Genomic DNA, 178,173 nt, shown 5'->3' with positions numbered 1-178,173 from the left:
TCCAGCGCGAGGATGTTGGTCTGGAACGCGATGCCGTCGATCACGCCGATGATGTCGGAAATCTTGCGCGAACTCGCGGTGATGTCGTCCATCGTCGTGACGACCTCGCTCACCGCCTGCCCGCCGCGCTCGGCCGCTTCGCTCGCGGACACGGCGAGCCGGTTCGCCTGCAGCGCGGTCTCGGCATTGCTGTCGACGGTGGCCGTCATTTCGGCCATCGACGCGGCGGTTTCCTGCACGCTCGACGCGGCCTGTTCGGTGCGCGCGCTCAGGTCGTTGTTGCCTTGCGCGATCTCGTTGCTCGCGCGCTGCACGTTGTGCACCTGCTCGCTGACGTCGTCGACGAGCCAGCGGAACATCAGCCCGAGCTGATTGATCGTGCGCAGCGTCATGCCGATCTCGTCGACGCGGTTCATCCGCACGCCGCGGCGGTTTTCGCCGGTCGCGACGTTCAGTGCCTGGTCGTGCAGCCGTTTCAGCGGACGCACGATCTGCGCATCGAGCCACAGGCCGGCGGCCACCGACACGCCGGCCGTCGCGGCGGCAAACGCCGCCAGCCCGCCGCCGGCCAGCCCGCATGCCCCGCCCGCGCCGACAACGGCCGGCGCCAGCACGCACAGCGCCGAATGCACGCGCGCGCGCACCGACATCGTCTGCGGCAGCGACGCGATCCGCAACAGCCCGGTCCGGACGATCAACCCCTTGTGGAACCGGCGCTGGCCGGCCTTGCCTTCGCGGAACGCGCGATACAGCGCGTCGGTGGCCGCGATCTCGTCGCGCGGCGCCTTGGTGCGCACCGACAGGTAACCGTGCGGCACGCCGTCGCGCATCACCGGCACCGCGTTCGCGCGCACCCAGTAATGATCGCCGTTCCGGCGGCGGTTCTTCACGAGCGCGGTCCACGGCTCACCGCTCTTCAACGTCGCCCACATGTCGGCGAACGCCTCCTTCGGCATATCCGGGTGCCGCACGACGTTGTGCGGCTGACCGACGAGTTCGTCGTTCGAGAAGCCGCTCACGTATTCGAACGTCGTGTTCGCGTACGTGATGATGCTGTCGGCATCGGTGGTCGACATCAGCGTGACGTCGTCGGGAAATTCGAATTCTTGTTGGGTGACAGGTTGGTTGTTGCGCATGCAAGGCTCCGAAAGGCGGATCCGTCTGCGGGATCCGCGCGGCGCGAAAATCACGCTCAGTAGCCGAAAAACGGTTTATCGCTTTACGACGGTCTCGTCCTTACTGTCGGCAATCACCGGGAAATCCTGAGTCCGAAAGCGCCGGAAAATCTGAATTCCGTCGTCGACATGATTTCGATCAAGTAATCCCGCGATAATCGCGTCCGGCGCTTTGCGGATACGGCCCGATGCTTTGCTGGATTACGTCAGGCGACGCATCGGTTCACATAACCATTGCGCACAGCGAAACGATTCAGCCTGCGCGGCTCCATTCGACCGGCATTTGAATTCGATGAAAAAATCCAGCAATCAATGGAATCGGAATCGGTCGTGCCGGAATGCGGCGGCGGACATGCCGCCCGGCGCGAGGTCCTCCGTACGCGCACGAACGCAACCCGCGCGTAGAATTTCCGCTCGCTCAACACCGCCTGCCCGGAGAACGACATTGCAGAACGCGTCGCAGCCGCCGGCCTTGCCGAAGATCCTCGTCAGCATGTGCGTGCTCGGTCACCCCGTCCGTTACAACGGCTCGGCAAAGACCGCCGCGCATGAAACGCTCGCACGATGGCAGCGCGAAGGGCGCCTGGTGCCCGTGTGTCCGGAACTGGCAGGGGGATTGAGCGTGCCGCGACCGCCCGCCGAAATCGCGGATGGGGCATCAGGGCAACGCGTTCTGTCGGGTGCCGCGCGCATCGTCGACGTGCACGGCGCCGACGTGACGGCGCCGTTCATCGACGGCGCGCGCACCGCGCTCGCGCTGGCACGCGCGCACGACTGCCGCTACGCGATCCTGGCGGACGGCAGCCCCTCGTGCGGAAGCACGTTCATTTACGACGGGAGTTTTGCGGGCCGACGGCATGCCGGCGCCGGCGTGACGGCGGCGCTGCTGCGCCAGCATGGCGTCGAGGTGTTCGCGGACACCGAGATCGACGCGCTCGTCGCACGCCTCGCGCAACGCGCGCAAGCTGAATGACGATGTGGCCGGCACGACGATCGCGTGCCGGCCACATCGTTTGAAGCGGGAATCCTGTGAAGCGACGTGAACGCCGCCGCTTCACAGGATGACGCGATCAGACGCGCTCGATCGCGATCGCGATGCCCTGGCCGACGCCGATGCACATCGTGCACAGCGCGAAGCGGCCGTTGGTGCGATGCAGCTGATACATCGCGGTCGTCACGAGGCGCGCGCCCGACGCGCCGAGCGGATGGCCGAGCGCGATCGCGCCGCCGTTCGGGTTCACGCGAGGATCGTCGTCGGCGACGCCGAGCATGCGCAGCACCGCGAGGCCCTGCGACGCGAACGCTTCGTTCAGCTCGATCACGTCGAACTGGTCGATCGTCATGCCGAGCCGGGCGAGCAGCTTCTGCGTGGCCGGCGCGGGGCCGATGCCCATCACGCGCGGCGCGACGCCGGCCGTCGCGATGCCGAGCACGCGCGCGCGCGGCGTCAGGCCGAAGCGCTTCGCGGTGGCTTCGTTCGCGAGCAGCAGCGCGGCAGCGCCGTCGTTGACGCCCGACGCGTTGCCGGCCGTCACCGAGCCGTCCGGACGCACGACGCCCTTCAGCTTCGCGAGCGTCTCGAGCGACGTTTCGCGCGGATGCTCGTCGCGCGAAAAGACGACCGGATCGCCCTTCTTCTGCGGAATCGTGACCGGCACGATTTCCTCGGCGAGCGTGCCGTCCTGCTGCGCACGCGCGGCCTTCTGCTGGCTGCGCAGCGCGAACAGGTCCTGGTCGGCGCGGCTGACGTTGTAGTCGACCGCGACGTTCTCGGCCGTCTCCGGCATCGAATCGACGCCATGCAACTGTTTCATCAGCGGATTGACGAAGCGCCAACCGATCGTCGTGTCGTAGATGTCGGCCTGGCGCGCGAACGCGCTGGCGGCCTTGCCCATCACGAACGGGGCGCGCGTCATGCTTTCGACGCCGCCGGCCACCATCAGCGCGGCCTCGCCCGACTTGATCGCGCGCGCGGCCACGCCGACCGCATCCATCCCGGAACCGCACAGGCGGTTGATCGTCGAACCCGGCACGCCCTCCGGCAAACCCGCGAGCAGCGCGGACATGCGCGCGACGTTGCGGTTGTCCTCGCCGGCCTGGTTCGCGCAGCCGTAGATCACGTCGTCGATCGCCGTCCAGTCGACGTCGCGGTTGCGCTCGACGAGCGCCTTGAGCGGCACCGCGCCGAGGTCGTCGGCGCGCACGCCGGACAGCGCGCCGCCGTAACGGCCGATCGGGGTACGGATCGCATCACACAGAAAAGCTTCGGTCATCAGTGTCTCCGGTCTCATGCAAAGCTGGGAAGTGAATGAAACGCGCCCCTTGCATTGCCCGCCGGGATGCGCTTAAATGTTCTATATACGAACATAAGATCGTGTATCGAACGTTCAACGCATCATAGGGAGTGCGGGGACGACCTGTCAAGCGCCCGGTCCGCGGTGCGGTTGGCGTGTCAGGCCCCATGCGCTATCTTCTCGGCTGCACGACAATCCGACCGTTCATGACAACCGAAGACATCCAGACGAAACCGGGCGACTCCTATGTGCAGTCGTTCGCGCGCGGCCTCGCGGTGATCCGCGCATTCGACGCCCAGCGCCCGGAGCAGACGCTCACCGAGGTCGCCTCGGCCACCGGGCTCACGCGCGCCGGCGCGCGCCGGATCCTGCTGACGCTGCAGACGCTCGGCTATGTCGAGGCCGACGGCCGGCTGTTCCGGCTCACGCCGAAGATCCTCGAACTCGGCTTCGCATATCTCACGTCGATGCCGTTCTGGAGTCTCGCCGATCCGGTGATGGAGCAGCTGTCCGCGCAGATCCACGAAAGCTGCTCGGCCGCCGTGCTCGACCGCACCGAGATCGTCTACGTGCTGCGCGTGCCGACCCACAAGATCATGACGATCAACCTGTCGATCGGCAGCCGCCTGCCCGCGTACTGCACGTCGATGGGCCGTGTGCTGCTGTCCGCGCTCGACGACGCGGCGCTCGACGAAACGCTCGCGCAGAGCGGCATCCGCGCGCACACGCCGCGCACGATCACCGACATCGGCGAGCTGAAGGCGACGATCGCGCAGGTGCGCCAGCAAGGCTGGGCCGTGGTCGACCAGGAACTCGAAGTGGGCTTGATGTCGATCTCGGCACCGATCCGCAACCGGCGCGGGCAGGTGATCGCCGCGATGAACATCAGCGGCAACGCGCAGCGGCATACCGCGAAGCAGATGGTGAAGGAGTTTCTCGGGCCGCTGCAGCAGGCCGCGCAGACGGTGTCGGAACTGGTGGCACGGCGCGGGTGAGTGCACCGCGGGATGGCCGGACCACTGCGACGGCCATTCGCGGACACAAAAAACGGGGGCATCTGGCCGCCCGTTCAATGCTCCGACACTGCTGTAACGCTCGCTCAATTCGACAAGTACGACATTGCGCGGCGCCGCTCAGGCACCGCGACCAGCACTCACGCCCCGAGCAGCATCCCCGTGCGCACCGGCACCGTCCCCGTCACGCGGCCGAGCGGCGCACCGGCCGTCACGAAGCGGATCGCGCGGCGCATGTAGAACACGCCGTCGGTGCCGCTCGACACCGTCGTGATCGCGTCGGTCAGCGGATCGACGATGTCGAACAACGGATCGCCCGCACGAATCGTCGCGCCGATCGCCGCGCGGTGCACGAGAATCCCGCTCACCGGCGCGTAGAACTGCTCGCTGCCCGCGAGCGGCGTGGCCGGCGCGGCGAGCGGCGGCAGCGGCGTGCGCTCGCCGCGCACCGCGCCGCACCACACCAGATAGTCGACGAGCGCATCGGCGTCGCGCGCCGCGTATTCGTGCGTCACGTCGCGCTGGCCGCGGCACTCGACGGTCACGGCCACCGTGCCCGCCGCCATCGGCGTGCGTTCCGGCAGATGCTGCCGCAACTGCGTCCACAGCAGGTGATGCGCATCGTCGAACGCGTGGCCGCCGGAATCCTCGGCGAGCAACGACACCTCCGCGCCGAGATAGCGCGCGAGTGGCTCGACCTGCGGCCATGCCGCGTCGCTCGTGTACACGTGCATCACCGCTTCGAGCGAGCAATGCAGGTCGATCACGACGTCCGCGTCGTGCGACAGCTTCAGCAACGCAAGCTGCAACGCGTCGAATTCGGTGCGCGGCGCGATCTCGTCGAACGCCGCGCCGACGCATTCGCGCACGATCGCGCGATTGCGTTCGGGATCCGCGCCGAGCCGGTCGCGCGCCCGCGCGGCGATGTCGGCGAGCGGCAGGAAGCCGCGATTGAAATTGCGTCCGCTCGCGAGATCGAACCGGCCGATGAATTGCCCGAGCAGATGGTGGTTGAGCCCGATCGGATTCGCGACCGGCACCAATACGACTTCGGCCGCGAGCCGGCCGGCCGCGTCGAGCTGCGTGAGTCGCTGCTTGAGCGCGACGGCGGCGAGCATCGCGGGCGTCTCGTCCGCGTGCAGCGCGGCCTGCAGGTAGATCTTGCGGCCGGCGTCGGCCGGCCCGAAGTGAAAGCTCGTCAGCGTGCGCTGCGTGCCGATCGACGGCGACAGGAGCGGCGTGGTGCGAATCTGCATCGAGGATCCCGAATGAAAAATGCGAGGGAAACGGCGCGTTCGGCTCAGTCGCCGTACGGGTTGAAATCGAAGTACTGCTTCGCGATCCGCTCGTACGTGCCGTCCTTCAGCATCGACGCGATCGCGCCGTCGATCGACGCCTTGAGCGCCGTGTCCGACTGGCGCATTCCGATGCCGACGCCGCGATCGCCCAGGTCGAGCGGCGCGCCGACGAACGCGAAGCCCTTGCCCTTCGGCTGGCGCAGGAATCCGTAGTCGGCTTCCACCGTGCCGAGCAGCGCGGCGTCGAGCCGGCCGTTGACGAGATCGGCGAACACGTCGTCCTGGCTCTTGTACGGCACCACGCCGACGCCGGCCGGCGCCCAGTGCGCGAGCGCCCACGATTCGAACTGCGTGCCCGACTGCACGCCGACGCGCTTGCCGGCCAGCGACACGGCCGTGCTGCCGAGCCCGCGCTCGGGCCGCGCGACGAGTCGCGACTTGAAGCGGAACAGTTTCGACGAGAACAGGATCTGCTTCTCGCGCTTCTCGGTGATCGCCATCGACGACAAAATCGCGTCGATCTTGCGCGCCTGCAGCGCCGGGATCATCCCGGAGAATTCAAGCTCGACCCACTGGCAGCGCAACTGCGCGCGGCGGCAGATCTCGTTGCCGAGATCGACGTCGAAACCCTTCAGGTTGCCGTCGGGCGCCTTCGCGTCCATCGGCGGATAGGTCGGATCGATGCCGAGGCGCACCACATGCGCATCGAGCGCGTGCGCGGACGGCGCCGCGAAACCGATGCACAGCGAAGCCAGCGGAACGAGGAAGCGGCGGAAGCGAGGGAGGCGTGGCACGCGTTTCATGATCGACGGAAGGCGGGAAGTGGGACAACCGGCATGAGCCGGACTGCCTGCGATCGTAGTGCGCGCGCGTCGCCGCCGGAACGCGCGGCTGTCTTATCATGATCGGTATTTCCGATCACCGGCCTCGCGCTCGACCATGGCGTTCACGCTGTCCCAGCTCCGCATCTTCCAGGCCGTCGTCGAACACGGCAGCCTGCGCGCCGCCGCACGCGCGCTGGATCTCGCGCAGAGCGGCGTCACGCAGCAACTGCAGAGCCTCGAAGCGACGCTCGGCGCGACGCTTTTCACGCGCACCAATCGCGGGATCGTGCCGACGGCCGTCGGCCAGCGGCTGCTCGCGCGCTCGGGCGCGATCCTCGGCGAGTGCGAACAGGTCGAGCACGAGATCCGTCAGCTGAGCGGCGCCTACGAAGGCACCGTCACGCTGGGCCTCGTGACCGAACCGCTGATCGATGCGTTCGCGCCGGTGCTGACCGCGTTCCGCGCGCGCTTCCCGAAGGTCGACGTGCACTTGCGCACCGGCACGTCGCGGATGATGATCGGCTGGCTGCGCGAGAGCGCGGTGGATTTCGCGATCGCGCTCGTCGCGAAGCAGACCGACACGACCGATCTCGCGGTCACGCCGCTGCATGCGTCGGCGCCGGTGGTCGTGTGCCGCAACGGCCATCCGCGGCAGCACGCGCAATCGCTTGCCGAGCTGGCCGACTACGCGTGGGTGTCGACGCGTTCGCCGAACCTGAGCGCCGATCCGGTCGTCAACCGGCTGCTCGCGTATTTCGACGCGCACGCCCAGCCCGCGCCGACGATCATCGCAACCGTGGAAGGGATGTTCGAAACGCTGCAGCTCGTCACGCAGACGGATTGCCTCGCGCTCGAATCCGAAGCCGTGACGCGGCACGGGCCGTTCGCGGGCGCGCTCGCGAAGGTGCGCGTGCGCGAGCAGGCTGAATCGCAGGAAGTCTGCCTGCTGCAGCGCGCGGCCGTGCCGTTGACGCCCGCCGCGCAGGAACTGGCGACGATGCTCGCGTCGTACCTGAGGACCGTGCGCGGGCGGTAATCCACACGCGGATCGCCGCCCGCGGCGCCGCACGTCAGTCCATCGATTCGCGCGCCGTCTCGCGCAGCATCGCGACCGCGATCAGCGACAGCACCACGCACATGGCCACGTAGCCGGCCGGCGCGAGCTTGCTGCCCGTCGTCTTCACGAGCCAGGTTGCGATCAGCTGCGCGGTGCCGCCGAAGATCGTCACCGCGAGCGCATACGCGATCGAGATGCCCGTCGCGCGCACGTGGCGCGGCAGCGATTCGCACATCAGCGCCATTTCGGATGCCGAACCGAGCGAATAGAACAGCAGCATCAGCGCGGTCAGCGGCAGGATCACCGACAGCGTCGGATGATGGTTCATCAGCCAGAACGCCGGGAACAGCAGCAGGACCAGCACGCCGCGTCCGACGAAGATCGGCATGCGCCTGCTGCCGAGGCGGTCCGACAGCCAGCCGAACAGCGGACACGTCACCAGCATCACGCAACCCGACGCGACGCCGACGAACATCGACAGCTTCATCGGCAGCCCGAGCGTATGGATCGCATAGGTCGGCATGTAGAAAGTCAGGATGTAGGTCGACACCGTGCCGCCCATCACCGTCAGCATCAGCAGCAGCACCGTGCGCGTGTGCTGCGAGAACAGCTCGCGCAGCACGCCGCGTTCGATCCCGTGATGGCTGTCGGAGGGCGCATCGTCCGCGAGCCGGCGACGCAGAACCATACCCACCGGCGCGATCAGCACGCCCACGAGGAACGGCAGGCGCCAGCCCCAGCCCTCGAGCGCGTCCTTCGTCAGCGTGTTCGACAGCAGCGCCGCGAAGCCCGAACCCATCAGCGCCGCGCCGCCCTGCGTCGCGAGCTGCCAGCTCGCGCGGAACGCGCGGTGCGACGTGCCGCCCTGCTCGATCAGCGTGGAAGTCGCCGCGCCGAATTCACCGCCCTGCGAGAAGCCCTGCATCAGCCGTGCGCAGACGACCAGCAGCGGCGCAGCCACGCCGACCTGCGCGTAGGTCGGCGCGATCGCGATCAGGCCCGTGCCGAGCGCCATCAGCATGATCGTCAGGTTCAGCGCGGCCTTGCGGCCCTTGCGATCCGCATAGACGCCGAGCACGACGCTGCCGAGCGGCCGCGTGAAGAAGCCCGCGGCGAACGTCGCGACCGACAGCAGCAGCGACGTGGTCGGATCGCTCGACGGGAAGAACAGCTTGCCGATCAGCACCGCGAAAAAGCCGTACACGGTGAAATCGAAGAACTCCAGCCAGTTGCCGATCACGGCCGCCGCGATCGCGCCGCGCTTCGTGACGGCCGGTGCGCCGCGCGTATCGGCTTCGGCAGCCCCCGCCGACGCGGGGTGCAGCGCGAGATGGTCTTTCTGCATCGTTCGTTTCTCCTCTCAATGCGGCCGGAAGCGCCGGCCGCGCGCCGCCGCCGGGGCTTACTGCCCGAGGTACCGCTCGACGAGGCGCGTCCAGAACGCCGCGCCGATCGGCAGGTTGCGATCGTTGAAGTCGTACTTCGGGTTGTGCACCATGCAGCCGTCCTCGCCTTCGCCGTTGCCGAGCCGCACGAACGAGCCCGGCCGCTGCTGCAGCATGAACGCGAAATCCTCGCTGCCCATCAGCAGGTCGGCCTGCTCGACCACGTGCGCGTCGCCGACCAGCTCGCGCGCGACCTGCGCGGCGAAATCCGTTTCGGCATCCGTATTGACGACGACCGGATAGCCTTCGATGTACTCGACGTGCGCGGTCGCGCCGTAACTCGCGGCCTGCGACTCGGCGAGCTCGACGATGCGGCGTTTGAGCAGCGCGCGCACGTCGGGGCTGAACGACCGCACGCTGAGTTCGAGGCGCGCGCCGTTCGGGATCACGTTGTTCGCGGTGCCCGCGTGCATCGAGCCGACCGTGACGACCGCCGGCTGCGACGGGTCGACGTTGCGCGCGACGATCGTCTGCAGCGCCATCACGATGCTCGCCGCGACGACCACCGGATCGACCGTCAGGTGCGGCCGCGCCGCATGGCCGCCGATGCCCTCGATCGAGATGATCGCCTTGTCGCCGGCCGACATGAACGGGCCGCGCCGCGTGAGGAACACGCCGGGCGCCGCGCCCGGATGGTTGTGCATGCCGAACACCGCATCGCACGGAAAGCGGTCGAACAGGCCGTCGTCGATCATCTTCTTCGCGCCGCTGTCGACGCCGTGCTCTTCCGCCGGCTGGAAATACAGATGCACGGTGCCGGAGAAGTTGCGCGTCTTCGCGAGGTGTTGCGCGGCGCCGAGCAGCATCGTCGTGTGGCCGTCGTGGCCGCATGCGTGCATCTTGCCGTGCGTGCCGCTCGCGTACGGCAGGCCGGTCGCCTCGATGATCGGCAGCGCGTCCATGTCCGCACGGATGCCGATGCTGCGCGTGCCGTCGCCGACGCGCAGCGTGCCGACCACGCCCGTCTCGCCGACCCCGCGCGTCACCTGCCAGCCCCATTGCTCGAGCTTGTCCGCGACGAGCGCGGCCGTCTCGTGCTCCTCGTACGCGAGCTCCGGATGATGGTGAATGTGATGGCGAATCTCGCGCAGCCCGCCGGCGGCGGGCATCAGATCCTCGATTTCGGTGAATCGGACGTCGGTGGTCATCAAGCGGCTCCTGCTGATCGTCAGCGTGTCAGCCGCACGCGAACGGTTGCGTGCGGGAAAGCGAGCCACTATAGCGAGCCGATATCCGTTCAATAAGATGCGGAATTTTTCACCGCGATAAGGTTTGTTAATCAGGGTTAGTACGGAGCGCGATCGTGTCACTTTCGATTGGATCGGGTTATCGCTTCAGCAAAAGCAGCGCCAGCGAGAAGAAGCGAATCCAGTCGCGCGAGGCTTCGCGCCAGGGGAAACAACACCTGCAATATCCGCGGACAAGGTCCGCTACGGACCGGTTCCGATCTGGAGACCTGGAGGAAACATGGAATACAACCGTCTGTTGCACACCCTGCGTGTTACCGCCTCTCCCTTGCGAGTTCCATTGAATCGAGGAAGGTGCGCATCGACATCTTGCCGTAACACCGTCACCCGCGATGCTCACGTGCATTGCGCAGCGGCATCCGCGCCGAACCAAGGGTAACCACCAATTTCCACGACCTTGACTTGACACATTACGATCCTATACTAAAGCGCGTTAGTAGCGGGCGAAACGGTAAGAAATCGATCGTCTTGCAGGCTTCATACAGCTTGCAGATCAACGCTGAAGCCAACTCGAATCAGGGGCAATCTCCAGTGAGTCGCGTAACCAGCATCCAGGTAGCCCAACTCGCGGGCGTGTCGCGAACAACAGTGTCGTTCGTATTGAACGGCGTCGCCGGCATGGGAATCAGCGAGGAAACTCGCAGTCGCGTGCTCGCGGCAGCCAGAAAGCTCGGCTATGTTCCGAACGCCATGGCTCGATCGCTCGCCGTCGGCTCGACGAGAACGGTCGCGCTCCTCATGCCTCATGGCGATCATATTCACGTCGACGTCGACGCCTATCTGCCTCGATTTCTCGCAGGGTTGAGCGCAGCCTGTCACGCGAACGGCTACAAGGTCATACTCGAACCCGTCAAGGAATCGCACCGCCCTGGTGCTTTTCTTGATCTCGTGGAGAGTGGGCGCGTCGATGGCTTGGTGGTCCTGAATCCACGAAAGCTTGACGATGATCACCTCCGTAAGCTGGCTCATAAGGAATTTCCGCTCGTCGTATTCGGCTCGAACCTGGCCGATTCGCACCCGATATGTGCCATTGGCGTTGACAACCGATCTGCCGCTCAACGGGCAACGGAACATCTGCTTGGCCTCGGTCATGAGCGCGTTGCACATATCGGCTTCGCATCCGATGACTATCAGGTAGTACACGACCGCCTGAATGGCTTCCGACAAGCAATGGAAGCACGGCGTCTGGATGTGCGCCCCGAATGGATAGCATTTGCCGATTACAGCGCGGAAAGCGGTTATGAAGCCATGCGAACAATGCTCTCTCGAGCATCTCGCATGACAGCGCTGTTCGCGGGTAACGACACTGTAGCTTTCGGAGCGATGGCCGCGATCCGCGACGCCGGATTGCGCATCCCGGACGATCTGGCAGTCGTCGGTTACGACGATATTCCGCTCGCGGCATTCGCAACGCCTCCCCTCACAACAGTGCGCACCGAACCGTTCAAGGAGGGGAATGACGCGGCAGCGATGTTGCTTGGACTCATAGCTGGAAACCCAGTCGATGGGCTGCATTCTCGCGCAGTTGCTCCATTGGTTGTCCGACAATCCTGCGGTGCGAGTTCTCCAAATATCGAGAAACGAAACTGAAAGTGGACCATACACGACACAGGTGCAAAACTGTTGCACATCGGACCCAAGGCGAGCAGGCGAACAGCTTTTTCCGTGATTCAATTGTCTTCGATCTGAATAACGGCCATCCAAGCAAATGAAGACCTAGGGTCAGGATAGATCTCGTTACGACGACGTTCAAACAAGTATCCGCAACACATTTTCCATAAGCACAAAGTTCAGAAACATTGACATTTTTCAAATATATTTGGACTACTAATATTTATGTAGCAATCCTCGCCATTGATTATCCATTTGACCCTTGAATGCAGCAAGAATTTCCACGACCGGTGGCGACAATCATTTAATTAGTTATACAAACAAATTTAAATAGGGGATTAATAATGATGAGAAGCAATCAACCACAGGCATCCAAGCCGTATCGCGGCCATGCGACCGTTCTCTACGCAACTTTGGCCTTATGCTCGATCGAATTGGCACATGCCACCTGCCCGGCCAATTTCCAGACCCTGAAATTTGGCGATCCGGGTTTCGAACTGGCAAATCCCGTGGGTTACGCCTGTCCAGGTACATGGACGGTGACATCGGGGGCTGGATGCGCTTCGAACAACTCGCATACCGGTAGCAGAGCTGCGTTCCTGCCAGGCGCGGACGGATCATCTGTTTCGCAGGCAGTCACTTCTCCGGTAAGCGGATCATTCGACATCTCCACATGGATTGCAGCGGCCACCGGAATGGGCGGTACCTTTTCAGTCCAGGTCGCCGGTCAAACCGTTCAGACGATCACACTCCCATCCTCTATCTCGACCACGAATTACATCAAGTACACCATCCCGCGGGTTCCAGTTACAGCGAACAGCGTGGTAACGGTCACATTCACATCGTCAAGCGGGCGTCACTGGATCAATATCGACGATATCGAGGTCGTGTCCTCGGCACCCAACGATCCGCAGATTTCCTCGGATAACGCGACCGTCGTCGCGATGTTCAACTGGGCGAAAACAAAGGCCAACTCCTGGGTACGCCAGGCTTGCACAACCGGCGTCGCCAACCTGGATGAGAATGACAAGAGTGGTCGTGGCAGCGTGACGTATGCCTCGTCATACTGGGCAGGCTATCCGTTCCGCTCCTACTATTACTCCCGCGATTTTGCACACCAGTTCATCGGCGCGCACGTGCTGGGCCTCGATGCACAAAACAAAGCAATGCTAACGGCATTCGCGTCGACGGCGACCTCCGGGCGTCAATACTACCCTGCATGGGCGCTGAATTTTGACGGATCGATCGGGCAGACCGACTATTCAAGCGACACATCGTTTGTGCGCGAGTTGCCCGCGCCATTCGAACTCACACAGCGCATCGCAGACGGATATCGCTGGACAGGGGACGCAGATTATGTCGCGTCGACTGGCTCGTTATATACGTTCGCGCAAAACACCGTTAGTACCTTCGTAGACGACCACTACGGGATACTCAGTGATGGAACGGCCAACGGGCGGCAAGTCAAAGTCACACAGGAAAGCGGTTCCGACATCTGGTCTGGCGTCGCGAGTTATAACGAAGGCGCGCCGGGAAATCCGGTCGAGGCTGCCGACGCGCTATCCAGCCAATATCAAGCCTACCTTGCAATGCAAGTACTCGCGGCGGCAGCTAGCGACAGCACGACGGCGAATACCTATGCGACAAAAGCCGGTGACCTGAGAACCTATTACAACAATCCGTGGAGTGTCTATTCGTCCACCTCGAACGACGTGGTACGCAGCTATGACGCGTCCGCGCAAAAGTCTACTGTATGGGGCGGCGAGATGAGTTGGTTCCCTCCGATGAAAGGCATCATGGAACCGGGTACGCGTCGCAATCAATACATGACGTGGCTCAACACCACCGCGCTTGGTTCCACGCCAGCCAATCTCGAGGCGGTGACCTACCTTCCCGACGCGTTTTTCGCCGTCCGCGATGGCACCACCGCATGGGCGTGGATGCAATATGTATACAACCACATCAACGACGTACACGGCGGTTATGGCAACAACTTCATCAACGCCGATTACCCGGAAGTGTCATTTACGCTCGTCGGGCAGGCGATTGCCGGCCTCCTCGGTGTTGAGCCGGATGCGCCCGACAACAGGCTGACGACGCTTTCGCAACTGCCGTCCAGCGGCATGACTTGGCTCCAGGTCTCACACATTCCGATCGGGACCGGCAAGATCACCGTGAGACACGACGGCACGACAAAGAGCACGCTAACCAATGAGAACCCCACCGGGGGATCAACTTACACGTGGCATGCGCGATTCTCAGGCACCTACCCCAAGATCACAGTGAACGGTGTATCCCAAACGGTTAAAACCGAGCAACCCGAGGGCAGCAACGGCCCCACTTACACATATGTCGAGGTTTCCGTCGCACCCCAAAGTACGGCCATTGTGCAGGCTTCGAATTGAGCACGCATGCGCGGGTTAAAGAAGAAGGTCATATGGAGAATGGCATGGCAAGCGTAATACTGAAAGGCGTGTCGAAAGCATACGGAAACGGTCTGCCCATCGTTCGGGACATCGATCTCGACATCGCCGAGGGCGAATTTTGTGTATTTCTCGGCGCCTCGGGTTGCGGAAAATCCACCCTGCTTCGCATGATTGCAGGGCTCGAGGATGTCACGGACGGAGACATCTATATCGGCCAACGGAGAGTGAATCTCGTACCGCCCGCACGCCGCGGCGTGGCGATGGTGTTCCAGAGCTACGCGCTCTTTCCTCACATGACCGTCTATGAAAACCTGTCATTCGGACTGACTCTGTCCGGAACGCCCAAGGCAACGGTCCGAGAAAAGGTTCTCAACGTCGCGCACGCACTGCAAATCGAGCATCTACTGGATCGCAAGCCACGCGCACTGTCCGGTGGCCAGCGACAGCGCGTTGCGATCGGGCGCGCCATCGCCCGTGAGCCTGGCGTTTTTCTATTCGACGAGCCGCTTTCCAATCTGGACGCAGCCTTGCGTGTACAGACGCGTCACGAGATTGCACGAATTCATCGCGAAATCGGTCGAGCATCCACTATTTACGTCACGCACGATCAGGTGGAAGCCATGACGCTCGCCGATCGAGTCGTACTGCTTAACTCTGGTGAAACCGCTCGCCGGATGGGAAGCCTGGCACAATCCGGGCCGCCACTCGAGCTCTATTACCATCCGCGGAATCGCTTCGTTGCCGAATTCATCGGTTCACCGAAGATGAATTTTATCGACGCCGAACTCATGGCGGCCGGCAAGCACCTGGCCCAAGTGCGTCTGGCCAGCGGAGACGTGCTTTCGGCGTGTGTCGATGCGAGACCCCTGAGTCCGGGTGCGTCACTCACACTCGGCGTTCGTCCGGAAGATCTCGCGCTCGGCACCCGAACTCAGCATTTCGTGCGCGAAGTCATGTGGCAAGAGCGTCTAGGCGAGGCGACATATGCGTACCTGAATGGCGGCGACGTGGCGTCACATTGGATAGCCAAATTGCCGGGTTCGACAAATGTCAGCGCCGGCCAGCGCCTTCCATTTTCAGTACCTCCCGACAAGCTGCACGCATTCGATTCCGACGGCAATGCACTGCAACGCTGCCTCGACCAGCAGGCATCGATGACCACCATGCCGATAGCCGACGGCGGTTTCGCCCATCAAGCCGGCAGTGCAGTGATCGGCCAACTGCATGTCAACGAACACTACAACGCGAACGCACGCCGGGGGCGGTAGTAACGGCGTCACCGACCAACAACGAGGAGAATCAGATGGAGACGCGAAGGAAACTGCTGAAAACGGTATTGTTGTCGATGATCGTATTGACCGTACTCGACGCCAACGCCGCGCCCCTTGTCATCAATACCGACACATCCGATCCGGCTGTGAAAGCGGCCTTCGATGCGGCCGTGAGCGATTTCAAGACCGAAAACCCCGACGTTGAGGTCCGGGTAAACCGTTTCGATCACGATGCCTACAAAACGGCAATCCGAAACTTCCTGACTGCCGACGCCCCCGACGTGGTGAACTGGTACCCAGGGCACAAGATGGAGCCGTTCGTGCGAGCAGGTCTCTTTGAAGACGTGTCCGACATTTGGACTAAGAATAATCTCGACACCAAGCTCAAATCCGCATCGTCCGCAATGACGCTGAATGGAAAGAAATGGGGCATCCCCTATACGTACTATCAATGGGGTATCTACTACCGAAAGGATATTTTTTCCAAGCTGGGCATCGAACCGCCCAAAACCTGGCGGGAATTGCTTGATGCGTGTGCAAAACTCAAGGCGAACGGCGTCGCGCCGTTCGTCATCGGCACCAAGGAGCCCTGGCCGAATCTTGCCTGGTTCGACTACCTCGATTTACGTGTGAACGGATTTGCATTCCATATGGCCCTGACAGGAGGCAAGGTCTCCTTCAAGGATTCGCGAGTGCAAGCGGTGTTCGATCGTTGGGATCAGTTGACCAAGCCAGGTTACTTCCTCGCCAATCACGCTTCCTATACATGGCAGGAAGCCGCTGCGTTGTTTGCCCAAGGTAAAGGAGCGATGTACCTGATGGGCAATTTCGTGGTGGCGCCAATGAAGCAAGCAGGCCTTGGCACGGACAAGCTCGGATTCATGCCATTTCCCATCGTCGATCCGTCGATCCCTCTTGCGGAGGAAGCGCCGATCGAATCGATTCACATTCCGACGAATGCGAAAAACAAGGTCGATGCGCGCCGCTTCCTGGCCTACATGGCGCGAGCTGACGTGCAGGCCAAATACGGTGAGCGAACTGACGAGCTACCGGTCAACCAGGATGCGCCTCCACCGCGTGACCCTTACCTGAAGGCAGGTGCCGCACTGATTGCGAAGGCTGAGGGACTCTCCCAGTTCTTCGATCGAGACTCGTCCCCGGAATTGACTCAGGCTGCCATGGATGCATTCGAGCGGTACATGTTGAAGCCTGACACGCGCGGCGCAGCACTTGACCGTCTCGAGCAAGTACGTCAGCGCGTCTACAAATAAACGCCGAATCAACTCGTTTTCAGGGTGGGCGCGGTACTGCGTCCGCCCGGCAATGGAGGTCACGTGCACTTCACCGCCACGTCTACCGGACTCTCGTCCACGACATTCTGGGAACGCCACCAGCGCGTGACAGCGCCATGGCTCTTTCTTGCACCCGCGCTCGCGCTTTTCGCGGTGTATGTCCTGGGCCCCATCATCCGCTCAATCGGATTTGGCTTTTACTCGTGGGACGGGTTAAGCACACCGCGTTTCATCGGCTTCGAAAACTATCTCGAACTCTACGGCGACCCGAATTTCTGGATCGCCTTCAAGAACAATTTTATCTGGCTGGTGTGCTTTCTCCTTGCCGTGCCGGCCGGCCTTTTATTTTCACTTCTACTTAATCAGAACATCTTCGGCATGCGGGCCGTCAAATCGCTTTTTTTCTTTCCCTTCGTGATTTCACAGGCAGTAGTCGGGCTCATGTTCGGATGGTTCTATGATCCGTCCAATGGTCTTCTGTTTCACGTGCTGCATTGGTTCGGCATCACACCAGTGGCCGTGCTCTCCGATGAACGATACGTTACCTACGGAATCGTGGCCGCCGGACTCTATCCGCAGATCTCGTACTGCATGATCCTTTACGTGACGGGACTCTCGAACGTCCGCTCCGACCTGATAGAAGCGGCCCGTCTCGAAGGCGCTCACGGCTGGCGAATGCTGTGGTCCATCGTCCTGCCGCAACTGCGCTCGGCGACGTTCGTCGCGATCGTTGTTACGGTCGTCGGCGCACTACGCAGCTTCGATATGGTGTCGATCATGACCCAAGGCGGTCCGTACGGGTCATCGCGGGTTCTCGCCTATTACATGTACGAGCAGGCTCTTGGCGATTACGGCTATCGAGTCGGATACGGCTCCGCCATCGCGACGATCCTGTTTCTCGTCATGTTGACCTACATCGGCTTCGTCCTCGTTCGCGTCTACAAGCAGGAAAGGGAGGTTGCCTGAATGTTTCCCACACCGATTGCACAGGCCGGCCGCTCCGCTCAGTGGCTCTATCGCGCCGGGGTAGCCGTCACGCTCGTCGTCTGGCTATTGCCGCTGCTCGGGATTGCGTTGACGTCGATCCGGGGCCCCGCCGACATTTTTTCCGGGAATTTCTGGGGTTGGCCGACCCAATGGCGGATTATCGAAAACTATCGTGAAATTTTTTCAGAAACGCCTCTCGCACATTATATTTTCAACACCTTCTCGATCACTATTCCGTCCGTAATCGGCACCGTGGCGCTGAGTTGCATGGCCGGCTTTGCGCTCGGCGTTTACCGATTCAGGCTGAATTTACCTGTTTTCTTTCTATTCCTTGCAGGGAATTTCGTGCCGTTTCAGATTCTGATGATCCCGGTACGCCTCATGAGTCTCCGGCTCGGCCTCTATAACTCCGTGCCCGGACTAATTTTGTTTCATATTGCGTTCAATACAGGATTCTGTACGTTCTTCATGCGCAATTTCATCCGCGAACTACCACGCGAGCTTATCGAGGCCGCGCGCATGGACGGTGCCAGCGAATTTCAGGTTTTCTACAAAGTCGTCCTGCCGCTCGTGCGGCCGGCGATGGCTGCGATATCCGTGCTTGTTTTTACCTTCGTCTGGAACGACTACTTCTGGGCCACGGTACTCGTGCAAGGTGACCATGCAATGCCGGTCACGGCAGGACTGAAAACATTGAGCGGTATGTGGGTCGCACAATGGCATCTCGTCGCAGCAGGCTCGCTCGTTGCGGCCCTCCCGCCCGTGCTCATTTTCTTCCTCAGGCAACGACACTTTATCGCGGGTCTCACGATGGGGGCCACCAAGGGCTAAACGTATGTTCGACACAAAACTCATCCAATTGACTGGTTCAAGTCTCTGCATCGCGCTGGAGAAATCGGCCGATATGCCTCCTGTATGGCGCCATTTCGGCACGAAATTGGAACCACACACCATCGCCTGGAGTGCAGACGACGCGCGACCGCATCCGCCGACGCTACTCGACGGTGATCCACCCTTCACCTCGTTTTCCACTCACGGCTTCGGCTGGTTCCATCAACCGGCACTCGTCGGAAGTCGGCCCGGCGAAGTCGGTGATAGTGATTGGGCTCAGCGCTTTCGGCTTGACGAGATGAGCGTCGACAATCACGCGGTAACGATGAAGCTGAGCGATGAGCTGGCCGGGCTGGGAGTAATCCTCAGTTACTCGATCGATCCCGCATCCGACGTCATAACGATGTGGGCCGAATTGGAGAACCGCGGCGCAACCCCATTCCGTGTTGATTGGTTGGCCGCCGCCACTGTACCTCTGCCTTCAGAAGCAGATCGTGTACTAGGCTTCTCGGGCCGCTGGACGCTGGAATTCCAGGAAGATCGAGAGGTCCTTGGTTCGGCAACGTGGAGGCGCGACAACCGGCGCGGGCGCACTTCTCACGACTCGTTTCCGGGAGTCATAGTCGGCTCGTCGCTGGCGGACGATGCGGGCGCGGTATACGGCGCGCACCTGGGATGGAGCGGAAACCACACCATCATTATCGAGCCGATGGCCGACGGTCGCCGGCAACTGCAACTGGGGGAATGGCTGGCACCGGGCGAAGTCGTGCTTGCCCCAAACGAACGCTATCGCACGCCATGCGCCTTTCTTTCATACAGTGAACAAGGCCTGAATGGCTTGAGTGCGCAGTTCCACCGCTTCGTTCGGGCGAATGTACTGCGCTGGCCACGGCAAACCATGCAACCTCGGCCAGTCATCCTCAATACTTGGGAAGCCGTGTATTGCGACCATGATCTCGAGGATCTCAAGGAACTGGCGAGTGCGGGGGCACGGATCGGCATCGAACGTTTCGTTCTCGACGACGGCTGGTTCCATCGACGCGACAACGATCGCGCCGGACTAGGCGACTGGTGGCCCGATGCCGATAAGTATCCTCGCGGGCTCACGCCACTCATCCATCACGTTCAAGATCTGGGAATGGAATTCGGCCTATGGGTCGAACCCGAAATGGTCAATCCGGATAGCGAGCTGTATCGCGCCCACCCGGATTGGGCGCTCCAGCTCGACGGTCGGCCACTCGTGACCGGACGCAATCAGCTCGTACTGAACCTCACCGATCCGGACGTACATGAGTATCTCTTCACGAAAATCAGCGCCTTGTTGCGCGGTCATTCGATTTCCTTTCTCAAGTGGGACATGAACCGCGATCTCGCCACGGCGGGCCATCATGGCCTTCCGGCATACAGGCATCAAACCCGCGCGTTTTATGCGTTGCTCGACCGGTTGCGCACAGCCTTCCCAGACGTCGAAATCGAGAGTTGCGCCTCTGGAGGCGGGCGAGCCGATTACGGCGTGTTGACTCGCATGCATCGCGTATGGGCGAGTGATTCCAATGACGCACTCACGCGCATCAGCATCCAACGCGGCTTTCTGCGTTTCTTTCCCCCAGAGCTCATGGGGGCACATATTGGAGCCGACCGCTCCCACACGACCGGCCGCCGGCACACGCTTGCTTTCAGGGCTGCGGTCGCCCTCTTCGGTCACCTTGGCGTGGAGATCGACCCGCGAGCGATGCCCGCCGACGAGATCGAATCCCTCGTGCGCTGGATTGCCATATACAAGGAATGGCGGTCGATCCTGCATGCTGGAACCCTCCATCAGGGGCATATCGGAGAGGCGCTCTCGTGGATACAAGTCGTCGCCGAAGACAGCAATGCATCACTTCTGGCGGTCTATCGACTACGCGAGGACAACGCGCGATACGCCACACCGCTCAAGATCAACGGATTGAGGCGCGACATCGCCTATCGCGTGCAGATGCTCTACGCACCTGTCGCGCCACATTTCGTCAAAACGACGGAAGTGCTCGAGAAAATGCAGAACGAAGGCGTCGTGCTTTCGGGCTCCAGTCTGCAGGGCTTCGGGCTGCCACTTCCACCTATGCCGCCTGAATCCGCTGTCGTGATTTCTATGACGCCGGCCTCGGAGAGGAGGGGTAGCAAGCAGACACATGGTGACTCTGCATGAATGAACCGCGCACACATCAAGAATACGATCGTTGCACCTTTAATTGTGCAGCACCTCGACGACATGGAATTTACTGAGTTTTACTTGTTCACGTTTTGACGCTTCTAAAAATAATTTAGTACTACGTTGTATGTAACGACTTTTTAGGATTGTCTTGACCTGAACATGGCTGCTCCACCCTTACCTTTAAGGAGTCGAAACATGAATGCCAATTCACAAAGAGGCCAGTACTTCACGCCTTTAAACAGCAATGAAAGCACCGTAAAAACGATTAATTCCAGGAAGAAATTTGCGGCACGATTTAAGCCGAACGCATTGATCCTGGCCATGTCCATCAGTGGCTTGCTTTTCGGTTACGAAGGGAGCGCCATGGCGGAATTGACGGCGACATCCAGTGAGCCAACACCGGCAACCGATCAGGGGAGCCTGGCGAGTGGCTTTAACGCAGCGGTAACCGAGGCTCGCATACTGAATTTCACCCAGACGAACTATACGGCACTGTATGACGCCAACCAACAAAGTTGGCAAAACAACAAGCTGGCGGACAACGTAACGTATGCATGTCCGAATCCCAACACCAATCCCGCGCTGCCGCCGGGTTATTTTGCCGGCCTCTGGAATCGGTGCGCCTATTACTCAAGGGATTACGTCCACCAAGCTACCGGCGCTTATTATCTCGGCTATTACGAACAGAATTACACGATGGCCGACAAATTCGCTAGTCAATCACACGTAAACGGCGGCGTCAACGCACCTTACTGGGCAATCAGCGTTATGGGGCTGCCGTACGAACAAGGAGACGAACTGCCTGCACCGTTTGAACTCGGCGAAAACATTGCAAATATGTATCGACTTACGGCCGACACCCGATATTTCGGCCAGAATTTCACGAATTACATTTCCCAAATGACCAGCTACGTCAATGCCAAAAGCAATGTGAATGGCGTAGACGGAGATTCCTTCAATGCCGATGGATTTCGGATGGCGCGAACACAGAACGGCGAAACGGCATCCTATAATGAATTTTTACCTGACGGCATGAAGCTTCTCCTCGGAGGTGATACGGCGGCAAGCCAGATTGCCTACTATCGCGCCATTTCAAAATATCCCAGCCTTGCAACCCAGAACTCCACGAGCAAATATAATACTCTACTTCAGAATTTCAACTCGAACTGGTATTCGACGACCGCCAATCACTTTTATGTTGGCCTCGTAGGAAATCCTGGTACGTCATACTCGAGCAATTCAACCCCGAACTATTCCAATCTGACTTACGACAACCAGTACATCAGAGAGCCGAACATATTCCCGCTGTACAAGGGCGTCATCACTGACTCGACAAAACTTCAAAATCAAGCCAACTATATCGACTCCAATGAGGAGACCACCTACAACAATGCAAACAAATATCTCGGCTCCCCGGGAATCGAATACCACACCTATCTGCCAAGCGCATTCTATAACGCCAAGATGCCTGACAAGGCATGGAAATGGTTGACGAGATTAGCAAAGTGGCAAATTAACGGTGGCAACAATACCTATCCGGAAGTTGCTTTCGCAATGATCTCCGATACGATTACGAAGGTTCTTGGTGTGGACTACGATGCGCCGAACAGTGTGCTTTCAACGCTCAGCGGTCTTCCGTCTTCGTTCGCGGCTGGGAATTACGTTACGGTGAGTAATATCCCGATTTATAACAAGGCGAAGAGCACCACCATCAACGTTAACATCACCCAGAAAATTAATTCAAGCGGAGCAAATCAGACCGATATTGCATTTGTCACGGATCTATCTACGGTAGCATTTAATCAGGGATTCCATTGGGCACCGAAGTTTTCCAACCCCAGCGGAATGCAATATTGCAAATTGACCACCACATTTACAGACGGAACGTCACAAGTTTCATACCCGAGTGTCATGACCGATACCGCAACCAATATTTCCACCTGCCAGGACGGCACCAATATTGGAATCTGGGTCTACACGGGCACGGGAGCCAGGGTTAGCTCATACTCAGCCACTCTTTCCGCCACCAACTCTTAACCATCCTGACTTTACTCACAAGCCTCGGATATATAAAGCCGGCGCGTGATGACAAATATCGCGCGCCAGCTTTACATCCATTAGGCATCCAAATTAACGTACCAAAACCTAATTTTCACGCACAACATATGCCTTCCTGAATCAACTTATCCCTGATTGGATGTTGCGCGCACCGGCAATGCCACTTTCGCTTGCCTGCGCGACTCTCCCCGACGTCTTGGCGGTATTTTCGTGTGCTCGACACGGACCAGGCTTGCGGTCAAATTCGCTGGCCACCATGATTTCTGGAAGACCTTGTGAAACCTGCCTCGCCCGCGGTGCATCTGATTGCCGAAACTGTTGAGATTAATATTTAGTTCGATTTCATGTCATATCGATATGGAGTTATCGTGAAAATCTTAAAAAGACCAGCAATACGCATATTTTCTCAGTGGCCCTTGACGATTGCGTTGGCAATGAGTCTGCAAGGAGCAGCAATTGCGGCGCCGATAAAAAGCGAAAATCTCAACAAATGGACAACAACCCGTACAAATGCCCATAACACCGTCGGTGCGATTTTTGACGGCTCTGCGCCGGATCAAGAACCGGTGTCCATCGTGGTCGCCCTGAAACTTCAAAACAAGGATTTTCTGGATCAATATACAAGAGAACTATTTCATTCCGGCAGCCCTTACTACCACAAATGGATGAGCAGCAAGGAAAGCACTGCAAAATTCGCACCTACGCCGCAACAGGCCCAGGCAGTCGCGGACTACCTGTTTCAGATGGGCTTTACCAACATACAGATTGCCGATAACCGCCTGATCGTATCGGCCTACGGCACAGTCGGTTCGGCGCGGCGTGCGTTTCGCACTGAAATCGGACATTTCACTCGCAACGGACGTTCGGGTATCGCCAACACACTCGATATCCAGGTGCCGTCAGCGCTGAGTGACCAGGTCGAGTACGTGCTTGGCCTGCAAACGCTGGATCGGCCACACACCAATTCGCGGCCTGTCTCCGAGCCCTTAAAGGCAGCCAATCCTGCCTACGGAATAACCGCCTCTGGCGCCCACTACTACTACCCGCAGGAATTCGCCACGGTTTACAACGCCGGTAACACGCCGACCGCCTCGAATACCGAGGTAGCGATCGTTGGTTGGGGAAGCATGGCCAATGCGGTGAAGGATCTGGAGCAATTCGAAACCGACAAGAACATTAACGCGGTGCCCACCGCCGTGGTGTCGATTGGCAACCCGAGCAACGACGACAGCATGCAGGCCGAATGGGCGATGGACGCGCAAGCTATCGTCGGCATCAGCGGCGGCGTAAAGAAACTGACTTTCTATGCCGCGGCCGACAGCACTAACGCTAACCTGCTGACCGCCATCAACCGCGCGGTAAGCGACAACACCGCAAAGGTCATCAACTTGTCCTGGGGAGAATGCGAAACGGGTACCAACGGGTGGGCAGATGCGGCATTCCAGCTTGGCGTTACCCAAGGGCAGACCTTTGCGGTCGCAAGTGGCGACCACGGTGCGTACGATTGCGGCGGGTCGGCTCCAAATGGGGCGTACGGTACGACGCTCTCGGTGCAATACCCCGCCAGTTCGGCGTATGTGGTAGCGGTTGGCGGCACCACCTTGAATACCAGCGCGGACGATGCCTACCTCTCGGAATCGACCTGGCCATATAGCGGGGGAGGCGTCAGCCAGTACACGAAAATGCCGAGCTGGCAAACGAATAGCGCGCCGGGTTCCTATCGGCGATTGCCGGATCTCGCCTTCGACGCGGACTGGACCAACTCGCCCATGTCTTTCTATCTCACCACAAGTCCCGATATGGTCAAGCAAGGCGTTTCCAGCTCCGGTTATTACACCAACGGAGGTACCAGCCTGGCCTCGCCGCTGTTCGTCGGCGCTTGGGCACGTCTGGAGTCGGCACATAACAACGGATTGGGTTTCGCAGCACCTGCTCTCTATACCTATGCCAGTACCTTCCCCTTTCACGATGTGACCACCGGCAACAACGGTTACTACACCGCGGTGGTGGGTCGAGACAGTGCGACGGGCTGGGGTAGTTTCGACATTCAGAGAGCGAACGACTTTATCACCAACACGCCGGGCTTCACGACATCGAGCAATCAGCATTGATCGACGGCAGCCCGTGGCTCAAGAGTTCGTTCGCAACGGACTCTTGAGCACGTTGGAGGAAACAGGTTCGTGTTCACCTGTCCACCTGTTCGCGACTAGCGAACACGATACTTCGATAACCTTCAGCGCAACTCGAGACGGGATGGCCGGGAGCTTGCAGCGGGGTAAGGTCAGGGCGGCATTGTGCTCGTGATCTCGCTGGCCGTGATGCGGCCAATCGTCGAGCAGAACGACATGATGTAGTGACGCCCGCGCCGCACCGGCGGGCTGGCGCGGGCGGTACGTTACGGCGCTTAACGAACATGGGTCGCCGGCGACGGCGTGTTCGCGGGCAGGAAGATTTCGGCGCGGGTGCTGTTGCGGTCGACGACGATCGAACGCGGGCGGACTTCGGCGAGCTTCGTGCCGGGCGAGACCTCGGCGCCGAGCGGCACAGCGCGCGGCGGTTCGCCGCCGCCGACGATCGCGGCGGCGCCGCGCTCGAGCGCAAGGATACCGAACAGGTGGATGTCCTGCACGGGATTGCGCTCGAGCTGGCCGCCGAACAGCGCCGCGGCGCGCTCGGTACGGATCGGGGGCCGTGCGGCGGCGGCGGGCAGCGGCGCCTCGCGGGCCGACAGCGTGACAACCCAATAGGTGGCCGTCGCGCACAACGCCGCGAAGAGTGCGACGGAGATGATCCGGGTCGAGAGCGCGTTCATGCGCGCTATTGTACAGATTAGTATCACTTAATAGACGACAATCTCGTGATGACGGGTACATATCCCGACATGTGCCGTTCTGGAAAACTCGGAAATTTGATCGGAGATGTGTGAATTTTCTATTTTCAACCAATTGGCGGTGTTCACATTTTCATGAGCCGGGGCAAGCATTGATTACCGCAACCATGGACCTGAGAACGAGGTGATACATCTCTGGAGCAACGATGCAGCCACATTATTACGATACGTCATTTCGATGCGCACGATCGCATTCGACTCTCGCGAGCGCCACTGACTGGCATCCCGACTTCGCCAGCATCCGGGGGCATGTTGCGAACGCAATTGCTGACCAAATTGAAGAGGCTATTCGTTCGGGCCATTTCAAACCCGGCGACAAGCTTCCAACGCAGCGGGCGATCGCGGAAATATTGGGCTTTCATCTGAACACGGTATATGCCGCGTACCGCGAACTTGCTCGACGTGGGCTGACAAAAGGCTGCGCTCGTCGCGGGACGTTCGTCATTGAATGTGCGATGTTGCATAAATCGAGCGTATGGACGAAGTAGGGGAATGAACAAGGTAAGCGCTCGATCCGGGACGGATCGTATAACCAGACGGCAAGTGAATCCTCTTATCCTGGAGGCAAGGAGAACTCGATGAAGAAGAGACACACCGACGAACAGATCATCCGCATTCCGCGGGAAGCCGAGAGCCGCGAAGATGGCGGCAAAAGATCTGAGCAAGCGGCACATCATCGCATAGCGAACGTTCTACCGCCGACGTGATTCCGGTGCTGTCGAGGTTGATGCGGCTGTACGGCAAGCCGGCGTTCATTCTGCATGTACTACGGCGCGGAATTTACTGCCGCCCGCGTCATGCGTTGGTTGCGCGATGCGTCTATCTGCCCGGCCTTCGTCACGCCCGGCCGCCCGTGGCAAAACGGCTTCGTCGAAAGCTTCAATGGCAAGCTGTGCGACGCGTTGCTGAATCGCGAATGGTTCCGCAGCCGCACCGAAACCAGGGCGCTCATCGAGCAGCGGCGCCAGTTTTACAACGAGCGACGGCGACATGGCGCACATCGATACCAACCTCCGGCCAAGGTCGGTCAAGCCTGGCTGGAATCCGATGATATCGACATGCGACTCGCTGCTTAACTGGCTGCAAAATCCCGCCGCAGGTCATCCACATCCAACCGAAAGCGACATGCATCGCGCCCCGACGCGGCGGCCGCTTTCCGAAGATCCGGGCACTCGCATCGGACCTGCCGTCACGCACGGCCCGCATCGTCGCGCGAGCGGTATGCGGCCGCGCTCATTTGAGCGCCTTCAACGCCGTCGTGTCCGGGAGCTTCGCGTCCGGGAACATCGTCGACAGCGTCGCATCGCGCCACCGCGCCGCCTCCTCCGCCCGCTGCGCTTCCGCCTGCTCGCACACGAACAGCGCATCGCCGCCGAGCAGCAGACGCATCGGCACGTCGTCGCGACGCGACAGCTCGACGATCAGCGCCGCGATCCGTGCGGGGTCGCCGACCTCGTGGCCGCCATACGCGCCGAGCAATTCGAGAATCTTCCCGACCGACGGCTGGTAGTCGGGCAGCAAGCCGTCGACCTCGCGCTTCGCCTGCGCCGCCCATTCGGTGCGCATCCCGCCCGGCTCCAGCGTGCACACGCGCACGCCGAACGGCGCGACTTCCTTCGACAGCACGTCGCTGAACCCGCCGACCGCCCACTTCGCGGCCTGATACGCGGACAGGCCGGCCGTCGCCGTGCGCCCGCCGACCGACGACACCTGGAAGATGTGGCCCGCGCGCTGCGCACGCATCGTCGGCAGCACCGCGCGCGTCATGTTGACCACGCCGAACAGGTTCGTTTCGATCTGGTCGCGGAAAGCGTCGGCGGCCATCTGCTCGAACGGCGCCGTATGGCCGTAGCCCGCGTTGTTCACCAGCACGTCGATGCGGCCGAACGCGTCGCGCGCCGCCGCCACCGCATGCGCGGCCTCGGCGGCGTCGGTCACGTCGAGTTCGATCGGCAGCAGCCGGTCGCCGTACCGCTCCTCCAGATCCGCGAGCCGCGCGGGATCGCGCGCACCGGCCACCAGACGATCGCCCGCCGCCAGCACCGCTTCCGCGATCGCACGCCCCAGGCCGCGCGCGGCCCCTGTTACCAACCAGACTTTCGACATTTTCCACTCCTCGACAAGGTTGAAACCACAAAATGAATGATTACTCACTCATTAATATGGGCGCTGACACGATGGTTTTCACCGTGCGTCGCCCTGCCTGAAACCGCCTTCCGTCGCGGCGGACACGCGCCCGATCCGAACGCGCCGCCGATCATCCGCCTCCCGCTGTCCGCCGCGCAGCCCGCCGGGCGGGCCGTTTGCTCAGACCGCGTGCAACACGGCCCACAGCGCACGAAACCCGGCCTCCCGATATTCGTCGGCCAGCGCCGGATCGCGCGCGATCGATTCCATCGCCGTCTCCGCGATCGACGTGAACAGCGCCGCGCAGAACGCGTGCGCATCGTCGGCCTTCAGCCCGCCCGCCGCGGCAACTTGCGCGCGCAGCAGCGAGCCGATCGCGCCGAACCCTTCGGCCCCGGCCGCGCGATGCGCGTCGTCGATGCGGCCGCTCACGCCGAGCTGCCGCAGCGCGCGACGCCCGTCCGGGTTCGCGACGCCCCACGACACGTAGCCGTTCCACGCATGCCGCATCGCCTGTTCGGCCGGCGCATGCTCCGGAAACCCGGTCATCATCGCCTCGCGCATCTCGGCCTTCAGGCTCAGGTACAGCGCATTCAGCAGCGCATCCTTGGTCTCGAAATAGGTAAACACCGTGCCTTCCGCGACGCCGGCGAGCCGCGCGATGCGCGCGGTGGTCGCGCTCGCGCCGTCCTCCGCGAGCGCGCGGGCGGCGGCGGCGAGGATGGCGTCGTGCTTGTCGGGACTGCGCGGTCGGGCCACGTTCGATTCCTTTAATGAGTGAGCGCTCAATCATAATCACGGCATGCGTGCGATGCAAGTCCCGTTACAACACGGGAACACATACGCAATCGATCAAAAGCGTGCACTATTAGCGTTTTCACGTACTGGCGCGCCAACGCACCGGCGCCCGGCGCTTCGACGTTCGTTCCACGCTCACACCGCTTCAGACCGCGATCCACTCATGACGAATAAGCCCAACCAGACCGAAGCCGACCAGCCCGTCGACATGATCATCTTCGGCGGCGGCGGCGACCTGGCCGCCCGCAAGCTGTTGCCCGCGCTGTACATGGCGCACCTGCACTGCAACCTGCCGCCGGAGACGCGCATCATCGCGGTCGGCCGGCGCGACTGGGGCATCGACGGCTATCGCAAGTTCATGGACGAGCAATCGCGCCCGTTCATCGACGACAAGGCGTTCGACGCCGACGCATGGGCCCGTTTCCTCGACCTGTTCAAGTACGTGCTGATCGACGTGAACGCGCCGGAAGACTACGCGCGCCTCGCCGACGCCGCGCGCGGCGATGCGATCCGCGTGTTCTACCTGTCGACGTCGCCGGAGCTGTTCACGACGATCTGCGACAACCTGTCGGCCGCGCACCTCGTCGACGCGCGCTCGCGCGTCGTCCTCGAAAAGCCGCTCGGCCACGATCTCGCGTCGGCGCAGGCGATCAACGACGCGGTCGGCAAGCATTTCGCGGAATCGCAGATCTACCGGATCGACCATTACCTCGGCAAGGAAACCGTGCAGAACCTGATGGTGCTGCGCTTCGGCAACCCGATCTTCGGGCCGCTGTGGCAGGCGCCGAGCATCCGCAGCGTGCAGATCACGGTGGCGGAGACGGTCGGCGTCGGCAGCCGCGCGGGCTTCTACGACCATACCGGCGCGCTGCGCGACATGGTGCAGAACCACCTGCTGCAACTGCTGTGCATCGTCGCGATGGAGCCGCCGGTGTCGCTCGACCCGGACGCCGTGCGCGACGAGAAGCTGAAGGTGCTGCGCTCGCTGCGGCCGATGGCGCTGTCGGACGTCGCGCGCGACACGGTGCGCGGCCAGTACACGGCCGGCGCGGTCGACGGTCAGCCGGTCAAGGGCTATCTAGAGGAAGACAACGTGCCGGCGGACAGCCACGCGGAGACCTTCGTCGCGCTGCGCGCGCACATCAACAACTGGCGCTGGGCGAACGTGCCGTTCTTCCTGCGCACCGGCAAGCGGCTGCAGCGCCGCCAGTCGGAAATCGTGATCGAATTCGCGGACATGCCGTTCTCGATCATCCCGAGCGGCCCGCGCCACTACAGCAACCGCCTCGTGATCCAGCTCCAGCCGGAAGAGTCGATCCAGTTGCAGATGCTCGCGAAAGAGCCGGGCAGCGGGATGAAGATGGTGCCGGTGAGCCTGAACCTCGACCTGCAGCAGGCGATTCCGGAACGGCGAGCGGAAGCGTACGAGCGACTGCTGATCGACGTGATCCGCGGGCGCCTCACGCACTTCATGCGCCGCGACGAACTCGAGGCCGCGTGGTCGTGGGTCGAGCCGATCCTCGACGGCTGGAAGCAGCTCGGCGATCGCCCGCGGCTCTACACCGCGGGCACGTTCGGACCGGCGGCATCGTCGGCGCTGCTGGCGCGCGACAACATGTCGTGGTCCGAGGAAGCGTAAGCGCTGCACGACGGCGTGCCCGCGGCGCAAGCGCCGTGCGGCACGCCGGATCACACCCGGCCCACCGCCGCCCCCGCGCTTCCCTTCCGGCGCGCCGCCGTTACAGCGGCCCCATCCAGGCAGCCTTGCGCCGCGTCGGCGCATCGCTGCCGCTGCTCCCGCCGCCCAGCACTTCGATCATGTAATCGACGAACGACGCGATCCGCGACGAGATCGCGGTGTTCCGGTAATACACCGCGTTGATCGGCTGTTCGACTTCGAGCGTCTGCCGTGCGAGCACCTGCACGAGCCGGCCGGCCTCGCGGTCCTGCGCGGTCATGAAATCCGACAGGCACACCATGCCCGCTCCCTCCAGCGCGAGCTGCCGCAGCGTCTCGCCGCTCGACGACCAGATGCCGGGCTCGATGCGGCTCGGCTCGCCGTCCGCGCCGAGGATCGGCCATACGTTCAGCGATTCGGGCTGCGTGAAGCCGAGCAGCGTGTGCTTGGCGAGATCCTCCACCTTGCGCGGCTGGCCGTGCGCTTCGATGTACGCGGGGCTCGCGAGGATGCGCAGCCGGCTGTTGCCGATCCGCCGGCTGTGCAGCGTCGAATCCTTCAGGCGGCCGATCCGGATCGCGACGTCGGTGCGCCGCTCGAGCAGGTCGATGATCCCCTCGTTGCTGTTCAGCTCCAGCTCGACTTTCGGGAAGCGTTCGCGGTAGCCGCGCACGAGCGGCACGATCACGTGCAGCATGAACGGCGTCGCGGCATCGACGCGCAGCCGCCCCGACGGCATCTCGCGCCGCGCGAGCATCTGCTCCTCGGCGTTCTCGACCGATTCGATGATCGCGCGCGCATCCTGCAGGAACGCGCGCCCTTCTTCGGTCAGTTCGAGCCGGCGCGTGGTCCGGCGCAGCAGCGTGGTCTTCAGCTTCTCCTCGAGCCGCGCAAGCGTGCGGCTCGCCGCCGACACGGTGACGTCGAGCTGCTGCGCGGCGGCGGTGATCGACCCGGTGTCGACCACGGCGGCAAAGGCCTGGAGTTCGTCGAGCGTGATTTTCATTGTTGACCTTAAATCAAAACAATTTGGTTTATAGACCAGTTTTTCCGCAAAAGTAAAGGCGGCACACTGCGATCCATTCTTACTGGAACCTGGATCCCGCCATGCCACTCGCCCTGCTTGCGCTGACCATCAGCGCCTTTGCCATCGGCACGACCGAATTCGTGATCGTCGGGCTGATCCCGACGATCGGCGCCGATCTCGGCGTCAGCCTGCCGTCGGCCGGCCTGCTCGTCAGCCTCTACGCGCTGAGCGTCGCGATCGGCGCGCCGCTCCTCACCGCGCTCACCGGCCGCGTGCCGCGCAAGACGCTGCTCGCCGCGCTGATGGCGCTGTTCACCATCGGCAACCTCGTCGCCTGGCAGGCACCCGGCTACGAATCGCTGATCGTCGCGCGCGTGCTCACCGGGCTCGCGCACGGCGTGTTCTTCTCGGTCGGCTCGATCATCGCGACCACGCTCGTGCCGAAGGACAAGGCCGCCAGCGCGATCGCGACGATGTTCAGCGGCATGACCGTCGCGTTCGTGGCCGGCATTCCGCTCGGCACCTTCATCGGCCAGCACTTCGGCTGGCGCGCGACGTTCCTGATCGTCGCGCTGTTCGGCCTCGTCGCGTTCCTCGGCGCGGTTGCCTTCGTGCCGCGAGGCCTCCCGCGGACGCCGCCGGCGCCGCTCGCCCGCCAGTTCCGCGTGCTGGCCCAGCCGCGCCTGCTGCTCGTCTATGCGATGACGGCGGTCGGCTACGGCGGCTCGCTGATCGCGTTCACCTACATGGCGCCGCTGCTCGAACAGATCGCCGGCTTCACGCCGTCGCAGGTCAGCCTCGTGCTCGTCGGCTACGGCGTGTCGGTCGCGTTCGGCAACGTGTGGGGCGGCAAGCTCGCCGACCGCGTCGGCCCGGTCAAGGCGCTCAAGCAGATCTTCCTGCTGCTCGCGATCGTGCTGCTCGCACTGACCTTCACGGTGCACGTGAAGTGGCTCGCGGTGCTGACGATGCTCGCGTGGGGCGCCGTCGCATTCGGCAACGTGCCGGGCCTGCAGGTGTACGTCGTCAAGCAGGCGCGCCACTTCGCGCCGGACGCCACCGACGTCGCATCGGGCTTCAACATCGCCGCGTTCAACCTCGGCGTCGCCGGCGGCTCGTCGCTCGGCGGCCTGATCGTCGCGAACGTCGGTCTCGGCCATACGCCGTGGATCGCCGCCGTCGTCACGCTCGGCGCGTTCGCGCTGACCGCGCTGAGCGGCCGCCTCGACCGCGGCCAGGGCCTGCCCGAACGCACGGCCGAACCCGTCGAACTCGCCCATTGAACGTCACTTGTTTGCAGGAGCCGCCCAGCATGAACGCATCGACCCGACGTCCGCCGTTCGCCGGCAAGACTTTCGAAGTCCGTTACGACGGCCTCACCGCCCTCAACGCATATGACGAGGACGGCCTCCACATGCGCTACGAGATCACCGAAGGCGCGTACGCCGGCGCGACGGGCGAAGTCGCCTTCACGTGGCAGCACGTCGCCGGCGAGACCTACGCGATCTCGTGGCAGGAAGCCGACCGCGCGACGGTCGTGCACCTCGACGATTTCGCCGCCGGCACGTCGCGCGCGTTCTTCACCGCGTCGTCGCTCGACTTCTACCGGCTCGCAGGCAGCCTGCGCGCCATCTGAACGGAGACGCCCGACCATGTCCACTTCACTCGACACGCTCGCCGACGGCGGCTTCAGCATCGGCATCGAACTGCCGCTCGACAACGACTGGTCGCCGGCCGGCGACGCGAAGCGCCAGCATGACGGCCGCCGCCCCGGCGTGCCCGACCTGGAAATCCACGCGGAGCTCGCGCAACTGGCCGACACGCTCGGCTTCCGCGCGCTCTGGGTGCGCGACGTGCCGGTGTACGACCCGTCGTTCGGCGACGCCGCGCAGGTGTTCGAGACCTTCTCGTATCTCGGCTACCTCGCCGGCATCACGCGCGACATCCTGCTCGGCACGGCGGCCGTCGTGCTGCCGCTGCGCGAACCGCTGCTCACGCTGAAATCGGCCGCGACGATCCAGGAACTCAGCCGGGGACGCCTGCTGCTCGGCGTCGCGAGCGGCGACCGGCCGGTCGAATATCCGCTGTTCGGCCGCGACTTCGCGTCGCGCGGCGCGAACTTCCGCGACCAGATCGCGCTGCTGCGCGACGGCGCGCGTGCGCATCTGCCGCCCGGCCTCGACGTGCTGCCCGCCGCGCGCTCGCCGGTGCCGCTGCTCGTCGCCGGTCTCGCGCAGCAAACGCCCGCCTGGATCGGCGAGCACATGGACGGCTGCCTCGCGTATCCGGGCACGCCGGCCGATCACGTGCAGCGCGTCGCGAACTGGCGCGCGGTGGCCGGCGACAAGCCGTACGTGAGCTTCATCCACCTCGACCTCGCGGACGATCCGCACGAGCCGCTGCAACGGCACCGCTTCGGCGCGCGCGCCGGACGCATCGCGCTGACGGAGGAACTCGCGGCGATGCGCGACGCCGGCGTGCAGCACATCGGCCTGCATTTCCGCCGCAACCGCCGCCCGCTCGACGAGACGATGGCCGAAATCGCGTCGGACGTGCTGCCGGCATTCCATGCGAATGCCGCTGCGACCGCGCTGGCGGGCACCGCCTGAGGCCGGCACGCCGCCAGCCAGCCGGATCCACGACCGATATTTGACTTCAAATCAAATATTTTTGACCTCTAGAGGCGTTTATCTCATCAGTCCAGGACGCCAGAATGACTTCCATACCGCAATCGGCCCACCTCTTCCAGGAACACAAGATGAGCAACATTCCCGCATTCGGCCTCGGCACCTTCCGCCTGCAAGGCCAGGTTGTCATCGACTCGGTCCGCAACGGCCTCGAAGTCGGCTATCGCGCGATCGACACCGCGCAGATCTACGGCAACGAAGCCGAAGTCGGCGAAGCGATCGCCGCATCGGGCGTGCGCCGCGAAGACCTGTTCCTCACGACGAAGATCTGGGTCGACAACTACGCGCCGGAAAAACTGGTCGCCAGCCTCGAGGAAAGCCTGCGCAAGCTGCGCACCGACCACGTCGACCTGACGCTGATCCACTGGCCGGCTCCGGAGAGCGGCGTGTCGGTCGAGACGTTCATGACCGCGCTCGCCGACGCGAAGGCAAAGGGCCTCACACGCCGGATCGGCATCTCGAACTTCAACATCGAACTGACGAAGGAAGCGATCGCGGTGGTCGGCAAGGATGCGATCGCGACGAACCAGATCGAACTGAGCCCGTACCTGCAGAACCGCAAGCTGGTCGAGTTCCTGAACGGCGAAGGCATCCACGTGACGTCGTACATGACGCTCGCATACGGCAAGGTGCTCGGCGACCCGGTGATCGGCGCGATCGCGCAACGTCACGACGCGACGCCGGCGCAGGTCGCGCTGGCCTGGGCGCTGCAGCTCGGCTACTCGGTGATCCCGTCGTCGACGAAGCGCGAAAACCTCGCAAGCAACCTGCTCGCGCAGACGCTGCGCCTGACCGACGAGGACATGGCGCAGATCGCCGCGCTCGAGCGCAACGGCCGCGAAGTCGACCCGGTCGGCCTCGCGCCGACGTGGGACTGAACGCACCGCCCCCTCAATCGAACCGTCCGCGGCCAGCCGGCCGCGGCACCGACAGGAATCCATCATGACCCAGGACCCGCTTTTCCAACCGCTGCAATTCGGTTCGCTGACACTGCCGAACCGCATCGTGATGCCGCCGATGACGCGTTCGCGCGCCAGCCAGCCCGGCGACGAAGCCAACGAACTGATGGCCGCGTATTACGCGCAGCGCGCGAGCGCGGGCCTGATCGTCAGCGAAGGCACCTACATCGCGCCGCTCGGCAAGGGCTACGCATGGACGCCCGGCATCCACACGCCGTCGCAGGTCGCCGGCTGGCGCAAGGTGACGGACGCCGTCCACGCCGCGCACGGCCGCATCTTCGCGCAGCTCTGGCACGTCGGCCGGCTGAGCCACACGAGCCTGCTCGGCGGCCGGCAACCCGTGTCGTCGTCGCCGCTCCAGGCGAAGGGCGTGAACGTGTTCGTCGCCGGTGAAGACGGCACCACGCCGGGCTTCGTGCAGGCCTCCGAGCCGCGCGCGTTGTCCGTCGACGAAATCCGCGAGATCGTCGATCAATATCGCGCCGCCGCGCGCAACGCGATCGAAGCCGGCTTCGACGGCGTCGAGCTGCACGGCGCGAACGGCTATCTCGTGAACCAGTTCATCGACTCGAACGCGAACACGCGCACCGACGCGTACGGCGGCTCGCTCGAAAACCGGCTGCGCTTCCTGCGCGAAGTCGCGCAGGCGCTGATCGAAGGCACCGGCGACGCGTCGCGCGTCGGCATCCGCCTCGCGCCGCTGACCACGCTGAACGGCTGCGTCGACGACGATCCCGAGACGACCTACCTCGCCGCCGCGAAGCTGCTCGGCGAACTCGGCGTCGGCTACCTGCACATCGCGGAAGCCGACTGGGACGACGCGCCGCTGATGCCGGTCGAATTCAAGCAGCAGCTGCGCGCCGCGTATCCGGGCGTGCTGATCTACGCCGGCGCGTACACCGCCGAGCGCGCGCGCGAAGCGATCGCGGCCGGCTGGGCCGACCTCGTCGCCTTCGGCCGCCCGTTCGTCGCGAATCCCGACCTGCCCGAGCGCCTGCGCACCGGCGCCGCGCTCACGCCGCACGACCGCAACACGCTGTTCGGCGGCGGCGCACGCGGCCTGACCGACTATCCGACGCTCGCGCAGGCCGCGGCCTGAGCGATCGACAGGAGTCCGACATGAGAATCACGTCCCCTTCCCGCGTGGGTTTCGGCACCGCGCCGCTGGGCAACATGTATCGGGACATCCCGAACGAGGAAGCGCTGGCGACCGTCGACGCGGCCTGGGAAAGCGGTATCCGCTACTTCGACGCGGCGCCGCTGTACGGCGCCGGCCTCGCCGAGCTGCGCCTCGGTGAAGCGCTCGCCGGCCGCCCGCGCGACGAATATTCGCTCGGCACGAAGGTCGGCCGCCTCGTGCTCGACGAGCACGAGGACGCGTCGCAGCGCGATCTCGGCGAGAAGGGCGGGCTGTTCCGCCATGGGCTGCCGAACAAGGTCGTCTACGACTATACGGAAGACGGCACGCTGCGCTCGATCGAGGCGAGCCTCGCGCGGCTGCGCACCGACCGCCTCGACACCGTGTGGATCCACGATCCGGCGATCGATTTTCACGGCGAGCGCTGGCTCGAGGTGTTCGACGTCGCGATGTCGGGTGCGGCCAAGGCACTCACGCGGCTGCGCGACGAGAAGGTCATCAAGGGCTGGGGCCTCGGCGTGAACCGGATCGAGCCGTGCGAGCTCGCGCTCGAGCGCTCGGACCCGGACGGCTTCCTGCTCGCCGGCCGCTACACGCTGCTCGACCATGCGGGCGCGCTCGAACGGCTGATGCCGGAAAGCGCGGCGCGCGGCCTCGGCATCATCGTCGGCGGCCCGTACAACTCCGGCGTGCTCGCGGGCGGCACGCACTTCGAATATCAGCCGGCCACGCAGGAGATGCTCGGCCGCGTCGCGCGCATCCGGCAGATCAGCGAGCAGTTCGGCGTCGACGTCCGCGCGGTGGCGCTGCAGTTCTCGCTCGCGCACCCGGCCGTCGCGGCCGTGATCCCCGGCGCGAGCCGGCCCGATCGCATCGACGAGAACCTGCGGCTCGCGGCGGCGCCGATTCCGGCAAGCCTGTGGGACGCACTGAAGGCCGAGCGCCTGATCGCGGAACACGCTCCGACGCCGGCCGGCGCGGCCTGAGCCGCTTCCGCGCGACCGCCGCGACGAGCGGCCGCGCACATCCCTTCCCTTGCAATCGCGGCGACTATCGCCGCGATTGCCATTTCCGAATTGCCGCCTGCGCAATCGCCGCCTAACGTTTACACATTCGACTCCGCACGACCGTCACCCGACCTGAAAGGACGCCCCGCCATGCCAAGCCGCTTTCCGACACGCGACATGCTGCGGGCTCTCGCGGCCGGCCTTTCGTTCGCGGCCTGCACCTTGCCGGCCTACGCCGACGATGCAACCGGTCTCGTGCCGCCCCAGCCGGCGTTGCCCGTGCTGTCGACGACCGCGACCGGCGTGCAGATCTACGCATGCGAATACGACGCCGGACACCGGCTCGCATGGGTATTCCAGCGCCCGGAGGCGATGCTGTTCGACGCCACCGGCGCGCTCGTCGTCCGGCACGGCGCGGGGCCGTCGTGGGAAACGCTCGACGGCAGCCGCATCACCGGCAAGAAGCTCGCGGAAGCGCCCGGCGCGCGCCCGGGCAGCATTCCGCAACTCCTGCTCGCCGCGACACCGGCCGCAACCGGCACGCTCGCCGGCGTGCGCTTCGTCCAGCGGCTCGATACCGTGGGCGGCACACCGCCGGAGGCGACGTGTGCGACCGAGCATGCGATCGGCCGCTTTCCGTATTTCGCGCGATACGTGTTTCTGAAGTAACGCGCGGCGGCATCCCGAAGCGCGGACGCCGCCGTCGGCGTGCTCACGGCCAAGTCCATTTGATCAGCTATCCTGCATTTACCGATCGGATGCCCGACGCATGCATCGTCATCGATCCGGTCACGCGCGCGGCCCCGGTATCATCCGGACTCACGTTGCGCACGGCGGCGGGGCACGTCACGCGCGGCCGTATTCACGCACCTGCGCGGCCTCGATGAAAGACATTCGTAATCCCCGATGCCTCACCCGCCCCCGCCCTGCCCGCCGCCCCGGCGTTCAAATAATCGCCTTAACGGATTCGAACTAGGCGTATACACGCGTTCCGCGACGACGAAGCCCCGTTGCACGCCGATATAAGCGCTGCGACATGCGCTGCATGCTCTTCCCCCAATGGGACGTGATGGGCCGTTCGCCTAACCTTCGCTACGGCAAAGCACACGTGACGGGGTCGACCACGCCACGCGTCGTACGACGCGGCATACGCGCGCCCTTCGACGCGCGGACGACGACACGAAGCACGCGTGATGCGTCCCCACGACGCTGCCGATAATTTCAACCAGATACGAGACACCCTGACGACGGCCTGCCACAGGCCGTTTCAGCATGCTGATAAAGGAGCAAGCTCATGAGTGATACCCCGGTGCAGCCGACGGTCGGCGTCGGCGCGGAAGAAACGGACTTCGGCACCAAGGGAGTCATCGACCGGTACTTCGGCATTTCGTCGCGCGGCAGCACGCAGCGTCGCGAAATCGTCGCGGGCGTGACCACTTTCCTCGCGATGGTCTATTCCGTGTTCGTCGTGCCCGGCATGTTCGGCAAGGCCGGCTTCGACACGAGCGCGGTATTCGTCGCGGTCTGCCTCACCACCGCCTTCGGTTCGCTGCTGATGGGCCTGTGGGCGAAGCTGCCGATCGCGATCGGCTGCGCGATCTCGCTGACGGCGTTCACCGCGTTCGGCCTCGTGCTCGGCAAGGGCCTGCATCCGAGCGTCGCGCTCGGCGCCGTGTTCCTGATGGGCCTCGTGTTCACGGGCATCTCGGTCACCGGCGTGCGTTCGTGGATCCTGCGCAACCTGCCCGCGGGCGTCGCGCACGGCACCGGGATCGGCATCGGCCTGTTCCTGCTGCTGATCGCGTCGAACGACGTCGGCCTCGTGATCAAGAATCCGGGCGCCGGCCTGCCGGTCTCGCTCGGCCAGATCACCGCGTTCCCGGTCATCATGTCGGTCGTCGGCCTGGCCGCGATCTTCGGGCTCGAAAAGCGTCGCGTGCCCGGCGGCATCCTGCTCGTCGTGGTCGCGATCTCGCTGATCGGCCTCGTGTTCGATCCGGCCGTGAAGTATCGCGGCATCTTCGCGCTGCCGTCGCTGAGCGCACCGGGCCACGCATCGCTGATCGGCGCGATGGACATCAAGGGCGCGCTGTCGATGGCCGTGCTGCCGAGCGTGCTCGCGCTCGTGATGACCGCCGTGTTCGACGCAACCGGCACGATCCGCGCGGTCGCGGGCCAGGCGGGCCAGCTCGACGAGAACGGCCGCATCATCAACGGCGGCCGCGCGCTGACCGCCGATTCGATCAGCTCGATCTTCTCCGGCTTCCTCGGCGGTGCACCGGCCGCGGCCTACATCGAGTCCAGCGTCGGCGTGGCCGCCGGTGCGAAGACGGGCCTCGCGGCCGCGGTGGTCGGCGTGCTGTTCCTGGTCGTGATGTTCTTCTCGCCGCTCGCGGGCCTCGTGCCGTCGTACGCGACGGCCCCGGCGCTGATGTACGTCGGCCTGCTGATGCTCGGCAGCGTGAGCAAGCTGCACATGGACGACATGGTCGATGCGATGTCGGGCCTCGTGTGCGCGGTGTTCATCGTGCTGACCGCGAACATCGTGACCGGCATCATGCTCGGCTTCTCGACGCTCGTGATCGGTCGCATCGCGAGCGGCGAATTCCGCAAGCTCAACGTCGGCACCGTGCTCATCGCGGCCGTGCTCGTCACGTTCTATCTCGGCGGCTGGGCGATCTGACCGCGCATCGTGCGCGACGTCGCCGGCAGAAGGACGGCGCGCATCGGGACGACACCGTCTCCTCCACCATCGTCGTCGATGGTCTCGCGGCCTGGAAACGCACGTTTCCGGGCCTTTTTTGTCGATGCGGCCGGCGTTGCGACGCGGCGCACCGCGAGTCCGAACGCGGTGCTACGATCGCACTTTGTCCTCCGGAACGACCATGAATCCGTTCGGCATCGTCTCTGAATCAGACACGCGGACCGCGGCGAGCAAGCCGCCGTTCATCCCGTCGTTCGGCTTCGTCGAAGTTCATGAATCGCGGCCGATCGACGCACCGCCGTCGCGCATCATCGACGCCGTGGCCGCGCTCGACATGCGTGCCGATCCGGTCATCGACGCGCTGCTTGCCGTGCGCGAATCGCCGGCGGCCATCGCGCGTGCGCTGGGCAACCGCCCCGCCGAAGCCGCACGCGAACGCTTCGGCTTCGATACGTTCACGCTGCTGCATCGCGACGACACGTCGCTGTCGCTGGGGCTCATCGGACGCTTCTGGCGCCCGACGCCCGACGTGCGGACGATCGACGACGCCGCGGCCTTCGTCCGGCACGACGATCCGCGCGACGCGAAGCTGGTGCTGCGGTTCGAGGTCGTCGGACTGTCGTCCGGCACGCGCCTGCTGCGCACCGAAACCTTCGTGCACTGCCCGAGCACGCGCACGCGCCTGCTGTTTCTGCCGTACTGGCTCGCGATCCGGCTCGCGAGCGGCTGGATCCGCCGCCGCACGCTCGCGGCCGTCGAACTGGCGCTTGCCTGACACACCGGGCCGCCACGATCACTTCACGCGGTGTGTCGTCGCGCGGCGCATCTCGGCAACGTCACGCACCGTCATCTGCAATCCTGATCGCCTCGCCGTCGGTCGCGGCGAGAGAATGCCGCACCTCGCCTCGCGTTTTTTGTTCCGTCCGGCGTTCGCCGTCGCGGCGCGCTACCCTATCGATCTTCGCGCCGGCGCCCCCGCCCGCCGCCAGATCCGAACCGATCGATGACCCGCATCCGAAACCACCTGAACATCGCGCAGCTCCAGGCGTTCGTCTCCGCCGCGCATCACAAGAGCCTGCGCGCCGCCGCGCGCGAACTCGGCGTCACGCAGCCCGCGATCACGCATACGATCCGCGAACTGGAAACGGCGCTGAACGCGGAACTGCTCGCGCGCAGCGTGCGCGGCGTCGAGCTGACCGCGTGCGGCCATGCGCTGCTGCCGCGCGCCGAGCAGTTGCTCGGCGACATGCGCCGCACCGTCGAGGCCGTCGAGCAGGTGAAAGGCGAAATGTCCGGACGGGTCGCGGTCGGCACGATGCCGTCGATCGCGCTGACCGCACTGCCGCACGCGGTCACCGCCTTCCGCCGGTCGATGCCGAACGTGAGCCTGCATCTGGAGGAAGTGACGGTGCCGGACGCGCTCGCGCAATTGCGCAACGGCACGCTCGACATCGCTGCGATGCACCATGTGCCCGCGCTCGACCGCGATCTCACGCAGGTGCCGCTGCTGTCGACCGAATTCACCGTCGTGATGCGCGAAGGCCACCCGCTCGCGCACGCGCGCCGGTTAGAGGAATTGCTCGACGCCGAATGGATCGTCACGGTCGGGGCCGAGCAATTCCCGCACAGCGTGATGGTCGGCATGTTCGAGGCGCGCGGGCTGCCGCTGCCGAAGCGCCTGCTGCGCTCGCCGATGTCGTTCGCGGTGACGCTCGGGCTCGTCGCGCGCTCCGACGTGATCGGCTGCTTCACGCGCCCGCTGGCCGCGATGGTGGCGCCGCTCGGGGTTCGCACGGCCGACCTCGACGAAAGCATGCCGCGCTTCGACCTGTCGATCATCGCGCGCCGCGACCTGCTGCCGACGCCGGCCGTGTCGCAATTCGTCGCCTGTCTGCAGCGCGCGGTCAACGAAACGCTCGGTTGAATCGTTCCTTCGTCTGAAACGGTCGCGCGCGGCATGCGCGGCCGTCGGGTCCGGTATCGGGGCATGTCCTAGGCGCCCTGCCGGTATTTTGTCTTGATAATCTTGCGCACGTCGCGCGCCCGCATCGGGCAGCGAAACGGACAGTCCGACGCGAAGCCGCGCCGGACCGAAGGCTTACGGCGCGGCACAACCGCGCACCCATCGAACAAAACGAGGAGTCACCGAGTGAAAAAGATTCTTGCGGCTGTGACCGTAGCCCTGCTCGCCGTATCGGCCGGCACTGCATACGCGAAGGACTGGACGACCGTGCGCTTCGGCGTCGATGCAAGCTACCCGCCTTTCGAATCGAAAGGCGCCGACGGCAAGGTGGTCGGCTTCGACGTCGACCTCGGCAACGAAATCTGCCGCCGCATGAACGCGAAGTGCGTGTGGATCGAAAACGACTTCGACGGGATGATCCCGGCGCTGAAGGCACGCAAGTTCGACGGCGTCCTGTCGTCGATGTCGATGACGCCGGCGCGCCAGGAACAGATCGCGTTCTCGTCGAAGCTGTTCAACACGCCGACGCGCCTCGTCGCGAAGAAGGGTGCCGGCCTGATGCCGACGGCCGAATCGCTGAAGGGCAAGTCGGTCGGCGTCGAGCAGGGCACGATTCAGGAAACCTACGCGAAGACGTACTGGGCCCCGAAGGGCGTGAATGTCGTGCCTTACCAGAACCAGGACCAGGTCTACGCGGACCTGATCTCCGGCCGTCTGGACGGCGCGCTGCAGGACGCGGTGCAGGCTGAAATCGGCTTCCTGAAGACGCCGCGCGGCGCGAGCTTCGATTTCGCCGGCAAGGACATCGACGATCCGAAGACGCTCGGCAACGGCGCCGGTATCGGCCTGCGCAAGGAAGACACCGACCTGAAGGCGAAGATCGACGGCGCGATCGCCGGCATGCGCAAGGACGGCACGTACGACAAGATCGCGAAGAAGTACTTCGATTTCGACGTCTACGGCAAGTAACACCGCGCAACGCGCGCTTCGCATCCGCGCAGACGGGCTCCGCAAGGAGCCCGTTTTTTTTGCCCGCGCGCGCCGAAAGACCGCGAGGCACGCATGAGCGAAGGGCCGCGGCGACGTTATTTTTTACGCAACAACCTGCTGATTCGTAAAGGAAATCGACTTGCCGTGTACGCGGTTTGATAGGTTCGCGGAAGGCAACGTACAATCGATCTTCCACGCATACCGGATCACTCGCGGCTGCGCCGCCCTTCCCTCATCATGCAAACGCAGACCCATCCGCTGATTTCCCCCGCCGTCGGCACCGAACGCCAGATCACGAGCTTCCACTACGGCCCGCGCGGCGGGAAGAAGGTCTACATCCAGTCGTCGCTGCACGCGGACGAACTGCCCGGCATGCTGGTCGCAGCGCTGCTGCGCCGCAAGATCGCCGCGCTCGAGACGGCCGGCAAGCTGCGCGGCGAGGTGGTCATCGTCCCCGTGCCGAACCCGATCGGCCTGTCGCAGCACGTGTTCGGCGATCACCTCGGCCGCTTCGAGCTCGGCTCGATGCAGAACTTCAACCGCAATTTCCACGATCTCGCGGCGCTCGTGATGCCGCGCATCGAAGGCCGGCTGACGAACGACGCGCAGCGCAACCTCGCCGCGGTACGCGCCGCGATGCGCGAGGCGCTCGACGAACAGAAGCCGCGCACCGAGCTCGAATCGCAGCGCCTCGCGCTGCAGAAACTGTCGTTCGACGCCGACATCGTGCTCGACCTGCATTGCGACAACGACGCGGTGATGCATCTGTATACGAACCCCGATCTGTGGGAAGACGTCGAGCCGCTGGCGCGCTATCTGGACGCGCAGGCGTCGCTGCTCGCGCTGAATTCGGTCGGCAATCCGTTCGACGAGATCCACAGCTTCTGCTGGTCCGATCTGCGCAGCCGGTTCGGCGATCGCTTCCCGATCCCGAACGGCGCGATTTCCGTCACCGTCGAACTGCGCAGCGAGCGCGACGTGTCGTACGAGTTCGCGGAGAAAGATTCGCAAGCGATCGTCGAATACCTGACCGCGCGCGGCGTCATCGACGGCACGCCGGCGCCGCTGCCGCCGCTCGCGCATCCGGCCACGCCGCTCGCGGGCACCGATCCGCTCGTCGCGCCGGTGTCGGGCGTGATCGTGTTCCGCACGCCGGTCGGCGCGTGGATCGAAGCCGGCCAGGACGTCGCCGACATCGTCGATCCGCTGACCGATCGCGTGATCACGCTGAAGAGCAGCGTGTCGGGCGTGCTGTACGCGCGCCAGGTCGTGCGCTTCGCGACCGCCGGGATGGAAGTCGCGCGGATCGCCGGCGCGACGCCGATCCGCACCGGGTCGCTGCTGTCGGCCTGAGCCCCCGGGCCGCCCGAGCGGCCGGCCCGTGCGCCGCATCGCGGCGCGCCAACGAAATCGCCCGCTTGCGCGGGCGATTTGCTTTTCGGTCCGGCGCGATGCCCGGCGACGCGGCCGGGCATCGACCGACGTTCAGAACGCCGGCACGATCGCACCGCCGAACTTCTGGTCGATGAACTTGCGCACGTCGTCCGATTCATAGGCCGCGACGAGCTTCTTCACCCACGGCTTGTCCTTGTCCTGCGCGCGCACCGCGATCAGGTTCGCGTACGGCCCGCGCAGATCCTCGATCGCGATCGCATCCTTCACCGGCGTGAGGCCGGCCTTCACCGCGTAGTCGGTGTTGATCGACGCGGCGTCGAGGTCGGGCAGCGCGCGCGGCAGTTGCGCGGCGTCGAGCTCGACGATCCTGATCTTCTTCGGATTCTCGGCGACGTCGAGCGGCGTCGCGTTCACGCCGTTCGTGCCGGCGCCCGCCTTCAGCTTGATCACGCCGTATTTCTGCAGCAGCAGCAGCGCGCGGTTGCCGTTCGACGGATCGTTCTGGATCCCGACTTTCGCGCCGGTCGGCAAATCCTTCAGCGACTTGAGCTTCTTCGAATAGAAGCCCATCGGCGCCGTGTAGGTCAGCCCGACGTTGACGATCCGGTAGCCGCGCTGCTTGATCTGGCTGTCGAGAAACGGCTGGTGCTGGAAACCGTTCGCGTCGAGATCGCCCGCGTCGAGCGCCGCGTTCGGCTGCACGTAGTCGTTGAATTCGATGACCTTGATCGCGAGGCCTTCGCGTGCGGCGACTTTCGTCACCTCGGTCCAGATCTGCGCGTCGGGGCCGCTCATCGTGCCGATCTTCAGCGTCTGGGAGTCGGCGTGCGCGCCGGGCGCGGCAAAGGCCAGCGCCGCGGCAAGCGCGCCGAGGCCGGTCAGGATCGAACGTCGCATGGTGTCCTCTTGTCCCGTGTCGTTGTTGAAGCGCGCATCGTGACACGGGGCCGGAACGGCACCAACCAAGCTTATTTCATGTGCATATTCCGGATCCCGATCGAATCTCAGCCGAAATCGGTATAACTCCCCGCTGTACAACCGGGCAGAATCCAGTGTCGCTTCGGCACCACAGATTCGTCATATGACAAAGCCTGTCACATTCATTACGTGGCCCGCCGATAAAGTTGCGACCGGTCCGTGAAAGCGCCCATAGAGAGCGCCGGAACCGCAACTGGACACGCCATTTATTCGCTCGGAGAATCCTTTGAACAAGAAACTGTTGACCATCGCCGTCCTCGCAGCAACGGCCGGCGCGGCACACGCACAAAGCAGCGTGACCCTGTATGGCGTCATCGATGCCGGTATCAGCTACGTGAACCACAGCAAGACCGCGAACGGCGGCAGCGGCAAGCTGTTCAAGTACGACGACGGCGTGGCCCAGGGCAGCCGTTGGGGCCTGCGCGGCACCGAAGATCTCGGTGGCGGCCTGAAGGCGATCTTCGTGCTCGAAAACGGCTTCAACAGCGGCAACGGCACGATCGGCCAGGGCGGCGCGATCTTCGGCCGTCAAGCCTACGTCGGCCTGAGCCAGTCGCAATACGGCACGGTCACGTTCGGCCGCCAGTACTCGTTCTCGACCGACATCCTCGGTTCGAACTACTCGACGGGCGGCAACACGGTCGCGGGTAACTACGCGTACCACGTGAACGACATCGACCAGCTCACGTCGAGCCGCATCAACAACTCGGTGAAGTTCCAGAGCGCGAACTACGCCGGCTTCACGTTCGGCGCGTTGTACGGCTTCTCGAACTCGACCGACTTCGCCGGCGCACCGTCGACGACGACGGGCACCACGACGACGGCCGGTTCGTCGCGCGCATACAGCTTCGGCCTGAACTACGCGAACGGCCCGTTCGCACTCGGCGCCGCATACACGGACATCCGCTTCCCGAGCCAGTCGACGCCGGCATTCTCGACGTCGATCGCGAACATCGCGCTGACGAACATCCGCGACCTGCGCACGTACGGCGTCGGCGGCCGCTACATCTTCGGCCCGGCAACGGCATGGCTGCTCTGGACGCGCACGCAGTTCACCCCGATCGCGGCTGGCGCGTCGGGCACGTTCTACAACGCGTATGAAGCAGGCGTGAAGTACGCGATCACGCCGGCCCTGTCGGCAGCAGCGGGCTACACGTACACGAACGCCACGCAAAGCGGCAACTCGGCGCACTGGAACCAGGGCAACCTGGGCCTCGACTACGCGCTCAGCAAGCGTACGGACGTGTACGGCCTGGTCGTCTACCAGAAGGCGTCGGGCAACGGCGTGCAAGCGCAGATCGGTTCGAGCACGAGCTACTTCAGCACGTCGGGCAACGGTTCGTCGAACCAGCTGGCCGCTCGCGTCGGTATCCGTCACAAGTTCTAAAGCATCCGCTTAACTCGTCCGCGCATGTCGCGGACGACGACGGCAAGAAGCGCCCCGCTCCACGCGGGGCGCTTTTTTATGGGCTTTTAAGTTTCGCTTAATTCTGGGCTGAGAGGATGCTCTCACCCCCCCTGTTGGCCGCCTGAGCATCGGCGGCTTTTTTTTTGAGACCCACTACGGCACCGCCATCAACTGCCCACAAGACAGGATCGGAGCCCAAGATGATCGAAGATACCGTTTTCAGCCATCTGCACGCGATTCTGACGCGCCGGCATTCGCTGCCGGTCCAGAGCTGCCGCGTGTCGGTCGAAATGCAGCGCCCGTGGGGCCGCCCGTACCGGCTCGTCGAATGGACGATGCATCTCGACGCACCCGCGCGGCGCCAGATCGTGCCGGCCGAATCGACCGACGAAGAAATCGCCGAGGTCGTGGCGTCGCACGTGCCGGGCCGCCTGTACGGCGACGGCCGGCTGCAGTTCTGATTCCCCCCGTCACCCGCCATTACCCGCCGTTGCCCGCATCGCGGCCGGCCCGCACGCATCGTGCGGCACTCGGTCTCGTTTGACGCGGCAACGAAGTCTGCTACGCTGCGCGTTTTCGTCCACGCAACACACGATGGAAAACGCATTCAACGAACGCGGCGTGATGGTCACCCGCAACGGCCTGTCGGCCGCCGGGCAGGTCTTCCCGCTGCGAGACATCCGCAACGTCGATGTCGTCAAGATTCCGAAAAATCGCCTCGTGCCCTGGCTGATCTCGCTGATCGGCGCGGCCACCGCCGTCGCAGGCGGCATCGGCGCATCGAGCGCCGCGCTGGTCGTCGGCGTGATGCTCGCGGTCGTCGGCTATCTCGCCTGGACCACGCAGGACATCACCTACCGCCTGATGGTCGAGATGCCCGACGGCAAGCGCGAAGCGCTGTCGAGCGTCGACGCCGAATTCGTCGAGCGCGTCGCGCAGGTCGTGCGCGATGCACGGACGGCGACGACGGCCGGCTGATTTCCGCTGCGCGCGCCGACCACCTACTATGAAATGAGCGGCACGTCGCCGCGTCGTTCGAGGAGGTCGGCATGAACGCCCAATCGCTGTCCGGCATGCTGCGCGCGCAGGAACTGCTGCTCGTCTCGATGATCCGAGCGCTGCCGCCCGACACACGCAGCGCGCTCGTCGACCTCTACGCCGAACAGCTCGCGTTCGCCGAACAGGCCGGCTTCGAAGGCCACGGCGATCGCGCGACGCACGATGCGTTCATCGCGCATGCGCGCAACCTGCTGATTCGTATCGAATCGCTGGCCTAGGGCCGGCCTGCTTTCACCGCATGTCTCGCCGCGCGCGGATCGCCCGATCCGCGCCGACGGCGCGCGTCCGCACGCGCCGCCTTTCGTCCTTGTATTGATAATGATTCCCATTTACACTGGCGAAATTATCAATTTCCTTTCAATTCGCCGTTCGCCGCCAGTCGCGCGCGAACGGGCCAGCCAGGTGAACGCGTCACCCAGCCAGCCTTCGGGCTAGTCATCGTCAATGGGAGACCACCTGTGCATTGCCATCCACTCGCGCGGCGGCCGATCTGTGCCGCGCTGTTCGGCGCGTTCGGCCTGTCCGCCGCCCCGGCTCATGCCGATTCGCCGCCGCAAGGCGCCAACCCGCCACCTGCCGTCCTGACCGCCGCCGCGTCCACGCGCGGCGATGCGGCGCTGCTCGACCCCGTCACCGTCACGGCCACCCGCACCGCCACCGCCGCGAGCCGCACGGCCGCGTCCGTATCGGTGATCAGCGACGACGATCTCGAGGAACAGCAGGCCACCAACATCAAGGATGCGCTGCGCTACGAGCCGGGCGTCACGGTGCGCCGCACCGCGTACCGCCCCGGCAGCGCCGCGCTCGGCGGCGGCCGCGACGGCGATTCGAGCATCAACATCCGCGGCCTCGAAGGCAATCGCGTGCTGCTGATGGAAGACGGCATCCGCCTGCCGAACGCGTTCTCGTTCGGCCCGCTCGAAGCCGGCCGCGGCGACTACGCCGATCTCGACATGCTCAAGCGCATCGAGATCCTGCGCGGGCCGGCATCGGCGCTGTACGGCAGCGACGGGCTGACCGGCGCGGTGAACTTCATCACGAAGGATCCGCGCGACCTGCTGTCGATCTACGGCAAACCCACCTACTTCTCGTTCCGGCCGAGCTACGACTCGGCCGACCGCAGCATCGGCGCAACCGTGTCGGCCGCGGGCGGCAACGATCGCGTACAGGGGATGATCATCGCCGACGGCCGGCGCGGCCACGAGGTCGACACGCGCGGCGGCAACAACTCGGCGAGCACGCTGCGCACCACGTCGAATCCGCAGGACGTCTATTCGGAATCGCTGCTCGGCAAGCTCGTGCTGACGCCCACCGCGCGCGACTCGATCAGGTTCACCGCCGAAACCGTGCAGCGCCGCGTGAGTACCGACGTGCTGTCCGCGATCAACCCGCCGGCCACGCTCGGCCTCACGACCCACGACCGGCTCGAACGCAACCGCTTCAGCGTCGACTACGATTTCCGCGACGATGCGTTCCGCTGGTTCCAGACCGCCCATGCGCAGTTTTACTACCAGGACGCGAAGCAGGACCAGTACGCGTTCGAGACGCGCGGCCGGCAGCCTTCGCGCTCCCGCGACAACCAGTACAAGGAGCGCACGTTCGGCGGCGCCGCGTTCGCCGAAAGCGGCTTCTCGACCGGCCCGTTCGCGCACAAGCTGCTGTATGGCGTCGACGGCAGCGTGTCGCGCGTGACGAACCTGCGCGACGGCACGGTGCCGGGCGTCGGCGAGGCGTTCCCGAACAAGGCGTTTCCGGACACCGACTACACGCTGTTCGGCGCGTTCGTGCAGGACCGGATCGGCTATGGCCGCCTGCTCGTCACGCCGGGGCTGCGCTTCGACACGTACCGCCTGAGCCCGACGCGGAACGATCCGCTGTTCACCGGCACCGCGGTGTCGACGAGCGCGAACGAAGTGTCGCCGCGCGTCGCGGTGCTCTACGAGATCACGCCCGCGGTCATTCCGTACGTGCAGTACGCGCACGGCTTCCGCGCGCCGACGCCCGACCAGGTGAACAGCAGCTTCTCGAACCCCGTGTACGGCTACACGTCGATCGGCAATCCGAACCTGAAGCCCGAGACGAGCGACACGTTCGAAGCCGGCCTGCGCGGCAAGGCCGGCACCGGCTACGGCATCGTGCGCTACAGCGCGGCCGCGTTCACGGGCCGCTACCGCAACTTCATCTCGCGCACGACGATCGCCGGCAGCGGCCGCCCGGCCGATCCGTTCGTGTTCCAGTACGTGAACTTCGCCGACGCGCGCATCCACGGCCTCGAAGGCCGCGCCGAATGGGCGATGCCGAACGGCATCACGCTGAAGACGGCAATGGCGTTCACGAAGGGCTCGACGCAGAACGACGGCGCGGCGAGCCAGCCGCTGAACACGGTCAATCCGTTCTCGGCGGTGTTCGGCGTGCGCTACGAACCCGGCGAACGCTGGTTCGTGCAGACCGACCTGCTGTTCCAGGCCGCGAAACGCGACAAGGACATCGACAAGTCCGACTGTTCGAACAAGACGTGCTTCTCGCCGCCGTCGTCGTTCGTCGTCGACCTGCGCGGCGGCTACCGCTTCAACAAGCACGTGAGCGCGACGATCGGCATCCGCAACCTGTTCGACCGCAAGTACTGGAACTGGTCGGACGTGCGCGGGATCGCCGCCGATTCGCAGGTGCTCGATGCGTATACGTCGTCCGGCCGCACCGTCGCGGTCAGCATGAAGGTCGATTTCTGATGCGCGCCGCCCGCGCTGCCACCCCAACCGTTACTTGAAGGAGTCCGACATGATGCAATCCGCCCTTCCCGGTCAGCCGGCCACGCCGGTCCGCGCGCCCGCCGCGTTGCGCGACGCGTTCATCAAACTCAAGACCGAGCGCCAGCTGCGCAACCGCGACGTCGCGCAGGCGCTCGGCGTCAGCGAAGGCGAGGCGCTCGCCGCGTTCGTCGGCGAACACGTCGTGCGGCTCGACGCGCGCTTTCCGGCGATGTTCGAGGAAATGCCGCGCCTCGGCCGCGTGATGGCGCTCACGCGCAACGACACGGCCGTCCACGAGAAAGACGGCGCATATGCGCAGATGAGCCATGACGGCCCGGTCGGCCTCGCGCTCGGCGACATCGACCTGCGCATCTTCTACCGCCACTGGGCGTCGGCATTCGCGGTGCGCGACGAAACCGCGCACGGTCCGCTCGAGAGCCTGCAGTTCTTCGACGCGCAAGGTCATGCGATCCACAAGGTCTACCTGCGCGCGCACAGCGATCACGCGGCGTACGACGCGTTCGTCGAACGCTGGCGCGCGGCGTCGCAGGTGCCGGGGCTCGACGTCGCGCCCGCCGCGCCGAAAACGCCCGAGCGCGCGGACACCGAGATCGACGTCGCGGGCTTTCGCGCCGCGTGGGACGCGATGACCGACACGCATCAGTTCTTCGGCATCACGCAGCGCTTCGGCGTGAGCCGCATGCAGGCGCTGCGCCTCGCCGATCCGCAATATGCGTATCCGGTCGAAGCGGCGCACGCGCTGTGTCACGTGCTCGAACGGGCCGCGTCGAGCGGCCAGCCGATCATGGTGTTCGTCGGCAATGCGGGCATGATCCAGATCCACACAGGCCCCGTCGCGAACGTGCGCGAGGTCGGCGCGTGGATCAACGTGCTCGACCCGGGCTTCAACCTGCATGTGCGCGAGGACCTGATCGCCGCCGCGTGGGTCGTGAAGAAGCCGACGAGCGACGGCATCGTCACGTCGCTCGAGCTGTTCGACCGGCAGGGCGACCACGTCGCGCTGCTGTTCGGCGAGCGCAAGCCGGGTCGGGTCGAACGCGACGACTGGCGCGCGCTCGTCGCGACGCTGCCGTCGGCGGCGCGCGGAGACGCACGGTGAGCGCGCGATCGTTCCTGCCGCGTCGCCGCGTCGTGCTCGCGAGCGCGGTCGCCGGTGCGCTCGCGGGCGCGCTGCCCGGCCGAGCGCGCCCGCAAGCCGCGCAAAAGCGCGTCGTCGTGATCGGCGGCGCGCTCGCGGAAACCGCGTTCGCGCTCGGCGGCGCCGACGCGCGCGGTTACCGGCTCGTCGGCACCGATACGACCTGCACGTACCCGGACGCCGCGAAACGCCTGCCGAAGGTCGGCTATCAACGGGCATTGTCAGCCGAGGGGCTGCTGTCGCTGCGCCCCGATCTCGTGCTCGCGTCGGCGGAAGCCGGCCCGCCTGCCGCGATCGCGCAAGTGAAAAGCGCGGGTGTCGCGGTGACGACGTTCAACGAGCGGCATGACGTCGACTCGGTGCGCGCGAAGATCACCGGCGTTGCGCAGGCGCTCGACGTGCGCGACGCGGGCGCCGCGCTGCTGCGGCGCTTCGATCGGGACTGGCAGGCCGCCCGCGACGCGGTCGCCGCGCGCGTGCCCGGCGGCGCGCAGCCGCCGCGCGTGCTGTTCGTGCTGAACCATACGGGCAACCAGGCGCTCGTCGCCGGCCAGCGCACGGCCGCCGACGCGATGCTCCGCTACGCGGGCGCGCGCAACGCGATGCAGGGCTTCGATCACTACAAGCCGCTGACGACCGAGGCGCTGGCTGCCGCCGCACCCGACATCGTGCTGATCTCCGACGAAGGGCTCGCGGCGGTCGGCGGCCGCGACGCGCTGCTCGCCGCACCCGGTTTCGGCGCGACGCCGGCCGGCCGCGCGCGGCGCGTCGTGTCGCTCGATGCGCTGTTCCTGCTCGGCTTCGGCCCGCGCCTGCCGCTCGCCGTCACGACCCTGCACCGGCGCCTGTCGGATGCGCTCGCCTGATTCCGGATCGACACGATGCCCGCTCACGCTTCACCTTTCCCCGCGCGGTCGCACACATCGCGCACCGGCGCCGCGCGCGTCGGCGCGTCACGCCGCATCGCGCCCTTCGCGCTGGCCGCGCTCGCCGTCGTCGTGTGCGCCATGTCCGTCGTCGCGCTGTGCGTGGGCGCGTATCGCATTCCGTTCGCGGAAGCCTGGGCCGCGCTGAGCGGCGACCCGGCCGCGCAACAGGCACGCGCGGTGCTGGTCGACATCCGCGCGCCGCGCGTCGTGCTCGCGCTGCTGGTCGGCGGCGGCTTCGGCGCGGCCGGCGCCGCGATGCAGGCGCTGTTCCGCAACCCGCTCGCCGATCCGGGGCTCGTCGGCGTGTCGAGCGGCGCGGCGCTCGGCGCGACGACGACGATCGTGCTCGGCCCCGCGCTGTTCGCCGCGCATGCAGGCGCGGTCGCGCTGCCCGTCGCCGCGTTCGCGGGCGCGCTCGCGGTCGCGGCGCTCGTCTACCGGCTCGCCGCGTCGCGCGGCCGGCTCGCGCTGCCGCTGCTGCTGCTCGCCGGCATCGCGATCAACGCGCTGGTCGGCGCGGCGATCGGATTACTCACGTTCGTCGCCGACGACGCGCAACTGCGCTCGCTGACCTTCTGGAGCCTCGGCAGCCTCGGCGCCGCGCAATGGCCCGCGCTGGCGGCGGTCGCGCCGTGCGTCGCGATCGGCTGCGTGCTGCTCGCGCGCGACCGTGACGCGCTCAATGCACTGCAGCTCGGCGAGACCGAGGCGTTGCATCTCGGCGTGCCGGTGCAGCGGCTCAAACGGCGCGTGCTCATCGCGGTCGCGCTCACGGTCGGCGCGCTCGTGTCGTGCGCGGGCATCATCGGTTTCATCGGCCTCGTCGCGCCGCACTGCGTGCGCCTCGCGTGCGGCCCCGACCAGCGCGTGGTGCTGCCCGGCGCCGCATTGCTCGGCGCGCTGCTCACGCTCGCCGCCGATCTCGCCGCGCGCACCGCCGCCGCGCCCGCCGAGATTCCGCTCGGCGTGCTCACCGCGCTGCTCGGCGCGCCGTTCTTTCTCGCGCTGCTGTGGAAAAGCCGCGGCGCGCTCGGCGGCTGATCCTTCCTTCGCTCATCATGCTGACCGCCCAACATCTCGACGTCGCCCGCCGGCACCGCATCGTTCTGCACAACCTGTCGCTGTCGATCGAACCCGGCCGCGTGACCGCGCTGCTCGGCCGCAACGGCGCAGGCAAGAGCACGCTGCTGAAGACCCTGGCGGGCGAACTGACCGGCAGCGTCGCGCCGCACGGCGTGCGCGTGACCGGCGACATCGCGCTGAACGGCGAACCGCTCGCGCGCATCGACGCGCCGCGGCTCGCGTGCCTGCGCGCCGTGCTGCCGCAGGCCGCACAACCGGCGTTTCCGTTCAGCGTCGACGAAATCGTGCTGCTCGGCCGCTATCCGCATGCACGACGCGGCGGCGCGCGGCACGTGATCGCACACCGCGATCGCGACATTGCGTGGCAGGCGCTCGAACGCGCGGGCGCCGAGACGCTCGTCGGCCGCGACGTCACGACGCTGTCCGGCGGCGAGCTCGCACGCGTGCAGTTCGCGCGCGTGCTCGCGCAGCTGTGGCCGGACGACGACGCATCGGAAAACGGCCCGCGCTACCTGCTGCTCGACGAACCGACCGCCGCGCTCGATCTCGCGCATCAGCACCGGTTGCTCGACACCGTGCGCACCGTTGCGCGCGAATGGCGGCTCGGCGTGCTCGCGATCGTCCACGATCCGAACCTCGCCGCGCGGCACGCGGATACGATCGCGATGCTCGCGGACGGCACGATCGTCGCGCAGGGCGCGCCGCGCGACGTGATGACGCCCGCCCATATCGCGCGGTGCTACGGATTCGCGGTGAAGATGGTGGAAACGGGCGACGGGTCGCCACCGGTCATGGTGCCGGCGTAGCGCACGCGTGCCGTCGCATCCGTGCGGCGGCCTCGCTCAATGCTCGACGTCCGCGACGCCGAACGTCCGCATTTTCCATCCGAGCCGCACCGCGAGCATGCGCGTCGTGAAGCCCGCCGCCAGCGCCACCGCCGACGCCGGCCCGGCATCGATGCCGAGATGCTGGCTCCCGACGTACAGCGTGCCCGTGAAGAACGCGACGCTCGCATACAGTTCCTCGCGCAGGATCAGCGGCATCTCGTTGCACAGCAGGTCGCGCAGCATCCCGCCGCACACGCCGGTGATCGCGCCGGCCAGCACGACGATGATCGGCGCGCTGCCCGTCGACGCGCCGATATCGCAGCCGATGATCGTGAACGCCGCGAGACCGATCGCGTCGACGGTGACGAACAGCGTCTTCATCCGCGCGACGTGCCGCGCGGCCCACGACGCGACGGTCGCCGCGACGAGCGTGATCACCAGATATTCGGGATGCGCGATCCAGCCGAGCGGATAGTGGCCGAGCAGCACGTCGCGCACCGTGCCGCCACCGAGCGCCGTCACCGCGCCGACGAGCGCGAGCCCGAAGCGGTCCATCCCGCGCCGCATGCCCATCAGCGCACCCGACATCGCCTCCGCGACGATCGCGATCAGATAAAGCGTATGCATCGCGCGCCTCAGTCTTCGGTACGGAACAGGTCGAGCACGCGTTCGCGCTCGGCCGCATCGACGGCCGCGGGCATCGGCTCGTCGGGCCTGCCCTTTTCGCCCGAAGCATCCGGCGCCTCGGCCGCCGGCGCGCCGCCGCACGCGAAGCGGCTGCGGATGTACGACGGCACGTCGGCCGTGCACGTGCCGCGCGTGTATTCGGCGTACACGAAATCGCCGTCGACGAGCGCGACGTCCTGCGGCGGCGTCGTGGCGACCGGCGTGCGTCCGTCGACGGCCGTCTTCATGTAGTCGAGCCAGACCGGCAGCGCGAGCGTCGCGCCGGTCGCGCGCCCCATCGGGCGCGGCGTGTCGTAGCCGAGCCACGCGACCGCGACGATGCCCGACGAGTAGCCGGCGAACCAGACATCCTTCGATCCGTTCGACGTGCCCGTCTTGCCGGCCGCGTCGTCGCGGCGCAAGGCGAGCGCGCCACGCGCGGTGCCGGCCTTCACGACGTCGCGCAGCATGCTGTCCATCATGAACGCGTTGCGCGCCGACACGACGCGCGCGCCTTCAGGCGTCGTCGCCTCGTACATCGCGCCGCCGTGACGCTGCTTCACCGACAGGATCAGGCGCGGCTCCATCCGCGTCCCGCCGTTCGCGAACACGCTGTACGCACTCGCGAGTTCGAGCGGCGTCACCGCGCCCGCGCCGAGCGCGAGCGGCAGCGACGCCGGATTGCGCTGCGCGTCGAAGCCGAAATGCACCGCGTGCTGCTGCACGTAGCGCGCGTCGGTGGCCTGCATCAGGCTGACCGCGACCAGGTTCTTCGAGCGCACGAGCCCGCGCCGCACCGGAATGAAGCCCTCGTAGCGGTTGCCGAAATTGCGTGGGCGCCACGGCCGCGCGCCGGTTTCCTCATGGGTCAGCGTGCGCTGCGTGTCGTCGACCAGCACGCCCGGAAAGTAGCCCTTCTCCAGCGCCGCCGAATAGACGAACGGCTTGAAGCTCGAACCCGGCTGGCGATACGCCTGCAATGCGTGGTCGAACACGTTGCGGTTGAAATCCGCGCCACCGACGAGCGCGAGCATGTCGCCCGTCGCCGCATCCAGCGACACGAGCGCGCCTTCGAGCCCGTTGCGCGCATCGCGCCTCGCGCGCGGCTGCCGGCTCAGCGTGCGCTGGAGCGCGGCTTCGGCCGCGCGCTGGTCGCGCATCGAGATCGTCGTGGTCACGTCGAGGCCGAGCGTATAGGCGTCGTCGTGAAAGCGCTCCACCATCATCCGGCGCGCGCGCTCCGCGACGTACGGCGCCGCGATGATGCCGGGCGGCGGCGTGGTCGCCAGCGCGATCGGCACGTCGACCGCCGCGCGATAGGTCGCCTCGTCGAGCTCGCCGAGCGCATGCATGCGGCCGAGCACGTAGTTGCGCCGCGCGGTCGCGCGCGCCGGATTGACGACCGGATTGAACGCGGACGGCGCCTTCGGCAATCCGGCCAGCACGGCCGCTTCGCCCGCGCTCAGCGCATCGAGCGGCTTGCCGAAATACACGTTCGCGGCCGCCGCGAACCCATACGCGCGCTCGCCGAGATAGATCTGGTTCATGTAAAGCTCGAGCAGCTTGTCCTTGCTGTACTCGCGCTCGAGCTTGATGGCCATCAGGATCTCGGCGAGCTTGCGGCTCAGCACCTTGTCGCGCGTCAGGTAGAAGTTGCGCGCGACCTGCATCGTGATCGTGCTGCCGCCCTGCCCCGGCTGTCCCGTCACGACGTTCGCGAACGTCGCGCGCGCGAGGCCGCCGATATCGACCGCGCCGTGCTGGTAGAACTTCGCGTCCTCGGCCGCGAGCAGCGCGTGCCGCATGAGCGGCGGAATGCGTTCGAGCGGCACGAATTCGCGGCGCTCGACGCCGTACTCGGCCAGCAGTTCGCCGTCGCGCGAGAAAATCCGCAGCGGCAGCGCGGGCCGGTAGACGGCCAGGTGCTCGACGGATGGCAACTGCGTCCAGATGCGATCGATCGTCCATGCGCCGATGCCCGCGCACGCGAGCGTCAGGCCGAAGAGCGCGCCGGCGAAGATGCGCCATGCGCGGCGGCGCGGCGATGCGGGAGGCGGGGCCGGTGGCGTTGGAGGGTTGGCGGTGTGGTCGGTCATGCAGGCTCCTTCTTCAATGCGGCGAACGCGGGCGCGCAACAGGCGCCCGTCGGTCACGGAAGGCGCGCATTGTCGAAGGGATGCCGGGATACCGGAACACTCTTTAGCCTAAGTTTGGCTGGCTAAATTTTATTTAGGAATGGTTGCGCGGCAGCCGTGCCGGGTGGCCCGCGCGGCGCACGAGCCGGTTCGCCTGTACCATCGTCTGCATGTTCGACACGTATCTGCGCCTGTGGGACCTCGTTCCCGACGGCGGCCCGATCCTGACCGCGAGCGGCGGCGTGCTGCCCGTCGTCTGGCACGCGCGCCCCGCGATGCTCAAGGTCGCGACCTGCGACGAAGAGCGCCGCGGCAATGCGCTGATGACGTGGTGGAACGGGGATGGCGCCGCGCGCGTGTGGCTGCACGACAGCGACGCGGTGCTGCTCGAACGCGCGCAGCCGACGCCGACGCTCGTCGGCCTGTCCGCCGCGGGCCACGACGACGATGCGATCCGGATCGCATGCCGCGCGGTCGCGCGGCTGCATGCGCATCGCGCACCGGCAGCGCCCGAGGTCGTGCCGCTGACCGACTGGTTCCACGCGCTGCTGTCGCATGACACCGGCGATGACACGCTGCGGCGTTCGGCCGCGACGGCGCGCCGGCTGCTGGCCGCGCCGCCCGTCGACGACGACGTCGTCGTCGTGCTGCACGGCGACATCCATCACGGCAACGTGCTGCACTTCGGCGATCGCGGCTGGCTGGCGATCGACCCGAAGGGTTTGCGCGGCGACCGCGCGTTCGATTACGCGAACCTGTTCTGCAATCCCGCGCACGACATCGCCGTCGATCCCGCCCGCTTCGCGCGGCGCGTCGCGCTCGTCGCCGAGGCGGCGCAACTCGACCGCCGCCGGTTGCTGCAGTGGATTCTTGCGTGGGCCGGCTTGTCGGCGGTCTGGCTGATCGAGGACGGCCTGCCGCCCGATACGCGGCTGCAGGTCGCGAGGCTGGCCGCCTCGGCGCTCGACGCGTAGCGTGCGACGACGGCCCGGCCGCCACGTCCGCTGCATCGCACGGCGGCATCAATAAAAAAACCCGCCGGCATGCACCGGCGGGTTTTCGTGTCCGACGTGCGCGACGCTTAGCGCGCCGGATTCAGCGTCAGGTTCATGTGACGGTTCACATCCTTGTACAGCAGGTAACGGAAGCGGCCGGGGCCGCCCGAATAACATGCCTGCGGGCAGAACGCGCGCAGCCACATGAAGTCGCCCGCTTCCACCTCGACCCAGTCCTGGTTCAGGCGATACACGGCCTTGCCTTCGAGCACGTACAGGCCGTGCTCCATCACGTGCGTCTCCGCGAACGGAATCACGCCGCCCGGCTCGAACGTCACGATGTTCACGTGCATGTCGTGACGCATGTCGCTCATGTCGACGAAGCGCGTCGTCACCCATGCGCCGTTGGTGCCCGGCATCGGGATCGGCTCGACGTCCTGCTCGTTGGTCACGAACGCTTCCGGCAGCGCAATGCCGTCGACGACCTGATAGTGCTTGCGGATCCAGTGGAAACGCACGGCGGCATCGCTGACGTTGTGCAGCGTCCAGTCGGCGCCCGGCGGGATGAACGCGTAGCCGCCCGGCTTCAGCGTGTGCTGCTTGCCCTGCAGCGTCAGTTCGGCCTCGCCTTCGACGACGAACAGCACGGCTTCGGCGTTCTTGTCCTGCTCGGGCTTGTCGCTGCCGCCGCCCGGATTCACTTCGACGATGTACTGCGAGAAGGTTTCGGCGAAACCCGACAGCGGACGCGCGATCACCCACAGGCGCGTGTGGGTCCAGAACGGCAGCCAGCTCGTGACGATGTCGCGCATCACTCCCTTCGGAATGACCGCATACGCCTCGGTGAACATCGCGCGATCGGTCAGCAGATCGGTCTGCGGCGGGTGGCCGCCATGCGGCGCGTAATACGTTGTCTTAGACATAAAGCATCCAGGCAATGGGTTGGTCCGGCCCCGGGTCGCAACGGCAGGCGCGGCACGCGCGTGGGGCACGCATGCGACGGCGGGACATCGTTGCCGGGGTGGCTTGAAAGCGCGGGCGCCTTCGTTCGGTCGGCCAGGCTTCGCGACGGGCCCGCCCGGTTCAGCGGGCGGGGCGCCCCATGCTTGCGGGTCCGGCGGCCGGGCCGCGGACACTCGGGGTCATGCGGCGGGGCACGGGGGACGGCACGGTTCGATTCCGTACGCGGGCAGCGTTGACGATAGCGAAGTCGATCCGGATCGACCAATTAAATGTTGCGATGACATCCATTCGATTTCCCACTACCCGCCGTTGCGCGCGATGGCCCGTGAACGCGTGCCGCGGACGCGTCGGCGCCTCGGGGAAATCCTGATGACCGGACGGCAACCCGTCGATCGGCGATGGCGAAATGGGGAGGGCCGACCCTGCGCGGTTGCATGTCGATGCAACTGGCGATGTCGTCTACAAGCGGGAAAGGTGAAGCGGGAGAGAGCGCGCCAACCCGTCGAGCGGGGCCGGGCATGAACTGCCGAAGGGGGTGAAGGCCGCCGGTCTTGCCGGCGATGGCGGCCCGGCTGAGGCCGCCGGGCCGGCTGTCGGATCGGGCGCCGACGCGTCGGGCGCGCCGGTGCGCAGGCCGCGCACCGTGCCGCGCCCGCGGCGATCAGTCCCAGTCGCGGTGGTGGCGATGCTTGCGGTGACGATGGCCGCGATCGCCATAATCGCCGCCGCGATCGTATGAGTTGCGCGACAGGTTGCCGCCGAGCGCCGCGCCGGCGCCGCCGCCGACGGCCGCGCCCAGCAGGCCGCCCGTGCGGCCGCCCATCGCGTTGCCGGCCGCGGTACCCGCGCCGCCGCCGAGTGCGCCGCCGATGATCGCGCCGGTGCGCTCGCGACGGTTCGACGTCACGGCGCCACCCGCGCCGCCGCCGATCGCGCCACCGATCACGGAGCCGGTGCTGCCGCCGACCGCGCCGCCGACCGCTGCGCCGGCAACCCCGCCGAGCGCGCCGCCGAGCGCGTTGTTCATGTCACCGGCCAATGCCGGCACTGCGGTCGCGCCGGTCAGCACGGCGACGACGAGAGCGGGGGCGATTTTCTTCCACATTCCCGTATTCTTCCTTGTTCGCAATCTGGTTATCGAAGGTCCGCTCGATACGACGATCTGAATCGATCGACGTCGATGCCGGCATTGTGCCGAATCCCGGACCAATTCATTTCAATGAGCTTGCGGCGAAGAATAGCACCGGTCGAGCCTGCTTGCCGTCGACATTCTGGTAACAAGTTGTTTACCGAAAGCGGACCGGAAAAGCTTGCCGGAAACCGCCGGGAACGCCCGCCGGCAGGGACTCCGGCCATGGTCAAGCCCCGTTTTTCGGCGATGCGGAACGTGCCCGTCGCGCGGGTTCGGACACACGTGGCAACACATCGACGGCATGCCGCGAGCCGGCGGAATCGCCCGGTCGTTCGCGTCGAACGAGGGTCAGTACACGCCCGGAATCAGCCGCCAGGTGTGCGCGCAATACGCGTCGTATTCGGCGCCGAATTGCGTGCGCAGCAGCGCTTCCTCGGAACGGATGCGCGCGACGAGCGGAATCAACGTCAGCGCGACGAGCAGCAGCCCGACGCCCGAGCGGAACGCCAACGCCCAGCCGGCCGCATTGACGAGCAGGCCGAGATAGCTCGGGTTGCGGATCCTGCTGTAGATGCCGTCCGTCACCAGCGTGTGGCCCGGCTGGATCGCGACGAGCCCGCTGAAGCGCTTGCCGAGCACGAACACCGGCCAGAGGCGCAGCACGCCGCCCGCGACGTACAGCGCGACGCCGATCCAGCGCACCGTGTCGCCGCCGAAGGTCCACACGTCGAGCCGGTCGGTCAGCGCCGGCAAATACGCGAGCAGGAATCCGCTCGCGCCGAAGGCCGCGAGCACCCAGCGATTGTCGCGGTTCTCGCGTTCGCCGGCGCTCAGGTTGCCTTCGGTAAACATCGCGACGACGGCAAGCGCGAGCGTCGCGACGGCAATGACGATCAGTGGCGGATGCGAGAAGAAGGCGGCGAACCCGCCGATGCCGAGCACGGCAAGCCCGAGATAGACGAGCGTGGAGACGCTCGCAACGATTGCGAACTTGCGCGTAACGGCCATGGCTTGCCTCGCCGGAGTGGGCTTTCCTGTGAAGTATAGGAACCCGGGCGGGCGATGCGCACGCGCGCCGTCATGCGGCGCGCGCGTTTTCCCTGCGAGAAGCGGCGGCGCGTCGAACGACGCGCTCGATCGGCGCGCGGGCTGTGCCCGCGACCGCCGCCCGGTCAGCGAATGCGGAAGTTGCCGCCGATCCCGACGCTGACGGGCGGTGCGTAATAGGCCGGCGCATAGCCGTAATAGACCGGCGCGGGCGCGTAGCCGTAAGGCGGCGCGACATAGCAGCCGGACAGGCCGCCGATCAGCGCAAACGTGATGAGAACTTTGTACATGGCTCGATTCCCGGCGAAGAGGACACGTCGCATCGCGCGAAAGCCGCGCCGTCGCAACCCGTGACGGCCGGCACGAAGAGGCGACCAGCCCTTCCTGTCGCTCGATGCGGCAATGCGAATGCGCGGAGTCTAGCGCCGGCGCCGCCAGGACGAGTTTCGCGAGCGGTTACACGTGTTACGTGGTGTGACCGCTGAAACAGGCGCGAACGGCGTCGCCGCGCGCGCCCGCTGGCGCCGCCCGAATCACGAGCCGTACAGGCGTTACACGAAATGCGCGCGGATGCGCTCGGCGAGCGATTCGAGCGTGGCCGCGTCGGCGATGTCGCGCGCGTGCATCCGCAGGTCGACGCCTTCCCAGCGCGGAATCACGTGGAAATGCACGTGCGGGACCGTCTGGCCCGCCGCCGCGCCGTTGAACTGACCGATGAACACGCCGTCCGGCCCGAGCGCCGCGCGCACGGCCGCCGCGACGCGCTGCGTCATGCGGATGCCGGCCGCCGCCGCGTCGCCGGACAGCTCGAAGATCTGCGCGGCCGGCTCCTTCGGGATCACGAGCACGTGACCGTCGGCCTGCGGCATGAGATCCATGATCGCGAGCGTGGCGTCGTCTTCGGCGACCTTCACGCACGGCAGTTCGCCGCGCAGGATCCGGGCGAACGGGTTGTTGTTGTCGTAGGACATGGCGTTTTCCGATTTGGCGATTGCGGTTTGACTGGGAACGATGCCGGACGATTATCGGCCGACGGCGGGTCGGATTTCAACTTGTCAGGCCGTGTCGCGATCGCGGTGAACAATGCACGCCGGCTCGCACGTCATGTCGCTCGCCGGATGGAATATCCGGCCGTCGCCGTTCGTTTATTCCGAGTGCGGATTCGCACGGCAAGACTGCGGATCCGCACCGGACATCCGCCAGCTGCGCAGACCGGCAGCCGGGATGACTGCTCGCGATCACCAACCGGAGTCATGCCATGGACCCTCTCCCCTCCTGTCGTTCGCCCGCCCTCGCCATTCACCCGCCGCTCCTCGCCCACGCCCGTCGCACGATGGCGCGCACGCTATGCCGCGCGGCTTGCGGCGCCGGGCTCGTCGCGTTGTCGTCGGCGTTCGCGTGGGCCGGCGGCACCGACGTCATCCTGCCGGTCTCGTCGGTCACCGCGTCGACCGTGCCCGCCAACGGCGACGTCAATCCGTACGGCATCGCCTTCGTGCCGCGCGGCGTGCCGAGCTGGAGCACGCTCAAACCGGGCGACGTCGTCGTGTCCAACTTCAACGCGGCGTCGAACGCGCAAGGCACCGGCACGACGGTCGTGAAGCTGTCGCCCGGCAAGACGCCGACCACGTTCTTCCAGGGCAGCAATCTCGGCCTGACGACCGCGCTCGCGGTGCTGCGCAGCGGCTTTGTGCTGGTCGGCAACGTCCCCGCGCCGGACGGCAAAACCGTCGTGCCTCCGGGCTCGCTGCTCGTCATCGGTCCGCAAGGCAATCTCGTCACGCAACTGTCGAGCAGCACGCTGCTCGACGGGCCGTGGGACATGACCGTGATCGACCGCGGCCAGCGCGTGACCGCGTTCGTGTCGAACGTGCTGAACGGGACCGTCGCGCGGATCGAACTGGCGATCGACAACAACGGCGTCAGGATGCTGCCGGGCTCGCGGATCATCGCGTCGGGCTACGTGAACCGGACCGATCCCAACGCGCTCGTGGTCGGCCCAACCGGCCTCGCGTACGACCCGAACATCGACGTGCTGTACGTCGCGTCCACCGGCGACAACGCGGTGTTCGCGATCCAGAACGCCGCGTCGACGAATCGCAACGCCGGCGTCGGACGGATGATCTACTTCGACGCGGCGCACCTGCACGGCCCGCTCGCACTGGCGCTCGCGCCGAACGGCCATCTCGTGACCGCCAACGGCGACGCGGTCAACCCCGACCCGCTGCAACCGAGCGAGATCGTCGAATTCACGGTGACCGGACACTTCGTCGCGCAGATGCAGGTCGACACCGTGCCGGGAGCGGCCTTCGGCCTCGCGTTCGGGCACGGCAGCAAGGGCCAGCCGGAATTCGCGGCCGTCGACGACAACACGAATACCGCGACGATCTGGACACTGCGTTCGGACAACGACAACGCGCAATGACGCACCGCGTGGACGGGCCGACTGCGGCCCGTTCGCCCCTGCGCGATCGACACATGCGATTCGCACACGCCGGGCACCATGCCGCCTGATCGACGCCGCCCGGCGTCGCCACCCCCGCGATTGCCACCGCTCGCCCGAACCTGCGACACTGCCGGATCGTTGCCGGCCGGCACGCCACCGAGGACGCTCGCGCATGACGATCCCCTTCAAATCGCTGATCCTGCGCGGCGTCGCCGTCGCGCTCGTCGCCGCGGCCGGCTACACCGGCTACATGCTGTCGCGGCTGGCCCCGATCGCGACGGGTTATGCCGCGAAGGCGCTGTGTTCCGGCGTGTTCGTGTCGGGCCGTCCGGCCGCGTCGGTGATCGACGTCGACATCATGGCCGGCGTGCACCCGCTGCTGAAACTGGTGCGCCCGTCGATCGATCCGGAGCATCATCGCGCCGTCGCAACGTTCGCCGGGTTCGCGCAACGCGAGGCGGACTTTCGCCCCGGGCTCGGCTGCACGCTCGCGCTCGGGCCGTCGCCCGGCGTGCTGCCGGCCGCGCTGCCGCCCGTCCCCGATCCGCCGCCCGCGCAGGCGGCGGCGCCGGCCGCACCGCCCGTCGGCATCGACGCTCGCAAGCTGCAGACCGCGCTCGACCGCGCGTTCGACGAACCCGATCCGGCGCGGCCGCGGCGCACCCGCGCGGTCGTCGTGATGTGGCGCGGCCAGATCGTCGCCGAACGCTATGCGCCCGGCTTCACCGCCGATACGCCGCTACCCGGCTGGTCGATGACGAAGACCGTGACGGCCGCGCTGGCCGGCATGCTCGTCGCGCAGCACGAGCTGTCGCCGGACGCGTCGGCGCTGCTGCCCGAATGGCGCGACGGCGGCGACCCGCGCGCGGCGATCACGTTCGACGAGCTGCTGCGGATGACGAGCGGCCTGCAATTCAACGAGGACTACGACGACCCGCTGTCCGACGTCGCCGTGATGCTGTTCACGCAGCCGGACACCGCGCGCTTCGCGTCGGCCAAGCCGCTCGCCGCGCAGCCCGGCACGCAGTGGTACTACTCGAGCGGCACGAGCGCGATCGTCGCGCGCGTGATGCGCGAGGCGATGGGCGGCACCGAAAGCGACTACCTCGCGTTTCCGCGCCGCGCGCTGTTCGCGCCGCTCGGGATGCGCAGCGCGGTGTTCGAGCCCGATGCGGCCGGCACGCTCGGCAGCGCGTCGTTCATGTATGCGAGCGCGCGCGACTGGGCGCGCTTCGGGCAGCTTCTGCTGCAGGACGGGGTATGGGACGGGCAGCGGCGGCTGCCGGAAGGCTGGGTGCGCTACCTGACGCGCGCGACGCCGCTGTCGACGCGCGGAGAATTCGGCGCGCATCTGTGGGTCAAGGTGCCAGAGCCGTTCAACGATCGCGATCCGCACGCGCGCCCGCTGCCCGCCGATGCGTTTCATGCGGTCGGCCATGAAGGCCAGTTCGTGAGCGTGGTGCCGAGCCGCGAGCTGGTGGTCGTGCGACTCGGCTTGTCGCGGCCGGAATCCGCGTGGAATCACGAGGCGTTTCTTGCGTGCGTGCTCGAGGCCGTACCGGCGTCCGGCACGTGACGTGCCGCGGGGAGACAGCGATGCGGCGGCGGTCAAGCCGCCGCATCGCGCGCGACATGCAATGCGTTACGGGTTCGCGCTGCCCGCATACTGCTTGAAGCCCTCGCGCGTCGCCAGACGCTCGATGTAGCGCTTCACCGCCGGGAAATCCGGGTGCTCGAACGGCGTGCCGAACCAGCGGTTCACCGACAGGCCGATCGGAATGTCGGCGAGCGTGAAGTGGTCGCCGGCCACGAACGCGCCGGTCGCTTCGAGCTGCGCGTTCAGGATCTGCATGTGCTTCGTCCAGCCCGCGATCGACTGCGCGATCGCCGCCGGGTCCTGGTGATCGGGCGACTTGCGCACGAGGCCGAGGAACGCGCCGACCCACGAACGATTCAGGTCCGTGCCCTGCCAGTCGATCCACTGATCGACCCGCGCGCGCGCCCGCGGCTCGGCCGGATAGAGCGCGTCGCCGCCATAGCGGTTCGCGAGATAGCGGATGATCGTGTTCGACTCCCACAGCACGAAGTCGTCGTCCTTGATCACCGGCACGAGGCCGTTCGGATTCAGCGCAAGGTAGGTCGGATCGTTGGTCGTGCGAAAGCCCGCGCCCCAGTCTTCCTGTTCGAACGGCAGGTTGAGTTCGGTGCACAGCCACAGCACCTTGCGGACGTTGATGGACGGGATCTTGCCGAGGATGTGCAGCATGCAGGCTCCTTGTGAGGTCGAATGCGAAGCGTTCGGAACGCGCGAAACGGCCCGAACGCGCTCCCGTCGAGTTTATACACGACCACCCGGCAAACGACATGCCGTACGCGGAAAATCCGCGTGCGGCCGATTCGTCAGGTCACGCAGCGCATGCTCGGCCGTCGGGAACCGGAACACGAATCCGTCCTGATGCAGCCGCGCCGACATCACCCGTTGCCCGTCCAGCAGCAGCGCGGCCATCTCTCCCATCGCGATGCGCAGCGGCGCGGCCGGCACGTGCAGCCACGCCGGGCGGTGCAGCACCTTCGACACGACCCGCACGAACTCACGCTGGGTCAACGGCGCGGGTGCGACCGCGTTGTAGACGCCGCGCATGCCCGAATTCCCCATCGCGCGCGCGATGATTCGCAGCACGTCGTCCCGGTGGATCCAGCTCATTACCTGCGTGCCGTCGCCGAATCGCCCGCCCACCCCGAAGTAATGCGGCAGCAGCATCGCGCGCAACGCGCCGCCGGGGCCGAACACGAGGCCCAGCCGCAGCACCACCGAGCGAACGCCGTGACGCTCGAGCGCCTGCGCGGACTGCTCCCACTGCCGGCACAGCTCGGACATGAAGCCGGTGCCGGCGCTGCTGCTCTCGTCGAGCGGCTCGTCGGAAGGACGCACGCCGTAGTAGCCGATCGCCGACGCCTGGATCCACGTGCGCGGCTTGACCTCGGCGGTCTCGACCCAGCGCATCAGCGATTCCGTGACGCCAACCCGGCTGGCGAGCAGCAATGCCTGCCGGCGTTTGCTCCAGCGCGCGCCGAGCACCGGCGCCCCCGCGAGATTGATGATCGTGTCGAAACGCTCATGCGGCTGCAACTGATCGACGGACGTCACGCTGCGCACGCGGCCGTGAAACTGGTAGGCCGCGCGCAACGGATCACGTGCCAGCAACGTGACCGTATGCCCTGCATCGAGCAGCCCGTTCACGAGGGTTTCGCCGATGAAGCCGGTCCCGCCGGTGACGAGCACGTTCCCCGGCGGGTGCCCCGCGAACGGATTGGCGGCCGGCGCGCGTCGCGCGATCCGGCAGGCCGCGATCCCGTCGCGGATTCCCGATACCGTCACGCCGACGGCAAACAAGCTCAGCAACCCGCCGCGCCAGCCGAGATCGAGCGCCTGCAGCGCGGTCGGCTCGTGCGCCCAGGCGGCCAGCTGTATCGCGACCATCCCGAACAGCGCACCGCCGTTGACGGCCAGCAGCGTGTGCAGCACGCGCTCGGTCGCCGGCAGCTTGCGGCTCCGATCCTCGACGACGAAATCCCACAACGTCAGCACCACCTCGACGACCACCACCGCCGCGATGGCCGCGACCCAGGCCCCGTGAAAGGCCACGTTCGCGATCGACGCGAACACGAGACCGTAAAGTACGGAGCGCACCGCGTGAATCGCCAGCTCGAGCCGCGCGCGCGGGCGGTGCGGCAGATCCTGCGTGAGCTCGTGGTGATAGAGCGTATCGAATGCGCCCATCGCGCCCTGCACGATCAACAGGATGAGCGCCCAATCGAAAGCGGGCAAGGTGTTCATACGCTGTCCCTCCTCCAGAGCCAGACGAGTGGCGGCGCCATCGCGACGAGTGCCGCCGCGTCGATCGCGACGTGGCCCCATACATGTGCCTGCAATGAAAACAGCATGTCCTGCGGCGCCCAGATCAACAGGCCGGCCAGCAGCCCCCCCCCACACTTCCCGCCGGCGCAGCCGGTTGCCGAGGTGGACGAGCGCCAGCATCCAGACCGACGCGCATTGCACCGTCGCACCGATCAGCGCCATCCACCAGATCTGCTGCGCGCGCGCCGGTTCGGGCGCCATTCCCGCCCAGAAATGCCGCTCGATGACGCTGTGATACGCGTCGAACCATGGCGTGCCGGCTACCCACGGAACGGCAATGCCGACGAGCAGATGTGCGATCGCCGCGCCGTACATCCAGGCCAACACGATGCGGCGCACGTCATCACGTGCGGGACGATCCGCTGCGGATTCGGCGGCTCGGTCGATACCGCACGCCACCCCGTCGCACGGTGCTTCGGCGCGATAGCCGAGCCAGCGCGAGACGGCAAGCCGGTTGCGCGCGACGCGGCGATACAGCAGCGCCAGCGCAGTGCGCACGACCGGCACGCGAAGCAGCCGGACGAGCCGGCTTCGCCCGGTCAGCGCATGGGCGGCCAGGATGCCGTCCACACCGGTCAGCATGCGTCCGTCCGGCAGGCGCACGTGCAGCTCCCGATTCAGCGCGGGCAGGTCGACGCCCAGCGGAGCGAGATCGAAGCCCGGCCCGGCGATATCGACGAAAGCCAGCTGCTGTCGCACGTCGCGGGCCCGAAGACGCTGTATCGCCGCGACACATAACGGACATCGCCCGTCGAAGTACAGCACCAGTTCACTTGAGTCCATGATTCGCACTCCTTTTGTTTATGCGTGCATCATGAATCGATCGACTGCTTTCCCGTGCGCCGGCAGCGCGCTTACATCGGCTTGACCACCATCAGGAAATACACGCTCAACATCGCGAAGAACGCCGGATAGCCAAGCAACTCCCAGCGCTTCGCATAACGCCAGTAGCGTGCCGGCAGCTCGGCATCGCCATTCGCATGCGCGAGCTTCGCCATCGCGGCCAGCTCGATCTGCAGCCACACGACCGGCAGCCAGCACGCGCCCGCGACCGCATACAGCACGATCGACGCCATGAGCCACGGCGTCGTCAACGGCCAGCCGGCCGTGTGCGCGAGCCACAGCCCGGACGCGGGCTGGAACAGCACGGCCGGCGTCGTGAACCACCAGTCCGCGCGCACCACGAGGCGCGACACGGCGGCGATCGCCGGCACCGAGCGCGTGCGGTTCGCGAAGAACAGGTAGAACGCGGTGCCGAAACCCGTGCCGACCATCAGCACCGAGGACAGGATATGCAGCGTCTTGATCACGAGATAGATGTTCATGCGTGTTCTTCTTCTGAAAAAAGGATCAACAGGATCGCGAGAATCGGCACGTTCTTCAGCACGGGGCCGAACGGCTCGGCGAGCAGCCCGGGCATCGTGACCGCGATGACGGCCGAATACGCGACGATCAACGCGCCTTGCGCGGCCCACAGACGGCGGGACGGCGCGGCGACGGTCGCCACGCCGAACGCGAAGTCCAGCGCGCATGCGCCGTAGAGCGCGATCAGCGCGGGCAGTCCGTTCAGGTGGACACGGGCGAGCATCGCGAGGCTGTCGTGCCGCGGATGGATGAACGCGCTGACGATGGCCGTCCAGATCCAGACGATCGCGAGCGCGCCGAGCAGCAGCGGCCGCCGCCACATCGCGAGCGCATCGCCGCGCAGCGCGGCCGCGCTCGCGTTCGCGCCGATGAAATCCCGCAGGCCGCGCGGCGGCCGGCCGAGCACGGCCGCGAGCGCGGCGGGATCGCCGGTGTTGCCGCCGCGCAGCATCGTCCACGTGTCGCGGGTCAGCATCGCGCCCGGCATCGTGCCGAGCAGCGCGGCCGCCGCGCCGACCAGCGGGCCCGGCAGCGTCACGCGCGCCGCCGGCGGGAAGCCCAGCGCGGCGCGATAGACGCCCAGCATCTCGCGATACTCGACTTCGTCGCCGCCGACCGCGTCGATGACCGAGCCGCCGGCCGCCGGCGCATCGACGAGCCGCGCAACAAGTTCAGCGAGATCGTCGACGTGCACGGGGCGCAGCCGCTGATGGCCGCCCGCAGGTAACACGTGCACGGGCAGGCTCGCGAGCATCCGGAAGAACCGGGCGGACGTGCCGGCGGTGCCGTAGACGAGCGCCGGACGCACGATCCGGTAATCGAGCGGCAGCGTCTGCAGGAAGGTGTCGGCCGCGCACTTGCTGGCGAAATACGGCGTGTCGCCGCGCTCGACGCCCAGCGCCGAGATCTGAATCACGCGTCGCACGCGGGCACGGCAGCATGCGGTGAAGAGCGCGCAGGGCGCCGCGCGATGCACGGTGTCGAACGTCTCGTCACGCCGGTCGGCGAGGATCCCGACCGCATTGATTACCACGTCGACGCCATCCAGCCGGGCGAGCCACGCGTCGGCATCGACATCCTTCGCGAAGTCGATCGCGACGTCGCGCGGGCCGACGGCATGCCGCACGCCGCGCAGCACGCGATGGCCGCCGGCCTCGAGCCGCGCGCCCAGCGCCCGCCCGATGAAGCCGTTCGCGCCGCAGACGAGGATGTTCATGTCGCGCTCCGCGATGCTCGATGCCAGCGGATCGACAGCACGATTTCGTTCATTGTTTCATCCTCTATATACAGTTATTTCTGTAATGACAGAAATACAGATTCCAAAAAAAGCGGGCTGCGTGCCCGCATGTCCGGTGCCGCCTACTTCGACGACTTGCGCCTGACCGTCTGGCTGATCTTCGCGCCGATCCCGAGCGCCTTCATCAGCGTGTCGGGCTTGAGCCGCAGCATCTCGTCCGACCAGGTCGTGAGCGTCTCGACGAACTGCAGCGTGTCGCGAATGCGCTGTTCGGTTTCGCGGCTCTCGTTGGCGATCTCGGGGCTCGTCAGGCAATCGCGCAGCACCGTGAGCGTCGGTTCGATCTCGCGCTGCCGCCGCCCTTCGACGATCAGCTTGAACAGTTCCCAGATGTCGGTCGACGTCTCGAAGTGGTCGCGGCGATCGCCCAGCACGTGCACGACCTTCGCGAGCCGCCACGCCTGCAGTTCCTTCAGGCTCGTGCTGACGTTGGAGCGCGCGACGTTGAGCGTCTCGGCGATCTCGTCGGCCGCGACCGGCCTTCCGGCCAGGTACAGCAGCGCATGAATCTGCGAGACGGTGCGGTTGACGCCCCACCGCGAGCCCATTTCGCCCCAGTGGAGAATGAATCGTTCGGCAATCGGTGTGAGTTCCATGTCCGGAAATTTAGTTTTTTCAGTTATTTCTGTCAAGAGAGAAATAACTGGCGGCGACGTCAATCGCCGCCCTCGATGATCCGACCCCGGGCCACCGCGAATGCCGCCGCCGCCCGCCTTTCCCGCCCTGACCGCCCGCTTCCATTACAATGCGCGGGATTTTTCCGATTTCAGGCCGTCCGCGCCTTTCTGACTAGAGGTTTTCATGATCATCAAACCGCGCGTGCGTGGCTTCATCTGCGTGACGACACATCCGGTCGGCTGCGAAGCCAACGTCAAGGAACAGATCGACTACGTGACTTCGCACGGCCCGATCGCCAACGGCCCGAAGAAGGTGCTCGTGATCGGCGCGTCGACGGGCTACGGCCTCGCCGCCCGGATCTCGGCCGCGTTCGGCTCGGGCGCGGACACGCTGGGCGTGTTCTTCGAGCGCGCCGGCAGCGAAACGAAGCCGGGCACCGCCGGCTGGTACAACAGCGCCGCGTTCGAGAAATTCGCCGCGGAAAAGGGGCTCTATGCGCGCAGCATCAACGGCGACGCATTCTCCGACAAGGTCAAGCAGATCACGATCGACACCATCAAGCAGGATCTCGGCAAGGTCGATCTGGTCGTCTACAGCCTCGCGGCACCGCGCCGCACGCATCCGAAGACGGGCGAAACGATCAGCTCGACGCTGAAGCCGGTCGGCAAGTCGGTCACGTTCCGCGGCCTCGACACCGACAAGGAAGTGATCCGCGAAGTCTCGCTCGAGCCGGCGACGCAGGAAGAGATCGACGGCACCGTCGCCGTGATGGGCGGCGAGGACTGGCAGATGTGGATCGACGCGCTCGCTGAAGCCGGCGTGCTGGCCGACGGCGCGAAGACGACCGCGTTCACGTATCTCGGCGAGCAGATCACGCACGACATTTACTGGAACGGCTCGATCGGCGAAGCGAAGAAGGATCTCGACAAGAAGGTGCTGTCGATCCGCGACAAGCTGGCCGCGCACGGCGGCGATGCCCGCGTGTCGGTGCTGAAGGCCGTCGTCACGCAGGCGAGCTCGGCGATCCCGATGATGCCGCTCTACCTGTCGCTGCTGTTCAAGGTGATGAAGGAAAAGGGCACGCACGAAGGCTGCATCGAGCAGGTGTACGGGCTCCTGAAGGACAGCATGTACGGCGCGACGCCGCACATCGACGACGAAGGCCGCCTGCGCGCGGACTACAAGGAGCTCGATCCGCAAGTGCAGGCCAAGGTCGTCGCCATGTGGGACAAGGTGACGAACGAGAATCTGTACGAGATGACCGACTTCGCCGGCTACAAGACCGAGTTCCTGCGCCTGTTCGGCTTCGAGATCGCCGGCGTCGACTACGACGCGGACGTGAACCCGGACGTGCAGATCCCGGGCATCATCGACACCACGGTCTGACGACCGGGCCCGCCGCGCACGACGCGTGGCGGCGGGCTGACTCTCCAGGGGCGAAGCACGAACGGCGTCGCCCCGTCTGGCCTCATCCGCCGACAACGCGGTTCGCGCTCGCCGCCGTGCGCGCGCGTCCCGCGCTATTCCACCGCCCTTGCGGCATCCCACATCGGCTGTCCGCCCAGCGCCGCATGCCACGCGCCGAAACGCGCGCGCCACGACTCGAACGGCTCCGTCAGCGGATGACGCGGATCGTCGCTGAGCGCGTACGCCATCCCCTCGATCAGCCAGCGCGGCTTGGTCGCGACCGCGAGGTTGCCGAGCACTTCGGCCTGACGGTGATGAATCAGTTCGTGCGCGAGAAAGTAGGTCTGCCAGCCGCGCGGCGCGACGACCACGCCGAAATCCCCCAGCGTCAGAGCCGCGCGTTCGCCGAGACCGAACTTGTCGGCACACTCGCGCGTCGAGCAGAACACGACGCGCGGGGCCTCGCGAAACGGGCCCACGGCCGCCGCCGCGCGCGCGTAACCGTCGCGATAGAGCTGCTGCGCTGCGCCGAACGTCGCGGCATCGTCCGTGCAGATGTCCGCGCTGGGGCACGACACGCCGGGAAGCAGCGCGGGCGCGACGACGCGCAGCGGCTTGACGAGCGCGTAGGCGGCAATCGGCACCGCGACCAGCAGGCCCGTAAGGGCGAAGGCGACATGGGAGCGTTTCATCGAGGCAGTGATTCCTTCCGTTGGCATGGTCGTGGCGTGTTCCAGCACGAATATATCGGAGCGGCGCCGTCGCCGGCCGGATTTTCGTGTCCGCCCGGCGTCCTGCCCGTGGCCCCGCTCCGCCGCAAGGCGCGCCGATCGCGAACCGGATTGCGCACGCATCCAGCCCGGTTACGCGAGCTGCTTGTGAAAATACGTCGTCGCGCACAATGCGCCGTCGGGCATCAGCGCGAAGTTCGGCACGACGCCGACGCGCTGCCAGCCGGCCCGCTCGTACAGACGCTCGGCATCGCCGCCCGTCACCGTGTCGAGCACGAGCACGGTCTTGCCGGCATCGCGCGCGGCTTCGTCGGCAGCCGTCATCAGCCGCGCCGCGATCCCCTGCCGGCGTGCATGACGGGACACGAGCATCTTCGCGATGTCCGCGCGATGCGGCTGGTTCTCCGGCTGCGCGGTCACGACCTGGACGGTGCCGACGATCCGGCCGGCGGCGTCCTCGGCCACCAGCAGGATGCGCTCGCCGCTCGCGACGCCGTCGGCGACGCGCGTCCAGAACGCCACGGCGGTCGAGCGCTCGATCGGCAACATGAAGCTGACGGACGCGCCACCCTCGACGCAATCGATCAGCACATCGGCCAGCGCGTCGATGCACGCATGCGCTTCGCCCGCATCGAGGCGGCGCACGGTCACGGGTTCGGTCATACCCTCTCCGGTATGTCAGGTGGGGCACGCGTTCGGTCGGCGTGCGCCCGGATCGAATGGAATGCCGGCGTGCGGTGGATGCATGCGCAACGGCGGCCGGGGTCGGGCAACACGGCGTCCAGCCCGATCGGCGCGTGTTCCCGCCCCATCATGCTACGCGATGAAAAATCCCGCTGCATCGCCTATGCTTAGCCACATGGCTAACTTTCAACCCGGTATCAGCGACGTATTCCACGCCCTCGCCGATCCGACACGCTGCGCGATCGTCGGCGCGCTCGGCAATGGCGGGCGAACCGTTTCGGAACTGGCCGCGCCGTTCGGCATGGCGCTGCCGTCGTTCATGAAGCATCTCGCGGTGCTCGAGCGCAGCGGCCTCGTCACGACCCGGAAAACCGGCCGCTCGCGCACCTGCGAGCTGGTCGGCAGCCGGCTGGCGGAAGCCGAACAGTGGCTTGCCGCGCAGCGCGCGCAGTGGGAAGCGCGCTCCGATCGCCTCGTGGAATTCGTCGAACGCCGTCACCAGGAGGAGCAAGCGCATGTCAACCAGCCACGTCGACCCCGCCGAAACCCATGACCTCGTCATCACGCGCACGCTGCGCGCGCCGCGCCAGGCACTCTGGCGCGCATGGACCGACCCGGAATTGCTGAAGGAATGGTGGTGCCCGAAACCGTGGACCACCGAAGTGCGCGCGTTCGACCTGCGCCCGGGCGGCGCCTTCCACACGTTCATGCGCGGCCCCGACGGCGGCACGAGCGACAACCCCGGCTGCTTCCTCGAAATCGTGCCGGAAGCGCGAATCGCATTCACGTCGATGCTCACGGGCGGCTGGCGGCCGCAGGTGCCGTGGCTGGGCTTCACGGCCGTCATCACGATGGCCGACGACCCCGCCGGCTGCCGCTACGAGGCGCGCGTGATGCATCCTGATGCCGCGACGCGCGAGCGCCACGAGGCCCTCGGCTTTTTCGAGGGCTGGAACATCTGCATCACGCAGCTCGACGAATTCGCGGCCGCGTTGCGCTGAATGCGGCCGCATGCGCGGGCCATTGCAAGCGGCCGCGCGCGCGCCTAGGATTCCTGAAGGAAGCATGACGACACGCCGGCATCCGGCGTGCACCGTCGTGCGCGTTCCGCGGGAGGCCACATGCTGCACATGCACACGCATTCGACCCGGGTCAGCCGGCACCTGAACGCGCCGCGCGGGCGCGTCTATCGCGCGCTGCTCGATCCGCACGCCGTCGAACAATGGAAGGTGCCCGACGGCATGACGTGCCGCGTGCACGCATACGACACGCGCGAAGGCGGCGCGCTGCGCGTGTCGCTGAGCTACGACGAACCGTCGGACGGCACCGGCAAGACCACCGCGCACACCGACACCTATCACGGCCGCTTCGTGACGCTCGTGCCGGACCAGCAGATCGTCGAAATCGACGTGTTCGAAACCGACGATCCGATGCTGCGCGGCGCAATGACGGTCACGATCACGCTGTCCGACGAAGCAGGCGGCACACGCGTCGATGCGGTGCACGACGGTGTGCCGCCCGGCGTGCCGGCCGCCGACAACGAGGCCGGCTGGCAAATGGCGCTCGCCCGGCTGGCCGCGCTGGTCGAGAAGGGCTAAGGCGGGGCGACGACGCAGTACGCGTCAGCCGAGCCGGTACGCGTGCGTGACGGTCCCGCGGAACAGCGCATCGCGCTCGCTCGGGCTCGCATGCGCGGTCAGCCGCTTGAACGCGTTCCAGCCGTTCACGTACGAATACGAGCCCTTGTCGACCGGGAAATTGCTCTCGAACATGCACCGCTCGGCGCCGAACGCCTCGATGCACGTGAGCATCCACGGCTTCCATGCGTCGGCGAGCTGCTCGGACGACGGCGGCCGCGCGCCCTTCTCGAACTCGAAGCCGTTGATCCGCATGCCGAGGCCGCCGATCTTCACGAATACGTTCGGCAGCCGCGCCAGTTCGCGCATCGACGCAGACCATCGCTTGAACACTTCCGGCCGCTGGTCCGCATAGCTCGCGATCCGCACGACGCCGCCGCAGTGATTGACGACGATCCGCGTGTCGGGGTTCGCCTTCGCCAGATCGAACAGCTCGGGCAATTGAGGAAAGAACAGCCACGCGTCGTACGACAGTCCGAGCGGCGCGAGCTGCGCGACGCCGGCGCGGTACGCGGGATCGAGCAACAGCCCGCGCGGCACCGCCGACAACGGATTGGCGAGCGACGGATCGGCATCCCAGGTCGTCAGGTGTCGAATGCCGCGAAAGCGTCCGCGACCGGCGTCGACATGCGCTTCGAGCACGTCGCGCACGCGCTCGCCGAGCCGCAGGTCGGCATGCCCGACGATGCCTTTCGCGACGGCCGGACCGCTCCGTTGCAGCGGCGCCGTCACGCCGGCGACATAAGCCGTCTCGCCGACCGGCTTCAGTTCGGCCGGCCCCGCGTCGCGATAGCGCGTCAGCGCCTGCATGTAGACGGATGCCTGGACGTTGTGGCCGGATCGCGCATCCTGCAGATAGTCGTCGAGCATGTAGATCCAGCCCGGCCGCTCGTAGAAGTGATGGTGCGCATCGACGATCGGCAGATCCGGATCGAGCGCGGGTTCGAGCGCGGATGCGAGCCAGTCGTTGCGCACCGCGAGATAGTTGCCTTGGGTCGTCATGCGGGAAGGTCCGTGTTGGGCCGGCGCGCGCGTATTGACGCACCCGGGCAGCGTGAGCGATGCGGCGGCCGCACCGAGCAACCGGCGTCGTTTGATCGAAATCGTCATGTCATTCGCTCCGGTCGAATGCATACAGCGACAGCGTGAGCAGCGTCGTGATCGCGAGGACGATCGCAAGGCCGAGCATCCCGGCCGTGAAGGTGCCGAAGCTGTCCTTCAGGTAGCCGACGAGATACGGGCCCGCGAATCCGCCGAGCGCGCCGATCGAATTGATCAGCGCCAGCCCGCCGGCCGCGGCCTGGCCGGACAGGAAGCGCGAAGGCAGCGTATAGAAGATCGTGCGTCCGGCAATGGTGCCGATCAGCGCGAGCGTGATGCCGACGAGCGCGGGCCCGAGCGTCAGGAAATGGGTCGACACGCCGAGCGCCACCGCGCCGATGAACAATCCGATCGCCAGGTTCGCGACCGGGCCGCCGCGCCGGTCCACCCGCTTCGCCCACCACAGCAACGCGATCGTCGCGAAGAAGTACGGCACCGCGGACAGCCAGCCGGTCTGCATCGTGGACATCCCGTGCGCCTTCAGCATTTGCGGCAGCCAGATGCCGATGCCGTACGAGCCCATCGTGAAGCCGAACGAGATCAGCGCGAGCACGTAGACGCGCACGTCGCGCAGCGCGACGCCGAAGCGCTTCTTGCGGCCGGCGGCGGCGCCGTCGCGCTCGAACGCGCGCTGCAGCGCGGCACGCTCGTCGTCCGACAGCCACGCGGCCGTGGCCGGGGAATCCGACAGCAGCTTCAGGACGAGAAAGCCGAGCGCGCACGCGGGCAGCCCTTCGACGATGAACATCCACTTCCAGCCCGCGAGGCCCAGCACACCGTCGAGCTGCAGCAGCCAGGTCGACAGCGGGCCGCCGATCAGCGACGACAGCGGTGTCGACACGGTGAACCAGGCAAGCACGCGCGTGCGGTAACTCGCCGGAAACCACACCGCGAGGAAGAAGATCACGCCCGGAAAGAACCCGGCCTCGCCGATGCCGAGCAGCAGCCGGATCGCATAGAAACTCGTCGGCCCCGTCGCGAGCGCGGTCGCCGCCGCCATCAGGCCCCACGTGATCATGATGCGCGCGAGCCAGCGCCGCGCACCGAAGCGGTACAGCGCGAGATTGCTCGGCACTTCGAACGCGCAATAGCCCGCGAACATGATCCCCGCGCCCCAGCCGAACTGCGTCGCGGTCAGGCCGAGATCGCGGTTCATCGTCAGCGCGGCGAACCCGACGCTCGTGCGGTCCAGGTAGTTGAAGAAGTACGCGAGCGCGAGCAGCGGAATGAAGCGCCATGCGGCCTTGCGCACGGCCCGTTGCTCGATCGACGCGTCGGTTTCGTGATCGGCGTCCAGCGCCGGGGAAGCGGATGTCATGGTTGTCTCCGTGGATGCGGCACTCCGCGCCCGTGCGATCGCGGGCGGGATGCGTCGTTCGTTGGGTCGCGGCGGCGCTACGCGCTCGCCACTTCGTTCGGCGAAGGCGTGTCGGCCGGCACACCCGGCGGTTGGCCGTCCGCGCCCTGCGCGTGCCGCCCGGCGACGACGCCGGCTTCGATCAGCGCCCGTGCCTCGTCCGGCGTATAGCCAAGCTCGCCGAGCAGTACGCAGGTGTCCTGACCGAGCGCGGGTGGCGCCGAGCGCAGCCGCAAGCGCTCGCCCGCGAGCGTGAGCGGCAGCAGCGCGGTATGCGTGTCGACCGGCCGGCCGGCGCTGCTCGCGTCGGCCGGCAGCGTCACGGCGTCGAGCCCGCCCGTCGCGAGCAGGTGAGGATCGTCGAACAGGTCCTGCGGCTTCGTGATGGGCGCATACGGCAGGCCGATCGACTCGAAGATCGCGCCGATCTCCTCAGCCGAATGCACGGCGAGCCGCGCACGCAGTTCGGGCAGCAGCCACTCGCGCGCCTGCACGCGCAGGTTGTTGGTCGCGAGGCGCGCGTCGTCCTTCAGCGCGGCGAAACCGAACGCGTCGCAGAACAGCGCCCACTGCGTGTCGGACACCACCGCAAGAAAAATTTGTTCGTTGTCCTTGACGGCAAACACGTCGTAGACGGCCCACGCGGAAATGCGACTCGGCATCGGCGACGCGGCCTGCCCCGTCACCGCGAACTGCATCATGTGCTGCGCGACGAGAAACACGTTGTTCTCGAACAGCGCGCTCTGCACCTGCTGGCCGCGGCCGGTGCGTTCGCGCTGCGCGAGCGCGGCCATCGCGCCGATCGCGCCGAACATCCCGCCCATGATGTCGTTCACGCTCGAGCCCGCGCGCAACGGCCGGCCTTCGGGGCCCGTCATGTAGGCGAGACCGCCCATCATCTGCACGACTTCGTCGAGCGCGGTGCGATGTTCGTACGGCCCCGGCAGGAAGCCCTTGTGCGACACGTACACCACGCGCGGATTCAGCGACGACAGCGCCGGATAACCGAGACCGAGCCGATCCATCGTGCCGCTCTTGAAGTTCTCGCTGAAGACGTCCGCCGTCGCGACGAGCCGCCGCACGATCTCCAGACCGCGCGGATCCTTCACGTCGACCGCGAGACTCTTCTTGTTGCGGTTGAACATCCCGAAGAAGCCCGCGCCGGAACCGCGCAGCGCACGCGTGCTGTCGCCCGCGATCGGCTCGATCTTGATGACTTCCGCGCCGAGATCCGCGAGCAGCATGCCGCAGGTCGGGCCCATCACCATGTGCGTCATCTCGATCACGCGCACGCCTTCGTACGGCAGCGGCGAAGCCGGTTGGCGATCGTTCATTGCGCAACTCCCGTCACGCAGCCTTCCGGCTGGGCCGCCGCCGGCGCACGGCCGTCCGCGTATCGGAACCCCTTCGGCAGCCCCGCATCCGGCACGTGGCCATACAGCGGCTCCCCGGGCAGCGCCGCGTGCAGGATCGCGCGCGCGGCGAGCAGCGCGTCGGCGTCGACGCCCGTGTCGACGCCCATCGACTCCAGCAGGAACACGAGATCCTCGGTGACGATGTTGCCGGTCGCGCCCGGCGCATACGGGCAGCCGCCAAGACCGCCCTGGCTCGCGTCGATCGTCGTCACGCCGGCGTCGAGCGCCGCGACGACGTTGGCGAGCCCCTGCCCGCGCGTGTTGTGGAAGTGCGCGCCGCCGGCCTTGTCGCCGACTTCGCGCTGCAAGCGCACGAACAGCCGGCGCACCTGCGCCGGATTCGCGTAGCCGCTCGTATCGGACAGACCGATCTCGTCGACCCCGCATTCGGCCATCGCGGCCGCCATCGCGATCGTCTCGTCGTCGGAGACCACGCCGGCGATCGTGCAACCGAACGCGACCGACACGCCGGCCTCGATCTGCACCGACGGAAACCGCGCATCGCGCAACGCGACGATCGCGCGCACCTCGTCGATCATCTGCGCCCGCGTCTTGCGGATGTTCGCCAGCGAGTGCGCTTCGGTCACCGATACCGGCAGCGTCAACTTGTGGATCCCCGCCTCGAACGCGCTTTCGGCGCCGCGCAGGTTCGGCGCGAGCGCGGCGACGTGCAGCCCCGGAATCGTCAGCGCATGCGCGACGACCGCCTGCACGTCGGCCATCTGCGGCAACAGCCGCGCGGGCACGAACGACCCGACCTCGATCTCGCGCAGACCGGCCGCGGCGAGCGCGGTGATCCAGCGCAACTTGTCGGCCGTCTGCATCACGGCCTTGATGCTCTGCAGGCCGTCTCGCGGCCCGACCTCGCTGACCAGCACCTTCGAATACCCGGCAACGCTCATTCGACACCTCATAGTTCTATCTGAAAGAACATCGTTCTGTTAGACGGAACTTTAGAGGCGCGTCGCATCGGCTGTAAGCGGGGTATACCCGTGAAATCGCGATTTTTTGGAACTTGAGTTCTGTCAGGCAGAACGATATAGTCGATCGACCGTTACCCAAAGGAACCACGCGCCGTGCCCCCGACCTCGACTTCCGCAGATCACACCGACGACATGCCCGACGCGTCGGCCGAAGCCTCCAGCGGCGTCGCCGTCCTGGATCGCGCGTTCGCGATCCTCCACGCTTTCGGGCAAACCGACGACCGGCTGTCGCTCGCGGAACTGTCGCGCCGCACCGGGCTGTACAAGAGCACGATCCTGCGCCTGCTCGCCGCGCTGGAACACGGCGGCTTCGTGCGCAAGCTCGACGACGGCCAGTACGCGGTCGGACACGAGCCGTTGCGGCTTGCCGCGCTGTATCAGCGCTCTTTCCGGGTCGGCCCGGTCGTCGAACCGTTGCTCGAGACGCTGAGCCGCGAACTCGGCGAGACGGCATCGTTCTACGTGCGCCATGGCGACATGCGCTCGGTGCTCTATCGCGTCGAACCCACGCGCACGGTGCGCGTGTCGATCCGGGTCGGCGAAGAGTTTCCGGTTCACCAGGGGGCGTCGGGGAAGGTGCTGCTCGCGTTCACCGAGCCGCACGATCCGCGCTGGAACGACGTGCGCGAACAGTTGTGGGCTGCGTCGTACGGCGAGCGCGACCCGGAAACCGCGTCGGCCTCCGTGCCGGTGTTCGGCGCGGCCGGCGACTGCGTCGGCGCGCTGACGGTGTCCGGCCCGATATCGCGGCTGGCCGCCGCACCGGCGATGGCCGCGGCGCTCGCGATGCTGTTGCCGCTCGCGCAGAAGGCGACCGTCGCGCTCGGTGGCGCGGGCGCGCGCTACGATGCGCAAGCCGTGCGCGACAGTCTCGCCCGATTCGCGATACCGGACAGCCCCGCCCAGCCATAGCCGGCCGCGCGCATGCGGCGATGAGGCAGCGCAAAAGGCGGCCGCATGCGACACTGGCCGTCGACGCATGCGGCACGCTGCCCGTCGGCGCCGCACATGCAACCGCCGTCCGGACACGCAAGGGAACCCCACGATGAACACCGCGAGCACCGCCACCTGGTATTTCGATTTCGTTTCGCCGTTCGCGTATCTGCAACAGGAACGGTTCGACGAATTGCCGCCTGCCGCCGCATACGAGCCGAAACCGATCGTGCTCGGCGCGCTGCTCACGCACTGGGGCCAGAAAGCGCCGGCCGAGATCGCCGCGAAGCGCATCTTCACCTATCGCCACGCGCAATACCGCGCCGACAAGCTCGGCATTCCGTTCCGGATGCCGCCCGCGCATCCGTTCAACCCGATTCGGCCGCTGCGTCTCGCGATCGCTATGGGCAACACGCCCGATGCGATCCGGCGAATCTTCCGGCATATCTGGCGCGACGGCCAGGACGTGTCGACGCCGGACGGCTTCGCCGCGCTGTGCGAGGCGGTCGGCTTTCCGGAAGGCGTGACGGCCGTCGAAGCCCAACCGGTGAAGGACGCGTTGCGCGCGAACACCGATCAGGCGATCGCGCACGGCGTGTTCGGCGTGCCGACCTTCGAGCTCGACGGCGACCTGTTCTGGGGCGACGATGCGACCGACATGTTCGTCGACTGCGCGACGTCCCGCGCGTGGCTCGACTCGCCCGAAGTGCGCCGCATCAGCGCGCTGCCGGAAGGCATCCGGCGCGGCTGACGGCACGCACGACGACGCGCAGCGGCACGGCTTCGCGTCATCGCGACGAAGTCCGCGAGCAGCACCTGGCGCAAGCGCGGTTGGCAAATGCGAAGCGGGCAGGCCCACACGGCCTGCCCACTTTTTCTTTTTATTTTTATTTTCGTTCGGTGCTGCGCGGCCCGGCGCGGCACGGCACGGCAGATCCGCGCGAGACGCGATGCGCATTCGGTCATCCGATGCAAGATCCGCGATGGCCCGCCGAATTGTCCAGTTCAACGGATTATTTTCGACGATGCGCAGCGGACGCGCGCGCAACCGTCAGATGATTCGACATGACCGCGCCGCACGGTCGCTTCCAATCCGGCCCCATCGGAAAATCGCGTTTTCTCAGAGGAATCCCGGTATTTTTTCCCATTTTCTTCGAAATTACCGGTGACATACTTGCCCCCCATTGCGCTCCGGTGCGAGCGCGCTTCCTGATTCCCGCCGGTCGCGTGTCATGTGCTGCGTGTCCGCCGGGGTCGCAGAACATGAATAATTTCGACACCACGATCCAGGTCTTCCTCACCCACATCTCGTTCGGACCGCTGATGAACCACGCGATCCGCGTGATCGCCGGCCTCTATACGTTCAAGGGCTTCATCCTCATCCCCGTGCTGTGCTGGCTGTGGTTCCAGCCGGGACCGGAACGCGAACGGCAACGCGAACTGGTCATCGCGACGGTCGCGAGCGGGCTCGTCGCGCTCGCGTTCGGCCGGCTGCTCGCGAAAGTCCTGCCGTTCCGCGTGCGGCCGATCTACAACCCCGATCTGCATCTGCACTTCCCGTCCGAGGAACTGCGTGCGGCCACGCTGCAGGCATGGAGTTCGTTTCCGAGCGATCACGCGATGCTGTGGATGGCGATCGCGACCGGCATCTTCATCATCGCGCGTCGCGCCGGCGTGCTCGCGCTGCTGTACGCGGTCGTGTTCATCTGCGTGCCGCGCGCGTATCTCGGCTATCACTATCCGACCGACCTGATCGCCGGCGCCGCGATCGGCATCGCGATCGCGTGGCTGCTGACGCGCGATGCAATCCGATCGCGCTTCGCGCCGCAGGTGCTGGAGGCGATCCGGCGCTTCCCCGCGCCGGCCTATACGCTCGCGTTCCTGCTGTGCTTCGAGCTGATCACGCAGTTCGACGAACTGCTGACGCTCGCGCAGTCGGTCAAGCACACGACGATGTAACGGGACGGCGCCGCGATGCATCCGCTGCTGTCGTCACGACGCCCGGGCACGCGCTGCCGGCCCTGCGCGGCGGCATCGCGCCCCGCGCGCGCCGCCGGTCAGGTCGTCGCCGCGCCGGCAACCGCGGCCGCGCTCGTCAGTCGCGATCGGGCGCGCCGAGCGGGAAGAACGCACGATACGGCCGCGCCTCGTCGACCGCACGCGCAAACGACGGCCGCGCAAGCAGCCGCTTGCGATACGCGATCACGTTCGCGAACGACGGGTCGATCCGGTGCGTCCAGTCCGCATAGAACAGGAACGGCGCCGCGCCGCAGTCGGCGAGGCTGAAGCGGTCGCCGGCCGCCCATTCGCGATCGGCCATCGTTCGATCCAGCCATGCGTACGACGTTTCGAGCATCGCGCGCGCATCGGCGACGCCCCGCGCATCGCGCTCGTGCGCCGGCCGCAGCGCATCGAACACGACCTTCTGCTGCGGCGTCGACACATAGTTGTCGAAGAAACGATCCATCGTCCTCACTTCCAGCGCCGCGCGCCGGTCCTCGGGCACCAGCCGCACGGGCCCCGGATGATAGAGATCGAGATACTCGACGATGATCGTCGCCTCGATCACGGTGCGGCCCGCGTCGACGAGCACCGGAAAGCGCTTCAGCGGCCACAGTGCGGCCAGTTCCTGCATCGGCTTCGGATCGTCGTGTGCGAGCACGCGGTACGCGAACGGCGTGCCGTTCTCGTACAGCGCGGTCAGCGCCTTCTGGCAATAGGAGGAAAAGGGATGGGCGTATAGCGTCGGCATCATCGCGAGGTCTCTCAGGGTTTCGGCGCCGCGTCATGCGGCGCCACGTGGTCGGATACCTTGACGACGAACGGCGACAGGCCGATTCGACATCGGACCGATCGATTTTTTTGCTCCGCGCGCACCGCGCCGCTACGACCGGCCGTCCATCACGACGCGGCCTTCGCCGCGCCAGCGCAGCATCCCGCCGCCGAGGTTCGCGACGGCATCGAAACCGGCTTTCAGCAGAATCACGGTCGCCTGCGCGGAGCGGCCGCCCGCGCGGCACACGGTCACGATCGGCCGGTCGCGCGCAAGCTCGCCGATGCGCGCGGCCAGTTCGCCGAGCGGAATCGGCGTCGCGCCGGGCAGATGGCCGAGCGGGCCGGTGAATTCGTCCGGCTCGCGCACGTCGACCACCTGTACCGCCGACAGGTGATCCTCGAGCCACTGCGGATCGATTTCCCAGAACCCGGCGAACGTATAGACGAGCGGCGCCCAGTCGGGCGCCGCCTGCACGTCGGGCGCGTTCGCGGCAACGCCGCATTGAAGGTTTGCGGGCACCGCGACGTCGATCTGGCGCGGATGCGCGAGCCCGAGATTGCGCATGTAGCCCGCGAAATCGTCCTCGCTGAGATCGCCGCCGAGGCGCGGATTGAAGCGCCGCTCCTCGCCGACGCTCGTCACCGTCAACCCGCGATAGTCGTGCGCGGGGTACAGCAGGCATGCGGCCGGCAGCGTGAAAAGGCGACCGTGGACCGCGCGATACAGCGCGCGCGGGTCGCCCTGCTGGAAATCGGTGCGGCCGGTGCCGCGAATCAGCAGGCAGTCGCCGGTGAACGCCATCGATTCGTCGTCGAGCACGAGGCTGATGCAGCCGCTCGTATGGCCCGGCGTCGCGCGCACGGTCAGGTAGCGCGTGCCGAATGCGCAGCGATCGCCGTCGTTCAGGTAGCGGTCGGCGCCCTGCGCGCCGCTCGCGGCCGAAATCGCGATCGCGCTGCCGGTGCGCTGCTTCAGCAGCCACGCCCCCGTCACGTGATCGGCGTGCACGTGCGTATCGATGGTGGCGACGAGCCGCAGTCCGAGCTCGTCGAGCAGCGCCGCATCGCGGCGCACCTGCTCGAACACGGGATCGATCAGCAGCGCCTCGCCCGATGCGCGGTCGGCGAGCAGGTACGTGTAGGTCGACGATTGCGGGTCGAAGAGTTGCCGGAAGATCATGGCGAAGTCGCTCCGTCGGCTGGGCGTGTCGGTTGGATGGAGGGTGCGGGTCGGACAACCCGCCCCGCGTGTATCGCCGGCGCGCGGGGCGCACGTTCATACAGCGTAGTTCAAAACACGCGCGCCACCGGCGGCGAGACGTCATGCCGCGCCCGGAGCGTCGCGCGCGCTGCCTTACACTACCGCCTGTTCTCGTCTTACGTTCACAGGAATTGCGCCGACATGTCGATGACGATCGATCCGAAGCAGGCCGCCGCGCTGCTGGCCGTCGCCGACACCGGCAGCTTCGAGCAGGCCGCCGTGCGCCTGCACGTGACCGCGTCCGCCGTCACGCAGCGCGTGCGCGCGCTGGAGGCGAGCCTCGGCACGCCGCTCGTGCTGCGCGCGCGACCGTGCCGGCCGACGGTGGCCGGACAGCGCGTGCTGCAGCACCTGCGCCGCGTCGCGCTGCTGCAGGCCGACCTGCAAAGCACGCTCGCGGCCGAACGCGAATCGCCGATCTCCGTCACGATCGCGCTGAACTCCGACAGCCTCGGCACCTGGTTCCTGCCCGCCCTGACGTCGGTGCTCGCGGGCGAGCGCATCCTGTTCGAGCTGATCGTCGAAGACCAGGATCACACGTTCGCGTTGCTCGAAAGCGGGATGGCCGTCGGTTGCGTGACGACCGAGCCGAAACCGATGCGCGGCTGCGTCGCGACGCCGCTCGGCACGATGCGCTACCGCCTGCTCGCGGCCGCCGCGTTCGCGGTGCGCTGGTTTCCACGCGGGCTGAACCGCACGAGCGCGCGCCATGCGCCCGTCGTCGCATATTCGCGGCGCGACACGCTGCAGTCCACGTTCCTGAAGGAGAAATTCGGGTTGCCCCAAGGCGCGTATCCGTGCCATTACGTGCCGGGCACGCACGCGCATTTCGCGGCGGTGCGACACGGGCTCGGCTACGCGATGGTGCCGGAGCCGCTGATCGGGAGCGCGCCGCTCGACGCGCAGGGGCTCGTCGATCTCGCGCCCATGCATCCGACCGATATCGCGCTGTACTGGCACGCATGGACCGTGCAGTCGCCGACGATGGCGTCGCTGTCCGCGCGGGTGGTCGAAGCGGCGCGCCGGCTGCTCGCGCCGCTGCCGTGACCCGCGGGCGACCGACGTCGCCGGCGCGGCACGCGGTGCGGTACGCGTGACGGCGAGCAACCGCGCCGCGCCGCCTATACTTTTTTCATCGGCCTCGCGAACGCGCCGCGCGGTCGATCCAGCACATCCGGCCGTTCCCTGTCCCGTGAGGAGAACATCATGTCCCGCCGCTATATCGACTGCCGCGAGTTTCCCAGCGCGATGCACTGCTCGATCGCGATTTCCGCCGACTCCGACAACGAGCTACTGGAGGCCGCCGTGCAGCATGCGGTCTCGGTGCACCAGCACACCGACAGCGCCGAACTCCGCACGCAGCTGAAAGCGCTGTTCCGCGACGGCACGCCGCCCGCCGACATGCCCCGGCAAGCGTAATCCGCCCGCACGCCGGATATCGGCAGACGGGCGGCACTACCGCCACGTCGCCGCCCCACTCCCGCTTCGCGCCGCGCGGGCGCCTCCGCCGGCCGGCGCATTCCGCCTTACGCGCGCCGCTGTGCGAAATACGCGCCGACCGCGTCGATGAAGGTATCGATGTCCGCGCGCGACACGTCGCAATGCGTGACGAAGCGCGACGCGTACAGCATCTGCGTGAGGATTCCGCGTTCCTTGAGCCACGCCTCGAGCGGCGCGCAATCGGCTTCGGGGAATTGCGCGAACACCATGTTCGTCGCATGCGACAGCACCTTCACCGGCTCGATGCGCGCGAGGCCCGCGGCGAGATGCGCGGCGTTCGCGTGATCGTCGGCCAGCCGTTCGACGTTGTGGTCGAGCGCATAGAGACAAGCCGCCGCGAGAATGCCCGACTGGCGCATCCCGCCGCCCAGCACCTTGCGCCAGCGCTGCGCGCGCTCGACCAGCGCGCGATTGCCGACCAGCACCGAACCGACCGGCGCGCCGAGCCCTTTCGAGAAGCAGATCGACACGGTATCGAACGGCGCACACAGTTCCGCGATCGGACGGCCGGACGCAACGGCCGCATTGCACACGCGCGCGCCGTCGAGGTGCGTGGCCAGCCCGCGGGCGCGCGCGAGCGCGACGGCTTCCTGGACATAGCCGTCCGGCAACACCTGGCCGCCGATCGTGTTTTCGAGCGCGAGCAGGCGCGTGCGGGCGAAGTGATTGTCGAGCGGCTTGATCGCCGCGGCGATCTTCGCGAGCGGCAGCGTGCCGTCGGGCGCGTTCTCGATCGGCTGCGGCTGGATGCTGCCGAGCACGGCCGCACCGCCACCTTCGTACTTGTACGTGTGCGCGAGCTGCCCGACGATGTATTCGTCGCCGCGTTCGCAATGGGCCATCAGCGCGGCCAGATTGCTCTGCGTGCCGCTCGGGAAGAACAGGCCGGCTTCCTTGCCGGCCCGCTCGGCCGTCACCGCCTGCAGGCGCAGCACGGTCGGGTCGTCGCCCCAAACGTCGTCGCCGACTTCGGCGGCAGTCATCGCGGCCAGCATCGCCTGGCTCGGACGTGTCACGGTATCGCTGCGCAAATCGATCATCTTCGTGCCCTGAGTGAATGCGGACCGGAACCGATGCGCCCGGCCCTGCCGAAACGAGACTCAGAGTGTACGCAATTCGCGCAGCGCTTGCCGATGCATCGCACCGCCCGATCCGGGCACGACCGGCACGGCGCACACACTCCGCGCCGGCGCGTCGTTCCCGTGATGCGACGCGCCATATTGCCGCACATGCGGCAGACCGCCACGCTGCCGGCGCCTGCGGCGCGCGTCGCGATCTTGATACGAATCAACGATTTATCCCGAAACCGCCCGTGAAGGGCTGGACATCTGCGACGAGTTGGCGCATTTCGCGGCGCAACATCGCGGCACATACTCCAGCCAACCCCGATGCCCCGTCGGCCGGGGTCCGCCGGCACCCCGCCGGCGGGTATCGTCAGCTTCGGTCAACTGGTATGGACACCGCTTTTTCGGCCCTCGATCTGGCCCGCCTGCAATTCGCGTTCACCGTCTCCTTTCACATCGTCTTCCCGGCGCTGAGCATCGGCCTCGCCAGCTTCATCGCCGTGCTCGAATATCGCTGGCTGAAGACCGGCAAGCAGTATTACAAAACCCTCTGCCTGTTCTGGTCGAAGATCTTCGCCGTCGCGTTCGGGATGGGCGTCGTCTCCGGCGTGGTGATGAGCTATCAGTTCGGCACGAACTGGTCGGGCTTTTCGAGCTTCGCCGGCGCCGTCACCGGGCCGCTGCTGATGTACGAGGTGATGACCGCGTTCTTCCTCGAAGCCGGCTTCCTCGGCATCATGCTGTTCGGCTGGAATCGCGTCAGCCCGCGCGCGCACTTCGGCGCGACGCTGATGGTCGCGATCGGCACGCTGATCTCGACGTTCTGGATCCTCGCGTCGAACAGCTGGATGCAGACGCCGCAGGGGTTCGAGATCGTCGACGGCCGCGTCGTGCCGACCGACTGGTTCGCGATCATCTTCAACCCGTCGTTCCCGTACCGCCTGTTCCACATGGCGATCGCCGCGTTCATCGTCGCCGCGCTGGTCGTGGCCGCGACGGGTGCATGGCACCTGCTGAAGGGCCGCCGCGACAAGGGCGTGAAGAAGATGTTCTCGATGGCGCTGTGGCTGCTGCTGGTACTCGCGCCGCTGCAGGCCGTGATCGGCGACCAGCACGGCATCAACACGCTGAAGCACCAGCCGGCGAAGATCGCCGCGATCGAAGGGCTGTGGGAGACCGAAAAGGGCGGCACGGCGCTCAACCTGTTCGGCATTCCGGACATGAAGGCCGAAACGACCCGCTACGCGGTGAAGGTGCCGCACCTCGGCAGCCTGATCCTCACGCACAGCTGGGACGGTGAGATCCGCGGGCTCAAGGACTTCCCGCCCGAAGACCGCCCGAATTCGACGGTCGTGTTCTGGAGCTTCCGGATCATGGTCGGCCTCGGCTTCGCGATGATCGGTCTCGCCGCGCTCGCATGGCTGCTGCGCCGCCGCGGCGGCCTGTATGAATCGAAGTGGTTCCAGCGCTTCGCGCTCGTGATGGGCCCGACCGGCTTCGTGTCGCTGCTCGCGGGCTGGGTGACGACCGAAGCGGGCCGCCAGCCGTGGGTCGTCTATGGCGTGATGCGCACCGCGCAGGCCGTGTCGCCGCTGTCGGTGCAGCAGGTCAGCCTGTCGATGATGACGTTCGTGATCGTGTATTTCCTCGTGTTCGGCACCGGCGTGTACTACATGCTGAAGCTGATGAAGGCCGGCCCCGCGCTGCCCGACGTCGGGCACGACGCACAGCACGGCGAGCCCGACACGCGCCCCGACCATACCGCGCGCCGCCCGATGTCGGCCGTCGACGAGCTGATCGAGACCGTCTGAGCCCCTTCATATTCGCAAACGAGAAAACCTATGGACGTCACCGTAATCTGGGCCGCGATCATCGCATTGGGGCTCTTCATGTACGTCGTGCTCGACGGCTTCGACCTCGGCATCGGCATCGTCTTCCCGTTCTTCCCGGACGAGAAGGAACGCGACCTGATGATGAACACCGTCGCGCCCGTGTGGGACGGCAACGAGACGTGGCTCGTGCTCGGCGGCGCCGGGCTGTTCGCGGTGTTCCCGATCGTCTATTCGACGGTGCTGTCGGCGCTGTACCTGCCGCTGATCTTCATGCTGGTGTGCCTGATCTTCCGCGGCGTATCGTTCGAGATCCGCGCGAAGGCGCGGCGCACGAAGCAGCTGTGGGACCTCGCGTTCATCGGCGGCTCGGCCGGCGCGACGCTGTTCCAGGGGATCGCGCTCGGCGCGTTCCTGCAGGGCATCGACGTGAAGGACGGCGTGTTCGCGGGCGGCGCGTTCGACTGGCTCACGCCGTTCAGCCTGCTGACCGGCCTCGGCCTGCTTGTGACCTATGCGCTGCTCGGCTGCTGCTGGCTCGTCGCGAAGACGGAAGGCGACCTGCAGCGGCGCCTCCATCGCGTCGTGTGGCCGCTGACGGTCGTGCTGCTCGGCTTCATCGCGGTCGTCAGCCTGTGGACGCCGCTGCAGGACCCGGCCATCGCGCAGCGCTGGTTCGATTCGGGGCTGTTCTGGCGCCTGCTGCCGGTGCCGTTCCTGGTCGCCGGGTGCGCGGTGTGGATGCGTCGCGCGGTGCGCGACCGGCACGACATGACGCCGTTCGTGCTGGCGCTGGCGCTCGTGCTGCTCGGCTACGTCGGCCTGCTCGTCACGATGTTCCCGTATGCGATTCCGCAGACGATGACGATCTGGGAAGCCGCGGCACCGCGTTCGAGCCAGACCTTCACGCTCGTCGGCGCAGCGGTTATCCTCCCGATCATCATCGCCTACACGACGATGGGTTACTGGGTATTCCGAGGCAAGGTGCGCCATGAAGACCAGCATTACTACCACCACTGATTCCGCCGCTCGCCAGCCCGACGCGCCGCGGCCGCGGATGCGCGGCTGGATGTGGTTCGTCGTGCTGTGGGCGGGCGGCGTGCTCGGTGCCGTCACGCTCGGCTATGCGTTCAAGATCTTCATGAACCTGACGCTGTTTGCGGTGAAGTAGGCCGCGCGGCCGCTTCGATCGAACGACGATCGGGGCGGCCGTTTTCATATCGCCGGCCGGTTTTTCCGATTCGCCGACCTCGCCGGCGCCGCGCGCCTCTCCCCTACCCCCGCTCGCGCAGCGCCGCCTCGATCTTGCGATCGGTCTTGTACTGGCTCAGCGCATACACCGACCAGATCGCGGCCGGCAGCCAGCCGATGATCGTGAGCTGCAGGATCAGGCAGATGACGCCGGCGATCGGGCGGCCGATCGTGAAGAACTGGAACCACGGCAGCAAGAGGGCAAGCAGCAGACGCATCGGATTTCCTTTTCACATCGTTGACGAACACCGTACGCGGCCAATATGGCGCGTCATGCGCCCCATTTCAAGTCGCGCTACGCGGAGGCGGACAGCCATCGCGCAACACGCGCGACGAGCGGGTCTGCTTCGTCGAAACGCTCGACGCCCGCCACCTGCGGCGCGTCGCAGATCCCGAACACCGGCTTGCCCCATTGCAGCCCCAGCGCGATTTCCGACAGCGTGCCGAGCCCGCCGCCGACCGCGATCAGGCACACGGACGCACGCGCGATCAGCGCATTGCGCGTGATGCCGAGCCCGGTCGGCAGCGCGACGGTCAGATACGGATTCGCGTCCCGCGCGTCATCCTCGGGCAGCAGCCCGATCGCGCATCCGCCCGCGGCCCGCGCGCCGCGCGCCGCGGCCTCCATCACGCCCTGCTTGCCGCCGCCGACGATCGCGAGGCCCGTCGCCGCGATCCCGTGCGCGATCCGCTCGGCGACGGCGAGCTGCGCGTGCGTCGCGTCGCGCGGCCCGATCACGCCGACCGGCATCCGATGCCGTTGCGCGCCGCGCTGTCGCTGCGCGAGTTGCGCCAGCGCGTCGCGCGCGTCGTTCGACCATTCAATGACGTCGTTGCCGTGCAAGTCCTTCCCCCAGTGCAAGAACGCAGGTGCAAAGCGCCGTCAGCACGATCGACAGCACGGCGGCCTGCGAGAAATCGGTCTGTCCGTCGGACAGCTTCAGATACATCAGCAGCGGCAGGATGTTGACCTGCGTGCCGGCCAGCGCGAGCGCCGTGCCGTACGTGCCGAGCGCGATCGCAGCCACGAGGCACCACGCGGACGCAATCGACGGCCACAACTCGCGCCACGCGACGTCGAACCACGCGCGCCACGGCCGCGCGCCGAGCGTCAGCGCCGCCTCGAGCGGCCGCCGGTCGAGATTCGCGAGCGCCGGGTAGAGCATCAGCGCGACGCGCGGGATCAGGTAATACGCATAGGCGAACGCGAGCCCCGGCATCGAGTAGATCGCGCCGCCGACCACGGTCGGGTCCGCGCCGAGCGACGCCAGCAGCATCGTGACGAAACCGGCGCGGCCGAACACGAGGATGAAGCCGTACGCGATCACGAGGCCGGAGAAGGCGAGCGGCACGCCGAGCAGCGCCAGCGACCAGCGGCGCCGCGCCGGCGACTGCCCGGCCAGCACGAACGCGACCGGCACGCCGACGGCGACGGACAGCGTGCCGGCGCCGATCGCGAGCGCCAGCGAATGCACGATCGCGTCGGCGACGAGCGGATCGCCGAACACCGCGGCGAACGCGCGGCCGCCGCCGTCGAACGCGGCGCCGACGAGCGCGCCGAGCGGCAGCACGAAGCACACCGCGAACAGCGCGGCCGCCGGCGCCGCGCCGTAGCGGCGCAGCACGCCATCCCGCATGGACGAAACCCGCATCGCGCGCCCCTTACTTGCCGAGCGTGGCCTGCGACCAGAGCTGGTCGACTTCGGCCTTGTGCGTCGCGGCCTTCGCGACGTCGAGCGGACGCACCTGCGGCGCGTTCGGCAGCTTCGCCGCGACGTCCTGCGCGACCGGCGTGCCGGGCACGGCCGGGCGCACGTAGCCCTGCGCGAACAGCCCCTGCCCGACGTCGCTCATCACGAGGTTGAGCCACAACTGCGCGGCGGCCGGATTCGGTCCGTTCTTCACGAGACTCATCGCATACGGCGCCGATACGCTGCCGTCCTGCGGAATCACGACTTCGGCCGCATCGCCCATGCCGTCCGTGTACTTGGCCTTGAGCCCGTCGTTCTCGTAGCCGATCAGGATCGGAATCTCGCCCTTGACGAATTTCGCGTACGGCGTCGTCCCCTCGACGCGCAGCACGTTGCCCGCCTGCTTCAGCTTGCCGAAGAACTCCGCGCCCGGCTTCGGGTTGTCGACGCTGCCGCCGTTCGCATACGCAGCGGCGAACACGGCGACCTGCCCCTGCCCGGTCGAGCGCGGGTCGAGATAGACGACCGCATTGCGATATTCGGGTTTCAGCAGGTCGGACCAGCGCTGCGGCACGTTCTTCACGAGCTTCTTGTTGACGAGCAACGCGATGTTCAGCGAGTGCACCGCGAACCAGCGGCCGTCGGCCGCGCGGAACACCGCGGGCAGCTTGTCGAAATTGACCGGCTTGAACGGCGCGACGACGTCCTTGGACGTCGCATCGAGCGCCGACGCCGCGAAGTAGTAGGCCGTGTCGGCCTGCGGGCGACGTCGCGACTTGTCGAGCGCGACGACCGTGGCCGCCGATCCGATGTCGTTGTACGTGATCTCGACCTTCGGGTAACGCTTGCGGAATTCGGCGAACAGCGACTTCCAGTTCGCCCACTCCGGGCCCGTGTCGAACGACACGACGAGCCCTTCGTCGGCGGCCTTCTCGTACAGCGCATCCTCGCCCGGATACAGCGGCGCGGCATGGGCCAGCGCCGGCGCGAGGGTCGCGAACGCGCAGAGCGCCAGCAGGCGGCGGCGCGTCGCATGAAGAATGTGGCGGCGTGCGGACATCGTGATTCTCCGTTGAATGAATAGGTCGCCCGCGCTCACGCGGCGGGCAGCACGAGCAAATGGCGCGGCTCGATCGACACGCAGCGCGCGGGCAGTTCGCGCCCTTCGCCGAGCAGTGCGTCGGTCGCGCCGACGGGCACGAAATCGAAGCGCTGTGTCGCGCCGAAGTAGCGCACCTCGCCGACCCGGCCATCGATGCGGTTCGCGACATACACGGGGGGATCGGGCTGCAGGTGTTCCGGACGGATCAGCACCTCGACCGGGTCGCCCGGCCGGTGCGCACCCGTATCCGCGCACAGCGTCGTGAACCGCACGTCGACCGCGCCATGTGCGAGCACACGGCCGCGCAGCAGCGTCGAATGGCCGACGAAACGCGCGACCTGCGCGGTCGCCGGACGCTCGTACAGGTCGCGCGGGGTGCCGGCCTGCAGCATGCGTCCGCCGTCGACGATCGCCACGCGGTCGGCCATGCTGAGCGCTTCGTCCTGGTCGTGCGTGACGAGCAGCGTCGTCGCGCCGCATGCGCGCTGCAGCGCGCGGATCTCGTCGCGCAGCTGGTGGCGAATGCCGGCGTCGAGCGCCGCGAGCGGCTCGTCGAGCAGCAGCAGCTTCGGTTCGATCACGAGCGCGCGGGCCAGCGCGACGCGCTGCTGCTGCCCCCCGGACAGCAGCGCCGTGCCGCGCCCGGCCTGCGCGGCGAGGCCGACACGTTCGAGCATCTCGAGCGCGCGGCGGCGGCGCGGCGCCGCGGCCATGCCGCGCATCTTCAGGCCATAGGCGACGTTGTCGACGACCGACAGGTTCGGAAACAGCGCGTAGTGCTGAAACACCATCCCGACCTCGCGCTGCCACACCGGCACGCCGGCCATGTCGCGGCCGCCGATCGCGATACGGCCGCGGTAGCCGTCGAGCAGGCCGGCGGCGAGGCGCAGCAGCGTCGATTTGCCGGAGCCGCTGCGGCCCATCACGGCGAGCAGTTCGCCCTGGGCCGCGGACAGCGTGACCGCGTCGACGCCGTGACGGGCGCCCGGATACTGGAAGCTGACGTTTTCGAAATCGAGACTCATGACGGTTTCACTTCAGGCGTTGCACGGTGAAGACGGAGGCGAGCGTCGCGAGCACGGCGAGGACGAGCAGCACGACGGTCGCCGCGCAGGCCATCCCGGACGCGCCGTAGAACGCCTGCAGCAGCACGATCGGATAGTTGCGGTAACGGAAGCCGGCGATGAGGTTCGAGATCTGGAATTCGCCGATCGACAGCGCGGCGACCATCACGAGGCCGGAGAACAGGCTGTGCCGCAGGTTCGGCAGCACGATCGTGACGAACTGGCGCAGCGGCGTCGCGCCGAGCGTCGCCGCACATGCCTCGAGATGCGCGAGGCCCAGGTGCCGCAGGTCGCTCAGCAGCGTCTGCAACAGGTACGGCAGCGTCAGCACGGCGTGCGCGGCGATCATCAGCGGCAGCGTGCCGAGCCACGGCAGCGCATCGCCGCTGAAGATCGCGATGTAGCCGAACCCGAGCGTCAGCGCCGGCACCGCGATCGGCATCAGCATCACGATGCGCGCCGCGAAGCCGCGGCCGGCCAGTGCGCGGTGATGCAGCGCATAGGCGAGCGGCAGCGCCAGCACGGCATTGATCGCGCAGCAGGCGAGCGCGACCACGAGGCTCGTGCCGAATGCGCGGGTGAAGCTGCGATTCGCGGCCAGATCAGCGAACCAGTGCGACGTGATGCCGGTCGGCAGCAGCGTGTTCGTCCACGACTGGCCGACCGAGCCGATCAGCAGCAGCACGATCGGCAGCGCGAGATACAGCCCGAACGCCGCGACGAACGCCCGCAGCAGCAGGCGTCCCGCCATCGCGCGCGGCCGTTTGTTACGACGAATCGGAATAGCTTCGGCAAGGGCCGGAGCGGATGGCGAATGCATGGCGAATCTCGCTGACGGACACGGAACGGGTCACGCAACGCCCGCCGGGCCGGGCCGGCACGCGTTGTCGTGACGGACGCAGTGTGCGGATCCGACATGGCATCGTCATGAAAAAAACGTACAACGCCCGCATCGATCTGTGCGCGCAAGGAATAGTTCGCCGTGAAGCACCTGTTTCCCAACGTCGCGGAGCTGCACGCGTTCGCGAGTTCCGTGAAGTACCTGAACTTCTCGTATGCGGCGCGCGAGCTTGGCCTGACGCCGAGCGCGGTCAGCCGGCAGATCGCGAATCTCGAGGCGCTGTTCGGCGTGAAGCTGTTCGTGCGCGAGGGGCGCAATCTCGCGCTCACGCGGGCCGGGCAGGTTTATCACGCGCGCGTGATCGGCCCGCTGCGCGAGATCGGCAACGCATCGATCGAATTGCTGAGCGCGCGCGAGGACAGCGACCTGCTGACGATCGCCAGCGTGCCGACCTTCACGACGAAGTGGCTGGTGCCGCGTCTCGCGCGCTTTCTGGCCGTCGCGCCGGCGGTCACGCTGAGTTTTCGCCGCCATCTCGCGCACGGCGACATGTTTCCGTTCGGACTCGACGCGGCGATCCGCTATGGGGACGGCGCATGGGAAGGCGTCCGGTGCGATTACCTGGACGGCCGCACGTTCGTGCCGGTCTGTTCCGGCGAATTCGCGACGCGGCATGCGCTGCGCACGCCCGCCGACACGGCCGCCGCGCCGCGGCTCGTGCACGAGCAGGCGGAAATCGCGTGGTCGCTCTGGGTGGAGCGCCATCGCGTCGCCCGGATGAACGCGCTCGCGGGGCCGCGCTTCGAACAGTATTCGGTGCTGATCCAGGCCGCGCAAGCCGGGCTCGGGCTCGCGCTCGTGCCGCGCTTCCTGATCGTCGACACGCTCGCGAGCGGCGCGCTCGTCGAACCGTTCGACGCGCCCGTCGACGTCGACGCGCAGGGGCACTACCTGTGCTACGCGCCGGAGCGCCTCGAGACGAGCGCCGCGCTGCGGCGCTTCAGGGAATGGATGCTCGACGAATGCGCGGACCGATGAGCGTGCCCGACAGGGCCGGGCACGCGTGGACGGCGCGTCGCCGTGCCGTCCGTCACGTTGCGTCAGTGGTCGATACCGAGCCCCGGCAGCACGTGCGTGTTCTCGGCCACGACCGCGTGCAGCAGCTTCGGTTCGGCGCCGAGCAGCCCGAGGATCGTCGGCGCGACCTGCTTCGTGCCGACGAGATCGCTCACGGTGCGCGCGCGGTGGAGGCCCGGATACGACACGAGCAGGCCGAGGTGGCTGTCGTCCGGCGCGTTGCCGCCGTGCTCCTCGTCCTTCTTCGTGCTCGACGTGTAGATCACGCCCGGATTCGGCTGGACGACGATGTCCGGCGTGCGGCCGTTCGCCGGATCGCCGAACCGGTCGGCCAGCGCCGCGCCGTACAGGATGTATGCCTGCGAGCCGTCGGCGCAGATCCCCGGCGCGTTGCAGCCGAGGTTCGCCTTCAGCGTCTGCACCACGGCCGTGCGCTGGCTGCGGTCGCGCAGCCAGATCAGGCCGACGTCGTCGGTCTGCACGAAGCCCGTGCCGACCAGGCCCGAACCGTCGTTCAGGTTGCCCGTCGTCGTGTTGTTCTGGCCGAAGTTGCCGTTCGGGTCGAGATAGTTGTTCGCTTCGAGCAGTTTCGTCAGCGTGTCGCCGTTCTTCACGAGCTTCGTGTGATCGGTCGGCGACTGGCCGTGCTTCGCCGTGACGATCACCGCCGTCGACGTGTACAGGTTGCGCTGCTTCAACTCGTTGACGATGCGGCCGATCGAATTGTCGACGTACGTGATCGCGTTCGCGACCTGGCCGTTCGGCGTGAAGTTCGCGTCGAGATAGCCGCCGCCCTTCGCAACCGGCGCCTTCTGCGCGACGCTGAGGGTCTGGAAGTTGGCGCCGAACAGCGTCGGCACCGGCGCGTTCTTCGTGCCGGTCGAGTCGCGGCCGTCGATCTGGTTGACCAGCGCCTGCACGTGCAGGTTGTCGAAGCGCGCGGTGTGCGAATAGACGTCGGTGTAGGCGGTGTTCGTCGCCGGGTCGATCGAGTTGATCTCGGTGCGCATCAGATCGTCGACGCCGGTGCCCGACGGGCCGTTCAGCCAGTCGTAGCCCCACGCGTGCTTGTCGGCCCATGCGGTGTATGCGTTCGGCACGCCGGCCTTGACGGCCTCGAACACCGTGTTGGTCTTCACGTAGTTGTGCGGATAGACCGGCACGCACTGGCCATTGACCTTCGCATGCGGGATCGCCTGCGGATTGAACGCGCCGCCGCCGTCGAGGTGCACGAGCGCGCCGCCGTTGATGGCGTCGATGCCGGTCGTCTCGTCGAACACGACGTTCCAGCCCTGCTTGCCCGAGCAGGTCGTGTCGCTCGGTGCATACAGATTGCGGTCGTACGACACGTCGTAGAACAGGCCGGCCGTCTTCGGCGAGCCGCCCGTCACGAGCGCCGCGAGGCCCGGGAACGAATCCGACAGGCCCGGCGTATAGGCGTTCGTGTATGTGACGCCGGTTTGCGCGAGCACCGCGATGTTCGGACACGTGTTCGCGCCGATGCAGCGCGCGAGGTCCTGCTCGTGCAGGCCGTCGACGCTGATCAGCAGCACGTGCTTCACGACGCGCCGGCCGTGGCCGGCGGCGTCGCCCTGACCGTTGCCGTCCTGCTGCGCGGCGTGGACACCCGCGCTTGCGAGCGCCAGCGCGCCCGCCACCATCGCCGCCACCTTCCGCTGCTTACCAAGGAAAGACATCATCACCCCACCTCATCGATTGACGTTGAACTGCGTGACCTGCCAACAGGCGCGCAAAATATGGCGGGATCGTGCGGCGCTCCGATGAAGCGGGGCTTTCTGTTTTCTGTCAAACGTAACCAATCGCAAATGACACGACGCCGTCGCAATGCAGGGTGCCCCAGGCGCACGCCGCGACGCGCGCACCGGGCCGGTGCAGGGTGCGCGCGATCGCCCGCCGCGCGATTTTTTTTCGTGCTTGGCGCATGACTATTGGCGTGTGATAAAGGGTTTTCCCTGACCCGGAGCACGACTATGTCGACCCTGGAAGCTCTCCGGTTCGTGCTGGACGATGCACGTACCCCCGAAATCATTCGCCATCACGTCGTCGACGCGCTGCAGTACGCGCTGCGCAACTACGGCCAGGTGTTCACCGCGAAGGAAGTCGAGTGGCTGACGCAGTGGGACGACGCCCGCCTGCCGCTGGCCGCGAGGAAGGAACTGGACAAGCGCGAACCGGCGATCGCCGAGCGCTGACAGGAAGGCGCGCCGCCGCGCCCGATTGCCGGTCGGGCGCGGCGGCGGCGGATGATGGCGTGACGCGGCTTACTGCAGGCCGAAGTCGACGCGCGTCGTCGCGCCCTTGTCCTCGATGCCCTTCGCATCGAGCTTCGGCGCCACGACGAACATGCGGCTCGAATCGATCTTGCCGTCGAGGTATTGGCGCACGGCCTCCGCGCGCCGCTGCGCGAGCGCGCGCAGCGCATTGTCGTCGGCCGGCGCGTGATCGGCGAGCGCCTGCTTCATGTCCGCATCGGGCAGCGTCTTCTGCAAGCCGATCAGGTTGCGCGGCTTCTTGAAGTCGGCGGCCTTGTACGCACGCGTCAGGTACTTGCTGTACTCGGCCGGTTCGACCTTCACCGACATCGGGTCGATGCTCTCGCCCTGGCCGACCACGTCCTTCAGCTTTTGCTGACGCACCAGGCGCTCGACGTACGCGTCGCGCAGCCCCGGCGTGTCCTTCGCCGGATCGACGCGGCCGATCAGGTCCAGCCGGATCGACGGCTTTTCGGTCAGCATCTTCACGACGGTGTCGAGCTTCTTCTGCTGCGCGTCGGTCAGCGCGTACGTGCCCGGCGCGAACTCGACGTAGCCGAGATCCTCGCCGCCGCTGCCGCCGAACGCGTTCGCGAGCAGCGTGAACGGCGACGTGACGGCCTTCGCGATCAGGTTCAGCACCGCGCGCCAGATCAGCCCGCCGACGCTGAACTCCGGATTCGACAGCGAGCCCGACACCGGCAGGTTCACGTCGATCTCGCCGCGCGTGTTCTTCAGGAGCGAGATCGCGAGCTTCACGGGCAGCTTCGTCGCCGTGTCGTTCTCGACGTGATCGCCGAACGTGAGCTGGTCGATGAAGATGTGGTTGTTCGCCTGCAGCTGATCGTTCGCGAGCTGGTAGTGCAGGTCGACGTTGAGCTTGCCCTTCGTGATCGGATAGCCGGCGTACTTCGCCGAATACGGCGTCAGGTTGGTCAGCTCGATGTCGTGCGCGGTCGCCGTGAGGTCCAGCGCCGGCTTGTCGATCAGCGGGTTCACCGAGCCCTTGATCGAGATCGGCCCGTTGCCCGCGAGGTTCGCGGCGACGTCGACCGGCGCGGACGTCGTCGAGTCCGTACCGAACGCGCCGACCGTCCCCTTGATCGCGACCAGATTCGCCGTGTAGTTCGGCTTGATGAAGTTGTCGGTGTAGGTCACGCGGCCGTTCTGCAGCAGGAGCTGGCCGAAATGCATGCGCACCGGATTCTGCGGCGGCGGCGCGGCCTTCACGACGACCGTCGCCGATGCGGCGGCCGGCGCGGACGCCTGCTGCACGGCCGCGGCCGATGCAGCCTGCGCGGCGGCCGGCGGCGTCACGCCCGGCGACAGCGGCACGGGTTCGCCCTTGCTCGCGTCGCGCGTGAGCGATTGCGCGGGGCCCGTCTCCTTCGCGACGACGTCCTTCAGGTTCAGCCGCCCCTGCGCATCGAGCAGCACGCGGCCGTAGAAGTTCGAGAACGTCACGCGCGCGGCGTCGACGTCGGTGCCCTTCTCGTCGTAGTTCACCTTCAGGTTCGACAGCGCGAGCGAGCGCCAGCCCGCGAACGGGTCGGACGTCGCCTTGTCGAGCATCCGCACGTCGACCAGCGCGACATCGCCGCGATAGGTCGCGCGCGGCGTGTCCTTCACCTGCGCGAACGTCAGGTTGCCCTGCGCGTTGAGCAGCGCGCTCGCGATGGTCGCGTTCAGCGCGCTGCCGAAGTACGGCTCGAACGCGGCCGCGTCGAGGCGGTTGCCGTTGATCTTCAGGCCGAGCTTCAGCGGCTGCGCGGTCACGTCGCCCGACACGTTCACCGAGCCCTTGCGGTTCAGCGTCGCCTTCAGTTGCACCGGCAGCGGCTTCGTCATGTCGTCGCTGATCTTCTGCACCGACAGGTCGAGCGGCTTGATCGCGAGCTTCACCGGACGCGGCGTCGACAGGTCCGTGAAGTTCGCGGACGACTCCTTCACGTTCAGCGCGTCGATCCGGTAATGCCACGACGGCGCGGCCGCCTCGGCCTTGCGCGCGACCGTGCGCCTGGGCACCGCCGCCTGCGCGGGTTCGGCCAGCGCGGCCAGGTCGATCTTGCCGTCCTTCAGGCGCTTCACGTCGAGCGCGAGCCCTGTCGCATCGACGCTCGCGATTTCCGCGGTGCGCGCGGCGACGTCGACCTTCGCGATCTTCGCGCTCGCGTCGGGCAGCACGATCGCGGGCGCCTTCGCGTCCGGCGTCGCGAGCTTCAGCGACTTCAGGCTCACCGTGCTGTCGGCGACCTGCGCGTCGAGCGGCGTCTTGCCCCAGTCGGCCTTCGCGTTGACGCTCGCGCCGAGCGTGCCGTCGAGCACGCGCGCGCGGGTCGCCTCGCCGAGATACGGCTGCAGCGCCGGCAACGCGAGCGCGTCGACCGTCAGCTTCGTGTCGGCCTGCTTCGCGGCCAGGCTGAACGCGCCTTCGGCCTTCACGTCACCGCCGCGCGACAGCGACGTCGACAGCGTGTATTTCGCGGGCGTCTTGCCCTGCAGCGTGAAGCCGTCGAGCGTCGCGGCGAGCTTCGTCAGCGACAGCGCGGTCGGCGTCGCGGGCACGCGGTCGTCGACGTTGATCGTGCCGCCGTCGATCGCGAAATGACGGATCGTCAGGTCGAGCGGCGGCGCTTCCTTCGCGGCGGCTTCGGCCTTCGCGCCGCTCGCGGCGTTGGCGGCGGCGGCGGTCGATGCGGCGGCGCCCGACGCGGCAGGCTTGCCCGCGTCGGCCTTCGGCGCGGCGGCCGGCGTGCCGGCGAGCTTCTCGACGTTCAGCACGCCCTGCTTGTCGCGCGCCAGGTCGACGACCGGCTGGTCGAGCCGGATCTCGTCGAAATGCAGCACGTTGCGCAGCGGCTCGAGGCCGGCGGCCGCGACGTGCACGCCGCGCGCGGCGAACAGCGGCGCGGACGCGCGGTCGGTCACCTTCGCGTCGTTGAGATCCACGGTGCCCGACACGCGCAGCGACGGCGTGGCGCCGCTCATCACGAAGTTCAGCGTGAGGTCGCTGCTCAGCAGGCCGCTGGTGACGATCACCGGCAGCTTCGCCGGCGCGTAGGAAATCAGCTTCGGCACGTCGAGCCGGTCGAACTTCAGCACGACTTCCGATTCGCGCGACAGCGCGAACGGCTTCGTTTTGCCGTCGATCGCGATCGGGCTGCCGTCGATTCGCGCGCGCAGCTTCGGCTGCACGAAGATGTCGGTCTTCGACGGCAGCGTCGCGATGAACGGAATGCCGAGCGTCCAGTTGTCGACCACGTGCTTTTCGTTCAGCAGGCGGTCGTCGAAGTCGATCCGCCCGTCGTTGACCTGAATGTTCGACACCGAGAAATGGGTCGGCTTGCTTTCGGGTTTGGACGGCGTCGAGAACTTCTCGATCAGGTCGGTGAAGTTGAAGCGTTGCGCGTCGTAGCGGACGATATGGAAGCGCGGCGAGTCGACGCGCACTTCGTTGACGATCGGCGCGCCGCGGAACAGCGACGACCACGACGGCCGCACGACGAGCTTGCCGATGTCGATGAAGTCGCCCTGGCCGCCGCGCTCGCCGACGTGTACGCCCTCGGCTTCGAGGTTCAGCGTGTACGGGTTCAGCGCGATGCGCTGGACGGTGGACGGCCGGCCGAGTTGCTGGCTCAGTTGCTGTTCGGCGATGTGGCGGATCAGCGGCGGCGCCGCGAAGAATCCGAGCAGTCCGAATAAAACGAGGAAGATCAGCACGCCGAGGCCGATACGTCGGGTCCGGCGCGAGCGTGCAACGCTGCCGAGGGCGTGGAAGGTCGAGGGTACGGTTTCTTTGTCTGCGCTTGACATGCTTGGATGCCTCGGGAATGGATGCCGGGCCGCGCCGGAAAACCGGCACGGCCGCGCACGCTATCCCGAAAGTATAGGCTCAGGTGGTGACGGAACGACGCTCGGGCGAGGCCGCCGCGCCCGCGGGTCGGACAGCGGCGGCGCCCGTCGGTTCACTTTCGGACGACGACGGGCGGCATCCACGAGCCGTCGCTCGCCTGCGGCTTCGGTGCGTAGAGTCGCAGCGCGAGCGCGAAGTCGGCGCGCGGCGCCGGCAGCCAGTTGGCCGCGTGCGTGCCGCCCGGCGACGCCGACACGACCACGTCGATCGAGCCGTCGTGATTGCGGCGCAAGCGGTCGCGGTCGCCAAGCGAGCGGCGCGCCGAGCCGACGTCGGGCAGCGCGCCGTTCGTCGTGTACGGCGTGAGCGTCCAGAACCCGCGCACCGGCGGCAGCGCGCCCGGCGCGAAGTGCAGCACGTAGCGGTTCGCGCCGTTCAGTGTGTGGCCGTCGCTATCGACGCGCACGAGCGCGAGCGTCTCGTCGTCGCGCGTCGCGGTGCCGAACTGCGTGTAGGCCGCGTATGCGCGCAGCGCATAGTCCTGGCCGTACTTGCCGGCCGTGTCGCCGATCCAGCTCCAGCCGTTCGCGTTCAGCAGGTTCGACGGCGGTGTCGCGAGCCGCGCGCGCGCCTCGGCGACGCCGGCCGTCGCGGCGTTCAGGCGATCGCCCGTCCACAGCACCGGGTAACCGGCCGTCACGCCGATGTCGCCGAGCAATTCGTTCGCGTGCGCGTCGTCGGCCGGTGCCGGATTGTCCTGCAGCGCCCGCGCGAAGCGCGTGAAGAACGCCTTCGGATCGAGCGCGGCCACCTGCTCGGCCGGCGTGCCGCCGCTCGCCGCTTCCAACGGCGCGCTGCCCGCATGGACCGCGACCGACGCGCCGCGCGTGCTGCCCGTATAGACGGACAGCGGCACCACGCGGATCGCCCGCTGCAGTTTCTTCACGTTCGTGAGGTCGCGCCCGCCGCTCGTCTGCAGCCGCACCTCGAGCCACGCGTTGGCCGACGGCACGTCGATACGCAACGCGCCCTTCGGCAGCGTGCCCTGCCAGTCCTTCGCGGCGAAGGCAATCGTTTGCGATCGCGCGGCGCCGCGAGCGCCACGCGCCGCCACGCTCGACGACGACCACAGCACGTTCGTCCACATGTCGAGCGCGCGGGCATCCCAGTAGCGGCCGCGGGTATCCGGCAGCGTCACGATCACCGGCTCGGCACCGACGTCGAGCCAGCCGGTCGAGTCGAGCGTGTCGACGCCCGGCAGCGGCGGGTTGAGCGCGCCGACGGGCGGCAGCGCCTGCGCGTGGCGCAGCGTGTTGAGCGGCGCCTGGCCCGGCTGCGCGCTGTCACCGCCCGTCGCGGCTTCCTTCGCGACGTCCATCAGCACGAGCGGATACGCGTATACATAGGAGTCGGCCACTTCGGCACGCATCCAGCCGGTTTTTCGCTGGATCGCGTCCGGCTGCGACGCGCATCCTGCCAGCAGCGCCGCCAGAGCCAGCGACGCGCCTGCCGCGCGCCGCAGAGAAATTGATTCTCGTAGGTTTTCAATCATTGAGTACTGGCCGAATATCGTTCTTGTCAGTCAACGCCTTGTTCGACTCACGATCGGCGAAAGCAAGGCACCCCAGCATGCCCGATCGCCGCTTCGCTCGGCGGGCGCTGATGTCAGGCCGGTATCATAGCGCCTAAGGGCATCCCCCAATATGCCGAATATCGGGCGCAGCGGTAGCGGGGCTGTCGTCGGCCCAGAGTTCCATTGATCCGGCCCTTGTCCGGAACCGCCCGCCGCCTGCGCGGGGCGGCATGCCGGGCGAGAATGGGCCGGCCGTCGCTACGATGCCGTATTGCATCGCCACCCCTTGACCTTCCCATCATGGGAATGTTGATACTGGCGTCATTCGCGGCACGAACCGCGCTTTTGGGGAATCCGACATGACTGAACCACTCGCCTCCGCCGACATGCAAACGATCGAACTGTCCATCGACGGCATGCATTGCGGCGGCTGCACGGGCCGCGTGCAGCGTGCGCTGGCCGCCGTGCCGGGCGTCGTCGAGGCGGCGGTCGATCTCGACGCGCATGCGGCGACGGTGACCGTGCAGGACACGGTCGAGCCCGCGCAGCTCGTCGCCGCGGTCGACGCCGCCGGCTATCACGCCGCCGTGCGCGAAGCGGCGGTCGAAGCCGTTGCGTCCGCGCACGTCGAGCACGCGATGCACGCGACCGCCCGGCCCGCAGCGCCGGCGAGCGCACTGCCCGCGCCCGCCGCCGGCATCGAACTCGACATCGACGGCATGACCTGCGCGTCGTGCGTGTCGCGCGTCGAAAAAGCGCTGGCGAAGGTGCCCGGCGTCGCGCGCGCATCCGTCAACCTCGCCACCGAGCGCGCGACCGTCGACGCGGCACCGGACGTTTCCGCGTCGCAACTGGCCGAAGCCGTGCGGCAAGCCGGCTACGGCGCGACACCGGTCGCCGCGCCGCCTCCGGCCGCTTCCCGCGATCTCGAATTCGACATCGGCGGCATGACGTGCGCATCCTGCGTCGGCCGCGTCGAAAAGGCGCTGGCCGCCGTGCCTGGCGTCACGCGCGCATCGGTCAATTTCGCGACCGAACGCGCGTCGGTGCATGGCGCCGGCGCGCTCGACGCCGCCACGCTGATCGCGGCGGTCACGACGGCCGGTTATCGGGCGTCGCTCGCCGTTGCGCCGGACGCGGACGCCTCGGCCGACGCCGAAGCCCGCGCCGCCGAACCCGCGCAAGCCCCCGACGCCCGCAAGCGCCGCGAAGCGATCCGCGAACGCAATCTCGTGATCGGCTCGGCCGTGCTGAGCGTGCCGCTCATCGTGCCGATGCTCGTCGCGCCGTTCGGCATCGACGCGATGCTGCCCGGCTGGCTGCAGCTCGTGCTCGCGTCGGTCGTCCAGTTCGGCTTCGGCGCACGCTTCTACCGCGCCGCCTGGCATGCGGTGAAGGCACGCACTGGCAACATGGACCTGCTCGTCGCGCTCGGCACGTCGGCCGCGTACGGCCTGAGCCTGTGGATGCTGCTGCGCGACCCCGCGCACCCCGGCCATCTGTATTTCGAGGCATCGGCCGTCATCATCACGCTGGTGCGCTTCGGCAAATGGCTCGAAGCGCGCGCGAAACGCCAGACGACCGAGGCGATCCGCGCGCTGAACGCGCTGCGCCCCGATCGCGCGCGCGTCGTCGAGCACGGCGTCGAACGCGACGTGCCGCTGGCGCAGGTCCGCATCGGCACGACCGTCAGCATCCGTCCGGGCGAGCGTGTGCCCGTCGACGGCCGGATCGCGTCGGGCCGCTCGCACGTCGACGAATCGCTGATCACCGGCGAAAGCCTGCCGGTGCCGAAGGAAGACGGCGATCCGGTCACGGCCGGCTCGATCAACGGCGAAGGCGCGCTCGTCGTCGAAACCACCGCGATCGGCGCGGAGACGACGCTCGCGCGCATCATCCGCCTCGTCGAATCCGCGCAGGCGGAAAAGGCGCCGATCCAGCGGCTCGTCGATCGCGTCAGCGAAGTGTTCGTGCCGGCGATCCTCGGCATCGCCGTGCTGACGCTGGCCGGCTGGCTGATCGCCGGCGCCGGCATCGAAACGGCGATCCTCAACGCGGTCGCGGTGCTCGTCATCGCGTGCCCGTGCGCGCTCGGCCTCGCGACGCCCGCCGCGATCATGGCAGGCACCGGCGTCGCGGCCCGCCACGGCGTGCTGATCAAGGACGCCCTGGCGCTCGAACTCGCGCAGCGCAGCACGGTGATCGCGTTCGACAAGACCGGCACGCTGACCGAAGGCAAACCGTCCGTGACGGCATTCGACGCCGTCGGCATCCCACGTGAGCAAGCGCTCGCTCTCGCGGCCGCGGTCCAGCGGCAAAGCGACCACCCGCTCGCGCGCGCCGTGGTCGCCGCGCACGATGCGGACGTCGTGGCCCGCGGCGGCGGCGCGGGTTCGGCCGAGATCGTCGCGGCCGAGGTCGTCGCGGCCGATGCACGCGCGGTGGCCGGACGCGGCGTCGAGGCGCGCGTCGGCGGGGAGCGTCTCGCACTCGGCAGCACCCGCTGGCGCGACGAACTCGGCATCGTCGTGCCGCCGGAACTCGACGCGCGTGCCGGGGAACTCGAGCGCGCGGGCAACACGATCTCGTGGCTGATGCGTGCCGACGCGCCGCGCGCGCTGCTCGCGCTGATCGCGTTCGGCGACACCGTGAAGCCGGGCGCGCGCGACGCGATCGCGGCACTGTCGGCGCGTGGCGTCGCGAGCGTGCTCGTCACGGGCGACAACCGCGGCAGCGCGGCGGCCGTCGCGGCGACGCTCGGGATCGGCGAAGTGCATGCGCAGGTGCTGCCCGACGACAAGGCACGCGTGGTGGCCGAACTGAAACGCACGCACGGCGGAATCGTCGCGATGGTCGGCGACGGGATCAACGATGCGCCCGCGCTCGCCGCGGCCGACGTCGGCATCGCGATGGCGACCGGCACCGACGTCGCGATGCATACGGCCGGCATCACGCTGATGCGCGGCGACCCGGCGCTCGTCGCCGATGCGATCGACATCTCGAAGCGGACGTATCGGAAGATCCAGCAGAACCTGTTCTGGGCGTTCGTCTACAACCTGATCGGCGTGCCGCTCGCGGCGCTCGGCTGGCTGAATCCGGTGATCGCGGGCGCGGCCATGGCGTTCTCCAGCGTCAGCGTCGTGACGAACGCGCTGCTGCTGAGGAGATGGAAAGGCCGCGCACGCTGATGCGGGCCACGACAAGCGCCGGGCCGTTCGATGGACGGCCCGGCGCTTGTCGTATCGGGAATCGCTTGCCGTCCGGCGGGGCGCAAATTGCATGCGCTGCGTCGGGACAGATCATCGGAAGGCGGCCGGAAAAAACGACAACTCGCGTCACCGACGCGCGCGTGCGGGCCTCAGCCCTGGACGACCGGCTTGATCAGCGTCGTCGTGATCGGCACGAAGCCGCACGCCCGATACAGCGCACGGGCCGCCGTGTTGTGATTGAACACCGACAGCCCGATTTCGGTGACGCCATGACGGCGCGCCTCGGCCTCGAGTGCATCGAGCGCGCGCGTGGCCCAGCCCTGGCGGCGCCGGGTCGGGACGATGTCGAGATCGTAGATGAACAGCGTACGGTTCGGCCCTTCGGGCACGATCGCGTACCAGAGGTCGCCCACCGTGTCGCCGCTGGCGGCGTCGATCAGTTGAACGAGCGTCTGGCCGGAAGTGAGCAGGCCATCGGGAAGCAGCGTATCGAAGCAGGCGCGGGCGCGGGTCTGCGCGTCGTCGGTGGCGTTCTGCCCGGATGACACGAGATCGCGCGCGTAGCCGTCGATGGCGCGCGTGCGGTATGCGTGGAATTCACCGGCCGTCATCGGCCGCATCTGCAGCATGGCCCGGGTGTCGCGAGGGAAGTCGGACTTCCAGTGTAGCGGGACGGTCGCACCGGCGCGCGATGCGGCGGTGGAAAACGGGCAGGCAGAGGCGGCGAGCGCCGCGCCGAATCAGCGAATCAGCGAATCAGCGAATCAGCGAATCAGCGAATCAGCGAATCAGCGACGGTACAGGACGGTCGGAACGCGGTTCGCACGACGCACGCGCTCGGCTTCGGCGTGACGTGCAGCGTACGAATATTCCGCGTCGAGCGGCAGGTGCGGGGAGACGAACAGGTCGTCGATCTTTTGCAGCAGGGCAAGAATGAAGCTCATGTGAGACTCCTGACAGATGATTCTAGGGTTTTCCCTTAGATGGATGCCATTCTAAGGGTTTTCCCTGAACTCTGCCAGCTCACCGCATCAGTTTGCCGCACCCGCGCCACCGCCGATCGACGGCACGCCCCGACGCGCCTTGTCACGCCGGGGTTTGCAGGTAGGGTCGGACGATTTAGCGCGTTCGACGCATGCGCTTCGCGGCCGCCGCCTCGCGGTTCGCATTGCGCTGCAGCCGGTCGACCTGCGACAGCATCGCTTCGTGGTGTTCCGCGAGCGTCATCAGCGTTGCCTGCTGCGTCGACAGGTCGGCAGCCAGCCGGTCGATCCGCTGCTGCCGGGCGTCGACTTCCTGCTTCAGGTGCGCGATTTGCCGCGTTTGCAGCACCAGCGCGACGAGCCCCGCGAACACGACGATCGCCAGCGCCAGCAGCAGCCGGTTGACGCGACGCATCTCGCGATCGGCCGCCTGCTTCATGCCGGCCGTCTCGGCCTGCAGCGCGGCGAGCCGGTCCGACAGCGGGCGCAGTTGCGTGTCGGGATCGAAGGCCGACGCGCTCGACGTGGCCGGTTGCGCACGTTCCGCCGACGGCTTCGTCACGAACGACGCCGCGGACGCAACAGGCTGCGCGAACGGCGCGGCCGGCGCCGCGGCTGCTTGCGTGGCGTCATGGGCACGCGCGGCAACTGCGGGCTCGGCCGGTTCGGCGGTCGCCGACCGTTCAGTGGATGGCGCAAGGTGCTGCGCCGGGGTCACTTCCGACGCCGCGTCGACGGCGGCCACTTCCGGCGCGCCACGCGCCGCTGCCGCTTCGCGTGCGCCAGCGACAGCACGGCGCTTGCCGCCGGCGGCTGCGCGACGCCCCTTCGTAGTCTCGCCGGGTGTTCGCACTGCTTCGTCGCGTGTGGCCGGCACGGCGGCGCCTTCGGGCTCATCGCTCGCTTTCACGAGTCGGTCGCCGATGACCGCATCGACCGCACCTTCCGCCGCTCCGGCATTCGCCGTCGAACGATCGGCGTGCGTCCCGGCCGCGTCGCCTGCTTCCGCCGCGCCGCTGGTCTTCACCTGGCTGCCGTCGGTTGCCGGCTCGCCGGTTGCCGTCGCGACGACACCATCGAGCAGCCGCGCCTCGCCGGGCTTCGTTGCATCGGCATCGGCCACGTCGCCGCGTTCACGCGTCGACGCAGGCGCCGTCGTTTTCGCCACGGCCCCGCCGTCGGCGCCCGGCGTGCCGAATCCATCCAGCGTCGCCTGCCGACCGCCGTCATCGCTGTCCGCGACGGCGGCCACCGTGTCGGCATCCACCGCCCCGTCATCGCGCGACACCACCGGCCCACGCGCAGCCGGCTCGAGCACCGGATCGCCGAACAGGTCGAGCGTGCGTTCGTCCCGCGGCGCATCGCCGCCCGTCGCGTTGCCGGACCGCGCGGTCGCCCTGGCGGCAGTGTCTGCCGCGGCCGCGACGGAACGCGGACGCGAACGGGCCGACGAGCGGTCGGAGCGGGAACGGGAGCGAGGCAGGGAAACGGATTCGGTCATGGAGTCGGATTACAGGTCCGCGAACGCGGAACCGGATGTCGAACGGAATCAGTGACCGGCCATTGTCGCATGACCGATCGCCGATCCGGCCGATCGGATGCCGTCTATTCGTCACCCGACAGCCCGCCGCCTTCCTCGAATCGCGTCACGCACGACAGCCCGCGCAGCTTGTCGCAGATCGCGCGGTATTCGAGATCCGACACGCGCCCGAGCGCGATGCGCACCTCGTCGTGCTCGCCCGTGTCGTCGGCGCGCTGCACGATGAATTGCTTCACGCGCGCGCTGTCGGGGCCGAGGGCCGCGTGCAGCGAATCGAACGTCAACGCGCCGCCCACCACCGTCAGCGCGAGCTGACGCCGCTGCCGCACCGTGAAGTAGCGGCGCTCGAGCGGCTTGATGCCGGCCAGGATGATCAGGATGATGATCGTCGCGGAAATCGACGCGACGTACAGTCCGCCGCCCACCGCGAGGCCGATCGCGGCGACCGACCAGAGGCTCGCGGCCGTCGTCAGCCCGCGCACGATCTCGCCGCGCAGCAGGATCGAGCCCGCGCCGAGGAAACCGATGCCCGAGACCACCTGCGCGGCGATCCGCGACGGATCGAGCACGATGTGGTCGCTGCTGCCCAGCACATCGGCGAAACCGAACGCCGACACGATCATGATGAGCGTCGAGCCGACACAGACCAGCATGTGCGTGCGCAGGCCGGCCGCCCACGACAGGCGCTCCCGTTCGAAGCCGATGACACTGCCGAGCGCCGCCGCGAGGACCAGGCGCATCACGAGTTCCAGGTTGCCGAGCATCCGATTTCTCTCCCGTTTTGAAGACTGCCGCGCGGAATGGTTTATCCTTGGCCCCGGCCGCGCCGCTCCGCGCCGACTCAATTCGATCCAAGCGCTCAACCCCGCCATGTCCGTTCCCGATTCCGCTTCCGCCCAGGCCGCCCGATTGCGCGACCATTTTGCGCACGTCATCCTGCCCATCTGGCAGGGTTCAGGGTTCGACCAGACGCTGCGGCTGCCGTTCGAGGCCGTCGATCCGGCCACCCATGCACCGCTGCCCGTCACCCGTTATCGCGCAATGGCATGCGCGCGACAACTGTTCGTGTTCGCGCAGGCCGGCCACACCGTGCACGCGGCCACGCTGTTCGACTCGCTGTGCCGCCGCTTCCGCGACCCACGCCACGGCGGCTGGTTCTACAGCGTCGATGCGCAAGGCGCGCCGCTCGACACGACCAAGGACCTTTATACGCACGCGTTCGTCGTGTTCGCGTGTGCCGCATGGCATGCGGCGTCGGGCGACGCCGCGGCGCGCACGGTCGCCGAGGACACCGCCGCGCTGATCCAGGACCGCTTCGCGCCGCAGCCGGGCGACGCGCTGCTCGACGCCGCGCGTCACGCCGACTTCTCGTCGTCGGGCAGCGGCGCGCTGCAGAACCCGCTGATGCACCTGACCGAAGCATGGCTCGCGGCCGCCGATGCGTTCGGCGACGCGGCGTTCGACGATGCGCTCGTGCGCACCGCGCAGGCCGTCGAGCGCACGTTCGTCGATACGGCGACCGGCTGCGTCGCCGAACTGCCGCTCGGGGCGGCCGACAACCGCTTCGAGCCCGGCCATCAGTTCGAATGGTTCTATCTGGTCGATGCGGCCGGCGCGCGCCTCGCGCAAACCGGACTCCCCGACGCGCTCGCGCGCGCGTTCGCGTTCGCCGAGCAGCACGGGATCGATCCGCAGACGGGCGCCGTGTGCGCGGCGGTCGACGCGCAAGGCGCATGCATCGACGGCACGCAGCGGATCTGGGCGCAGACCGAATACCTGCGCGCGCTCGCCACGCACGGCGGCACGCCGGCCTCCGCACCGCTCGCGCAGCAGATCGAGCGCTTCGCCGCGCGCTTCCTGCATCCGCGCGGCTGGTTCGAGTGCAAGACGGCCGACGGGCAGGTGTCGCGCGCCGACATGCCGTCGACGACGCCCTACCACCTCGCGACCGCTTACGCGGCGCTGCCCGCCGCTTCGTAACCGGCGCCGGCAAACGACGACGACGCGCGCGCGTCGCGAACACCGCGAGCCGCGCGCGCGTCGCCCAGTTCGAACACCGACACCGCCTGCATCAGGTGCGCGGTCTGGTCGTTCAGCGACGCGGCCGCCGCCGCGACTTCCTCCACCAGCGCCGCGTTCTGCTGCGTCAGCTGGTCCATCTGCGTGACCGCCTGATTGACCTGCTCGATGCCGACGCTCTGCTCGACCGACGCGGCCGTGATCTCCGACATCGTCTGCACGACCCGCGTGATCGACGCCGAAACCGTCCGCATCGCGTCGCCGGCCCGTTCGACGAGTTCCGAGCCGCCGTCGATCTGCGTGACCGACTCCTCGATCAGCGCCTTGATTTCCTTCGCCGATTGCGCGCTGCGCTGCGCGAGCGAGCGCACTTCGCCCGCGACCACCGCGAAGCCGCGGCCCTGCTCGCCGGCCCGCGCGGCCTCGACCGCCGCGTTCAGCGCGAGGATGTTGGTCTGGAAGGCGATGCCGTCGATCACCGAGATGATCTCCGCGATGCGCCCGGAGCTTTGGGCGATGCCGCGCATCCGGTCGATCACGCTGTCGACCACGCCGCCGCCGTGGCGCGTCGCGTCGAGCGCCGCGTCGGCCAGCGCGCTGGCCGCACGCGCGCTGTCGGTGTTCTGGCGGACGGTCGCGGTCAGTTCCTCCATGCTCGCGGCGGTTTCCTCGAGCGACGCGGCCTGCGTGCCCGTGCGCGCGGACAGGTCCGCGTTGCCGCCGGCGATCTCGCCCGCGCCGAGGTGGATCGCGTCGGACGCGTGACGCACGGTGCGCACGGTGTCCGCGATGCTCGCCTGCATCGTGGCAAGGCCGCGCAACATCCGGTCGATCTCGAACACGCCGCCCGCCCGCACGGCTTCGTCGAGCCGGCCCTGCGCGATGCGCTCGAAATGGCGGCCGGCCTCGTCCAGCGGCGCGACCACCGCGCGCCGCGCGGCGGCGTAAATCGCCGCGCTCGCGGCGAGCATCGCCACCAGCAGCACGATGCCGACCCACTTGAACCACTGAATCCCGCTATCGATCGTGGCGAGCGCGTCGCGGCTCGACTCGGCGCCGTAGTCGGCGAAGCGGTGCAGTTCGGCGAGGTATGCGTCCTGGAAGCCCTGCGTCGGCTGGTCGAGGAACGCCTGGATGTTGTCGGCGTCGAGGAACTGCACGAGTTCGCCCAGCGCGCCGCGCAGCGCGCGATAGCGCTCGACGAGCACCGCCACGCGCGCGCGGTTCGTCGCGTCGACGGCCTGCGCGGCCGTCAGCGCGGCGAACGCCTTGTCCGCTTCGGCGAGCGAAGCGCTGGCATGGCGGATGATCTCGTCGGGCTTCGGGCCGCCGCGCACCATCCGCGTGCCCGCGCGCGACAGGTTCACGCGGGCGTCGAGCAGGCCCTCGGTCGCCTGGCTGGCCGCGTCGACCTGCGCGATCGCGACGTTCGACAGGTCGTCGACGCCGCTGCGCGTCGATGCGAGCGCCCAGAAGCCGAGCGCCTCGATCGCGAACAGAAAGAGGCAAAACACGGTCAACACGCCGAGCAGACCCGACGCGAGCTTGATTTTTCCGAACATGGGGGAGATTCCTGGAGAGGCGACGATGGAGCAATGCCCCGGCATTAGCGGCATTTCTTCGTCGGACTTTAGGAACATCCGGCAAGCGGCGCCCGGCCAGTCCCCGCCATCCCCGTCGAATCGCCGGCAAACGAGGACAACGCGCGCGTTCGGCGCAGTAATCGCGTCGCATCGCGCCGGCCGTTGCGCGAAATGCGGACGAATTTCCTTGCTTATCCGCAGCCCCCTTCCTAGAGTTCAGCGCAAGCGGACACGCATTGCGAGGGCAGTCGATGACGGACATCACGGACCACGCGCGCGGCGCATTGCGCGCGCAACCGTTCAGCATGCTGCTGGGCACGGAGCTGATGCATATCGGCGACAACGAAGTGTCGCTGTGCCTGCCCGTGCGGGAAGAGTTGCGGCAGCAGCATGGCTTCGTGCACGGCGGCGTGATCGGCTACCTCGCCGACAACGCGCTGACCTTCGCCGGCGCGCTCGTGCTCGGCCCGCGCGTCATCACCGCCGAATACAAGATCAACTACCTGCGGCCGGCCGTGAACGGCACGCTCGTCGCGCGCGCGAAGGTCGTCTACGCGGGCCGGCATCAGGCGACCTGCCAGTGTCATGTGTTCGTCATCGACGGCGATCACGAGCGGCTCGTCGCGATCGCGCAAGGCACGATCAACCGCGTCGGCGACGGCAAGATGCCGGATGCGCCGGAGGAAACGGCGTAAGCGGCCGATATCGCTCGACACGGCGGAGCACACGCGGCGACAAGCCCCGCGCACCGGCTCCGTCAACCCGCGTCATCATCCTGCAACGATAGAAACCGCGGCGCCACGCGCGCCCGCACGTTCCCGTTCTCGTCAGTTCGATAGATCCCGCGCGCCGCAATGTGCGGATGCTCGACCGCAGCGGCCACGCTCAGCACCGGGGCGAAGCACGCGTCGGTGCCTTCGAGCAGCGCGCGCCAGTGCGCGGACGGCTGCTGCGCGAACACCTCCGCAAAGCGCGCCTTCAGCGCCGGCCAGCGTGCGCGGTCATACTGCGACGCCGGATCGACATCGCCCAACCCGAGCCGCTCGACCAGCAGCGCGTAGAACGGCGGCTCGAGCGCGCCGATCGTCACGCATTCGCCGTCCGCGCAGCGATATACGTCGTAAAACGGCGCATCGTGGAAGAGGCTCGGCTGCGCGCCATCGAGTTGCCCGTTCGCGCGTGCCCACAACGCGAGCGAGCCGAGCATCGACACGATGTCGACGATCGCGCCGTCGACCACGCGCCCCGGCCCGCCGCCGCGCACGTCGAACAGCGCGCAGACGATCCCGAATGCGAGCCCGAGCGCGCCGCCGGCATCGCCGACGACGGTCGGCGGCACGCCGGGCCGGCCATCGCGCGGCGCGGACAGCGACAGCAGCCCCGTCAGCGCGACGTAGTTCAGGTCATGCCCGGCGGCCGCCGCGAGCGGTCCGTCCTGGCCCCAGCCCGTCATCCGTCCGTACACGAGCTTCGGATTCTCGCGTGCGCAATCGTCCGGGCCGAGACCGAGGCGCTCCATCACGCCGGGCCGCAACCCCTCGATCAGCGCGTCGGCCTGCGCGATCAGCGCGAGCGCCGCGTCGCGGCCGGCCGGCGTCTTCAGATCGAGTTCGACGATCGTCTTGCCTTCGCGCAGCAGGTCGCCGTCGCGGCCCTGCAGCGCGTCCGGCGCGCTGGTGCGGCCTGCCGGACGCGCGATCAACGTGATGCGCGCGCCCATCCCGGCGAGCATCCAGCCCGCGAGCGGGCCGGGGCCGAGGCCTTCGAATTCGACGATGTGGACGCCGGCAAGCGGGACACCAAGCGACATACGATTCTCCTGTCGACCAGCGTTAGTGCTTCGGCGCACCGATACGGCCACCGATGCGAAACACTGCGTAGCGAATAGCCTTCGTCACACGTGCGCCAAACGAAAAATCCCTGCGCAGCGGGTCCGCTTCGCAGGGATCGATCCGGTTCAGCACTGCCGGGTTGCACGCGCGAACCGCGGCACGCTCAGAACGCATCCCCCGGCACCCGCACCCAGCCTTCCATCAGCACGCGCGCGCTGCGGCTCATGATCGCCTTCGTGACCGTCCATTCGCCATTTTCGAGCCGGGCTTCCGCGCCGACGCGCAGCGTCCCCGACGGATGGCCGAAGCGCACCGCGTTGCGTTCGCCGCCGCCCGCCGCCAGGTTGACGAGCGTGCCGGGAATCGCCGCGGCCGTGCCGATCGCGACCGCCGCCGTGCCCATCATCGCGTGATGCAGCTTGCCCATCGACATCGCCCGCACCAGCAGGTCGATGTCGCCCGCGTTCACGCGCTTGCCGCTCGACGCGACATAGTCGGCCGGCTTCGCGACGAACGCGACCTTCGGCGTGTGCTGCCGCGTCGCGATCTCGTCGAGCGTGTCGATCAGGCCCATGCGCAGCGCGCCGTGCGCGCGGATCGTCTCGAACTTCTCGAGCGCCTTCGGGTCGCCGTTGATCGCGTCCTGCAGTTCGGTGCCCGTATAGCCGATCGCCTCGGCCTCGACGAAGATGGTCGGAATCCCCGCGTTGATCATCGTCGCCTTCAGCGTGCCGATGCCCGGCACGGCGAGGTCGTCGACGAGGTTGCCGGTCGGGAACATCGAGCCGCCCGAGCCTTCTTCCTCCGCGGCCGGATCCATGAACTCGAGCTGCACTTCGGCGGCCGGAAACGTGACGCCGTCCAGCTCGAAATCGCCCGTCTCCTGCACCGCGCCGTTCGTGACCGGCACGTGCGCGACGATCGTCTTGCCGATGTTCGCCTGCCAGATGCGCACGGTCGCGATGCCGTCGCGCGGCACGCGCGACGCATCGACGAGCCCGCCGCTGATCGCGAACGGGCCGACCGCCGCCGACAGGTTCCCGCAGTTGCCGGTCCAGTCGACGAATGCCTTGTCGATCGCGACCTGCCCGAACAGGTAGTCGACGTCGTGGCCGGGGCGCGTGCTCTTCGACACGATCACCGTCTTGCTGGTCGACGACGTCGCGCCGCCCATCCCGTCGATCTGCTTGCCGTACGGATCGGGACTGCCGATCACGCGCAGCAGCAGCGCGTCGCGTGCGGCGCCCGGCGCCTGCGCGGCGTCCGGCAGATCCTGCAGCCGGAAGAACACGCCCTTGCTGGTGCCGCCGCGGATATACGTCGCCGGAATCCTGATTTGAGGAATGTGAGCCATGTTTGCGTTGTCCCTGTGTGGCCCGGTCAGGCGGCCTGCGACGATTCGAGGAAGTCCTGCGCGAAACGCTGCAGCACGCCGCCCGCCTCGTAGATCGACACTTCCTCGGCCGTATCGAGGCGGCACGTCACGGGCGTCGCGACGCGCTCGCCGTTCTTGCGGTGAATCACGAGCGTGAGGTCGGCGCGCGGCGTACGCTCGCCGATCACGTCGAAGGTCTCGGTGCCGTCGATGCCGAGCGTCGCGCGGTTCGTGCCCGGCTTGAACTCGAGCGGCAGCACGCCCATCCCGATCAGGTTCGTGCGGTGGATCCGCTCGAACCCTTCGGCGACGATCGCCTCGACGCCCGCGAGCCGCACGCCCTTCGCGGCCCAGTCGCGCGACGAGCCCTGGCCGTAGTCGGCGCCGGCGACGACGATCAGCGGCTGCTTGCGATTCATGTACGTCTCGATCGCTTCCCACATCCGCATGACCTTGCCTTCGGGCTCGACGCGCGCGAGCGAGCCCTTCTTCACCGCGCCGTCGACGACCGCCATCTCGTTGATCAGCGTCGGGTTCGCGAAGGTGGCGCGCTGCGCGGTCAGGTGGTCTCCCCGGTGCGTCGCGTACGAATTGAAGTCCTCTTCCGGCAGGCCCATCTTCGTGAGGTACTCGCCGGCCGCGCTGTTCGCGAGGATCGCGTTCGATGGCGACAGGTGATCGGTCGTGATGTTGTCGCCGAGCACCGCGAGCGGGCGCATGCCCTTGAGCGTGCGCTCGCCGGCCAGCGCGCCTTCCCAGTACGGCGGACGGCGAATGTACGTGCTTTGCGGACGCCAGTCGTACAGCGGCGCCGCGCGCTCGCCCGCATCGGTGGTGCGCGCGAACATCGGTTCGTAGACCTTGCGGAACTGCTCGGGCTTCACGCTCGATGCGACGATCGCGTCGATCTCCTCGTCGGTCGGCCAGATGTCCTTCAGCGTGACGGGCTTGCCGTCCTGGTCGTGGCCGAGCGCGTCCTTCTCGATGTCGAAGCGGATCGTGCCGGCGATCGCATACGCGACGACGAGCGGCGGCGACGCGAGAAACGCCTGCTTCGCATACGGGTGGATGCGGCCGTCGAAGTTGCGGTTGCCGGACAGCACGGCGGTCGCATACAGGTCGCGATCGACGATCTCCTGCTGGATCTTCGGATCGAGCGCGCCCGACATCCCGTTGCAGGTCGTGCATGCGAACGCGACGATGCCGAAACCGAGCTTCTCGAGTTCCGGCAGCAGGTTCGCTTCTTCCAGATACAGCTCGACCGCCTTCGAGCCCGGCGCGAGCGAGCTCTTCACCCACGGCTTGCGCGTGAGGCCCTTTGCGTTCGCGTTGCGCGCGAGCAGGGCCGCGGCGATCACGTTGCGCGGGTTGCTGGTGTTCGTGCAGCTCGTGATCGCGGCGATGATCACCGCGCCGTCGGGCATCTCGCCCGCCTTCTCTTCCCACTGGCCGGCGATGCCGCGCGCGGCGAGGTCGGACGTCGGCAGCCGCTTGTGCGGGTTCGACGGGCCGGCCATGTTGCGCACCACGCTCGACAGGTCGAACGTCAGCGTGCGCTCGTATTGCGCGCCGTCCAGCGTGTCGGCCCACAGGCCCGCCGCCTTCGCGTAGGTCTCGACGAGCTTCACCTGCTCGTCGCTGCGGCCGGTGAGGCGCAGGTAGTCGGTCGTCTGGCCGTCGATGAAGAACATCGCGGCCGTCGCGCCATATTCGGGCGCCATGTTCGAGATCGTCGCGCGGTCGCCGAGCGTGAGGCTCGCCGCGCCCGCACCGCGGAATTCCAGGTACGCGCCGACCACCTTTTCCTTGCGCAGGAATTCGGTCAGCGCGAGCACGATGTCGGTCGCGGTGATGCCGGGCTGGCGCTTGCCGGTCAGTTCGACGCCGACGATGTCGGGCAGGCGCATCCACGATGCGCGGCCGAGCATCACGTTCTCCGCCTCCAGCCCGCCCACGCCGATCGCGATCACGCCGAGCGCGTCGACGTGCGGCGTGTGACTGTCGGTGCCGACGCAGGTGTCCGGATACGCGACGCCATCCTGCACCTGGATCACCGGCGACATCTTCTCCAGGTTGATCTGGTGCATGATGCCGTTGCCCGGCGGGATCACGTCGACGTTCTCGAACGACTGCTTGGTCCATTCGATGAAGTGGAAGCGATCCTCGTTGCGGCGATCCTCGATCGCGCGGTTCTTCGCGAACGCGTCCGGATCGAAGCCGCCGCACTCGACGGCGAGCGAGTGGTCGACGATCAGCTGCACGGGCACGACCGGGTTCACCTTCGCCGGGTCGCCGCCGCGCTCGGCGATCGCGTCGCGCAGGCCCGCGAGGTCGACGAGCGCCGTCTGGCCGAGGATGTCGTGGCACACCACGCGCGCCGGGAACCACGGGAAGTCGCGTTCGCGCTTGCGCTCGACGATCTGCTTCAGCGAATCGGCGAGGATCGCCGGATCGCAGCGGCGCACGAGGTTTTCGGCGAGCACGCGCGACGTGTACGGCAGCGTGTCGTACGCGCCGGGGGCGATCGCTTCGACCGCGGCACGCGCGTCGAAGAAGTCCAGCGACGTGCCGGGCAGGGGTTTGCGGTAGGCGGTATTCATGATGTGGGGCGGAAATCGGGGTAAGACGTTCCGCGCGCGCCGGCAGCCCGCATCATGGGCGCCGGTGCGCGCGGCGGGCGTGTCAGCGCTTCTCGATCGGCACGAACTGCAGGTCTTCCGGACCGGTGTAGTTCGCGCTCGGGCGGATGATCTTGTTGTCGACGCGCTGCTCGATGATGTGCGCGCTCCAGCCGGACGTGCGCGAGATCACGAACAGCGGCGTGAACATCGCGGTCGGCACGCCCATCATGTGATACGACACGGCGCTGAACCAGTCGAGGTTCGGGAACATCTTCTTCGCGTCCCACATCACCGATTCGAGGCGCTCGGCGATGCTGTACAGCTTCAGGTCGCCCGCTTCCTTCGACAGCTTGTGCGCGACGCCCTTGATCACCTTGTTGCGCGGATCGGAGATCGTGTAGACCGGATGGCCGAAGCCGATCACGACTTCCTTGTTCTCGACGCGGCGGCGGATATCGGCTTCGGCGTCGTCCGGCGAGCTGTAGCGGCTCTGGATTTCATACGCGACTTCGTTCGCGCCGCCGTGCTTCGGCCCGCGCAGCGCGCCGATCGCACCGGTGATCGCCGAGTAGATGTCCGAGCCCGTGCCCGCGATCACGCGGCCGGTGAACGTCGATGCGTTGAACTCGTGCTCCGCGTACAGGATCAGCGACGTGTGCATCGCGTCGACCCACGACTTCGACGGCGTCTTGCCGTGCAGCAGGTGCAGGAAGTGGCCGCCGATCGAGTCGTCGTCGGTTTCCGTCTCGATGCGCTTGCCGTTGTGCGAGAAGTGATACCAGTACAGCAGCATCGAGCCGAGCGACGCCATCAGGCGGTCGGCGATGTCGCGCGCGCCCGGCAGGTTGTGATCGTCCTTCTCCGGCAGCACGGTGCCGAGCACCGACACGCCGGTGCGCATCACGTCCATCGGGTGGGCGGAGGCCGGGATCTGCTCGAGCGCGGCCTTCAGCGCGTTCGGCAGACCGCGCAGCGCGCGCAGCTTGGTCTTGTACGCGGCCAGTTCGGTCAGGTTCGGCAGCGTGCCGTGCACGAGCAGGTGCGCGATTTCCTCGAACTCGCACGATTCGGCGACGTCGAGAATGTCGTAGCCGCGGTAGTGCAGGTCGTTGCCGGTCTTGCCGACCGTGCACAGCGCCGTGTTGCCGGCCGTCACGCCCGACAGCGCCACCGACTTCTTCGGCTTGAATGCGCCTGCGGCGGCCGGTGCTGCTGCGTCTTTCGTCTCGCTCATGTTTCCGTTCTCCAATGGGTATCGGGGTGTCATGTCGGCCGGGCGCGGCGCGGGTGCGCGCGCTCCGGCTTCATGCAAAGCATTCCGGGAACCGTGTCCCGGCGCGCGGGCCGCGTTACTTCTTGCCCTGCGCGAACAGTTCGTCGAGCTTCTGCTCGTAGGCGTGATAGCCGAGGAAGTCGTACAGCTCGGCGCGGGTCTGCATGGTCGGCACGGCAGCCTTCTGCGTGCCGTCGCGGCGCAGCGTCTCGTAGAAATTCAGCGCGGCCTTGTTCATCGCGCGATACGCGCCGCAGCAGTACAGCGCGATGTCGACGTTCGCCTCGCGCAGTTCGTCGAGCGTGAACAGCGGCGTCGAGCCGAACTCGGTCAGGTTCGCGAGGATCGGCACCTTCACGGCGGCCTTGAAGCGGCGGTAGTCGTCGAGCGTCTTCATCGCTTCCGGGAAAATCATGTCGGCGCCGGCTTCCACGTATGCGATCGCGCGCTCGATCGCGGCGTCGATCCCTTCGGCGGCGGCCGCGTCGGTGCGGGCCATGATCACGAACTGGTCGTCGGTGCGCGCATCGACCGCGGCCTTCACGCGATCGACCATTTCGTCGGTCGGCACGACTTCCTTGCCCGGACGGTGGCCGCAACGCTTCTGGCCGACCTGGTCCTCGAGGTGGACGGCCGCGACGCCGGCCTTGATGAACGAGCGCACCGTGCGCGCGATGTTGAACGCGCCGCCCCAGCCCGTGTCGATGTCGACCAGCAGCGGCAGGTCGGTCGCGTTGGTGATCCGGTTCGCGTCGATCAGCACGTCTTCCATCGTGCTGATGCCGAGATCGGGGATCCCGAGCGAATTCGCGGCGACGCCGCCGCCCGACAGGTAGACGGCCTTGAAGCCGACGGCCTGCGCCATCTTGGCTGCGTACGCGGTGATCGCGCCGACCACCTGCAGCGGCTGCTCGGCCGCGACTGCCGCGCGGAATTTCGCGCCGGCGCTCTGAAGATGCGTGTTGCTCATGAACGGCCTCCTGAAGGAATGCCCATCAACAGCAAGGACCGGGCCAGCTCGCGAAACACCGCTAACCCACTGATTCTTAAGCAACCGGCAGGTGCATCGAATCGTCCGGTGATTTCAATTCGGCAATTCCATGTTTCAAAAATGAAATCGCGCGCGCATAATCGATCGCCATGGACCTCTCCTCGACCAAGCCCGTCGGCCCGGCCGACCGCACCGTTCGCCCGCGCATCTGGGCGATGGGCATCAGCCGCCTGCGCGACCTGTTTCGCGAGATCGCCGGCGAATTCGACGAACGTGCCGACGTGCGCATCGTCACGCGCGCGTACGAAGACGCGCTGAGCGCGATCGCGGAGGCCGGCACCGCGCGGCCCGACGTGATCGTCGCGGCCGGCTCGAACGGCGGCTTCCTGAAAACGCGTGCGCAGGTGCCGGTCGTGGTGGTGTCGCCGACCGGTTTCGACGTGATGCAGGCGCTCGCGCGCGCGCGGCGCGACGCATCGCGGATCGCGCTCGTCAGCGCCGGCGAGACGCCGCCCGAAGTGCGCCGCTTCGTCGCCGCCTACGGTCTCGACGTGCAGTTTGCGTCATATCAGTCCGCGCAGGAAGCGGAAGCCTGCGTGCACGACCTGCACGACCGCGGCATCGAGACGATCGTCGGCCCCGGCCTCGTCACCGATCTCGCGGCGAGCGCCGGCATGGGCGCGGTGTTTCTGTATTCGCACGCGTCGGTGCACAAGGCGGTCGAGACGGCGCTCGAAGTCGCGTACGCCACGCACGCCGAGGCGTTTCGCCGCCAGCGGCTCGACAACCTGTTGCAGCACCTGCGCGACGGCGTGGTCGCGCTCGATGCGCGCGGTCGCGTCGAAGCCATCAACGAGCGGCTCGCGTCGGCGCTCGGGGTCGAACCCGCGGCGGCCGTCGGCCGCGCGCTCGTCGACCTGCGTCCGGAGCTGCGCACGCTGCGCGGCGAGGACGGCGACGCGCTCGCGACCGTGCGCGGCGTGCGCTACGTCGTGCATCGCGGGCCGCTGGTCGATCGCGGCGTCACGTCGGGCAGCGTGCTGACGTTCCAGGAATCGCGCGCGGTCGAACGGCTCGACCGTGCGCTGCGCTCGCAACCGAACACGCAGCAGTTCGCGGCGCGCTTCACGCTCGACGACGTGGTCGGCGCGTCCGCGCCGATGGCGCGCGTGCGCGACCTCGTGCGCCGCTACGCGAAATCCGACGCGACCGTCCTCGTGCTCGGCGAAAGCGGCACCGGCAAGGAAATGATCGCGCAGAGCCTGCACGCGCTGTCCGTGCGGCGCAACTATCCGTTCGTCGCGATCAACTGCGGCGCGTTTCCGGAGGCGCTGCTCGAGAGCGAGCTGTTCGGTTACGAGGAAGGCGCGTTCACCGGCGCGCGGCGCGGCGGCAAGACCGGGCTGTTCGAGGCCGCGCACCGCGGCACGCTGTTTCTCGACGAGATCGGCGAGATGCCGCCATCGCTGCAAAGCCGGCTGCTGCGCGTGCTGCAGGAGCGCGAGGTGATCCGCCTCGGCTCGACCGAGCCGATCCGCATCGACGTGCGCGTGATCGCCGCGACGCACCGCCCGCTGCTCGCGGCAGTCGAGGACGGCACATTCCGCGCGGACCTGTATTACCGGCTCAACATCCTGAACATTGGCCTGCCGCCGCTGCGCGAGCGCGCCGCCGACATTCCGGCGCTCGCGGCCACGCTGCTCGTGCAGGCCGCGCGGCGCGAACCGCGGCTGGCCGAACGCGTACGCGAAGTCGGCGATGCGATGCGCGTGCTCGACGCGACGCAGGCGACGCTCGCGCGCTACCGTTGGCCCGGCAACGTGCGGGAACTGCAGAACGTGGTCGAGCGGATCGCGGTGGAACTGGCCGAGGAAGTCGACGAACACGATCCGGGCGCCGCGTGCGCGGCGCTCACGCCCGATGCGCTGCAGGCGATCGCGCCCGAGTTGTTCGCGGCGCCGCCCGACGCGATCGACACCGACGACGCACAGACACTCCACGCGCGTCGCCGTCGCGCCGAAGCCGACGAGATCCGCGCGGTGCTCGATGCGTGCGGCGGCGATCGCGATCGCGCATGCGCGATGCTCGGCATCAGCAAGACGACGCTGTGGCGAAAGTTGTCGGCGAAATAGGTGTGGGTGGAATGGGCGCGGCGGCATGACATGCCGCGCGCGCGCTGCCGTCAATCGGCCTTGTGATAGTGGCGGTAAGCCTTCGCGCGATTGCCGCACGACGACATCGAGCACCAGCGGCGGCTGCCGTTCTTGCTGTCGTCGATGAACAGCCACTGGCATGCATCGTTCGCGCAGCGCTTGACCTTCGCGAGCCGCGTGCCGCCCAGCAGGTCCGTCGCCGACCACAGCACCGGGCTCAGCAGCCCCGCGAGCGTCGCGTCCGCTGCCCCGAGCCGCCACGCGTAGCCGCCGTCGATCCGCGCGAGCGCGACGCGCGGCGCCGCTTCCGCCAGAAAACCGCCCAGCAGCGCGAGATCGTCGGCTTGCGGCTCGCGCCGCTCGGCTTGCGCGTGAAAGAGCCGATACAGCGCCTCGCGCAACGCGAGCGCGCGCGCCAACATCGCCGGCTCGCCTCCTTTCTCCGTCACCTGTGCGCGACACAAATCGGCCAGGCCGGCCGGCACGCCCGCCTGCTCGCGACACCATGTGAGCAGGTCGTCCAGCGTGCCGAAGGTTTCGGTCGGCGCGTCGGCACCGCGCCAATACAGCGTGTTCGCGAAATCGATGCTCAGCGTTTCGGACGGTGCCGGAACCAGGCAGTCCGTCATGACGGAAGGTTGCGTTTTGCTCATGACGCGATCGTATCTAACCACCATGCCGGTTGACAAGCATCCGGACGCTTTCTAACATAACCATCAAGGTGGTTAAACAAGGTTTGCTGCACTGACGTCCCCTCTTCAGTTCAAGGAGCCACAGATGATCGATCGTTTTTCCTGCGACGTTGTCCACACCGGCCGCGGCCGTGCCTTCCACGACAGCACGCTCGGCGCGCTTCGCTACAAGCGGCTGGCCTGGTGGCTGTAAACGGGTTTGCCGCACTGACGTCCCCCTTCAGTCCAAGGAGCCACAGATGATCGATCACCTTTCGTTCGGCGTTGCCCACATCGACCGCAGCCGCGCGTTCTACGACAGCACGCTCGGCGCGCTCGGCTACAAGCGGCTGTACAGCGACGACGGGTCACTCGGCTACGGCACCAGCGAACCGGTGCTGTGGTTGCAGCACGCGGCGCGTCCGGTCGTCGCCGATCCCGATTCCGGGTTGCACTTGTCGTTTCGCGCATCGTCGCCCGTGGAAGTCGACGCGTTCTATCGCGCCGCGCTGCAGCATGGCGGACAGGACAACGGCGGGCCAGGCAAACGCGAGCACTACGGTCCCGGCTACTACGCGGCGTTCGTCGTCGATCCCGACGGATATCGGCTCGAAGCCCATTGCGAGCTGGACAACGTCGTCTGATCCGGTTCGCACCGACACGGGTGAATGACAAGGGCCCGATTCCGCATCGCGCGGAATCGGGCCCTCGTCTTTGCTGCATCGATGTCCGGTTCGCGACGGCCACCGCGAACAATCGCGCCAGTGGCCGAGCGGACGGTCGGACGGCGCGGCCGGGTCTACTGCGCGTCGCGCGTGCGCTGCAGTTGCTCGCCCAGCCCCTCGACGCCGAGGCGCACGGTCTGGCCGGCTTTCAGGAACACAGGCGACGGCTTGATGCCCATCCCGACGCCCGGCGGCGTACCGGTCGTGATCACGTCGCCCGGTTGCAGCGTCATGCAGGTCGACAGGTAGGCGATCAGTTGCGCGACGGTGAACACCATCGTGCGCGTGTTGCCGTTCTGGTAGCGGTGGCCGTCGATTTCGAGCCACAGGTCGAGGCGCTGCGGATCGGGCACCTCGTCGCGCGTCACGAGCCACGGGCCGATCGGGCCGAACGTATCGAAGCCCTTGCCCTTGTCCCACTGGCCGCCGCGTTCGATCTGCCACTCGCGCTCGGAGACGTCGTTGACGACGCAATAGCCGGCGACGTAATCCAGCGCGCGCGCCTCGTCGACGTCCTTGCAGGTCGCGCCGATCACGACGCCCAGCTCGACTTCCCAGTCCGTCTTCACCGAGCCCTTCGGGATGTCGATGCCGTCGTTCGGACCGCAGATCGAACTCGTCCATTTGCCGAATACCACCGGCTCCTTCGGTACCGGCATGCCGGCTTCGGCCGCGTGATCGGCATAGTTCAGACCAATGCCGATGAACTTGCCGATGCGCCCGACGCACGCGCCAATGCGCGGCTCGCCCGGGACCAGCGGCAGCGTGGCCGGGTCGATCGCGCGCAGGCGCGCGAGAGCGGCGTCGGACAGCGCGTCGCCGGCAAGATCCGGCACGTGCGCGGACAGGTCGCGAATCCGGCCGTCCGCGTCGAGAATACCGGGCTTTTCCTGGCCGGACGGGCCATAGCGAAGCAGTTTCATCGTGCTCAACCTCTATTGTCGAATGTGACAGGATACCGGCCGACGCAGCCGCCTGTGGCCACGCGCCGGACTGAATGCCGATCGTCGATGACGCGCGTCGGCGCCGCATCCGGAGTGCGACGCGCATCGAACGGGCGGCCGCCGGTCTGCGCATCGGCGACGACGGCCCGGCATCCGCGACACGTGCCGGCCCGTGCAGTGCCGGCCGGCTTCACGCGCGGCCACGCCGTCGCTGGCCCGCCGCTCTTTGTACCATCGGCGGCCCGCCGTGAAATGGCCCGCGACGGATAACGACTATTGGTGCGCCCGCGGAGGTTGCACCGCAGCATCGGGCCCGCCGAACCATTCGGCTTTACGCCAAAAACCACCGTCCGTCGACTCCGAAAGATGAATTGCGAATATTTCTTATGACCCTGTCATCGGGAACGATATGTAATCCGTTCTTGCTGGGTAACGATCGGTGAAAGGACGCTGCATTGCTCACTGGACGTTTGTTGTTGAGCGCGCGCGGATGGCAGTCACATCCGCGTGCGGCTTCGCGAATCCGCGTGCAAACCGGCCAGCGTGCGTCGCCCACCGATTGGCAATCCCCGGACTTCCTACCCCATGATGCAAACGACCAATAATCCGCTCCCCGGCAGCGACGCACGGGAGTCGATGGGCGCAGCCGACCGCTATCGCGCGCCCGCGCTCGACAAGGGTCTCGACATTCTCGAACTCCTGTCGGAACAGAAGGAAGGACTCACCCGCACCGAAATCACGAAGGAGCTCGGGCGCAACGCGAGCGAGATCTACCGGATGCTCGAGCGTCTCGTCGCACGCCGCTACGTGATGCGCTCGAGCGGCGGCGACCGTTACACGCTCAGCCTGAAACTGTTCGCGCTCGCGCATCGGCATCCGCCGATGAACCGGCTGATCGCCGAGGCGTTGCCGCTGATGCAGCGCTTTGCCGACGCGGCCGAACAGTCGTGCCACTTGACCGTCTACGATCGCGGCAACCTGCTCGTGATCGCGCAGGTGGACGGCCCCGGCCCGTGGGGCGTGTCGGTGCGGCTCGGCTCGCGCGTCGGGCTCGCCGATACGGCGTCGGGGCGCGTGATGCTGTCGTTCCAGGGTGCCGAGCAGCGTGCGCACATGCTGGCCGAGCATCGCAAGGTCAAAGGCGAAGCCGCGATGAACGAGCAGGAACTCGCGCACGCGTGCCAGTCCATTCGCCAATCCGGCTACGTGCGCCAGGACAGCCGCCAGGCATACGGCGTGACCGACTTGAGCGCGCCGATTCTCGGCCCGGCCGGCCATGCGATCGCGGTGCTGACCTGCCCGTACATGCGCCGGATCGACGCGCATATGGCGCCGTCGGTCGAGGTGGTCGTCGCAGGACTGCGCGATACGGCAGGCCAGTTGTCGATGTGCCGCGCGGAGACTTGCTGAACGTTGCAGAACGGTCGACCGCGCTGAAGGCGGTCGACCGTTCGGGCGCGGTGGTCGTTCGGTCACGCGGCCAGCGGATCGGGCAGGCGGGCGGGCTCGACATCGCGCACGCGGTGTGCGACGCGTGCCGGCCGCGCGGGCTCTCGTCCCGGCATTCCGCAGACCGTTTCCGGATGCGCGGACGCCGCGCTACGCTAGAATAGCGGCCCTCTCAAAAACTACGACGGCCGGCTGTCGCGGCCGTCGTATCCGATGGATGTCATGGCCAAACTTCTGAACGATCAAGAATTCCAGCGTTTCTCCGAACTTCAGCAGAAGCAGGCGAGCTTCACGATCACGCCCGAGGAAGCGGACGAGTTGCGCGACATCGTCGCGCGCGCGCAGAAGAAGCGCGACGACCGTGCCGAAGCGATGCGCGCGATCGAGAACTACATCGAGCAGTTCGACATCACGCCCGACGAACTCTTCTCGCCCGAGCAGATCGGCGAGGCCGCGCGCACCTACGGCCTCATCACGGCCACCAAGAAGGAGCGCACGCTGCCGCCGTCGATCACGTTCAACGGCAAGCCGTACCAATGGACCAAGACGCTTCCGGACGACGTGCGCGGCGCGCTGTTCGATGCATTTACGTCCGGCGAATCGGTCAAGCGCTTCATCGCGATGCCGAAGGACACCGCGCGTTGCGCCCTGACGATCGCCCGGCTCGAGCGCGAAACCGGCGGCGTATATGCCGACGCGCACCTCGAAGAACTCGCGATTTCGCGTGACCAGGTGAACGACGCAGCGTCGAAACTCGCTGCATAAATGCCATCGCGGGCACGGTTCATGCGTGCCCGCACCGGCGCGGACGCCGGCACAAGCCCGCGCCGCGCCAGCCGGAGCACTGCGTCCGCAGGCTCCCGAAAAATCTCACCGAAGCGTCCCGTAAGCGCTCACCAGAGCATCCCGTAAAAGCTCACCTGAGGTTCCCGGAGACGCTCACCGGCCCCTCCCGAACATCCTCACCAACGCATCCCGCAGACGCTCACCACCCTTTCCCGGAAAGGCTCACCGGGGCTTCCCGCAAGGGCTCACCGACAGCTCCCGCGAAGGCTCACCAGGCGCTCCCGTATCGACTCACCCAATTGCTCCTGGAAAGGCTCACCGTCGGCTCCTGAAAATTCTCACCTTTGTTCCGTTTCCGATGCTGCCGGTGCGCAATGCGGGCGTCAGTGCGCTCAAATATGGCACCGGGACCGGTGGCACCCGCAGGTCATTGGCGCACGCAACCGACCGCCGCGGACGCCATGACCCGATGCACTCGCCCTTCCCCGCCGGTCGCGAAGCCAGCGCTTTGCCGATCCGCGTATTGGAGCGAAAGAGTTAAGCGATTTGCATTCCGAACTACAACCAATTCGCTCCGTCGCAACTGTGAATCCCGGCGTCGCGCGTTCCGCAGCGGCTGCGCACGACACCGCCGGACCTTCGGACACGCTCGCCGACGCGATTACGGTTGCAGCTTCATCCTGAACCCCACCACGCCGGGTTCCTCCGTCGTCGACACCTCGAAACCGCAGGATTTCGCCAGCGAGATCATCGCGGTGTTCTCGCGCAGCGCCTCGCCCACCATCCACGCGGTGCCGCGCGATCGCGCGTAGTCGATGATGCGGGCCATCATCAGCCGCCCCAGCCCCTTGCCCTTCTGATCGGGCCGGACAGCGATCGCGAACTCGGCCGTCTCGTTGTCGGGATCGGTAACCGCGCGCGCCACCGCGAGTGTGTGCGGCCGGCCCGACACGTCGGTGAACGACACGATGAAGGCCATCTCGCGGTCGTAGTCGATCTGCGTCATGCGCGCGACTTGAGAATGATCGAAGCTGCGCACCGCACCGAAGAAACGCATCCGCAGATCGTCCGGCGTCATTGCGCCAAGCAGCTCGTTGTGCGCTTCCTCGTCTTCCGGACGGATCGGCCGGATCGTCACGGACTCGCCGCGCCATTCGAGCGTCTGCTCGAGATGGCGCGGATACGGCATGATCGCGAGCCGGCTGCGCCCGGCCGCCAGCGTGACGCGCGGCGCGACCACGTATGCCCGGTCGGAGAGCACGCGCAGCGTGACCGACATCGCGACGACCTCGCGCACGTCGCAAACGACCTGCGACAGCGCCGTCAGCGCGTCGAGCGTGGGTTCGACGGGCGTGCGGCGTGCATATGGCGAACGCTCCATCACCACGCGGGCGAGCACCGTATTCAGCGGCGGCAGCCCGTACACGACGAACGGCGCCGATACGCCGTCGGCCGATGGCACGGCATAACGAAACACCGGGCCGAAGTTCGAATCGTCGTACATCTCGACCGTGACGTCGACGACTCTGGCGCCGGCCGACGCATCGGCCGGCTCGCCGTGCACGCCGAAGTGGGACAGCCAGCGCAACGCCGCTTCGCCGGCGAGTTCATGCTCGTCGGCCTCGACCATCCGTCGGGCCTCGGCCTGCGCGGACGCAACGCACTCGGCCGGCTGCAGCGGCGTGCCCTCGGGCGTCTGCATCAGCAACTGCCGCCCGAGGTTGTAGTCGACGAGCCGTGCGTATGCGCGCGCAAGCCGCTGCGGTGTGGTGTGCACCGGAATGCCGTTCGCGTGCAGTGCGTCGCGCGTCGCCGCATCGACCGCACCGAAGAAACACGCGAGGATGCCGCGGTACGCGTACTGCCGCGATTCGATCAGCGTGCGCGCGACCGCATCGGCCGGCGCGCTGTGGGACGTCGAATGCACGACGAACAGCGTGCCCGTTTGCGGGAACGGCGCGAGCGCCTTGATGGCGGCGCCGAAATGCTCGGGGCGCGCATCGTCGCCGAGGGTCAGCGGATTGCCGGGCCCGGCAAGATGCGGCAGCGCGGCCGCGACCGCCGACGCTGCCTCGGCCGGCCAGTCGACCAGCACATCGCGCACCTCCGCGACCGCATCGACCGCGAGTTTCGCGACGCCTGCGTCGCTCGTCACGAGTGTCGCCGCGCCGCGCGCGGTGACGCGCCCGACGCCGAGCGTCTCGATCTCGTCGAGCAGATCGTCGAGCGCATCGACACGCACCATCCCCGCACGCTGGAACGCCGCGGTGTAAAGCGCATCACCGGGATCGGCGCGCCCGGTGCGCAACGCGAGCACCGGCTTGTTGCGCGCCGCCGCACGCGCTGCCGACATGAACTTGCGCGCGGCACACACGGTGTCGAGCTCGAGCAGGATCGCGCGCGTGCCGGGGTCGCTCGCGAGGTAGTCGAGCACGTCGCCCGCATCGACGTCGGCCTCGCTGCCCAGCGCGACGACATGTGAAAAGCCGAGGCCTCGTGCATCGGCCCAGCCGAGTACCGCATTCGTCAGCGCGTTGGATTGCGACACCCAGGCGACACCGCCCGATCGCGCCGTATAGGCCGGTGCGCCGAAATGCGCATGCCGCGCGGGCGACAGCACGCCCAGGCTGCCGGGCCCGACGATACGGAGCACGAACGGCTTCGCGGCCTTGAGCGTGCGATCGAGCGCGGCACGGTCGGCGTCGGTGCGCGCCTCGCCGACGATCACCGCGACACGCGTGCCGATCTCGCCGAGCTTGCGCACGATGCCGGCCCATGTGGCAGGCGGCGTGCAGATCACGGCGACCGATGGCGGCGCGGGCAGCCGGTCGACATCGGCCACGACCGCGTACCCGTTCAGCTCGCGATACTTCGGATTGACGGGCCACACGGGCCCCTCGAACGCGCCATCGAGCACGCGCGCCCACACCATCGCTCCAATACTGCCCGCGCGCGACGATGCACCGACGATCGCAACGGACCTGGGCTGGAACAACGCATCGAGATGACGGACGGTCACATCGGCTCCATACGGTAACGAAAGACGACCCGACCGGCGCACGAGCCGGATGGCCGTGCGCCGGTCGACGCGAACTCCAAGCATAGGCGAACCCGATGCGGCTGCCTATATGCCGAACGGCCGACTGTGCGACGCGCATCAATGCCCGCAACATGGGCAGGTCACCGACGTCTTCGCACACGCAACGGGCGAGGGCGACACGATGCGGTCTTCCGGTCGCCGCTTCAAAGGTGAGGATTTACAGGAGGCATGGTGAGCAAGTTCGGGAATTGCAGGGCGCGCAGCGTAAATGCGCGAGAGGTGATCGCAATCGGCGGTACGTCTGCACCGCGCAGATCGGGAATGCCAATGCGCGCATGCCGCGTCATTGCAGTGTTGTTTACGGGAATTCGCGGCGATATCCGGTCGAATCACGGCAAATTCGCAAAACGATATCCGTTAATCGCGCGGCATCGGTGTTCAATTCGCGGTTTCGAGTCGTGCCCCGGCTGCCCAAAAACAAAACGGTGCGACGGCCGCATGGCCGTTCGCACCGTCAGTCAGCGCACGAAAGGTGAGGATTTTCGGGAGTCAGTCCTTGATCAGGAAACGCGCGCGGTTCTTGCCGAGCCATGCCGGCGCCCGCCCGCGGCCACTCCACGTTTCACCCGTCTTCGGGTTCAGGTACTTCGGCGGCAACGGACGCTTCGGTTTCGCGGCAGCAGCGGCGCCGATCGGTCGAAAACCGAGCTCTTCCGCGGTAATGTCGAATTCCTCGATTTTCGCCCGAATGGCGGCAATCGCATCGGCAATTGCCTTTTCGCGTTCCTTGTCGATCTTTTGCTGAAGTCTTTCGAGCTGCGCTGTCAGTTGCCTGTAGGTCGCCATATGGATGGGACTCCGTGAGTGTTATTCATGAAAAATAGCCAACTCCAAGCGAATAGAAAAGCGCTTCTCCCGATTACGGTCTCCTTATCCGGCCATGTCGGGATCAATAACCGCTTTTCTTCTTGCATGCGAAGAGAAGATTTCGCGTTGCGTCATCGGTTGATTGCTGGAGGACGTCGAATTCACCATTGCAGATGGCTCGGGCATTGTCCGTGCAATTGCTCCAGTCGCTGCCGGTGCACTGCACCTGCGAAGTCGGGCGCCCGTCAGAAGTGAACAGAGGCGCCCCGCCGCCGCACCCGCCGAGCCCCGCAACCAGGGCCAACAATCCGGCCCGACGCCAATGCGTTCGAGGCCACCGACAGACCGACGCAAGCATGTGTTTCATTGTTCTTTCCGTCAACCGATTTTTTAATGCCGCGAGTATGCCATGCACCGCCGTCAGGCGTTCAATCGGGCGTCCGGTCCGGCCGTCCACGCGTCTTGTACGGCACGGCCCTGTGCGGATCGTCGGTGATGCGAACGAATACCCGCTCGACGTCGGGAAGCGCGCCGAGTTCGCGCTCCAGCGCCTGCCGATCGAATGCCGGATCGGCACACCCTTCGACATAAATGAAGCGCCGCTGCACGGTGATCCACAGGCTCGTGCCCTGCAGACGATCGGTGCCCGCGAAATGCGCTTTCGCCGCCTCGGCGATCGGCGCGTCATACATATACGAATTCGGTTTCGTGCAGCGGTGGGCGAGCCAGCAGGTGGTCCCGCGCTCGACGCGGTAATGCGCGTCGTCTTCCATCTCGGCGCGCGTCATCCACGGGCCGAGCGGCAACGGGCATTCGGCGAAGCCTCGCGACAGCGCGACGAAGGGATCGTTGTACCAGTTGCGCCGTACCACGGGCGCGTCCGCGTCACCCGCCTGCGCGAGCGAGGACGTCGCCACCAGTGCGGCCAGCCATCCGGCAATTGCGAGTCGCTTCATCGTCGTCTCCTGTCGGGCACTTCACCGGTGCCGTTCGTCATGTCCCAGCGCATCCACCGCTGCTTGCTACCGGTCGATCCCGAGCGCCGTCAGTTTCTTGTACAGCGTCGCCCGGCCGATGCCGATGCGCGCGGCCGCTTCGACCACCTTCCCGTCGCAGGCCGCAAGCGCGTCGATCAGGAACTGGCGCTCCCACGCGGCCAATGCATCGGTATACGAAACGACCGGCACACCAGGCGCCCCCGCTGCTTCGCCCGCATCCCGGCCGACCGGAGACGGAGCAGCCCGCATGCCTGCCGGCACGGCATCCGTCACCACGCGCACCGGCCCAAGGAACGGCGCGAGCGCACCCGCATCGATCACCGATCGGTCCGACAGCATCAGCGCACGCTCGAGCGTGTTGCGCAGTTCACGTACGTTGCCCGGCCACGGGTACGCGCACAGCATCCGCAGCGCATCGTCGGTCAGTTCGCAGTGCGCAGCGCGACCGTGCTGCGCGGCGAGCTCCTCGAGCGTTGCGTAGACGAGCGCCGCGATGTCGGACGCCCGCTCGCGCAACGGCGGCGCGTGGATCGTCAGCACATTGAGCCGGTAATAGAGATCCGCGCGAAAGCGGCCGGCCTCGACCAGCGCGGGCAGGTCGGCCGACGTCGCGGCGATGATCCGCACGTCGGCGCGCACAATCCGGTTCGAGCCAACCGGTTCGAACTCCTTGTCCTGCAATACGCGCAGCAGCTTGCCCTGCAGCGGCAGCGGCATGTCGCCTATTTCGTCGAGAAACAGCGTGCCGCGATCGGCCAGCTCGAACTTGCCGACGCGTCCCTTGCGATCGGCGCCGGTATATGCGCCCGGCGCCGCGCCGAAGAATTCGGTTTCGAGCAGCGTGTCGGGAATCGCGGCCACGTTGACGGTCACGAGCGGCTGAAGCGCGCGCGCCGACGCCGCGTGAATCGCATGCGCGAGCAGTTCCTTGCCGGTGCCCGTCTCGCCGAGCAGCAGCACCGGCGAATCGACCTGTGCGGCGCGCCGCGCCTGCCGCTTGGTTTCGAGGCTTGCGGCGCTCGTGCCGACGAAACTCGCGAACGTGTATTTCGCACGGCGTGCCTGCGCGAGCGAACGCTGCGTGGCGATCAACTGCTGCTGAAGCTGCACGTAACGGGAAAAGATCGGCGTGAGCGTCTTCAACTGGTCGAACAGTGCGAAGCCGATCGCGCCGACCGTCTCGCCCGTCTCGTTCTTCAACGGCAGGCGCGTGACGACGAGCGGCTCGCGGCCCGTCTCCATGATGTCGAGCAGGATCGGCTGTCCGGTCGACACGACCTCGCGCATCAGGCTGTTCGGAATCACCGCCTCGCAGTCGAGGCCGACCGCCTGCTGCGGATCGGCGAACCCGAAGCGCGCCGCATAACGCTCGTTCATCCACACGACGCGCGCGTCGCGATCGACGACCACCGTGCCCGCGCTCGAATCCTCGAAAGTCTGAAACAGCGACTCTGCGGCGCGCCGCAGCACGTCGCCGTAATTGACGGGCAGGCGGGCCCAGTCGTTCATCATCGTGTCGTTGTCTCCGCGTATGCTTGGCCGGACGTCTCCAGAACGAGACGCAGTATCTCATTTCGGAGACGCCCCGGAATGCCTTGTCCGGGAAAGCCCTGCCCGATTCAGCGGGCGGTCCTGGCGGCCGAATCGTCTCCCGATGGAGACGATTTATGTAGAATCTTCAGACATTGGCCGGCGCGGGCCCGCCGGCCTGCGCCGGATCCACGTCCGGCGGCGCAATCCGGCCGATGGCACGAAACCTGCACGAACCTGAGCCGGTTCGCGGCGCGTCCCGCGATCGAACAACAACCAAAGCCATTCCAAGCTATTAGGAGACTCCCCTTGTCTTTCGTGATCGTCCTCGCCGCGCTGGCGTTCCTGATGTTCGCCGCGTATCGCGGCTACAGCGTGATCCTGTTCGCGCCGATCGCCGCGCTCGGCGCGGTCCTGCTGATCGAACCCGCCGCCGTCGCACCGGTCTTCTCCGGCATCTTCATGGAGAAAATGGTCGGCTTCGTCAAACTGTATTTCCCGGTCTTCATGCTCGGTGCCGTGTTCGGCAAGGTGATCGAGCTGTCCGGGTTCTCCGAGTCGATCGTCCATGCCGCGATCCGCTACATCGGCCGCTCGCGTGCGAATGCGGTGATCGTCGCGGTGTGCGCGCTGCTCACCTATGGCGGCGTGTCGCTGTTCGTCGTGGTGTTCGCCGTGTATCCGTTCGCGGCCGAACTCTATCGCCAGAGCAATATTCCGAAGCGGCTGATGCCCGGCGCGATCGCGCTCGGCGCGTTCTCGTTCACGATGGATTCGCTGCCCGGCACGCCGCAGATCCAGAACATCATCCCGACCACGTTCTTCAAGACGACCGCCTGGGCCGCACCGGTGCTCGGCACGATCGGCTCGCTGTTCATCATCGTCGTCGGCCTCTCGTATCTGGAATGGCGCCGCCGTTCGGCGATGGCAAAGGGCGAAGGCTACGGCACGTCGCTCGTCAACGAGCCGGAGCGCGTCGAAGCGACGGCATTGCCGAACCCGGCGCTGGCGATCCTGCCGCTGATCCTCGTCGGCGCATCGAACTTCACGTTCACGAAACTGATCCCGCAGTGGTACGGCGCCGCGTCGTACACGGTCGCGCCGGACGTGCTGCCGGGCGTGCATACGCCGGTCACGACGTCGATCAAGACCGTCGTCGCGATCTGGTCGGTCGAGGCCGCGCTGCTGCTCGGCATCGTGCTGGTCGTCCTGACCGCGTTCAAGCGCGTCAGCGACCGCTTCGCGGCCGGTTCGAAGGCCGCCGTCGGCGGCGCGCTGCTCGCCGCGATGAACACGGCGTCGGAATATGGTTTCGGCGGCGTGATCGCCGCGCTGCCGGGCTTCCTCGTCGTCAGCGATGCGCTGAAGAGCATTCCGAACCCGCTCGTGAACGCGGCCGTGTCGGTCAGCTCGCTCGCCGGCATCACCGGTTCGGCGTCGGGCGGCATGAGCATCGCGCTCGCCGCGATGTCGGACCTGTTCATCAAGGGCGCGCAGGCGGCCAACATCCCGATGGACGTGCTGCACCGGGTCGTCGCGATGGCCAGCGGCGGCATGGACACGCTGCCGCACAACGGCGCAGTCATCACGCTGCTCGCGGTCACGGGCCTCACGCACCGCGAGTCGTATCGCGACATCTTCGCGGTGACCGTGATCAAGACGCTCGCGGTGTTCTTCGTGATCGCCGTGTACTACACGACGGGTCTCGTGTAAGTCTGCGCATGCGGCGGCGTTCCGAACGCCGCCGCGCCGCGTCCGGCCGCATCGCCGCGGCCGGCGCACGTTCCTTCCTCTGCACGCCAAGGTTGGGCAACCAGCCCTGCATCGTCGAAGCAGGCGGCGCAACGCCGGTCGCGACGCGACGCATCTTCCCGATACCTCCGCATGCAAGCCGGGGCGAATCGACGGGGTTCTCATCCGCCGGCTCATCCCCCGCCCGATCGGAGCCGCACGGTGCCACACCGCCGCGCGGCCCGCACGGCCCGACGCCCGTCACGCACCGCCGTCCGGCACGGTCCGTTCCCGCCATCCATTGTTACCGGCAGCAGAACACTGCGTTGGGCGCGATCGCATTTTTCGCGCGCGCGGCCGGGCCTACACTGCTTTCAACCGCCGCCGCTTCGTCGAACGAAGGCCGGACGCCCAGTTGGAAACATGGAGGTCACGATCATGAAGCGCCTGATTCAAGCAGTTGCCGTTGCCCTGGCCGTATCCGCGCCGCTCGCCGCGCAAGCGCAGTCGAACCCGCCGCTCACGCGCGCGCAGGTTCACGCCGAAGTGAAGGCACTCAAGCAGGCCGGCTTCCAGCCGAGCGACTGGTTCTACCCGGCCAGCATCGTTTCCGCCGAAGCGAAGATCGCCCGTCAGCAGAGTGCCGGGTATGGCAGCGATCAAGGTGCATCGTCGGAGTCGAGCCACTAATCGACGTCATGACGCGGCCGTTCCATCCGGCCGCTTTCTCGCAGGCCATCACGCCTTCACCGGCTCGATCAGTTTCGCGCATGCCGCTGCCTGCGGATCGCCCGCAGGCAGCTTCGCGCACACCCCGTCGAACTGCTTCACGACCGACCTGACCGACGCGTCGTGCGCGCCGCCGCCGCGCCAGCGATTCAGTTGCGCGACGACCTTGGTCAACGCGCGCAGGTTCGCCCCATAAAACGCATCCTTGGTCTTGCCGGCCTGCGCGAGCACGCTCGCGGCGATCGCCTCGATCCGCGCCGAATCGTCCGGCGCCAGCGCGACCGCGTTCGCGAAATAGGTCGCGCCCCAGCGCAGTTTCGTCGCCGGGCCGCTCGCCGAGTCGTACGCCTTCCGGTACCAGTCGAGCGCCGCGGCCTTGTCGCCGCGCGCCTTCGCATTCGCGGCCAGTCCCGACATGAAGTAGTACGGCGTCGACGAACGCGGCAACTCGGCCTTCAGCAAGACGTCGGATTCGTCGTACAGCCCGGCGTCGGTCAGCGTGTCCGCCGCTTCGCTGACGAGCGCCTGCCGCTCGTACGCGTTCGCGGCGCCCCGCACCGATGCCGCGATCTGCTTGCGTGCGGTATCGATCAGCGCCGGCGCGGCGAGCGGCGCGCCAGCGTGCGCATCGTCGCGCGCGAGCAGCACGCGGCCGTGCAGCGCCATCAGACGGTCGATGGACGACAGCGTCGTATCGGTCGACAGGCGCGCGAGCGCCGTGTCGTACGCGCCGCGCAACTTCGTGCGCTGCGCGGCGTCGCCGCCGAGGTATGCGACCACGCGCGCGGGCGCCGCGACGAGCACGTCCGAATCGGCACGCGCCAGCGCCGGCTCGCGCAGCACCGCGCGCAGCGCGTCGGCAAGCGCCGCCTTGTCGAGCGCGCCGGCCTGTGCGGGATCGTCCGATGCCGCGACCACCGCCGACTTCAGCGCGAAGCGCGCGGCGTCCGCCTTCGCGCCGGCCGCACGCGCACGTTGCGACAGCGTCTGCAGCGTCACCGCGACACGGTCGGCCGGCACCGGCAGCGCGCCGTCTGTGTCCCAGGAATAGTCGGCCAGCAGATGCCATTCGGCCGGCGTCAGTGCCGCGCCGTCGTTCAGCGCGGTCGCGAGCGTCTGCCGCACCGGATGCGCGGCCGTCATCCCGAGCGACAGCGCCTGCATGTAGCGGTCGAGATCGGCCTCGCCCGGCAGCCGCGTCACCTCGGTGCCGTCCGGGCGGAACAGGATCATCGTCGGATAGCCGTGCACCTTGAAGCGCTCGCCGAGTTTCTGCGCGCTTTCGGTATCGCCGTCGAGATACACGGGCACGAAGAACGACGAGCGGGTCTTGAATGCCTGCTGGCTGAAGATCGTCGACTTCACCTGGTTGCATGACGGGCACCACACGGCGCCCCAGTACAGCAGCAGCGGCTTGCCGGTGCGCTTCGCAAGCGCGAACGCGGCATCGACGTCGCCCTGTTGCCACGCGATGCCGGGCGGCAGATGCGCGCCGTCGCCCGTCGGGCTCGATACGGCGGCGCCCTGCGGCGCGGTGGTGGCGAACGCCGCACCCGCGGCGGCGAACAGGCAGGCTGCAGTCACGTTACGGAGAACGGTTTTCATCGAGACGGGTTCCGTTGAAAGAGACGGTTGCACGAAGCGGCGAAACGAAAACACGATGACGCGACGAAACGACGAAGGGCATCGACGGATGGCGCCACGCATGCCGGAATCGACCGAGCGCGTCACGCAGGCATCCACAAGTAAAGCCACGACCGGCCGCTGCATGGTCACATCGCGCAGCCGTGCCGACCGCGACGACCGGCAAATCGCTCGACGATACGATTCGCGCGGCCGGTTGAAAACGAACGAATTCTCGAATGGATATGACGTGCGCTTCGTCGACAGCCTCCCGTCATGCCGCCCGGTCCCATGCATGAATGCCCTGTTCGCGCGGGCGTTCGAGCCGCTGCCGTCATTTCTCGCGCGACGTAAACGGATGCTGGAGCGTGTTCATATACACCGCGGGGTGCGACGATGATCTGCCGGATCGCGTCGACGTCGTGCGTCTCGCCGTGCCGGATCGTGATATCGGTCATGACTGGGTGGAGTCGAAGGTATCGGGCCGGGGCATGTCGCCGCGCGAGCGCAACAACACATCGAGCTTATCCGATTTCATGCGAATGAAACATGGTCGACGCACAAGTCTATAACGTTGCACGCGCAACGACATGGCGTCACGTCGCCTTCAGGAAATCGGCAATTTCCTACCGCCATCACTCGCACAAACCGGTAACTTTCGACCATCCCGAAATCCGCACCGCGCGTCGCTTGTTCGTTGCGCACGCAACATCGAGAACGCGACACGCCATGTCATTTCCGCATCACGAACGCACAGCGTGCCGAATCCCGGCAACGGCTGTCGCGCGCGTTGCCATACGAGCTGCATGCGAGCGTGCAGATCGACGCCCGCAAGGGCGCGTCAAGCTGACGTTCGCGAACACGGGCCGCGCGGCAGCGGTGTTCGACATCACGACGAGCCGCACCTCGACCGCGCGCCACGCCGCTACGTCGTCGAACCGGGCAAGGCGCTGCGCGGCGACTGGGCGGCGCTGGCTGACGACGGCGGCAAATATGACCTGTGGATGCTTGGCCCGCACGGCTATCACCATCGCTTCACCGGCGACCTCGCCCACTGGTACGACTTCGTCGTCACCGCCGACAGCGACGCCACCTTCTCGCCCCGCGTGGCCGGCCGCGTCGAAACGGGTCGCCACTCGGTCAGCGACCCGGCGATGGGGCTCACCGGCCGCTTCCGACGGCACTGCGCCCCCCCGACCCGAGCACCGGCCGGGCGCCGAGCGCGGCGAGGTCCGATCCGGCTGAAACGCCCGCCCGGCGCGGCTCATACATCAGAGGGATCGGTGGTGCAGCCCTCATTTCGGGTCCACGAAAATGCTCCGTATTGCCGCCCGTTCGCGTTAAACTTCGTCAAGCTGCATTCAACAACGACATCTTCGCCAATCTGGCACACACGACACGAGGATAGGTTCGATGCGCACAACCGGCTCATCCGGGGCAATGACCCTGCTCACCGAACACGACCCGGCCGATGGCCGCGAACTGCGCTCGCTCAGGCTCGAATCGACCGGCGACGGCAAGAGCGTGCTGCTGATCGAGATCGACGAACGCAAGCCCGGCATTCACCGCGAGGTCCGCTACGAGATCACGCCGGCCGAACTGATCGCGGCGATCCGCTCGCACGGCGCCGAGCTGCCCGGCGAAAACCACGGCGCCGCCTCGCTCGCCCGCACCCCTTCCTGATGTCGAACGGTGAGCCGCGTGCAATGCACTGGCTCACCGTTCTGTCCACATTTCCCTGCCGCCGTCAGGCGCTTTCCGTCATTCCCCTCCGCCCGCTTGAAAATGGCCGATAATCGGCCCATTCGCGTACCTTCCTCACGCGCTCCCTTTTCGGCCAGCCGTCATGCTCCGTGACCTCGTCGCCCAATACGGGCCGCTTCTCGTCTTCGCCAACGTCCTGGCGGCGGCCATCGGCCTGCCCGTGCCGGCGATGCCGACGCTCGTGCTGTTCGGCGCGATGGCCGCGATGCATCCGGCGATGATCGGCTCGCAGCTCCTGACGGTGCTCGCGCTGTCGGTCCTCGGCGCGCTGATCGGCGACACCGTGTGGTACGTCGCCGGGCGGCGCTACGGCGGCACGACGCTGAAGACGATCTGCCGGCTGTCGCTGTCGCGCGATACCTGCGTGAGGAAAACCGAACGCTTCTTCGGCCGCTACGGCGTGCGCGTGCTCGCGGTCGCCCGCTTCATTCCGGGGCTGTCGCTCGTGTCGGTGCCGATGGCCGGCGCGCTCGGCACGCGCTATCGCACGTTCGCCGGCTACGATGCGCTCGGCGCCGCGCTGTGGACGACCGTCGGGCTCGTCGCGGGGCTCGTGTTCTATCGACAGATCGACTGGCTGTTCGCCGGCGCGAGCCGGCTCGGCCGCGCGGTGCTGCTGGTGATCGTCGCGCTGCTGGCCGTCTATGCGGCCGTGCGCTGGATGCGCCGCCGCGCGCTGATCCGCCAGCTCGCGAGCGCGCGGATCGGCGTCGACGAACTCGATCTGCTGCTGCGCGACGCGGCCGCGCCGGTGGTGCTCGACGTGCGTTCGCCCGAGCACCGCAAGCTCGACCCGTTCACGATTCCGGGCGCGCAGTTCGCGGACGAGCGGCACATCGAGGACATCGTCGCGCGCTACCCGTTCTCGCAGAAGTTCGTCGTGTATTGCTCGTGCCCGAACGAAGTGACGGCCGCGCTGATGGCCAAGCGCCTGCTCGACGCGGGCTTCACCGATGCGCTGCCGCTGCGCGGCGGCCTCGACGCCTGGCGCGACACGGGCCGCCAGCTCACGTCGCTGGTGGAAGACATCCCCGCCGCGAACGATCCGGTGGCGGGGTTGCACAAGCCGGCCTGATCGAACTGACCGCAGGCCGGCCGCGCGAGACGAGAAATGCCGAAGGGGGCGTGGCGCCCCCTTCGATCAGAACGCGTGCAGCGGCACGTTCACGACCAGGCGGTATTCCTTGTTGGTCGCGTCCGAGTAGTGCGCGGAACCGTTGTGCCACATCGCGATGAACGTGACCTTCGTGTCCTTCAGCTTGCCGCTCTGGAACGTGTACGACGGGATGAAGCCGAACTCGTGGTGACGGCCCTGCACCGGCGCGCCGTTGCTCCAGTAGATGCTCGACTTGCTCGGATCCGCAGCCGCGCCCGCGCTCGCATCCGCGCCCCAGCCCGTCACGCCCCACACCATCGCCTTGAAGCCCGGCAGGCCCGCTTCCTTGCCGTAGAACGTGTAACGCAGCTGCAGCGACTTTTCGTGCGGCGCGTTGTAGTCGACGTCCATCGAGTTGGTCAGGAAGATGCCGTTGGTTTCGTTCAGGTAGTCGAAGAACTGGTCGCCGAGCACCTGCTGATAACCGAGCAGCAGTTCGTGCGGGCCATGTTGCGCGGCCAGCGACAGGCTGTATGCGTTGTTGTTGATCTTGCCCTGCAGCGCGTCGCCCGTGTCGTGCGTCGAGTAAACGTTACCGAAGCCGGTCCACTTGATCGACTTCGTATCGCCGATGCTGTGCTTCACCGACGCGTAGTACTGGTGCCACACGTCATCGGCCTGGTTTGCGTACAGCGCGACTTCGCCGTCCGGCGAGTAGTCCCACGTGCCGCCGACGTAGGTCAGGCGATTGATGCGCGTGCCGCCATACTGGGTCGTGAGATTGGTGAGCGTCGTGTGGCCGCGCGCGTCGGTCTTCGTGAAGCTGCCGGCCTCGAGCATCACGTTCTTGAACTCGTTGCTGACGATCGTCGCGCCGAGGAACGTCGGCGGCAGCGCGCGGTTGTCGTGCTGCTCCATGAACGGGTTGTCGACGGCCTGCAGACCGTACTTGACCACCGTGTTCGAGATGCGCGCCTTCACGTCGTAGATGCCCGGATAGGCCCATGCAAGCTGGTTCGAACCGCCGCCGCCCTTCGCGATGTGCACCATGCTGCCGGCGCCGGCGCCGCCGTCGAGCTTCAATGCCGCATACAGCGACGCGTCGAAGCCGATGCCGATCAGGCCGGTCGTGTAGCCGGACTCGAAGTTCGCCATCGCACCTTGAACCCACGCGTGACGATGCGGTCCGCCCTTGTTGTCGAGCGTATCCGCATAGTTGCGGAACAGGAAGTTCAGGTGGCTGTCGGCGATGAAGCCGTTCGACTTCGACTGCGCCGAAGGCTCATCGGGCGGCGTGACGGCCTGGTTCGCCTCGGCGTTGATAACGGCGTTCGGGGTCGTTGCCTGCGCAACCGTCGCGCCGGCGGACGGCGCGGCCTGCGCGACCGTCAGCGGTGCGGGGGCCGCGTCGTCGGCGTGCGCGACGCCGCTCAGCGATACGCCGGCAAGCGCAGGCAAGCCCCATGCAAGCAGCATCTTCGATGCCGTCCCGATCGTCTTTTGCTTTTTCATCGTCATTCTCGTCTTGTGTTGATGTCGTCCACGCCGGTTGCGATCCGCTTCCAGCCCCCCGGCGAGCCCGGTTAAGGACGCGCCTTTACCCGCGGCGCGAAGATCGTTCGCGCCGCACCTACCCCTGTTGACCTGCCTGGTTATGTTTGCTGCGTCACTTCATGCCGCCACGCCCGCCCGGATGCACGCGACACGCGCCGCCGAGCCGTGCCGCACTTCCGGCAGCGGCACGTCCTGCGCGCACGCGTCGATCGCGACCGGGCAGCGCGTGCGAAACGCGCAGCCGGACGGCGGGTTGAGCGGCGACGGCATCTCGCCCGCCAGCAGCATCGGACGGCGAGCACGCTCGCGCGCCGGCTCCGGCGTCGGCGCCGCATCGAGCAGCGCCTTCGTGTACGGGTGTTGCGGCACGCCGTACACGTCATGCCGCGTGCCGAACTCCATCACGCGACCGAGATACATCACGAGCACGCGCTGGCTGATGGCCTTCACCACCGCCAGGTCGTGCGCGACGAACAGATAGGACAACGACAGTTCGCGTTGCAGATCGCGCAGCAGGTTCACGATCTGCGCCTGGATCGACACGTCGAGTGCCGAGACGGGCTCGTCGCAGATCACGAGCTTCGGCTCGCCGATCAGCGCACGCGCGATGCCGACACGCTGACACTGTCCGCCCGAAAATTCGTGCGGGTAGCGCAGCAGGTGATGCGCGTTCAGGCCGACCCGCTCGAGCATCGTGACCACGCGGCGCCGCACTTCGGCGCGGCCGAGGCCGGCGTGGTGCGTGACGAGCGGCTCCGCGACGATCTGTTCGATCGTCATGCGCGGATCGAGCGACGCGAGCGGATCCTGGAAGATCATCTGCACTTCGCGGCGCATCGCGGTGCCGCGCAGGTGGTCGGGCGCGACGGCTTCGCCGCGCCAGCGCACCGTGCCTGCCGTCATCGGCACGAGGCCGATCAGCGCACGCGCGAGCGTCGACTTCCCGCAGCCCGACTCGCCGACGAGCCCGACCGTCTCGCCGCGCTTCACGTCGAACGACACGCCGTCGACCGCGCGCAGCGTGCCCTTCGGCGACCACGGATAGCCGCCGAGCGGCACGCGGAAATGCACCTTCAGATCCTCGACGGACAGCAGCGTGTCGCCCGTCGCGCCGGCATTGCGGCGTTCATCGACGCTCATCGCAGACCTCCCGTCAGTTCGGCCAGCGGCCGGTGGCACGCGCGCACCGCGCCCGCGGCGCCATAGGTTTCGAGCGCGGGGCGCGCGGCGCCGCAGCGCTCCTGCGCATACGTGCAGCGTTTCGCGAACGCGCAGCCGGCCGGCGCGGTGCCGGGCATCGGCGGATTGCCGGGAATCGCGACGAGCGGCGCATCGTCGGCGTCGGTCAGGCGCGGCAGCGCGTTGAGCAAGCCGATCGTGTACGGATGCGACGGCGCCGCGAAAATCGATTCGGCCGGCGCGTATTCGACGGTGCGGCCCGCATACATGACCATCACGTCGTCCGCGAGGCCTGCCACCACGCCCATGTCGTGCGTGATCAGCACGATCGCGGTGCCGCGCTCGCGGTTCAGCTCGCGCAGCAGATCGATGATCTGCGCCTGCACGGTCACGTCGAGCGCGGTGGTCGGCTCGTCGGCGATCAGGATTTCCGGCTCGGACAGAAGCGCCATCGCGATCATCACGCGCTGGCGCATGCCGCCGGAGAATTCGTGCGGATACATGCGGATGCGGCGCGCCGCGTCCGGAATGCGCACCGACTCGAGCGCCTCGATCGCGCGCCTGGTCGCTTCCTTGCGCGACAGCTTGCGATGCAGTTGCAGCGTCTCGGTCATCTGCCGCTCGATCGTCAGGAACGGATTGAGCGACGTCATCGGATCCTGGAAGATCATCGCGATCCGGTCGCCGCGCACCGCGTTCAGCGCACGCGTATCCATCTCGAGCAGGTTGTCGCCGCGATAGCGCGCGGCGCCCGTCGTCGTGCCGTTGCCGGCCAGCAGGCCGAGCAGCGCCATCACGGTCTGACTCTTGCCCGAGCCCGACTCGCCGACGATGCCGAGCGTCTTGCCGGCTTCGAGCGAGAACGACACGCCGCTCACGGCGTCGATCGGCGGCGCGTCCTTGCGCGAGAAGCGCACGCCGAGGTTTTCAACTTCCAGCAGTGCAGCCATTTCAGCGATCCTTCGGGTCGAGCGCGTCACGCAGGCCGTCGCCAACGAAGTTCACGCAATAGAGCGTCACGCACAGCATGACGGCCGGCGCCAGCAGCAGCCACGGCATCGATTCCAGTTTCTGCGCGCCGTCCTGGATCAGCACGCCCCAGCTCGTCATCGGCTCCTGCACGCCGAGGCCGAGGAACGACAGCACCGATTCGGTCAGCACGATGTTCGGCACCGACACCGTCGCGTACACGACGACCACGCCGAGCAGGTTCGGCACGACGTGGCGCACCACGATCGACGCCGGCGACACGCCGATCGCGCGCGCCGCGTCGACGAACTCGCGATTGCGCAGCGACAGCGTCTGGCCGCGCACGACGCGCGCCATGTCGATCCACGAGAACGCGCTGATGGTCAGCACGACCAGCATGAACGAGCGGCCGAACAGGGTCATCATCAGGATCGCGATCAGCAGATACGGGATCGCGTACATCATGTCGACGACGCGCATCATCGCGGAGTCGACACGGCCGCCCGCGAAGCCGGCGGTCGCGCCCCACGCGACGCCGAACAGGCCGGACACCAGCGTGCCGAGCAGGCCGACCTCGATCGACACGCGGCCGCCGATCAGCGTGCGCACGAGCAGGTCGCGGCCGAGTTCGTCGGTGCCGAACCAGTGCTGGTTCGCGAGCGTCGGCGGCAGGCTGATCGCGCCCCAGTCGCTCGCGGCGGGATCGGCCGCGAGCAGCCACGGGCCGACGAAACACGCGAGCGTGATGAGCGCGAGCAGCACGAGACTGAATACGGCCGCGCGGTTGTGAAGAAAGCGCGCGAACGCGAGCGCGAGCGGCGAGCGCGAACGCGGCGGCGAGTCGGTCTGCACGGGCAGACTGACGACGGGAGTGGTCGGAGTCATCGCAGTGCCTCGCTCAATAACGGATGCGCGGATCGAGCCACGCGTACGCGAGGTCGACCAGCAGGTTGAACAGCACCGCACAGACGGTCGTCAGCACGACGAGGCCGAGCACCAGCGTGTAGTCGCGGTTGATCGCGCCGTTCACGACGAGCTGCCCGAGCCCCGGCAGCGCGAACACCGATTCGGTGACGACGGCCGCCGTGATCGACGTGATGCAGACCGTGCCGAACAGCGACACGACCGGCATCAGCGCGGGCTTGAGCGCATGGCGCAGCACGATCGTCGAGCCCGGCAGGCCCTTCGCGCGCGCGGTGCGGATGTAGTTGCTCGACAGCGTCTCGATCATCGAGCCGCGCATCACGCGTGCGAGGAGCGACACGTTGATGAAGGTCAGCAGCACGATCGGCAGCAGCCGGTACTGCCAGCCGCCGTCGCCCCAGCCGCCGGCCGGCAGCCAGCCGTTGCCGGCCGACGTCTTGAGCAGGATCGCGAAGATCCACACCAGCACCGGGCCGAGCACGAACGGCGGCACGACGTTGCCGAAGTTGCCGATCAGCATCACGAAGCGATCGATCAGGCTGTCGCGGCGCACGGCCGCGACGGTACCCAGCAGCACGCCGAACACGATCGAGATCGGGATCGACACACCGCCCACGCCGAGACTCACGGGCAGCGCCTTCTTCACGAGATCGTTCACCGACCAGTCGACGTAACGGAACGACGGGCCGAGATCGCCTTGCAGCAGCGAACCGAGATACAGCAGGTACTGCTTCCACAGCGGCTCGTCGAGGTGGTACTTCGCGTTCAGGTTCGCGAGCGTCGCCGCGGACAGCTGCTTCTCCGTATCGAACGGACCGCCGGGCGTGAAGTGCAGCAGCAGGTAGCAGACGGTGATGACGGCGAGAATCGTCGGCACCGCCCACAACGTGCGTCTCAATGCGTAGGCCAGCATGATCGCTCCGCTCAGTGCTTGATCAGGTACATGTCCTGCGAAGCACGCATGTCGATCACGTTCTTCAGGGAGTAGCCGCCCACGTAGGGCTTCACGAGACGGTCTGCCGAGTACTGGAACAGCGGCACCATCGGCGTGTCGTTCATCGCCGTGTCGTGCGCCTGCGTGAGCAGCGCGGCGCGCGCCTTGTCGTCGAGCTTCTGGTTGCCGTCGTCGACGAACGTGTCGACCTGCTTGTTGCAGTAGCCGACGGTGTTCTGCGAGCTGCCGCAGCGGATCAGGTCGAAGAAGGTCATCGCGTCGTTGTAGTCGGCGAACCAGCCGTCGCGCGCGATCTGCACCTTGCCGTCATGCCGCTCCTTCATCAGCACCTTGAACTCGACGTTCTCGAGCTTCGTGTTGATGCCGAGCTTCGTGCGCCATTCCGATGCGGTGAACAGCGCGACCTTCTTGTGCAGGTCGTTGGTGTTGTACGTGAGCGTGAACGACAGCGGCTTCGCGTCCGAGTAGCCGGCCTGCTTCAGCAGGTCCTTCGCGGTCGAGATACGCTTGGCCATCGGCCACGACGCCCATTCCGGCGTGAACGGCTGCACGCCCTTCGTGCCGTTCGGCATCAGGCCGTACATCGGCTTCTCGCCGGCCTGCGTGAGCTTCGACGTCAGCACGTCGCGATCGATCACCATCGACAGCGCCTGGCGCACGCGCTTGTCCTTGAGCGCCGCGTCGCTGTTGTTCAGGTAGTAGTAATAGGTCGCGAGCTGCAGGCCCGGACGCAGTTCGCCGCCGAACTGCTTGCTGACCTGCTGGAAGATGCCCGACGGGATCGAGTAGCTGTAGTCGATCTGGCCGGCCTGGTACATGCGCATCGCCGTTTCGTCGCTTTCGATCGGCAGGTACGTGACCTTGTTGATCACGACCTTCGGCGCGTTCCAGTACTTCGCGTCCTTCGAGATCACGATGCGGTTGTTCGGCTGCCAGTCGACGAGCTGGTACGCACCGTTGCTGACGATGTTGCCCGGTCGCGTCCATGCGTCGCCGAACTTCGCGACGGTGTCCTTGTTCACCGGCGCGAGCGGCACCATCGCGGTCAGTTCGGGGAAGAACGCGACGGGCACGTCGGTCGTCACTTCCAGCGTGTACGGGTCGACCGCGCGCACGCCGAGCGTCGTCGGCGCGGCCTTGCCGGCGATGATGTCCTTCGAGTTCTTCACGAACTCGACGAGGATCGTGTACTTCGAGCCCGTCTTCGGATCGACGAGGCGCTGCCACGCATAGACGAAATCGGCGGCCGTCACCGGCTGGCCGTTGCTCCACTTCGCATCGTGGCGCAGCTTGAAGATCCACGTTTGCGGTGTCTTGCGCTCCCACGACTGCGCGACGCCCGGCACGACCTGGCCGGCTGCATCGATGCGGGCGAGCCCTTCGAACAGGTCGAGGCCGATCGTGTTGCCGGTCCACGACTCGATGTGCGCCGGGTCGAGCGACTCGACTTCGGCGGGCACCTGGCGCGTCAGGTCCTGTTGAGGAGCGAGCGCGACGTTCGACGGAACGGTCACGGCGTGAGCGGCGGGCGTCGTCAGGGCGAGCGCGGCCAGCACGGCCGACATGGCATGCAAGGATTTCATCGTGGCGGTCTTGAGAAGGTTGTTCGGTGAGCGATGCGCGGCGAATGCCGCGGTTACGCGTGAGACGCTGACGGGTTCAGCGATTGAGGAGGCCCGTGATTCTCGTATTGCATCTTAGTATTCCTTACGTTTCTTTCGACAGGCATTCCGTCTCGGAAACGAAGGAATACCTGTGCGTTAGAACAGCCGCGGTGTACCGACCCAGACCACCACCGACTCGATCTTCGCGGTGTTGACCCAGCTGTGCGGGACCGTCGACTGATAGTGCGAACTGTCGCCGGCCTGCAGGACGAACGTCTTGCCTTCCAGCGTCAGCGACACTTCCCCTTCAATCACATACAGGAACTCCTCTCCTGCATGTGTCGTCACTTCAGACCGCTTCTGTCCCGGCGGCATCCGCACGAGGATCGCCTCGAGCTGACGCCCTTCGGTCACGTTGGTCAGCCTCGCGAACAGGTTCGCCGAATCGGCGAATCCGAAGAAGCGCAACTGATCGCCTCTGCAGACCGAGCGTTCCTCGCTCGGCGTATCCACGAAGTACTGCACCGTCACGCCGAGCGCCTGTGCGATACCGGCCAGCGACGTCAGCGACGGCGACGCGAGCCCGCGTTCGACTTGAGACAGAAACGGCTTCGAAATCCCCGCGGCGGTAGCGGTGTCGTCGAGCGTGCGCTTGAGTCGTTGGCGCAACGCGCGGATCTTGCTGCCCAGTGCTGCGGCAGCGTCTGCCGACTGCGAGTTTTCAGTGGGGGGAACCATAGCAGGCCGAAAAGTGGTCGTCAAAAAATGTTTGATGGAAAGTAACTAAGTTAGATCGATTTGGCTTAGTCTTCGGTTTCGCACACGTCTTCGGTGTTGAGCCCGGTGCACTAAACAGGGCACGAAGCGAGCGAAACGACGCGCTATCTTGCCAGACTCGCCCGCTTCACAGGCAAGCTGCAAGCGGCTCTCCGGGAATTTGCGGAGAACGGGCGCGAAGCTTACAAATAGATGATGAGACAAATGTTCCTGAAAGCTGCTGCCATATCGGGAGTTTCCCTGAGTGGCGCGGACCTGACGCACCGGACCGGCAAACGTTACCATTCGCGCGCCGGTCGGGGCCTTGCACCGCCTTGCCTGGCGGCGTCCGACCCCGGCCCGGGCTAACCGCCCGACTGCTCCATCGCCGACGCAAAGCCTACCCGGCCACAGTGCTCCGGCGCCAGTTCGACCCCCAAGGCGACGCGCGATCCGCGCCGTCCGTTTCAAACGAGATTGATGATGCACGCACCTGTTTCACAGACCCGATCGTTTACGACGGTCTTCCTTATCGAAATGTGGGAGCGCTTCGGCTACTACGGCATGGCCGCGCTCCTGGTCCTCTTCATGGTCGACCGGCTCGGTTTCACCGACAGCCATGCGAACCTGACCTGGGGCGCGTTCACCGCGCTCGTCTACGCGTCGCCGTCGATCGGCGGCTGGATCGGCGACAAGGTGCTCGGCGCCCGTCGCACGATGATCATCGGCGCGGCCGTGCTGTGCGCCGGCTACCTGATGCTGGCGGTGCCGAACGACGCGCTGGCATACATGTATGCGTCGCTCGGCGTGATCGTCGTCGGCAACGGCCTGTTCAAGGCCAACGCGGCGAACCTCGTGCGCCGCATCTACGAAGGCGACGATGCGCGCATCGACAGCGCGTTCACGATCTACTACATGGCGGTCAACATCGGCTCGACCGTGTCGATGCTCGCGACGCCGTGGATCAAGGATCACTGGGGCTGGCACACCGCGTTCGCGGTCTGCTGCGCCGGCATGCTGCTCGCGATCCTGAACTTCATGCTGATGCACCGCACGCTCGCGCACATCGGCTCGCAGCCCGACGACGAACCGATCCGCTGGAAGCGCCTCGGCGGCGTGGCGGCAGGCGGCGTCGCGCTCGCGCTGATCACGCTGTACGTGCTGCAGCACAAGCAGCTCGCGGTCGCGAGCGTGTGGACGGCCGCATTCGCGATCCTCGCGATCTTCGCGTACATGATCGCGAAGTCGGAGCGCTCGGAGCGCGCGGGCCTGATCGCGGCGCTCGTGCTGATCGGCCAGGTGATCCTGTTCTTCATCTTCTACGTGCAGATGTCGACGTCGCTGACGCTGTTCGCGCTGCGCAACGTCGATCCGCGCTTCATGCTGTTCGGCACGACGCTGTTCACGTGGAGCGCCGCGCAGTTCCAGGCGCTGAACCCGATCTGGATCATGATGCTGAGCCCGGTGCTCGTGTGGGTCTACAACGCGGTCGCGAAGAGCGGCCGTGACCTCCCGGTCGCGGCGAAGTATGCACTCGGCTTCGGCGCGGTGGCGGCCGGCTACCTGGTGTTCACGATCAGCGGCCGCTACGCGGTGGACGGTCGCGTGTCGTCGTGGTTCATGGTGTGGGGCTACGGTCTCTACTCGCTCGGCGAACTGCTGGTGAGCGGTCTCGGCCTCGCGATGATCGCCCGCTACGTGCCGGCGCGCATGAGCGGCTTCATGATGGGCGCGTATTTCGTCGCGACGGGTGTGTCGCAGTATCTGGGCAGCGTCGTCGCGAACTTCGCGCAGATGCCGTCGCACGACCTGCCGGCCACCGAATCGCTGCCGCTCTACCTGTCGCTGTTCGAGAAGCTCGGCTGGCTCGCCGCGATCGGCATGCTGCTCGCACTGCTGCTGCTGCCGATGATGAACCGCCTGTCGCGTCAGCATCAGCGCTGCGCGGAAGAGCGCCGCGAGGAAGAAGCCGTTCAGGCGCAGGCGATGGCCTCGGCGCAGTAAGTACTATCCCTCGGCGTGCGGCCTGCACGCCACATTCTCCCGCCAGCGCGGCCAGCACGTCCTACACTGGTTGCAACGGCGCATCCGCTCCGTCGCGATGCGCACTGGCGGGAGAAGATCATGAAAAGCAAAACGACTCGGCTCTTGAGGATACTGTCGGATATCCGGCACGCGCAGCGCTGTACCGCGTTGCGCGCCGCCCGGGCCGCGGCCGAAGCCGACGCGGTGCTCGCGGAGCAGGACGACCCGAAGTCCGACGAACGCGACGACGCCGAATCCGACGACGCGACCGCCGTCCCCCGCTCCCGCATCGGCTCACCTCACTGACCGCACCGACGCCGCGCGGCACCCCACGTGCCGCCTCCGTGCTTCCGCGTTGTCGATGGCTTCCGCGCCGCTCATGCGGTCGCGCCGCGCCAGCGCGCGAACCACGTTCCCGAACCCGCCACGGCCATCATCAGCCCGACCGCGCATGCGTCGGCCGCGAAGCCCACGCCGATGTGCCGCAGCTCGGCGCCGTTCGCGACCGGATGCAGCAGCGAATCGATGACGAGCGAGATCGCCGCGCCCGCGACGAAGCAGATCAGGCCGCGCCGGCCGACCGCGACGACGGGCTGAACGGCCTGCGCGATGCGCGCGATCCAGCCGCGGCGCACGCAATCGGCCATCAGCCATGCGATCGCCGCGAAGCTCACGATGCGCGGCAGCGCGAGATCGCGCTTGAGCACGCCTTCCGGAACCGGCAGCCCCGAGAACAGCTTGTAGCTCGCGCAACCGAGCACGATCGCGCACGCGACACCGGTCGCCGCGGCGCTCCAGCGCCCGAGCGCGACGTGCCGGTAGAACGGCTGGCAGCGCGCGAGCACGCCGGCGACGAACATCAGTTGCCATGCAAACGGGTTGAAGCTCCAGCGAAACCCGTCGGTGTCCAGCAGTTCGGGGCCGAGCCAGCCGGCCGCGAGCCACGACGCCGCGCTCGACGCGACGAGCAGCCACGGTTGGCGGCGCGCGAACGGCACGATCACCGGCGACGCGAGCGCGAACAGCACGTACATCGGCAGCACCGACGCGAGATACGGCTGGCGCTGGAACGTGAGCAGCTCGGCCGCGCCCGTGAGCGGCGACGCGAGCATCACGCTGACGTCGTCGAGCGCGAGGTTCGGCGCGTCGATCCCGTAATGGTCGAGCACGGCGGACACGACGAGCATCAGCGTCGACGTCGCGAGAAACGCGCGATAGATCTGCATCGCGCGGTGCACGAACCGCCGCTGCGCGGCGCGCGCGCCGTGCCGGTCGGCGATCGCGCCGTACGCGCTCGCGGTCGCGAAGCCGCCGAGGAACACGAACACCTCGGCCGCGTCGCACAGCGCGAATGCGTGGAGCGTCACGCGCGACAGCATGCTCGCGCCGATGTGATCGACGACGATCATCAGCAGCACGATGCCGCGGAAGAAATCGACTTCGATCAGGCGGCCGCCGCGCGCCGGCGGCATCGAGACGGCGGGTGGCATGCTCAACGACATGGCCGCACCTGCGCGACGACGGCGCGGCACGCACCGGTGGAAAGTTCGGAAAAGAGAAGGCGAACGCGATCGGCGGCGATGCGCGTATGCTCGCATCGCGCCAATCCGGCCGGCCCGGCACGGAAATGACCGTTCATGGAAAAGCCGCATACGAAGAAAAGACGGTCAGGTCAGTCTAGCGGCCGGTCGGGGGATACCCTAAGTAACAAAGTGCAACGGAATCTTCTATTCGATTACAGGCGTGACGTCGACGATACGAAGCTGGCAAGGCCGCCAGCCGGGCGTCGGCACGATGCCAGTTCGACGCCGGCATCGCGAGATTCGACGCAACGCACGCGCGATGCGCGGCACGTTCGCTGCCGCCGTCGCGCCGCCGCGCGAAGACGCTCAGCCGCGCATCGGCAAGCGCCGCATCAGCATCGCGCTGTGCCACGCGGTCAGCGCGACGGCGGCCCAGATCGGCCCGTACGTCGCGAGCTGCGCCACGCTCAGCGTCTCGCCGAGCAGCAGCAGCGACACCGCGACGAGCAGCACCGGCTCGACGTAGCCGAGGATCCCGAACAGCGCCATCGGCAGCATCCGGCTCGCCTTCAGGTAGCTCGCGAGCGCGAGCGTGCTGAGCACGCCGAGCCCCGGCAGCAGCATGGCCCAGAGCAGCGGATGGCTGGCGACCGGCGTCGCGCTTGCCGACACCATCGCGAGCGCGACCGGACACAGCAGCGCGATCTCGAGCGCGAACGCGGCGAGCGAATCGGCGTTGATCCGGCGACGCAGCACGAAATACGGCGGATAGCCGAGCGCGACGACGAGCGTCGGCCACGCGAACGCGCGCGTCGCCCACACCTCGTGCGCGACGCCGAGCGCCGCGCACGCGACCGCCGCCCACTGCAGCGGATCGAGGCGTTCGTGATAGTAGAAGCGGCCGACGAGCACCATCGTCAGCGGCAGCAGGAAATAGCCGAGCGACACTTCGAGCATGCGCCCGTGCAGCGGCGCCCACAGGAACAGCCACAGCTGCAGGCCGAGCAGCGCCGCGCTCGCCGGCAGCGCGATCAGCAGGCGCCAGTCGCGCACGCCGCGCCGCACGAGGTCGACGAGCGCCGGCCAGCGCCCGCGCAGCGCGATCAGCGCGAGCGCGCCCGGCGCGGTCCACAGGATGCGCCACGCGAAGATGTCGAGCCCGGTGAGCGGCGCGAGCAGTTTCGCGTAGGCGGACATCAGCGCGAACAGCGTCGACGCCATCACCGACAGCGCGATGCCGCGACCGGCCTCCGGATACCCCGTCATGTTGTTTTCGCCTTACTGCTGCTGGAAGCGCTCGAAGCGCTTTTCGACCTGACGCTCCTCGAACGTCACCTCGGTCACGTGCGCGGACGGCGGCCCGTGCCGCAGCCAGGCGAGCATCCGGTCGATCTGCGCGCCGGGGCCCTGGATCATCGCCTCGACACTGCCGTCCTCGAGATTCGCGACCCAGCCGCGCAGCTTCAGCGCATGCGCCTCGCGCACCGTTGCGTGACGGAAGCCGACGCCCTGCACGACGCCGCGCACCCGCACGTAGTAGGTCTCGATCCGTTCGTCCAGTTCATTGCGGCTCATCGCGTCGCCCTCCCGTAGCATTCAAGCCCGGCATTGTAGTCGCGTCGGCGGCTTCGCACACGCGCCCGGCAAGCGGGCCGCACGCGGCCGCCGACGCCCGCCGCGGCCGCCGCGCGGCGCTCGCGTCGCCGGGCGCGCCGACCACGTACAATCTCGCCGACGCACAACCGCCGCGCCGCCCGCGCGCGGCCCCGAAGGAAACGCATGACTGATACCTCCCGCGATCTCGTTCTCGTCACCGGCGCGTCCGGTTTCGTCGGCTCGGCCGTCGCACGCATCGCGCAGCAGAAAGGCTATGCGGTGCGCGTGCTGGTGCGCCCGACCAGCCCGCGCACGAACGTCGCGGATCTCGACGCCGAAATCGTCACCGGCGACATGCGCGACGAGACGTCGATGCGCGCCGCGCTGCGCGGCGTGCGCTATCTGCTGCACGTGGCGGCCGACTACCGGCTGTGGGCGCCGGATCCGGACGAGATCGAGCGCGCGAACCTCGAAGGCGCGGTCGCGACGATGCGCGCCGCGCGTGCCGAAGGCGTCGAGCGGATCGTCTACACGAGCAGCGTCGCGACGCTGAAGGTCACGAGCGCCGGCGATCCGTCCGACGAGAACCGGCCGCTGACCGCCGAGCAGGCGATCGGCGTGTACAAGCGCAGCAAGGTGCTGGCCGAGCGCGCGGTCGAGCGGATGATCGCCGACGAAGGGCTGCCGGCCGTGATCGTCAACCCGTCGACGCCGATCGGCCCGCGCGACGTGAAGCCGACGCCGACCGGCCGCATCATCGTCGAAGCCGCGCTCGGCAAGATTCCCGCGTTCGTCGATACCGGCCTGAACCTCGTGCACGTCGACGACGTCGCGCACGGCCACTTCCTCGCGCTCGAGCGCGGCCGCATCGGCGAGCGCTACATCCTCGGCGGCGAGAACCTGCCGCTGCAGCAGATGCTGGCCGACATCGCGCAGATGACGAACCGCAAGGCGCCGACGATCGCGCTGCCGCGCTGGCCGCTCTATCCGCTCGCGGTCGGTGCGGAGGCCGTCGCGAAGTTCACGAAGAAGGAGCCGTTCGTGACCGTCGACGGCTTGCGGATGTCGAAGAACAAGATGTATTTCACGTCCGCGAAGGCCGAGCGCGAGCTCGGCTACCGCGCGCGTCCGTATCGGGAAGGACTGCGCGACGCGCTGGACTGGTTCGGCTCGGCGGGCTATCTGAAGTAACACAAAGCGGCGTGCGTCACGCCGCTTTGCGCACTTTGTTACACGTCGCTGACGGACCGGCACCGGCGCAGCGGTTAAAATCGCGGGTCTTACGCAGAGAAGACACGCATGAACCTGAACGAACAGATCGATTCGCTCAACGCGGGCGTCGATCGGCTCCTCCACGATCACCACGCCGCGCAGCAGGCGGCACGCAGCGCGGAAGCGTTCGCGCGCGCCGCCGCGGCTGAAGCCCAGGCCGCCGCCGCCCGTCACGCCGCCGCCGAGACCGAAGCCCAGGCCGCCGCGCAGCGCCACACGGCCGCAGCCGCCGACGCCGAAGCCGCGCAGCAGCGCCACGCGGACGCCACCGCCGCGGCCGAAGCCGCCGCCCAACGCCACATCGAAGCCACCGCCCAGGCCGAGGCCGCCGTCCAGCGGCACGCCGAGGCGACCGCGCTGACCGAAGCGCTCGCCCAGCGTCACGCGGATGCCGAAGCCGCGTCGCAGCGTCATGCGGCCGCGATCGCCGAAGCCGAGGCCGCCGCGCAGCGTCATCACGCCGCCGCGACCGAAGCGGATGCAGCCGCGCAGCGTCATGCGGCGGCCGCCACGGAAGCCGAAGCCGCCGCGAAGCGCCATGCCGAAGCAACCGCCGAGGCCGAGGCCGCGACGCAGCGTCACGCGGCCGCGATCGCCGAGGCGGAGGCACTCGCGCAGCGTCACACGCAGGCGATCGCCGAAGCGGAAGCCGCCGCGCAGCGCCATGTCGAGGCAACCGCCGAAGCCCAAGCCGTCACGCAGCGCCACACCGAAGCGATCGCGCAAGCCGACGCGGCCGCGCAACGCCACGCGGCGGCGACTGCCGAAGCCGAGGCCGTCGCGCAGCGCCACACCGAAGCGATCGCGCAGGCCGAAGCGGCCGCCGAGCGTCACGCGAAGGCGATCGCCGACGCGGAAGCGCTGGTCGAAGCCGTCGTGACGGACGCCGCGACGAACGCGGCGGCTGTGGCAGCCGCGCCGGCCGTCGCGGCCGAAGTCGTCGAACCGGTTGTCGAGTCCGCGGTCGAGCCGGTGGCACACGCAGCCGTGGCGGCGACCGCCGACGAAGTCGCGGCAGCGCCCGCCGATGCCGGCATCGCCGTCGTCGCGCCGGCCGCCGACACCGCAATCGAAGTCGCCCCCGCTGCCGAAACAGCGGACGCCGCCGCCGACAAGCCGACGCTGCACGTCGCCCGCCCGTCGCAGAACGAACTGACGCTGACCGTCAACGGCCAGTCGATCACGCTGCACCCGGAGCAGCTCGGCCAGTTGATCGAGGAACTCGCGCATGCGCGCGCGTCGATGCAGCCGGAACCGCCGCCGGGCATCCCGGCCGGCTGGCGCTTCGTGACGACGAAGAACCCGATGATGGCCGTGCAGAAGCAGTCCAACGGCGACCGCCTGCTGGTCGCGCGCCACACCGGCTACGGCTGGGTGCCGTTCACGTTCTCGCCGGACGTCGTGATCCAGATGTACATGATGCTGACGCAACGGTAAGCACGTGCGGCGGCGCCGCCGCATATGACAAAGCCCGATCGATTCACAATCGATCGGGCTTTTTGCTTTCCGGAATCCGGAGGAACGACCGGCATCCGCCGGCGTCCGTCAGCGCTCCACCGGCGCCTGCACGCGCGCCTTCCACTGGCCGCCCTTGCCGCGCCAGTAGCGCCACGCGGACGCGAACGTCGCGCCGACGTAGAACAGCGCGACGAGCGGCAGCGCCGGCGCCCACAGCGGCGAGCGGCGGTAGTAGCGCAGCATCGGCGCATATGCGGTGCACATCGACGCCCATGCGAGCCACGCCGGCCAGGCGCGCGCGCCGTACGCGAGCGCGGCCACGGGCGGCACGAGGTAGATGATCGTCATTCCGAGCAGCGTGCCGGCGAGCAGCAGCGGCGAATAGTGGAGCTGCGTGAATGCGGTGCGCGCGATCATGTTCCAGATGTCGCGCCAGCTGTCGTACGGCCGCAGCGACACGCTGCGGTCGGCCAGATCGAGCCGGATCGGATGCCGGCCGCTGCCGCGATGCTTGATCTGCGCGGCAAGACTGCAGTCGTCGATCAGCGCGCCGCGGATCGACTCGATGCCGCCCGCCTCCTCGAGCGCGCTGCGCTTGACCAGCATGCAGCCGCCCGCGGCGCCGGCCGTCCTGTTGCGCGGATTGTTGATCCACGCGAACGGATAGAGCTTCGCGAAGAAGAACACGAATGCCGGGATCAGCGCCTTTTCCCAGAACGAATCGCAACGCAGCCGCACCATCAGCGACACCAGATCGCGCTGTTCGGCCTGCGCGCGCGTGACGAGCTGGGCGACGGCGTCCGGCGGATGGCCGATGTCGGCATCGGTCAGCAGCAGATAGTCGGCCGGCAGTCCGAGCGTGCGCACCGCGGCGATGCCCTGCGACTGCGCCCACACCTTGCCCGACCACCCCGCCGGCAGCGGCTTCGCGGCCAGCACCGTCAGGCGGTCGGCGCGGTTGATCGCGAGCGCGGCGGCGCGGGCCGCATCGGCGGTGCCGTCGTCGCTGTGGTCGTCGACGATGATCAGATGAAAGTCGCCCGGATAATCCTGCTCGAGCAGCGACGTCGCCGCCCGGGCGATCACGTCGACCTCGTTGCGCGCCGGCACGACCGCGACCACGGCCGGCCAGCCGGCCTCGGCCGCGGCGCCGCGTGCCTCGGGCGGCAGCGCCCGCGCGGGGCGCGCGCGCCAGAAGCCGCCGCGCGCGACGAGCAGCACGATCCAGATCAGCAGCGACAGGCCGGATACCAGGAAGGTAATCGCCAGCATCATCGGCACGCCTCCTGCCGGATGCCGGCGTGAGCGGCGCCGGATCGTCCGGTCATAATCGGGGTCGGAGTGAAAACACCCATGACCGCATCGGCGGCAGGGCAATACGCGTAAGAATCGACGGTCATCGAATGGCCTTGAAATGAGCGCGACGCCGGGCAGCCGGACAGGTTGCCCGCGAAACCGCGCAGTTTACCGGGTTCCGCGCGCGCGAGCGCCGACGCGGCTCTGCGGCGGATGCAACACGGCCGATACGGCACCAGAGCAAGGACGGCGCGATAGGGTTAAAATGCGCGATTAATTCGGGGTTCCGGGGCCTGGCCTGGCCGGTTCGTTTCCTGCCTTCATAACATCAAGCCGGGGCGAGCGAGCAGTGCCAGCTCCTCGAACCCCGGCGTCTGTCGTCGGAGTTCGCTCACTTATGCGAGTCATCCTTGCCCAGCCCCGCGGCTTCTGTGCGGGGGTTGTCCGTGCGATCGAGATCGTCGATCGCGCGCTGCAACAGCACGGCGCGCCGGTCTATGTGCGTCATGAGATCGTGCATAACCGGCATGTCGTCGAAAATCTGCGTAATAAAGGGGCACGATTCGTTGAGGAGCTCGACGAGGTGCCGCATGGCGCCGTGGCGATCTTCAGCGCGCACGGTGTCGCCCAGACGGTCGAACGCGACGCCGAAACGCGCGGGCTCGACGTGCTGGACGCAACCTGCCCGCTCGTCACGAAAGTGCACGTGCAGGGCCGCCAATACGTCGCGGCGGGCCGCCGGCTGATCCTGATCGGCCATGCGGGCCATCCGGAAGTCGAGGGCACGATCGGCCAGATTCCGGCCGAGGTGATCCTCGTGCAGAGCGAGGCAGAAGTCGATACGCTGACGCTGCCGGTCGACGCGCCGGTCGCGTACGTCACGCAGACGACGCTGTCGGTCGACGACACACGCGGCATCATCGAAGCGCTGCAGCGCCGGTTCACCGACATCGTCGGCCCGGACACGCGCGACATCTGCTACGCGACGCAGAACCGCCAGGCCGCCGTGCGCGAGCTGAGCGGCCAGGTCGACGTGCTGCTGGTCGTCGGTGCGACGAACAGCTCGAACTCGAACCGCCTGCGCGAGATCGGCACCGAAAGCGGCGTGCCGAGCTATCTCGTCGCCGACGGCTCGGAAGTGAAGCCCGAATGGTTCGCGGGCGTGCAGACGGTCGGCCTGACCGCCGGCGCGTCGGCACCCGAGGAAATGGTTGAGGATGTAATCGGCGCGCTGCGCGCGCTGGGGCCCGTCGATGTCACGACGATGGCGGGCCGTGAGGAAAAAGTCGAATTCAAGTTGCCGGCGAAGCTTACGCAAGCTGTCGCCCGCGAAGTTTAAGGAGGACAACTCTTGTCTATTCCGCTGCTCCAGCAAGTCCGCGTCGGCGCATACATCATGCGCCAACACCTGTCCGGCAACAAACGCTATCCGCTCGCGCTGATGCTCGAGCCGCTGTTCCGCTGCAACCTCGCCTGTAACGGCTGCGGCAAGATCGACTATCCGGACCCGATCCTGAACCAGCGCCTGTCCGTCGAGGAATGCCTGGAAGCCGTCGACGAGTGCGGCGCGCCCATCGTGTCGATCGCCGGCGGCGAGCCGCTGCTCCACAAGGAGATGCCGGAGATCGTCAAGGGCATCATGAAGCGCAAGAAATTCGTGTACCTGTGCACGAACGCGCTCCTGATGGAAAAGAAGATGGACGACTACCAGCCGAATCCGTACTTCGTCTGGTCGGTCCACCTCGACGGCGACAAGGACATGCACGACCATTCCGTGTCGCAGGAAGGCGTGTACGACAAGGCGGTCGCGGCCATCAAGGAAGCGAAGCGCCGCGGCTTCCGCGTGAACATCAACTGCACGCTGTTCAACGATGCGATCCCCGAGCGCGTCGCGAAGTTCTTCGACACGCTGGGGCCGATCGGCGTCGACGGCATCACCGTGTCGCCGGGCTATGCGTACGAGCGCGCGCCGGATCAGCAGCACTTCCTGAACCGCGACAAGACGAAGAACCTGTTCCGCGAGATCCTGAAGCGCGGCGAAGGCGGCAAGCGCTGGTCGTTCAGCCAGTCGTCGCTGTTCCTCGACTTCCTGGCCGGCAACCAGACGTACAAGTGCACGCCGTGGGGCAACCCGGCGCGTACCGTGTTCGGCTGGCAGAAGCCGTGCTATCTGGTCGGCGAAGGCTACGTGAAGACCTTCAAGGAACTGATGGAAGACACGAACTGGGACAACTACGGCGTCGGCAACTACGAGAAGTGCGCGGACTGCATGGTCCACTGCGGCTTCGAAGCCACCGCCGTGATGGACACGATCGCGCATCCGCTGAAGGCGTTTGCCGTGAGCCGGAAGGGTATCAAGACGGAAGGCGCATTCGCGCCGGACATCTCGATCGCGAAGCAGCGCCCGGCCGAGTATGTGTTCTCGCGCCACGTCGAGATCAAGCTCGAGGAAATCCAGCGCGCCGGCAAGGGCAAGCTGCAGAAGCCGGCGAAGCCGGCAACGGCGGCTTAAGCGCGTATCGCCACGCGGAGGTTCGCGCCTCCGCGTCGGCCCGCATCGAAGAAGCGCCACGGAGTTCGCTCCGTGGCGCTTTTGTTTTGGTGAGCATCGTCGTAAGACCGCGTGCATTCGCGCACGCGTGAGCATGCGAATGCCCGCACGCTAGTGTCTCGACTCCGCCGCCGCGATCAGCTGCCATGCGGTCGGCCCGCGATCGAGCAGCGGGTCGGACGGCGGATCGAAATCGTGACGATGCGCGTCGTCGGACGGCAGCGCCTGCGACTTCGCGATGCCGATCTCGTCGCCGCATATGGTGCATCGATAGATGCCCGCAACCGGCGTCTCGCTGCCCGGCGGCAGGTTCTCGTTGAATGCGCGGCCGCTTCCGCACGTGAAGTAGCCACCGATCCTGTATAGCGCCATCGCGCCTCCTGACTGAAACGAATGCATTCGCGGCGACACGCACGATCGCCGCGAACGCGAGGATGGATGGTCATCGACCGAACCCGTTGGCGGCGAGCGTCAGCCCCGGGGAACGGAACGCGCATGAAACGCGGCCAGGGCTCGGTCGCGTTGCCACCGCTCAATGCAGAACGGCCGCTTCCCGCATCCGGGCCGCCGCCTGCGCGACCAGCCCCGGCTGCTCGCTCGACGCGAACGCGCACACGTGGCGCCACAGCTCGGCGAGCCGGTGCCGCGTGAGCGTCGCGACGCACGCGTCGTTCGCCGCGAGCACACGTTCGAGCGCCGCGCACTCGTCGTCGTGCAGCGTCCATGCGCCGCTTTGCGCGGCGCGCGCCATGCTCGCGTCGAGCACGCGCTCCGCGTCGACGCACAGGTCGACGTTCGCATCCGGGGATACCGCGTCGTCGAGCGCGAGGAACACCAGATAGACGCTCGTGCGCAGCCGCATCAGCAACGCTTCGCTGCCGTGCTCGCCGCGCAGCGCGACGAGCGCCATGTGGCATTTCAGCGAGATGTCGCGCACATGCGCGGGCGGCAGCGGCAGCAGCCACTCGCGCGTCAACGGCGGGTGGCGACGGCCTTTTCGGGCGGCCTTCATGATCCGCCCTCGCCTGCCGCGACGTCGTCCACGTCGAATGCCGGCCACGCGGTGCGGCACGCGCGGGCGCCGCGCCGTGCATCGCGACCGCCGTTCGCGCGGCGCCGCGCGCCGCCGTACACGTCGTCCCGTCGCCGCGTCGCACACGCCTGGGGCAGCCGGCGGATCGCGGATGCGCGCAACACGTCGGGGAGTCGGTCAAGGCATGCCATGCTCTGCTCCCGCATCAGAACGTGTTCTCGCCCTTCAGGTAGTACGCGGTCTTCACGAAGAACGCCTTCACCGGATGGCCGCTCTGCGCCGCGCTGGCCGCGCGCGCTTCCATCGCGGCCTTCTCCTCGCGCGAGCGGTCGGGCACCGGGTACCTCACGCGTTCGAGCGCACGCTGCATCGCGAGCGGATAGTTCTGGTTGCCGGCTGTCGTCGCACGATAGCCGGCGCGCGTCATCTGCCTCAATTGCACATCGGTTTCGGCACGCGCCGCCGACCAGGTCAACGGCGCGACGTTCGACTGCCTCTCGGTATCGACGGACTGCGCGAAGCTCGCGGCGGGCAGCACGGCAAGCGCGCCGGACAGGACAGCAAGGGAAACAACGGATCGCATCATGGCCTCCAGATGGTTGTTTCCGCATCGATCGTCGTCGTCGATGCGGTGCAATCATCGTATGTCGCGTGACCACGCGCTTGAATAGCCGATTCCGCAATTGATATTTTCGGCATCGACGGACGGGGTGCGATCCATGCGATTCGCCAATGCTGCCCGAGCGGAATTTCTTTATTTCATTCAATTACCTGATCGCGTTTTTGCAGACGAATCGACGTGCCGTGTGAATCGCTTTTGCGTTTTTTGAAATGACGTATTGCCGATGCGATTTCGGCCAAAGCCCTGGCCGGCGCGGCTTTCGGCGCGATGCCGCACGCGCCGGCACAGGCGGGAAACGATTCGACAAATGCGCTCGTTTTCCTGACATACGACAAAACCTCCGCGCCGATTTACCGCTCCGCGAGAAGACGTGTGCGACACGGACGCGCGATAATCACGCATCGCGCCGTCAATCACGGCGCTTATCCGTTCCCTATTCTTTTCCCGAGTTCCGCCATGGCTGCCATCGACACCTCCGCCATCGACAATTGGCACGCACACGTCTACTTCGACGCCGCGAGCCGCGACGCAGCCTGGGCGTTCCGCCTCGTCGTCGAAGAACGATTCGGCGCGATCATCGAGCTCGGCCGCTTTCACGAGCGCCTCGTCGGCCCGCATCCGGCCTGGTCGTACCAGATCGCGTTCGACGCCGCGCGCTTCGACACCATCGTGCCGTGGCTCATCCTGAATCACGGCGCGCTCGACATCTTCCTGCATCCGAATACCGGCGACGATCTGCGCGACCATCGCGACAGCGCGGTGTGGATCGGCAAGTCGCATGACCTGAATCTCGGCGCGCTCGCGGGCTGACGAGCCGCACGCGGTCGCGTTCGACATACGCGGCATCCACGTTTCGGCCCGAGCTGAAACGTCCGGCGGCGCGGCGTCGATACAGTGGTTCCGTTACCCACGTTTGCCGGAACCCGCCATGACACAAGCCGACACCGATGCGCAACGCATCCATCAAGACTGGCACGCCGCCGTCGTCGCGCGCGACCTCGACGCGCTGATGTCGCTGTACGCGGACGACGCGATACTCGAAACGCCGCTGATCGTCGTCGCGCTGCCCGATCACGGCTCGGGCGTGCTGCACGGCAAGGCCGCGATCGGCGCGTTTTTCGCGGCGGGCCTGCGCAATCCGGGAAACAAGCTCGGACGCTGGTATCGAACCGGGCTGTTCTTTTCGAACGGCCGGCAACTCACGTGGGAATATCCGCGCGAAACGCCGGAAGGCGATCAGGTCGATCTCGTCGAAATGATGGATCTGCGCGACGGGCTGATCACGCATCACCGCGTCTACTGGGGGTGGGTCGGGTTCATGGCGCTGCGCGGCGCGGCACAGGCGGCCGGGCACGCATGACGCGCGCCGTGCCGCCCGCGTTCACGCTCACGCTCACGCGACATACATCGCGACGCTGACGAACTGGCACAAGCTGCCGGCCAGCACGAAAAGATGCCAGATACCGTGCCCGTGGCGGATGCGCTCGTCGTTGATGAAGAAGTAGATCCCCGCGCTGTAGATGACGCCGCCGGCCACGAGCCATACGGCACCCACCGGCGGCAGCGCATGAATCAGCGGGCGGATCGCGACGAGCGCGAGCCAGCCCATCAGCACGTACAGCACCATCGACACGATGCGCGTGCGCCGACCGAGCGTGAGTTCCTGCGCGATCCCGAACGCGGCGAGCCCCCAGCTCACGCCGAACAGCGACCAGCCCCACGGGCCGCGCAGCGTGACGAGCGTAAACGGCGTGTAGCTGCCCGCGATCAGCAGATAGATGGCCGAATGGTCGCACTTCTGCAGGATCGCCTTCAGGCGCGGGTTGCGCACGCTGTGATACGCCGTCGAGATTCCGTAGAGCAGGATCAGCATCGCACCGTACACGCTGAAGCTCACGATCTTGTAAGGATCGCGGTCGAGCGCGCCCATCGTCACCAGCGCGACCAACCCTGCCACCGACAGCACCGCGCCGACGAGATGGGAAATGCTGTTGAAACGCTCACCGACATGCACGACGGGTTCTCCTGCGCGGATTCTTCGGGGTAAGAGGATGCCTCATATGATACCGACGCCCGGACTTTGCCGCGCTGGACGAAGTCAAACGCCGCAGTGACGGGCGCCTCGCGCGCACCGCACCGGCCCGCCAAATAAAAAGCGCCGCGAATGTCTTCGCGGCGCTTCTCCGTCCATCACCGGACCGCCTCACCGGCCGGCTGCGCCGGCCCGGTTCAGCAACACTTCCCTGCCCCCGACCCGTACCGCGCATTCTGACGCTCGCGGAAGAATTCCTCGTACGTCATCGGCTCGCGGTCCGGATGGGTTTCGCGCATGTGCGCGACATAGGTGTCGTAGTCGGGCAGGCCGACCATCAGCCGCAACGCCTGCCCGAGGTAACGCCCCGCACTGCGCAGGTCGCTGCCGAGATCGGTGAACATCGCGGCCTCCCGTTATCGTCCGCTGCCGAGCGCCTGCGCGGCCGGCATCGCTTCGTACGGCGTCTCGCGCACGGTCGGCTTCGACTCGCGACGCGCGCGCAGCACGGCGAGCAGACCGTACCCCGCGATCGCCACGACGACGAAGATGAACAGGCCGGCCAGCGCCGCATCGATGTAGTCGTTGAAGATGATCCGCTTCATCTGCGCGATCGACTTGGCCGGCGCGAGCACCTTGCCTTCGTCCACCGCGGCCTGCAGCTTCGCCGCGTGCGCGAGGAAGCTGACCTTCGGATTCGAATCGAAGATCTTCTGCCAGCCGGCCGTCAGCGTGCAGATCAGCAGCCATGCGGTCGGCACGATCGTCACCCATGCGTAGCGCTCGCGCTTCATCTTGAACAGCACGACGGTGCCGAGCACCAGTGCGATCGCGGCGAGCATCTGGTTCGAGATGCCGAACAGCGGCCACAGCGTGTTGATGCCGCCGAGCGGATCGACCACGCCCTGATACAGGAAATAGCCCCACGCGGCCACGCACAGCGCGGTGGCGACAAGGTTCGCCGGCAGCGACTCGGTGCGCTTGAGCGCCGGGTGGAACGTGCCGAGCAGGTCCTGCAGCATGAAGCGGCCCGCGCGCGTGCCGGCATCGACGGCCGTCAGGATGAACAGCGCCTCGAACAGGATCGCGAAGTGATACCAGAACGCCATCATCGCTTCGCCGCCGATCACCTGGTGCAGGATGTGCGCCATGCCGACGGCCAGCGTCGGTGCGCCGCCCGCGCGCGCGATGATCGTCGTTTCGCCGACGGCCTTCGCGGTCTGCGTGAGCATGTCGGGCGTCAGCACGAAGCCCCATTGCGTAACCGTGTTCGCGACGGCTTCAGGCGTCGAGCCGAGCACGGCCGCCGGCGCGTTCATCGCGAAGTAGATGCCCGGCTCGATCACGCATGCGGCGACCAGCGCCATGATCGCGACGAACGATTCCATCAGCATCGCGCCGTAACCGATGAAGCGCGCATTGGTTTCGTTGTCGATCAGCTTCGGCGTCGTGCCCGACGAGATCAGCGCGTGGAAGCCCGACACCGCGCCGCATGCGATCGTGATGAACAGGAACGGGAACAGGTTGCCCGACCACACCGGGCCCGTGCCGTCGACGAACTTCGTCAGCGCGGGCATCTTCAGTTCCGGCGCGACGACCAGAATGCCGATCGCGAGGCCGAGGATCGTGCCGATCTTCAGGAACGTGGACAGGTAATCGCGCGGCGCAAGCAGCAGCCACACCGGCAGCACCGATGCGACGAAGCCGTAGCCGATCAGGATCCACGTCAGCTGCGTGCCGCTGAAGGTGAACCATGCGGCGAGCGCCGGCGAATCGTGCACGGTCTGGCCGAACGCGATCGAGGCCATCAGCAGCACGAAGCCGATGATCGACACTTCGCCGATGCGGCCCGGACGGATGTAGCGCGTGTAGACGCCCATGAACAGCGCGATCGGAATCGTCGCGGCGACGGTGAACGTGCCCCACGGCGAATTCGTCAGCGCCTTCACGACGATCAGCGCGAGCACCGCGAGGATGATCACCATGATCAGGAATGCGCCGAACAGCGCGATCACGCCGGGCACCGTGCCGAGCTCCATCTTGACGAGGTCGCCGAGCGAACGGCCGTCGCGGCGCGTCGAGATGAACAGCACGATGAAGTCCTGCACCGCGCCCGCGAACACGACGCCGGCCAGGATCCACAGCATGCCCGGCGTGTAGCCCATCTGCGCGGCGAGCACGGGCCCGACGAGCGGCCCGGCGCCGGCGATCGCGGCGAAGTGATGGCCGAACAGCACGTACTTGTTGGTCGGCACGTAGTCGAGGCCGTCGTTGTGCCGGACGGCCGGCGTCATCCGCAGCCCGTCGAGCTGCATGACCTTGCTGGCGATGAAACGGCTGTAGAAGCGATATGCGATCAGATATACGCAGACTGCGGCGATCACGATCCAGAGCGCGCTGACGCGTTCGCCGTGCGCAAGTGCGATCGTCCCGAACGCGAACGCGCCGAGCAGCGCGACCGCGATCCAGAGCAGGGTACTGGAAGCCCGATTCATGGCGTCTCCTGGTCTCCAATGTGGTTTTGAGTGGATCCGGCGAGGCGCCGGACCCGCGTGACGTCGATGCGTCGTGCCGCGTCTCGCGGAAGACATGGCGGTGGGCCGTAGTATTCCGCGCGACGGGGGAGGCTTACAAGCGCACAACTACGTATGCGAGGCTACGTAGAATTACGTAGCCGAGGGGCGAAAGCTCGGGTTGCGGCCGCGATCGGCCGACGCGCGGCCGGACACGCCCCGCGGTTGGCCATGCCCGGCGCATTGCGCGCCGGGTCGGTTGCATCAGTGCTTGTCGTCGAGCTTCTTCGGCTTCGGCGGCGACGGCACCTTCGCGTACTGGAACGCGGGCGTTGCCTTCAGCGCGTCCTTCGTCGCGCCCGGCAGATAGATGTTGCCGTTGCGCACGTCGAGCGACGCGATCGGCACCGCGACGTCATGCGCCGCGACGCCCAGGAAACCGCCGGCCGACACGATCGCGGCCGAGACCGAGCCGTCAGGCGCGACGATCAGGTCGCGCACCGTGCCGACTTTCTGGTTCTGGTCGTTGTACACGGCCTTGCCGAGCACGCTCTTCTTCACGCTCCAGCCTTCGAGCAGCGCCTGCGATTGCTCGACGGTGACGCTGAGTGGCTGGGCGCCCGCGATCTGCGCATGCACGTTGAGGCTCGATACGAGAACGGCGGCTGCGACGATTGTCTTGGTGAAAGCCATGCTGATTGCACTCCGGTTAGGTTGTTGTTGGTGCCGGGAGCGAAGCGGCGCGGGTGCGGTGGCGAATCGGTGAGCACCCCGCGCTTCGTCGATGCAGCAGCGGCCGGCCGCGCCGCCGCTGCGTGTGCGCGCAACGGGCCCGGACGGGCCCGTCGGTTAACGCAACACGGGTCATGGTAGCGCCAGTCGAGAAGTGCTGCCATGAGGCTGCATTGCACAGCGATGAACGAAGATCAATGTCGGCGTGAAAAATGCCGAGGGAGAGTCGGAATCAGACGACGCTCAATGTTTCTCGAGCAGCTTGCGGGACGCGAACAATTCGGCATCGCTACGGATGCCGAGCTTGCGATACGCCGATTGCTTTTGCGCGCTGATCGTCTTGCGGCTGCGGGAAAATTTCAATGCGATATCGGATACCGACATGCCCGCGAGATAACAGCGCAGCACCTCGTGCTCGCGCGGGCTCAGGCGCAGGTCGGCGGACGCTTCCGATTCGGCCGCCGGCGCATCGTCGCTGACCGCCGGTTTCGGCGCCGTCACACTCTGAACAGGCGTCGCGCTCGCCATCACCCTGCCTGCCAGTTCGGCACTGATATACGAACGTCCGTCTGCGACCACACGGATCGCATGCACCAGTTCGCGAAGATTTTCGCTCTTGCCGAAGAAACCGAGCGCGCCTGCGCGCATCGTCATGTTGACGGTCGCGGGCGTATCGCTGCTCGACGTCATCAGGATCTTGCAATCCGGGAAGCGCGTGCTCACCAGCTTGACGAGATTGAGGCCGTCGATCTCGTCCGGGCCCAGCGTGTAGTCGAGCAGCACGACATCCGCGTGATTCGACTCGAGCCAACTGATCAGATCGCGCGACCTCGCAAAGCTCGCCGCCACTTCGATGCCGGTCCTCTCCGTCAGATAACTCGCGATCCCGTGCTGGACGACGGCATGGTCGTCCAGGATCACGACGCGGATCGGTTGGAGCTCTGGTCTCATTACTACCCCTTTTCATTCTGGCGATACGGCCCATCAACGGTTGGCCGCTTCTTGCCATGGCAAACCGGAACGGATGATCCGGATTAGCTTACCGGCTTTCTGGATAATTTTTAACCCCGCCAGCTAAACAGCCGAGGTGCGAGCAGTCATGGCGGACGCCATGCAGTCCGATTCGGCATCCGCGGCAGCGACAGCATGGGAAACGGCCCGCGCGCCCCGTCTCCGCCACCTGAACGGCATATGTCGCCGGCGCCGGCGCGGCACGCAACGAATCGCCGACGCAGGCGCTCGCGTCATCGAAAGGCACGGTTGATGTCGTTGCTCCCGTCTGCACCGCGTTGCGTCGACGCAACAGACCCTTTGTGATGACGACCTCGCTCCGAGTATTTCTCACGCTACCACTGCAGCGCCTGATACAGGTCATCACACGTGCGCGGTTCACGCCTGAGGCGAAGGCGTGGATCACCGCGCATCTGGGCGTGCGCACCTGTGCCGACACGCATTGGCGTCCGTTCGAATTGCGCAAATCAGCTGACTGCGCTTCGAGTATGTCGACAACGTAACATGGGCCAATTCGTACCACGCTCTCATGTCGGGGAAGATCGACATGGCGGCGGACGCGTCAAGAAGCGGCGCCATTGTCAGCCTGCCGTGGTTCGTCGGCACGATGGTCGTCGTCGCAACGGCGCCCTTGAATCTCTTCGTCGATCTTGAGACTCCGCCAGGCAAGCAGATCGCGATCAACGGTAGCGGCAGGCTCGAATAAGCGATCCGGCATGCCGGCATGCCCGTGATCCTGCTGATTTGCGGCGACGAACGCGGCGGTTGCTTCGGAATCGCCGCTGACGTTGCTCGACGACGTCCTGGAATATTCGCGTCTCGAGTCTCGAAACGTGACGCTCGCATTCGCGCCGACGTCCGGCCGCGCATGGGCGGAGCGCAGCGCCGACATGATGCGCTGGCGCGTCGACGAGAAAAATCTCAACCTGAAACTCGAACTCGCGTGCCCGCCGCGCTGTGCGTGCCGATCGGTCCGGTGCGCACGCGGCAGATCGTGCTGAACCTGCTTGCCAACGCGATCAAGTTCACGTCGGCCGGCTCGATTGCGCTGCGCGTCGTTTATCTCGACGGCAAACCGCGCCATGCCAGCTCGCGCGCGATCGGAGTCCGCGACACCGGCATCGGCATTCCGCCCGATCGCCAGCGTCGCATTTTCGCTCGGCACCAGCGCGTCGAGCAGCCGGGCAGCCGCCGCGTGAACGGCAGTGGACCGGGACTATCGATCTGTCGGGGACGGGTCGACTTGATGAACGCCGTGGAGTTCGCGAAGCCGCGTTTCGACATGCGACGCGATATTGGCGATATCGCCCAGTTTGGCCAGATGCGACGCCCCCGCAATCCGGTGCGCGGCCCGTGCGGCTGCGGCGAAATCGCGCGACAGCAATTCGTTGACAAGCGCGTCGAGATCCTTCGCCACTTCGCGGTCATAGACCGCGCTGAGATCGGCGGCATCGTCCGCATGCGCCGCCGCCGGTTCCATCTCGGCATACGCCGGGCACCACATCGCGATCAGTTGCCGCAACGTTTCGAGCCGCAGCGGCTTGCCCAGCACGCCGTCCATGCCGCTGTCGAAGCAGCGCTCGCGATGCGCGTCGCCGGATACAGCGGAAATCCCGATGATCGGAACGTGTCTGGCCTCGCGTGCCGATTCGTCCTGACGGATCATCTTCGCGAGCGCATAGCCGTCGACGTCCGGCAGATCGCCATCGAGCAGCACGAGGTCGACACGGCCGTCCGCCAATTGACGCAACGCGTCCTCGCCGGTGCCGGCGACGATGCCGACGCAGCCGAGTTCCTCGCATTGCTGCTGCAACGCGAACTGCACGGTTTCGTGATCATCGACAATCAGGATGCGCGGCGATTCAGGATGAGCGTGTCCAGGCGGTGCGTCGACCAGCACGGGCATCGATGCGGCGGGCCGCACCGGCAACGGCTCGTCCACTGTCGTGACCGGCAATCGCACCGTCATCGTCGTTTCGACGTGCGGCAGGCTTTGGACGGTGATCGTGCCGTGCATCAATGCGACCAGTTCACGGCAGATCGCGAGGCCAAGCCCGCTGCCGTTGATGTCCTGGTGAAGCGAGGCAGGCCCCTGCCAGTATGCATCGAAGATGTGTTCGATCCGTTCGGGCGCAATGCCGATGCCGGTATCGCGCACCGCGAGGGTCAGCGTGCCATTTTGCCCGTGGCGACCTGAAACATACTCGATGCGCAACGTCACCGAGCCTGCGGATGTGAATTTGATTGCGTTGACGAGCAGGTTCAGCACGATCTGGCGCACACGGACCGGATCGATTGCGACGCGCACCGCCGACGGACAAGCAAAGTCGAGCTCCAGGCTCAAGTTTTTCTCGTCGGCACGCCAGCGCACCATGTCGACCGTATGCCGCGCCCACGACTCAAGCTCGACGGCCTGCGTGGCAAGCCAGACCTTGCGCGATTCGAGGCGAGAATATTCGAGGATATCGTCGAGTAGCGTCAGAAGCGTCTCGGATGCCGAGATCGCCGCATCCGCGCGATTCGCCTGCTGCCCGGTCAACCGCGAGCGCTGCAGCAATTCCAGCGACGACAGGATCGTATGCATCGGCGTGCGGATTTCGTGACTGACGAATGCGAGAAACGTCGCCTTTTCGCGCTCGCTTCGGATCGCGGCCACGCGCGACTTCCACGACAGGAATGCGAGCATCGCGAATGCCAGCAGCGCGGCGGCAATCGCGATCACCTGGGGCGCCCGGTAATGCAGGATCGAACGGAGCGTCGGCTTGCCGTAATCGGCCATCTCGACCCAGTCGCGCGTGAGCTCCGCCGTCTTGCTCACGGGAATGGCCGCGAGCGACTTGTCGATGATCGACGCGAGGATCGGCAGGTCTGCCCGTGTGAGCATCGCCAGCGATACGGGGCGGTCGGCGAGCATCCCCGACATGTAAAGCTGCCCGGGAAACTGCCGCTGCACGATCGGCAGAATCGTGACGTCGACGCCGAGCGCGGCATCGGCCTCGCCGTTGGCAACCGCGGCAAGCGCGAGTTCCTCGGTGTCGAACGTAAGCACGTCGAGCATCACGCCGCTGTTGCGCGTGAAATACTCGACCGCGCCTCGCCCCTTGATCGCGACGCGCCGGCCTTCGAGCCGCTTCAGGTTGAAGATCATCGCGGAGTCGTTGCGCGTGACGGCCGTCAGCCGCCCGACCAGGTAGGGCGCGCTGACGAGAGCACCGGCGCCGACGCGGTCCGGCACCAGGTCGCGCCATACGCCCGGCAGCAGATCAACCTTGTGCGATGCGAGCGCATCGTACGCATGCCCCCATTCCGTGCCCGGCACCGTCTTGAACGTCAGCCCGGTCATTTTCGAGATTGCGTCCAGGTACCCTGCGACGAGGCCGGCATGGTTGCCGTTGCGCATGTATTCGATGGGATGCCAGTTCGCCTCGACTGCGATATTGACGACCGGATGCGCGCGCATCCACCGAAGCTCCTCGTCAGTGAAGGTGGGCTTCCAGCAGGCGGTCGCGCCGTTCGCAGGGAGCGACGAGACGACGAACCAAAGGAATATTGCGCGCAAGAGCAGGCGCGGTGCGGCGCGGCACGCGATAAGACGTCCTTCCATGTACGATACGGCGGCCGGAGCGAGTGCATCGGAGACCATGCACGGCATGCGCCGTCGGTTGAGGTTTGCAGATGGGGCGACTCTATCCGACGATCCGCAAATCGGCCGTCCATCCAATCCTATTTCAGACAGACGCCTTAGGAATTGTCCTAATTTTGGCCGGAGGCGAGGGGATTCGCATCAGCAGGATCGCCCACAGCGCGACCGCTCGCCGCACGGCACCTCGGGCGCACGCGCCGCGATTCCAGTTGTTCGGATATCGCCGATATGCGACGTGCCGCCGCTCGGCACTCGTCTTCGTCGATGGCCCGACCATGGCGGCGGCGGGCATCAACCCGCCGCCGTCACCTCACGCATTGCGCGAATACACGCGCCGATGCCGCACCGCCTCCGCCAGCACGTCGAGCACCGGCTCCGTCTGCGTCCAGCTCAAACACGCATCCGTAATCGACACGCCATACTGCAACGGCACGCCGGGCTTCAGATCCTGACGCCCCGCCTCGAGATGACTCTCCACCATCACGCCGACGATCCGGTGCTCGCCCTGCGACAGCTGCCGCGCAAGATCCTGCGCGACTTCGATCTGCCGCTCATGCGACTTGTTCGAGTTCGCGTGCGAGCAATCGACCATCACCTGCTCGCGCAACCCGCTCTTGCGCAGCACCGCGCAGCTCGCCTCGACGTGCTCGGCATCGTAGTTCGGCCCGCTCTTGCCGCCGCGCAGGATCACGTGCGCGTCGTCGTTGCCGCGCGTCTCGAAGATCGCGGCCATGCCCATCTTCGTCATCCCCATGAACGCGTGGCTCGCGCGCGCGGCGACGATCGCGTCCGACGCGACCTGCACGCCGCCGTCGGTGCCGTTCTTGAAGCCGATCGGGCAGCTGAGCCCCGACGCGAGCTGCCGATGGCTCTGGCTCTCGGTCGTGCGCGCGCCGATCGCGCCCCACGCGATCAGGTCCGCGATGTACTGCGGGCTCAGCAGGTCGAGGAATTCGGTCGACGCCGGCAGGCCGAGCGCGTTGATGTCGAGCAGCAGTTGCCGCGCCGCGCGCAGCCCTTCGTTGATGCGGAAGCTGCCGTCCAGGCGCGGATCGTTGATGTAGCCTTTCCAGCCGACGGTCGTGCGCGGCTTCTCGAAGTACACGCGCATCGTGATCAGCAGGTCGTCCTTCAGCGCATCGGCGGCGGCCTTCAGGCGACGGGCGTAGTCGAGCGCCTGGTCGTGGTCGTGGATCGAGCACGGGCCGACGACGAGCAGCAGCCGGTCGTCCCGGCCGTGCAGGATGTCGCCGATCGCGCGGCGCGTGTCCTCGACGAGCGTCTGCGTGGCGGCCGGCACCGGCAGCTCGTCCTGCAGCAGCGCGGGCGAGATCAGCGGGCGCACGGCGCCGATGCGGACGTCGTCGATACGCGTGGTGTCCTGCGTCGCGTCGGCGCTGCCTACCTCGCGATCGTGAGAAGGATTGTCGAGGTTCTGCATGGGGATTCTCCGGGGACGTCTGGAATGATGTGCAGGCTCGATTATGGCACTCGCACGTGGCGGCAGCGAGGCGCGGCGGGGGAAGGCGACCGGCGTCAAGGCGCCGGATGAAAAAAGGCGATCCGCGAAGGATCGCCCGGCGATTGTGTCGATGCGCGGGGCGCGCTAGTGCAGCGTCTCGGGCGCGAGCGAATTGCTCGGCAACCATGCCGTCAGCGCGCAATTGCTCGGCGCGGCCTTGCCGCCGAAGCGGTCGTAGAGCCAGGGCAGCATCCCGGCCACCCACGGCGCGATCGCGCCCGCGTGTTCGAGCGGATATTCGGTGTACACGACCGGCACGCCGCTGGCACAGAACTTCTGCGCGAGCGCGCGTACATCGTACGCGAGCATCACGCCGTCGCCCACCTGACTGCCGAACGTCCCGTCGAGCACGCCGGCCGTGCCCTGAACGATGTACATCGGAATCGTCGGCGACGCGGCCAGCCCGGCGTTCACCTTGTTCGCGTAGGTCACGTACGCCGGAATGCTGTTGATGTCGTTCGCGTATTGCGGCTTGAACAGCGTCGCCCACCGCAGCCCCGTGTATTTCGGCAGGATGTAGGCGAGCGACTGGTTCTGGATGTCGTTGAATACGGCGACGCCGCTGTCGCTCAGATACGGCGTCAGATCGAAGCCGAAGCCGCGCGACAGCCCGGCGAGCGCGGCCGCCGCGACGCCGCCCCAGACGATGCTGCCGTCGACGTAGCGCAGGTTGTGCGCGGGGTCGACCAGCACGCCGCCCTCGGCCGCGCCGACGAGCTGCTTGTTGACGTCCGGCGCATAGCTCGGCGCGAGTTGCGCGGCCCAGTTCGTCGCGATCGCACCGCCGGAATAGCCGATCATCGCGACCTTGCTGGACGGCGCGAGGCCCGTCGACGGCGTGTTGAGCGCCGCGCGGATCGAATCGAGCGTCGTCATCCCGTATTCGGGGCCGGCGGCGAAGTCCGCCGTCTGGCCTTCCGTATCGGGCACGATCACGTTGTAGCCGAGCAGCAGCAGCGTCGACAGCGGGATCGATTCCGCGCTGTAGAGCAAGGTGCCGACGTTGATGATCTTCGTGACGTCGCGATCGCCGGCGATCACCTGCGACGGTTCGTCGTAAGGATTCAGCGAGTCGTAGGCCGACTGGTACGAGATCGCCCGGCCGTTGCTGACCGGGCTCCGGATCACCGACGTCACGTTGACGACCGGCCGGTTCTGCGCGTCGTTGGTGCGATACAGCAACTGCTGGGCGGTCAACGCGGTCGGCATTCCGGCCACGTGATAGGTGACGGTTCGCGTGTTGAGCACCGTGCCGGGTGGAATCGATTTCAACGGCGTGGCGCCCGTATACGTGTAGAACGGATCGGTCACGGTGGCCGCGCCTGCATGAACCGACGACGTGGCGACGGCCAGCACGGCGGCCGCGATCGTCATCAAACGTTTGGAGGACATCGGAGTTGCCTCTGGGGATAACCTGCTTTTCATCGAGGAAGTTCGCTGTGTTGCGACTTGTCCGGATTGCGGCGTCAAGACGGGTTCCTGGCCATCGGCTGTCTCCTTTGAGTGAAGGGTCCCTTCTGTTTTCGTTATGTCATTTAGTAGGACTGCAAACCGGATGAATTGAAGCACAGCGAGAACGGAATCGATGCGGATTTCCCGTTGTTTGAAGGTAAACGCCTAAACCCCGTCGCGACGATCGCTCTCCGCGAGACGCTCCGGCCGTACGACCGAGTGTCGCGTATAACTTAGGTATCGTACGATCACGACTGTCCGCCGCCGATGGGGCCCGACGTTCGGCACGAGCCATCCACGACTCACACACATACATGAAAAAGACACTTGCCGCGTTGCTGCTGTGCATCGCATTGCCTGCGTCGGCCGAGGTCAGCACCGAGGTGCTGTGCTTCAGGACGACCGGCGACAAACCCGTGCGCTTCGAATTGCGCACGTATTACGACGACGTGGCGAAGTGGCAAGGGGGCGTCGTCCGCTACGCGAAATCGAAGCCGGCGATTCCGCTGCTGCTCAAGCACGTGGATCAGGAAGCACTCGCGGAAGGCCGCCCGTACCAGTTCACGACGACGTGGTGGGAAATGGTCGACGGCAAGATCAACGGCGAATACGAAATGATGAGCCAGGGTGCGATCGTCTATTCGATGACGTACACCAATGCGCGCACCGGCAAGAAGACCGATTTCGCGTGGGCGCAGGACGTCGATGCGTCCGAGAAGACGGGGTGCCGCTGGTAGCGCAGGTTCGAGCGGTGTCGGGAGGTGCGTTCGTCAGCCGGCGCGCCTGGATCCGCGCCGGTGTCGAGTTGGCTCGGCGGGCGGTCAGCCGGCGTCGCCGGGGGTGTCGACGTCGATCCCGAGTTCGGTCGCCATGCGCTGAACGAGCGCGTTCAGCCGCGCCACTTCATCCGCAAGCCGCTTCTGTTCGGCCTTCAGCGCCTCGAACTCGGACGGCGGAACGGAATCCGCGCCGCCGCCCGTGTCCGAACCGGCGAAGTCGGCGACGTTCACTTCGCCGCACATCAGGTGCATCCAGCGATTCTCGCGTGCACCGGGCGCGCGCGGCAACCGGACGACGAGCGGCTGCGCACGCGCCGCGAGTTCGTCGAGAAACGCCTCGACCGACGAGATGTCGGCGAAGCCGTGCAGGCGTGCGCTGTTCAGGCGCAGTTCGGCGGCCGTCTGCGGGCCGCGCAGCAGCAGGATCGTCAGCAGCGCGATCGCCTGGCTCGGAATTCCGAGCACACGGTTCATGTTGTGCTCGAAACGCGGCACGCGGCTGCTGCTTCCTTCCATCACGAGGCTCAGGTGCTTGAGCCCGTCGAGCGCGGTCGTGACCTCGTCCTCGCTGACGTTCATCACCGGCGAGCGCGCGGTCTTCTGGTTGCAGCCCGAGGTCAGCGCATTCAGCGAGAGCGGATAGGTGTCGGGCACGGTGTGCTGCTTCTCGACGAGCACCCCGAGAATGCGGGCCTCGAGGGGCGTAAGTTCGCGCAAGGCGCGTGGCGTGGGCATGTCCGGCGTGGTGTTCATGGATGCGTCGCAGCGTGCAGCAAGTGAAAGGAAACGGTCGCGCCCCGTCCGGCGTCGCGAACGGGCGAGCCATATGATAGCTCGCGACGTGGGGCCCGGCGCCACGCGCCGCCATGGCGTGCGGACTTGCCGCAGTCCGATTTCGTCCAACGTATCGGCCGCGCGGCGGTGCATGCGTTGGACGTCGCGAATTCACGCACCGCGCCCGCGCGCGGCGTCGCCCCGCGTTTGCGCGTCGCGCGGGCCGGCGCTACGATACGCGTTCACTTTTGGACATGCCGCGCCGCACGCGGCCGACTTCGCACGCCACGCCAGCACCGCGC

General features: G+C 66.9%; 155 protein-coding genes and 5 pseudogenes. 76 read left to right on the top strand and 84 right to left on the bottom strand.

Annotated elements, in window-relative coordinates; translation table 11 throughout:
- Window positions 1–1,136: PAS domain-containing methyl-accepting chemotaxis protein (locus tag WS46_RS03885; RefSeq protein ID WP_059689354.1), on the bottom strand; the 1,136-nt coding region annotated here is incomplete at its 3' end.
- Between the two features lie 532 nt (window positions 1,137–1,668).
- Between WS46_RS03885 and WS46_RS03880 the strand changes: the two genes are divergently transcribed.
- The gene (locus tag WS46_RS03880) at window positions 1,669–2,148 is read left to right on the top strand and encodes a DUF523 domain-containing protein (protein WP_373558351.1); all 480 of its coding nucleotides are present in this window, start codon (window positions 1,669–1,671) and stop codon (window positions 2,146–2,148) included.
- A 97-nt stretch (window positions 2,149–2,245) separates the two neighbouring features.
- Here the strand turns inward: WS46_RS03880 and pcaF are convergent, their stop codons facing one another.
- Window positions 2,246–3,448 (bottom strand): 3-oxoadipyl-CoA thiolase, encoded by a 1,203-nt coding sequence (gene pcaF, locus WS46_RS03875; protein ID WP_059689352.1) that lies wholly within the window; start codon window positions 3,446–3,448, stop codon window positions 2,246–2,248.
- A 227-nt stretch (window positions 3,449–3,675) separates the two neighbouring features.
- Between pcaF and WS46_RS03870 the strand changes: the two genes are divergently transcribed.
- Window positions 3,676–4,464 carry an IclR family transcriptional regulator gene (locus WS46_RS03870; protein WP_059528522.1) on the top strand — a complete coding sequence of 263 codons (789 nt, stop codon included), beginning with the start codon at window positions 3,676–3,678 and terminating at the stop codon, window positions 4,462–4,464.
- 158 nt (window positions 4,465–4,622) lie between these two features.
- On the opposite strand, the gene WS46_RS03865 is transcribed toward WS46_RS03870, so the two are convergent.
- On the bottom strand, window positions 4,623–5,738 hold the full coding sequence (locus tag WS46_RS03865; RefSeq protein ID WP_059689351.1) for a succinylglutamate desuccinylase/aspartoacylase family protein: 1,116 nt from the start codon (window positions 5,736–5,738) through the stop codon (window positions 4,623–4,625).
- A 44-nt stretch (window positions 5,739–5,782) separates the two neighbouring features.
- Complete coding sequence (locus WS46_RS03860) at window positions 5,783–6,535, bottom strand: transporter substrate-binding domain-containing protein (protein ID WP_257129922.1); 753 nt, start codon at window positions 6,533–6,535, stop codon at window positions 5,783–5,785.
- Window positions 6,536–6,719: 184 nt separating this feature from the next.
- Between WS46_RS03860 and WS46_RS03855 the strand changes: the two genes are divergently transcribed.
- Entirely contained in the window at window positions 6,720–7,640 is a 921-nt protein-coding gene (locus WS46_RS03855; protein WP_059689349.1) for a LysR family transcriptional regulator, read from the top strand.
- Window positions 7,641–7,674: 34 nt separating this feature from the next.
- On the opposite strand, the gene WS46_RS03850 is transcribed toward WS46_RS03855, so the two are convergent.
- Together WS46_RS03850 and WS46_RS03845 are read right to left on the bottom strand one after the other, a co-directional pair.
- The gene (locus tag WS46_RS03850; RefSeq protein WP_059689348.1) at window positions 7,675–9,006 is read right to left on the bottom strand and encodes an MFS transporter; all 1,332 of its coding nucleotides are present in this window, start codon (window positions 9,004–9,006) and stop codon (window positions 7,675–7,677) included.
- A gap of 57 nt (window positions 9,007–9,063) precedes the next feature.
- On the bottom strand, window positions 9,064–10,254 hold the full coding sequence (locus WS46_RS03845; protein WP_059528537.1) for a M20 aminoacylase family protein: 1,191 nt from the start codon (window positions 10,252–10,254) through the stop codon (window positions 9,064–9,066).
- 519 nt (window positions 10,255–10,773) lie between these two features.
- On the opposite strand from WS46_RS03845, the gene WS46_RS33385 reads away from it, so the two are divergent.
- From WS46_RS33385 to WS46_RS03805, 9 genes are all read left to right on the top strand, one after another.
- Window positions 10,774–11,943, top strand: a complete 1,170-nt coding sequence (locus tag WS46_RS33385) for a LacI family DNA-binding transcriptional regulator (protein WP_373558350.1) — start codon at window positions 10,774–10,776, stop codon at window positions 11,941–11,943.
- 530 nt (window positions 11,944–12,473) lie between these two features.
- Entirely contained in the window at window positions 12,474–14,369 is a 1,896-nt protein-coding gene (locus WS46_RS36350) for a hypothetical protein (protein WP_059689346.1), read from the top strand.
- A gap of 44 nt (window positions 14,370–14,413) precedes the next feature.
- Entirely contained in the window at window positions 14,414–15,658 is a 1,245-nt protein-coding gene (locus WS46_RS03830) for an ABC transporter ATP-binding protein (RefSeq protein ID WP_059689364.1), read from the top strand.
- Between the two features lie 35 nt (window positions 15,659–15,693).
- Entirely contained in the window at window positions 15,694–16,932 is a 1,239-nt protein-coding gene (locus WS46_RS03825; protein ID WP_059689345.1) for an extracellular solute-binding protein, read from the top strand.
- 63 nt (window positions 16,933–16,995) lie between these two features.
- The gene (locus tag WS46_RS03820) at window positions 16,996–17,919 is read left to right on the top strand and encodes a carbohydrate ABC transporter permease (protein WP_082725255.1); all 924 of its coding nucleotides are present in this window, start codon (window positions 16,996–16,998) and stop codon (window positions 17,917–17,919) included.
- Window positions 17,920–18,771, top strand: a complete 852-nt coding sequence (locus tag WS46_RS03815; RefSeq protein ID WP_059689344.1) for a carbohydrate ABC transporter permease — start codon at window positions 17,920–17,922, stop codon at window positions 18,769–18,771.
- Between the two features lie 4 nt (window positions 18,772–18,775).
- Complete coding sequence (locus tag WS46_RS03810) at window positions 18,776–20,959, top strand: alpha-galactosidase (RefSeq protein ID WP_059689343.1); 2,184 nt, start codon at window positions 18,776–18,778, stop codon at window positions 20,957–20,959.
- A 201-nt stretch (window positions 20,960–21,160) separates the two neighbouring features.
- Window positions 21,161–23,002 (top strand): hypothetical protein, encoded by a 1,842-nt coding sequence (locus WS46_RS33380; RefSeq protein ID WP_082725252.1) that lies wholly within the window; start codon window positions 21,161–21,163, stop codon window positions 23,000–23,002.
- A 455-nt stretch (window positions 23,003–23,457) separates the two neighbouring features.
- A complete protein-coding gene (locus tag WS46_RS03805; protein ID WP_179949119.1) occupies window positions 23,458–25,134 on the top strand; it encodes a protease pro-enzyme activation domain-containing protein in 1,677 nt (558 codons plus the stop codon).
- Between the two features lie 293 nt (window positions 25,135–25,427).
- Here WS46_RS03805 and WS46_RS03800 read toward each other — a convergent pair whose 3' ends face one another.
- Entirely contained in the window at window positions 25,428–25,835 is a 408-nt protein-coding gene (locus WS46_RS03800; protein WP_059689341.1) for a hypothetical protein, read from the bottom strand.
- Between the two features lie 224 nt (window positions 25,836–26,059).
- Between WS46_RS03800 and WS46_RS33375 the strand changes: the two genes are divergently transcribed.
- From WS46_RS33375 to WS46_RS03795, 3 genes and pseudogenes are all read left to right on the top strand, one after another.
- Entirely contained in the window at window positions 26,060–26,401 is a 342-nt protein-coding gene (locus WS46_RS33375; RefSeq protein WP_082725250.1) for a GntR family transcriptional regulator, read from the top strand.
- Window positions 26,402–26,491: 90 nt separating this feature from the next.
- Window positions 26,492–26,620 carry a hypothetical protein gene (locus WS46_RS36345; RefSeq protein WP_257129916.1) on the top strand — a complete coding sequence of 43 codons (129 nt, stop codon included), beginning with the start codon at window positions 26,492–26,494 and terminating at the stop codon, window positions 26,618–26,620.
- Window positions 26,614–26,989, top strand: a pseudogene (locus WS46_RS03795) (transposase); the annotation flags it as partial. The gene WS46_RS36345 and the pseudogene WS46_RS03795, both read left to right, overlap by 7 nt.
- 157 nt (window positions 26,990–27,146) lie before the next feature.
- On the opposite strand, the gene WS46_RS03790 reads toward WS46_RS03795, so the two are convergent.
- Together WS46_RS03790 and WS46_RS03785 are read right to left on the bottom strand one after the other, a co-directional pair.
- On the bottom strand, window positions 27,147–28,019 hold the full coding sequence (locus WS46_RS03790) for an SDR family NAD(P)-dependent oxidoreductase (RefSeq protein WP_059689340.1): 873 nt from the start codon (window positions 28,017–28,019) through the stop codon (window positions 27,147–27,149).
- Between the two features lie 201 nt (window positions 28,020–28,220).
- A complete protein-coding gene (locus tag WS46_RS03785) occupies window positions 28,221–28,799 on the bottom strand; it encodes a TetR/AcrR family transcriptional regulator (RefSeq protein WP_059689339.1) in 579 nt (192 codons plus the stop codon).
- Between the two features lie 202 nt (window positions 28,800–29,001).
- Here WS46_RS03785 and zwf point away from each other — a divergent pair, with 202 nt between their 5' ends.
- The gene (gene zwf / locus WS46_RS03780; protein WP_059528548.1) at window positions 29,002–30,477 is read left to right on the top strand and encodes a glucose-6-phosphate dehydrogenase; all 1,476 of its coding nucleotides are present in this window, start codon (window positions 29,002–29,004) and stop codon (window positions 30,475–30,477) included.
- Between the two features lie 100 nt (window positions 30,478–30,577).
- Here the strand turns inward: zwf and WS46_RS03775 are convergent, their stop codons facing one another.
- On the bottom strand, window positions 30,578–31,522 hold the full coding sequence (locus WS46_RS03775) for a LysR family transcriptional regulator (protein ID WP_059689338.1): 945 nt from the start codon (window positions 31,520–31,522) through the stop codon (window positions 30,578–30,580).
- A 101-nt stretch (window positions 31,523–31,623) separates the two neighbouring features.
- Between WS46_RS03775 and WS46_RS03770 the strand changes: the two genes are divergently transcribed.
- From WS46_RS03770 to WS46_RS03715, 12 genes are all read left to right on the top strand, one after another.
- A complete protein-coding gene (locus tag WS46_RS03770; protein ID WP_059528553.1) occupies window positions 31,624–32,826 on the top strand; it encodes an MFS transporter in 1,203 nt (400 codons plus the stop codon).
- A gap of 29 nt (window positions 32,827–32,855) precedes the next feature.
- Window positions 32,856–33,179 carry a hypothetical protein gene (locus WS46_RS03765; RefSeq protein WP_059689337.1) on the top strand — a complete coding sequence of 108 codons (324 nt, stop codon included), beginning with the start codon at window positions 32,856–32,858 and terminating at the stop codon, window positions 33,177–33,179.
- A 16-nt stretch (window positions 33,180–33,195) separates the two neighbouring features.
- Window positions 33,196–34,152 (top strand): LLM class oxidoreductase, encoded by a 957-nt coding sequence (locus tag WS46_RS03760; protein ID WP_059689336.1) that lies wholly within the window; start codon window positions 33,196–33,198, stop codon window positions 34,150–34,152.
- 149 nt (window positions 34,153–34,301) lie between these two features.
- On the top strand, window positions 34,302–35,108 hold the full coding sequence (gene dkgB / locus WS46_RS03755; protein WP_059689335.1) for a 2,5-didehydrogluconate reductase DkgB: 807 nt from the start codon (window positions 34,302–34,304) through the stop codon (window positions 35,106–35,108).
- Between the two features lie 64 nt (window positions 35,109–35,172).
- Window positions 35,173–36,288 carry an alkene reductase gene (locus WS46_RS03750; RefSeq protein ID WP_059528565.1) on the top strand — a complete coding sequence of 372 codons (1,116 nt, stop codon included), beginning with the start codon at window positions 35,173–35,175 and terminating at the stop codon, window positions 36,286–36,288.
- A gap of 20 nt (window positions 36,289–36,308) precedes the next feature.
- Window positions 36,309–37,313 (top strand): aldo/keto reductase, encoded by a 1,005-nt coding sequence (locus tag WS46_RS03745; RefSeq protein ID WP_059689334.1) that lies wholly within the window; start codon window positions 36,309–36,311, stop codon window positions 37,311–37,313.
- 171 nt (window positions 37,314–37,484) lie between these two features.
- Entirely contained in the window at window positions 37,485–38,003 is a 519-nt protein-coding gene (locus WS46_RS03740) for a DUF3455 domain-containing protein (protein WP_059689333.1), read from the top strand.
- A 625-nt stretch (window positions 38,004–38,628) separates the two neighbouring features.
- The gene (locus WS46_RS03735; protein WP_059528588.1) at window positions 38,629–40,017 is read left to right on the top strand and encodes an NCS2 family permease; all 1,389 of its coding nucleotides are present in this window, start codon (window positions 38,629–38,631) and stop codon (window positions 40,015–40,017) included.
- Between the two features lie 202 nt (window positions 40,018–40,219).
- Window positions 40,220–40,813, top strand: a complete 594-nt coding sequence (locus tag WS46_RS03730) for a hypothetical protein (protein ID WP_059528591.1) — start codon at window positions 40,220–40,222, stop codon at window positions 40,811–40,813.
- 228 nt (window positions 40,814–41,041) lie between these two features.
- Entirely contained in the window at window positions 41,042–41,962 is a 921-nt protein-coding gene (locus WS46_RS03725) for a LysR family transcriptional regulator (protein ID WP_059528594.1), read from the top strand.
- A gap of 225 nt (window positions 41,963–42,187) precedes the next feature.
- On the top strand, window positions 42,188–42,970 hold the full coding sequence (locus tag WS46_RS03720) for an ABC transporter substrate-binding protein (protein ID WP_059528597.1): 783 nt from the start codon (window positions 42,188–42,190) through the stop codon (window positions 42,968–42,970).
- Between the two features lie 258 nt (window positions 42,971–43,228).
- A complete protein-coding gene (locus tag WS46_RS03715) occupies window positions 43,229–44,344 on the top strand; it encodes a succinylglutamate desuccinylase/aspartoacylase family protein (RefSeq protein WP_059689332.1) in 1,116 nt (371 codons plus the stop codon).
- A 132-nt stretch (window positions 44,345–44,476) separates the two neighbouring features.
- Here WS46_RS03715 and WS46_RS03710 read toward each other — a convergent pair whose 3' ends face one another.
- Window positions 44,477–45,283 carry a MetQ/NlpA family ABC transporter substrate-binding protein gene (locus tag WS46_RS03710; protein WP_059689331.1) on the bottom strand — a complete coding sequence of 269 codons (807 nt, stop codon included), beginning with the start codon at window positions 45,281–45,283 and terminating at the stop codon, window positions 44,477–44,479.
- A 307-nt stretch (window positions 45,284–45,590) separates the two neighbouring features.
- On the opposite strand from WS46_RS03710, the gene WS46_RS03705 reads away from it, so the two are divergent.
- The 9 genes from WS46_RS03705 (at window position 45,591) to WS46_RS03665 (ending at window position 54,558) form a co-directional block, all read left to right on the top strand.
- A complete protein-coding gene (locus tag WS46_RS03705; RefSeq protein WP_059528606.1) occupies window positions 45,591–46,751 on the top strand; it encodes a porin in 1,161 nt (386 codons plus the stop codon).
- Window positions 46,752–46,972: 221 nt separating this feature from the next.
- Window positions 46,973–47,233 (top strand): DUF2866 domain-containing protein, encoded by a 261-nt coding sequence (locus WS46_RS03700; protein ID WP_059528608.1) that lies wholly within the window; start codon window positions 46,973–46,975, stop codon window positions 47,231–47,233.
- A gap of 133 nt (window positions 47,234–47,366) precedes the next feature.
- On the top strand, window positions 47,367–47,750 hold the full coding sequence (locus WS46_RS03695; protein ID WP_059689330.1) for a DUF6232 family protein: 384 nt from the start codon (window positions 47,367–47,369) through the stop codon (window positions 47,748–47,750).
- Between the two features lie 71 nt (window positions 47,751–47,821).
- The gene (locus WS46_RS03690) at window positions 47,822–48,049 is read left to right on the top strand and encodes a hypothetical protein (protein WP_059528614.1); all 228 of its coding nucleotides are present in this window, start codon (window positions 47,822–47,824) and stop codon (window positions 48,047–48,049) included.
- A 240-nt stretch (window positions 48,050–48,289) separates the two neighbouring features.
- Window positions 48,290–50,560, top strand: a complete 2,271-nt coding sequence (locus WS46_RS03685) for a TonB-dependent hemoglobin/transferrin/lactoferrin family receptor (RefSeq protein WP_059689329.1) — start codon at window positions 48,290–48,292, stop codon at window positions 50,558–50,560.
- Between the two features lie 49 nt (window positions 50,561–50,609).
- Window positions 50,610–51,701: a hemin-degrading factor gene (locus WS46_RS03680; protein ID WP_059689328.1), complete on the top strand. Its 1,092-nt coding sequence runs from the start codon at window positions 50,610–50,612 to the stop codon at window positions 51,699–51,701.
- Entirely contained in the window at window positions 51,698–52,606 is a 909-nt protein-coding gene (locus tag WS46_RS03675) for a hemin ABC transporter substrate-binding protein (protein ID WP_059689327.1), read from the top strand. Before WS46_RS03680 ends, WS46_RS03675 begins: the two co-directional genes overlap by 4 nt.
- 15 nt (window positions 52,607–52,621) lie before the next feature.
- Entirely contained in the window at window positions 52,622–53,710 is a 1,089-nt protein-coding gene (locus WS46_RS03670; RefSeq protein WP_059689326.1) for an iron ABC transporter permease, read from the top strand.
- A gap of 17 nt (window positions 53,711–53,727) precedes the next feature.
- On the top strand, window positions 53,728–54,558 hold the full coding sequence (locus tag WS46_RS03665; protein WP_059689362.1) for a heme ABC transporter ATP-binding protein: 831 nt from the start codon (window positions 53,728–53,730) through the stop codon (window positions 54,556–54,558).
- A 36-nt stretch (window positions 54,559–54,594) separates the two neighbouring features.
- Here WS46_RS03665 and WS46_RS03660 read toward each other — a convergent pair whose 3' ends face one another.
- Together WS46_RS03660 and WS46_RS03655 are read right to left on the bottom strand one after the other, a co-directional pair.
- On the bottom strand, window positions 54,595–55,206 hold the full coding sequence (locus WS46_RS03660) for a trimeric intracellular cation channel family protein (RefSeq protein ID WP_059689325.1): 612 nt from the start codon (window positions 55,204–55,206) through the stop codon (window positions 54,595–54,597).
- Between the two features lie 8 nt (window positions 55,207–55,214).
- Entirely contained in the window at window positions 55,215–57,341 is a 2,127-nt protein-coding gene (locus WS46_RS03655; RefSeq protein ID WP_059689324.1) for a penicillin-binding protein 1A, read from the bottom strand.
- A gap of 209 nt (window positions 57,342–57,550) precedes the next feature.
- Between WS46_RS03655 and WS46_RS03650 the strand changes: the two genes are divergently transcribed.
- Complete coding sequence (locus WS46_RS03650; protein ID WP_059689323.1) at window positions 57,551–58,354, top strand: aminoglycoside phosphotransferase family protein; 804 nt, start codon at window positions 57,551–57,553, stop codon at window positions 58,352–58,354.
- A gap of 107 nt (window positions 58,355–58,461) precedes the next feature.
- Here the strand turns inward: WS46_RS03650 and WS46_RS03645 are convergent, their stop codons facing one another.
- The 5 genes from WS46_RS03645 to WS46_RS03630 form a co-directional block, all read right to left on the bottom strand.
- Entirely contained in the window at window positions 58,462–59,298 is an 837-nt protein-coding gene (locus WS46_RS03645) for a bifunctional allantoicase/(S)-ureidoglycine aminohydrolase (RefSeq protein ID WP_059689322.1), read from the bottom strand.
- A 701-nt stretch (window positions 59,299–59,999) separates the two neighbouring features.
- The gene (locus tag WS46_RS03640) at window positions 60,000–60,443 is read right to left on the bottom strand and encodes a hypothetical protein (RefSeq protein ID WP_059528642.1); all 444 of its coding nucleotides are present in this window, start codon (window positions 60,441–60,443) and stop codon (window positions 60,000–60,002) included.
- A 375-nt stretch (window positions 60,444–60,818) separates the two neighbouring features.
- Window positions 60,819–61,478: an isoprenylcysteine carboxylmethyltransferase family protein gene (locus WS46_RS03635; protein ID WP_059689321.1), complete on the bottom strand. Its 660-nt coding sequence runs from the start codon at window positions 61,476–61,478 to the stop codon at window positions 60,819–60,821.
- Window positions 61,479–61,642: 164 nt separating this feature from the next.
- A complete protein-coding gene (locus tag WS46_RS35925) occupies window positions 61,643–61,807 on the bottom strand; it encodes a hypothetical protein (RefSeq protein ID WP_175908542.1) in 165 nt (54 codons plus the stop codon).
- A 261-nt stretch (window positions 61,808–62,068) separates the two neighbouring features.
- A complete protein-coding gene (locus WS46_RS03630; RefSeq protein WP_059689320.1) occupies window positions 62,069–62,488 on the bottom strand; it encodes an HIT family protein in 420 nt (139 codons plus the stop codon).
- Between the two features lie 287 nt (window positions 62,489–62,775).
- On the opposite strand from WS46_RS03630, the gene WS46_RS03625 reads away from it, so the two are divergent.
- Window positions 62,776–63,942 carry a hypothetical protein gene (locus WS46_RS03625; protein WP_179949118.1) on the top strand — a complete coding sequence of 389 codons (1,167 nt, stop codon included), beginning with the start codon at window positions 62,776–62,778 and terminating at the stop codon, window positions 63,940–63,942.
- A gap of 193 nt (window positions 63,943–64,135) precedes the next feature.
- Window positions 64,136–65,539, top strand: a complete 1,404-nt coding sequence (locus WS46_RS03620; RefSeq protein WP_059689319.1) for a serine hydrolase — start codon at window positions 64,136–64,138, stop codon at window positions 65,537–65,539.
- A 66-nt stretch (window positions 65,540–65,605) separates the two neighbouring features.
- Here WS46_RS03620 and WS46_RS03615 read toward each other — a convergent pair whose 3' ends face one another.
- From WS46_RS03615 to WS46_RS03590, 6 genes and pseudogenes are all read right to left on the bottom strand, one after another.
- Complete coding sequence (locus WS46_RS03615) at window positions 65,606–66,229, bottom strand: glutathione S-transferase family protein (protein WP_059528655.1); 624 nt, start codon at window positions 66,227–66,229, stop codon at window positions 65,606–65,608.
- Between the two features lie 72 nt (window positions 66,230–66,301).
- Window positions 66,302–67,801 carry a TIGR01777 family oxidoreductase gene (locus tag WS46_RS03610; protein WP_059689361.1) on the bottom strand — a complete coding sequence of 500 codons (1,500 nt, stop codon included), beginning with the start codon at window positions 67,799–67,801 and terminating at the stop codon, window positions 66,302–66,304.
- Window positions 67,798–68,665: pseudogene (locus WS46_RS33370) on the bottom strand (thiol-disulfide oxidoreductase DCC family protein). Before WS46_RS33370 ends, WS46_RS03610 begins: the two are co-directional and overlap by 4 nt.
- Window positions 68,666–68,736: 71 nt before the next feature.
- Complete coding sequence (locus WS46_RS03600; protein ID WP_059528664.1) at window positions 68,737–69,207, bottom strand: DUF2269 domain-containing protein; 471 nt, start codon at window positions 69,205–69,207, stop codon at window positions 68,737–68,739.
- The gene (locus tag WS46_RS03595) at window positions 69,204–70,463 is read right to left on the bottom strand and encodes an SDR family oxidoreductase (protein WP_059689317.1); all 1,260 of its coding nucleotides are present in this window, start codon (window positions 70,461–70,463) and stop codon (window positions 69,204–69,206) included. Before WS46_RS03595 ends, WS46_RS03600 begins: the two co-directional genes overlap by 4 nt.
- A gap of 143 nt (window positions 70,464–70,606) precedes the next feature.
- On the bottom strand, window positions 70,607–71,140 hold the full coding sequence (locus tag WS46_RS03590; RefSeq protein WP_047902276.1) for a GbsR/MarR family transcriptional regulator: 534 nt from the start codon (window positions 71,138–71,140) through the stop codon (window positions 70,607–70,609).
- Window positions 71,141–71,345: 205 nt separating this feature from the next.
- On the opposite strand from WS46_RS03590, the gene fabV reads away from it, so the two are divergent.
- Window positions 71,346–72,548, top strand: a complete 1,203-nt coding sequence (fabV, locus tag WS46_RS03585) for an enoyl-ACP reductase FabV (protein ID WP_059689316.1) — start codon at window positions 71,346–71,348, stop codon at window positions 72,546–72,548.
- Between the two features lie 134 nt (window positions 72,549–72,682).
- Here the strand turns inward: fabV and WS46_RS03580 are convergent, their stop codons facing one another.
- Window positions 72,683–73,261, bottom strand: a complete 579-nt coding sequence (locus WS46_RS03580; RefSeq protein ID WP_059689315.1) for a hypothetical protein — start codon at window positions 73,259–73,261, stop codon at window positions 72,683–72,685.
- Window positions 73,262–73,432: 171 nt separating this feature from the next.
- Entirely contained in the window at window positions 73,433–73,963 is a 531-nt protein-coding gene (locus WS46_RS03575) for a GNAT family N-acetyltransferase (RefSeq protein WP_059528670.1), read from the bottom strand.
- 196 nt (window positions 73,964–74,159) lie between these two features.
- Here WS46_RS03575 and WS46_RS03570 point away from each other — a divergent pair, with 196 nt between their 5' ends.
- From WS46_RS03570 to WS46_RS03560, 3 genes are all read left to right on the top strand, one after another.
- On the top strand, window positions 74,160–74,537 hold the full coding sequence (locus WS46_RS03570) for a helix-turn-helix transcriptional regulator (protein WP_059689314.1): 378 nt from the start codon (window positions 74,160–74,162) through the stop codon (window positions 74,535–74,537).
- Window positions 74,500–74,985 (top strand): SRPBCC family protein, encoded by a 486-nt coding sequence (locus WS46_RS03565; RefSeq protein WP_059689313.1) that lies wholly within the window; start codon window positions 74,500–74,502, stop codon window positions 74,983–74,985. Before WS46_RS03570 ends, WS46_RS03565 begins: the two co-directional genes overlap by 38 nt.
- 120 nt (window positions 74,986–75,105) lie before the next feature.
- Window positions 75,106–75,582 carry an SRPBCC family protein gene (locus WS46_RS03560; protein ID WP_059689312.1) on the top strand — a complete coding sequence of 159 codons (477 nt, stop codon included), beginning with the start codon at window positions 75,106–75,108 and terminating at the stop codon, window positions 75,580–75,582.
- Window positions 75,583–75,606: 24 nt separating this feature from the next.
- On the opposite strand, the gene WS46_RS03555 is transcribed toward WS46_RS03560, so the two are convergent.
- The 4 genes from WS46_RS03555 to WS46_RS03540 form a co-directional block, all read right to left on the bottom strand.
- Window positions 75,607–76,731, bottom strand: coding sequence for an amidohydrolase (locus tag WS46_RS03555; RefSeq protein WP_059689311.1), 1,125 nt, complete (start codon window positions 76,729–76,731; stop codon window positions 75,607–75,609).
- Between the two features lies 1 nt (window position 76,732).
- Window positions 76,733–78,040, bottom strand: coding sequence for an MFS transporter (locus WS46_RS03550; protein WP_059689310.1), 1,308 nt, complete (start codon window positions 78,038–78,040; stop codon window positions 76,733–76,735).
- 77 nt (window positions 78,041–78,117) lie between these two features.
- The gene (locus WS46_RS03545) at window positions 78,118–79,413 is read right to left on the bottom strand and encodes a CaiB/BaiF CoA-transferase family protein (RefSeq protein WP_059689309.1); all 1,296 of its coding nucleotides are present in this window, start codon (window positions 79,411–79,413) and stop codon (window positions 78,118–78,120) included.
- Window positions 79,410–80,396, bottom strand: coding sequence for a hydroxymethylglutaryl-CoA lyase (locus tag WS46_RS03540; protein ID WP_059689308.1), 987 nt, complete (start codon window positions 80,394–80,396; stop codon window positions 79,410–79,412). The genes WS46_RS03545 and WS46_RS03540 overlap by 4 nt, the downstream gene beginning before the upstream one ends.
- A 213-nt stretch (window positions 80,397–80,609) precedes the next feature.
- Between WS46_RS03540 and WS46_RS03535 the strand changes: the two genes are divergently transcribed.
- The 3 genes from WS46_RS03535 to WS46_RS03525 all read left to right on the top strand — a co-directional run bounded on the left by WS46_RS03535 (window position 80,610) and on the right by WS46_RS03525 (window position 83,369).
- Window positions 80,610–81,389 carry an IclR family transcriptional regulator gene (locus WS46_RS03535; RefSeq protein ID WP_059689307.1) on the top strand — a complete coding sequence of 260 codons (780 nt, stop codon included), beginning with the start codon at window positions 80,610–80,612 and terminating at the stop codon, window positions 81,387–81,389.
- 133 nt (window positions 81,390–81,522) lie between these two features.
- Window positions 81,523–82,161, top strand: coding sequence for a 2-hydroxychromene-2-carboxylate isomerase (locus tag WS46_RS03530; RefSeq protein ID WP_059689306.1), 639 nt, complete (start codon window positions 81,523–81,525; stop codon window positions 82,159–82,161).
- A gap of 512 nt (window positions 82,162–82,673) precedes the next feature.
- Window positions 82,674–83,369: a phosphatase PAP2 family protein gene (locus WS46_RS03525; RefSeq protein ID WP_059689305.1), complete on the top strand. Its 696-nt coding sequence runs from the start codon at window positions 82,674–82,676 to the stop codon at window positions 83,367–83,369.
- A 136-nt stretch (window positions 83,370–83,505) separates the two neighbouring features.
- Here WS46_RS03525 and WS46_RS03520 read toward each other — a convergent pair whose 3' ends face one another.
- Both WS46_RS03520 and WS46_RS03515 read right to left on the bottom strand, forming a co-directional pair.
- Complete coding sequence (locus WS46_RS03520) at window positions 83,506–84,165, bottom strand: glutathione S-transferase family protein (RefSeq protein WP_059689304.1); 660 nt, start codon at window positions 84,163–84,165, stop codon at window positions 83,506–83,508.
- A 129-nt stretch (window positions 84,166–84,294) separates the two neighbouring features.
- On the bottom strand, window positions 84,295–85,365 hold the full coding sequence (locus tag WS46_RS03515; RefSeq protein ID WP_059689303.1) for an MBL fold metallo-hydrolase: 1,071 nt from the start codon (window positions 85,363–85,365) through the stop codon (window positions 84,295–84,297).
- A gap of 222 nt (window positions 85,366–85,587) precedes the next feature.
- Between WS46_RS03515 and WS46_RS03510 the strand changes: the two genes are divergently transcribed.
- Both WS46_RS03510 and WS46_RS03505 read left to right on the top strand, forming a co-directional pair.
- Complete coding sequence (locus WS46_RS03510) at window positions 85,588–86,493, top strand: HTH-type transcriptional regulator ArgP (RefSeq protein WP_059689302.1); 906 nt, start codon at window positions 85,588–85,590, stop codon at window positions 86,491–86,493.
- Between the two features lie 159 nt (window positions 86,494–86,652).
- A complete protein-coding gene (locus WS46_RS03505; protein WP_059528699.1) occupies window positions 86,653–86,865 on the top strand; it encodes a DUF1059 domain-containing protein in 213 nt (70 codons plus the stop codon).
- Window positions 86,866–86,972: 107 nt separating this feature from the next.
- On the opposite strand, the gene ltaE is transcribed toward WS46_RS03505, so the two are convergent.
- Window positions 86,973–87,986, bottom strand: a complete 1,014-nt coding sequence (gene ltaE, locus WS46_RS03500) for a low-specificity L-threonine aldolase (RefSeq protein ID WP_059528702.1) — start codon at window positions 87,984–87,986, stop codon at window positions 86,973–86,975.
- Window positions 87,987–88,399: 413 nt separating this feature from the next.
- On the opposite strand from ltaE, the gene WS46_RS03495 reads away from it, so the two are divergent.
- Genes WS46_RS03495 through WS46_RS03485 form a run of 3 tightly spaced genes read left to right on the top strand, consistent with a single transcriptional unit; the run spans window position 88,400 to window position 91,010 of the window.
- Complete coding sequence (locus WS46_RS03495) at window positions 88,400–89,821, top strand: cytochrome ubiquinol oxidase subunit I (RefSeq protein WP_059689301.1); 1,422 nt, start codon at window positions 88,400–88,402, stop codon at window positions 89,819–89,821.
- A gap of 30 nt (window positions 89,822–89,851) precedes the next feature.
- Window positions 89,852–90,859 (top strand): cytochrome d ubiquinol oxidase subunit II, encoded by a 1,008-nt coding sequence (cydB, locus tag WS46_RS03490; protein WP_059528706.1) that lies wholly within the window; start codon window positions 89,852–89,854, stop codon window positions 90,857–90,859.
- Complete coding sequence (locus WS46_RS03485) at window positions 90,831–91,010, top strand: hypothetical protein (RefSeq protein WP_059598950.1); 180 nt, start codon at window positions 90,831–90,833, stop codon at window positions 91,008–91,010. Before cydB ends, WS46_RS03485 begins: the two co-directional genes overlap by 29 nt.
- 103 nt (window positions 91,011–91,113) lie before the next feature.
- Here WS46_RS03485 and WS46_RS03480 read toward each other — a convergent pair whose 3' ends face one another.
- From WS46_RS03480 to WS46_RS03455, 6 genes are all read right to left on the bottom strand, one after another.
- Window positions 91,114–91,308: a YqaE/Pmp3 family membrane protein gene (locus WS46_RS03480; RefSeq protein ID WP_059528716.1), complete on the bottom strand. Its 195-nt coding sequence runs from the start codon at window positions 91,306–91,308 to the stop codon at window positions 91,114–91,116.
- A gap of 77 nt (window positions 91,309–91,385) precedes the next feature.
- Window positions 91,386–91,934 carry a TIGR00725 family protein gene (locus WS46_RS03475; protein ID WP_059689300.1) on the bottom strand — a complete coding sequence of 183 codons (549 nt, stop codon included), beginning with the start codon at window positions 91,932–91,934 and terminating at the stop codon, window positions 91,386–91,388.
- Entirely contained in the window at window positions 91,912–92,742 is an 831-nt protein-coding gene (locus tag WS46_RS03470; RefSeq protein ID WP_059689299.1) for an ABC transporter permease, read from the bottom strand. The genes WS46_RS03475 and WS46_RS03470 overlap by 23 nt, the downstream gene beginning before the upstream one ends.
- A 10-nt stretch (window positions 92,743–92,752) precedes the next feature.
- A complete protein-coding gene (locus WS46_RS03465; protein WP_059689298.1) occupies window positions 92,753–93,841 on the bottom strand; it encodes an extracellular solute-binding protein in 1,089 nt (362 codons plus the stop codon).
- Between the two features lie 35 nt (window positions 93,842–93,876).
- The gene (locus WS46_RS03460; RefSeq protein ID WP_059689297.1) at window positions 93,877–94,908 is read right to left on the bottom strand and encodes an ABC transporter ATP-binding protein; all 1,032 of its coding nucleotides are present in this window, start codon (window positions 94,906–94,908) and stop codon (window positions 93,877–93,879) included.
- Window positions 94,909–94,915: 7 nt separating this feature from the next.
- Window positions 94,916–95,767: an ABC transporter permease gene (locus tag WS46_RS03455; RefSeq protein ID WP_059689296.1), complete on the bottom strand. Its 852-nt coding sequence runs from the start codon at window positions 95,765–95,767 to the stop codon at window positions 94,916–94,918.
- Window positions 95,768–95,929: 162 nt separating this feature from the next.
- Here WS46_RS03455 and WS46_RS03450 point away from each other — a divergent pair, with 162 nt between their 5' ends.
- Window positions 95,930–96,826, top strand: coding sequence for a LysR substrate-binding domain-containing protein (locus tag WS46_RS03450; protein ID WP_059689295.1), 897 nt, complete (start codon window positions 95,930–95,932; stop codon window positions 96,824–96,826).
- Between the two features lie 62 nt (window positions 96,827–96,888).
- On the opposite strand, the gene WS46_RS03445 is transcribed toward WS46_RS03450, so the two are convergent.
- Window positions 96,889–98,565 carry an alkaline phosphatase family protein gene (locus tag WS46_RS03445; protein ID WP_059689294.1) on the bottom strand — a complete coding sequence of 559 codons (1,677 nt, stop codon included), beginning with the start codon at window positions 98,563–98,565 and terminating at the stop codon, window positions 96,889–96,891.
- A 291-nt stretch (window positions 98,566–98,856) separates the two neighbouring features.
- Here WS46_RS03445 and WS46_RS03440 point away from each other — a divergent pair, with 291 nt between their 5' ends.
- Window positions 98,857–99,078, top strand: coding sequence for a hypothetical protein (locus WS46_RS03440; RefSeq protein ID WP_059448952.1), 222 nt, complete (start codon window positions 98,857–98,859; stop codon window positions 99,076–99,078).
- 69 nt (window positions 99,079–99,147) lie between these two features.
- On the opposite strand, the gene WS46_RS03435 is transcribed toward WS46_RS03440, so the two are convergent.
- Together WS46_RS03435 and WS46_RS03430 are read right to left on the bottom strand one after the other, a co-directional pair.
- Complete coding sequence (locus tag WS46_RS03435) at window positions 99,148–102,951, bottom strand: DUF748 domain-containing protein (protein WP_059689293.1); 3,804 nt, start codon at window positions 102,949–102,951, stop codon at window positions 99,148–99,150.
- Between the two features lie 152 nt (window positions 102,952–103,103).
- Complete coding sequence (locus WS46_RS03430; protein WP_059528740.1) at window positions 103,104–104,543, bottom strand: DUF1254 domain-containing protein; 1,440 nt, start codon at window positions 104,541–104,543, stop codon at window positions 103,104–103,106.
- A gap of 380 nt (window positions 104,544–104,923) precedes the next feature.
- On the opposite strand from WS46_RS03430, the gene WS46_RS03425 reads away from it, so the two are divergent.
- Window positions 104,924–107,752, top strand: coding sequence for a heavy metal translocating P-type ATPase (locus WS46_RS03425; RefSeq protein WP_082725249.1), 2,829 nt, complete (start codon window positions 104,924–104,926; stop codon window positions 107,750–107,752).
- Between the two features lie 170 nt (window positions 107,753–107,922).
- Here the strand turns inward: WS46_RS03425 and WS46_RS03420 are convergent, their stop codons facing one another.
- The 4 genes from WS46_RS03420 to WS46_RS03410 all read right to left on the bottom strand — a co-directional run bounded on the left by WS46_RS03420 (window position 107,923) and on the right by WS46_RS03410 (window position 111,060).
- The gene (locus tag WS46_RS03420; protein ID WP_059528743.1) at window positions 107,923–108,402 is read right to left on the bottom strand and encodes an N-acetyltransferase; all 480 of its coding nucleotides are present in this window, start codon (window positions 108,400–108,402) and stop codon (window positions 107,923–107,925) included.
- Window positions 108,403–108,561: 159 nt separating this feature from the next.
- A complete protein-coding gene (locus WS46_RS35920) occupies window positions 108,562–108,717 on the bottom strand; it encodes a hypothetical protein (protein ID WP_175908567.1) in 156 nt (51 codons plus the stop codon).
- Window positions 108,718–108,892: 175 nt separating this feature from the next.
- Window positions 108,893–110,257, bottom strand: coding sequence for a hypothetical protein (locus WS46_RS03415; RefSeq protein WP_059689292.1), 1,365 nt, complete (start codon window positions 110,255–110,257; stop codon window positions 108,893–108,895).
- A 104-nt stretch (window positions 110,258–110,361) separates the two neighbouring features.
- Complete coding sequence (locus WS46_RS03410; protein WP_059528748.1) at window positions 110,362–111,060, bottom strand: MgtC/SapB family protein; 699 nt, start codon at window positions 111,058–111,060, stop codon at window positions 110,362–110,364.
- A gap of 106 nt (window positions 111,061–111,166) precedes the next feature.
- On the opposite strand from WS46_RS03410, the gene WS46_RS03405 reads away from it, so the two are divergent.
- On the top strand, window positions 111,167–112,276 hold the full coding sequence (locus WS46_RS03405; protein WP_059689291.1) for an AGE family epimerase/isomerase: 1,110 nt from the start codon (window positions 111,167–111,169) through the stop codon (window positions 112,274–112,276).
- On the opposite strand, the gene WS46_RS03400 is transcribed toward WS46_RS03405, so the two are convergent.
- Window positions 112,249–113,877, bottom strand: coding sequence for a methyl-accepting chemotaxis protein (locus WS46_RS03400; RefSeq protein ID WP_059689290.1), 1,629 nt, complete (start codon window positions 113,875–113,877; stop codon window positions 112,249–112,251). The two genes, WS46_RS03405 and WS46_RS03400, sit on opposite strands and share 28 nt — an antisense overlap.
- A 272-nt stretch (window positions 113,878–114,149) precedes the next feature.
- On the opposite strand from WS46_RS03400, the gene WS46_RS03395 reads away from it, so the two are divergent.
- On the top strand, window positions 114,150–114,593 hold the full coding sequence (locus WS46_RS03395) for a PaaI family thioesterase (RefSeq protein WP_059467287.1): 444 nt from the start codon (window positions 114,150–114,152) through the stop codon (window positions 114,591–114,593).
- Window positions 114,594–114,655: 62 nt separating this feature from the next.
- Here the strand turns inward: WS46_RS03395 and WS46_RS03390 are convergent, their stop codons facing one another.
- The 5 genes from WS46_RS03390 to prpB all read right to left on the bottom strand — a co-directional run bounded on the left by WS46_RS03390 (window position 114,656) and on the right by prpB (window position 121,969).
- Entirely contained in the window at window positions 114,656–115,708 is a 1,053-nt protein-coding gene (locus WS46_RS03390; protein ID WP_059689289.1) for a CaiB/BaiF CoA-transferase family protein, read from the bottom strand.
- Window positions 115,709–115,893: 185 nt separating this feature from the next.
- A complete protein-coding gene (gene prpF, locus WS46_RS03385; protein WP_059528759.1) occupies window positions 115,894–117,084 on the bottom strand; it encodes a 2-methylaconitate cis-trans isomerase PrpF in 1,191 nt (396 codons plus the stop codon).
- Between the two features lie 26 nt (window positions 117,085–117,110).
- Window positions 117,111–119,705 carry a Fe/S-dependent 2-methylisocitrate dehydratase AcnD gene (gene acnD, locus WS46_RS03380; RefSeq protein ID WP_059689288.1) on the bottom strand — a complete coding sequence of 865 codons (2,595 nt, stop codon included), beginning with the start codon at window positions 119,703–119,705 and terminating at the stop codon, window positions 117,111–117,113.
- 82 nt (window positions 119,706–119,787) lie between these two features.
- Entirely contained in the window at window positions 119,788–120,960 is a 1,173-nt protein-coding gene (gene prpC, locus WS46_RS03375; RefSeq protein WP_059448941.1) for a 2-methylcitrate synthase, read from the bottom strand.
- A 115-nt stretch (window positions 120,961–121,075) separates the two neighbouring features.
- Window positions 121,076–121,969 (bottom strand): methylisocitrate lyase, encoded by an 894-nt coding sequence (gene prpB, locus WS46_RS03370; RefSeq protein WP_044845010.1) that lies wholly within the window; start codon window positions 121,967–121,969, stop codon window positions 121,076–121,078.
- A gap of 170 nt (window positions 121,970–122,139) precedes the next feature.
- Here prpB and prpR point away from each other — a divergent pair, with 170 nt between their 5' ends.
- Window positions 122,140–124,122 (top strand): propionate catabolism operon regulatory protein PrpR, encoded by a 1,983-nt coding sequence (gene prpR, locus WS46_RS03365; protein WP_059689287.1) that lies wholly within the window; start codon window positions 122,140–122,142, stop codon window positions 124,120–124,122.
- A 50-nt stretch (window positions 124,123–124,172) separates the two neighbouring features.
- Here the strand turns inward: prpR and WS46_RS03360 are convergent, their stop codons facing one another.
- Window positions 124,173–124,820: an ABATE domain-containing protein gene (locus WS46_RS03360; RefSeq protein ID WP_059689286.1), complete on the bottom strand. Its 648-nt coding sequence runs from the start codon at window positions 124,818–124,820 to the stop codon at window positions 124,173–124,175.
- Between the two features lie 254 nt (window positions 124,821–125,074).
- Here WS46_RS03360 and WS46_RS03355 point away from each other — a divergent pair, with 254 nt between their 5' ends.
- A complete protein-coding gene (locus WS46_RS03355) occupies window positions 125,075–125,458 on the top strand; it encodes a VOC family protein (protein ID WP_059689285.1) in 384 nt (127 codons plus the stop codon).
- Between the two features lie 155 nt (window positions 125,459–125,613).
- On the opposite strand, the gene WS46_RS03350 is transcribed toward WS46_RS03355, so the two are convergent.
- On the bottom strand, window positions 125,614–126,462 hold the full coding sequence (locus WS46_RS03350; RefSeq protein WP_059689284.1) for an ureidoglycolate lyase: 849 nt from the start codon (window positions 126,460–126,462) through the stop codon (window positions 125,614–125,616).
- 606 nt (window positions 126,463–127,068) lie between these two features.
- Between WS46_RS03350 and WS46_RS03345 the strand changes: the two genes are divergently transcribed.
- The gene (locus tag WS46_RS03345; RefSeq protein WP_179949117.1) at window positions 127,069–127,893 is read left to right on the top strand and encodes an IclR family transcriptional regulator; all 825 of its coding nucleotides are present in this window, start codon (window positions 127,069–127,071) and stop codon (window positions 127,891–127,893) included.
- A 252-nt stretch (window positions 127,894–128,145) separates the two neighbouring features.
- Window positions 128,146–128,697 (top strand): hypothetical protein, encoded by a 552-nt coding sequence (locus WS46_RS03340; RefSeq protein WP_059528779.1) that lies wholly within the window; start codon window positions 128,146–128,148, stop codon window positions 128,695–128,697.
- Between the two features lie 682 nt (window positions 128,698–129,379).
- Here WS46_RS03340 and WS46_RS03335 read toward each other — a convergent pair.
- The 5 genes from WS46_RS03335 to WS46_RS03320 all read right to left on the bottom strand — a co-directional run bounded on the left by WS46_RS03335 (window position 129,380) and on the right by WS46_RS03320 (window position 135,135).
- Entirely contained in the window at window positions 129,380–131,737 is a 2,358-nt protein-coding gene (locus tag WS46_RS03335) for a GNAT family N-acetyltransferase (RefSeq protein ID WP_059689283.1), read from the bottom strand.
- A gap of 570 nt (window positions 131,738–132,307) precedes the next feature.
- Window positions 132,308–132,604 carry an H-NS family nucleoid-associated regulatory protein gene (locus WS46_RS03330; RefSeq protein ID WP_059467298.1) on the bottom strand — a complete coding sequence of 99 codons (297 nt, stop codon included), beginning with the start codon at window positions 132,602–132,604 and terminating at the stop codon, window positions 132,308–132,310.
- Between the two features lie 103 nt (window positions 132,605–132,707).
- On the bottom strand, window positions 132,708–132,992 hold the full coding sequence (locus tag WS46_RS36340; RefSeq protein WP_257127682.1) for a hypothetical protein: 285 nt from the start codon (window positions 132,990–132,992) through the stop codon (window positions 132,708–132,710).
- A gap of 61 nt (window positions 132,993–133,053) precedes the next feature.
- Window positions 133,054–133,581 (bottom strand): BON domain-containing protein, encoded by a 528-nt coding sequence (locus tag WS46_RS03325; RefSeq protein ID WP_059689282.1) that lies wholly within the window; start codon window positions 133,579–133,581, stop codon window positions 133,054–133,056.
- Between the two features lie 66 nt (window positions 133,582–133,647).
- Complete coding sequence (locus WS46_RS03320) at window positions 133,648–135,135, bottom strand: sigma-54-dependent Fis family transcriptional regulator (RefSeq protein ID WP_059689281.1); 1,488 nt, start codon at window positions 135,133–135,135, stop codon at window positions 133,648–133,650.
- Between the two features lie 327 nt (window positions 135,136–135,462).
- On the opposite strand from WS46_RS03320, the gene WS46_RS03315 reads away from it, so the two are divergent.
- Together WS46_RS03315 and WS46_RS03310 are read left to right on the top strand one after the other, a co-directional pair.
- On the top strand, window positions 135,463–136,866 hold the full coding sequence (locus WS46_RS03315; protein ID WP_059528789.1) for a GntP family permease: 1,404 nt from the start codon (window positions 135,463–135,465) through the stop codon (window positions 136,864–136,866).
- A 456-nt stretch (window positions 136,867–137,322) separates the two neighbouring features.
- Window positions 137,323–137,574 carry a DUF4148 domain-containing protein gene (locus WS46_RS03310; RefSeq protein ID WP_059689359.1) on the top strand — a complete coding sequence of 84 codons (252 nt, stop codon included), beginning with the start codon at window positions 137,323–137,325 and terminating at the stop codon, window positions 137,572–137,574.
- A gap of 48 nt (window positions 137,575–137,622) precedes the next feature.
- On the opposite strand, the gene WS46_RS03305 is transcribed toward WS46_RS03310, so the two are convergent.
- Together WS46_RS03305 and WS46_RS36715 are read right to left on the bottom strand one after the other, a co-directional pair.
- Entirely contained in the window at window positions 137,623–139,218 is a 1,596-nt protein-coding gene (locus tag WS46_RS03305) for a thioredoxin family protein (protein WP_059689280.1), read from the bottom strand.
- Between the two features lie 355 nt (window positions 139,219–139,573).
- Window positions 139,574–139,694, bottom strand: a pseudogene (locus tag WS46_RS36715) (GNAT family N-acetyltransferase); the annotation flags it as partial.
- A gap of 317 nt (window positions 139,695–140,011) precedes the next feature.
- On the opposite strand from WS46_RS36715, the pseudogene WS46_RS33350 reads away from it, so the two are divergent.
- The 3 genes and pseudogenes from WS46_RS33350 to WS46_RS03290 all read left to right on the top strand — a co-directional run.
- Window positions 140,012–140,411, top strand: a pseudogene (locus WS46_RS33350) (phospholipase domain-containing protein); the annotation flags it as partial.
- A gap of 238 nt (window positions 140,412–140,649) precedes the next feature.
- Window positions 140,650–140,919, top strand: coding sequence for a hypothetical protein (locus WS46_RS03295; RefSeq protein ID WP_040138862.1), 270 nt, complete (start codon window positions 140,650–140,652; stop codon window positions 140,917–140,919).
- A gap of 163 nt (window positions 140,920–141,082) precedes the next feature.
- Window positions 141,083–142,075, top strand: coding sequence for a DedA family protein/thiosulfate sulfurtransferase GlpE (locus WS46_RS03290; protein ID WP_059528794.1), 993 nt, complete (start codon window positions 141,083–141,085; stop codon window positions 142,073–142,075).
- Between the two features lie 66 nt (window positions 142,076–142,141).
- Here the strand turns inward: WS46_RS03290 and WS46_RS03285 are convergent, their stop codons facing one another.
- The 7 genes from WS46_RS03285 to WS46_RS03255 all read right to left on the bottom strand — a co-directional run bounded on the left by WS46_RS03285 (window position 142,142) and on the right by WS46_RS03255 (window position 150,019).
- Window positions 142,142–143,608 carry an OprD family porin gene (locus WS46_RS03285; protein ID WP_059689358.1) on the bottom strand — a complete coding sequence of 489 codons (1,467 nt, stop codon included), beginning with the start codon at window positions 143,606–143,608 and terminating at the stop codon, window positions 142,142–142,144.
- Between the two features lie 159 nt (window positions 143,609–143,767).
- Entirely contained in the window at window positions 143,768–144,790 is a 1,023-nt protein-coding gene (locus WS46_RS03280) for an ABC transporter ATP-binding protein (protein ID WP_059528798.1), read from the bottom strand.
- Window positions 144,787–145,779 (bottom strand): ABC transporter ATP-binding protein, encoded by a 993-nt coding sequence (locus WS46_RS03275; RefSeq protein WP_059689278.1) that lies wholly within the window; start codon window positions 145,777–145,779, stop codon window positions 144,787–144,789. The genes WS46_RS03280 and WS46_RS03275 overlap by 4 nt, the downstream gene beginning before the upstream one ends.
- A 1-nt stretch (window position 145,780) precedes the next feature.
- The gene (locus WS46_RS03270; RefSeq protein ID WP_059528804.1) at window positions 145,781–146,683 is read right to left on the bottom strand and encodes an ABC transporter permease; all 903 of its coding nucleotides are present in this window, start codon (window positions 146,681–146,683) and stop codon (window positions 145,781–145,783) included.
- 13 nt (window positions 146,684–146,696) lie between these two features.
- Window positions 146,697–147,635 carry an ABC transporter permease subunit gene (locus WS46_RS03265; protein ID WP_059528807.1) on the bottom strand — a complete coding sequence of 313 codons (939 nt, stop codon included), beginning with the start codon at window positions 147,633–147,635 and terminating at the stop codon, window positions 146,697–146,699.
- Window positions 147,636–147,646: 11 nt separating this feature from the next.
- Window positions 147,647–149,260, bottom strand: a complete 1,614-nt coding sequence (locus WS46_RS03260) for a peptide ABC transporter substrate-binding protein (protein ID WP_059689277.1) — start codon at window positions 149,258–149,260, stop codon at window positions 147,647–147,649.
- A 177-nt stretch (window positions 149,261–149,437) separates the two neighbouring features.
- The gene (locus WS46_RS03255) at window positions 149,438–150,019 is read right to left on the bottom strand and encodes a cupin domain-containing protein (protein ID WP_059448921.1); all 582 of its coding nucleotides are present in this window, start codon (window positions 150,017–150,019) and stop codon (window positions 149,438–149,440) included.
- 498 nt (window positions 150,020–150,517) lie between these two features.
- Between WS46_RS03255 and WS46_RS03250 the strand changes: the two genes are divergently transcribed.
- Entirely contained in the window at window positions 150,518–152,041 is a 1,524-nt protein-coding gene (locus tag WS46_RS03250) for a peptide MFS transporter (protein ID WP_059528813.1), read from the top strand.
- A gap of 120 nt (window positions 152,042–152,161) precedes the next feature.
- Window positions 152,162–152,368, top strand: a complete 207-nt coding sequence (locus WS46_RS03245; protein WP_059528816.1) for a hypothetical protein — start codon at window positions 152,162–152,164, stop codon at window positions 152,366–152,368.
- Between the two features lie 71 nt (window positions 152,369–152,439).
- Here the strand turns inward: WS46_RS03245 and WS46_RS03240 are convergent, their stop codons facing one another.
- From WS46_RS03240 to WS46_RS03230, 3 genes are all read right to left on the bottom strand, one after another.
- Window positions 152,440–153,564 (bottom strand): OpgC domain-containing protein, encoded by a 1,125-nt coding sequence (locus tag WS46_RS03240; RefSeq protein ID WP_059689276.1) that lies wholly within the window; start codon window positions 153,562–153,564, stop codon window positions 152,440–152,442.
- A gap of 387 nt (window positions 153,565–153,951) precedes the next feature.
- Complete coding sequence (gene rarD, locus WS46_RS03235; protein ID WP_059689275.1) at window positions 153,952–154,851, bottom strand: EamA family transporter RarD; 900 nt, start codon at window positions 154,849–154,851, stop codon at window positions 153,952–153,954.
- A 12-nt stretch (window positions 154,852–154,863) separates the two neighbouring features.
- Window positions 154,864–155,160: an acylphosphatase gene (locus tag WS46_RS03230; RefSeq protein ID WP_059528826.1), complete on the bottom strand. Its 297-nt coding sequence runs from the start codon at window positions 155,158–155,160 to the stop codon at window positions 154,864–154,866.
- A gap of 204 nt (window positions 155,161–155,364) precedes the next feature.
- Here WS46_RS03230 and hpnA point away from each other — a divergent pair, with 204 nt between their 5' ends.
- On the top strand, window positions 155,365–156,372 hold the full coding sequence (hpnA, locus tag WS46_RS03225) for a hopanoid-associated sugar epimerase (RefSeq protein ID WP_059528829.1): 1,008 nt from the start codon (window positions 155,365–155,367) through the stop codon (window positions 156,370–156,372).
- Window positions 156,373–156,480: 108 nt separating this feature from the next.
- The gene (locus WS46_RS03220) at window positions 156,481–157,890 is read left to right on the top strand and encodes a hypothetical protein (protein ID WP_059689274.1); all 1,410 of its coding nucleotides are present in this window, start codon (window positions 156,481–156,483) and stop codon (window positions 157,888–157,890) included.
- A 108-nt stretch (window positions 157,891–157,998) separates the two neighbouring features.
- On the opposite strand, the gene WS46_RS03215 is transcribed toward WS46_RS03220, so the two are convergent.
- Window positions 157,999–159,186, bottom strand: coding sequence for a glycosyltransferase (locus WS46_RS03215; RefSeq protein WP_059689273.1), 1,188 nt, complete (start codon window positions 159,184–159,186; stop codon window positions 157,999–158,001).
- A gap of 418 nt (window positions 159,187–159,604) precedes the next feature.
- Here WS46_RS03215 and ispH point away from each other — a divergent pair, with 418 nt between their 5' ends.
- Together ispH and hpnH are read left to right on the top strand one after the other, a co-directional pair.
- Window positions 159,605–160,546, top strand: coding sequence for a 4-hydroxy-3-methylbut-2-enyl diphosphate reductase (gene ispH, locus WS46_RS03210; RefSeq protein WP_059528838.1), 942 nt, complete (start codon window positions 159,605–159,607; stop codon window positions 160,544–160,546).
- 12 nt (window positions 160,547–160,558) lie between these two features.
- A complete protein-coding gene (hpnH, locus tag WS46_RS03205) occupies window positions 160,559–161,719 on the top strand; it encodes an adenosyl-hopene transferase HpnH (protein ID WP_059528840.1) in 1,161 nt (386 codons plus the stop codon).
- Window positions 161,720–161,869: 150 nt separating this feature from the next.
- On the opposite strand, the gene WS46_RS03200 is transcribed toward hpnH, so the two are convergent.
- The 3 genes from WS46_RS03200 to WS46_RS03185 all read right to left on the bottom strand — a co-directional run bounded on the left by WS46_RS03200 (window position 161,870) and on the right by WS46_RS03185 (window position 163,374).
- Window positions 161,870–162,130: a hypothetical protein gene (locus WS46_RS03200; RefSeq protein ID WP_059689272.1), complete on the bottom strand. Its 261-nt coding sequence runs from the start codon at window positions 162,128–162,130 to the stop codon at window positions 161,870–161,872.
- A 160-nt stretch (window positions 162,131–162,290) separates the two neighbouring features.
- Window positions 162,291–162,770 carry a hypothetical protein gene (locus WS46_RS03195; protein WP_059689271.1) on the bottom strand — a complete coding sequence of 160 codons (480 nt, stop codon included), beginning with the start codon at window positions 162,768–162,770 and terminating at the stop codon, window positions 162,291–162,293.
- Window positions 162,771–162,996: 226 nt separating this feature from the next.
- Entirely contained in the window at window positions 162,997–163,374 is a 378-nt protein-coding gene (locus WS46_RS03185; RefSeq protein ID WP_059529118.1) for a hypothetical protein, read from the bottom strand.
- A 495-nt stretch (window positions 163,375–163,869) separates the two neighbouring features.
- Between WS46_RS03185 and WS46_RS03180 the strand changes: the two genes are divergently transcribed.
- Window positions 163,870–164,223, top strand: a complete 354-nt coding sequence (locus tag WS46_RS03180) for a DOPA 4,5-dioxygenase family protein (RefSeq protein WP_059528852.1) — start codon at window positions 163,870–163,872, stop codon at window positions 164,221–164,223.
- A 118-nt stretch (window positions 164,224–164,341) separates the two neighbouring features.
- Window positions 164,342–164,773, top strand: coding sequence for a nuclear transport factor 2 family protein (locus tag WS46_RS03175; protein WP_059689269.1), 432 nt, complete (start codon window positions 164,342–164,344; stop codon window positions 164,771–164,773).
- A gap of 33 nt (window positions 164,774–164,806) precedes the next feature.
- Here the strand turns inward: WS46_RS03175 and WS46_RS03170 are convergent, their stop codons facing one another.
- The 5 genes from WS46_RS03170 to cblR form a co-directional block, all read right to left on the bottom strand.
- Window positions 164,807–165,427 carry a hemolysin III family protein gene (locus WS46_RS03170; protein WP_059689268.1) on the bottom strand — a complete coding sequence of 207 codons (621 nt, stop codon included), beginning with the start codon at window positions 165,425–165,427 and terminating at the stop codon, window positions 164,807–164,809.
- 215 nt (window positions 165,428–165,642) lie between these two features.
- Window positions 165,643–165,849 carry a YbdD/YjiX family protein gene (locus WS46_RS03165; protein WP_027781714.1) on the bottom strand — a complete coding sequence of 69 codons (207 nt, stop codon included), beginning with the start codon at window positions 165,847–165,849 and terminating at the stop codon, window positions 165,643–165,645.
- A 12-nt stretch (window positions 165,850–165,861) separates the two neighbouring features.
- A complete protein-coding gene (locus WS46_RS03160; RefSeq protein WP_059528858.1) occupies window positions 165,862–167,940 on the bottom strand; it encodes a carbon starvation CstA family protein in 2,079 nt (692 codons plus the stop codon).
- A gap of 282 nt (window positions 167,941–168,222) precedes the next feature.
- Window positions 168,223–168,651, bottom strand: coding sequence for a PRC-barrel domain-containing protein (locus WS46_RS03155; RefSeq protein ID WP_059528861.1), 429 nt, complete (start codon window positions 168,649–168,651; stop codon window positions 168,223–168,225).
- A 282-nt stretch (window positions 168,652–168,933) separates the two neighbouring features.
- Complete coding sequence (gene cblR, locus WS46_RS03150; protein ID WP_059689267.1) at window positions 168,934–169,641, bottom strand: cable pilus system response regulator transcription factor CblR; 708 nt, start codon at window positions 169,639–169,641, stop codon at window positions 168,934–168,936.
- A gap of 784 nt (window positions 169,642–170,425) precedes the next feature.
- On the opposite strand from cblR, the pseudogene WS46_RS36710 reads away from it, so the two are divergent.
- Window positions 170,426–170,896, top strand: a pseudogene (locus WS46_RS36710) (ATP-binding protein); the annotation flags it as partial.
- A 21-nt stretch (window positions 170,897–170,917) separates the two neighbouring features.
- On the opposite strand, the gene WS46_RS03140 reads toward WS46_RS36710, so the two are convergent.
- From WS46_RS03140 to WS46_RS03130, 3 genes are all read right to left on the bottom strand, one after another.
- The gene (locus WS46_RS03140) at window positions 170,918–173,161 is read right to left on the bottom strand and encodes an ATP-binding protein (RefSeq protein ID WP_306453737.1); all 2,244 of its coding nucleotides are present in this window, start codon (window positions 173,159–173,161) and stop codon (window positions 170,918–170,920) included.
- A 493-nt stretch (window positions 173,162–173,654) separates the two neighbouring features.
- Window positions 173,655–174,785 carry a 3-deoxy-7-phosphoheptulonate synthase gene (locus WS46_RS03135; RefSeq protein ID WP_059689265.1) on the bottom strand — a complete coding sequence of 377 codons (1,131 nt, stop codon included), beginning with the start codon at window positions 174,783–174,785 and terminating at the stop codon, window positions 173,655–173,657.
- Between the two features lie 165 nt (window positions 174,786–174,950).
- The gene (locus tag WS46_RS03130) at window positions 174,951–176,258 is read right to left on the bottom strand and encodes a lipase family protein (protein WP_059689264.1); all 1,308 of its coding nucleotides are present in this window, start codon (window positions 176,256–176,258) and stop codon (window positions 174,951–174,953) included.
- A gap of 374 nt (window positions 176,259–176,632) precedes the next feature.
- On the opposite strand from WS46_RS03130, the gene WS46_RS03125 reads away from it, so the two are divergent.
- Entirely contained in the window at window positions 176,633–177,055 is a 423-nt protein-coding gene (locus WS46_RS03125; RefSeq protein WP_059689263.1) for a hypothetical protein, read from the top strand.
- Window positions 177,056–177,139: 84 nt separating this feature from the next.
- Here the strand turns inward: WS46_RS03125 and WS46_RS03120 are convergent, their stop codons facing one another.
- Window positions 177,140–177,850, bottom strand: coding sequence for a YceH family protein (locus WS46_RS03120; protein WP_059689262.1), 711 nt, complete (start codon window positions 177,848–177,850; stop codon window positions 177,140–177,142).
- Window positions 177,851–178,173: the final 323 nt, after the last annotated feature.

This window comes from Burkholderia sp. RF4-BP95 (assembly GCF_001521985.1).
GTDB lineage: Bacteria > Pseudomonadota > Gammaproteobacteria > Burkholderiales > Burkholderiaceae > Burkholderia > Burkholderia diffusa.
The sequence above is the reverse complement of the archived record's forward strand: the minus strand, read 5'-3'. Positions and strand labels throughout refer to the sequence as shown.

Bases quoted from the DNA above. Each gene is read 5' to 3' on its own strand.
- WS46_RS03880 (WP_373558351.1), top strand. From the start codon at position 1,669: ATGTGCGTGCTCGGTCACCCCGTCCGTTACAACGGCTCGGCAAAGACC.
- pcaF (WP_059689352.1), bottom strand. From the start codon at position 3,448: ATGACCGAAGCTTTTCTGTGTGATGCGATCCGTACCCCGATCGGCCGT.
- WS46_RS03870 (WP_059528522.1), top strand. From the start codon at position 3,676: ATGACAACCGAAGACATCCAGACGAAACCGGGCGACTCCTATGTGCAG.
- WS46_RS03865 (WP_059689351.1), bottom strand. From the start codon at position 5,738: ATGCAGATTCGCACCACGCCGCTCCTGTCGCCGTCGATCGGCACGCAG.
- WS46_RS03855 (WP_059689349.1), top strand. From the start codon at position 6,720: ATGGCGTTCACGCTGTCCCAGCTCCGCATCTTCCAGGCCGTCGTCGAA.
- WS46_RS03850 (WP_059689348.1), bottom strand. From the start codon at position 9,006: ATGCAGAAAGACCATCTCGCGCTGCACCCCGCGTCGGCGGGGGCTGCC.
- WS46_RS03845 (WP_059528537.1), bottom strand. From the start codon at position 10,254: ATGACCACCGACGTCCGATTCACCGAAATCGAGGATCTGATGCCCGCC.
- WS46_RS03830 (WP_059689364.1), top strand. From the start codon at position 14,414: ATGGCAAGCGTAATACTGAAAGGCGTGTCGAAAGCATACGGAAACGGT.
- WS46_RS03825 (WP_059689345.1), top strand. From the start codon at position 15,694: ATGGAGACGCGAAGGAAACTGCTGAAAACGGTATTGTTGTCGATGATC.
- WS46_RS03815 (WP_059689344.1), top strand. From the start codon at position 17,920: ATGTTTCCCACACCGATTGCACAGGCCGGCCGCTCCGCTCAGTGGCTC.
- WS46_RS03810 (WP_059689343.1), top strand. From the start codon at position 18,776: ATGTTCGACACAAAACTCATCCAATTGACTGGTTCAAGTCTCTGCATC.
- WS46_RS33380 (WP_082725252.1), top strand. From the start codon at position 21,161: ATGAATGCCAATTCACAAAGAGGCCAGTACTTCACGCCTTTAAACAGC.
- WS46_RS03805 (WP_179949119.1), top strand. From the start codon at position 23,458: ATGAGTCTGCAAGGAGCAGCAATTGCGGCGCCGATAAAAAGCGAAAAT.
- WS46_RS03800 (WP_059689341.1), bottom strand. From the start codon at position 25,835: ATGAACGCGCTCTCGACCCGGATCATCTCCGTCGCACTCTTCGCGGCG.
- WS46_RS33375 (WP_082725250.1), top strand. From the start codon at position 26,060: ATGCAGCCACATTATTACGATACGTCATTTCGATGCGCACGATCGCAT.
- WS46_RS36345 (WP_257129916.1), top strand. From the start codon at position 26,492: ATGAAGAAGAGACACACCGACGAACAGATCATCCGCATTCCGCGGGAA.
- WS46_RS03790 (WP_059689340.1), bottom strand. From the start codon at position 28,019: ATGTCGAAAGTCTGGTTGGTAACAGGGGCCGCGCGCGGCCTGGGGCGT.
- zwf (WP_059528548.1), top strand. From the start codon at position 29,002: ATGACGAATAAGCCCAACCAGACCGAAGCCGACCAGCCCGTCGACATG.
- WS46_RS03775 (WP_059689338.1), bottom strand. From the start codon at position 31,522: ATGAAAATCACGCTCGACGAACTCCAGGCCTTTGCCGCCGTGGTCGAC.
- WS46_RS03770 (WP_059528553.1), top strand. From the start codon at position 31,624: ATGCCACTCGCCCTGCTTGCGCTGACCATCAGCGCCTTTGCCATCGGC.
- WS46_RS03765 (WP_059689337.1), top strand. From the start codon at position 32,856: ATGAACGCATCGACCCGACGTCCGCCGTTCGCCGGCAAGACTTTCGAA.
- WS46_RS03760 (WP_059689336.1), top strand. From the start codon at position 33,196: ATGTCCACTTCACTCGACACGCTCGCCGACGGCGGCTTCAGCATCGGC.
- dkgB (WP_059689335.1), top strand. From the start codon at position 34,302: ATGAGCAACATTCCCGCATTCGGCCTCGGCACCTTCCGCCTGCAAGGC.
- WS46_RS03750 (WP_059528565.1), top strand. From the start codon at position 35,173: ATGACCCAGGACCCGCTTTTCCAACCGCTGCAATTCGGTTCGCTGACA.
- WS46_RS03745 (WP_059689334.1), top strand. From the start codon at position 36,309: ATGAGAATCACGTCCCCTTCCCGCGTGGGTTTCGGCACCGCGCCGCTG.
- WS46_RS03740 (WP_059689333.1), top strand. From the start codon at position 37,485: ATGCCAAGCCGCTTTCCGACACGCGACATGCTGCGGGCTCTCGCGGCC.
- WS46_RS03735 (WP_059528588.1), top strand. From the start codon at position 38,629: ATGAGTGATACCCCGGTGCAGCCGACGGTCGGCGTCGGCGCGGAAGAA.
- WS46_RS03730 (WP_059528591.1), top strand. From the start codon at position 40,220: ATGAATCCGTTCGGCATCGTCTCTGAATCAGACACGCGGACCGCGGCG.
- WS46_RS03725 (WP_059528594.1), top strand. From the start codon at position 41,042: ATGACCCGCATCCGAAACCACCTGAACATCGCGCAGCTCCAGGCGTTC.
- WS46_RS03715 (WP_059689332.1), top strand. From the start codon at position 43,229: ATGCAAACGCAGACCCATCCGCTGATTTCCCCCGCCGTCGGCACCGAA.
- WS46_RS03710 (WP_059689331.1), bottom strand. From the start codon at position 45,283: ATGCGACGTTCGATCCTGACCGGCCTCGGCGCGCTTGCCGCGGCGCTG.
- WS46_RS03700 (WP_059528608.1), top strand. From the start codon at position 46,973: ATGATCGAAGATACCGTTTTCAGCCATCTGCACGCGATTCTGACGCGC.
- WS46_RS03695 (WP_059689330.1), top strand. From the start codon at position 47,367: ATGGAAAACGCATTCAACGAACGCGGCGTGATGGTCACCCGCAACGGC.
- WS46_RS03690 (WP_059528614.1), top strand. From the start codon at position 47,822: ATGAACGCCCAATCGCTGTCCGGCATGCTGCGCGCGCAGGAACTGCTG.
- WS46_RS03680 (WP_059689328.1), top strand. From the start codon at position 50,610: ATGATGCAATCCGCCCTTCCCGGTCAGCCGGCCACGCCGGTCCGCGCG.
- WS46_RS03670 (WP_059689326.1), top strand. From the start codon at position 52,622: ATGCCCGCTCACGCTTCACCTTTCCCCGCGCGGTCGCACACATCGCGC.
- WS46_RS03665 (WP_059689362.1), top strand. From the start codon at position 53,728: ATGCTGACCGCCCAACATCTCGACGTCGCCCGCCGGCACCGCATCGTT.
- WS46_RS03660 (WP_059689325.1), bottom strand. From the start codon at position 55,206: ATGCATACGCTTTATCTGATCGCGATCGTCGCGGAGGCGATGTCGGGT.
- WS46_RS03655 (WP_059689324.1), bottom strand. From the start codon at position 57,341: ATGACCGACCACACCGCCAACCCTCCAACGCCACCGGCCCCGCCTCCC.
- WS46_RS03650 (WP_059689323.1), top strand. From the start codon at position 57,551: ATGTTCGACACGTATCTGCGCCTGTGGGACCTCGTTCCCGACGGCGGC.
- WS46_RS03645 (WP_059689322.1), bottom strand. From the start codon at position 59,298: ATGTCTAAGACAACGTATTACGCGCCGCATGGCGGCCACCCGCCGCAG.
- WS46_RS03640 (WP_059528642.1), bottom strand. From the start codon at position 60,443: ATGTGGAAGAAAATCGCCCCCGCTCTCGTCGTCGCCGTGCTGACCGGC.
- WS46_RS03635 (WP_059689321.1), bottom strand. From the start codon at position 61,478: ATGGCCGTTACGCGCAAGTTCGCAATCGTTGCGAGCGTCTCCACGCTC.
- WS46_RS35925 (WP_175908542.1), bottom strand. From the start codon at position 61,807: ATGTACAAAGTTCTCATCACGTTTGCGCTGATCGGCGGCCTGTCCGGC.
- WS46_RS03630 (WP_059689320.1), bottom strand. From the start codon at position 62,488: ATGTCCTACGACAACAACAACCCGTTCGCCCGGATCCTGCGCGGCGAA.
- WS46_RS03625 (WP_179949118.1), top strand. From the start codon at position 62,776: ATGGACCCTCTCCCCTCCTGTCGTTCGCCCGCCCTCGCCATTCACCCG.
- WS46_RS03620 (WP_059689319.1), top strand. From the start codon at position 64,136: ATGACGATCCCCTTCAAATCGCTGATCCTGCGCGGCGTCGCCGTCGCG.
- WS46_RS03615 (WP_059528655.1), bottom strand. From the start codon at position 66,229: ATGCTGCACATCCTCGGCAAGATCCCGTCCATCAACGTCCGCAAGGTG.
- WS46_RS03610 (WP_059689361.1), bottom strand. From the start codon at position 67,801: ATGAACACCTTGCCCGCTTTCGATTGGGCGCTCATCCTGTTGATCGTG.
- WS46_RS03600 (WP_059528664.1), bottom strand. From the start codon at position 69,207: ATGAACATCTATCTCGTGATCAAGACGCTGCATATCCTGTCCTCGGTG.
- WS46_RS03595 (WP_059689317.1), bottom strand. From the start codon at position 70,463: ATGAACATCCTCGTCTGCGGCGCGAACGGCTTCATCGGGCGGGCGCTG.
- WS46_RS03590 (WP_047902276.1), bottom strand. From the start codon at position 71,140: ATGGAACTCACACCGATTGCCGAACGATTCATTCTCCACTGGGGCGAA.
- fabV (WP_059689316.1), top strand. From the start codon at position 71,346: ATGATCATCAAACCGCGCGTGCGTGGCTTCATCTGCGTGACGACACAT.
- WS46_RS03580 (WP_059689315.1), bottom strand. From the start codon at position 73,261: ATGAAACGCTCCCATGTCGCCTTCGCCCTTACGGGCCTGCTGGTCGCG.
- WS46_RS03575 (WP_059528670.1), bottom strand. From the start codon at position 73,963: ATGACCGAACCCGTGACCGTGCGCCGCCTCGATGCGGGCGAAGCGCAT.
- WS46_RS03570 (WP_059689314.1), top strand. From the start codon at position 74,160: ATGGCTAACTTTCAACCCGGTATCAGCGACGTATTCCACGCCCTCGCC.
- WS46_RS03565 (WP_059689313.1), top strand. From the start codon at position 74,500: ATGTCAACCAGCCACGTCGACCCCGCCGAAACCCATGACCTCGTCATC.
- WS46_RS03560 (WP_059689312.1), top strand. From the start codon at position 75,106: ATGCTGCACATGCACACGCATTCGACCCGGGTCAGCCGGCACCTGAAC.
- WS46_RS03555 (WP_059689311.1), bottom strand. From the start codon at position 76,731: ATGACGATTTCGATCAAACGACGCCGGTTGCTCGGTGCGGCCGCCGCA.
- WS46_RS03550 (WP_059689310.1), bottom strand. From the start codon at position 78,040: ATGACATCCGCTTCCCCGGCGCTGGACGCCGATCACGAAACCGACGCG.
- WS46_RS03545 (WP_059689309.1), bottom strand. From the start codon at position 79,413: ATGAACGATCGCCAACCGGCTTCGCCGCTGCCGTACGAAGGCGTGCGC.
- WS46_RS03540 (WP_059689308.1), bottom strand. From the start codon at position 80,396: ATGAGCGTTGCCGGGTATTCGAAGGTGCTGGTCAGCGAGGTCGGGCCG.
- WS46_RS03535 (WP_059689307.1), top strand. From the start codon at position 80,610: ATGCCCGACGCGTCGGCCGAAGCCTCCAGCGGCGTCGCCGTCCTGGAT.
- WS46_RS03530 (WP_059689306.1), top strand. From the start codon at position 81,523: ATGAACACCGCGAGCACCGCCACCTGGTATTTCGATTTCGTTTCGCCG.
- WS46_RS03525 (WP_059689305.1), top strand. From the start codon at position 82,674: ATGAATAATTTCGACACCACGATCCAGGTCTTCCTCACCCACATCTCG.
- WS46_RS03520 (WP_059689304.1), bottom strand. From the start codon at position 84,165: ATGATGCCGACGCTATACGCCCATCCCTTTTCCTCCTATTGCCAGAAG.
- WS46_RS03515 (WP_059689303.1), bottom strand. From the start codon at position 85,365: ATGATCTTCCGGCAACTCTTCGACCCGCAATCGTCGACCTACACGTAC.
- WS46_RS03510 (WP_059689302.1), top strand. From the start codon at position 85,588: ATGTCGATGACGATCGATCCGAAGCAGGCCGCCGCGCTGCTGGCCGTC.
- WS46_RS03505 (WP_059528699.1), top strand. From the start codon at position 86,653: ATGTCCCGCCGCTATATCGACTGCCGCGAGTTTCCCAGCGCGATGCAC.
- ltaE (WP_059528702.1), bottom strand. From the start codon at position 87,986: ATGATCGATTTGCGCAGCGATACCGTGACACGTCCGAGCCAGGCGATG.
- WS46_RS03495 (WP_059689301.1), top strand. From the start codon at position 88,400: ATGGACACCGCTTTTTCGGCCCTCGATCTGGCCCGCCTGCAATTCGCG.
- cydB (WP_059528706.1), top strand. From the start codon at position 89,852: ATGGACGTCACCGTAATCTGGGCCGCGATCATCGCATTGGGGCTCTTC.
- WS46_RS03485 (WP_059598950.1), top strand. From the start codon at position 90,831: ATGAAGACCAGCATTACTACCACCACTGATTCCGCCGCTCGCCAGCCC.
- WS46_RS03480 (WP_059528716.1), bottom strand. From the start codon at position 91,308: ATGCGTCTGCTGCTTGCCCTCTTGCTGCCGTGGTTCCAGTTCTTCACG.
- WS46_RS03470 (WP_059689299.1), bottom strand. From the start codon at position 92,742: ATGCGGGTTTCGTCCATGCGGGATGGCGTGCTGCGCCGCTACGGCGCG.
- WS46_RS03465 (WP_059689298.1), bottom strand. From the start codon at position 93,841: ATGTCCGCACGCCGCCACATTCTTCATGCGACGCGCCGCCGCCTGCTG.
- WS46_RS03460 (WP_059689297.1), bottom strand. From the start codon at position 94,908: ATGAGTCTCGATTTCGAAAACGTCAGCTTCCAGTATCCGGGCGCCCGT.
- WS46_RS03455 (WP_059689296.1), bottom strand. From the start codon at position 95,767: ATGCATTCGCCATCCGCTCCGGCCCTTGCCGAAGCTATTCCGATTCGT.
- WS46_RS03445 (WP_059689294.1), bottom strand. From the start codon at position 98,565: ATGATGTCTTTCCTTGGTAAGCAGCGGAAGGTGGCGGCGATGGTGGCG.
- WS46_RS03440 (WP_059448952.1), top strand. From the start codon at position 98,857: ATGTCGACCCTGGAAGCTCTCCGGTTCGTGCTGGACGATGCACGTACC.
- WS46_RS03435 (WP_059689293.1), bottom strand. From the start codon at position 102,951: ATGTCAAGCGCAGACAAAGAAACCGTACCCTCGACCTTCCACGCCCTC.
- WS46_RS03430 (WP_059528740.1), bottom strand. From the start codon at position 104,543: ATGATTGAAAACCTACGAGAATCAATTTCTCTGCGGCGCGCGGCAGGC.
- WS46_RS03425 (WP_082725249.1), top strand. From the start codon at position 104,924: ATGACTGAACCACTCGCCTCCGCCGACATGCAAACGATCGAACTGTCC.
- WS46_RS03420 (WP_059528743.1), bottom strand. From the start codon at position 108,402: ATGCTGCAGATGCGGCCGATGACGGCCGGTGAATTCCACGCATACCGC.
- WS46_RS35920 (WP_175908567.1), bottom strand. From the start codon at position 108,717: ATGAGCTTCATTCTTGCCCTGCTGCAAAAGATCGACGACCTGTTCGTC.
- WS46_RS03415 (WP_059689292.1), bottom strand. From the start codon at position 110,257: ATGACCGAATCCGTTTCCCTGCCTCGCTCCCGTTCCCGCTCCGACCGC.
- WS46_RS03410 (WP_059528748.1), bottom strand. From the start codon at position 111,060: ATGCTCGGCAACCTGGAACTCGTGATGCGCCTGGTCCTCGCGGCGGCG.
- WS46_RS03405 (WP_059689291.1), top strand. From the start codon at position 111,167: ATGTCCGTTCCCGATTCCGCTTCCGCCCAGGCCGCCCGATTGCGCGAC.
- WS46_RS03400 (WP_059689290.1), bottom strand. From the start codon at position 113,877: ATGTTCGGAAAAATCAAGCTCGCGTCGGGTCTGCTCGGCGTGTTGACC.
- WS46_RS03395 (WP_059467287.1), top strand. From the start codon at position 114,150: ATGACGGACATCACGGACCACGCGCGCGGCGCATTGCGCGCGCAACCG.
- WS46_RS03390 (WP_059689289.1), bottom strand. From the start codon at position 115,708: ATGTCGCTTGGTGTCCCGCTTGCCGGCGTCCACATCGTCGAATTCGAA.
- prpF (WP_059528759.1), bottom strand. From the start codon at position 117,084: ATGGCTCACATTCCTCAAATCAGGATTCCGGCGACGTATATCCGCGGC.
- acnD (WP_059689288.1), bottom strand. From the start codon at position 119,705: ATGAATACCGCCTACCGCAAACCCCTGCCCGGCACGTCGCTGGACTTC.
- prpC (WP_059448941.1), bottom strand. From the start codon at position 120,960: ATGAGCGAGACGAAAGACGCAGCAGCACCGGCCGCCGCAGGCGCATTC.
- prpB (WP_044845010.1), bottom strand. From the start codon at position 121,969: ATGAGCAACACGCATCTTCAGAGCGCCGGCGCGAAATTCCGCGCGGCA.
- prpR (WP_059689287.1), top strand. From the start codon at position 122,140: ATGGACCTCTCCTCGACCAAGCCCGTCGGCCCGGCCGACCGCACCGTT.
- WS46_RS03360 (WP_059689286.1), bottom strand. From the start codon at position 124,820: ATGGTGGTTAGATACGATCGCGTCATGAGCAAAACGCAACCTTCCGTC.
- WS46_RS03355 (WP_059689285.1), top strand. From the start codon at position 125,075: ATGATCGATCACCTTTCGTTCGGCGTTGCCCACATCGACCGCAGCCGC.
- WS46_RS03350 (WP_059689284.1), bottom strand. From the start codon at position 126,462: ATGAAACTGCTTCGCTATGGCCCGTCCGGCCAGGAAAAGCCCGGTATT.
- WS46_RS03345 (WP_179949117.1), top strand. From the start codon at position 127,069: ATGATGCAAACGACCAATAATCCGCTCCCCGGCAGCGACGCACGGGAG.
- WS46_RS03340 (WP_059528779.1), top strand. From the start codon at position 128,146: ATGGATGTCATGGCCAAACTTCTGAACGATCAAGAATTCCAGCGTTTC.
- WS46_RS03330 (WP_059467298.1), bottom strand. From the start codon at position 132,604: ATGGCGACCTACAGGCAACTGACAGCGCAGCTCGAAAGACTTCAGCAA.
- WS46_RS36340 (WP_257127682.1), bottom strand. From the start codon at position 132,992: ATGAAACACATGCTTGCGTCGGTCTGTCGGTGGCCTCGAACGCATTGG.
- WS46_RS03325 (WP_059689282.1), bottom strand. From the start codon at position 133,581: ATGAAGCGACTCGCAATTGCCGGATGGCTGGCCGCACTGGTGGCGACG.
- WS46_RS03320 (WP_059689281.1), bottom strand. From the start codon at position 135,135: ATGATGAACGACTGGGCCCGCCTGCCCGTCAATTACGGCGACGTGCTG.
- WS46_RS03310 (WP_059689359.1), top strand. From the start codon at position 137,323: ATGAAGCGCCTGATTCAAGCAGTTGCCGTTGCCCTGGCCGTATCCGCG.
- WS46_RS03305 (WP_059689280.1), bottom strand. From the start codon at position 139,218: ATGAAAACCGTTCTCCGTAACGTGACTGCAGCCTGCCTGTTCGCCGCC.
- WS46_RS03295 (WP_040138862.1), top strand. From the start codon at position 140,650: ATGCGCACAACCGGCTCATCCGGGGCAATGACCCTGCTCACCGAACAC.
- WS46_RS03290 (WP_059528794.1), top strand. From the start codon at position 141,083: ATGCTCCGTGACCTCGTCGCCCAATACGGGCCGCTTCTCGTCTTCGCC.
- WS46_RS03285 (WP_059689358.1), bottom strand. From the start codon at position 143,608: ATGAAAAAGCAAAAGACGATCGGGACGGCATCGAAGATGCTGCTTGCA.
- WS46_RS03280 (WP_059528798.1), bottom strand. From the start codon at position 144,790: ATGAGCGTCGATGAACGCCGCAATGCCGGCGCGACGGGCGACACGCTG.
- WS46_RS03275 (WP_059689278.1), bottom strand. From the start codon at position 145,779: ATGGCTGCACTGCTGGAAGTTGAAAACCTCGGCGTGCGCTTCTCGCGC.
- WS46_RS03270 (WP_059528804.1), bottom strand. From the start codon at position 146,683: ATGACTCCGACCACTCCCGTCGTCAGTCTGCCCGTGCAGACCGACTCG.
- WS46_RS03265 (WP_059528807.1), bottom strand. From the start codon at position 147,635: ATGCTGGCCTACGCATTGAGACGCACGTTGTGGGCGGTGCCGACGATT.
- WS46_RS03260 (WP_059689277.1), bottom strand. From the start codon at position 149,260: ATGAAATCCTTGCATGCCATGTCGGCCGTGCTGGCCGCGCTCGCCCTG.
- WS46_RS03255 (WP_059448921.1), bottom strand. From the start codon at position 150,019: ATGGTTCCCCCCACTGAAAACTCGCAGTCGGCAGACGCTGCCGCAGCA.
- WS46_RS03250 (WP_059528813.1), top strand. From the start codon at position 150,518: ATGATGCACGCACCTGTTTCACAGACCCGATCGTTTACGACGGTCTTC.
- WS46_RS03245 (WP_059528816.1), top strand. From the start codon at position 152,162: ATGAAAAGCAAAACGACTCGGCTCTTGAGGATACTGTCGGATATCCGG.
- WS46_RS03240 (WP_059689276.1), bottom strand. From the start codon at position 153,564: ATGTCGTTGAGCATGCCACCCGCCGTCTCGATGCCGCCGGCGCGCGGC.
- rarD (WP_059689275.1), bottom strand. From the start codon at position 154,851: ATGACGGGGTATCCGGAGGCCGGTCGCGGCATCGCGCTGTCGGTGATG.
- WS46_RS03230 (WP_059528826.1), bottom strand. From the start codon at position 155,160: ATGAGCCGCAATGAACTGGACGAACGGATCGAGACCTACTACGTGCGG.
- hpnA (WP_059528829.1), top strand. From the start codon at position 155,365: ATGACTGATACCTCCCGCGATCTCGTTCTCGTCACCGGCGCGTCCGGT.
- WS46_RS03220 (WP_059689274.1), top strand. From the start codon at position 156,481: ATGAACCTGAACGAACAGATCGATTCGCTCAACGCGGGCGTCGATCGG.
- WS46_RS03215 (WP_059689273.1), bottom strand. From the start codon at position 159,186: ATGATGCTGGCGATTACCTTCCTGGTATCCGGCCTGTCGCTGCTGATC.
- ispH (WP_059528838.1), top strand. From the start codon at position 159,605: ATGCGAGTCATCCTTGCCCAGCCCCGCGGCTTCTGTGCGGGGGTTGTC.
- WS46_RS03200 (WP_059689272.1), bottom strand. From the start codon at position 162,130: ATGGCGCTATACAGGATCGGTGGCTACTTCACGTGCGGAAGCGGCCGC.
- WS46_RS03195 (WP_059689271.1), bottom strand. From the start codon at position 162,770: ATGAAGGCCGCCCGAAAAGGCCGTCGCCACCCGCCGTTGACGCGCGAG.
- WS46_RS03185 (WP_059529118.1), bottom strand. From the start codon at position 163,374: ATGCGATCCGTTGTTTCCCTTGCTGTCCTGTCCGGCGCGCTTGCCGTG.
- WS46_RS03180 (WP_059528852.1), top strand. From the start codon at position 163,870: ATGGCTGCCATCGACACCTCCGCCATCGACAATTGGCACGCACACGTC.
- WS46_RS03175 (WP_059689269.1), top strand. From the start codon at position 164,342: ATGACACAAGCCGACACCGATGCGCAACGCATCCATCAAGACTGGCAC.
- WS46_RS03165 (WP_027781714.1), bottom strand. From the start codon at position 165,849: ATGTTCACCGATCTCGGCAGCGACCTGCGCAGTGCGGGGCGTTACCTC.
- WS46_RS03160 (WP_059528858.1), bottom strand. From the start codon at position 167,940: ATGAATCGGGCTTCCAGTACCCTGCTCTGGATCGCGGTCGCGCTGCTC.
- WS46_RS03155 (WP_059528861.1), bottom strand. From the start codon at position 168,651: ATGGCTTTCACCAAGACAATCGTCGCAGCCGCCGTTCTCGTATCGAGC.
- cblR (WP_059689267.1), bottom strand. From the start codon at position 169,641: ATGAGACCAGAGCTCCAACCGATCCGCGTCGTGATCCTGGACGACCAT.
- WS46_RS03140 (WP_306453737.1), bottom strand. From the start codon at position 173,161: ATGCGCGCGCATCCGGTCGTCAATATCGCAGTCGAGGCGAACTGGCAT.
- WS46_RS03135 (WP_059689265.1), bottom strand. From the start codon at position 174,785: ATGCAGAACCTCGACAATCCTTCTCACGATCGCGAGGTAGGCAGCGCC.
- WS46_RS03130 (WP_059689264.1), bottom strand. From the start codon at position 176,258: ATGTCCTCCAAACGTTTGATGACGATCGCGGCCGCCGTGCTGGCCGTC.
- WS46_RS03125 (WP_059689263.1), top strand. From the start codon at position 176,633: ATGAAAAAGACACTTGCCGCGTTGCTGCTGTGCATCGCATTGCCTGCG.
- WS46_RS03120 (WP_059689262.1), bottom strand. From the start codon at position 177,850: ATGAACACCACGCCGGACATGCCCACGCCACGCGCCTTGCGCGAACTT.